Origin of the sequence: Actinocrispum wychmicini (genome assembly GCF_004345645.1) — a bacterium.
GTDB classification, from domain to species: Bacteria; Actinomycetota; Actinomycetes; order Mycobacteriales; family Pseudonocardiaceae; genus Kibdelosporangium; species Kibdelosporangium wychmicini.
The window spans coordinates 57487-288172 of the sequence record NZ_SLWS01000008.1; the positions used below are offsets into that span (position 1 = coordinate 57487).

Below are 230686 nucleotides of genomic sequence, written 5' to 3' on the forward strand. Positions count from 1 at the left end.
CTGCATTCCGCCGCCCGACGACTGCACCACCAGCAACGTCCCGACGCGGATGTCGGTTCGGCCGGGCACCGCCGTGGACGGCGTCCCTGCGTCCTGGACCGCGACCGGCCCGATCGGCGCCCCCTCGGGCAGCACGTCCAGCCACGGCCGGCCCACCCGGTCCCATGACTGACCGGTCAGCGCGAGCCCGGTGCCGACCGCGCCGTAGTCGCTGATCGCGTGCCGGTAACCGTGCCAGATCACGTACCGTTCGCCGGTCGGCACCAGCTGCACCAGCAGGGCCTCCTCGCCGAGGCCTAAGCCGGCCGTCGGCCGGGCGCCCACCAGCAGGACCGACTCCTCGATCCGGGTGCCGGCCACGTCGTCGGCCGGTTCGGAACACAGCGACCACGACCCGGTCAGCAGCCGGTCCGGGCCGGGGATCGCGTCGGGCGCGTCCGGGATGCCGATCCGCGGGCCGCGGGGGACGTCGACCAACGAGTTCCTGGACACCCGCTCGGTCGTGCCGTGCGCGCCCAAGAGCAACAACGCCGACGCGTAGTTGGCGACCGGATGCAGCTCGCCGCCCAGGAAGACGTAGCGGGTGCCGGTCTCGGTCTCCACGATCACGGCTTTGTCCTTGCGCCAGGCGTTGTTGCCGCCGGGCACGATCAGCCCGTACACCCCGACGCACGCGAGGGCCACGATGGCCAGCGCGACACCCGCGAACGTCGCGCCCGCCGGCCGGCGGAACGGCGGCTGCTCCGGGTCGGTCTCGCCGGTGACCAACGCGGACGTCGCCCGCTGCACGAGGAACTGGTAGGCCTGGAGTTGGTCCCGTTTGGACGCCATCGGTTCAGCCCCCCAGTCCGCGCACGTAACCGAACAGGCCGAGCACCGAACAGACCACTGGGACGACGGCGATCATGACCAGGATCTCGAAGTACTCGGCGAACCGGCCGAGATACGGGTTGACCGGGCGGGTGCTGTACCCGATGCCGGCCGCGATCACCCCGGCGGCGATGGCGAGCAACGCCGGCCCCGCGGACAGCAGCGCCACGGTCCGGTCGGCCATCGCCGGGCCGACCAGCAGGCAGCCGACCCCGAACATCCCGGTGAGCAGCAGCGGTATCCGCTGGCGCAGGATCGGATACAGCCGTGCGCGGAGCAGGAAGCCCGCGGCGAGCACCCCGACCAGCACCACCGCGTCGCCGCGGATCAGCACCACCTGGCAACACATCACCACCAGGCATGACCCGGCCAGCATGCCGGTGAGCAGGGCGTCCGCCCGGACCACCGCGGCGTGAACCAGGGCGAGCGGCGGTTGCGGAGCGTCCCGCACCAGGTCCGCGGTCGTTCGTGGCAGCACCGGCATCGGGACCCGGCCGAGCCGCAACGCCAGCGGCGCGAACGCGGTGGACAACGCGAGGAGTCCACCGCTGACCACGGCAGCGGACTCGTGCGACGCCACGTCACCGGTGGCCAGCCAGCCGCCGATCACGGTGAGCAGCCCGACCACGATCGCCCCGGTGAACAACGCCGGCGCGGCCGTCACACCGAGCAAGGCCACCAGCGCCGCCAGCAGCAACGAGGCGCCGGCGAGCAGCAGGTGGCCCGCGGACAGTTCGGTGACGGGCTTGTCGCCGGCGAGCAGCAGCCCACCGCCGATGAAAGCGAACGGCAGCGCGACCGCCGCGAGCACCGCGCCCGCACTGGCGTCGCCGACCGCGCGGGCCATCACCACTGCGGCGGCTAGGAGCAGAGCCGACACCCCGAGCGTCCACAACGCCGGCGTCGTCCATGGCGGGCCGGCACGGAACACCGCGATCAGGCCGAGCAGCACCGCCGCGGCCCCGGCCGTGAGCCCGGCCTGCCGGGTGTGCCGCGGACCCCACACCCGGCCGCGGCCCGAGCCCGTGGCGATGGCGTCCACCAGGTCGTCGTACTCCAGCTCGGGCCAGTCCAGCCGCCGGGACGTCAGGTGCAGGATCTCGCCGTCCCGTACCCGGTGCGCGGCCAGCGTGCGATCCAGCTCGAACGCCGTCCCGTCGGCCCGGCGCAGCAGCCAACCGTCGCCGGCCGCACCCTGGTCGGCCATGCCCTCCCCGGCCCTGGCCAGCAGGCCGGGCAGGATCTCGGCGACCGCGGCGTGCTCAGGCAGCGCCATGTCGATGCGCCGATGCGGAGTGGCTACGGTCACCCTGACCAGGCCGGTAGTCTGCATGACAGCAGCTTCGACGGTGCCGGCCGGCAACGGGCGGCACAGGCAGGAAGCTGCCGCGCGCCACCGGACGCTCTGCCGCGACCATACGGTGGACGCGTGCTGCTTGCCGAAGGCGGAACCGGGTATGGAGTCATGACCATCGACGCGAACTCCGTCATCGCCCCGAGAGCGCTCGCCACCGGCCCGGTGGCCACTGTGTACATGGGTCGGCTGATGGGCACCGGCGACGAGGTGGCGGTCAAGATGTTCGCCACCAAGTTCGACCGCGACACCGCGTCGCGGCTCGACCGCGAGCGCGCGGCACTGGACACCGTGCGGTCCGTGCGTTCGATCCTGCCCATCGACGACTTGGTGGAGCACGACGGCCGCTCGGGCGTGCGGATGGAACTGTGCCAGGGCTCCATCGCCGGGTTTCTCAGCGTGGCACTCGCCGTGCCGGACGTGCTCCGCGTCGGTGTCGCGGTCGCCACCGCCCTCGCCGCGGCCCACCGAGTGGGAGTCGTGCACGGCGGCGTGACCCCCGACAACGTGCTGTACCGCCGGACCGGCGAGCTCGTCCTCGCCGACTTCGGGCTGGCCCTGCGCGAACGCTTCCCCCGCGACCCCATGCTCGCACTCCAGTACACAGCCCCGGAAACACTGCGCGACGACACCCGATCAGCGGCGTCCGACCTGTACGGGTTGGGGGCCGTGCTGTACACCGCGTTGACCGGCGCGCCACCATTTCCCCGTCGCGCCGGCGAGCCGCCGGGCGAGCGGATCCTGCGGGTACTGCGCGAGGAAGTGCCACCGGTCCGGGGCGTGGGTGTGCCGGCCGAGCTGTCCGTGGTGATCGACCAACTCCTGGCCAAAGACCCAGCGACCCGGCCCTCCGACGCGGCCAGCGTGGCGGGCCTGTTCGAGAGTCTGCAACGGGGAACGCCCGCGCCCGCTCCAGTGCCCGTCGGCAACAGAAGCGCGCCCCCGGTGGACAACCAGGGCGGAGACCCAGACGACTTCGACTTCGACGACTTCGCCGAAGTCCACAACGCCAGCAGAGAAACAGCCCACACCGTCGCACCAACAGCACCGCCAACGCCAACGGCACCGCCGATGGCGCCAGCGCCGATGACACCGCCGATGTCGGCCGGGCCGCCGATGTCGACCGCGCCGCAGATGGCCTCGGCGCCGCAGGTGCCGACCGGACCGCAGATGCCGCAGATGGCCACGGCGCCGCTGATGTCGACCGGGCCGCAGGTGCCGCCGACGCCTACTGTGCCGCGTGGGCCGACGGCGCCACCGAGCCCGACACCGCCCATGGCGCCAACGCCGACTGTGCCGCCGAGCCCGACCGTGCCGCAGGTGTCGACCGGGCGGCAGATGCCGCCAACCCCTGTCGTGCCGCCTGGGGCCACGGCGCCGCCGATGGCGACCGGGCAGCAGGTGTTGACCGGGCGGCAGATGCCGCCAACCCCCGCCGTGCCGCCTGGGGCGACGGTGCCGCCGAACCCAACCGCGCCGCATGTGCCGACTGGGTCGCAGATGTCGCCTGTGCCCACGGCGCCAACGCCGACCGTGCCGCCGAACCCGCCTGTGTCGCTGGTGCCGCCGACGCCCACCGTGCCGCGTGGGCCGGCCGCGCCATTGAACCCGACTCCGCCGCCGATGCCGCCGATACCTACTGTGTCGCCGACGCCGTCTGCGCCGCAGATGCCTGCCGTGTCGCCTCCGTTGCAAATGCCGACTGTGTCGCCTCCGCCGGCGATTCCTTCTGTGCCGTCGGTTTCGACCGTTCCGATGGTGTCACCCGGGCCGACTGAGCCTTCTGACCAGACTGTCCCGGTCGTACCCACGCCCTCTCCTCGGCCTCCCGAGCCGTCAGTGCCCTTTGTGGCCACTGTGCCGACTCCGCGTGTTGTCCCGATGGAACCCGTGCCGCCGGGTGGGCGCGTTCTCCTTCACACGACGGCCGGCAGTCCGCCCGCAGGTACTAAGTCGCGTAAACGTTGGCGGGTTGGGGCGCTGGTGGGTATTGGCGTTGTGGTCGCGGGGGTGACTGCGATTCCGCTTGTTCTCGGGAAGGACAGTCCGCAGCCGCATGGTGAACCGTCGGCGGTTGCGGAGGCGCCGGCGTCGGTGTCGGTTGAGGCGCCGAAGGCTCTCATTGAGTTGGCACCGCCCAACGATCAGGGGAGTCAGGTCGAGTTGACCTGGCGGGCCGAGGGTGACTTGGACTTCGCCGTTGTCGTCGCGGGGGAGCAGATCGACACGATGACGTTGGTCGCCCACCGGCAGCGGACCATGCGGGTGCCGGTGGACCTAACCCGGAAGTACTGCTTCCAGGTGCGGGGGACCGACGGCCGGCAGATCTACTCCAGCGACCCGATCCCCATCCGCGGGGCGCACTGCAAGATCTAGCGTGAGCGGTCCTTGGGCCGCAGCAGGGTGCGTGGGTCCATGGTGGCGCGGAGTCGGGCCGAGAAGGGGAGCTTGGCCAGGCCTTGGCTGACCAGTTGGACGTCGTTCCAGGCGCGTCGGACCGCGCCGTTCGTCACCGGCACGCCGGACCACAGCACCATGTCCAGCACCTGTCCCAAATTGAGGACAGGTGCCGCGGTCTGTTCGCCGAGCACCGGGGCCGCCGACTCGGCCAAGTCGCGGGGCGTCATCCCGATCCGGTACGGCACGCCATGCGCCCGTAGCCGGTCGCACACCTCGTCCCAGGCACCGATCACGGCGTCAGTTCCGGCGCGGCGCCGTCGTCGTCGAGTCCGGATCGCCTTCGCCAGCGGCAGACCGAACAGCCAACCGACAAGGAGTACGGCCAGCACACCGGCCGTCACGATCAACGCCACGCCCGTGCCGGCGCCGGTGGACTCGTCGGCCGCGTCTTCTTGTTGCTGCCCAGGCAGTTGCGGTGGACGCAGGTCCTGCTCGGCGGGCAATGTCTTCCTGGCTTGCGCGGTCGCCTTGGCCAGGCCGGTGGCTTGGGCCGTGGTGGGGTCGGCCGCGGCCGCCCGAGCCGTCGGGTCGAGTGGTACCCAGCCGACTCCGGCCACCGCCACCTCCGGCCAGGCCAGCACGTCGCGGTTGCGCACGACGTGGAAGCCGCCGTCGGTCTCGGTCCCGCCCTTGAAGCCGACCACCAGCCGGGCCGGGATCCCGTTGATCCGGGCCAGCAGCACGTACGCGGCGGCGAACTGTTCGCTCGTGCCGACCTTGCTCGTGAGCAGGAAGTGCCGCAGTTGGGGCCAGCCGTTGCCGGTCGGCAGGTTCTTGTCCTGCGCGATCTTGTAGTTCTCGCCCAGGAACCGCTCCAACTGCAGGGCGGACTGGAAAGTCGGGCGCAGGCCGCGGACCGCGTTCCTGGCCAGCTGGTCGACGTCGGCGGGCACGGCGCCGAGTTCGCCGAGCCCACCCACGGCCTGGGTGTCCACCGAACCGACGCCAAGCGCTGTCGCGTCCACTGTGGACTCCGACCAGGTCAGCCGGTAGGCACGGGCCTGGTCGGTCGGCTGGTCGAGCAGCAGGGTGCCGGTGGACTGGTCCACCAGTGGAGTTAGCCCGGTTACCCCCAACGGCTTCGGCTGGCTCGGCAGCCACGGCCCGGACAGGTCACGCACCCGTACGTCAGCACTACGCGTAGTGCTACCCGCCGCCGCGTCCAACCCGACCCCGAGCCGGCGCAACCGCACGTCGGCCGACCAGTTCGCGCCGTCGAAACCGGCCAGCACGGCCAGGCTCCACCGGTCCACCGGGCCGTCGCCGCGGTAGCGGAACACCTCCTGGTCCGGCTGGGTCAGCCGGTGCGCGACGTCCTGCAGCGGATTGTTGATCCTGTTGTGCCGCAACGCCGCCGCCTGCTGGTCACCGAGTTGGTACGGATCGCGGCCGACCGGATCGAGGAAGCCGAGAGCGACCGCGCCGACCGTGACCGCGACCACCGTCGGCACCGCCACCCACGCGTCCATATTGGACAGTCGACGGCGGTGACCCCGGGACCTGCTCGGGCGTTCGGCCCACAGCAGCAACGCGGCCGGAGCCGCGTAACAGGCCACGGCGAGGAAAGCCGAGCCGCCCGACAACGCCTGGTACATCTGGGAAAGACCGGCCACCACCAAGCCAGGCAGCAGAGCCACCGCCGGCTTGCGCAGCCGGAGCAGGAGCAGGAGCTCCACGCCGAGCACGGTGGCGAGCAGCACGGCCAGCGGAACGAACAGCAGCTGCTCGGCGTCCGGCCGGGCCGGCAACGTCGACTGCAACGTGAGCCGCCAGCCTTCGCTGAACCCGAGCTGGATCCCGCGCAGCGACGCCGCGGTGGGCAGACCGGCCACAGTGGACGGGAACAGCACGGCCTCGATCAGCCCGAGCAGCCCGAGGAACACGACCAAGAGTGGCCGGAACGGCGCCAGTCGCGGCCAGCGCGCGGCCAGTTCGACGCAGCCGTACCCGACCAGGACGACCACGAGCACCGGCACCAACAGCGCGGGCAGGCCGAACACCGGCGCGAACAACAGGCCGGCCACGGCGGTCGAGCCGAGCAACCCGATGACCGCCACCCGATTCAGGTCAGGCCGCGTCATCGGTTACCCAGATTCCACTTGGCGGCGGCGTCCACCGCGTCCCGCGCGAGGATCAACCCGGCGTTGTCGAGCGAACCCTGCCCCGGCATGCCCAGCCGGATCACGGTGTCCGGCCGCCACCGCCCGGCCGAGCCCAGCTCGGCGGCCGGTCCGGTGATCAGTACCAGCGCGCCGCTCGGTCGGGCCGTCGCCAGCCGAGGCGGCACCAGCGGCGCGTCGTTCGTCGCGTCCTGCCCGACCAGACACAGCTCGTCCAGCAACGCCCTGGCCGCGCGCGCACCGCTGCCCGCTGGGACGTCCGTGCCGGCCGGGGTGATCAGCCGGCACAGCTGGCCGGCCACGGCCGACGCGTACAGCACCGAGGCAGCCACCTCCACGGCCTCCTCGAACACCGCGGCGCCCATCGCGTCAGGCCGGGTGTCGAGGACGACCGTGCACCGCATCTGGGCCGGGTCGACGTACTCCCGCACCATCAGCTGACCCGTCTTGGCCGTCGCCTTCCAGTGCAGGAAACGCACTTCGTCTCCGATCACGTACTCCCGAACCGCACGCAGGTCCGACGAGCCACGCAACGGCGGGTCGGTGATCGGCCCGTCGTAGTCGTGCCGGGCGTGCCCGACCTGGGCCGGCCGCACCGGATGCCGACGCGGATAGACCCACACAGTCGCCGTGCTGCCCAAGGTCTGGTTGTTGCGCACCAAGTCGAATGGGTCGAACCGGTTCAACTCCAGCGGGCCGACCTGGAGCCGGCCGCGCGCCTCGGTCGGCAGCTCGTAGTGGTACGTGGCCTCCGCGCCCGGCGCGAGCGGCCTGACCTGGATCTTGCGCACCTCGGCGCCGACCCGGTCGCCCGCGGTGAAACCGCCGTGCCGTCGCTCGGTGGGGTTACGCACGACCAACGAGGCCAGGGCGGGTTTGCCCCGCTCGACCCGGTCCGGGTGGACGGTCCGGCTGACCTCCGCCCTCGGCCGCACCATCGTGACGGCGACGGCGGCGAGCACGCCACCAGCCGCTGCCCCGCCCAGCACTCGGAAAAAGGCGTACCCGGCCAGCTCGCCGAGCGCGTAAAGGCAGACGGCTCCAATGAGCACGGCGAAGCCGCGTGGGGTGAGCCGCACGCCTATCTCCTGGGCGCGGCCGTCGGGGCGGCAGTGTGGATCAAAAGCTCGTCCACCACCTGGCTGGCCTGCTGCTGGTTCAGCTCCGCGTCCGGCGTGAGCACGAGACGGTGCCGCAACACCGGGTGGGCCACGTCCTTCACGTCGTCCGGGATCACGTAGTTGCGGCCGTGCGTGGCCGCGAACGCCTGAGCCGCGCGGATCAGGGCGATGCTGCCACGCGGGCTGGCGCCGTACCGGACCGCCGGATGCGTCCGGCTCGCCTCGACCAGCCGGACCGCGTACGAGACGATCTCCGGCGCCAGATGGGACCGGCGCACCTCGGCGATCACCTGCTGCAGGTCACCGAGACCGAGCACCGCAGGCAGCTCGTCCGGGCTCACCCCGGCGCAGTCGCCCAGCACCACCCGCACCTCGTCGTCATGGTCGGGATAGCCGATCTCCAGTCGCATCAGGAACCGGTCCAGCTGCGCCTCGGGCAGCCGGTACGTGCCCTCCAGCTCGATCGGGTTCTGGGTCGCCACCACCAGGAACGGCCGTGGCACGTCGTGGCTGACCGAGTCGACCGTCACCTTGCGCTCGGCCATCACCTCCAGCAGCGCCGACTGGGTCTTCGGGGTGCCGCGGTTGATCTCGTCGGCGAGCACCACGTTGGCGAAGATCCCGCCGGGGTGGAACTGGAACCGTTCCGCGCCCTGGTGGTAGACCATCACGCCGGTGATGTCGCCGGGCAGCAGGTCCGGGGTGAACTGGATGCGGTTCCACCGGCCGCTGACACTGGCCGCGACACACCGCGCCAAGGTCGTCTTCCCGACTCCCGGCACGTCCTCCACCAGCAGGTGGCCCTCGGCGAACAGGGCCGCCACCGCCAGCCGGACGACGTTCGGCTTTCCGCGCATCACCGACTGGATGTTGTCGGCGATCATCTGATACGCGGCCCCAGGTGTGGGTGTCACGAAACCTTGCCTTTCCTTCTCTTGCGACGCAACGCCGCCAGCGCGGTGACCGGCAACAGCCAGACGACCCCACCGATCTCCGGCACGACCTGGATGTCATCCGAATCGGTCCCGCCCGCGCTGGTGATGGTGGCGTGGAACGGCACCGCCCCGGCCCACCCGCCGTGCGGGAAGGTGATGACGGTGTTGCCGGAACAGCGGACCGGAGCGGACGGGGTTCCGCCGTTGGCGCTGACCTGGCAGGTCGCCGGCGAGCCCTTGTCGTCGGCCTTGACCGTCACCTTGAACGTGGTGTTGGACGACACCACCTTAAGGATCTTCACGGTGGGCGGCAGCGCGGGGACGTTGGCGGAGCCGGGCGCGCCGGTGACGTTCGGCGAACCGGACGGGCCGAACCTGGTCACCGCGCGGACCGTGACCGCGCCAGCGATCCCGGTGAACTGGGTGGACGTCGCCGTCAGCTGGCGGTCGGCCTGGCCCTGCGCGCTCACCTGGTAGTGCACCAGCGTGCCGCCGCCCAGGTCGGGCTGGTTCCAGCTCACCGACACCGTGCCACCGGCGTCCCTGTTCGCCGAGACGCTTGGTGCGGCCGCTGGGCGCTGCGGGATGACCGCGCCGCTGCTCGCACCCGGACCTCGGCCGGCGGAGTTCTGCGCCACCACGGTGATCACGTAGGACGTGCCGTTCTTCAGTCCGGACACGGTGGCGCTCCGGGCGGACCCGCCGACTGTCGTCGACCCGCCAGGCCAGGACACCAGGTACGCGGTGACCGCGGCGCCGTTCGCGGCGGCAGGTTTCCAGTTCACGGTGGCCGAGCCGTCCTTGGCGGCCGCGGAGACCCCGCCTGGCGCACCTGGCACGGTCGCGGCGGCGACCGGCGGCGGGTTGGGTTTCACCGGCTGGCGCGGTGGCTCTGACTTCTTCGGCTCTTCCTGGGGCGGCGCCGGGGTGTTGTTGCCGCTCGACGGCGGCGCGGCGGCCTGGGTGGCGCCACCGGGCGCCGGGGCGACTGTCACGTCGGCCACCGTGCCGCTGTCGCTGTTGACCACCAGCAGGTGCGAGCCGTCCGGGCTGTCCACATAGATCTTGCGGTCCTCGCCACGGGCCAACCGCGGCGCCCCGCCCTCGCCGGGCACCTTCGTGGTGCTCTTACGCACCCCGTTGCTGTCGTAGGTCAGCAGCTCGTTGCGCGTCTGGTCGACCAGCGCGATGGTCCGCGCGGTGGCGACCGGCCCGGCGAACTTGCCGTCCTTCGGCAGGTCGACCGCGACGGGCTTGACCGTGGGACGGTTCTGCAGCCCGGCGGTGTCGATCAGGTGCAGCCGGTTGCGCTCCGGGTCGACCACGGCCAGCCGGCCGTCCACAGTGCCGCTCGCGACCAGGGCCGTGGCCGGCAGGTCGACGCCGATGGCGGTGGGCTCGCCGAACCCGTCCTTGCTGATCCGGCGCAGGGTTTTCGCCGTGATGTCCACGACCGCGGGCTGGTCGTCGACCACGGTCAACGACCCGGTGTGGCCCTCGGGCAGCTGCGCGGGGCAGGCCAGCCGGGTGGCCGCTTTCGGCAGTTCGCACAGCGCGCCGCTGTCGATCCGGTGCAGCCACACGGTCGCCCCGTCCGAGCTGCGCTCACCCGTCGCCACGGGCGTCGACAGCGGGCCACCCGCCGGGACGGTCGCGGGCGGGTCGCCGAGCCGGACGATCTGGCCGGCGTTGCGGTACACCAGGTACGGGCCGCCGGCGACCTCCAGCACGGCCGGCTGCTCGGTGGCCGGGGGAGCGGTGGCGTTCTCCACGCTCAGCGTCGACTTGTTGAACTCGGTGATCCGGGACCGTTCGACCACATAGCCCGAGTGGTCGCCCTGCACGACCTGGCTGCCGCGTTCGACGCCGGGCACCGGGACCTGGGCGTCCACTTGGTTGGTCGATCCGTCCACGTGGAACGCCGACTCCAGCCCGTCGTTGTAGACCCAGTGCCCCACCTGGACGAAATCCAGTCCTGGGGGTGTCGCGGCCTGGCCGGAAACGGCCACGCCGACCAGCCCGGCGCTGCCGGCGAGCAGCACCGCGACCGCCAGGCGCGTGCGTGCCGTGGCGTTGAGCCGGCGGCGACCCGACCGCTTCGAGCTCGTCGATGACATGGTCACGCGGCGACCCTAGTGATCACGGATACAGCGCCGGTACATCCGGCCACTGTGATCCGAACTCCGGATCCGAACTGCGTTCATATTCAGCACGCTAGCAACTCGCCGTGGGTCCGACCAGCGTGGGCCCGGTGTCATCGAAATCTCACGTTCGCCGTGCAGTCTGACACAGACAAGGACCGGAGGAGGCTGCCAAGGTGACCGGTTTCGGTGTGCCACAGGGCGAACAAGGCAGTGCGTACGCGCCACCGCGACCGGTGCCGGCCACCCAGCCGGTCGCCACCGTCTTCGCCGCTCCGGCAGCCCTGGGATCGACGGCCGCGGCACGCGAAGCCGCTCTCACCGCGCTGGCCACTGCTCGATCTGCCAGCCAGCCGCCGTCGTTCGTGTCGTCGACCGGGGTCGGCCCAGGACCGGGAACGCCGCCCCCACCACCGTCACCACCGTCACCACCGCCGTCCGCGCCGGGGAAGCGTCGAACAGCCGGCCCGCTCGGCGCGATCCGCGTCCTGCAGATCGTCTGCTGGCAGCTGATGCTGGTCGCCGTCGTCCTCGTACTGGATCAACGGTGGCCGACGATCGCGGCGGTCGGCGTGGCGGCGGCTGTCGTCGTGGCACTGACCGCGGTGCGCGTCCGTGGACGTTGGCTGTACGAGTGGGTCGCGCTGTGCGTGCGGTATCTGCTGCGGGACCGTGTCCGTGATCTGACCGCAATGGACGGGAGCGGACCGGCGCTGCTCCGGCTGATCTCCCCGGAGACGACAGGCATCGACGGGACCGTCAACGGCGACCCGGTGTACATGGTCAGCCGGGCCGCCGGGATCACCGCCGTCCTGCAGCCGACGTCCACCACGCTGGACTCGGCCGAGGCGATGCCCGCTCCGCAGCAGCTCCTGCCAGCACAGGACGAACAAGCGCTTGCTTTTGTCGCCCAGGTGATCCACCACGCCGGCCTCAACCGGGCTCGCCACCCGCGGATCTGGGTTGCCCTGCAGGCGTTGCGCACTGTCGACGTGCATCGGGACGCTGACGTCCAGCAGGTGCTCGGCAATGCCGTCCGCCGGGTGCGACGCCGGCTGCGCCGGGACGGCCTCCCGGTCCGGCCCCTGGCCGAGTACGAGACGCTGGGCATGCTCGCCGCGCTGGCGCACGTGAACGCCGGCCGGGGACAGGTCCGCGAACGGTGGCGGCAGTGGCACAGTGGACCGATCACGCAGGCGGCGTTCCGGCTCGACGGCTGGAGCGAGCTCACCGCACCGGTCGCCGCCCAGCTGCTGCGCTGGCTGTTGACGGCCGCGCCACAGGCCGCGGTGACTGTGTCCGTCACCGCGCGCCAGTCGCCCGCTGACGTCGAGCCGGTGGTCACGGCCTCGATGCGGATCGCGTCCGTCGGCCCCGCGGCTTTGGAGAGCGCGAGCGGCCAACTGTCCCGGCTGGTCCGCGCGTGGGGGGTGAGCATGGCCCGGCTCGACGGCGAGCACGCCTGGGGAATGGCCCACACGCTGCCGATCGGCATCGCTCACTGACTCAGCCGGTAGAGCGTGCCGTTCTTGACCGCGAGCACGGTCGCGCCGGTCGTGTTCGGACTCGCGACGGCTTGCCAGGTCACGCCGTCCGGTGTGGTCGGTGGCTGGTCGGCTGTGCGTGGCAGGCTGGTGATGCCGGCGCCGGTGACGGTCTTGGTGGCGTCGACGACGAGGACGCAGTCGGGTGGGGTTCCGTCGATGACGGCCGATCCAGTGATGATCACGTCTCCGGTCACCGTGCTGGTGTCGATTTCACCGTGCGTCGGCCCGGTCGCAGTGGTCGGCAGCGGCTGGGCGGCGGCGAGGTCGACGTGATCGCCGAGTTCGGGACCGTGGCAGCCGAGGGTGAACGAGTCCGAGAACGGATAGGCGTGCAGCGCTTGGGCGGCTGGGGCGGCGCGGCGTTGGATGCGCAGGGCGTCGAGCGTTTTGGGTGCGTCGACGCGGAATGCCACCGCGGCGAGGTTGAGGGGCACGTAACTGCGTCTCACGTTGTCGGCCTTCACACCACCTATCGCGTGTGTGGCGAGCGCGACGGCGGCGACGGACGTGACCACGTAACGATGTGGCCATTGTGGACGGTTCAATGCGGCCAAAGCCAACAGCGCCACGGTCGCGAGCGCCGAGACGAGGACGTATCGGCTGACGAGACCGACATTGCCGCCGGGCACCAGACTTGTCGTACGTCCGAGGGCGAGCATGACGGCCAAGGCGACGCTGTAGCCGGCCAGACCGACCCAACCGGCCCGCGCTTTCGTCCTGCCGAAGAGAAGTGCGAGCAGGGCAAGGGTTACGGCGCCGGCGATGACAGCGATCGTGGGATTGTCGGCCGACCACAGCCCACCGACGGCAGCCCCGACCACCGACAGTCGCCCGTCGGGATCGAACGCCGACGTCGCCAGCGACTGGGGCCCGGCCGGTTTGGTGACCCACCAAGCGGAAACGACGACAACGCCGATGGCGAGCGGTACGACAACGCGCGTCCGGCCGTCCCCGCGAAGCCAGGCGACCAGGCCGAGCACGAACCAGACCGGCAGCGCCGCCCCAAAGCTCAGACACCCCAACAACGCCGCTGTGTAAGCGATCCAACGACGCCCGCGGTGGGCGGACGCGATCGCGACCGTACTGAAGAACACCGCCGGCACCCAGCTCATGCCGTTGGTTCCCTGCAGCCATAACTCGGCGGCGTGCGACGACAGCAACACCCACGAGGCCCCAGCGGTCAGCGCCGCCTTGGTGACGGGTGAAAAGGGCAGCATCGAGCGCAGCGCGAGAACGATCCCCACGACCAACAGGACAGTGACGACGGTCAAAACCCGGTTGTCGCCGCCGAACCAGGCCGCGTCGACCCAGAACAGCACGGACGGGATGACGAACGGCTGGTCCAGGTGGTTGGTGAACACCTGCCCGAGCAGCAGGTGACCGCCGTCGTCGGTGACCTTCTCCAGGACATGCCAGTAGTCGGGCAGCACGTGCATCCGCGGCGCACGAACCGCCGACAGCAACGCGAGCCCACCCGGAACCGCGGCGAACAACCACAGCGCGGCAACGCCGAACCACGGCCGGCTTGGCGGCTCCGGACCAACTGGAACGTCCGCGTCCAGGGTGATCGTCGAGGTCTGGGTCACAGCGGCCTGCCGGGGCTCAGCGCGGATGGGGAGGAAAGGCTAGCGGCGGCGGCTGGATCCCAACAGTGGCTAACCCGCGATCAGGTAGCCGATTCCACGGACGGTGTGGATGAGCGGCGGGTCGCTCAGCTTTCGGCGCAGTTGGGCGATGACCACGTCGAGCACGTTCGACGCCGGGTCGGCCATCTCGTCCCACGCGTGCGAGATCAGTTCCTGCCGGGCCACCGGCCGTCCCGGCGTGGTCATCAGCCGTTCGAGGACGAGTTGTTCCTTGCGGGTCAACGTGAGCAGCACGCCGGCCCGGACCACGCGCTGCCGGGCGCTGTCCAGTTCGACGTCCGCGCAGCGCAGCACCGCCGGCCGGCCGGTCGGGCCGCGCCGGCACAGGGCGCGCACCCTGGCCACCAGTTCCGCCATGGCGAACGGTTTCACCAGCAGGTCGTCGCCGCCGAAACGCAGCCCGTCGAGCCGGTCGGCCTCGCTGTCCCGTGCGGTCAGGAACAGCACCGGCACCTGCAAGCCGCCCTGGCGCCGATGGTGCACGTACCGGAGCGCGTCGCCGGACGGGAGCATCCGGTCGAACACCGCGCAGTCGTACGAGTTGACGTACAGTGCCTCGTCGGCGCCGGGCAGATCGGCCGCGGTGTCCACCGCGAACCCGGCGCCTCGCAGGGCCACCTCCACGGCGACCCGCACGTTCTCGTCATCCTCTGTGACCAACACCCGCACACCTGCACGCTAGCGGGCACGCCTCTAGTGCGTTGCGGCTGCCAGCACGTCGTCGACGAGCAGACCGCGCAGTTCGTCCACGTCAGGCATCCGGCCGAGGTGCCGCAGGCGCTGCGCTTGCGCCTTGCGCATGCTCTCGAACAGCCGGCGCGCGTCGCGGGCGTTGCCGAAGTTCGGGTCGTCGGCGATCCGCTCGAAGTAGTCGACCAGCACCTGGTCCGCGGTCCGGTCCAGCTGGTAGTCGCCCGCGGTGACCATTCGGCCGACGATGCCGAGCAGCTCGTCCGGGCTGTAGTTCTCGAACTCGACGGTCTTGCCGAACCGGGACGCCAGGCCGGGGTTGGCGGCCAGGAAGTCGACCATCTCGCCGGTGTAGCCGGCCACGATCACGGCCACCTCGTCGCGGTGGTCCTCCATCAGCTTGACCAGGGTGTCGATCGCCTCCTGGCCGAAGTCGCCGGAGCCGGCCGCCCGGGACAACGTGTACGCCTCGTCGATGAACAGCACCCCACCTCTTGCCTCCTCGAACACCACCGTGGTCTTCTCCGCGGTGTGGCCGATGTACTGGCCGACCAGGTCGCGCCGGGACACCTCACGGAACTGGCCGAACGGCAGCACGCCCATGGCGTTGAGCAGCTTGCCGTAGATCCGGGCCACGGTCGTCTTCCCGGTGCCCGGCGCGCCGGCGAAGATCAGGTGGTGGCTGGCCTGGCCGACCGGCAGCCCGGCCTTCCGCCGCCAGTCGTTCACCTGCAGCTCGTCGACCAGCGCCCGCACCTCGGCCTTCACCCCGGGCAGGCCGATCATGCCGTCCAGCTCGGCGAGCAACGCGTCGAGCTGCTCGTCCACAGGTCCGTCCTGCTTGGCGGCGGTCACCGTGGGCGTGGCGCCGTCCGCCACCGCGATGCCCGGCTGCGCGGTGTTGGCCACCTTGCACGCCTCCACGGTGCCGCCGCAGCCAGCCGCGAACCCGATGCCCACCCCGCGCACGTCACTGACCGAGCAGCGGCGGATCACCGGCGCGCTCTGGTGGGCCACCGCGATGCCCTCCGCGCCGGCGTGCGAGATCTCACAGCCTTCGATGACCGGCCGGGCATATTGGTAGACGTAGATCCCGCGCAGGCCGCACCCGGTTACCGTGCAGTCGCGGATGGTCGGGTCGGCGCCCAGTCCGACGATGACACCGTCGCCGGTCACGTCCGAGATCGTGGTGTCCGTCAGCTGGCCGGGGCAGCCTTCGATGACGATGCCCTGCTCGGCCTCGGTGAGGGTGCACGCGACCACATCGAACGGCGTCGAGCCGCGGACAACGATCGCCGGCCCGCGTCCGCCCGTGATCGTGCAGCGGTGGACGGTGAGCTCGACGTCGTCGACGGCGATAGCGCCGCAGTCGGCGCGTAGGTCGATCCCTTGCAACGTAAGGCTTCCATTGCGGGCGCGGAGCACCGGCCGGCCCACTCCGGTGCCGTCGATGATCACCCGCGCGCCCTGTGCGGCGGCCAACGTGACACGCGCGTTGGTCAGGTCGAGGGTCTCCGCGTACGTGCCCTCGGCGATGGAGATCACCGCGCCGTCGGGACTGTCGGCCAGCGCGTGACCGATCGTGGGATACGCGCCGGGCCGCTGGCCGACCAGGAGGATCCGGCCAGCCATCAGCTGGCCCTGTCCATCAGCCAGCCCCGGTCGGCCGCCTTGGCGCCGGCCTGGAACCTGCTGCGCGCGCCGAGCCGGTTCATCAGGTCCGCGACCATCCGCCGGACCGTACGGACCGAAACGCCCAACCGGGCCGCGGCCGACTCATCGGTGCAGCCCGCGCACAGCAGAGTAAGCAAGTCCCGCTCACGGCAGGTCGGCACCGACGCGTCCGAGACGGCACCCTCCGGAGCCGACGGGATGAGCGGAACCGCCGCCGGCCAGATCCGTTCGAACAACGCCATGGTCGCGGCCACCACACTGGGCTGCCGGAAGACCGCGACACCAGCGCCGTGATCCATCGGCAGCAACGCGATGACCCCGTCCACCACCACGGCCTCCATCGGCACCTCGATGTCGGTCCGCACCTCCGCGCCGGCGCGGGCAAAGCCACCGAGCTGGCCGGACAGCCGCACCGAATCGGGGAACAGGACGCGGTACCGGACACCGCGCCGCAGGTTCACGCGGTCGATCCGGCGGAACGCCCCGATCGACCCGACACCCCCGCTGGCGCTCATCACCACAACGTCCTCGACAGCCGACGCGAGCAGCGCGTCGATCCCGGTGTTCCCCAGCACAGGGCCGCCTCCGGCGACCAGGGTGAGCCCGCCGGACTGCGCGGTGTTCATGATTGGACCTCCATTGCCTTGTCCGGCTGCCACAAGTTCTTTGCCCGGCTGGACGCCGAGTTCGCGGATGATCACGCGCCTGGCTCGGTCGTAGGTGGCCAGAGCGTCGGCCGGCCGGCCCGCCTGGTGCAGGGCTCGTACCAGCCGGGCCCAAGTTCCCTCCCGCAGCGGGTCCTCATCGACCAGCTCGCGGAGCAGTGCTACGGCTTCGGCGTGCCGGCCCAGTTCGAGCCATGTCTCGGCCGTCAGTTCGCGCAGCTCGCGGCGCAGTTCGTCCAGCCTGGTCGCTTCCGCCCGTGCGGCGTCGAAGGTCAGGCCGTGGAACGGGCGGCCCCGCCACAACGCCAGTGCCTCGGCGAGCTGGCCGGCCGCAGTGCTGTGGGCGCCGTCGGCGATGGCCAGGCGGGCGGCCGCGGCCAGCGTCTCGACCTGGTCGGTGTCCAGTTCGCCGGGCAGAACGTGCAGCCGGTAGCCGCCGGGGTGGCTTTCCAGGCGGTCACCGAAGACGGCGCGCAGCCGGCACACGTAGCTGCGGAGGTTGCGGACCGCGGAGGTGGGCGCGTCCTGTTCATGCCAGATCGCGGCGATCAGGTGGTCTATGCTCACCGACGCGTTAGCGTTCAGGAGCAACACGGCCAGAAGCGTGGCTGGCTTCCGTGCACTCAGCTCGATCGGCACGCCGCGGGCGGTGCGTGCCTCGAGTGGACCGAGGACGTGGAAGTGCATGCGCCCACCATCCGCCGGGACACATGAGGTTTTGATGACACGGGTGATGGTCGTCGAGGACGACGAGAATCTGCGGGTGGCGGTGACCGTGCAGCTGAGCGCCGAGGGCCTGCGGGTGGACGCCGCCCACGACATCGCGACCGCGGACCTGGCGTTGCGGGCCGGCGACTACGACTGCGTGGTGTTCGACAGGATGCTGCCGGACGGTGACGCGATCTCGTACGTCCACGCGCGACGGAGGCAGGGGTGGAGCGTGCCCGTGTTGTTCCTCACAGCGCGCGACGCCCTCGCGGACCGTGTGGCGGGGTTCGAGCACGGCGGTGACGACTACTTGGTCAAGCCGTTCTCAGTGGCCGAGTTGACCGCGCGCGTGGCCAACCTCTGTCGCCGTTCCGGGACCGGCCGGCCGGCGGTGCTGCGCCACGACGACCTGGAGATGGACTGCGCGCGCCGCGAGGTACGCCGGGACGGGGTGCTGCTCACCTTGTCCGACAAGGAGTTCGCGGTGCTGGAGTACCTGCTGGCCAACGCCGAGAACGCGGTGGAGCGGGGCCAGCTGATCGAGCACTGTTGGGACACCGGGACCGACCCGATGTCCAACGTGGTCGATGTGGTGGTCAAACGGTTGCGCCGGAAGCTGCGTGAGCCCGAGCTGATCCACACGGTCCGTGGCCACGGCTACCGCCTGGGCTCCGCATGACGGGTTCCGCCGCCGACCGGTTGCGCAGGCTGCGGTGGGCGCTGACCGCGTTGTTCACCACCATGAACATCCTGGGGCTGGTGGCGTTCGCCTGGTGGATCATCAGGGACGACGCCCGGCAGGGCGAGATCCAGACCGACGCGGACCTGTACCGGGTGACGTCGGTGATGAGCAGACAGGTCATCTACAACACGACCGTCAATTTCAGCCTGGTCAACACGGACGACCTGAACAACGGCTGTCCACAGTTCGCGATCATGCCCGGCGGCGCGCCCTCGTTCAAGGCACACTTGTCCAAGAAAGAGTGCGTGCCCATGGACAACGCGGTGCTCAGTGGACTGGCCGCCGACGCGGTGCGCACCGGTCTGGTGACCGGGTACCAGAAGAGCAGCCGCGGCGGCCTGGTCCGGGTACGCGCGGAACGCCTGCTCAACCCGGATCGCCGGCCCATCGGCGCGGTGGTCGCGGTTACCGACATGGGCCCTGTGCAGGACGACCACGAACGGCTGGTGCTGTTCGTCATCGGTGGCTGTGTGGTGCTGGTCGTCGGGCTCGGGCTGGCCGGCCATGTGCTGTCCGGACGGGCGATCCGGCCCGCGGCCGCGGCGCTGCAGCAGCAAGAGGTCCTGCTCGCCGAGACCGCGCACGACCTGCGTACCCCGGTCGCGGCGCTGCGCGCCCTTGCCGAGACGGCACTGCAGAATCCGACCTCGCGGGCCGATCTGCTGCCGCGTACGGTCGACCTGGCTGTTCGGATGGGCGGGATCATCGACAGCCTGCTGGTGCGCGCGCGGCTCGCCGCGGGGGTCGAGCAACTGGCCATCCAACCGGTGTGGCTCGACCAGCTGGTGAGCGGCGTGGTCGAGAACACCCCGGCCGACGGCGCACAGGTCACCGTCACCGCCGCGCCGACCAAAGTGGACGTCGACCCGACCCTGATCCAGCGGGCCATCGGGAACCTGCTGGACAACGCGCTGCGGTACGGGCGGCAGCCAGGTGCGACCGCCATCGTGCACATCACGGTCCGGGCGGGCACGGTCACCGTCGCCGATCACGGTCCGGGCATCGACGCCACACTCGCGGAAGCGGCCTTCGACCGGTTCTCCAGCACCGGCGGGTCATCCGGGTTGGGGTTGTCGGTCGTGCGCTGGGCGGCCGAGGCACACGGCGGCACGCTGTCGGTGTACAACGCCGTCGAGGGCGGCGCCATCTTCGAGCTGCGTCTGCCGGTCAGCGGACCGTGATCTCCTCGAACGGCGGCAGGCTGACCCAGTCGGCGTCCAGCTGGTAGGCCAGGTAGTAGCGGTAGGTGCCGGGCTGGTCGAACCGGCCCGTCCACTCGACCTGCCGTGGGGTGGTGTCGAGCTGGATGTTCGTCCGCTCGGGGAAGTCGTGGTACGTCCCCGCCTCGTCGCGCACCTTGACGGTCAGCCTGCGCAGCGTGATTCGCCGGTCGGTGCTGATGGTCGCGCGCACAGTGACCGTGTTCCCCGCGGCGGGCGCGGCGGGATCGATGTCCAAAGTGCCCGCGATGGTCACCGCGCGGTTGCTCGGCGCGCCGATCTGGATCAGCTCCGGCTCGCTCAGCTTCGCCAGCAGGACGACAGCGAGCGCGACGACCACGGCGGCCGCGGCCAGGTATATCCACAATGGACGCATGCGGCGGTTACCCGTAGCGCACGGTGTGGACGTGACCGTGCTGCTCGGCGTACTGCTTGAGCTGCCCGTCGTACGAACGGGAGCCGAGCAGCATCCACGCCTCGGCGGTGTCCTTCACCACCACGATCGGCCCGCCGCCGGGCGGCGGCACCGCGTCCGGGTCGCCGGTCGCCAGCCAGCGGGCGGTGGTGTAGCCGAACACCCACGCCCACCCCACGTCGACGATCTCGTCGTCGGGGAACAGCGCCAGCGGCTCGTCCGGCGAGTCGATCCGGGCGAGCGTCGTCAACGCGATCTCGCGGGCCGGGGCGAACTCCATTGCCCTGTCTCCCTCTTTCGTGGTCCTGGTCCAGTGTGCCGACGGCGGTGCCGCCGCACGGCCACGTGTCCGGTTACGGCCACACCTGCTACTCCAGGGTAGTGCTGGCCCTCGCACCGGCCGCGGTCAGCGGGCTCACTCATAACTGGGTGGTGTCGGCGGCGGTATCGGTTCGCTCGGCCGACGCCAGGGCGTCCCCAGCGAACCGGACCTGCTCAGTGCGGTGTACTCCAGGTCGGGGTTGATGATCGACGCGATGTCGACACCGGTCGGCGCCGTGGCGTCCGAGCGCAGCCGGCCGACCCGGTCGCTGGCCATCCCGCGCATCCGGCTGGCCACCGACCGGGCCCTAGGCGCGCTGTTGTCCTGGGTGACCAGCATCTCCAGGCCGCAGTCGTACTCGGTCAGCTCGGCGAACGCGTTGACCGACCCGTCGACGAAGTAGACCTCGCCGTCGATGTTGACCGCGTTGAACAGGTGCCCGGAGGCGGGTTTTCCCTGGTCGGTGCGTTTGCCGTGGATGATCGCCCGCGCACCCGGGCCGAGCTCACGCAGCTGCTGGACCACGTCGTTGATGGACCCGACGGCCTGGAACTGTTGCCCCGACAGCCCGACCGCGGCGGCGATCCGCGCGGCCCAGCCGCGCCGGTCCGTCAGCCGGCCCAGCGTGTCGTGTGATGTCGTGGCAGTACCCGCGAGGTGCTGATCGGTCAGCACCGCCGCCATCTGGCAGTGCATCGGGTCGTTCGCCGAGCTGTTGACGGCCGCCTGCAGGTTCGGCAGGAGTTGCTGGAACTGTTCTTCGGTCGCGTTGTGCGCGTGCACGCCGTCGAACGCCTGCCCCAGCGTCAGCTGATCCTCGGGGGCGAGCTCGTTGTACTGGCGGATCGCGGCGACGAGTTCCTCGCGTGCGACGAGCTCCGCATGGGACTGTCCCGTTCTCGCGGCCGCCTCGACCATGCGGTCCACCTGGTCGGCTTTCGCGGTGACGGCCCTGAGCGCGGCCAGCCGGGCGAGCAGGTCCCGGCTTTCCCCCGGTTGGTCGAGGAGCTGCTGGTACGAGTCGTGGGCCTCGGTGCGGATCTGGCCGGTCGCCGACGTCACGTCCGGGTCGGGCGCGGCCGGTGTCAGGCCCCTGGCCAGGTCGAGCAGCCGGCTCGGGTGCCACCACGGCCGCTGGTCCGGGAGGGTGAGGGCGCTCTCGATCAGGTCGGACAGGTAGGCGTAGAACGCCTCACCCAGGGCGGCCTGCTCGGCGCGGCGCTGTACGTCGGCCGGTTCGGCGGCTTCGTCCTCAGCCGCCAGTTCCCTGTGCTTGAATCGGCGCTCGATGACCGGAACCAGCGCCTCGGCGGCCGCGGAAGCGGCAGTGGGCACGACAATGTCAGGAATGCCGAGCGGGATGGTCACGGCCGCGGTGGCGGCAAGTTTCGCCCCGCCGGTCACCGCGCCGGTGCCCAGGAAGAGCCAGGAGGAGAGAGCTGGCGGCCGCTGCTGACCCTCCGGGGCCGCCCATTCGGCCTGCTGCGCCAGTTCGAGCAGCTGCTCGGGGTTCACCAGGGCGGCGACGAGGTCGTTGGCCGCCAGGTTGATCAGGACCGCCCGCACCATCTCGTGCCGCAGTTCGGTGACCTCCTGCTCCCGCGCCATCTGGTCGTGGAGCCTGCGTTCGTCCTTGGCGTCCTGGTCGGCGACGAACTGGACGGCACTGGTGAGCCCGGTCGCCACGAAGTTGGTGACCCCCTGCGCCACCCGGAGCGTGAAGTACTCCAGGAACGCGGATAACGGCCGTGAGATCCAAGACGGGTCCGCGACGTCCGGCTTGCCGTTGGGCACCAGCCCCCGGCCGACGGGCTGCGCTCCCTCGTTGAGCTCCCGGCCGAAGAAGGACCATCTGCTCGCCCGGGTCGGCGGTTTGGCCGGCTCCTCTTCGGCGGGCTTGGCCGGCGCGATGGGCTTCGTCTCCTCACGCCCCTGGGTGGGGACGCCGGCCCGTCGGTTGGCCTCCTGCTCCACCAGATCGAGAAAACTGTGCCCGACCTCGAACAACTCTTGCTCGTCCTGGACGCGCGCAGCCAGGACCTCCTCGGTGACCCGGCTGGTCCGGCCCACCTTGTCGGTCATCTTCTGCCGTGCCAGGTATCGGTCGGCGATCCAGCCGAGGACGGTCGGCGACCAGCTCGCGGCCACCAGTGAACCAGTAAGGAGGGGGCCGCCGAGTTGCGCGGTCGCGCCGGCGCCGACCGATCCGCCGACCCCGGAGGTCAACCGCCGCATCAGATACCGCCACCTCTTGACCGCGACGGACTCCTCTTCGACGGGTTCCCTCTGCTCGGGCGTGAAGTCGCCCGGGGCGACGTCCGCCACCGGCTGACCGGTGGCGATGCTCTCCCGAATCGCGGCCAACCGTGCCATCAGGTAGCGGACGTTGGCCTCCCGCAACGGTTCGATCGCTTCGGTCAGTGCGCGGTTGGTGGCTTCCTGCTTCGCCGACTTCGTGATGTCCTCGTGGACGGCGACCGGCCGGTCCCAGATTCCCTGTCCCAGGGAACGGAGGACCGTGAAAGCCAGCAACGAGTACGCGGGCGCCGTACTTAGCCCAGTGGCCAGGAAGTACGCGGTGTTCGACGCGCTGCCGGTGAGGATCCGCGTGGTCGTGTGCGCCAGGAAGCCGGGCAGGGCGTCGGGCTTCGGCGCGTACTTCCGAACCGCGTCCCGCAGCTCGTCACTGTCCAACAAGGACATTCGTCGTTCGGCGCCGTCCTGGTGCGGCGCCAGGCCCATTTCCTTGATGGTCTCGCGGATCGCGTCCCGCAGCCGGCCCCGCCTCGGCGGCAGCGGGTGATCGGCCAACGCGTTGGCGAGCGCGCGGAGCCGCGCGACCCGGCCCTGGTCGGTCGGGCTCAGCTGCGGGTCACCGGACGGGTCGGCGTCCACACTCAGCATGTCAGTCGCACTGGCCAGCTGGGTCGCGGCGGACGTGAGCGCCTCCTGCACGACGAGGGGGACGGCGTTGCGATCGGCCCGACTGGATACGACGACCTCGACCGACCCGTTTCGATAGTCCACTGTGAACTGCCCCACCTGGTGCGCGCTCAGCTCACCGGCCCGCAAGGTGACGGTGAACGTGTTGCCGTCGTGGTCGGTGACCAGGTAGCCGTTGTTCTGCCGCTCGACCGAGCGCACGTCGGCGTTCTGGAGCGCGCGGTGCGCGAGGGCCTCCATCGCCCTTTGGTTGGCCCGGTTCCGCAGGTGCAGCGATTCGGATTCGTTGATGCCGACGGGTCCGTTGGCCAGCTCGGCGGCCACTGTGGCGACCACCTGAACCGTGACCGCCGTCGCCGAGTCACGGGTCGCGCGGTTCGACACGATGATCTCCACCGAGTTCCGCGTGTGGTCCACTGTGTACTGTGCGACGAGGTTCCCGCTCAGCTCGCCGGCTCGTACGCTGGCGGTGAAAGTGTTGCCGTGCCGATCCGTGACCGTGTAGCCGGGACCGTTGGTCTGGCTTTCGACCGAGCTCATCCCGGCGTCTCGGGCGGCGTTCTGCAGCGCCTGGTGCGCGTACGCGTGGACATCAGCTTGATGTTCGCCGTTTCGCAAGCTCAAAGCCGGGGTTTGCTCGACGCCGAAGGTGGTCCCGTTGGTACGGCCCTGCGGGGCGGGGCCGGTGCGTTGCGGGTGTGCGCTCGGCGTGGTCGCCTGCCGGGCGCCGTTGTCCTCGGTGACGAGGATTTCGACGCCGTCGTTGAAGTTGGTGATGTCGGCGAAGGTGTTGTTCTGTCCGTCGATGAAGTAGATCTCGCCGTCGATGTTGATGGCGTTGAAGAGGTGTCCTGGGGTGGGGGTGCCGTTGACGGCGCGCATACCGTGGACGATTGCTCGGGCGCCGGGGCCGAGTTCTCGTAGCAGGGTGACGATGTCGCCGAAGTGGTTGACGGGTTGGAACTGTCCGTTGGGTTGTCCGGCTGCGGTGGCGAGCTGGTGGCGCCAGTCGGATCCGTCGTCGGGTTGGGCGGGGTGGGCGCCTGGTGGGTGGGGTGGGTGGCCGAAGCGGCCGGCGAGGGCTTGGTCTGTTTGTAGTGCGGTTTGTGTGCAGTTGAGTTGGTAGCCGTCGTGGGTGTGGAAGTTGGGGTTGATGTTGTGGAGCCAGGGGAAGATCCGCTCCAGTAGTCCGGTGGGTGCGTTGCTTTCGGGTACGCCGTCCGGCTGGACACCAGGCGCTGGATCGGTCACACCTTCCGGGGCGGGCCGGGTGTTTTCCGTTGCGGCAACAGCCAACCCCTCAGGACCGTTGTGCAGCACAGTGTGTACACCGAGTCCGACGAGCCCCTCGGCGAACTGGTCGGTCACCCGGCCGGTGAACAGGTAGACCAGTTTCGGGGCCTCTGTGCGTTCGCGCAGGACCTGGCCGAGCAGCGCCTCGATGCGCCCGGTTTCCCTGATGTCGATCCATACCTCGGTGCCATCGGCGAGCCGCCCGCGAAGGGAGGTCGGGTCGGCGGTGTCGCGTGGGCCGTCGATGACCAGGCCGGGCAGGCCCAGTTCGGCTTTCTGCTCGGCGGACAGGTTGGTCAGTGCCTGCGCGACCTGGTCGGCCGGCAGGGCCGGGGCCGGTTCGACGGGCTCGGTCGGCTTCTGCTCGGTGGGCTCCGGGACGGTGTGCTGTCGGTCGGCGGCGAGCTCCGGCCGGAACGGGCTGAGTTTCCCCGCCGGTGGCTTGTACTGGCGCGGCGCGTGGTGCCATGGCAGTTCGGCGTCGGTGAACGGCAGCAGGGCGATCGCCTGCGGCCACGAGGGCAGAACCATGAGCTTGCCGGTGATCGGGTCCAGGAACGCGACCCCTTCCCGGTCGTGGACCACGAAACCCCGGTGTACCTCGATCTGCCCGTCCGCCCTCGTGACGGCCACGTCCATCACGGCCATCGCGTTGTGCGGCCGGTCGTTCATCGCCAGGATGACGCTGTCGTAGGAGTCGTGGTCGCTCCAGTACCCGCCCAACAGGTCGGCCAGGTACTCCATGCCGGCCGTCCACGTCATCTCGTGCGATGCCTGCGGGGCGGTCACGTTGAACCCCAGCATTCGGCGGACATAGGCCACCACGCTCCGCGTGGGGTCGGCGACCCAGCCGGGCACCCGGCTGTTCGGGTTGACCTTGGACAGCTCCGGGTGTCTCGCCGCGATGAACCGCGCGCCCTCACGTGGGCTCAGGGTGTCGTGCTGGATCGCGGGCAGGGCGTGCAGCTTGTGCGGCCGTGCCAGCGAGTCGTTCGATCTTCCTTGTGGCGCAGGCCCTTGGCCGTTGTCCGGTGCGTCCTCGTGTCGGGTCGCGCCGTTGTCCTCGGTGACGAGGATCTCGACGCCGTTGTCGAAGTTGGTGATGTCGGCGAAGGTGTTGTTCTGTCCGTCGATGAAGTAGATCTCGCCGTCGATGTTTACCGTGTTGAACAGGTGACCCGGGGTGGGGATGCCGTTGACGGAGTTCATGCCGTGGACGATCGCCCGCGCGCCGGGGCCGAGCTCCCGGAGCAGGGTGACGATGTCGCCGAAGTGGTTGACGGGTTGGAAGTGTCCGTTGGGTTGTCCGGCTGCGGCGGCGAGCTGGTGGCGCCAGTCGGACCCGTCGTCGGCCTCGGCGGGGTCGGCGCCTGGCGGGTGGGGTGGGTGGCCGAAGCGGCCGGCGAGGGCCTGGTCGGTGTGCAGGGCGGTTTGTGTGCAGTTGAGTTGGTAGCCGTCGAGGGTGTGGAAGTTGGGATTGATGCTGCTGAGCCAGGGGAATATGCGTTGGAGTAGTCCGGTGGGTGCGTTGCTTTCGTGTACGCCGTCCGGCTGGACACCGGGCGCCGGATCGGTCGACTGGATGTCCGGGGCGGTGTGCGTCGCGAGCGGCTCCAGGGACTTGAGCTGCTCCGGCCGCAGCAACGGCCGCGCGGTGTTCTCGGTGGTCCAGATACTCTTGGTGGCAAGTTTCTGGTTGCCGGTTTTCAGGTCGTACACGTGGATGACCCTGGTGCGACCGGTGTTCGGGTCCACCTGTTCGAGCACCAGGTCCAACTCGTGGTCCTGGTGATTGCCGGATTCCCCGTCAAGGCCGAAGTAGACATTGGCCCGCAGCCGGTAACCTTCCTGGTGTGGACCGAGAATGAGGTCGTTCCGCTCGGCGACGAGGCGGCCGAAGATCCGGTGCACCTCCATCCCGGCGACCCTGCTCCACTCGTCGGAGAACTCCTTCGCGGCCATCCGTTCGTTCTCGACGAGCCGCGCATCCCCAGGTGACTCCGCCCGCGCCGCCTGAGCCTCGGCCAGCTTCGCCCGCAACTCGGCGATCTTCCTGGCGTTCGCCTCGTTGCTGATCCTGTCCTCAGGCGCACGGGAATTGAACTCCCGGGTCGCGTCATCCACAGCCTGCTGCACGCGCCCGGCGATATCGCCGCGAACCCGATGAGCCTCGAACACAGCGGCAACGTCCCGAATGTGCCAAACCCGTGCCCCCGGCGGCAAAAGATCGTGCTGCATCAGCAAAAGCCGCAGCTGAGGCCAAGTCAGGTCGTTCCGCCGAGCGAGGTCACGAAGCGCCTGCTCATTGCCGAGTGCGGCCGCGAGCTGCTCCCGGGTCACCGCGGACTCAGGCAATCCCTGCCCCTTGGCGGCAGGGTTCCCCGGCTTGTGAAACGGCAGCCCGAACTTCCTGACGGCCTCAACGAACCGCCGCCCAGTCGGTGCTCCGGCGGGTGCCGGGGAATTGGAGGCCGGTGTCCGGGCATCCGAGGCATGCTCACCACGGGGAATCTGCTGTCCGTGGGGGGTTTGCTCGGGGTTGGCGGTTTGTTGGCTGGATGGGATTTGCTCGCTGTTGAGGGCCTGCTGGCCGTCGTGGGTTTGCTCGGGGTTGACGGTTTGTTGGCCGGATGGGGTTTGCTCGCCACTCGGGGACTGGTCGCCGTTGAGGGACTGTTGGCCGGGTGAGGTTTGCTCGCGGTCGGCGGTCTGTTCGCCGTTGGGGGACTGGTCGCCTGGCAGGTTAGGTTCGGTGGAAGACTGGTCGCCGGGCAGGTTGGGTTCGGTGGGGGACTCCGCGGCCGTTGCCTCCGCGTCGGCGGTGTCGGACTCGTCGCCGACGTGGGTCTCGTTGGCGGTCGAAGCATCGGTGGGGGTCGCGATGGCAGTCGAGTCGCCGGTGTGGGTTTCGTCGACGGTTGGGTCGCCGGTTTGGGTTTCGTCGGTTGTTGTGGCTTCGTTGGTGGTGTTGGGGTTTGCCCGGTTCGGGTCGGCTTTGGTTTGGCTGGTGGTCGATGGCGTTGTCGACGTCCGGGGTGAGCCCGGTGCCGTTGGGCCGACGAAGGTCGTGATCGGGGTCGCGCCGACCGTCGAGGTGCCGTTGGCTACTGGAGCTGCGGTGTGGTCGCCGGTGGTCTGGTGGGTGGCGGTGTCGCCGGATCGCTGGTTGGTGCCGCTGGAGTCCTGGGTGTTGGTGGTGTGTTGGTCAGTGGCCTGGTGGTCGGTGTCGCCGGTGGCCTGGTTGTTCGTGCTGCCGTCTTCGGTGGAGCCGGTGGCCTGGTTGGAGTCCTGGCCGTGGTCGTTGGCGGTGCCGTCGGTGCTGGTGTCATGGTTGGTGGCGGCATGGTCGGAGTCGGTGCCGTGATCGCCGATGGTGCCGTGATCGCCGATGGTGCCGTCGTCGGTGGTGGTGCCGTGGTTGTCGGTGGTTTGGTTGCCGTTGCCGTTGCCGTTGCCGTTGCCGTTGCCGTTGCCGTTGCCGTTGGTGGTGTCGGTGGCGGTGTCTTGGTTGGTGGCGTTCTGGTTGGTGGTGTCGTGGTTGTTCGCGTCGTGGTTGCTGTTGTCAATGGTGGTGTGGTTGTTGGTGCTGGCCGTGGGGTTTCCGGAGGCGCTGCCGGGGTTGGTTTGGCCGGTGGTGCGGGTGGTTCCGGGCGAGCCTTGTTCTTGTCCTCCGCCCGTCCCATGGTTGTTCGCCCCTGAAGGCGATCCCTTCGCCCCTGATTCCGGCGACGTCTTGCCCGTGGACTGCTCGCCTGACTGGCTCGCGTCGCCCGCCTGGTTCGCGTGGTTCGTCGAGCCGGCTCCTGCCCCTGCCGGGTTCGACGCCGAGTTCGGTGGCGGTGGGTTGTTCGGTGGGTTGTCAGGCGGATTGTTCGGTGGGTCGTCCGGTGGGTTGAGGCGGTCGGAGGCCTCGTGCCAGGATGGCGCCTTGTCCCCGGTGAAGGCGTTGTGCACCTGGTTGCCGCTGTGGTGGGCGTTGCCGCGCATGCCGGCCAGGGCCGCGGACGATATCGCGTTGTCCCGGATGGACGTGACGTAGCCGTGGACGTCGGTGAGCCCGCTCCAGTCGCCTTTCGTGAATCCGTCCACGATGCCCTGGGCTGCCGGGCTGGAGATCGGCGACGTCAGGGCGTTGGGGATCGCGATTTGGGCGAAGGCGTCGACGTCCTTGCCCAACGCCTTGCCCGGCAGTTGGGTGAGTTGGGTGAATCCAGGGACTTTGTGCAGCGCGCTGTTCAACGGCACGCCGACCGCGCCGCCGACGCCGGCAGTGATGGTCTGGGTCGGGTCGTAGTTGTCGCGGTAGCCCTGCTGGATACTCATCTGTTGGCCGGCGTAGTCGATGGCCATTTCTTCGAACGGCTCTTTGAGCAGCATTTCGAAGCCGATCTCGCCGACCTTGCCGAACCGTTCGGCCACACTGGCCACCCGGGCCCCCATCAACGCCACCCGCGCCGCGACCTGGGCGGCCATCCGGCTGGCGAACAGGGTCATCCCGGCCGGGCCGCCCAGGGCGGCCAGCGCGAACAGGCCGACATTGAGGGCGACCTCCGCGACGACCTGGTTCTTGGTGTCGGCGAGTTGGGTCGCGTAGTTCTTGCACTGCGTGGAACGGTCCCGCATGTTCTTGACGAGCGTGTTCATGCCCCCGTTGAGCTTCCGGATGGCCTGGACGTTGGCCCAGCCGGCGGGGTCCGGCCAGGAGGTGTCCAAGCTCGTCGCCCACGTTTCCGCGGCCGTGATGGCTTTCTCCAACGCCTGCGCCGCGTCCTCCCACGCCTGCGCCAACGCCTTCGCGTCCGACTCGCTGTCCGGCGGCCAGAGGGAGTCCTTGGCGAAGTGGTATGCCTTGAGCATCCACCGCCACAGCAGGTTGTTCGGCTCCTCGACGTCCCCGCTCATGGCTACTCGGGGAACAGTCTGGCCGCGGCCTCGGCGTCGACGCCCTGGTAGATCTGCACGCCGCGGTAACCGTTGTTCGCCAGCTTCTTGTACCAACCCTCTACTTTGGACGTTTCGGCGATGACCGACTCCGCCGCCGGTCCGTACTGGCTGGTGAACTGTTTGCCCATGCTGCCTTTGCCGATCGAGCCGGGTGCCCGGATCTTCGCCAGCGCGGCCTGCCACGCACCGCTGAACGTGGTGCCGATGTGGCCCACGTTCCACAGGTCCTTGGTGGCGGCCTCGACGTGCAGGTCGACCACACCGTCGCGGTTCCTGTCGACGTCGGTCACCGCGACTCACCCCCGGCGACCTGCCGGTCCAGTTCGCGCAGCAACGGGTCGAACCGCAGGTCGGCGGTGTCCACGTCGACGTCCGGCGGCATGAACGCCGACACGATGGTCAGGCACTCCTGTTGGGCGAGCCGTGCGGCCTGGCGGACTGTGTCGAGGATGTCCGCGGCCAGCGCCGCCGAGTCGGGCGCCCGGTAGATCCGCGGATCCAGCCACAGCTCCACCAGTTCGCCCCCGCCGCCGACCGTGGCGCTGACCAACCCGTCGTCGGAGTCCGCGGTGGCCCGGACGTCGGCCATCCGCCGCTGCGCGGTCCGCACGTCTTCGGCCAGCTGCTCGTACTCAGCGAACATGCTGAGGTGCATAGGAGTGTCGTGCACGATGCCCTCCCGGTCGCGTCCGCCTCAGTGTGCGTCGGGCTGGCGTCGGGCAAGGACGTGTGGCCTCTTGCGGCCACATCGACGAGCCAGGACCGGCTCCCGGCGGACGATGGCCTCGATGAGACGACATGGGGTAGCGGCCGTCGTCGCCGTGCTGGCCGCGACAGTCCTGCAGACGACGGCGTACGCCGCGCCGCCGCCCGGCGCCTGCCGCAACTCCGACCAGGGCGGCTTCCCGGTCCGGGAGCTGCCGTGGGCACAGCGGCTGCTCGACCCGCGGCTGGTGTGGCCGTACAGCAAGGGCGCCGGGGTGCTGGTCGCGGTGGTCGACTCCGGCGTGGACGTCGACCACCCGCAGCTGCGCCGGCCGGGCAAAGTGGCCGGCGGACGGGACTTCGTCCTGCCCGGCGCGGGGCCGGGCGCGTTCGACTGCGTGTCGCACGGCACCGGGGTGGCCGGCATCATCGCCGCCGACCCGACACCGGGGATCGGCTTCCACGGGGTCGCCCCGGACTCGACGATCCTGCCGGTCCGGATCAGCGACCGGGACGTCAACGACCGCGGTGAGACGCTCCGGATCGACCCGCAAGTCCTCGCCAACGGCATCCGGTACGCGTCGGACGCGGGCGCGAAGGTGATCAACCTGTCGCTCGCCGGCTACGACGACTACGCCGTCGTCCGTGAGGCAGTGGCGTACGCGGTGTCCCGGGACGCCCTGGTGGTCGCCGCCGCGGGCAACGGTCAGGGCCAGCGCAGCGAGTCCGTCGAACTGCCTTCCTACCCGGCTGCCTACGACGGTGTCCTCGGGGTCGGCGCGATCGACATCAACGGCGCGCGGATGACCGGGTCACAGGTCGGCAGGTACGTCGACATCACCGCGCCGGGCGCCCAGGTGCTGACCCCGACCAGAGTGGAGGGTCACGCCTATGTGGACGGTACGAGCTTCGCGGCGCCGTTCGTGTCCGGGACCGCGGCACTGGTCCGGGCGGCGTGGCCCAAGCTCAGTGCGGCCGAGGTGGCGCAGCGGCTGATCGCGACCGCGAGCCCGGCCAGAGGCGGCATCAACAGCCCCGCGTACGGAGCCGGCATCGTCAACCCGTACCGGGCCGTGACCGACGGGCTCGACCTGGCGAAACCGGCGGCGCTGCCGGCGTACGTCCCCGCTGCGCCGGACCAGGCGCGGATCGACCGGGTCGCGTGGGAGGGGCACGTCGGTGGCGTGGCGAAGTGGATGGCTTTGGCTGTGCTCGGGGCGGTCGTGCTGGTCGTGCTCGTCGCCGTGCTCCGGCCACGCGGCCGACGCCGCCGGTGGCGTCTAGGGTGGGCGGCAACGCTGCCCACGGAGCCTGTCGTGGCCGAGCCGCCCGAGGAGACGTTCCTGGTGTGAAAAGACCCCGACACAGTGCGGTGTGCCGGGGTCGATGTGGGGGGAATCTAGGCGTCGAAGGAGTTGCAGACCTGGGTGAGGGCGTGCTGGTAGCCGGCGTTCGAGTCCCTGGTGCCCTTCACCTGCTGGGTGCCGCACTGGTTGTGCTCGTCGAGGTACTTCGCCCAGATCGACTGGTTGACACCCAGCTTCTCGCCACCGGCGTCGGTGAAGTACGACGACCGGGCGTTCTGCACGAACTGGAACTGCTTGTCGCCCAAGTCGGTCTTGTGGCCCACGGTGGCCTCGATACGCCCGGCGGCGCTCTCGAGTTCCCCGAAGACCGCCCTGATCTCGGTCATCGTCCGTCCTTTCCAGACAGTGATCAGTGGTTGATGTTGATGCGGAGGAAGCTTGATCCGTCCGCGTCGGCGGCCGAGTACGTGTTGACCGCACCGCGCGTGGCCTCACCCTGTGCCTGCAGCCTGTTCGCCAGCTGCGTGCCGCCGTCCAGCAGCTGCTGGTCGGCCTGGCTGGACGCGTTCGCGCCCTCGCCGGTCCAGGAGTTCCCGTACATCATGCCGTTGTTGTTGGCGAGCTTCGTCCCGAGCTGGCTGAAGTCCTCGGTGTGCGTGTCGGTGTTGTCCGCCAGCCTGGCGAGTTGAACGGGATCGCCGTGCAGGAAACCGTTGGGCATCCGCTACTCCCTTGCCGTTGTCATGTGGTGTGGTTTCGCTTCGCACGCTACGGATCCCGGATCGGGCCCCGGGCCGCTCGGCACCTTCCTGCCATCGCGCCCGCTCAGCGCCGTGATCACGGCACGATCGCGGGCGTGGCAACAGTCGTGGTGCGCAGACCCGCCCGCCGGCCGGCGCCGGAGATGCCGTCCGGCGAGCTGATCCTGCAGCCGCCGCCGGAGATCCCGCCCCCGCCCGCGCGGCAGTGGGCGCAGGTGTTCATGGTGCTGCCGATGGTGGCCATGATGGGCTCTTCGATGCTGCTGTTCTCGGGCTCGCTGACCGGCTACATCCGCTTCGCCGTGTACGGCCTGATGGGGGTCGGCATGCTGGGCATGGTCGTCATGGGTTTCCTGCAGGGCGGCGGGCCAAGCAAGCGGGAGATGGGCCACGCCCGCCGCAAGTACCTGCGCCACCTCGCCCAGCACCGGCTTCGGCTGCGTCGGTCGGTGAGCACGCAACGGACCGTGATGGAGTACCTCCATCCGGATCCGGCCGTGCTGTGGTCGCTGGCCGCCAGTTACCGGCTGTGGGAGCGCCGCAAGGACGACTCGGACTTCGGCGTCGCCCGGATCGGCATCGGCCCGCAGAACCCGGCCAACACGCTGATCGCCCCGGACACCAAGCCGCTGGAGGAACTCGAACCGCTGTCCGCGCTCGCGTTGCGCCGGTTCCTCACCACCTATGCCACCATCGACCGGTTGCCGCTCGCGATCGCGGTCAACGGGTTCAGCCGGATCTACCTGCGCGGCGACCGCGACGCGGCGCTCGGCATGCTGCGTGCGATGCTGGCCCAGTTGGCCACCCTGCACGCGCCGGACGACGTACGAATCGCGGTGTGCGTGGGCGACGGGTACCGTGCGGACTGGGAGTGGGCCAAGTGGCTGCCGCACGCGCTGCACCCGGACCTCACCGACGCGCTCGGCCCGCTTCGCCTGGTGGCGCCGACCGTGCCGGCGCTGGAGTCGGTGCTGGACGACGAGCTGGCCAAGCGGCCGCGGTTCGACCCGGAGATGGACACCAGGTGGTCCGGGCCGCAGCTGGTGGTCGTCATCGACGGCGGATCGGTCGCCGGTTCCGGCCACCTGATGGCCGGCGGCGTGGAGGGCGTGACCGTGGTCGACCTGACCACGCCGCCGCCACGGGTGCTGGACCGGAACGCGGTGGTGCTCGCGGTCGACGCCGACGGCGAGCTGACCAGCGAGACCTTCGACGGTGACGCCCACCTGGGGCACGCGGACTTTCTCGGCGTGGTCGCCGCCGAAGGGCTGGCCCGGCAGTTGGCGCCGTTGCGGCTGACCGCCGGCGCACGGGGTGAGGCGCCAATGAGCGCCGAGCTCGGCCTGGCGGAGCTGCTGGAGCTCGGCGACCCGTTCCTGTTCGACCCAGACGAGACGTGGGTGCCGCGGCCGAACCGGGAACGGCTGCGGGTGAAGTTCGGCATCCAGTCCGACGGCGGCCCGATCGAGATCGACCTCAAGGAGTCCGCCCAGGACGGTATGGGCCCACACGGCCTGCTGATCGGCGCCACCGGGTCCGGCAAGTCCGAGCTGCTGCGCACCCTGGTGCTGGCGCTGGCCATCACGCACCCGCCGAACTCGTTGAACTTCGCGCTGGTCGACTTCAAGGGCGGCGCCACGTTCACCCGGCTGGACAAGCTGCCGCACACCAGCGCGGTGATCACCAACCTGGCCGAGGAACTGCACCTGGTCGACCGGATGACCGACGCGATCAACGGCGAGCTGATCCGCCGCCAGGAACTGCTGCGCGCGGCCGGGAACTTCTCGTCCCTGCGCGACTACGAGAAGGCCCGCGCCGCGGGCGCCCCGTTGCCCGAGGTGCCCACGCTGCTGATGATCTGCGACGAGTTCTCCGAGCTGTTGTCGGCCAAGCCGGACTTCATCGACATGTTCGTCCAAATAGGACGCGTCGGCCGGTCGCTCGGCGTGCACCTGCTGCTGGCCTCGCAGCGACTCGACGAAGGCAGGCTGCGCGGCCTGGAGGCGCACCTGTCCTACCGGGTCGGCCTGCGCACGTTCTCCGAGATGGACAGCCGGGCGGTGCTCGGGGTGATCGACGCGTTCCGGTTGCCGCGAGCGCCGGGCCACGGGTTCCTCAAGGTCGGCACCGAACCGATGGACCGGTTCCGGGCCGCCTACGTGTCCGGTGTGTACCAGCGCCGCACCGGTGCCGCCGCGGCCACGTCCACCAGCCAGCAACTCGTGCTGCGGGAGTACTCCACGTTCTACGTCGCGCCCGAACTGGACACCGCCGAGGAGGAGAAGCCCGAGCCGGACCAGGACACCGCGGTCGGCGAGACCCTGCTGGACATTCTCGTGGACCGGCTGGAAGGGCGCGGCACGCCGGCGCACCAGGTGTGGCTGCCGCCGCTGGCCGAGTCGCCGACCCTGGACCAGCTGCTGCCCGCCCTGGACGTCGACGCCGAACGTGGGCTCACAGCTGGGTCAGGTGGGCTGCGGCCGGTGCTCGGCATCGTGGACCGGCCGCTTGAGCAGCGCCGCGATCCGCTGGTGCTCGACCTGTCGGGGCCTGCGGGGCACGTGATGGTGTTGGGCGCACCGCAGACGGGGAAGAGCACCGCGCTGCGCACGTTGATCACCAGCCTCGCGCTCACGCACACCTCGCGTGAAGTGCAGTTCTACTGTCTCGATTTCGGTGGCGGCACGCTCGCGTCGATCGCCGGCCTGCCGCACGTCGGCGGGGTTGCCGGCCGGCTGGACACCGGCGCCGTCCGCCGCACGGTGGCCGAGGTGAACAACCTGCTCGCGCAGCGGGAACGGATGTTCGCCCAGCACGGCATCGACGGGATCGCGACGTACCGGCGGATGCGCGCCGACGGCCGGTTCGCCGACAGCCCGTACGGGGACGTGTTCCTGGTCGTCGACGGCTGGCTGACGTTGCGCAACGACTTCAGTGACGAGGAGGCGTTGGTCGGCGACATCGCCGCCCGCGGCCTGTCGTACGGCGTGCACGTGGTGGCGAGCTGCGCACGGTCCTTCGACCTGCGGATGAACGTCAGGGACCTGTTCGGCAGCCGGCTGGAGCTCAAGATCGGCGACCCGATCGACTCGTTCATCGACCGCCGCGCCGCGATGAGCGTGCCCGCCGACAGCCCCGGCCGGGGCATCGCCGCGAGCGGCCACCAGATGCTGGTCGCACTGCCCCGGATCGACGGGTCGATCGACCCCGACAACCTGTCCGAGGGCACCCGGAACCTCGTCGAGGCGTCCGCGTCGGCCTGGCGCGGCACCCGCGCGCCGGCCGTGCGGCTGCTGCCGGGCATGTTGCCGATCGAGGAGCTGCCCGAGACCGACCAGCTGACCGGTCCGGACGCCGGTCTCGCCGTGGGCATCCACGAACGGGACCTGTCCCCGATGCGGCTGAACTTCGCCGAGGACCCGCACTTCTTCCTGCTGGCCGACACCCAGTGCGGCAAGACGTCGTTCCTGCGGACGCTCGCCCGCCGGATCAGCCAGGCGTACACCCCCGAACAGGCCCGGATCGTGCTCGTCGACCACCGTCGCGGGCTGCTCGGCGAGGTCAGCGATGACCACCTGATCGGCTACGGCACCAACGACGCGCACAGCCGCGGGCTGATGGGCGAGGTGGCGGCGGCGTTGACCGAACGCCTGCCCGGCCCGGACGTCACGCCCGAGCAGCTCCGGGCCAGGAACTGGTGGCGTGGCCCGGAGATCTTCGTGCTGGTGGACGACTACGACATGGTGGCCACCCACGAGGACCACCCGTTGATGTCCTTGCTGCCGTTGGCCGCCCAGGGCACGGACATCGGCCTGCACGCCGTGCTGGCCCGCCGTTCCGGCGGCGCCGGCCGTGGGCTGTACGAGCCGTTCCTGAACCGGCTCCGCGAGGTCGGCACACCGGGCCTGATGATGTCCGGCGACCGCGACGAAGGACCGCTGCTCGGCAGCATGCGTGCCCAGGTGCTGCCGCCGGGCCGGGGCTGGCTGGTGGACCGTCGCGGCCACAAGGGTCTGGTACAGCTCGCCTGGTTGCCGCCCAGTGCCTAGATGGCCGGTTCCTGTCGGGCCGGCCCGGCCGGCCGGGGAACGTGTTTGTCTTGGACCACAAGGAGAAGGGGAGCGCACATGGCACCTCCGGACCAGCTGCAGGGCGAGACGGACGGGATGAAGCGGTTCGAGGCGTACGTTCTGGCCCAACTCCAGGAGGACTACACGGTCAACCTCGTTCGCCGGCGGGACGCGTTGCGCCGCACCGGCGGCATGCCCGAATGGGGGGAGATGGTCGACGCGGACAACGAAAGCACGAAGAAGATGCACGAGTTCGTCACGCACATGCGACAGGGTTTCGCCGCGTACAGCACGTGGGTGCACAACACCGCCGTCGCCTATCTCGCGGCCGACGACGACGCTCGAACCGCGATGCTCGCGTCGCTCGACGTCAGCCACCGGGAAGAGGGCCTGCCGGACATCGACCCGTCACTCGAACCACCGGACACCAGGATGCCGCGTGAAAAGGGACGTTGAAACCATCCTCAACGCGCTCATCGTCGAATGCGAGCGCCACGCGCCCCGGCTTCGGGAGATCGCGACGATGTGGGTCGAGGTCAAGTCCTGGATCGCCGACCAGGCGGACAACCTGGAGAAGGACGTCAGCGAACTCACCAGGGGCGACGTCTGGAACGACCGCGCCCGCGACCGGTTCCGAGAGCAGGCCAACAAGGGGATCAACTCGATCAAGTCGTGGTCGTCCCGGGGGGCCCACGGCACGTTCGGGGGCAAGGTCACTACGTCAGGCGTCGTCGACCGGCTGGACGAACTGGCCGGATATCTCGAAGAGATCTACCCGGTGGTCTACACGTACAACACGAATCGCAACGCCGCGATCCTCAGGGGAATCACCCAGAACGAGCTGGCGTTCTCCGACTCGGCGGCCCTGGAGCGGCTGAACCCGATCGTCGACAAGGCCGAGGCGAAGTACCGGACGGCGATCGACGCGGTGAAGGCCGCCACCGGCGATCCGTGGGCCGGCCCGACCGCGGCGATCCCCAAGGAGAACCCGCACAGCGGGACCGGACCGTACCCCGGCGGCCCGAACAACGTGTCGCCCACCGGCGGCGGTCCCGGATCGACGACACCCAATCCCAACCCAGGGACACCCACCCCGGACCCGCAGGACGTCGTGCCGGCGAACAACAACCCGTCGAACACGACGACGACGGGCACGGACAGCACGTCGAGTCTGCTGAGTTCGCTCGCGTCGTTGGCCGATTCGGCGTCACAGCTGCTCAGCAGCGGCGGGAGCGGGTCCGGGGTGACCAACCCGGTGTCCCTGCCGGACATCCCGAACGTGACCCCCGTCGACTACGCGGACTACACGGCGCCCGAAACGTCCTACGGTTCCGGGTCGCCGAGCCTGGCCGGGCTGGACACCGGCGGCCTCGGCGCGGGTGGCGGAGGTCCGGTGGGCGGCGGTGGCGTGGGTGCGGGCGGCGGCCTACCGGCCGTGTCTCCGGTGGGGAACTCGTTGCCGGTGAACGGCTTCTCGGTTCCGTTGGCGGCCGCGTCGAGCGGCACGGCGGGGAGCACGGGGCCGTCGGGGATGTCGCCGCCGATGTACCCGCCGCAGACCGGGGCGTCCAGGAACGGCGGCGGGATCAAGCCCGGTGCCGCCGAGCATCCGGCCAACACCGGTCGGCAGCGGGGCCGCAAGTCGGACGGCACCCCCGGGGTGGCGCTGCGCGGCCGCACCGCGCGAGGCAGGTCGGAGCGATCGGCACCGACGTCGCCACGGCCCTGGGACACCGAGAACGACGGCCTGCAGATGCTCGACGACGAGCTCTGGCAGGTGGGCCAGCACGACGAACGTCCGGAACACAGAGGGATGGCCAGATGACCGGAGAGAAGATCGAGGCGGACACCGAACTGATGACGGTGTTCTCGCAGCAGGTCGCCGTGCCCAACATCCCGGCGCCGCTGACGCAGCGGCTGGGCAGTCCGCCGAAGCTGACCGGGCTGCTCGAGGGCATCGGCATGTCGTTGCTGGACAAGGCGGCGACCGTGGAGGTGAACGCGTACCTGTTGAAGGTGACCGACGAGGTGCACGGTTACGCGACCAAGGTCGGCCAGGCGGCGGCGACCTACACGGCGGCGGACTTCGCCTCCGCGGCCAAGCTGGTCGGCTCCGGCGCGAAGCTCGCCAACCAGGTGGTCAGCCTGGTCAAACAGGGCGCGGGTACCAGCACCGGCACCGACAAGTCCGGCACCGGCGACCAGACCGGCGGCGACCACCCGTCCGTCGACAAACCTGGCGGGGACAAGGCTTCCGGCACGTTGACCGGCCTGTTCCCGGACGCCGACCCCCACCCCGCGGTCTGAGGAGGCAGCCATGTTCGGTCCCATTTACCACGCCACCCCGATCGAGATCCAGAAGGACATGATCACGGCCCAGCTGGGCCAGGTGAACGACCTCACCGAAGCCGCGACCATGTGGCGCGGGGTGCGCACGTGGATCGAGGACGCCCGAACCGAACTGCGGACCCGGTCGCAGAACCTGTTGCCGCACTGGCCGGACGACGCGGGCCGGGCGCTGGAGGCGAAGATCCAGCGGACCGACGCGGAGCTGAAGATGTGGGCCGACCGGATCGACTCCTCCCAGGTGTCCGAGACGCTGGAAACCTTGGCCGGCGCGATTCCGCAGGCCCACGCGGTCGTGATGGGTCTGTACGGCGACTACGTCGCCGCGTCGACGAACCCGCTCGCCTGGGGTCTGATGCCGGGATTCCAGCAGGCTTCGGCCGCGCAGCTGGACGTGCTCGGCGGGCACTTCGACATGGCCATGCTCAAGGTGTGCCAGGCCGCCGGGATCAGTTCGCCGACCGACTTCCTGCCCAAGACCGAGTCCACCGGGACCACCAGCACCACGGGCAACTCGGCCACCGACTTCGTCAACGCGGCCGAGGCCACGGTGAGCGCGGGCAGCGAAGTCAAGAGTCTCTTCTCGTCTTTGACCGACGGCAGCGGCGCGAGTCTCACCGGCATGCCTGACCTGTCCGGTGTCGGCTCCGGCAGCGGACACGGCGGGCCGTCGCTCGCCGGATGGTCGCCGACCCTGCCTGGCGTCGACGCGCTGGCCAGCTTGCCGGTGGGTGGCGGTGGCATGCCGTCGGTGGGCGCTCCGCCGGTACCGACCGGATGGCTGGGCACGGCCGGCGTGGGCGGCGCGAGCGCGGGCCTCCCCATCGCCGGGCCGGCGGCCGGGAAGCGGGCGCCCGAGCTGGCGCAGGAGATCAAGCCGGGAGCCGCCACGACGGCGGCGGGCACGAAGGCGTCCAGTGGCGGGGTTCCCCCGATGATGCCGCCACACATGGGCCACGGCCAGGCCGGCACCCTGCGTCCCGGCTCGGTCGGCCAGCCCACCGGCCGTTCCCGTGGCACCCGGCGGGCCAGCGACGGAACCGACGGTGTGCCAACGGAACTGCGGGGCAGGTCAGGCAACGGCGACGCGTCGTTCAGCTTTCCACGGGCGAACGACCGGCACGCGCCCGAGTCGGACGACCCGTCCGTCCAGCTGCTCGACGAGGACCTCTGGCGGGTGCGCCAACCCTGACGTGGGCGCGTTTCGTTCTGCGGGGGCGATATAACTACCCCATGGTCAACCTCGCCCCACGGCAGTCACTGTTCTGCGATATCGCCTTGGCCGAGCGTATCGAGCGCGCCGAGACCGAGTTCATCGTCAAGGGCAGCGAGGCCGCCCTGCGGCGCCGACCGGAGACCGGGGGTTTCGTGATCCCCGTCGCCGGTGGCGCCGCCAGCTACGCCGAGCCGGACTCACCGCTCGACAAGGTGCTCGGTCTCGGGTTCGGCGGGGTGCCGGACACTGCCGTACTCGACGAGGTGGAGCGGGCCTTCGCCGCCCGGGGCGCGCCGGTGCAGGTCGAGCTCACGCACCTGGCCGACCCAGCGATCGGTGCCCTGCTGACCGGGCGGGGCTACCGACTCGTGTCGTTCGAGAACGTGCTGGGCAGGGACCTCACAGGTGGCCACGAACGGGTGACACCCCCCGGAGTGGAGGTCCGGCTGAGCGGGGACGACGAGTTCGAGCCGTGGCTGGACGTGGTGGTGGACGGCTTCGCCCACCCCGACACCCAAGGAGTGCCGTCGCACGAGGAATTCCCGCGCGAAGTCATCGGAAACGCTGTGCGCGACCTGTCCACAGTGGCCAACGTGCACCGCTACCTCGCCCTGCGCGACGGCACGCTCGCCGGCGCCGCCAGCATGCGCACATCGGACGGTATCGCCCAACTCGCCGGCGCCACAACCGCCCCAACCCACCGCCGCCGCGGCGTACAGACCGCGATGCTGTCCGCACGGCTCGCCGACGCCGTCGCCGCAGGATGCGACCTGGCCGTAATCACCACCCAACCAGGCTCCAAGTCCCAGCAGAACGCCCAACGCAGCGGCTTCGACCTGCTCTACACCCGGGCGATCCTGGTCAAGGCCGCCTAGCGCACGGATGTCCCAGCCGAGAGCGCCCTCCGGCACACCCACTTGTCGTTGCGCCTCACCAATCCGCTCCGGCCCGACAGCCGGGACGCCACCCGGGTAGCGGAATCATGCACAGCGAACCACCTCTCGATCCGCGCCTGTTCACCCGAAACGGACCATCGCGCACAACGCCGACCGCTGTGGCCGACCCGGCTGAGGACACACCAGCAGGCGCCCCTTTGGCGACGATCGCAACGACAACCGCCCCACACCGTGACAACCGCGGCAAAGCCGACCAACACTTGCCCCATGGCTTGGAAGTCGTCTGCGGGCGCACCTCGCTGGCGCTCGCCAAAGACAGGTCGCTCGCCGCTCGGGCAGGCCGCCAAGAGGGAGTCTGTTGTCGGGTTTTGCTGGTGTGGTTGGGTTGTTTGGTCGTGGTGTCTCCCTCCCGTGTGGCCTGCCCAAGGGAATCGCATCTGCCAGGTGGGGTCCAGCTTGGTCTTCCGGTCCGTATGGCTTCCGTCTTTTGTTGGGTTTCGTAGGCGGACCTTCCTTGGGTTCCGTGGGTGTGGACCCCACCTGGCAGATGCGATTGGCTTCGCCCAGGCCACACGGGATGCTGTTGGTCAATTCAGGCAGCGGGCTTGAGTGCGGCGAGTGTGCTGACGCGAGTGGGGGCCAGTGGCCTGCCGGTGAGATGGTTGTCGATCCGTATGAAGTTGAGCGCAGCCGCTGTGAAATGGTGTTGTAGATGGGTTTTTGCCAGCCCGCGATAGCGGGCACGACGGGCACCCAACGTGTTCACCGCCTGGTTAAGAGTCCCCTCGATCCCGGCTCGGGACCGGTAGTCGTCCTGCCAGGTGTCGGTACGCTGCGCGAGACGAGCGCGGGTAAGCGCCTCATGCTCCGGCCGGGGCAACAGAGTCAGCGTTCGTCCCTTCCACACACTGGTCGTGCACAACTCACGCACCGGACACGGCCGGCACGCCTCAGCCGGGAACGACACCGAAATAGTCGGCGTGCCATGCCGATTCGGGCGGGGCGCCCACCCCGTACTGTGCTTGCCACGCGGGCAGGTCACCACCCCGGCGCCCCAGTCGACCCGGAAGTCCGCGGCCGCGTACCCCCGCGCGGTGGTGGTCTGCCACGTAGTGTCCGGCAACACCGGTCCCACCACCCTCACCCCACGCGCAGCGGACCGGGTCAGGGTGTGCGCGGTGACATACCCGGCATCCACCACATGCTCGCCTGGCAGCAAACCCCGCCCGGAAAGTCCCTCATGGACTACCTCGGTCGTCTCGACATCAGTGACCGACGCAGAGGTGGTGGCCACATGAGTGACCAGCCGGGGCAGGCCGGGGTCACATGTCTCGGTCACATGTAGCGTGTAGCCGTCCCAGTAGGTGTGACGTTTCTTGCCGGTCCGTGCGTCGGGGTCATACGGGGATACCAGCCGGACCCCGGCTGGCGGGCGGTCTTTTGGGTCCCGCATCACCACTATCCCGTCGGTCACGTGATATTCCTGCACCCACACCCGCCGCAACAACTCCACCCGCTCCAGATGGGCCAACCCGGCCGGAGCCTGTGTCGAGGTGAGTAGTTGCCACAGTCGCATTCCGTCCGCGCCGACCCGCGCGGCCCGCGCGGCCCGCTCGGTGTCCTTGGCAGGCAACTGGAACATCTCGATCCGTCGGCCGTAACGGTCGAACCAGTCCAGGTCGGCATGCTCCGTCAACCACTCGGGTGCGGCGTCGGCGAGTTGCTCCAGCGCGGCCCGCAACGATTCGCCGACCAGCCCCAGCCGGTTGATCTGCCGGATCGCGCCCACCACGTGAGTGGAGTCCGTCCGCGCCCGGCCCCGCTTCTTCACCAGGCCCTTCTCCCGCGCCGCGTCCAGGATGGTATCCAGGATCCGCACTCCGGCATCCTGCGCGACCAGCCGGTCCCGGAACTCTGACAGCACCGAGAAATCACACCCGGTATCGGTCAACTCCACACCCAACGCATACTTCCAGTCAATCCGACCCGCCATCGCCTGCACTGCTTGCCGATCGGTCAGCCCTTCGCAATACTGCAACACCGACACCATCGTCAGTAACGCCGGTGACAACCCGGGCTTACCTCGCTTGGGAAACAGATCCACGAACTGCGCATCACGAAACAACGGCCCCAGCGCATCCCGCAGCCGCATCGCCGGAGAGCCCTTCGGAAACGCCGCCCGCGCCACCCGCGCCGTCTCCACCGGCACCGAACCCATCACTCCTGCCCGCAGCGACATCCCGACAACCTCCCAGCAAACCTGGCAACCACGACACCAACATCATGCCCTACCAACAAAGATTGAATTAACCAACAGTGTCACACGGGAGGGAGACGCCACGACCAAACAACCCAATCACAGCAGCAAAATACGACAACAGGCTCCCTCTTGGCGGCCTGCCTAAGCGGCGAGCGAACATCTGTCAGCAGTCCGAAAGAAACGCAGCGAGTGGACAATCCCCGACAGTCCAGAGAACTGCGGCAAAGTGATCAGCCAGAAGCTCAAGCGGTGAGTGAGCGGCGGAGGGTGGTGGCGGCCTTGGTGGTGGTGCGGCCCTCGCGGCGGTAGCCGTGTTTCTTGAGGTACCAACCGAGCCAGGTCAGGGATTCGACGACGCCGCTGAGTTGGTTCGCGGGGTGGTGGTCGGTCAAGGTGGGGAGCAGGTTGACTGCTTCGATTGTGGGTGCGGGGACCTCGGTGGGGCGGTCGAGGCGGGCCAGTCGGAGGCCGAGGTTGGCCAGGGCCGAGACCAGGCCGGACAGGTAGACGAGGCCGGATTGGCCGGCGAGACCGGCTGGGTCGGTGGGAGTGGCTGGGTCGGCGGGAGTGGCTGGAGTAGGGAGATTGGATGGGGTGGCAAGCCCGGATTGATCGGCGAGATTGGACGGGCCGGTCGGGGTGGATGGGGTGGTGGGGCCGGACTGATCGGTGAGACCGGATTGGCTGGCGAGAAGGGATGGGGTGGTCAGGCCCGACTGAGCGGTGAGGTGGAGTTGGCGGTACAGGTTCACTGCTTCTTGGGTGGCGTCGAGGGCTGCGTTGTGGCGGTGTATGTCGCAGAGGCGGATGCTGAGGTTGTTCAGTGCTCTTGCCAGGTTGGGGGTGTGGGTGTCTGGATCGGACTTTGCCAGTTCGCGGAATATGTCCACGGACTCCTGTGCTGGGGTGAAGGCGGCGTGGTGTTGGCTTTGGGCGGCGAGTCGGTTTCCTAGGCTGTCCAGGGAGTCCGCGAGCAGTGGGCGGATCTGTGTGGGGGCCGTGTTCGCTGATTCTCGGTAGACGCGCACGGCTTCTTCGGTGGTGGCGGTCGCTTCGGCGGACCTGCCCAGCCAGGCTTGCACGAGGCCCAGGTTGTTCAGTACCCGGCCGAGGACCAGAGGATCGACAGGGCTTAGGGAGACCGCTTCACGCAACACCGCGAGCGCTTCGTCGAGTCGGCCGGTGCTCGCCAGGTGCAGGCCGCGCTCGTTCAGTTCTGCTATGCGCGAAGGCGCCATGATCCCATGCTATTGACCGGTACGGCACGATGGCAGCCGGACACCGGTCTACTGGGAGGAATCGCGATGCGAAGGGTCTTTGTCCTGCCGTTGCTGCTGTTATCCATGGTGGTGGCGTTCGTCACGCCGGCCGCCGCCGCATCCCCGACACGGGTGATTACGCTGCCCGGCGCCCATTCCGTTGAGCCCGTCGCGGCCGGCACGGGCACCACGTTCTACGCGGGCGACCTGTTCCACGGTGACATCTACCGTGGCGATGTCCGCAAGGGCACAGCGGAGTTGTTCATCCAGCGGCCGGGCGGTATGGCTGTCGGCTTGGATGTGGACAAGTGCCACGACCTGCTGTTCGTCGCGGGCGGTGGTGGCACGGCGGAGGTCTACAACACGCGCACCCGGGCCCTTGTGGCGAGCTACAAGTTGGGTGACCCGGCCACCTCGTTCATCAACGACGTGGTGACGACCCCGTTCGGCGCGTGGTTCACCGACTCCCTGCAGCCCAAGCTGTACTTCGTGCCGACGGCGTTCGGGGTTCCCGGACCGGTACGCACCCTGAACCTGAGCGGCCCGGCGGCCGGCGACCCCGGGCACTTCACGGTCAACGACATCGCCGCCACCGCCTCCGGGAACGCGCTGTTCGTCGTCCCGCAGGACCTGGGCAAGTTGGTCCGGATCAACCCGTTCACCGGCGCCAGTGCGGTGGTCGCCGGCGTCGACGTGCCCCAGACCGACGGCCTGGTGCTCGACGGGCACGAGTTGTGGGCGGTGCAGACCTTCCAGAACAAGATCAGCCGGTGGCGGCTGAGCGACGACCTGGGCGGTGGCACGTTCGAGAAGGACATCGTCGACCCGCAGAACTTCCGGGTTCCGTTGGGCGCCGCCAAGTTCGGCGACAAGCTCGCCGTGGCCAACGCGCACTTCGACACCGGCTATCCGCCCACCAACCCCACCTACGAGGTGCTCGTGGTCGACGCCTGACGGTCCTTCCACTCCGAGCCGAGCATGGCGTAGACGTACTCGTCGCCGAACTCGCCCTTGAAGATCTCGTTCTGCACGAAATGGGCCTCGCGGCGCATGCCGAGCCGTTCCAGCAGCCGCCAGGACGGCTCGTTGCGCGGGTCGCAGCGGCCGATGACGCGGTGCAGCCCGAGGTCTTCGAAGGCGAGCCGGAGCATCACCTCGGCGGCCTCGCGGGCCAGGCCTTTGCCTTGGTAGTCAGGGTGGAACACGAAGCCGGTCTCACCTTGGCGGTGCTCCACGCTCAGCCATTCCAGGTTGACCTCGCCGACCACCTTGCCCGCCGCCGGCCAGTGCACCGCGAGGATCAGGTACTGGCCTTCCTCGGTCAGCTCGGTCTGCGTGACCTTCTTGTCCAGGGCCGCTCGCACCTGGTCCCGGTCGCGGGCGTCCCAGTACAGGTATCGGGCCACCTCGGGCAGTGAGTTGTACGCGTACAAGTCGTCGAAGTCGTCGTGGGTGAACGGGCGCAGGACGAGCCGTTCCGAGGTCAGCGGGTAGTCGGGTCGCAACACGGTGTGATCCTATGCAAGAGAGGGGACAAGGGACCGTTGGCCCACTGGGCGTTGGTCGCCGCGACGGCGGTGAGCATGGCCCGGGACTTCACCTGCGTCTCCTCGAACTCCTCGGCCGGGTCGGAGAGCGCGACGATCGCCCCACCTATACCGAACTTCACTGAGCCCTCGGTCACCACCAGGGTGCGGATCACGATGTTCAGGTCGACCGCGCCGCTGAGCGAGAACCAGCCCAGCGCGCCGGAGTAGACACCCCGAGGCCCTTCCTCCAGCCGGTCGATGATCTCCATCGTGCGGACCTTCGGCGCGCCCGTCATGGACCCGCCGGGGAACGCGGCCCGCACGCAGTCCACGGCCGACTGCCCGGCGCGCAGCTCGCCGCGGATGGTCGACACCAGTTGGTGCACCGGCGCGTACGTCTCGACGTGGAACAGCTTCGGCACACCGACCGAGCCGATCTCGCACACCCTGTTGAGGTCGTTGCGGACCAGGTCGACGATCATCAGGTTCTCGGCGCGGTCCTTCTCCTGGCTGAGCAGGTCACGACGTAACGCCTCGTCCTCGGCCGGCGTCCGGCCGCGCGGCCGGGTTCCCTTGATGGGCTTGGATTCCGCCACACCGGCCGCGCTGATCGACAGGAACCGCTCCGGTGACGCGCTCAGCACTGCGACACCGGGGAAGTCCAGCAGCGCGCCGTACGGAACCGGGCTGATCCGGCGCAGGTGGCTGTACGTGCGCAGCGGCGTGATCGAGGCGTCCACGGTGACCGAGTTGGTCAGGCAGATCTCGTAGGACTCGCCGTTGCGGATCTCGTCCAGGCATTCGTCGATGCGCTTGAGGTACGCCTCGCGGTCGTGCCGTGCCTCGACCAGGACATCGGGTTCCGCGGTGAGTACTTTCGTGTGGGGTCCAGGTTCGTGCCGGGGTAAGGCGAGCAGCTTGTCGCTGGTCTCCGCGAGCCACGCGGTCGCTGGCGAGTCGTCCCGGCTAAGCGCCAGCAAGTAACTGGTCCCGGTGCGGTGGTCGAACACGACCGCCCGATCTGCGAACAGCAGCGCCGCGTCCGGCGTCTCGGCCTGGTGTGTTGCCTGGCCGCAGGTGTCCGCCTTCAGCTCGTAGCCCAGATAGCCGACGTAGCCCAGGTTGAAGTCGAACGGCAGGCCCGACGGAACGGGAACGGCCCGTTGCCGCAGCTGGTCGTCGAGATAGTCGAAGAAGCGCCGCGGGACGGTCTCCGTCGAGCCGTCGGACCGGCGGACCTGGACGAAGCCGTCCGCGACCCGGTACGTGACGTGCTCGGCGAGCGGACCGCTGCCGTCGCCCATGACCGAGAACCGGGACAGCCCGTCGATGACCGCGCTGCTGTCCAGCCAGAAGCTGTGCTCGCCGTCGGCGAAGAGCTCGCGGTAGGCGGTCTCGGGATCGGGCAGCGCGTCCAGCTGTCGAACATGCACCCGATAGCTGTTCACTGTGCTCTGTCGGGGAACTGCGATCGGCTCAGGGGTGAAGGTCGGGGTTCGCGTGCCGATCGCGAGATCGCGGAAGTTGGCGAGCAGTTCGCGGCCGCACTGGCTGCTGATCGACTCGGGATGGAACTGGACGCCCCAGATCGGCCGGGTTCGGTGCCGTGCCGCCATCAGCACGCCGTCGTCGGTCCAGGCGAGCGCTTCCAAGTCGGCGGGCAGTTCGGTGACCGTCAGCGAGTGGTACCGCACCACGTGGAGCGGATTCGGCAGCCCCTGGAACAGATCCACCCCAGTGTGGTGCACAGCGGAGACACGTCCGTGCATCGGCTCGGACGCGAACCCCACGCGCCCGCCGAACAGGTGCGCGATGCCCTGGTGGCCGAGACACACTCCGAGCACCGGCAGCTTGCTCTCGATGGCACGGGCGCTCACGCCGAAGTCCCGCGGTCGGTCGGGCCGGCCGGGACCGGGGGAGATCACTGCCGCGTCGAACGCCGCGATCGGCACGTCGGCCCAGTCGACGTCGTTGCGCACGACCACCGGCGGCTGCCCGTTCACCTCGCCGAGGAGCTGGTAGAGGTTGTAGGTGAAGGAGTCGTAGTTGTCGATCAGAATGGTTCGCACGTGGCCCCCTGGCCGTCCAGGTTCGAGTGGAACTCGTATCCGGTCTGGACGGTGAGCCGGCCGTCCTTCCATTCGACGCGTTCGTTCAGCGCCGAGAACACGGCCGCCAGAATCGGACCTTGCTGACGTCATCGGCGGTCGCGATGTAGTCGATCATGCCCTGCCCACTCCGGCGAAGTGCCCTCGTTGAGGTTACTAGGTCGCAGGCCAGTTGGGCCGCCGCTCGGCCTGGCCGGACGTGATCTCCGCGACTCGCGCCCGCCACGCCCTGAGCGCGCCGCCCAGCAGTTGCAGGTCCTCGGGCCGGCTCGGCGCGAGCCCGGTCAACGCGGCCACGCGCCGGATCCGGTGCGGTACACCCCGCGCCCGCGGCCCGTGTCATCGCGCGACCAGGCCCGGATCGAGACCCACCTGGCCCACTGTGACCAGTGCGCAGAATTCGCGCGCGAACTCTGCGAGATCAACATGATGCTGCCGGCCGCGACCCGCCGCCCCGAACGCGGCGCTTGCTAGGGCAGCAGACCGAGGTAGCGGCGGTACTGACGGTGTTGGGTCGGGTAGCCGGCTTGGGGGCTGTCGTAGTGCTCGTAGGAGAAGCCCCAGATCTCGTCGCTCCACACGCCGGACGCGCGGATGACCGGGTCGTTCGCGATCCTGGTCATCCGCGTGGTCCAGTCGTCCGGCCCGTCGGACGGCAGGACCGGTCCCGGTACGAAGGCCGCGCCTGCCTGCGGGTTCGGCTTGAACGTCTCGATGACCGCGCGAAGTCGCGCACCTGCCCGTGGGCTCGCCGAGACACCGGGCAGGTCGCACTGGCTCCTGGCGCCGTCCCGGATCGCGGCGGCGGCGGCGCGGAGCCAGGTGACCGAGTCGTCGGAACTGGCGTGGCCGGCGCCCACGCCGTCCTGCACCGCGAGCACGTTCGGGCCGCCGCAGGACACGATGCTCCGCAACGTCCGGTACCAGCCGTTGACCTGGTTCTGGTCGGCGGGTTGTTGGTCGGTCGCCTGGCAGCGGTCGAGTTGTCCGGTGCACGTGTTGAACGCCGGTGAGGTCACGACGTCCAGCCGGCGTCCAGTGAGGACGTCCAAAGCGGACACAACGGGTTGGTACAGGGCTGTCACGATCCGGGTCACACCGGGCTGGCCGACCGCCGGGTGCAGCACCGTGATGTTGCTGAGTTCCAACGGCAGGTACCACCCCGCGATCGTGTCGGCGAACCGTGTGCCGTAGGCGTTCCACAGGTCGCGGGCGACCGCCTGCTGGATCGCCGCCTGCCTGGTCAGATAGTCGAGTTGCCGCTGCGGGGTGAAGTTCCACAGGGCGCGCCAGTTGGGTGTGGCTGGCGCGGTCCGGTCGTCCGCGACCAGCCCGAGGTACACCTTCATGTGCCTGGCCTTGGCCGCTTCCAGGACACCCGTGACGAAGTCGGGTCCCTGGGTGAAGTCGGCCAGTTGGGCGTCCAGCGTGCCCCCGTAGGACGTCCATGACTGCGCGTTGGTCATGTACGCGGTCCACTGGATGGTCACGGTGTCGACGCAGGCGTCGGCCAGTTCGGCGACGGCCTGGTCCGCACGCCACGGCCGGCCGTCCGCCGCGTCGATCGTCGGCTGCACGAAGGACGCGCCGAGCCGCGCGGCGGGAGCTTTCGCGCAGGGAGAAGTCGTGTCCACTTTGTCCCGTGCGGAGACACTCAGCGAAGTCGCCACCACCACGACAAGAACAGCCGCGAGCCACCACCACGCCGTCGTCCGTCTCGGTTTCGGCTGCCGCGGCATACCTTCATCCTGCCGTACCGCACCTGGAACCGTCGGGCGCCGGCGCGGCCGACTGTTGACGACCGCCAATGGTCGGCCAAGGCGGGTCGCGTTGCCCGGCGCACTCAAGAGGTAACCCGGCTGGGCGATGTCATCGGCGCAGCCGAAGGCTTCATCGGCTGCGCCGGTGGCTCGCCGAATCGAGGTTTTGTCTTCGGAACCAACCGCCGACCTGGGAACGATTGAATCCTTTCAGGACAGACACGGCAGGTTGCGACGAACCTGGCCGGCGCAACCGCTGTTGCGACCATGCGTAGCCGGTTAGCGTTCGGTCACCCCTAGTTGACCACGTTGGAGTGACGAGATGACCGCACCACTCAGGCTTCGCCACCCGAGCGTCTCCTTAGGCTCAGCCGCCGAGCGGGTCGTGAACGTAGCGATCTTCGACAGCATCCCGCTGTTCCGAGACGCGTTGTCCGAGCAGGTCCGGCGAGCCGGCGGCATGCGGCTGCTCGGCGCGACGGCGTCACTCAGCGTCGCGGCCGACCCCCGTGTGCAACGTGACATCGATGTCATCGTGCTGGACGCCGTACTTGATCCCTACAGTCACTTCGCGAACTTCGTCACCGCCTCGCAGCCGCACGTCGCGATCCTGGCGGTCGTGCGTGAGCCGCTGTACAACGCCGCGTACGTCCAGACGGCCCTGTCGTCCGGCGTGCGCGGCATGATCCCTCGAACGTCCACATCGGACGAGATGCTCGGCGCGATGCACAAGGTGCTCGGCGGGGACCGTTACCTGCACCCCGCGCTCGCCCGGATCGCCGAGCACGCCGCCGAGACCTGCGGTGCCCGTGGCGTCGAGCTGACCAGGCGGGAACACGAGGTGCTCTTGCTGATCGCCGAGGGCCTGCAGAGCAAGGCGATCGCCACCGCGCTGTTCATCTCCGCCGAGACGGTCCGCACGCACGTCAAGAACATCTGCAAGAAGCTGGCCGCGCGAGATCGTGCGCACGCTGTGGCGACCGCCTTTCACGTCGGGCTGCTCCAGCCCTCGCGGAGCAGCCGGGCGAGTGTCCCGAATGGCCGCGCCATGCTGGGCTCAGTCGGCTCTCGCGTGGCGGTATGACCGGCTGACCGCCGGTCCGCCAGGTCCTCAGTGGATCAAGTCGCGCAGGGCTTTGCTGATCTCAGCAGGGGTTTCCTCGGCCATGAAGTGACCACTGGTGGTCGTCAGGTACCGAAGATTCGTGGCCCAGGCGCGCCACAGGGCGGGCGCGTCGAAACCGAGGGCCGCGCCCCAGTCCTGTTGGATGACGGTGACCGGCATGCGGAGTTGGCTGCCGGCGTCCCGGTCGGCCTGGTCGTGCTCGATGTCGATGCCGGCCGAGGCGCGGATGTCGGCGACGATGGAGGGCACGGCCTCGCGGGACGCCTTCAGGTACGCGGCGCGTACGTCGGCGGGGATGGCGCCCACGCTCCACACGTCCAGGAAGTGGCCGAAGAAGGCGTCCGGTGCGGCGCCGATGAGCTGCTCGGGCAGGCCCGGCGGCTGAGCCATCAGGTACAGGTGGAACGCCACGGCCGCGGACCTGCCGTGCAGCACGTCCCACGTGTCCAGGGTCGGCAGCGTGTCGAGCAGGGCGAGATGGGTCACCGCGGCCGGGTGGTCGAGCGCCGCCCGGAATCCCACCAGCACACCCCGGTCGTGCCCGGCCAGCGCGAACCGTTCGTGGCCGAGTTCGCGGGCGAGGGCGACGATGTCGGCGGCCATGGTGCGTTTCGCGTAGGTTGTGCCGTCAGTGTCGGCGGGCTTGTCGCTGTCGCCGTAGCCACGCAGGTCAGGGCAGATGACGGTGTGGTCGGTCGCGAGGTCGGCGGCGACGTGCCGCCACATCAGGTGGGTCTGTGGGAAGCCGTGCAGCAGCACGACCGGGCTGCCGGAGCCGCCGACGGCCACGTTCAACGCGACCCGGTCGGCGACCGTCACGCGCTGGTAGTCGAAGCCTGGAATGGTCGGTGTCATGGGTGATCCTTTCCTCGACCCGAGCATGCTGGACCCGGATCAGCAGCCGATCAGTGAACGGAGGTGGGGGTGGACGAGGTCACGTTCGGTGTGCTCGGGCCGGTGACGGCCGAGCGCGGCGGCGAACCGCTCGCGCTGAGAGGACCGCGGCATCGGGCCGTGGTGGCTCGGCTGATCGTGGCCAGGCGGCGGGTCGTTTCGGTTGATCGCCTGGTCGACGACCTGTGGGACGAGCCGCCTCCGCGCGCTGTGGGCGCCTTGCGGACCTTCGTCGGGGACCTACGACAGGTCCTGGAGCCGGAGCGGCCGCGTCGTGCTCCGGCGCGTCTGCTGGTCACCGAGGGCGTCGGTTACGCGCTGCGCGCCGAGGCCGTGGACGCGTGGCGGTTCGACTCGATCGTCACGGCGGCTTCGCAGCTGCCGCCTTCGCGGGCGCTGAGCGAGCTGGACGCGGCGCTCGGGCTGTGGCGTGGGCCCGTTTACGGCGAGTTCGCGGAGGAGCCCTGGTCACGGGCTGAGCGGACCCGGCTGACCGAGCTGCGGCTGCGTGCGGTGGAGCAGCGGGCCGAGGCGCTGTTGGCCCTGGACCGGGCGGCCGACGCGGTGCCGGACCTGGACGCGCACCTGGCCGAACACCCCTGGCGGGAGGACGCCTGGCGGCTGCTGGCGTTGGCGCTTTACCGGACGGGTCGCCAGGCGGACGCGCTCGCGGTCCTGCGCCGAGCCCGCGCGATGCTGATCGAGCACCTGGGCGTGGACCCGGGCCCGCGCCTGCGCCGCCTGGAAGCCGAGGTCCTCGCCCAGGACCCACGGCTGGATCCACCGGCCCAGCTGTGGGCGCAGGCGACTCAGGCGTACGACCGGGTGGTCGCCGCAGGCGCCCGTGCCCGCCTCGAATCCACCGTCGGCCTGCTGCGGAACCTCGCAGTCACCGGTGGCAGTGGCTTGGAGGCGGCCCGGCAGCATCGCCTGGCGGCCGTCACCGCGGCTGAGGAGACCGGCGACCCCGAGCTGACCGCCCGGGTGATCGGCGCGTACGACGTCCCCGCGATCTGGACCCGTAGCGACGACCCGGAGATGGCGCGGCAGCTCGTCGCGGCGGCCGAGCGAACGCTCACCGCGTTGCCTGCGGACGCTTCGTCCACACGCTGTCGTTTGCTGGCCACCATCGCCCTGGAGACACGCGGTGTCCGTACGCCGCGTGGGCCCGAGGCGGCGCGGGAGGCCGAGCGGATCGCGCGCAGCCTGGACGATCCGGCGTTGTTGGCGTTCGCCCTCAACGGCACGTTCATGCAGTCCTGCACCGCGGCCGGCCTGGCGCCGACCCGGGACGCGATCGGGGCCGAAGTCCTCGCCCTCGCCACTCGCCACGACCTGGTCACGTACCAGGTGCTCGGCCACTTGATCCGCGTCCAGTCGCTGAGCGCCCTCGGCGACCTGACCACCGCCGACCACCACGCTTCCGCGGTGGATCGCCTGGCCGAGCGCCACGAACTGCCGCTCGTCGGCGTTTTCACCGAGTGGTACCGGGCGTTGCGTCAGGCCGCCACCGGGAGCCCGCTCGCCGAGGCCGCCTACCAGGCCGCCGCCACGCGGCTGGACGGCGCCGGGATGCCTGGGCTGGAGCACGGCCTGCTGCCTTTGGCCCTGCTGTGCCTGCGTCTGGCACACGGCCTGCCGCCCGATGTGGACATGCGGGACGACTGGGGCCCGTACCGGCCGTGGGCGGAACCGTTCGCCCTGCCGGACGCCCGGGAAGCACTGCGGGCGCTCCCGGAACCGCCCCCTGACCTGCTGTACGAGGTGTTGTGCTGCGTTGAGGCCGCCCTCGCGCTTCAGCTCGACGACTCCGTTGTGCTGGCACGGACGCGGGCTCGGCTGCGGCCCGCCGCCGGGCAACTCGGCGGTGGCGGACTGATCACCGTCGGTCCCGTCGACCGCTGGCTCTCCTGAAAGTCAGGTGTATCAACGCGGCTTCTCGGCCGTCTGTACCGACATCCACGGATGAACGGAGTACACCGATGACCGCATCGCGGACCGGCCAGAACCAGACCGGCTGGACCAGCAGCACCCGCTTCGCCATGATCGACGCCGCCGCGGCGAAAGCATTGCGGGAAAAGAGGAACTCGTCGAACGTCACCATCCTGGGCGCCATGTACGCCAGCGAGGCCGGCGTCGGCGCCGCCGCCTTCAGCCACGACTGCCCGGGAAAGCTCTTCGTCGACTACTACACCGGCGAGGACGGCCACGTCTACGTGGGCGTGTCGGCCTGGTACGAGTGCGACAGCACCCTGGAGATCCTCGGCGAAGTGCAGATCCCCTGATCAGACGTTCGCCGACGGGTGCACACCCGGCCGGTAGCCGGCCCTGATCGTGTCCACAGTGGATACCGGGGTCAGCACGTCCGCCGGGCCGTCAGCCAACGTCCGTGACTCGGTGTATCCTGCCGGTGTCCACAGGCGCAGTTTTCTGTTGTGCAGCAGCCAGTTTGCCTCCTTGTGTCGGATGAAGACGCCGTCCGGCAGGGTGTCCGGGGCGGCTTGGTGCGTGGTTCGGGCACCGTTGATCAGGCCGCGCTCGGTGTGCAGGACGTTGTCGATCTCGTCAGCTGTCGGTTTCGGCCCACTGTGGGCCCACGCGGCCCGGAACTGTTGGTACTCCGGATACCGGCATTCCGCGCACGGCCGGTGTCCCGCTGCCAGCGCGACCGCCTCGTCCAGGAAGAACAGTTCGGTGTAGCGGTGCGGTTGCATGATCCTCCGGCGGCGGCCCCGGAACTCCAGAACGCACACCAGCCAGCGGCGGACCTGGTGGCGGCGGACGATGACCAGGTCGTCGTTGTGCAGGATGCCCCTGTTGCCGTACATGGTCCCGCGGTGCTCGGTGGCGATCAGATCGCCCTCCGGAGTCACCCGGTTCCGCAAAGGATGGGCCAGAGTCATAAACCCAGCAACTCCACGGTGACGCTGGCGGTGTCGCCGACGTCGAGCGATTCGGCCTTGCGGATCGCCTTCTTCACGGGCAGCACGTAGCCCCGGCCGCGGTCCGGGAAGATCGACGTCGTCCACGTGCTGCCGCCGACGGCGACCCGGACCCGAAGCGAGCCGAAACCGCGACGCGGGCCGCCGAACAGCTCGCGGATGTCCTCGGACGCCTCGGCGGGCAGGCTGACGAACGTCCAACTGTCAGCCCGCCGAGCGTCCCACTCCCACAACTTGGCGTCAAAGTCGATGACCATGCCCCGAGGGTCGCACGAGCCACCGACAGTGTTGATGGTCCTCGCTCCGCTCGGACAGCCTTGGCCGCCTGAAGCCGGCCTGTGCCCATCGCCGACCCCCTACGGGGGCCGCCCACCCCCACCGGTCCACCGCGCCCCACGCGACCGACATCTCCGCTCTGAGCTGGTCGCCGCTGGAGTTGGGGCGATGTCGGGCGGGTTGCGCGGCGTAAATGACCGGCGTGGCCAAGCGGGTCTCGATCATCCGGCGTCCGGGAGGTTACTGTTCGGTAATGGAGATCTTCGACGACCTTGAGGCCGAGTACGAGCGGCTTGACGGCATCTTCGCCGGGTTGTCCGAGGCCGACTGGAACCATCCGTCGGACGCGGCCGGCTGGACGAACGTGGACGTGGTGCTGCATCTCGCGCAGAGCGAGGAGACCGTCGCCGCGACCGTGACCGGTGGCCCGGTGATGCCCAACAGGCTGGCCGGGGACCGCGGCCCGACCAGCGTGGACGACGCGATGGCGATGTGGGTCGACGCCGAGCGCGCCGGCCCGGACGTGGTTTATCCGCGTTGGCAGGCGGCGCGGAGGCGGTCCGTGGAGGTGCTGCGCGCGGCTGACCCGGATCGCAGGACGCCGTGGGCGTCCGCGCCGTTGCGGCCAGCCGCGCTGGCGACCACGCGGCTGGCGGAGCACTGGGCGCACGCCCTGGACATCACCGTGCCGCTGGGCATCCCGTACCCGGACACCGCGCGGCTGCGGCACATCGCGTGGCTCGGACACCGCACGTTGCCGTACGCGTTCGCGCTGGCTGAGGAACAGTTCGCCCCGGTGCGGGCCGAGTTGACCGGCCCGGACGGCGACGTCTGGCGGTACGGTCCGGATGACGCCGAGTCGGTGATCAGCGGGCCGGCCGGGGCGTTCTGCCGGGTCGGCGCCCGCCGGCTGACGCCTGAGGAGTCGGGCCTGACCGCGACCGGACCGCACAGCACCACCGCGTTGCGGCTGTTGCGTAACTACGCCGCCTGACGAGGCCCGCCCGACTGCCCTTTTGGGCATGCTGCAGCCCGTCTGATGCCCTACGGTCCGCCCTAGCGGGAAAGGACGGGCATGAGCGGTGACAGTCACCAGAGCGTGGACCGGCAGCCGGACGGGCAGGAGCAGGCCAGGCCGGCGCTGCCCGTCCGGGATGTCGCCGCGCTGCAAGGAGCGGGCAACAGGGCGCTGAGCGGACTGCTGTCCGGCGGCACACCCGTTACCGTGCAACGGGATGTGGTGAGCGACGTCGAGGACAAGATGTCGTACTCGGCCACCGACTGGGCGGTCACCGACGAGGAGGCGACCGAGTCCCTCAACGAACTCGCGTCGCTCCCAGCGCCGGCGTTGACGTCCGCGTTGGGGCGGCTGTCGCAGACGGCGAAGACGCGCCTGTTGGACAACCTGCCGGGCAGCGCGCGGCAGACGTCGGCGTTCACCAAGGTCCTTGTCGCCATGGGGCCGGACGCCGTGCAGCCGTACGTGGAGAACCTGCTCAGCTACGGCGTGTTCGACTGGGCGATCACGGACGCGGACGCGTTGGGCGTGTTCCGGATCTTCGTGGCGTTGCAGCCCGCGCAGCAGACCGCGTTGGCGCAGAAGCTCGGCAGTGGGTTCCGGTCCCGGCTGGCCGGCAACCTCGCCCGGTCGGGGACGATCGGCGAGGCCGAGCACGCCGCGTTGCGGACGTTGTTCGACGCCACCCCGGACACCGAGGTGGAGACCCTGAAAGCGTGGCTGCACCTGCGGTTCCGGATCGAGTTCGGCACCGACACGCACCGCGGTGAGACGGCCGAGGAATGGGACGGCGCCAGCCTGCGCCGGATGTACAACGTGTTGCAGGGACTGCCCGCGGGCGCGGTGGAGGCCAACCCGGACCTGGCGCGGATCGACCGGTACAAGGACGCTGGGCTCGCCGGCGGCTACTACGGCAGTGACGGGCGGATCGCCATGGGCTACGGCGACCTGCGCGCCCTGAACGCGGTCGTGGGTCCGGGCAACCCGGGCGGCGGCGGGATGGGGGTCGTGCCTGTGCCGCTGCAGGGCCAGAACCTGTTCGACGGGGTGGTCCGGCACGAGGTCGGGCATGCCGTGGACCGGCGGCTCGGCTTGGCGGCGAGCTACTGCGTCGGCCACGCGTCCGGCGGTAACTGGCAGGCCCACGGCGACGGCGGTGGCCTGGCGTCGACGCTCGTGACGGCCAGCGCGGGGGCGATCGCGGGGTTGCCGCCGGAGCAGAAGACCGCTGTGGTCGAAGTCCTGCAGTCGGCCATCACCGACCGGACGCCGGAACAGATCCAGGCCCATCTGCAGGCGCTGCCGTTCTGGGGTTCGCTGCCGCCGGCGACGCAGACCGCGATCCTCAACGACAACGCCGTGCAGGCGCTGCAGATCTGTTTCGCGAACAAGAACCCCGGTGACCCGTGGTACAACCCGTCGGACACCGGCGGCATCCATATCGCGGGCCGCGTCTACCAGGAGGCGTATCCCGGCCAGTGGTGGAGTTACGATCCCGTCGCGCGGTCCAGGAAGGTGTCGTCGTACCAGTTCCGGGCGCCGGGCGAATGGATCGCGGAGGCGTACAACGTCTACTACACACCGCCCACCAAAGGTGTGCTGCTCGCGGCCGTCGACCCCGCCACGAAGGCGTGGTTCGACGTCAACGTGGACGCCGCCACCGGCGGTGAGGGCGCGGGCGGCACCGGCCCGGCACTGCCCGCGCCGAACACGGGACCTGGTTTCCCCTAAGGTGTCGCGGGTCGTGATCATGATCGTCGCCGTGCTGGTGTTGGGCGCGTGCGCGACGTCTAGTCCACAAGGATCGGGGAACATGGTCGACGAGGAACATCTGCGGTCCGCCCTGCGCAAGCAGTTCGACATGCCCAAGGACAGCCTGCGGGTGGAGATCGGGCCGCCCGTGCCGGGCATGCTCGTCTTCTACGCGTACGACCTGAAGGACTCTCGGGTCGGCGTGACCGGGGTGTTCGACGGGGAGGTCCGCACCGATTTCGACGTGACGCTGCCGCTTGTGCTGCGCGCGCTCGGCTACGGCGAACGCGAGGTCGACCCGATGGTGGTCGCCGGGGCGGTCGGCAAGCTCGAAGGCAACCCGGGGACGCCGTTCCTCACCCAGTTCGCCATCGACCAGTCCGGCAACCCGGCGGTGATGACCTTGCCGCGACTCGTTTCCGTGGAGGGGCAGCAGGTCGTCGAGTACTGGAACAAGACGTCCCGGACGCCGCCGTGGCGCTCGCGCGTCTTCCGCAAGGCCGACGGGAGCTTCGAAGTCCGTCACGACAATCCTGCGAGGTAGGGCGACCGTGTCCGTATTCCGTCCCCAGACCATCACCTGCACCGCGTGCGGCACGGCCAACGTCGAGACGGTCGCGATGAGCCTGCACGGCTCCCGCGTCCCTGAGATCGTCGAGTCCATTGTGGCCGGTACGTTCCAGTGCTTCACCTGCGCCGGCTGCGGGATCGGCTACCGCGCCGACGGCCCGCTCATCTACGTCGACTTCGACCGCAAACGGTGGATCGGCGAGTTCCCCAGCACGATGGAACGCGCGTGGGCGAACCTGGAACAGCAGCCGATGGACGTGTTCCGGCAGTCGCTCATCGATCTCGCCCCGGCGTTCCTGCGGGCCGAGGCCGACGGCTTCACCGTCCGCGCGGTGTTCGGGCTGGACGCGCTCGCCGAGAAGATCCGGCTGCTGGACGCCGGGCTCGACGACCGGGCCGTGGAGGTGGCCAAGCTCGCGATCCTGATGCGGACGGGCGCGGTGGTGGCGCCCAGCCGCCGTCCTCGGGTCGTGTCGGCGGATTCGACGTCGGTGGACATGGTGCTGTGGTCCGCCGAGGACGAGCAGTTCCGGGTGTCGGTGCCGACCGAGGACGTCATGGCGTTGGCGACGTCCGACGGGTGGCGGTCGGTGCTGCAGGAGATGCAGGTGGGTCCGTATGTCGATCTTGGTCGGATCCTGCTTGACGGACGTGCCGGTCTCGCGGCAGCAGGAGCGGCGTCATCAGGATGAGCACCCCGGCGATCGCGACGGCGGTGCGGGGTCCGGTGATGCCGGCCAGCACACCCCACAGTGCGGTCAGGGTGGCGATCGTGGCCTTGCTGCTGACCGACCAGGCCGTCAGGACGCGGGCCACGCGGTCGGTCGGGATCTGCTGGAGGCGGTAGGTCGCGTACACCGGGTTGAACACGCCCATGCAGCTGACCAGGCCGAATTGGACGGCGATGACGAGCAGCAGTCCGCCGACGCCGGGACCGACGAACGCCAGCCCGATGGACCAGCACGCGCGCAACGTTCCGAAGACCAGCATGATCCTGCGTTGCCCGAATTTCTTGACCAGACGCCTTGCCAGGCGCGCGCCGATGAGGCCGCCGACACACGGTGCCGCGAACGCCAGGCCGTACTGCCACGGGGCGAAGCCGAGGTCGCCGAGCATGAGCACGGCCAGGAGCGGTGCGGTCGCCATGATCAGGCCGCCGACCAGGATCTGGTTGAGGAACAGCCGGCGCAGCGCGGGGTGGTTGAGTACGTAACGCCACCCTTCGAGCAGTTCGCCGGGTCGCGGTGGCCCGGCTCGCTCCGGCCGCGGTTCGTCGCCGCCGATCGCGCGGATGCCCACGGCCGAGAGCAGGAAGCTGACCGCGTTGGCGAGGACGGTCGTGACCGGGCCGAACACGCCGATCGCGGCGCCACCGAGGGGCGGACCGAGCGCGGTCGCGGTCCAGGCCGTCGACTCGAACCGTCCGTTCGCGACGAGCAGGTCGCCCGGTGCGACCAGCGTTTTCAGGTACGCGCCGGACGCCGCCTGGAACGCGATGTCAGCCGTGGCGACCACAATAGACACAACCAGAAGTTGTGGATAACTCAGTATGTCGAGGGCGAACGTGACCGGGACGCTGAGCATGGCCGCGAACCGGACCAGGTCCATGGCGACCATCACCGGTCGTTTGCGCCGGAACTCCAACCACGCGCCGAGCGGCACCGCCGCCACCGCGCCCACCGCCAGACCCGCGGCCGCCAGCGCCGAAACCGCGGTAGTTCCAGCGTGCAGCACGTAGATCGCGATCAACGGGAACGCGTCGAACGCCAGAAACGTGCCGAACGTGCTGATCGTGTAAGCCGCCCACAACCATCCGAATCGCCTACCCACGGCGGTGATCGAACCGGGTGGCGGGTCCCTGGATCAAACAACCGTCGTGTCGGTGAGCCACAACGTCCGGTTGTGTCTCTACCGTGGGACGGGTGGATCTCGATGCCGTGCGCACGTTCGTCGCCGCCGCTGACGCCGGTCAGTTCCAGGACGCCGCGGTCGAGCTGTCGGTCACCCAACAGGCCGTGTCGAAACGCGTCGCCACCTTGGAGAAGGAGTTGGGGGTCCGGCTGTTCACCCGCACCGCCCGCGGCTCCCAGCTCACCATCGACGGCCAGGCGTTCCTGCCGCACGCGCGTACCCTCCTGCACGCCTCAGATCGGGCCGTCGCCTCCGTGCGACCCGGTTCCCGCGCGCTGCGCGTGGACGTGATCGGCCGGCGGCTGGCCCCCGCGGGGCTGTTGCGTGACTTCTACCGGGCGCATCCGGACGTCGAACTCGACGTCGTCACCCTCTTCGACGCCGACTCGGCGATCGCCGCCGTCCGCTCCGGCACCATCGACGCCTCCTTCCGCGCGGTCACCAAGCGCCCCGACGGTGTCTCCACCGCCCGCGTCCTGAACGAACCGATCGAACTGCTCACCGGACCAGCCCACCCACTCGCCGACACCCCAGCCGTCACCCCCGCGGAGTTGGTCGGCCACCGCATCTGGATGCCCGGCATCGTCACCGGCACCGAATGGGCCGCCTACTACGCCGACCTGGCAGCGAGTTTCGGGCTCACCATCGACGCGACCGGCCCCAACTTCGGCATCGAACCCCTCCTCGACGTGATCGCCGGCTCCCCGGACATCGCCACCTTCGTCGGCGAACAAACCCGAATCCTCTGGCCCGCCTACTACGACCTGCGCCGAATCCCCATCCACCACCCCACCCCCGCCTACCCCCATTCCCTGATCTGGCGCCACGACAACCCCCACCCCACCCTCACCGCCCTGCGGACGTATCTCCGCGCCCACAGCCCCGACGACAACGCCGACACCTGGACGCCGCCCTGGGTTCAACGTTCTGCGCCATCTGAATGACAGGGGTGAATGTGAAGCCATTCAGCTTTATCACGCGGCGATGGCCGGTGCGGAGGCGGCGGCGGGCTTCTACAACCACAACATCCGGCTGGAGACTCCGGGCGGTCCGGTGATCGTCCGTATTCCCATCCCCGGCGCGGACACGATGGACCTGCGGATCTGGCCGGAATCCGATGTTCTCACCGGGATCGCCGGGCAGCGCGTTGGCTGGCAGTCATGCCCGTCGAGTGCACGACCGGGTGGGAAGCTGATCTCGCCAGCTATCTGACGCACGAACGGGTCAAGTCGGCGATCGTCGACACTGTCCGTTACGCCCAGCTGTTCGCGGCAGGCGTACGGACCGTCGACGAGGAGCGGTCGCTGATCAGCCGACAGACCACCAAGCTCAACCGTGCCCGACCGTATTGGGGCCTCGATGACCAGCTCACTTGCGAGGACGTCGAGCGGGTGTTGCGCGCCTGGCAGCCAGCTCAGCGTTGACCGAATCCCGCGTTCATGGCGACGCTGAGAGCCTGCTCCGACAGTTCGGTGTGGGGTAGTTCGCTGACCAGGCGGCCGCGTTGGAAGACCAGGACCCGGTCGCAGAGTTCGCACAGTTCGGCCAGGTCGGTGGACGCGAGCAGGACCGGCTTTCCCGCCGCGGCCAGTTCGGCGATCACCGCGTGCATCTCGGCTCGGGCGCTGATGTCGACGCCGCGGGTGGGGTCGTCGAGGAGGATCACGGTGGGTTCGGCGGCGAGCCATTTGGCCATCACGACTTTTTGCTGGTTGCCGCCGGAGAGGGTGCCGGTCAGATCGGTGGGGGCGCCGCGGATGCTCAGGCGGGTGCCGTACTGCCAGGCGGTGTCGATCAGTTGTTGTTGGCGCAGCCACCAGGTGGCGCGGCCGATTCCGAGCCAGCTCACCGCGCTTGTGTTCTGCCACACGGGTTTGTCGAGCATCAGGCCGTAGCGTTTGCGGTCGCTGGGGACGAAGGCGATGCCGGCACGCACGGCGGCGCGCGGGGAGCGGGGGGCTGAGGCGCCGTTGATCCGCACGTGTCCGGTGGGGGTGGCCCGGCCGGACAGGGCGGCCAGGACGGCGAGGTGGCCGGCGTCCTGCAGGCCGGCGAGGCCGACGATTTCCCCTGCCGCCACCGTGAACGACACGTCTGTCAGCTGGCCGGGTACGCTCAGCCCCTTGACCGCGATCGCGGTTCCCGCAGTGTGCCGTTGGGTGACCGGGCGACGCTCGATCGTCCGGGAACCGAGCATCGCGGTCACCACGCCGTCGAGGTCCACTGTGGACGTCGAGACGCCGGCCATGGCCACCCGGCCGTCCCGCAACACCGTGACGCGCGTGGCGATCCGCAGCACCTCTTCCAGGAAGTGCGACACGTACAGCACGGCGACACCACGCGAGACAAGCCTGCGCAGCACCGACATCAACCGGTCTACGGCCTCACGCTGAAGCGCCGACGTCGGCTCGTCCAGGATGAGCACGGCCGGACGCCGCAGCAGCGCCCGGCCGATTTCGAGCAACTGTTGGTCCGCCAACGGCAGTGTCCCCGCCCGTGCACCCAAAGGCACGTGCAGGCCGAGTTCGTCGAGCACAGGCGCGGCGAGCGCGGCCATCCGTCGCGGACTGAGCAGCGGCCCGCGCCGGATGGGCGCCAGCGGGAACAGGTTCTCGATCACCGACAGATCCGGGAACACCGCCAGTTCCTGGGCCACCAAGGCGACGCCACGGGTGAGTGCGTCCCGTGCGCTGCCGAACGTCACTGGTGTGCCGTCGATCGAGATCGCGCCGCTGTCCGGCCGGACCACCCCGGAGAGGATCTTCACCAGGGTCGACTTGCCCGCGCCGTTCTCGCCGACGACCGCGTGCACCTCGCCGGGCGCCAGCTCGAAGTCCACATCGGACAGTGCGGTGACGCCGCCGTAGTGCTTGCTCAGGCCCACCGCCTCAACGGGCATCGGACATGGGCTTCAGGTAGGCGTTGGGGTCGGCGAGGATCTTGTCGATCTCCGGCTTGTAGAACTCGTACGCCGCCTTCGGCGAGGTCTGGCGTTGCAACACCGCGTCGATGTTCGACGAGTCCACGACCAGGCCAGGCATGTTCAGCCAGCCCTTCGGCAGCGGCTTCTTCTGCTTCACCGACCGGATGAGCAGCGCGGTCACCACGTACCCCTTCAGGAAGTGCTCGGGGTCGATGGTCACGAAGTCCAGGCCGGACTTGACACCCTGCAGAGTCTTCGCGTCCACGTCCGCGCCCGCCACCAGGTACTGGCCGTTCTCGGTCTGCTTGATCTTCGCCAGGTCGTAGCTGTCCGCGTCGCCCACGCCGAGGAACGCCAGCGCGGACGCGTTCGCGTGCACCAACGCGGCCCACGCGCCGTAGTTCTGGTTCGGGTCGCTGTACGTCTGGAACGGGCCGAGCACCTTGATGCCCGGCGCCTTCTGGTTCAACGTGTCCTTGATGCCCTTGGCGCGGCTGTCGAGCACAGGCGTCCCCGGGTTCGGCACGCCGACGACCACCGACCCGTTCGGCTGCGGCGGCAGGCGTTTCAGCAGCTCGTCGGCCAGCATCACACCGAGGTTGTAGTTGTCGTTGCCGACGTAGAACGTGATCTTGCTGCCGTCGGTGGGCGCGGTGTCCAACGCGACCACCGGCACACCTTTGTCGACGGCCTGCGCGGCGGGCCGGGTGAAGATCGGCGGGTCGAGGTTCTCCAGCACCACGCCGTCCGGGTTGGTGGTGGTGAGGTTGGTGAACAGCTGCTGCTCGGCCGGTCCGTCGGTGTTCGGCGGGCCGACCGCCTTGAAGCTGACGCCGCCTTCGTTCTCCGCGGCCAGCTGGGCGCCTTCGACCATCTCGTGGGCGAAGTTGAGGCTGATGTTGGCGACCGCGATGCCCATCTTGAGCGTGCCGTCCCCAGCGGACTCGCTGGCCCCGCACGACGACACCACCAGGCAGCACGCCAACGCCAGGATCGGGATACGTTTCATGAGGTCTCCTCCTGTTTCGGCGGCCGGGCACGCCGAGGGAACAGGCCGTGGCCGCGGGTTCGGCGCAGCACGCTGTCGAAGGCGACGGCGACCAGGATGACCGCCCCGGTGGCGAACGTCGTCCAGTTGATCGGCACCTGCAGGAACACCAGGCTGGCCGCGACGGTGGTGAGGATGAGGTTGCCGATCATCGCGCCGGGCACTGATCCGCGCCCACCTGCGAGCGGAGTGCCGCCGATGATGCACGCGGCGATCGCGGTCAGCTCGTAGCCGTTGCCGACGGTCGGGTCGCCCGCGCCGAAGAACGCGAGTCCGAGCACGGCGGCGACGCCGGCCATGAACCCGGAGAGCCCAAGCGCGGCGACGCGGGTGCGGGCGATCGGCAGCCCGCTGAACTCGGCGGCGTCAGGATTCGAGCCGATCGCGCGGACCCGGGCGCCGAAGCGGGTCCGGGTGAACACGACAGTCAGCGCGACCGTCGCGACCAGCAGCACCCACACCGACGTCGGCACCCCGGCGAGCGAGCCGCCGAACACGTCGAAGAACGCGTGGTCGAGCGGCATGCCGCTGATCTGCTTGCCGTCGGCCAACGCGAGCGCGACCCCGCGGAACAGCATCGCGCTGGCGAGCGTCACGATGAACGACGGCAGCTTCAGGTACGTGGTGACGAGTCCGTTCACACAGCCGAGGCCGGTGGCGACCACCAGGATCGCCAGCAACGCGAGCCACGGTGACCAGCCGTCACGGATCAGGACCGCGCCGAGCACGATCCCGAGCGCGTACTGCCCGCCGAGCGACAGGTCGACCTCGCGCATGGCCAGCGGGAACACCATGCCGCACGCCATCAGGCCGACGTACACCGAACTCTGCGCGGTCGACAGCAGGTTCGACACGCGCAGGAAGTCCGAGTGCGCCACCCCGACCACGACCACAAGCGTGACCAGCACCAGCACGACCCCGAGTTCGTCGCGCACGAGGTGGCGGTACCAAGGCGCGGCGGCACTCGCGGAACGATCGGCCAGGCGAGTGGACATCGGCGGCTCCCGCGGGTGCTGGTCACTAAGGGTGAAGATGACCAGCCACCACGTGGGTACGGCAAGACGGACGTTTCGTTGGGTGAAACGGTGACCTTGTCGAAACCCGGCAGAACACCCACGCTGCGGTTCATGACGCCCCCCAGTCGTGTCGCCGTCGTCACCGGCGCCGCTCGCGGTCTCGGCCGGGAGTTCGCCATCACGCTCGCCGGCCTCGGGCACCACGTGTGCGGCTGGGATGTCGACGACCAGACCGAGACCATGGCGCTGGCCGGGGAGAAGTACCTGCCGCTCGAGGTGGACGTCACCGACCCGGCCGCGGTTCAGGCCGCGGCCGACCTGGTCGTGAAGGAGTTCGGCGGCTGGCACATCGTGGTGAACAACGCCGGGATCTACCCGCCGATCGCCTTCGAGGAGACCACGGTGGACGACTGGCGGCTGATCATGCGGGTGAACCTGGAGGGGCCGTTCCTGGTCACCCAGGCCGCGCTGCCGCACCTGCGGGCCGCCGGCTGGGGCCGGATCGTCAACATCGTGTCCGCGGTCGTCTTCCTCGGCCCACCCGAACTGGTGGCGTACACCGCGTCCAAGGCCGGGCTGGTCGGCTTCACCCGCGCGTTGGCCAACGCGGTCGGCGCGGACGGCATCACGGTGAACGCCATCTCGCCCGGCCTGACCTCCACTGAGACCGCGGCGCGCACAACCGGCGCGGGCGGCGGGTTCGACCGTGTCCGCGCGATGCAGGCGGTGCCCCGTACTGAACGCCCGGCCGACCTCGCCTCGACCCTCCGGTACGTCTGCGACGAGGGCAGCGGCTTTCTCACCGGGCAGACGCTGAACGTCGACGGCGGGTCGGCCCTGCATTGACGACCCGCGACCGAAGGGGGTGATCATGCTCGGCGCCGGGGAGGCGGACGTGGTGAACCGCGCCTGCGAACTGCTCGTGCCCGGCTCGGCCGCTGTGCGCCCGGACCGCTATCTCGCCTCGGTTCTGCCTGCCCTGTCCAGGGCTGAGGAAGACGCGGTCCGTTCGGCGATCGGCGTGCTGGCCGGTGTCACGGACACGTTCGCGATGGCCCGCCTGGCCGGCGGCGCCGCGTTCGACCGGCTGCGCCGGGTCGCGATCGAGGCGTTCTACGGCGACTACGCGCCACCCGAGCACCCCGGGCCGACCGGCCACGAGGTGATCGGGTTCGCGCCGCCGCAGGCTGTCCGGGTGCGCAAGGACTGGCGGTTCCTCTCCGAGCCGTCGGGCACGCCCGGCCCGTGGGACCGGTACTCACCCGCCGGTCCCGACCGGGCCGACGTGATCGTCGTCGGGTCCGGCGCGGGCGGCGGGGTGATCGCCGCCGACCTCGCCGCCCGTGGGCTGGACGTGCTCCTGCTGGAGGCGGGCGGGTACGAGCCGGCTGCCGCGCACACCCGGTTCGAACTGGAGGCCAGGCGCCGGCTCTGGTGGCCGCCGCGCACGGCGTCCACATCGGACGATCAGGGCATCGCCCTGATGGCCGGGCGGTGCGTCGGCGGATCGACGGTGACCGACGCCAAGGTGGCCATGCGCGCGCCGGACTGCGACATCGCCAGGTTCCACGCGCGGACCGGGTTGCGCGGCGAGCGCGGACCGTTCGCGCTGGCAGACCTCGAACCGTGGTACGAGCGGATCGAACAGCGGCTCGGGGTGCGCGAACGATCCGACTGGACATCCAGCGTCTACCAGGTGGAGAAGGGATTCGTGAGCCTGGGCGCGACACTGTGCCCGACCCGGTCGCACACCGACCACAACTGTACGCGCTGCGGCTCGTGCCCGCAGGGCTGTCCCACCAACGCCGGAAAGTCGACGCTGAACACGTTCCTCGCGCCCGCTTTGGCCGCCGGGCTCCGGTTGCGCACCCGGCACGTCGTGCAACAGGTGATCGTGGACAAGTCCGGTGCCCGGCCGCGCGTCACCGGGGTGGCTTACCGGCACAACGGACGTGACGGCGTGTTGCGGGCACCGGTCGTCGTGCTCGCCGCCGGGGCGCTGAACACACCACAGATCTTGTTGCGTACACAGGAGAACACCGGTATCGACACGCCGTCGTCGCGGCTGGTCGGGCGGACGCTCGGGCTGCACCCGGCGCGGATCGTGTACGGCCGGTTCACCGAACCGCAGGACTGCCACCAGTCCTACCCGCTGACCGCGCACTGCCTCGACCACCAGCAGGACTTCGTCGTGGCGGCGACCACGATCCAGGACCCGGTCGGGTTCGCGGAGAGTCTGGTGGACGAGGCGAACCGGCCGATGTGGGGGCGCCGGCTGGTCGACACCGCCGCCCAGTACCGGCACTGGGCCGGCCTGCTCGTGATGGCGACCGACGAGAACACCGCCCAGATCGACCTCGGCGTCGGCGACGAGGTCGTGGTGAGCAAACGGTTCTCGTTCGCCGAGCAGCACAGGCTCGACGACGCGTTGGCGTTCGGTATCGCCGTGCTGCACGCGGCCGGGGCACACGAAGTTGTCTGGAGTGGACTGTCCACAACGCATATGCAAGGGAGCGCGCCCATGGGCGACGAACCCACGCGATCCGTCGTCGACGCGCACGGGCGGTCACACGACGTCGACGGACTGTACGTCGGTGACGGATCACTCGTCCCGGCGTCCCTGTCGGTCGACCCGTCCCTCACTATCATGGCGTTGGCTGCGAGGGTCGCCGCCCACATCGCCGAGGAGTTCGCCAGGTGAAGCCCATCGACGCAGTCCTGCACATCCTTCGCGAGGAAGGAGTTGACCGGGTCTTCGGGAATCCGGGCACCACCGAGCTTCCGCTGATCGACGCGCTGGCCGGAGTGTCCGATATGGACTATATGCTGGCGGTGCACGAGCTGACCGCGGTCTCGATGGCCGACGGATACGCCCGCGCGACCCGACGCCCGTCGTTCGTCAACCTGCATGTCGCGGCCGGCGTGGCGAACGGCTTGCTCGGGATGCTGGACGCGTTGCGCTCGCGGACGCCGATGGTGATCACGGCGGGCCAACAGGATCGTCGGCACCTGGTGCAGGACCCGATGCTGTCCGGTGATCTCGTCGGCCTGGCCACACCCGCGGTGAAACACGCGGTGGAAGTCCAGCACGCGCGGGATCTGCCCGTGCTGCTGCGACGCGCGTTCGCTTTGGCGCGGACGCCCCCGGAAGGGCCGGTGTTCCTGTCGATCCCGATGGACCTGCTGGCCGAGGAGACCGAAGTCGACGTGCTGGGCCGGTCGACCCTGCACGGACCGGGGGTGGCGACCGGGATCGGCGAAGCGGCCGAGGTCCTGGCCGCGGCGCGGCGGCCGGCGATCGTCGCGGGCGACGCCGTCGGCCGGGACGGCGTCATCGAGGAGCTCACCGAACTGGCCGAAGCGCTCGGCGCGACCGTGTACCACCAGCCGATGTTCGACGGCGTCGACTTTCCCGGCACGCATCCGCTGTCGGCCGGGATGCTGCCGCCGACGAACGTGGGCATCCGGACCGCGTTGGCCGCGCACGACCTCGTGTTCGTGGTCGGCTGTCACGCGTTCATGCCGCACCACTACACACCCGGCCCGGCCGTGCCAGAGGGGACGACGGTCGTCCAGCTCGACACCGACCAGGCCGAGATCGGCCGTAACTTCGCCGTCCGGGCCGGGCTTGTCGGCGCGCTCGGGCCCACGCTGACCGCCTTGACCGACACCGTGGGACGGGTGCCGGACGCGGCTTCCAGGCTCGAAGCCGCCCGGGTGCTGACCGAGACCGCCCGCGCCGACGTGGACGCCGAAGCCCTTGCCGCGTATGGGGATTCGCCGCTGGACCCGTTGGCGGCGGCGCACGCGATCGCGGCCGGGCTGCCGGTCGACGCGGTGGTGGTCGAAGAGGCGATCACAGTGGGGCTGAAGCTGCGTCGCGTGCTGCGGCCGGCTCGGCCTCGGTCCTATGTGCACACTGTCGGCGGCGGACTGGGCTGGGGGATTGGCGCCGCGATCGGCACCCGCCTGGGCGCGCCGGACCGGCCGGTGGTCGCCGTACTCGGCGACGGGTGCACAATGTTCGGTATACAAGGGCTGTGGAGCGCGGCCCGGTACAACGTTCCCGTGGCGTTCGTCGTGATGAACAACGGTGAGTACCGGACGTTGAAGGAGACTCTGGACAACGTCGGCGGCACGGCCGCGCGGCTGCGCCGGTACCCCGGTCTCGACCTGGCTCCGCCCACAGTGGACTGGACGGCCGCGGGGAAGTTCTTCGGCATCGCCGCGACGAAGGTGACGAGTGCGAAGGAACTGCGTGACACCATCGCCGGTGTCGGCGAGCTGGCCGGGCCGCTGCTGGTCGACGTGCCGATCCGCAGCCACGCCGTCGAGCACGGCTACGGTGGTGGGTCGTGACCCCCAGACTTAGTGAGGTTGCCCAAGTGGCGCCAGCCGACCATCATCACGAGATGCCCACCGACGGCCCGCCCAAATCCGTGCTCGCCCGTGGACTGCGCCTGCTGGACGCGTTCTGCTCCAGCGACGACTCGTTGTCCCTGACCGAGCTGGCGGAACGGACGGGCTTACCCAAGGCGACGGCGTTCCGGCTGGTCGCCGAGCTGGTCGCGTGGGGCGGGCTGGAACGTGACGAGGGCCGGTACCGGCTGAGCATGAAGCTGTTCGAGCTGGGCCAGCGCGTGCCGCGGCGGCGTGACCTGCGCCAGGCGGCCCTGCCGTACCTGGAGGACCTGTACGAGGCCACGCACGAGAACATCCACCTGGCCGTGCAGGACGGCATGCACACGATGTTCCTGGAGAAGGTGAGCGGGCACCGGTCGATGCCGATCGGCTCCGAGGTTGGCGGCAAACTGCCGCTGCACTGCACCGCGACCGGCAAGGTGTTCCTCGCGATGGGGTCGCCGGAGTACTTCCGCCGGATCGCCGTCGCCGGCCTGACCCGCTGGACGCCTCGGACGATCGTGGCACCCGGCCGGCTGCGCCGCGAACTGGCCCGTGCCGCGTCCAGCGGCTACGGCATCAACCACGAGGAATACGAGGTGGGCGTGTCGGCGGTGGCGGCCCCGGTGTTCGACGCGCGCCGCCGGGTGGTGGCCGCCCTGTCGATCACGGGTAACGCGAGCACGCTGGACCTCGATCGGCTGGCCCCCGCGGTCCGGACCGCGGCCTTGGCGCTGTCCCGTGAGCTGTCGCTGACCCCGGTCCGGACCCCGCTCGACCGTTAGTGTCCCGCGCCGCGGGACACTAGGATCATCGGATGGCGACCAGGTGGAGCGTGACGTTCGACTGTGCCGGACCGGTGAAGCTGGCCGAGTTCTGGGCACTGGCCCTCGGCTACATCGAACGCCCGCCGCCGGAGGGCTTCGCGACCTGGGACGACTGGTTCGACCACCTCGGCATTTCCCGCGACGATGACGACGAAGCCGCCTACCTCACCGACCCGGACGGGGTGTACCCGACCATGTCGTTCCTGCAGGTGCCCGAGTCGAAGGTGGCGAAGAACCGGGTGCACATCGACATCCAGGCCGGCGGTGGCCGCCAGACGCCGTGGGAGACGCGCTGGCCCCGCGTGCTGGCAGCGGTGGAGCGGCTGACAGCGGCGGGGGCGACCATCGTCCGCGAGGACGCGATCGACGGAAAGCCCGACCACTTCGTGCTGCTCGACCCGGAGGGCAACGAGTTCTGCGTGGTGTGACAAGGGATCAAAGGCTGGCACCGCGCAGGAGGAACCGTCGAGCCGAGGGGTGGCCCCGCAGCGGCCGAAGGCGCTTGCGCAAGGTATCCATGGCGGTGGTGACACGGCCGGAGAACACGTGTGGGTAGTCGTCGAGGAAGCGGTGTGCGGTGGAGCAGGCGTGGACGAGCAGCCCGATGTCGAGCTGCCGTTCGGCGAGCGCGGCCAGGGCAAGCAGGCGAGAGCGCCGTTCGGTGGCAGGGTAGTGGCGTAGCGCGGTGTGGAGCGCGGTGATCGCACCGTTGGTGTCGCAGTCCAGGGTGAGGATCGACGCGGCGTGGTACGCCAGCTCGCCTTGGTGATAGGAGCCGAAGGTCGGCGGTGGTCCGATGGCGTCCCGGAGGCTGTCGCGGGCGCTGCAGTGGTGGGCGACGGCGTCCTCGTGGTGGCCGAGAGTGGCATGGCAGAGGGCCACCTGAGCGTGCAGGAAGGCGCTGGTGTGCGGTGTGGCGAGGCCGCTGCCTGCCGTGAGCGCGGTGAGGGCCAGGCCAAGTGCCTGCACTCCGTGGCCGAGGTGACAGGCTTGCTGGCTGAGGTGGCGCAACACGACCGCGTATCGCACGGGGTCGCCGCTGAGGACGGCAAGGTCCAGCGCGGTCCGATAGTACCGCTGGGCCAGGCCGTTCTCGTTGCTGTCGAAGCACATGAACCCGATCAGCAGTGCCAGGTCGGTGGCGGCGCCCAGCAGGTCCCGATGGGCGATCTCGGTTTCCGAGGTGCCGAGTCTGGGCAGGACGTCGTGGACGAGGTAGGCGGTCAGCGCGGTCCTGGTGGCGCCGCTGCCGAACTGGTGGTTGGCGGCGGCGAAGACCTCGGCGATGTGTTGGGTGATGGTGGGCTGGGACAACGAGCCCGTCCGGTCGAGGTCGCGGTGCAGCCGGACTCGCCGGGCTGTCCCCGGCGACGCGGCCACGACCAGTGCATCCAGCTGGTAGACCGTGTGGGCGAGCACGGCGTGGCCGGCTGGGTCCAGGTCAGCGCGGGTCAGTTCGGCCAGGTCGACCATGCCGTCGACACCGCCGGAACCGTCCGTCCCACCGTCAGCGTGGTACAGGCCGATCTCGGACAGGGTTACCCGCCGGCCGAGTCTGCGGGTCAGCACCTCGGCGATCAGCGCGGGGACCTGGTCCTGCGGGCGGGCGCCGGACAGCCAGTGCGCGACAGCGGTTCGGTCGTAGCGCAGCCGTAACCCGACTTCGGCACCCGCGATGTTCACCGCACGTGCCAGACCGCCGAAGGTCCATGCCGTCGCCCGCAGCATCGCCCGGAGCCGGTCGTTGCGTGCGCCCGGTGGCATGGTCTCTCCTGCGGATGGGGAGGAAACGTTGCCAGTGTTCAACACGTTCAACACCCAGGATGCGCGCACCGGCTGGGCCACCACATCGGCTGAAGGTGTACTGACAGTTCACCCAGCGACTGGAGGCGAAGCCGTGGATGACCTGTCGGACCGGCGGGCCGAGATCGCAGAACTGGTCGACACCCGCTGGGGAGCGTTGCTCGACGAGGTCAGCAGGACCGTGGTCGAGCGGGACGAGGCGCGTCAACCTCCGCCGCCGGACCTGCTGGCCGCGCTCGCGGCGGCCGGACTGCACCGGCTGTCCCTGTCCCCGGAGATCGGCGGTGCCGGGGTCGACGTCCTGACTTGGGGAATGGTGCTCGAACAGATCGGCTACCGGTGCGCGGACTCGGCGCTGCCGATGATCATCAACCACACCATCGACATCGCGCGGTTCGTGCACGAGTCCGGTCGCGCCGACCTGATCAAGAGGTACGCGGTCCCGATCGGCGAGGGAACCATCGGCGCGGGCATCGCCTACACCGAGGACGCGGACCCGTGGTCCTTCCACACCGTGCTGCGCCGGAAAGGCGACGACTTCGTGTTGTCCGGCGCGAAGTCCTACGTGACGGCCGGGGTGATGAGCGACGTGTTCCTGACCTACCCGCTGGACGAGGTCGGGGACATGGTGGCGTGCCTGGTGGAGCGGGACGATCCCGGCGTGACAGTGACCCCGGCGGAGCCGCTGGGGATGCGGACAGCCGGTGCGGCGGGGCTCACTTTCGAGGATGTCCCGCTGCCCGCGGACCGGATACTGCAGGCCAGCGACGGGCTCACGCACGCGCAGCGGTTCCTGAGCAACCAGCGGCTGTGGATCACCTGCGGCCCGCTCGGGCGCGCCCAGCGGGTCCTGGAGGACTGCGCCGCCCGGTTGTCCACCAGCATCCGGTACGGCGAGCCGGTCGCCGAACTGAAGAACGTGGAGTCCACGCTGGGCCGGATGTATGTGGCGGTCGAGACCGCGCGGGTCATGCTGTACCACGCGCTTTCCCATGTCGGTGCCGGTCGCGCCGAGCCGGTGTTCGATCCGATCCTGTCGGCGGCCAAGTACTTCGCGGCCGAGCAGATCCGGTTCGTCCTCGAATCGGCGTTCCGTGTGCTGGGCGGCTATGGCTTCTACGGCACGCCGCACCTGGGCCGGTACATGCGCGACTTCAGCGGGCTCACCCTCGTCGCGGGGACCAACGACATCCTGGAAGTCAACCTCGGCGCGGGTGTGGTGGCGCGCGCGGGCCGGACCAAGGAGAAGGGCGGCCGGTGATGAACTTCGAGCTCACGGGCATGCTGCGGCGTGCGGCGGGCAACAACCGTTCGGTGGCGGTGACGGCCACGACACTGGCCGGCGCGGTGCGTGAACTGGCGGACATGTACCCCCAGGTGCGGCGGGTTCTCCTCGACAACTCCGGAAAGTTGCGGCAAGCGCATCGAGTGGTCCTCAACGGCGAAATGATCCCGGATCCCGATGTCGCCATGAGGCTGGGCGAGGACGATCAGATCGAGTTCTTCACCGCGGTCGCGGGCGGGTGACGGGCACGCCGGCGGAACTGGCCGGCGAGCATTGGGGTGCGCGGGCCCGGGACTGGGCCGAGGTCCAGCAACGGACCATCCTGCCCGCGTCGCTCGCCGTGCTCGACGAACTCGGGCCCTGGGCCGGGCAGTCGCTCCTGGACGTCGGCTGCGGCACCGGGGAGTTCGTCCAGCTGGCCGGCGACCGGGGCGCGGTGGTCAGCGGGCTGGACGCGTCCGCCGCGCTGATCGAGATCGCCCGTGCCCGGAACCCGACCGGGCGGTTCCTGGTCGGGGACATGGAACACATCCCGTTCCCAGCGGCCGAATTCTCGGTGGTGACGGCCTTCAACAGCCTCCATTTCGCCAGCAGCCCGGACCGCGTGGTCGCCGAGGCGATGCGAGTCACGCGGCCGGGCGGCCGCATCGTCGTCGCGACCTGGGGACCGCTCCTGCAGTGCGACGCGTTGACATATCTCCTCGACCTTGGCGGGCTCATGCCGCCCGGCCCGGAACCGGCTCTGGACCTGTCGGATCCCGGCACGCTCCACAGACTGCTGTCGCGTGCCGGGTTGGTCCCGTCGCCGTGGCGGACCGTTCCGTGCCCGTGGGTGTACCAGGACCTGGACACGGCACTGCGCGGACTGCTGTCGACCGGCTCGGCGACCTGTGCGATCAACTACTCGGGTCGGGACCGGGTGGTGGAGACCGTCACAGAGTCGATCTCGCCCTACCGGCGGACCGACGGTTCGTACGTGCTTCACAACACGTGCTTCTATGTCACCGCGCTTGTTTCTTGAGTGGTTTGGTGCGTTCTGACGCACCAAACCACTCACGAGGTGACTATGGATGGGTCAGTGCCAACGGACCGTTCCGGGAGACACCGACGGCCCACACCGCGGTGCCGGGCTTGGCGGACACCGACCACAGTTGGCTGAAGTCGGTGACCATCGGGGTCGACGAGACCGTCCACGCCGTGCCGTCCCAGTGCAGGGCGGCGTTCTGTTCCTGGCCGCCGATCGCGGTCGGCGAGTATCCCACGGCCCACACGTCGTTCGCCGCACGCGCGGAGACGCCGTTGAGGTGCGGGAAGACACCGATCGACGGGGACGGCACAACCGTCCATTGTGTACCGTCCCAGTGTTCGACCAGAGTGGCGACCGGGGTGCCACCGGCGGCGACCCGTTGGCCCACCGCCCACACGTCGTTCGCGCCCACCGCGGCGACCGAGTTGAGCACGAATGTCGTTTGTGGATCACCCGACGACGGCATGGGCACCAGGGACCACGTTGTTCCGTCGTAGTGCAGGGCAAAGGTCTGGCTCGGGCCGGTTTCCGGACTGAACGACCCGATCGCCCAAATGTCCGAAGCGGTGCGCGCGGACACCGCGACCAGGCTCTCCCCCTGCCCGGACCCCTGCGGCGTCGGATGCGGGATGGTGACGGAACTCCATGTGGTGCCGTCCCAGTGCTGGACCGCGGCCGGACTGAACCGGCCCTGGACGCCGACCGCCCAAGCGTTGGTGGCACTGAGATCGGCGACACCGTTGAGCTTGGCCACCGCACCCGTGTTCGCGGGCGAGGTCCACGCGGTCCCGTCCCAGTGCAGGCCCACCCCGTTGGTCACCCGGGAACTGGTCCCGGTGAACCCGACGGCCCACGCGTCCGTCGCACTGCTCGCATTGACCGACTTCAACGCGCCGACAGTGCTGACGGGCGGCGTCGGCAGAAGACTCCACGAAACGCCGTTCCAGTGGTATATCGGGAGAAACGTGCTGCCGCCCGCGGTCGCGAAAGCGGTTCCGGCAGCCCAGGCGTCCGTATTGGTGCGGATGTCGACACTGTTGAGAATGATGTTGTTGCCAGCCGGGGGAGGGACCGCGACCTGAGTCCACCCCGCGGCCGAAACCGGTGCCGTCGCCGACACCAGGACGGCGGCGACAATCCCGACCATCCCGGCGAATCTACGTGACATGACGACCTTTCCGTGATCAGGCAAGGCTTTCCGGTGGAGCGTACGAAGCCCGCCGGCACCCGGATACGGCCCGAGGGGAAAATCGACCGTTCGGCAACGGGCACGGCGTCCGGATGCCAGCGGCCCTTCCCGAGCAAAGGGCGGGTGCTGGATGTCACCCGCCATTTGGATCACACCGGAGAGCCTTAACGGACAGTCCACGGCTCCAACAGGTCGCCGTGGGCGGTGACCAGGTCGTCGCACAGGGCCCAGATCCTGTCGACGGTCAGGGTGGCCGCCGCGTTCGGGTCGACCATGGCCGCCTGTCGGATCATCCGCGCGTCCTGGGTGACGGCCGCCTGGACGGTGAGTTCGCCGACGTTGAGGAACGAGCGGTTCAACGCGGCGCACTGGACGGGCAGGTCGCCGACGTGCCACGGATGCACGCCGCTTCGGTCCACTGTGGCCGGTACCTCCACCCCGGCGCCGGTGGGCAGGTTGGTGATCAGGCCGGTGTTGGGGACGTTGACCTGGATGCGGCGGGGGGTTCCGGTGACCACGCTGTGGATCACCTGGGGCGCGTACTCGGTGGCGCCCGACTCGATCGTGACCTGCCCGCCGGCGGCCACGATGTCCCGGGTGAGCTCGAACGTCGCCACGTTCTCCTCGCTGATGGCGACGTACGCGTCGACCGGGATGCGCAGCCGCGAGATCTCGCCGGGGTCCTTGAGGTACCAGGGGACGTATTCGCTGGAGTGTTCGCTGGTCTCGGTCGGGTAGTAGCCGAGGCGGCGGTACATGTCGACGCGGACCCGCCGGCGCAGCTCCGGGTCCGCGTCGATCTTGGCGTCCAGCAACGGGTACAGGTCCTGGCCGGCGCGTTCCATCGACAGCAGCCACGCCTGGTGGTTGACACCCGCCGAGTGGTAGTCGACCTCCTCGTACGGAACGCCCATGACCTCGCAGAGCCCGACGACCGTCCAGTACACCGAGTGGCACAGGCCGTACGCGCGCACCTGAGGGGCGACGCGGGACAAGTACCAGATGTTCATGGCCATCGGGTTGGTGTAGTTCAACAGCAACGCTTCCGGGCACAGCTCTGTGATGTCCTTGGCGAGCGCCGAGAGGAACGGGAATGTCCGCAGGGCACGGAAGATGCCGCCGACGCCGAGGGTGTCCGCGATGGTCTGCCGTAACCCGTACTTGGCCGGGACCGCGAAGTCGGTCCTGGTCGCGGCCAGGCCGCCGATCTGGACGATGTTCACCACGAAGTCGGCGCCGTCCAGCGCGGCGCGGCGGTCGGCGGTGGCCACGATCGTCGGTGCCGCGCCGAGTTGTGTGGCGATCGACCGTGCCACCCCTTCGGCGGTGCGTAGCCTGGTGTCGTCGATGTCGTGCAGCCTGAGCTCGACGTCGCCGAGGTCGGGGAAGCGAAGCAGGTCGGCGACCAGGTCGCGGGTGAACTCGACGCTGCCCGCGCCGATGAAGCTGATGACGGTCACTGCTGGCCAGTCCTTTCGGATGAGTAGTCGAAACGGGCGATCAGGTCGAGGAGGTCCGCGCCGATCCGGTCCACGCCAAGGGCGTACATCGGATCCCGCAGTCCGGTGACGCTGATCGCGGTGAGCGGCGAAAGTTCGCCGAACACCATGGGGACGCGCGCCGCGACGCAGATCAGGCCGAGTTCGCTTTCCTCGTTGTCGACCGCCCAGCCCTTCTCGCGTACGGCACGAAGGGCGTCCGCCAGCTGCTCGGCGGTGGTGGCGGTGTGGGGTGTGCGTTGGACCAACGGGCCGTGTTCCTTGACCCAGTCACGCACCGAGGAGTCGTCGGTGAGCAGCTGTCCCAGCATCGCCTTGCCGACACCGGTGGCGTGCGCCGGGTTCCGGCCGCCGATCACCGACGTGATCCGGACGCCGAGGTTGGCCTCGACCTTGTCGATGTAGCTGATCTCGCCACCGGACAGGCACGCGAGATGGGTCGTTTGCTGGAAACGGTCCCGGATGGCGAGCACCAGCGGGTGCAGCACCTGGCGCAGGTCGAACCCGGCGTGGAAGGTGAACGCCGCCTCCAGTGCGGCCGGGCCGAGCAGGTACGGCCCGCCGGGCTCCTGTTGGGTGGCGAAACCGCGGGCCCGCATGGACGACAGGATCCGGTGCAGCGAGGGCTTGGGGACGCCTAACCCGGCCGAGATCTGTTGCAGGGAAGCGCCGGCCGAATGCCGGCCCAGGAACGTGAGGACCTGAAGGGCACGGTCGACGGCCTGGTGTGGGGATGAGTCGGTGGCCACTGATCCACTATTACATTCCGCTGACAGAAACGCTAGTCCGCTGAGCGGATCACTGCTACGGTCGTTGCCACCTGAAGGACGGAGGACGCATGCGGGCATTGGTCTTCACCGCCGTGGGGCGGGTCGAGTTGCTCGACATCCCGGCTCCCGAGGCGGGACCGGCGGAGACCGTGGTCACCGTCAAGGCCAGCGGCATCTGCGGCAGCGAGCTGCACGGTTTCCGCTCGGTCGGCATGCGGGTCCCGCCGCTGGTCATGGGGCACGAGTTCGCCGGCGTCACCGAGTCCGGTGATCGCGTGGTGATCAACCCGCTCCTGGCGTGCGGCACATGCGATTCGTGCGGCCGCGGCGCTCCTCAAGTGTGCCGTTCCCGTGAGCTGCTGGGGGTGAGCCGACCCGGTGGCTTCGGCCAGCAGGTCGCGGTTCCGACGGGCGCGCTGCACGCGTTACCCGACGACATCGGCTGGAGCACGGCGACGCTCATCGAACCACTGGCGAACGCGGTGCACGCGTGGTCGCAGGCGAACGGCGAACGGGTCGGTGTCATCGGCGCCGGGGCCATTGGTCTTGTCTGCGCGCTTGTCGCTCGGCACCACGGTGCCGAGGTCACCATCGCGGAGACGTCGCACAGCCGGCGCGCGATCGCCGAGTCGCTGGGGCTCGCCGCGACCACCGCGCTGGCAGGGGAGTACGACGTGGTGTTCGACGCCGTCGGCGCCGAACCCACCCGGGCCGCGTCGATCGAACGGTGCCGCCCAGCCGGCACCGCGGTGTGGATCGGACTGGCGTCCGACGACGTGCACTTTGCCGGGAATCCCTTGGTGCGCCAGGAGAAACGAGTGGTCGGCTCGTTCGCCTACACGCCGGCCGACTTCGCCGCAGCGGTGGCGCTCGCGCCGGATCTCGACCTGACATGGACCAAGGAAGTGCCGCTCGCACAGGCGGAGTCGGTGTTCTACGCACTGGCCAACGGGGACACCGCGATCGCCAAGGCGGTCATCGTTCCGGACTGAGAAAGGACGACAACGTGATGGCGAGAAAAATCGCGTTGCTGGCGGCCGGCACGCTCCTGCTGGCCGCGTGTAGCTCCGGCAAGCCGGCCGGCGGGCCCGTCGACCCGGCCGCGAACGTCACGATCACCTGGTGGACCGGCCAGGCCGCGGACCCGGAGAAGGTCCTTGAGGACCTGGCCGCCGAGTTCCACAAGGCACACCCGAACGTGACCATCAACGTCTCCTCCGGCGCGTCCACAACGGACGCGTTGCTGCAGAAGATCACCGCGGGCTTCGCCGGCGACCAGTACCCCGACATCTCGTACGCCTACGGCAGCTGGGCCAGCGAACTGGCCTCGTCCGGCCGCACGCTGGACATCACCGACAAGGTCAACGACCCGGCGGTGCGCTGGTCGGAGTTTCCCGAAGCGGCCCGGCAGACCGCGACCCCGGGCGGACAGGTGATCGGCTTCCCGTCCCTGGTCGACAATCTCTCGCTGCTGTACAACAAGACGGTCTTCGACAACGCGCACGTCCCCTATCCGACCAACGACTGGACGTGGGACGACTTCCGGAAAGCCGCCAAGCAGCTGACCAACGCGGCCACCAACACCTACGGCTTCGGCTTCACGGTCGAAGGCAGCGAGGACACCACCTGGCAGCTGTGGCCGCTGCTGTGGCAGCTCGGTGGCGACGTGCTCAGCCCGGACGGCAAGAAGTCCGCGTTCGCCAGCCCGGCCGGGGTGAAGGCGCTGGACTTCCTGCGGTCGATGGCGGTGGACGACAAGAGCGTGTACCTGGACCAGACCACCGAGAAGTACGGTCCGCTGTTCTACTCCAACCAGATCGGGATGATCATCTCCGGGCCGTACATGCTGCATGACCTCACCACCCACAACACCCAGTACGGCGTGACCTACCTGCCGGCGTTCGAGGGCAAGCACACCTCGATCTCCGGGCCCGACCTGTGGGTGCTGCTCGACCACAAGGACCCGAACCGGGCGTACTGGTCGTACGAGCTGACCAAGTGGCTCACCGAGCCCGAGCAGGACGCCCGCTGGAACCTGGCCATGGGCAACCTGCCGCTGCGTGCCTCGGAGACGGCCACACCGGCGTTCGAGGACCTGCGCAAGCAGGCGCCCGGCATCGACGTGATGGCCGCCAACGCCGTCAACGTCACCAAGCCGCGGCCGACCGTCCAGGGATACGTCGGCCTGTCCCAGGCGGTGGGTGAGGCGGTCTCGAAGACCCTGCAGGGCGCCGCCACCAGCAAGGAAGCGCTCGACGCGGCGGCGGCCAAGGCCGATCAGGCGCTGGCGGGCAACTGATGGCCACCCTGACACTGTCGTCGGACAAGGACACCCGGGCCGCGCCCAGCCCGCGCCGCAGGCGACGCGGCACGCTGGGCCGGCTGGGGGTCGGCCTCTCGTTCACCGCGCCCGGCACGCTCATAGTTCTGGGCCTGTCGATCTTCCCGGCGGTCTGGGCGTTCTTCCTCTCCCAGCAGAAGTGGAACGGCTTCAGCGCCCCGACGGATGTCGGCTGGGCCAACTACGAACGCATGGCCCAGGACCCCACCCTGGGCGAGGCGGTCAAGCACACCCTCCTGTTCACCGGCCTGTTCGTGCCCGCGTCCATCCTCTTGGGACTGTTGCTCGCGGTCGCGTTGAACCGGAAGATCAGGCTCATCGGGTTCTACCGGACGTGCATCTTCGTGCCGTTCGTCGTGTCCGCCGCGGCGACGGGCATCCTGAGCACGTACGTGTTCAACCCGCAGTTCGGGGTGGCCAACAACCTGTTGCGGGTGATCGGCCTGCCGCAGCAGGGTTTCCTGGAGAACCAGCACCAGGCGATGGTCATCATCGCGATCATGGCGCTGTGGCAGCAGCTCGGCTTCACCGTGGTGGTCTACCTCGCCGCCCTGCAGGACATCCCGGTCGACCTGGTCGAGGCGGCCAGAGTGGACGGAGCGTCGTCGTTCCGGGTCTTCTGGCACATCGTGGTGCCGCAGTTGGCGCCGGTGACGGTGTTCACCACGATCTGGCAGACGATCACCGCGCTGCAGCTGTTCGACCTCGTCTTCGTCACCACCAAGGGCGGCCCGTTGGGGGCGACCCAGACGGTCGTGTACTACCTGTGGGATCAGGCGTTCCGTGGCCTGAAGTTCGGGTACGGGTCGGCCGTGGCGTACGGCCTGTTCGCGGTGACCATTCTCATCACGATCGCCATGGTCGTGTACTCGCGACGGTCGAAGGTGCAGGCGTTCTGATGCGCGCCAGGTTCTCGCGGTGGCACCTGCTGCTGTTCCCGATCTCGTTGGTGTTCCTGTTCCCGTTGGTCCAGCTGGTGATGACGTCGCTGGAACCGGAGTCGGACATCAACAAGTTCCCGCCCCGGTTCTTCCCGTCCAGGATCACGTTCGAGGGCTACACCAAGCTGTTCGACCAGTCGCGGATCGCGAACTGGTTCATGAACACCGTGATCGTCGCCGGCGTTTCGGTGGTCGCGCACCTGATCCTGTGCTCGCTCGCCGGCTACGGCTTCGCCCGACTGAAGTTCCCCGGCCGGACCATGGGGTTCTTCATGATCGTGGCGACCATCATGATCCCCACCCAGCTGCTGATGATCCCGACCTATGTGATGTTCAGCAAGCTGGGCGTGCTCAACACTCTCGCCGCGGCCTTCGTCCCGTGGCTGGCCAGCGCGTTCGGCATCTTCCTGATGCGCCAGTTCTTCCTGTCCCTGCCCAGGGAGCTGGAGGAGGCGGCCAAACTGGACGGGTGCACGCCGTACGGCACGTTCTGGCGGGTCATCCTGCCGCTGGCCAAGCCCGCGCTGGCCACCCTGGCGATCTTCACCCTGATCGGTTCGTGGAACGACCTGATCTGGCCACTCGTCGCCATCAGCGACGAGAACAACTACACCTTGCAGTTGGGTCTGGCCGACTTCCTGGGGGCCAGGCGAACACAGTGGTCACTGCTGATGGCCGGGAACGTCGTGGCGACGGCTCCCCTGATCGGCTTCTTCCTGTTCGCGCAGAAGCAGTTCGTCGCGACCATGACCTTCTCCGGGCTCAAGGGCTGACCGTATTCCTTTCCCTGTGATACGAAGGAATCTCCATGTTACGAAAGACCGTTGCGCTGGCGGCTGCCGCCGGCTCCTTGGTGTTGTGCGTCAACGCCGCCAACGCCGACACCATCACGCTGCCGCCCGCGCATGGCCAGTTCGACTACCAGATCGGAGGTGCGTACACCCCGGACAGTTCGGTCGCGATCGTCGACCGGGACTTCTCCGCCGCGCCGGTGGCCGGCAAGTACAACATCTGTTACATCAACGCGTTGCAGAGCCAGGCCGACTCCGGTTCCGGCGGCGGCGAGCCCGAGTACGACACCGTGTCGTGGTGGGTGAAGTACCACAACGACCTGATCGTCAAGGACAGCAAGGGCAAGCCGGTCCTGGACCCGGACTGGCACGAGGCCGTCCTGGACGTGTCCACCACCGCCAAGCAACAGGCCATCCTGGACATCGAGAAGCCGTGGATCGACGGCTGCAAGACCTCGGGCTTCCAGGCGATCGAGCCGGACAACCTGGACTCGTACAGCCGCTCGAAGGGCGCGTTCACGTTCGCCAAGGACAAGGAGTACATGAAGGCGTTCGTGACGTACGCGCACGGCAAGGGCCTTGCGGTCGCGCAGAAGAACACCAACTCGGAGTTCGGCACCAGCGGCCGGACCGAGGTGGGCTTCAACTTCGCCATCGCCGAGGAGTGCGGCTTCTACGGCGAGTGCGGTGAGTACGCCGCGGCCTATGGCAACAACTACTTCGAGATCGAGTACACCGACGAGAATGCCGCGAAGTTCCGCGCCGCCTGCCGGGACCATGGCGCGACCGTGTCGATCATTCGCCGTGACCGCGACGTCGTGCCGCGCGGAACCTCGGGCTACCACTACGAACTGTGCCCCTGAAGCCGAGGCACGAGCCGGGCGGCGTTGGCCGCGTAGACCTTCCGTAACACGTCGTCCGGGAGGTGCAGGCCGCTGATGGTCCACCGGCCCATCAGCGGCGGGTCCTCCGTCGAGTGCGGGAAGTTCTCGTCGGCCGTCTCCAGCCACCGGTAGTGGATGGCGTACTCGGCGGCGGTCGGCGGGATCTGGTCGGTGCCGAACAGGACCCGGTCCGGGTGCCGCAGGATCAGCTCACGGGCGGCCCGCGGCGTCCGGCCCAGCTCGGCGACCCGGGCGGCGATGTCGATGTGGAAGTTGGCACGGCGGTCGAGCATCCCGCTGACCCAGCCCAGGTTCTCCGGGTAACAGCCGGCGTGCACGCCGATGAACGTGGTGTGCGGGTGGCGGGTGACCACCGACTCCAGCGCCGCGATCAGGCGCTCGAACCGGGGGAACCTCGGGTCGTGGAAAGACCATTCGGGGTGCGCGAGCAGCTGTTCCAGCCGCTCGTTGACCTCGTCAACCGGGTCGAAGAAGGCCACCGGGTCGGCGGTGTGGATGGCGATCGGCACGCCGAGGTCGCCCGCCGCCGTCCACAGTGGATCAAGGCGTGGGTCGTCCGGCAGCAGTAACTCGCCAGAGTGGTCGCGGACGTGCAGGCCGAGGTCCTTCCACACCTTCAGCCCGGCCGCGCCGGCCGCCACGGCGACGCGGAGGTTCGCCGCCAACCGTTCGCCGAAGCCGGGTCCGGCCAGCGCCTCGGTCCAGTCGACGTGGCAGAACGTGGCGAACCTGCCCGGATAGGCGTGGTCGTAGCGGGCGAGGTTCTCGGCGAGCTCGTCGCCCCAGCGGCCGTCCAGGCTGACCATCGCCTGGATGCCGCACTCGTCCATCAAGGAGACCAGGGCCGCCACGTCATCGGCGACCCAGGACCCGTCCGGCGACAACCATCGTCCGATATGGACATGGGAGTCGATGGCCGGGAACTTCGGCGTGCGCACCTCGGTCCGCGGCACGCGGGACGCCGACCGCGGCCGGTAGTTCCGCAAAGGCAAGTGGGACATGTCATTCACGCTGTCACGATACCCCTGTACGCTTGTGGTATGCGTGGGTTGACTGGCAGGAAAGTTCTCATCAGCGGCGGCAGCAGCGGGATCGGCGAGGCGACCGCGTCACGGTTCCTCCAAGAGGGCGCGACCGTCCACATTGGTGGATTGGACGGCGCCCAGGTCGACGCGGTCGTGACCCGGCTGTCCGAGCACGGCACCATCACCGGCTCGGCCGGGGACGTGAGCGCGGAGCGGGACGCGCAGGCCCTCGTCGACACGGCCCGGACCACGCTCGGCGGCCTGGACGTGCTCATCAACAACGCCGGAATCGCCTGGCGTGAGCCGTTCCTGGAGATCACCGCGGACCACTGGGACCGGATCATCGCGGTCAACCTGCGCGGCATGTTCCTGGTGGCCAAGGCGGCGGCGACGATCATGGCCGAGGCGGGCCGTGGCGTGATCGTGAACATGTCGTCCACCAACGGACTGGGCGGCGAGGGTGACTACACCCATTACAACGCCTCGAAAGCGGGCGTGCTGGCGTTGACCAAGACCATGGCGGTCGAACTCGGCAAGCGCGGCATCCGCGTGAACGCCCTCTGTCCCGGCTACATCATCACGCCGCTCAACGAGTCGATCACCGCGTCCCTCGACGACCCGGGCTTCGTCACGGACTACACGGCCGAGCACATCCCGCTGGGCCGGCCGGGCCGGGCGGACGAGGTGGCCGCCGCGTACGCGTTCCTCGCGTCCGACGACGCGTCGTTCATCCACGGCACCGAGCTGGTGATCGACGGCGGGCAGCTCGCGATCATGTAAATGGATCTTTACAGTGTCCGCACAGCAGGCTCCTAAGCTGGCGAAATGCGTGCGAGTATCCCCAGCCCGTCGTTCAACGGGTTCCACATCGGCCCGCTCGACATCCGGGTCTACGGCCTGACGTACGTGATCGGCATCGGCCTGGCGTTCCTGCTGACCCGGCGACGCTGGCGGGCGACAGGCGGTGACGCCGACGTGGTGGAGGAGATCGTCTGGTGGTGCGTGCCCGCGGGCATCATCGGCGGCCGCATCTACTTCTGTCTCACCACCCCGCAGGACATCCCGCCGCACTGGTGGGGGCCGTTCGCGGTCTGGCAGGGCGGGCTGGGCATCTGGGGCGGTGTCGCGCTGGGCGTGGCGGTCGGGATCTGGCGGCTACGCAGGCGGGGAGCGTCCGTGCGGCAGTTCATGGACGCCGCTGCCCCGGGCTTCCTCGTCGCGTCGGCGATCGTCCGGGTCGGCAACTACTTCAACCAGGAGCTGTTCGGCTCGCCCACCGATCTGCCGTGGGCGCTGGAGATCGATCCCGCCCACCGGCCAGCCGGTTACGCGCAGTACAGCACGTTTCACCCGACCTTTCTCTACGAGCTTCTCTTCGACCTCCTGTTGGCCGCCGTGCTGGTGTGGCTCGGCCGCCACCGCCGCATCCAGCCGCCGGGGTTGTTCGCGCTGTACGTCACCGGCTACTCGGCGTTCCGGATCTTCGAGGAGACCCTGCGCGTGGACTCGTCGCAGTACTTCTTCGGCCTGCGGCTGAACTTCTTCGTCGCCACCGCGCTCACCATCGCCGGGGCGCTGTGGTTCTGGCGGACACAGCGGGTCGCCGCGAAGGCTTTACATCGTTAGTACATCGTTGTAAAAATAGGGTTCCGGGCCCTTCCCTGCACCTGGAGCCCACATGTCCCGAACGCGTCGCGCCTTGCTACTCGTCACGGGTCTCGTGTTCGCGTGCGCTCCCAGTGCGTCCGCCGCCACCTGGCAGCCGAAGACGCCGCCGCTGACCACGCCGTGGACCAGCCAGGTGTCGCCCACCAACGCGTTGCCGGACTATCCCCGTCCGCAGCTCGTCCGGGCCGACTGGCTGAACCTGAACGGGGTGTGGGAGTTCGCGGGCGCGCCGAACCTGGACTCGCCGCCAGTGGGCCGGACGCTGGCGGAGAGCGTGCTCGTGCCGTACCCGATCGAGTCGGCGCTGTCCGGGATCCAACGGCATGAGGACAACATGTTCTACCGCCGGAGTTTCACGATCCCCGACGGCTGGGCGGGCCGTCAGGTGCGGTTGAACTTCGGCGCGGTCACGTGGGAGACGCGGGTGTGGGTGAACGGCACCCAGGTCGGGCGGCACACCGGCGGCTACGACAGCTTCTCGTTCGACATCACCGGCGCGTTGCGCGTCGGTGCCAACGAGATCATTGTGGGCGCGTACTCCCCGGTCGACGGGAACCTGTTCCCGGTCGGCAAGCAACGCAAAAACCCGAGCGGGATACTGTATACCGCTTCGTCCGGGATTTGGCAGACAGTATGGTTGGAGCCGGTGGCCACTGCCAACGTCACCCGGCTGGACACCACGCCGGATGTCCCGGCGAGCACCCTTGACCTGGTCGTCCAGGGCACCGCCGGCCAGCAGGCCACGGCGGAGGTGCTGACCGGCGGCCAGGTGGTCGCGTCGGCGAACGGCACGGTCGGGTCGCACATCCGGATCCCGATCCCGAACGCCCGGCTGTGGTCGCCGACCGACCCGTTCCGGTACGACCTGCGCGTCCGGCTCGCCGGCGGGGACGTCGTGACCGGCTATTTCGGGATGCGGTCGATCGGCAAGGCCGTTGTCGGCGGCGTGCTCCGGCCGGTGCTCAACGGGAAGTTCGTGTTCCAACTCGGCACCCTCGACCAGGGTTTCTGGCCGGACGGGAGCTACACCGCGCCCACCGACGAGGCACTGCGGTTCGACCTGGAACGGCAGAAAGCCCTGGGCTTCAACATGGTCCGCAAGCACATCAAGGTCGAACCGGCGCGGTGGTACTACTGGGCCGACCGGCTGGGCCTGCTGGTGTGGCAGGACATGCCCTCGTTGGAGACCGTGAACGACCCGCCGGCCGCCGCGAAGGCGAACTTCGAGTCGGAGCTGGGCCGGATCGTCACCCAGCTCAGGAGCACGACGTCCATTGTAGACTGGATCCCGTTCAACGAGGGCTGGGGCGAGTACGACAACCAGCGGATCGTCGACCTGGTCCGGTCACTGGACCCGACCCGGCTGGTCACCCACGACTCCGGGTCGAACTGCTGCCTGTCGGATCCCGAGCCCGGCAACGACGACGTGGTCGACGATCACGCCTACCAGATGTCCGGCGGCACTCGGACGCCGACTGCGACGCGAATCGCGGCACTGGGCGAGTTCGGCGGTCTCGGCCGGCGCGTGCCAGGACACGAATGGCAGCCAGGCGCGGGATTCGGGTACGGGGACCTGTACGGCGACGAGACGTCCTTGACCACCAGGTACGTGACGATCACCCAGGAACTCGGCCGGTTCATCCACACCCGTGGGCTGTCCGCGTCCGTCTACACCGAACCGTACGACGTGGAGAACGAGGTCAACGGGATCTACACGTACGACCGCCAAGTACTGAAGATGACCGAGTCACGGGTTCGTGAGGTCAACCAGCGGGTGCTCGCCATCGCCGCCGGCACCGACGTCAACCGGGGCGAACTGGTGTCGTTGCGTGTCACCACACAGGGCTTCACGGACCGGTATCTGCGGCACCAGAACGGATCCGCGCGTACTGACGTGATCACGTCCGCCGGCAGCGACCTGCTCAAACAGGACGGTACCTTCTGGACCCGCCCCGGCCTGGCTTCCCCTTCGTGCCTGTCGTTCGAGTCCCGCAACTTCCCCGGCCACTACTTGGAAAACGTGAACTGGCACATCGTCAAGGACGTGCCCACCAACCCCGCCGACGCCACCTTCTGCCCACGCGCAGGTGAAGGCGGCACGTCATTGGAGTCCTACAACAACCCCGGCTACTTCATCAGGCACTACAACGAGACCGTCTACCTGGCGAAGTCCGGCGGCCCCAACCCATGGGACACACCCACAACGTTCCCCGCCGACACAACATGGGCCGTCACGACCGCGTGGTGGCGCAGCGGTGCGGATCTCCCGCTGGACCAAGCACATTCCTTCCAAGCGACCACACCCGGCGTCACCAACCGGTTCCTGCGTCACCAGTTCGGCCTCGCCCGCACAGACGTGGTGAACAACGCCAGCGACTCGTTGACCAAGGCCGACTCGACGTTCATCGTCCGGCGCGGCCTGGCGGAACCGACATGCTACTCCCTGGAATCCCGCAACTTCCCCGGCAGCTTCCTGCGGCACGCCAACTTCCGCGTCCACCTCAGCGGCAACGACAACACCGACCTTTACCGCCGCGACGCCACATTCTGCGCCCAACCCAGCACCACCGGCGGAGCAGTGCGACTCGCCTCCATCAACGAGCTCGGCACCCACATGCGTCACTACGCGGCCGAGGTCTGGGTGGCGTCGAACGGCGGTGCCCACGTCTACGACGCCGCCAACCTCTACACCGAGGACACCACCTGGCTCGTGGCGAGTCCTTGGGGTTGAGAGCCCGCCGCATCACCTGTGTTCGGCGGTATGGCCAGCACCAGTACTGACAGTGGTGCTGGACTCCGTGTGTCCTTCCGTTGCCCGCTAAAGAATCTGAGCATTCCCGCGGCGTCCCTGTGACACCTCACTACCGGAAGGACCATCGTGAACTCACATCGTGCCGTCAGCCGGCGGACTCTACTCGGTGGGGCGGTGGCCGCTGTCGTGGGCACCGTCGCGGTGCCGGAAGGTTTCGCCTTCGCCGACAACCGTTTCCCGTCCGGGGCGATCGACCTGCGTTCGGTGGACGCCGTGGCACACCGGCTGGACAAGAAACTGATCGAGTTACGTCGTGACATCCACAGCCATCCCGAGATCGCGGGCCAGGAGCAGCGAACCGCCGAACTGGTGGCAGGGCACCTGCGCACAGCCGGCCTCGACGTCACCACGGACGTCGGCGGGCACGGGGTCGTCGGAGTCCTCACCGGTGCGCGGCCCGGACGAACCATCGCGTACCGGGCCGACATGGACGCGGTGCCACCGAGCGACCAGGTCGAAGGCGGCCCGACACCGGCCCACCTGTGCGGGCACGACATCCACACCGCCGTGGCGGTGGGTGTCGCGCAGGTGCTGGCGAGACTGCGTGACCGGCTCGCCGGCACGGTGATGTTCGTGTTCCAACCCGCTGAGGAAGCACTGACCGGCGCCGCCGCGATGCTGGCTGACGGTGTGTTCGCCGCAACTCGCCCGGCGGAGATCCATGCCCTGCACTGTGGTCCTTTCCCAGTCGGCGAGTTCGCCGTGACGGCCGGGTACGGACTCCCCGGCCAGGATCGCGGCATCATCACCGTCGCCGGCCCGGACGCCATGGCGCGGGCACAGCGGCTCGCCGGTGAGATCGGTGCGCTCAGCACCGTCTCAGCCCCCACGTCGCCCGCGGCCCTTGAGCAACTCGTGACGGACATCCAGACACCGCACGGCCCGTTGACCGAGTTCGTGTTCCTGCGCACCCAGGTACCCCAGGACCGGGCCGAAGTGCGAGTGTCCTACCGCTGCTGGCCCCAGGAGCGGTACGTCGCGATCCGCGAGGAAATCCACCGCCTCGCCCGGTCCTACGACGGAACCGAGGTGACCTTCCCACCGGCACCGTTCCCCGCCATGATCTGTCCCGAACGGGAAGGCCACGCCGTCGAACGGTACCTGCGTCGCACCCTTGGCCAGAACAGGGTCAGAACACTGCACGCCGCCGTCCCGTTCAGCGGCGAGGACTTCGCCCTCTTCCTCAACCAGGTACCCGGCACGTACACCTTCCTCGGCGTGCGGAGGCCCGGCGCGCGCATCGAAACCAGCTATCCGCACTTCGGCACCTTCAACCCCGACGAGCGAGCCATCGCCCACGGCGTCCGCGCGATGGCCGGCTGGCTCCCCACCCGCGCCCACACAGACTAGAGGCGCGTGCCCGCGCAACAAGCGGGTCCTTCGTGCTCTCTCCCGGCCGACCTGTGCTTCGCAAACCATGGGTGTCAAGGGGACTGAAAGCGGAACCCAACTCCGAGCGGCGAAGGTCCCCTTGACGCCCATGGTTCCCTTCGGGCAGGTCGGCCGGGAGGGAGCGCGCAGTCCTTCCCCTCTCCTGGTCGATCTGCCGCCCGGCGAGGGCATTCTTTGCCCAATGCCACTCACCCCATCAACGACCGGAACGCGGTGCGTATGTGCTCAAGGGAGTCCGCGATCCACGGCAGGCGCAACGGATCCGAGCTGTGCATGGCAGTCCATCGTTGTTCAGTGTCAACCCCGCAAAGCAGACTGGTCGCGACGCGGAAACGCAAGCCGTCGTCACCGAAAGCCTCGCCCGCGAGAACGGCGACGCCGTGCCGGTCAAGCAGGTGGCGAGCGAGTCCTTCCCCGGTGTGAATGCCAAGCGTGGAGCGGGCATGCGAGAAGTCGGGGTAGAGGTAGAACCCGCCTTGGGGCGCACGGCAGGAGGCACCGGCCGCGATGTTTTCGTTGTACACCGCGGTGACCAGGGTTCGGTGCAGGTTGCGGGCGGCGTCGATGTAGGCGCGAATCTCGGGTGGGTCGTTCAGGACGTACTCGGCGACGGCCTGCATCGGGCCGGGGAGGGCGGACCAGACTTCGCTGGCCACACCGATGATCTCGGCGTGCAGTTCGGTGAAGAGGGGGCCGTGCGGGACGCGGACGTATCCGATCCGGTATCCGCCGAGAGCAGTGCTCTTGCTCAGTCCGCTGGTGACGACCGTGCGTTCGGGCAGTTCCAGGGCCGGGCTGTGGACGGGGTCGGTGTGGCTGAGGTCGCGGTAGATCTCGTCGGAGACGATCACCAGGTCGTGGATGTTCGCGACCTCGCAGACCTCTTTCACCAGTTGGGGGGACGCGAGGGTGCCGGTCGGGTTGTCGGGGAGGGTGACGATCAGGACACCCCCGGGGCCCGCGGTGGCCAGGTGGCGGTCGAGCAGATCCGGGTCGGGGACACCGCCGGCGTGGCCCGGGATGTCGATTGTGGACACACGCTTGCCGACGAGTGCGGCTTGGGCGGCGTAGCTCACCCATGACGGCCGGGGCAGGATCACGTCGCCGGGCAGCGCGGCCAGCACCGCGAACAGCATGGACTTGCTGCCGGGGCCGAACACGATCTGGTCGGCGGTGGTTTCCAGGCCGCGGCGGGTGAGGTGGTTCGCGGCGGCCTGGCGGGCGGCGGCAGAACCGGCGACCGGGCCGTAGGAGTTACGGTCGGTGGACTCGGCGAGGACTTGGGCGATTTCCGGCAGCACCGGCAGGCCGGCTTCGCCGAACGCAAGGTGGGTGACGCGCTCGCCGCGGGCCTGCTTTGCCCGCACGAGTTCGTTGACGGCCAGGGTCGCCGAGTGGCGGATCACCGGATTTCCTTTCGTCGCTGGAGAACGAGTCCCGCGACCACGGCGATCGCGGTGACGATGAGGGTGAGGACCAGGGACTCCCGTTTGCCCGTGTCGTTGCCCATGCCGAGGATCACCGCGGCGAGCACGACGAGCACCAGGCCGGACAGGTACGGGAAGCCCCACATCCGCACGGACAGGGTGTCCTCGGCGCCGGTCCGCCGCAGTCGCAGCCGGCCGCGGATCTGCGTGACCGTGATGCACAGGTACACCACCACCGCCACGGCGCCGGACGAGTTGAGCAGGAACTGGAAGATGACCTCGGTCGGCAGGAAGTAGTTGGCCGCCACGGTCACGAACCCGACCGCGGACGAGATGAGCACCCCGGCCGCCGGCACGGTCCGCGCGTTGAGGCGCGCGAAAATCGCCGGAGCCTCGCCACGGCTCGCCATCGAGTACAGCATGCGCGAGGACGCGTAGACGCCGGAGTTGAGGCACGACAGCACGGCCGTCAGAACGATCAGGTCCATCACTGTGCCGGCGCCTGGAATACCCAGGTTCTTGAGCACCGCGGTGTACGGACTTGCCGTCACCTCCGTCGAGTTCCACGGCAACAAGGTGACGACGACGAAGATCGACCCGATGTAGAACACCAGGATCCGCCACACGACACTGCGCATGCTGCGGCGGACCGCCTCGGCCGGGCGTTGGGCCTCGCCGGCCGCGACCGTGATCACCTCGGTGCCGAAGAACGACAGGAAGACCGCCAGCATCGCGGCCATCACCGCGCTGAGGCCGTGCGGCAGGAACCCACCCTGTCCGGTGAGGTTGTCCAAGCCGGGCGCGGCCCGGCCGGGGAACAGGCCGAGGATCGCGACCAGGCCGAGCGCGATGAACACGACGATCGCGCACACCTTGATCAGCGCGAACCAGAACTCGAACCGCCCGAACGACCGGACGCTGACCAGGTTCACCCCGGTGAGCACGCACATGAACACCAGTGCGGCCAGCCAGGACGGCACGCCGGGCACCAGGCGGTGCGCGATCGCGGCGCCGGCGATGGCCTCGAAGCCGATGATCACGCACCAGTGGTAGGCGTAGAGCCAGCCGATGGCCAGGCCCGCCCAGTGGCCGATCTCGCGGCCGGCGTACGTGGAGAACGAGCCGCTGTCCGGGGCGGCGACCGCCAGTTCGGCGAGCATGCGCATGACCAGGACCACCACCGCGCCGACCACGCCGTACGCGATCAGCACGCCGGGGCCGGCGGTCCTGATCGCGGACCCGCTGCCGACGAACAGGCCGGCGCCGATCACGCCGCCGATCGCGATCATGGTCATCTGCCTGATCGACAGGCTGTGCCGTAACGACTGGCCGGTCACTGGTGTCTCGGTAGCCATAGGGGCTCCTCAGGGGGCGGACCGGACTGATGGCCCCCGAGTGTGGCCGACCCGACCCTGATGCGCAATGATCATTGCGTCAGTCTAGCAAAACGCAAGATATGTTCCGTGAGAGGCTCAGTGCGTGGAAACTGTGCCGCCGGCCGGCTACGACCAACTCGCCGACCTGCTCCGGACCCGATGGCCGAAGCTGGCCGCCGGGCAGCGCCGGATCGCGAACCTGCTGCTCACCGACCCCGAGGGCACCGCGTTCCGGAGCATCTCGGAGACCGCCAAGCTGGCCGAGGTGCACGAGTCGTCCCTGGTCCGCTTCGCTGCCGCACTCGGCCTGTCCGGCTACCCGGCGCTGGCCCAGCTGTGCCGGGCCCAGCTCGCCGAGCAGGCCCAGCTCGTCCGCCGGTTCGAGCAGGCCGGCGAGCACAGCGGCCCGGACACGCTGCTCGCCGCCGTCGCCGAACACGACGGCCGGAACCTGGCGCGGACGTTCGCCATGATCGACCCGGCCCGGTGGCAGCGAGCGGTCGAGATGCTGGCGGACGCCCCGGCCGTTTCCGTGATCGGCCTGCGCAAGTGCTTCACCGTGGCGTACCTGCTGAACTACCTGCTGCACGTGGCCCGGCCCGGCGTCCGCCAACTGGCCACCACACCCGGCCTGCTGGTGGACGACCTGCGCGATCTGTCCGAAGGCGACACTTTGGTGGCCGTCTCGATCCACAGGTACACAGCGGACACCGTGCGCGCGCTCGCGTACGCGAAAGCCCACGGCCTGCAAACAATCGCGCTCACCGACAACGCGGGCTCACCCCTGGCCGAACACGCCGACGTCACCCTGTACATCGAAACCAGCGGGGTGACGATCATGCGGTCGCTCACCGCGTTCATCGCCGTGGTCCAAGCGTTGGCTACGGACGTGGCCGTGCGGCTCGGCGGCAACACACGCGCCGAGCTGCTGGCCGACGAGAAACTGTTGGAGGACTTCGACGTCTACTTCGACCGGGGGTGACGCTCAGGACGTACGGAGCCGGCCCACGCCGGCGAGGATCTGGTCGCGTTCCGGGCCTTCGGTGCTGTCGCTGGGACCCGCCGGCCGCCAGTCCGCGGTGGCCACCACACCGGGGTCGACCAGGTCGAATCCGTCGAAGAAGGTCACGAACTCGGCGCGGGTGCGCGGGTGGATCGGGTCCGCGCTGCGTTTCATCACCTCGACCATCGCGGCCATCTCGGCCGGTCGGGAGTCGGCCGTGAAGTGGGACAGGGCCAGGTGGCTGCCGGGCGCGAGCGCGGTCCGGTAGCGGGCGAGCAGCGCGGCCGGGTCCTCGTCCGGCGGGACGAAGTGCAGGACGCCGACCATGAGCAGGCCGACCGGCTGCTGGAAGTCCAGCATTCGACGGGTGCGGTCCAGGATCCCCTCGACGTCACGGAGGTCCCCGCGGACGATGGTCGCGTTGTCGTTGTTGCCGAGGAGCATCTCGCTGTGGCTCACCGCGATGGGGTCCCGGTCGACGTACACCACGCGGGCCGCCGGGTCGGTGTTCTGGGCGATCTGGTGCACGTTGCCGACCGTGGGGATGCCGGACCCGATGTCCAGGAACTGTCGGATCCCCTGCTCGGCGAGGTGGACGACGGCCCGGCGGAGGAACGCGCGGTTGAGCCGGGCGATGTCCCGGGACCCGGGCAGCGCCTGGTCGAACCGTTCCGCGATCTCCCGGTCGGCCTCGAAGTTGTGCCCACCGCCCAGCAGGTAGTCATAGATCCGGGCCGAGCTCGGCTTGGCGGTGTCGACATCGTCCGGGATCCACGTCTGCGGCTCGACCATGTGCCGAACCTACCCGCCGCGCGCCGCGCCAACCGGGTGAACCCTCGGTAACGGTCGGAACCGATCATCGGTGGTGTGCGTCATCCAGGTGTGAGTCAGACACAGCGCGTGGTCTGGTTGTCGAAGGCCGCCTACTGGGCATGGGGTGTGGCAGCGGTGGCGACCGTGGCCGCCGGATGGCACATCTGGGGGATCACGGACACGCCGGAGCGCCCGTTCTTCTGGGTGATCACCGTCCTGGACCTGCTGGTCGCGGTCACGGCACTGGGAGTTGGGCTGCAGTGGCCGCGGTACGCGGTGTTCGACGCCGAAGGGATCGTGCTGCACAGAAAGCGGATCCGGTACGAGGCGATCACCGAACTGCGGCTCGGTGACGTGTCCGCCAAGCCGTTCTGGCTGGCGGCCTGGCTCCCGACGTCCCTGCTGGGCGGGTTGATCGTCGCGCTGATCCCGGCCGACACGTTCGACCGGCAGGTCGTCGAGATCGGCACCGAGAACCGGCGCGCCCGGCTGCGTTGGCGCGGCAATGTCCCGCATGACGACTTCGTCGCGGCCGTCCGGGAGAGCCGGCCCGACCTGGAGATCACCTACGGGGTCGACCGGAGGACCGTCGCGGTCGACTTCACACCGAGGCTGTCCATCGGCGGCGGGCTGCTCGTGGCCGGGCTGGCCGCGTGGGTGCTGTTCGCCGGCGTGCTCAGTGTCCAGCTGTTCGACCGGTCCACTGTGGATGGCCCGTACCCGTCCGCGGCCACCTCCAACGTGCTGCGTTCGGTCACCGCGGATCTCAAGGGGTACGCGCCGCTGCCCGGTGTCCCGGCCGAGTACAAGGAATGGCGTTGTGACAGGAACAACTACGCGTTCCTCGGCCCGTCGCCGGATGTGATCGACCTGCACATGAAGCTGGTCGCCGAAGACATGCCGCGGGCCATGGCGGACGCGTACGAAGCGAAGCTCCGCAGCGACACCGGCATGGCGTCCTTCGACTACCTGCACCGCATCGATGACCCGGTCACCGACGTGGAGATCGACATTCCCGAGGTCAAAGGCCTGTACGTGGAGATCTCCACCGGCTGCGTGAGCCGGGCGGACCTCGGGCCGCTGCGCGACGACCTGACGAAGATGGCCGCCGCGCTCGGTGCCGCCGGCTAACGCGAGGGCTCGACCAGCCGGGGACCGGTGCCGTCCTCGCTGACGAGGTGACACGCCACCAAAGAGCCGTTCGAGCCGACCGGGCGCAGCGGCGGAACGTCCGTGCGGCAGCGGTCTTCGGCGACCGGGCAACGGGTGTGGAACCGGCAGCCGCTCGGTGGCCGGACCGGGCTGGGGACGTCGCCGCCCAGGATGATCCGGGCCCGTTTGCGCTGCACAGGCGGGTCGGGGATGGGCGCGGCGGACAGCAGTGCCTGGGTGTACGGGTGGCGTGGGGCGGCGAACAGCGAGGCTCGGTCGGACACTTCCACCAGCCGGCCGAGGTACATGACCGCGATCCGCTGGGCGAGGAACTCGACGGCGGCGAGGTCGTGCGTGATGAACAGGCACGCGAACCGCAGTTCGGCCTGTAGGCGGGCGATGAGATTCAGCACCGACGCCTGCACCGAGACGTCCAGGGCCGACGTGGGTTCGTCGGCGACGAGCAGCGCGGGACCGGCCGACAGCGCCCTGGCCAGGCTCACTCGTTGGCGTTGCCCACCGGACAGTTCGTGCGGGTAGCGGGTGCCCACTTCGGGGCGCAGGCCGACCTGGTCCAACAGTTCGCTGAGCCGGTCCCGGCGGGTGGCCGCGGTGCCGATGTGGTGCAGGCGCAACGGTTCGGTGACGATGTCGGCGACCGACATCCTGGGGTTCAACGAGGACGACGGGTCCTGGAAGACGATGTTGAAGAACCGCCGCATCCGGCGGACCTGCCGGCGCCGCATCGGCCCGATGTCCACGCCGCCGACGAGCACCTGGCCCGCGGTGACGGTCTCCAGCCGGACCGCGCAGCGGCCGAGGGTGGTCTTGCCGCTGCCGGACTCGCCGACCAGGCCGAGCACCTCGCCGGGGACCAGGGTGAGACTGACCCCGTCGACCGCGCGCACCGCCTGCGGTCCGCTGCCGAAGTGTTTGACCAGGTCAACCAGTTCCAGTACGGGCGCCGCTGAGTCCAGTTCGCTCATCAACCCTCCCTCCCAGGGGATACCAGCACGCCACGGGATGCCCGACTGGGCCAGGAGCCAGCGTCGGCCTGCTCGCGCGGCAACGTTCCTGAACATGGCCGCACCGGTCGGCGAACGTGCACACGTCCTCCGCCGACCGCAACACGGGCACCAGCCCGGGGATCTCCCGAAGCCCGCCGTCGGCGCGCCGGGCCGGGTTGGGGACCGCGTCGAGCAGGCCGCGGGTGTACGGGTGCGACGGTGTCGCGAACAGACTGTCTACTTTGGACTCTTCAATGATCCGGCCGGCGTACATCACCACCACCCGGTCGGCGATGTCGGCCACCACACCGAGGTCGTGCGTGATCAGCAGCACCGCCGTGCCGGTTTCGGCGCTCAACGTCCGCAGCAGGTCCAGGATGTCGGCCTGGATGGTCACGTCCAACGCCGTGGTCGGCTCGTCGGCGACGAGCAGCGTCGGCCGGCACGCCAACGCCATCGCGATCATCACCCGTTGCCGCATACCGCCGGACAGCTGGTGCGGGTACTCCCGCAGCCGTCGGTGCGGCTCCGGGATGCCGACCTGCTCGAACAGTTCCAGCGCCCGCTTCCGGGCCCCGGCGCGGGCCATCCGCTGGTGCCGGTAGAGTACCTCACGGATCTGCCTGCCCACGGTCATGACCGGGTTGAGCGAGGTCATCGGCTCCTGGAAGACGTACGCGATCTCCTTGCCGCGCACCGAACTCAGCCGGTTCTCCGACAGGCCGAGCAGCTCCCGGCCGGTCAGCCGGACCGAGCCCCGCACCTCGGCGTTGGCCGGCAGCAGACCGGTCAGCGCCATCGCGGTCACCGACTTGCCACACCCCGATTCTCCCACCAGGGCAAGGACTTCACGCTCGGCCACGGTGAACGACGCGGTGTCCACGGCGAGGACCGGGCCGTCCTCGGTGCGGAACCGGACGGTGAGACCGTCGACGGACATCAGTGGTGTCATCGGCGTTCCTTGGGGTCCAGGGCGTCCCGCAGGCCGTCGCCGAGCAGGTTCAACGCCAGCGTCAGCACCACGATCACCAGCCCGGGGAACACCGCCATCCACGGACCGTCGTGGTAGAACTGCTGGGCGTTGGCGAGCATCACGCCGAGTGACGGCGTCGGCGGCCGGACTCCGAGGCCGAGGAACGACAACACCGCCTCGCCGATCACCGCCATCGGCACGTACACGGTCGCCTGCACCAGAATGGCGTTCACCGCGTTGGGCAGGATGTGCCGGCGCAGCACGGTGAAGTCGCCGGCGCCGTTGGCGAACGCCGCGCCCACGTAGTCCAGTCCGCGTAATCGCAGGGTCTCCCCCCTGGTCACCCGGATCATCCCGGGGATCTGCGCGACCCCGATCGCGACCACCGCGGTCAGCAGCGACGGGCCGAGGATCGCGGCCAGCCCGACCGCGAGGATCAGGAACGGGAACGCCAGCAACAGGTCGGTGAACCGGGACACGATCGGGTCGAGCCAGCCGTAGAACCCGGCGAGCAGCCCGAACGGCACCCCGATCAGCACGGACAGCACCACCGCCAAAGCGCCGACGATGACCGACACGCGCAGGCCGTAGAGCACCCTGGAGAGCTGGTCACGGCCGAGTTCGTCGGTGCCCAGCCAGTGCGCCAGGGACGGCGCCTGCGGCGATGGCGCGGTGAAATCCGGTGCGTCGTAAGCGAAAGGCGCGATCAGCGGCGCGAACACCGCGGCCGCCACCGCGACCAGGACCACGCCGAGCCCGACCACGGCCAACGGGTTGCGCAACACCCGACGCAGCACCCGCCGGCGCATCGGCGGGTTGATGACCAGGACTTCGGTCACAGCGCGGCACCCCCGATCCGGATCCGCGGGTCGATCACCGAGTACAGCAGGTCGACCAGCAGGTTCAGCACGATGTACGCGGTCGCCGTGATCAGCACGACGCCCTGGATCAGCGGGTAGTCCCGGGTGAACACCGCGTCCAGGGTCAGCCGGCCGAAGCCGGGCAGCACGAAGATGGACTCGGTGACCACCGCGCCGGAGATCAGAATCCCCAGCTGCAGGCCGACGATCGTGGTGACCACGATCAGGCTGTTGCGCAACGCGTGCCCGAAGACGACCTGGCGTCGGGACAGGCCCTTGGCGCGGGCGGTCCGGACGAAGTCGGCGGTCAGCGACTCCAGCATGGCCGACCGGGTCTGCCGCATGATCACCGCGGCGATCGCCGAGCCGAGCACGATCGCCGGCATGACCATGTGCCGCAGGTTGTCCGCCGGGTCGTCGAAGAACGGCACGAACCCGGACGCCGGCAGCACCCCGAGGGAGATCGCGAAGAAGAGAATGCCCATCTGGCCGAACCAGAAGTTCGGAATGGACAGTCCGAGCAGCGCCACCGAGTTCGCCGCCCACTCCAGCGGGCCGCGCCTGCGTACGGCCGCGACCACACCAGCGATCAGTCCGATGAGGATGGCGACGAGCATGGCCAGCAGTGCCAGCTCCACCGTGATGGGCAACGCGTGCGCCACGGTGTCGGTGACCGGCAGCCCGGTGCGCACGGACGTGCCCAGGTCGCCGGTGAACACTTTGCCGATGTACCGGCCGAACTGCACCGGCAGCGGCTGGTCGAACCCGTACTGGTGGCGGACCTCGGCGATGGCCGCCGGGTCCGCCTCCTCGCCGGCGAGCGTCCTGGCCGGGTCGCCCGGCAGCGCGCGGATGCCGAAGAACACCACCACGATCGCGAGGAACAGGGTGATGAGCGACTCGACCAGGCGGCGAACCAGGTAGCGACCCATTACTGGACGAAGCCCGCGGTGTCGAACCGCATGATGAAGTCGGCGTACATCTTGACCCCGCCGACCTTGTCGCTGAGCCCGATCAGGTTCTTCGCCCGGTACAGGTAGATCAACGGCGAGTCCTGTTGGATCTTCGCGATGACCTTGCCGTAGAGCTCCCGGCGCGCGGCCACGTCCTGGGTCGCCCGCGCGTCGTTCAGCCACTGGTCGACCTGGGGGTTGGAGTAGCCGGCGATGTTCTGCGAGCCCTTGGTCTGCACGAACGTGGTGATGTTGCCGTCCGCGTCGATCCGGCCGGACCAGCCGATCCGGAACATCTGGTACTTGCCGGCGTCGGTCAGGTCGAGCGAGCTGGCGAACTCGGTCGGCTCAAGCTGCACGTCGAACCCGCCGTCGGCGGCCATCGACTTGATCGCCTCGCCGACCCGCCGGTTGTCCGAGTCGTTCACCACGACCAGGCTGATCTTCACCGGGGTGGGCACGCCCGCGTCGGCAAGCAAGCGCTTGGCCGCCGCCGGATCGTGCTTCGGGCACGCCTGCGCCGCGTCCGACGAAAGCTGCGCGGCCGGGCTGATCGGGCCGCACGCCGGGCTGTACACGCCACGGAAGACCGTCTTGGTGATCGCCTCCCGGTCGATGCTCATCGCGAACGCCTGACGGATCCGCGCGTCGGTCGCCATCGGGCTGACGACGGGCGCGGCGAGCGTGCCGGGGGTCTGGCCGACCCCGTTCGCGTTGCCCACGTTGACCGTGATGCCCTGGTAGCCCAGGGACTCGGTGCTGAGCAGGCGCAGGTTCGGGATGGACTTGAGCTCCTCGACGTTGATCGGGCTGACGTTGAACTGGATGTCGATGTCGCCGGAGCGGAGGTTGTTGAAACTGGTGGTGGGGTCGGCGACGGTCTTGTAGACGATCTTGTCCAGCTTGACGTTCGCCGCGTTGTAGTAGTTCGGGTCCTTGACCACCTCGGTGCGGTCCTGGGCGACCCGGGTGGCGAACTTGAACGGCCCGATGCACACCGGCGCGGTGCCGAAGTCCGGGGTCTTGGCCAGGGCGGCCGGTGACATGATCATCCCGGCCCGGTCGGCGAGCTGCGACACCAACGGCGAGAACGGCTGGGACAGGTGCAGGGCGACGGTGGCCGGGTCGACCACGGTGACGTCGGTGAGCGGGCCGAGTTCGCTCTTGCGCTGCGACCCGGTGAGGGTGCGGTGCCGGTCGAGCGAGGTCTTCACCGCGGCGGCGTCCATCACCGTGCCGTCGGCGAACTTCAGGCCGGTGCGCAGCTTGATCGTCACGGTCTTGCCGTCCGGGGAAACGTCCGGCAGCGCGGCGGCCAGTTGCGGGACCAGGGTGAGCTTCTCGTCGGCCTCGTACAGCTTCTCGCAGATGGCCTGGAAGACCTCGCGGCCGACCAGGGTGCGGGACAGGGACGGGTCGAGCTTGTCGGGTTCGCCGTTGAGGGCGACCCGTAATGTGCCGCCCGACCTGATCGGGCGGGTGTCGGTGCTGGGCTGCTGTGGGGGCGCTTGCCCGTTGTTGATCGTGCCACAGCCGGTGAGCAGGGTGAAGGCGATCGCGGTGATCAGAACGCGTGACGCTGTCATGGCGCCTCCCAGGGGAATCGGCCCACCATACTGCATACAATCGATGGTCGACAGACCCGTGAGTAGGCCCGGTGGCCACCCGTTATTCACACAGATCGTCGCTTGTGGTGGGACCGGTCCCACTCCTAAGGTCGGCTCAGCCGGGTGAGGGGTGATCATCGTGGACACTGACACAGCCGTCGATCAGCCTGAGTTACGCCGCAACGCGATTGGCCTGCGCGAGATGCTGTTCCAGAGCGTCACCGCGATGGCGCCCGGCGCGGCGATCGCCGCGTCGATCCCATCCGGAGCCGCGTTCGCCGGCGGCGCGCTGCCGCTGTCGGTGCTCGTCGCGCTCGTCGCGTGCCTGTTCGCCGCTCTGTCCATTGCGGAGCTTGCCCGGCATCTGCCCGGCGCGGGATCCGTGGCCACGTACACGACCCGAGGACTGCACCCGACCTTGGGCTTCCTGGTGGCGTGGGGATACGTGTTCGTCGAAGCGCTGGTGCCGACCCTGCTGTTCATCCAGTTGGGGTACACCGTGGCCGACACGCTGCACGCCGAGTGGAACTCCTACCCGGACAGCCTGTGGTGGCCATGGGCGTTGCTGGGCTCGGTGATCATCACCGTCGTCGGGTATCGCGGCGTGCGCTCGTCCGCGCGGCTGGGCACGATCCTCGGCGCGTTCGAGATCATCGTTTTCGTTGCCCTCGCGGTGATGCTGATCGTCAAGGCCGGCGGCGCGAACACCCTGTCCGTCTTCACCACGGCGCACACACCGGACGCCTATCCGGGGATCACCGGGGTGATCGCCGGCTCGGTGTACACGGTGTTGGCGTTCGGCGGGTTCGAGGCCGCCGCACCGCTCGCCGAGGAGGCGAAGCTGCCGCGGCAGACGGTCCGGCGGGCGGTCGTCGGCGCCACCATCGGCATCGGCCTGATCTACATCCTCACCACGTACGCGGCGGCCGTGTTCGTCGGACCGGACAACTTCTCCGCGTTCGGCATCGAAGGCCCACAGTCGTGGGCGGGCATCTCGCGGGCGTCGTTCGGCCTGTTCTGGATCCTGGTGTTCCTGGCCGTGGTGAACTCGGCGATCGCCAACGCCAACGCCGGCGCCAACGTCTCCACCCGCACCGCGTTCGCGCTGGCCCGCGTCGGCGTCTTCCCGCGCGCGCTCCGCCACGTACATTCGTCGTTCCGCTCGCCCACCACGGCGATCTGGACCCAGTTCGTGATCACGCTCGTGACCTTGCCGCTCGCGTTCGTGTTCACCGTCAGAGACGCCTTCTACCTCCTGGCGACCATCGTCGTCGTGGTCATCGCGTCGGTGTACATCGTGGTCAACGCGGCGTGCGTCGGCTTCTTCGCCCGGGTCCGGCGGGACGAGTTCAACTGGCTGCGCCACCTGGTGCTGCCGCTGCTGGGGATGGCCGCGTTCGTGCCGGCCCTGCTGACCGCGGCGGGCATCCCGGTGTTCTCGTTCGTCACCCCGCTGACCCCGCCGGTGTCGTACGCGGGGATCATCGTCGGCGTGTGGATGCTGCTCGGCATCGCCTACCTGGTGTATCTGTGGACACGTCACCGGCAACGCGTGATCGACACCGGGCTCGTGGAGGAGCGACTATGACCGACGTGCTGACTGTCCGTCCCTCGTTCGACCAGTATGTCTGGACGTTCGGCGGCGCGGCCCCGTTGGCACGGATCAAACCCGGCACAGTCCTGGACGTCTTCACCGAGGACTGCTTCGCCGGCCGGGTCCGTTCGGAACGCGACCTGGTGTCCGAGGTCTGCGAGTTCCCCTTCCTCAACCCCCAAACCGGTCCCTTCTACATCGAAGGCGCCGAACCAGGCGACACGGTGGCGGTGCACTTCGTCTCGATCGAACCGGCCCGAGACTGGGCCGCGTCCACCACAGTGCCCCTGTTCGGCGCCTTGACCTCCACCCACACCACCGCGACCCTGCAACCCCCACTGCCGGAACGGGTCTGGATCTGGGCCCTCGACCGGGCGCGCCGCACCTGCACGTTCACCGCCCGCGACAACGACATAACCGTCGAACTGCCCATGGACCCCATGCACGGCACAGTCGGCGTGGCGCCGCCCAACCTGGAGGTCCGGTCAGCCCTGGTCCCCGACCTGCACGGCGGCAACATGGACACCCCGGAGATGCGCGCGGGCGTCACCTGCTACCTCGGCGTCAACGTGGCAGGCGCCCTGCTGAGCTTCGGCGACGGCCACGCCCGCCAAGGCGAAGGAGAAACCTGCGGCGTAGCAGTGGAAACAGCGATGAACACCATCGTCATAGTGGACCTGATCAAAGGCCGCGCAACCCCATGGCCCCGAATCGAGTCGGACACCCACATCATGTCCGTGGGCTCCGCGCGACCACTTGAGGACGCGTTCCGGATCGCCCAGCTCGATCTCGTCCAGTGGGTCGCCGCCGGCCGTGGTCTGTCCGAAATGGACGCCTATCAACTGCTGTCCCAGGCGGTCGAGTCACCGTTGGCGAACGTCTGCGACACGAACTACTCCTCGGTGGCCAAGGTCCGCAAGGCATGGCTGCCGCCGGCCACCTCGGACGACTCCGTCCACGCCCGGTTGCGCGCCCAGGCTGCGGAGTACCGCGCCTCGTAGTTGTCCAGCAGCACGGACTTCACGCGTTCCACGAACAGGTGGACCGGTTCCTGGTCCTCGAACGGCTCGGTCCGGTCGGCGAGCGTGGCGTACCAGTCGGCACAGGAGGCGCTGAAGTCGTCCGGGCCCACGATGGACACCGCCTGGAAGCACGCGGAACCCAGGACCGCCAGGATGTTCTCCACGTTGTCGCACAGCCGCGCGCAGCGCCGGGCCGCGTTCAGGCCCATGCTGACCACGTCCTGGTTGCCGCCGTTGGAGGGAATGGACTTGATCGACGCGGGGACGGCGATGTCGAGGTTCTCCGACGCGATGCTCGTCGCGAGATACTGCGCACCCATCAGGCCGCAGCCGAGGCCGCTGTCCCCGCGGACCAGGAAGTCCGGCAGGTCCCCGTTCAGGTGTGGCGAGAGGATCCGGTCGACCTGCCGCTCGGCCAGCACCCCGATCTCGGCCAGCGCGACCGCCAGGTAGTCGGCGGCCATCGCGATGTACTGACCGTGGAAGTTGCCGCCGTGGAACGACTCTTCGGCGGTCTGGAAGATGAGCGGGTTGTCGTTGCACGAGTTCAGCTCCCGCTCGACGACGTCCCGGCAGAAGTCGAACGTGTCCAGCACCGGGCCGAGGATCTGCGGGATGCACCGCAACGTGTACGCGTTCTGGATCATCACGCCGGTGTCGACGACATCCTGGGCGTCACCCCGGCGGTCCGCCATCGCGGCCATCAGGTCGACGTGCCGGGTGACCCGCTTGCTGCCCTGGAGCAGGCTCCGGAGCACCGCCGCCACGGCAATCTGCCCGTGATGGCCTTTGAGTTCGTGGCCACGCTCGTCGAACGCCCGGGTCGAGCCGCCGAGGACCTGGACGAGCACGGCGGACAGGGAGATCGCGATGTCGAGCAGGCGGTAGCCGCGCATCAGCGACATGGCGGCGACACCGGTCATCGCCGACGTGCCGTTGACGAGTGCCAAGCCCTCCTTGTATCCGAGGCGGACGGGCGCGAGGCCACGGCCGGCGAGCGCGCTCGCGCCGTCGGTCCGGACGCCGTCGACGATGGCCTCGCCGGCCCCGCACAGCACGAGGGCGAGGTGACTCAGCGGGGCCAGGTCGCCGCTCGCGCCGAGCGACCCCTGCTGCGGGATCAGCGGGTGGATCCCCTGGTTGAGCAGGTCCGTCAGGAGGACGACCGTGGCCGGGCTCACCCCCGAGTATCCCTTGAGGAAGCAGTTGAGCCTGGCCAGCATGATCGCCCGGGTGACGTCCTCGGCGAAGAAGCCACCGGCGCCGGCCGCGTGCCCGCGCAGCAGGTTCACCTGTAACGTCTCGGCGAACCGCGGCGGCACAGCCATGTGCACGGTCTCGCCGAATCCGGTGTTCACGCCGTACATCGGGTAGCCGCGAGCGCCCCAGTCCTGAACCCGTTGGTGCGCGGTGTTCACCCGGTCCAGAGCGGCCGGATCGAGTTCGACCGTCGCCCGGCCGATCGCGACGTGCTCGACATCCAGAACAGACAGGTCGTTCCCCGAAAGCAGAACCATGGTGCCGAAGTCCCCTCTTCAGGCGCGGTAGCGCACTACCGTGCGATGTTTCGTTCGAGCGGTTGCCGCATGCGGCGGAAGGCAGGGTTGAGCCAGATGATCACGGTGACGATCGTGAACAGGCCGGTGGCCGCGAACAGCGCGGACTGGGTGCTGACCGACTGGAGCGCGTAACCGGCGACCAGCGTGCCGAGCGGGCTGGCCGCGAACGACAGCGACCTGCCGATGCCGATGACCCGGCCGCGTAGCTCGTCCGGCACGCGTTCGTGCACGGTCGTGAAGATGAGCGGGTTGATCGGGCCGGAGACGAGTCCGGAGCAGAAGAAGGCGATCGCGGCGGTGAGGAGGGTCGGCGCGACGCTCAGGCCGCCGATGCTCAGTGTCAGCGCCAGGAAGGACAGCAGGAAGGTCGGCCGCCGCGGCAGGCGTGGCGCCAGGACGGCGAACAGCAGTGCGCCGATCAGCCCGCCGAGCGCGTTGGCCCCGAACAACAGCCCGAGGTCGACCGCGCTCTGGTAGGTGCGCGACACGTGCACCGGAAGGACCACACCGAAGAGCGGGCCTTCGATGAAGTTGACCAGGATGAGGCTGAGGGTGATGGCGAGGATCAGCTTGTCCCGCACGGTGTAGGCGAACCCGCCGGCCAGTTCGCCCAGGTACGACCGCAGCGACACGCCGGCCTTGACTCGGCCGCGGGCGGGTGTCGAGGCCATGAGCGCCGCGGACAGCAGGAAACTGCCAGCGTCGATCCAGAGGGCGTTGGCCGGGCCCACCAGGGCGATCATGACGCCGGCCGAGGGTGAGCCGACCACCGACGACAACCGGACCACCATGGACCATCCGGAGTTGACCCGGTCGAGGCGCGCACCGGCGGCCGAGGCGAGGTCGGGCAGCAGGCTGATCCGGGCTGTCCCGCCCAGGGAGTCGCTGAACCCGCGGACCGCCGCGAGCGCGACGACCAGCCAGAGCGGGATGCCCGTCAGGAGGTACACGGCCGGAATGGCGGCCGTGGCGACGCCGCTCAGCAGGTCCGCGACGACGCTCATCGTCCGGTGCCCCAAGCGGTCCACAACCGGGCCGCCGACCACGCCGGCCAGCACCATGGCCGTGACGCCGGCGAAGCCGACGAGCCCGGTCGACGCCGGACTGCCGGTGGTGGCGAGGACGAACCACGGCAACGCGACGAAGCTGACGGCGCTGCCCGTCAGGGAAAGACCATTCGCGACGAACAGTGTCAGGAGCGGTCGGACTGAACGCGTGGCCATGTCACGCGGTCAGTCGTTTGTCGGCGGCCTGGATGAGCCGGCCGCACAGGTCGCCGACGTCCTTGACGTTCTGGCCGACGAACATGGTGGCGTGCTCCCTCGCCGACCGATGGACGGTGACGGGTCCGTCCGCGAGCGCCTGCCACTGCGCCAGATAGTCCGGGAAGGACGTGCCGGAGATCTGGGACGGCCGTTGTTCGGAACTGTCAAGGCATTCGTCGCTGGCGATGAGCTGGATCGAGCCCGGGTACGGCCTTGCCTCGTAGTTCCGGTACCCGACGAGCATCGCCGCGGCAGCGTGCAACGCGGGCACGGTCTCCGGGCTCACGCTGGACTTGGCCCAGCCCATCTCGTCGAGCCAGCGGTCCAGGTCGGCCCGAGCGCCGGCCCGGTCCACACCACCGCCGAGAACCAGGCTCATCAACGCCGCCCCCCGGCGCAGCAACGCGATGTGTCGGTGATCCTTCGCCATCTGCGCCTGATCGCCGGGCAGCGACGGCTCGACGAGCAGCAACGGGTCGACCACTTCGCCCGCGACACCGAGTTGGCGCGCCATCTCGTAGGCGATGACACCCCCGAAGGACCAGCCGAGCAGCGCGTACGGCCCGTCGGGCTGCCAGGTACGCATCTCCGAGACGTAGTGGGCGGCCATGTCCTCGATGCTGTCGTGCGGCCGGTGGCCGCGCGCCATCCCGGCCGGCTGGAACGCGAGAACCGGCTGGTCGGCGTCGGTCGCCTGGCACAGGCCGAGATACCACGCGACGCTGCCGCCACTGGGATGCACACAGAACAGGGGCCGCCGGGACCCGTCCGGCTTGAGACGCACCAGCGACGTGAACTGTCCGGGCCGGTCGGCGGGCCCGGTGGCACCGCCGTCCCGTTGCCTGTCCGCCAACGCGATGGCAAGGGCCACGACGGTCGGCCGTTCGTAGATGTCGGCCGGTTCGATGTGCAGCCCGGCGTCCGCCGCGAACCTGGCCGCCTGGATCGTCGCCAGCGAGTGGCCGCCGAGGTCAAAGAAGTTGTCGTGGATGCCGATGTGGTCGATGTGGAGGGTGCGGGTGATGATCTCGCAGAGTTGGGCTTCGGTGGGGGTGCGTGGTGGCTGGTAGGTGTGTGGTTCGGTGCGTTGGGTGGTGGGTGCGGGCAGGAGCCGTCGGTCGACTTTGCCGCCGGGGCTGAGGGGGAGGGTGGTGAGGTGGGTGTAGCTGGTGGGGATCATGTACGGGGGCAGGGTTTGGGCGAGGTGTTGGCGTAGTTCGGTGGTGGTGGGTGGTTCGTGGTCGGGAACGAGGTAGGCGGCCAACTGCTTGTCGTCGTTGTGGTGGTGGACGGTGACGATGGTTTCGGTGATGTGGGGGTGGGTGAGGAGGTGGGCTTCGATTTCGCCGAGTTCGATGCGGTGGCCGCGGATTTTGACTTGGTGGTCGGTGCGGCCGAGGAATTCGAGGTTGCCGTTGGGGTGGAGTCGGGTGAGGTCGCCGGTGCGGTAGAGGCGTGCGCCTGGTTGGTGTGAGTGTGGGTCGGGGAGGAATTTTTCGGCGGTGTGGTGGGGGCGGTTGAGGTAGCCGCGGGTGACGCCGTCGCCGCCGATGTAGAGTTCGCCGATCACCCCAGTGGGTACGGGTTGTAGGTGTTGGTCGAGGACGTACATTTGGGTGTTGGCGATGGGTTTGCCGATCGAGACGGGTCGGTTGGTGTCCTGGTCTTCGGGGATCAGGTAAGTCGAGCAGCCGACGACTGTCTCGGTAGGACCGTATTCGTCGATGATGCGCGCGTTCGGCGCTATGTTTCGCCACGCGAGCACGGTTTCTGCCTTGACTTCATCCGCGCCGACGACGTAGGTCCGTACGGAATCCAGCCGCGTGTGCTCTGGTAGGAGGGCTCGTAGTGCGTCGAGGTGGGAGGGGGTGATTTTGAGGAGGCTGAAGTCGTGGGGTTGTTGGAGGAGGTTGGCGAGGTGTTGGAGGGTTTTGTCGTGGGGGAGGAAGGTGACGTCTCGGCCGCCGAGGAGGGGGAGGAAGAGGTTGGGGATGCTGAGGTCGAAGGCGATGGAGCCGAGCATGGCGGCGCCTTGTTCGCCGGTGAGGCCGTAGCCGGTGGTGGCCCAGGTGAGGTAGTTGTTGAGGCCGTGGTGGTCGACCATGACGCCTTTGGGGCGTCCGGTGGAGCCTGAGGTGTAGATGATGTAGACGAGGTTGTCCGGACCGGCCAGCGGTGACGGATTGCTGGTGGGTTGTTCGGTGGGCCAGTCCTCGTCCAGGAAGAACAGCCGAGCTGTTGTTTCGGGCAGCCGGGCCAGGAGATCTCGCTGGGTGAGGATGATGGCGGTTCGGGTGTCGTGGAGCATGAACGCTTGGCGTTCGGCGGGGTGGTCAGGGTCCAACGGTAGGTAGGCGCCGCCTGCTTTGAGGATGGCGAGGAGGCCGATGAGCATTTCGGGGCGGTGTTCGACGCAGATGCCGACGACGGTCTCGGGTCCGACTCCCCATGATCGCAGTTCGTGGGCGAGTTGGTTGGCTCGGGTGTTCAGTTCCCGGTAGGTGAGTCGTTGTTCGCCGAAGACCACCGCGGTGGCGTTGGGTGTGCGGTTGACCTGGTCTTCGAACAACTCGTGGAAACAACGATCCCGCGGGTACGTGGTCACCGGTCCCCGCCCAACGGTCAGGATCTCCCGCCGCTCCACGTCTCCCAGGAGTTCGACTTCGCTGATCCGCACCTCGGGATCCCGCACGACCGCGCCGACCAGATTCAGGAAGTGCCCGGCCAGACGCCCGACTGTCGCCGCGGTGAACAGATCAGCGCTGTACTCGATTTCCGCGCCGAGTGGGCCGTCACCGTGGTCGGTGATGATCAGTGACAGGTCGTACTTCGCCTTCACCGCGTCGCGTGGCACGCGTTCGACACTGAGGTCGGGTACCAGCCGCCGCCAGGTGTCGTCCGGCGTCACGTCGTACTGGAAGAGAACCTGGAAGAGCGGGGTCCGGCTGGGGTCGCGGTCCGGTTGCAGATCCTCCACCAGGCGTTCGAACGGCAGATCCTGGTGCGCCAGCGCCGCCAGCGTCACCTCCCGCGTCCGGCCGAGGAACTCCGCGAACCGCGGGTCACCGGACAGGTTCCCGCGCAGTACCAGGACGTTGAAGAACGGGCCGATCACACCGTCCACCTCGGGCCTGTTCCGCTCGGACACCGGCGTGCCCACCGCGATGTCATCTTGCCCGCTGTAGCGCGACAACAGGGCTACGAAAGCGGCCTGCACGACGACGAAGGGAGTGGCACCGACGTGTCGGCCGAGGTGTTTCAACGCGTCGGCGAGCTCCGCCGGAATCACGAACCGGTGAATGCCGCCGCGTCCCGATCTGCGCGCCGGGCGCGGGGTGTCAGTGGGCAACTCCAACGGCGGCACGCCACGCAGCTGCTCCCGCCAGTACTCGAGAAGCGACGCGCTTCGCTCGCCCTGCAACCAGTTTCGTTGCCACAGACCGTAGTCCGCGTACTGGACGGGCAGTGGCGCGAGGGCGGCCTCCGCTTCCTGGCTGAACGCCCGGTACAGCTCGACGAGTTCCCGCACGAAGATGTCCGTCGACACGTCGTCGACCGCGATGTGGTGAAAGACGATCGGCAACAGGTGGTCGTGCTCGGCGAGGCGGATCAGGGAGCACCTGAGGGGCGGATCGGTGGCCAGGTCGACAGGCGCGTCGATGGTTCGCGCCACCAACTCCTCCGCCGGCCGCTCGGTCCGGTCGTGGACGTCGAGCGGGAACCCCCGGCCGGGTGGCGCGATCACTTGGAGCACTTCGCCGTCGGCGAAAGTGAACGACGTCCGCAGTACCTCGTGCCGGTCGACGAGGGCCGTCAGGGCCTGGCCGAGTGCGTACCGGTCGATCGGGCCGCGCAGCCGCAGCACCACCGGTACGTGGTAGTCGGACACTTTGGACTGTTGGTCCTGGAGCCAGAGCCTGGTCTGCGCATGGGACGCGAGCGGACGGCTGTGCGGGGGCCGGCGCGTGATCGACGGATACGAACTCGGCGTACGCCGCATCAGGCCCGCGATCCCGGCCACCGTCGGGGATTCGAAGAGGTCTCGCACGTCCAGTTCGACGTCGAGCTCCTCGCGGATCCGGCCGACCGCTTTGATGGCGGTCAGCGAGTGGCCGCCGAGGTCGAAGAAGTTGTCGTGGATGCCGATGTGGTCGATGTGGAGGGTGCGGGTGATGATGTCGCAGAGCCGGACCTCGGTGGGGGTGCGCGGTGGCTGGTAGGTGTGTTGGGATTCGTGGCTTTGCCCGGTGGGTGCGGGGAGCAGTCGTCGGTCGACTTTGCCGCCTGGGCTGAGAGGGAGGGTGGCGAGGTAGGTGTAGCTGGTGGGGATCATGTACGAGGGCAGGGTGCGGGTGAGGTGCTGGCGTACTTCGTCGACGGTGGGCGGTGAGTTGGTGGGCACCAGGTACGCGGCCAGTTGTTTGTCGCCGTTGTGTTCGTGGACGGTGACGATGGTTTCGGTGATGTGGGGGTGGGTGAGGAGGTGGGCTTCGATTTCGCCGAGTTCGATGCGGTGGCCGCGGATCTTGACTTGGTTGTCGATACGGCCGAGGAATTCGAGGTTGCCGTCTGGGTGGAGTCGGGCGAGGTCGCCGGTGCGGTAGAGGCGTTCTCCGGGGTGTGTTGGGTAGGGGTTGGGGAGGAACTTTTCGGCGGTGTGGTGGGGGCGGTTGAGGTAGCCGCGGGTGACGCCGTCGCCGCCGATGTAGAGTTCGCCGATCACCCCGATCGGGACCGGTTGCAGGTGTTGGTCCAGGACGTACATCTGGGTGTTGGCAATCGGTTTGCCGATCGAGACCGGACGACTGGTGTCCTGGTCCTCCGGTACGAGGTAGACAGAGCAGCCGACAACTGTCTCGGTAGGACCGTACTCGTCGATGATGCGGGCATTGGGGGCGATGTTTCGCCACGCCACAACGGTTTCGGCTTTCACCTCGTCGGCACCCACGACGTAGGTTCGCACTGAGTCCAGCCGGGTCCCGGTGGGCAGCAGGGCGCGTAGTGCGTCGAGGTGGGAGGGGGTGATTTTGAGGAGGCTGAAGTCGTGGGGTTGTTGGAGGAGGTGTGCGAGGTGTTGGAGGGTTTTGTCGTGGGGGAGGAAGGTGACGTCTCGCCCGCCGAGGAGGGGGAGGAAGAGGTTGGGGATGCTGAGGTCGAAGGCGATGGAGCCGAGCATGGCGGCGCCTTGTTCACCTGTCAGGCCGTAGCCGGTGGTGGCCCAGGTGAGATAGTTGTTGAGGCCGTGGTGGTCGACCATGACGCCTTTGGGGCGTCCGGTGGAGCCTGAGGTGTAGATGATGTAGACGAGGTTGTCCGGACTTGCCAGCGGTGACGGATTGCTGGTGGGCCGGGTGATGATCGTGGGCCAGTCCTGGTCCAGGCGGAACAGTCGGGCTGTTGTCCGGGGTAGTCGTTCGACGAGGTTGTGTTGGGTGAGGATGATCGTGGTTCGGGTGTCGTGGAGCATGAACGCTTGGCGTTCGGCGGGGTGGTCGGGGTCGAGGGGTAGGTAGGCGCCGCCTGCTTTGAGGATGGCCAAGAGGCCGATGAGCATTTCGGGGCGGTGTTCGACGCAGATGCCGACGACGGTCTCGGGTCCGACTCCCCATGATCGCAGTTCGTGGGCGAGTTGGTTGGCTCGGGCGTTCAGTTCCTGATAGGTGACTACCTGTTCACCGAAGACGACCGCTGTCGCGTCGGGTGTGCGATTGACCTGATCTTCGAACAACTCATGGAAACAACGATCCCGCGGGTATTCGGCGACGGGACCATGGCCGGCCGAGATGATCTGTTGCCGCTGCACGTCTCCCAGCAGGTCGATCTCGCTGATCCGTACTTCGGGATCAGTGATGATCGCGCGTAGCAGATTCAGAAAGTGTTCGACAAGGCGTTCAACCGTTCGAATTTCGAACACGTCAGTGTTGTAGCTGAACTGGCCGGACACGCGATCGCGCTCGTCGGTCAGCGAAATAGTGAGATCGAACTTCTCCGTACTGTTGCTCACCGGATACGCGGACGCGACCACACCGGCCAGCTCCCAGGTCTGTGCGACATCCTGGTACAGCTCGAAAAATGCCTGGAAGAGGGGTGTCCGGCCGAGATCGCGCTCCGGTTGCAGATCCTCCACCACACGGTCGAACGGCAGATCTTGATGCGCCAGCGCCGCCAGCGTCACCTCCCGCGTCCGGCCGAGGAACTCCGCGAACCGCGGATCACCGGAGACGTCGCCACGCAGCACGACAGTGTTCATGAACAGCCCGAGCACATTCTCCAGTTCGGGCCGGTTCCGGCTGGACACCAGTGTGCCGACGGCGATGTCCTGCTGCCCGGTGTACCGCGAGAGCAATGCTTGAAACGCTGCCAGAAACGCCATGAAAGGGGTCGCGTCGTACCGTCGGCAGAGCTCACGGAGCGCGTGCGGCAAGGGCGCCGGGATCTCGAACCGGACCTTGCCGCCGCGGCCCGACCGCCGCGCCGGGCGTGGTGTGTCCGTGGGCAGTTCCAGCGGCTGTACGCCACGCAGTTGCCCGCGCCAGTACTCCAGTTCCCGATCAGCGGGCTCTTGCTCCTCGGTCGCCCAGACCGCGTAGTCGCCGTACTGCACGGGCAGGTCGTCGAGAACTGGGCGCCGGCCTGCCACAACGGTGTTGTAGCAGGCGCACAGGTCACGGACGAACAACGCGGCCGACCAGCCGTCGAGCAGGATGTGCTGGACGACCGTCAGCAGCACGTGATCGTCCGGCGCCACCCGGATCACGGCCGCGCGGAGCAGCGGATCACGGTCGAGCCGGAACGGTTTCGCCGCGATCCGGTCGGCCAGCTCGGCCGTCCGGCGCTCCACCGCCGCGCGTGGCAGGTGGGCGAGATCGTGGAAGTCCATGTCGATTTCCGACTTCTCGGCGAACACTTGAACGGGTTCGCCGGCAACCGACATGATCCGCGCCCGAAGTATTTCGTGGTGGTCGCAGATCTCGTTCAGTGCGGCGGAGAACGCGCTACGGTTGAACGGGCCTGTTATCCGCACGCCCAGCGGAATGTTGTATTCCGGACTTTCCGGATGGAGTTCGGTGTGGAACCAGATCCTGCGCTGCGCCTCGGTCAGCGGAACGCGCACATGATCCGGCCGTTTGCCGATGGCGGCCGGCGCGTCGACTCCGGACGCGAGGATCTGATCCAGAAGTGCGCGCCGGGGTTCGGAAAGATCGGGAACGATGTCGGCCACCCGTACACCTCCTAGGTACTCGGCGGCATGAGGTGTTCCGCCGGCACGCAATGCTCGGGTCGATCTTGTGCCTTGTCGACAGTGTTCTTCAGACGGGTTCTTCAATGGCTGTGCGAGGACGCTCCGGTGAACTGCGGTTGGCGTCTACTTGCGACGGTCGAACCCTCCCCAGGTGAGGGGTTGACGCTCCGATCACCCTACAGTAGATTGCATACCGAGGGCAAGAATCTGCCAATTGATGTTCGATCAAGCGAAACGCTTTCGATCACGGTCATTGGTACCAAGGGGGACGTCGGTTCTGGATCTTGCGTGATTCCCCATGTTCGATGTGAGGACTGGGATTGGCGATGGCTGACACCACACCGGCGGCTGGTCCGTTGGAGGCTTCACTTCTGCGTATCTGTTCGGAACATCTGGACCTGGACGGCATTCACCCGTCGGACGATCTGTTCGAGCTGGGGGCCGACTCGCTGACCGCCATCCGCATCACCACCGCGGTGCGCGCCCAGCACGGCCCGGACCTTCCCGGCGACCTGGTCTTCCGGTTTCCCACTGTCGCCAAGCTGTTCGCCTACCTCGGCGCGAACGGCGGCACCGCCACCAGTCCCGAGCCGGTCGCCGCACGTCGTTCGTCGGCCGTACCACTGACGTACTCCCAGGAACGGATGTGGCTGCTGCACGAGCTGGCGGGCGATCAGGTCGCCGGAAACGTCGTGGTCCGCTTCGACGTGACCGGCCGCTTCGACTTCGACGCGCTCCGGTCGGCCTTCGAGACGCTGGCGCGGCGGCATGACGTGTTGCGGATGACCTTCCACGAGAAGGACTCCACGGTGACCGGCGTCGTCGGACAGGCGGATGTCCCGGTGCGGATGTGGGCCGGCGAGGAGCGCGTGCGTGAGCTCGTCAGCGCCGGTGCCACCAGTCGTTACGACCTCTCGGCGGCCCCGCCGTGGTCGGTGTCGGTGATCCGTCGCGGCCCGGCCGACCATGTCATTCTGCTGAACTACCACCAGATTCTGCTGGACGCGTGGGGCCTGGAGGTCCTGCTGGCGGAACTGGGTGAGTGTTACTCCGGTCGTTCGCCGGACCTGTCGCCGGTGCGCCGGGGGATCGCCGACGTGGCAAGGGAATGGCGGGAGTGGACGGACACGCCGGTGGCGGGGGAACGGCTGGATCACTGGTTGCGTTCGTTGGCCGGTGCGCCGGAGCGGCTCGATTTCGCCACCGCCCGGCGACGACCGGGCATCCGGGACGGTCGCGGCCGGGCCGAGACGTTCGAGGTGGACGACGATCTCACCGCGCGGCTCCGGCTGGCCGCGAGGCAGCGCGGCCACACCGTGTTTCCCTTGCTGCTCACCGGGTTCGCGCAGATGCTGCACAGCTACACCGGCACCGGTGACCTGGTCATCGGGGTGCCGTTCGCGAACCGGCTGCGGCCGGGCAGCGAGCGGGTGGTCGGTTGCCTGGTGAACATGCTTCCGGTGCGTGTCCGCGTGCCCGTCGGGTCGAGCGGCGCGGATGTGCTGGACGCGGTTCTCCAGGCCATGCTCGCGGCCCACGCCGACCAGGAGATCGCCCTGGAGACGATCGTCGAGCACCTGCGTCCGAACCGGACGGTCGAGCACGCGCCCGTCTTCCAGGTGTCGTTCGGTTTCGAACCGCCGGCGTTGACCCGGCTGCGGCTGGCCGGGGCGAGCGTGGCCGGGTCGTTCGTGCCCACCGGGAGAGCCAGGTTCGACCTGGCGATGATGCTGACGCCGGCGTCGGGAGGTTACGAGGGATGCGCCGAGTACGCGACGGATCTGTTGGACCAGGCGACCGTCCGGGAGATGATCGCCGCATGGCGGACGGCCGTCCACAGTCTGCTGAACGGCCTCTGAACGGGCCGAGCCCGGAGGGGTTGTTCCTGGCCCAGGCGGCGGGTTTCCCGCACCGGACGGCGGTGACCGACGGCGAACTCCAGTACACGTACCAGGAACTTGAGCAATGGTCCTGGCGTCTGGCCCAGGCTTTGGGCCGGTCGCCGTCGTGGCGGCCGGCGCCGGTCGCCGTACTGACCCGGTCGGCGATCCGGGGAGTGGTCGCGATGCTGGCGATCCTCCGGGCCGGCGGGACGTTCGTGGTCCTGGACGAGGACTCGCCCGCCGCCCGTCTGGTGGAGCAACTCGACGACATCTCGCCCGCGCTGGTCCTCCACGAGACGTCGGCGGAGGTGCGGAACACGGTCCTGGAGTGGTGCCGATCCGCCGGGGCGATCGCGCTGTCGTTCGACGCGTGCGACGAAGCACGTCCCAGCCAGGACACCAGGGTGCCGACGCCCTCGTCGCAGCCGGCTTACATCGCGTACACGTCGGGCTCGACCGGGCGGCCCAAGGGGATCGTCATGCCACGGCCCGCGTTGGCACAGTTCCTGACCGCCTGGACGAACAGAATCGGGATCGAGCCAGGTGACCGCGTGGCGCAGTGGGCGCCGCAGTCCTACGACGCGGCATACGCCGAGATCTTCGGCGCCCTTGCCGTGGGTGCGACGCTTTGCTGCCCGGGTCCGCACGATCGCCGCGACGCGGCGGGCGTCCGGGAGTGGCTCGACGAGTCCGGCGTCACCGTGTTCCAGACAGTCCCCAGCTTCCTGGCCGAACTCGTCGAAGCCGGGCGGCCCGGCGGGCGGTCCGATCTACGTCTGCTGCTGGTCGCGGGCGAGGCGCTGGCCACCGCGCTGGCGTCCGAATGCCGCCGTCAGTGGCCTCAGGTCCGGCTGTTCAATCTGTACGGTCCGTCGGAGTCGATCCTCGCGACCGTCATGCCCGTGGACGATTCCCCCGCGGGGGACTCGGTTCCGGTCGGCACCGCGCTCGACAGGCGAACGTTGACCGTGCTCGACGACGACGGTGTCCCTTGTCCCGCTGGGACGGTGGGGGAGATCTTCATCGGGAGTGAGCACTTGGCGCTCGGGTACTGGCGACGTCCGGCCGAGACGGCCGCGGCCTTCCTGCCCGATCCGGCCGGGCGGGGTCGTCGTCGTTACCGCACCGGCGACCTCGGGCGGATCCGCGCGGACGGGGTCCTGGAGTTCACCGGCCGCCGGGACCTGCAGGTCAAGATCCGCGGCAGGCGCGCCGAGCTCACCGAGGTCGAGGCGGCGATCCGTCGGTACCCGGGGGTCGCCGACGCCGCCGTGACCGCGGTCACCACGGGCGCCGTGGTGACCGGCCTGGCCGCGCACGTCGTGCCGGCCCGAACCGGTGCCCGGCCGGACATGCTCCAGTTGCGGCACTTTCTGGCCGGCACACTGCCGGGCCACCTGGTGCCCACCGCGTTCTCGGCACTGGCCTCGTTGCCGAGGACCAGGAACGGCAAGGTGGACAGGTCCGCACTGGCCAGGATCCAGTCGCCCGCGGTCGGTGACGGTTCGCCGCAGCCGCCGCGATCGGACGCCGAACGACAGGTCGCGGCCGTGTTCGCCGAGATCCTCGGCGTCGACGAGGTCGGCTCGCGGAGCAACTTCTTCGTTCTGGGCGGCCATTCGCTGTCGGCCGCGCGGGTCGCGAGCCGGCTGCGGACCAGGCTGGGTGTCAAGGTCACCGTGCGTACCGTGCTGGAGTTTCCGACGGTGGCCGAACTCGCCGCGCGGCTGGAGTCGCCGGAGGAACCGGCGGTGGGGACTGTCCGCCCGGCACCGGCGACACGCAGGCCGCTGTCGTTCGAACAGCAACGGCTCTGGTTTCTTTCCGAGCTGTACCCGGACAGTACGGCGTACAACATGGTGCTCGCCCTACGCGTCCACGGCAGCCTTGAGCTTTCCGCGCTGGACGACGCGTTCGCGTTGCTTGTGCGGCGCCACGAGGTGCTGCGGATGAGGGTCGAAGTCGTCGACGGGGAGCCGTGGTCGGCGAACGACACGCAACCGGTCCTGCATCACGTCAACCGCCGTGACGTGCCGTTCGGGCAGCGGGAATCCGTGCTCGTACGGCTGGCGGCAGACGAGGCGTCCGTGCCGTTTCGTCTCGCCACCGGCCCGGTCATGCGGGCCCGTGTCGTTCAGTTCGCGGACGACGACCATGCCCTGGTATTCGTGGTTCACCACATCGCGGTGGATGCCGAGTCGTTCCAGATCCTCCGGCGTGAGCTCAGCGAACTGTACGAAGCGTGCCGGAGTCGCCGCGCCGCCCGGATCCCGGACCTGACCGAGCAGTACGCGGACTATGCCTCCTGGCAACGGGAAGCGCTGCCGGAAGCCCTAGCGACCGAGCAGTTGGCTTACTGGCGTGGGCAGCTCGCGGGACTGCTGGCGCTCGAACTGCCCATGGCACGGCCGCGTCCGCACGAGCCGGCCGGTCCAGGGGCCAGCCACAGGTTCGTGCTTCCCAGCGACCTGACGGACCGACTGCGGGTGGTCGGGATCACGGCGGGGACGACGTTGTTCGTGACGTTGCTGACGGCGTACGTGACCGTCCTTTCGCGATACAGCGGCCAGTCCGACATCACGGTCGGCGTACCCGTCTCGCGGCGGCACCGGCCCGCGGACGAGGACCTGATCGGCTGTTACGTGAACACCCTCGTGTTCCGCGCGGACTTGAGCGGTGATCCCGGTTTCCTGGATCTGCTGGCCCGGACGCGGCGGGTGGCCCTCGATGCCTACGGACATCAGGACCTGCCGCTGGACAAGCTCGTCGAGCACCTGGCACCGGAGCGGGACGTCCGGCGCAACCCGTTGTTCCAGACCATGTTCGAGGTGAGGAGCGCCCAGGACGAGCACGCCCGGCTCGGTGACCTGCCGGCCGAACGCGTGCCCGTCGACCTACCTGTGTCCATTGTGGACCTGTCGGTGACGCTGACCGACGCGGGGCCGGACGGGATGCGTGGCGTGGTCCACTACCGGGCGGATCTCCTGGACCGGCCGGTGGTCGAGTCCTTCGCCCGCCACTACGTGACCCTGCTGGGCGGCCTGGCGGACGACGCGGCACGGCCGGTGAGCCGGCTCCGCCTGCTCGACCCGGACGAGCGGATCGCCCTCGCGACCGAGGCCACCTGGCCGGAGCCGGTCACGCCTCCGCTGGGCCGCCTGCACGAGCTGTTCGAGGCGCAGGTCGCACGGACACCAGACGCTCCTGCTGTCGTGCACGGCTCCGAACGGCTGACCTACCAGGAGCTGGACAGCCGGGCCGACATGCTCGCGAGTCACCTTCGTGCGCTCGGAACCGGGCCGGAGCGGCCCGTCGGTCTCCTCTTGGAGCGCGGGATCCAGCTGGTGACCGGCATGCTGGGCATCCTCAAGGCCGGCGGCGGTTACGTCCCACTGGATCTCGGCGACCCCGCGAGCCGCTTGGCCGGCATCGTCGCGGACTCGGACATCCGGCTCGTGGTGACGCAGGACGATCTGGCCGACCGCGTCCCGGGTGTCGCCACGCTCACCGTTCCCGTCGACGGCTGGACCGGCGAGCCGGCCCGCCCGGCGGCGGGCACCATGGCGTATCTGATCAGCACGTCCGGCTCGACCGGGCGACCCAAGGCGGTCGTCGTCGACCACGACTCGATCACCCGGTTCGTCGCCGGCACCGTCGACTTCTTCGGCATCACGCCCGCGGACAGGGTCTACCAGTTCGCGACGACGACGTTCGACACACACGCCGAGGAGATCCATCCCGCGTTGTGCGGTGGGGCGTGCCTGATCATGCGCGGCCCGGACGCGGCGCTCTCGGTCCGGCAACTGCTGGACGACGTCGCGTTCCACCGGGTCACGGTGCTGAACCTGCCGACCGCCTACTGGCACGAGCTGTGCTCCTGGCTGGAACACGAACGACAACGTCTGCCGGCGAGCGTCCGGCTGGTGGTGATCGGTGGCGAGAGCGCGTTGCCGCACGCGCTCGCGGTGTGGCGTCGGCTGGCCGGTTCGACGGTCCGCCTGCTGAACACGTACGGCCCCACGGAGGCGACGGTCGCGACGGTCGCGGCTGACCTCACCGAGGACGACAGCCGGACGGTGCCCATCGGACGTCCTTTGCCCGGTGTGGTCGCACGGGTGTTGGACGGCGACATGGAGCCGGTCCCAGCCGGCCTGTTCGGCGAGCTGTATCTCGGTGGCCGGTGTCTTGCCCGTGGCTACCTCGGTCAGCCGGCCGCGACGGCGCGGAACTTCGTCCCGGATCCGTTCGCGCCGGGGCGCCTGTTCCGCACCGGCGACGTCGCCCGGCGCCGGGCCGACGGCTTGCTGGAACTGCGGGGACGAACCGACACCCAGGTGAAGATCCGTGGTTACCGGGCCGAGCTTGGCGAGATCGAGAACGCCCTGCGTGGCCACCCCGGAATAGGTGACGCCGTGGTCGGCGTCGCCGGGTCGTCCCTCGTCGCGTATGTCGTCGCCGCCCCGGACACGTCCTTGAACGCCGACGAACTCCGGGTGTTCCTCGCCGACCGGCTCCCGCGCTACATGCTGCCCGCGGACTTCGTCGCTCTGCCCCGGCTGCCGCTGACACCGCACGGCAAAGTGGATCGACACCGGCTGGCGGGCCTCGGCGGGGACCGGCTGGCCCGTCCCGGGGCACGCGTCGCACCGCGGTCGCCGGTGGAGGCCGCGGTCGCCGAGGTGTGGGGCCAGGTGCTGGGGCGCGACGACTTCGGCGTCGAGGACAACCTGTTCGACCTCGGCGCCCACTCGCTGATGCTGATGAAGGTGGCCGCCCGGATCCGGCGGCGATTCGGTGTGGACATCCCCGTGCGGACCTATTTCGAGCGGCAGACGGTCGCCGCGCTCACCCCGTACGTCGTGGACGCGGTGGCCGCCAAAGTGGCGCGGTTGCCCGACGCGGAGGTACGACGCCTGTTGACCGGCCGATCCCCGGAGTGAGGACCTGAGCATGGACGACCTGCTTACCAGGCACGACACCCGCCCGGCGCTGTTGCTGCCGGACGGTTCCGGGATCACGTACGCACAGCTCGCGCGGGAGTCGGACCAGGTGGCGAAGGGCCTGGCCGCGGTGGGCGCCGGGCCGCGGTCGACCGTCGTGGTGGCGATGCCGAACGGGCCGGGATTCCTCGCCGCGTTCCTCGGCTGCCGGACCGTGGGTGCGATCTTCGCGCCTGTGCCGCCCGCGCTCACGCCGACCGAGTTCGAGCGGGTCATGCGCGTGTCAGCACCGCACATCGTGATCGCGCATCCGGACTCCCGGGTCCTGCGATCGCCGGTCCTGCGCGAGGGGACGTTGATCGACGGCCCACCCGGCACGCAGTGGGTGCGTTCACCCGCTCGGGACGACCAGCCCGAAGTCGGTGCCGATGACGCCCTCGTGCTGTTCACCTCCGGCAGTACCGGGGATCCGAAGGGCGTGCGGCTGACGGCGGGCAATCTCCGCGCCGGGATCCAGGCCGTGCTCGGCACCACGGGACTTGGCCCGGCGGACAAGAGTGTCGCTCTGCTGCCGTGGACTCACGGTCACGGGCTCATCGGTCAGCTCCTGTCGTCGGTGGCGGCGGGCGCGTCCGTTGTCGTCCCCGGCACACCGAACCTGGTGGAGTCGGGTGTCTTCACGTGTTCGCCCACCTGGCTGACCACGGTCCCACCGCAGCTGTCCGTCCTCTGCGAGTCGGCGGCCGCGGCCCAGAACCCGTTGCCTGCCTTGCGTTTCATCCGTACCGCGTCGGCTCCGCTGACGACCGGCCTGGCGCGCCGGGTCGAGATGGTGTTCGACTGCCCGGTGGCCGAGGCGTACGGCATGACGGAGACCAGCCATCAGGCGGCCGCCAACGCGCCGGACTACGGGCGGCGGCGGCTGGGGACGGTGGGCCGGCCCACCGGGGTCCAGGTCCGGACCGGCCCGTCCGGCGAGCTCGAAGTGCGTGGGGACGCGCTGTTCACGGGGTATCTGGGCCGGGCCGACCTGACCGCGCGGGCACTGAACGCCGACGGCTGGTACCGGACCGGGGACATCGCCGAGATCGCCCCCGACGGCTACGTCAAGCTGCTCGGCCGATCGAGCGAGCTGATCAACCGCGGCGGGTTCAAGATCTCGCCGGTCGAGGTCGAGGAGGCGCTCGCCGCCCATCCAGGGGTGCTGGACTGTCTCGCCACCGCCGTCGACGATCCGGTGTTCGGCCAGGACGTGGCCGTGCTGGTGGTGCTCGGCGACCCGGCGCCGGCGGTCCGCGAGCTGAAGGCGCACTGCCGGGAGCATCTCAGCGCCCACAAGCAGCCTGCGCGGATCCGACCGGTGGCGGCGCTGCCGAAACTGGCCAACGGCAAGCCAAGCAGACGGCTCGCCGCCAGCATGTTCGACGAGGGGTGACCCAGGAAGGAGTCGGTCCGTGGCCGAGGACAGCGAGGACGACCGCGTCTACACGGTCGTCGTCAACGAGGAGGAGCAGTACTCGATCTGGCCGGCTGACCGCGTGCCCCCGGCGGGGTGGACCGCGGCGGGCCGGGCGGGGACCAAGGCGGAGTGCCTGGCGCACATCGAGTTGGTCTGGACGGACATGCGGCCGTTGAGTCTGCGCAGGCGGATGGCCGCGGACGCGGCGACGAAGACAGGCAGCCAGGACTGATGTCCACGAACGTCGATCCCACCACAAGCATTGACGCCGGCCGGCTGCTGCGCCGGATCGCCGAACTCGCCGCGATCGGCGCCGACCGGCTCGGCGGCGTCACCCGGCCCGGCTTCGGTGCCGCCGACCGGGCCGCGATCCAGTACCTCCGCGACACCGTGCGGGCCGACCGCCTTCACTCCACAGTGGACCCCGCGGGCAACCTGATCATCCGCGGTGGCGCCAGGTCCGGCGACCGCCCTGTTCTGCTGATGGGCTCGCACATCGACACGGTGGTCAACGGCGGGCGCCTGGACGGCAGCTACGGCGTACTGGCGGCCATCGAAGTGCTCACCACCATCACCACGTCGGGCCCGCCGACTCGGTGCGAGCCGGTGGTCGTCGCCTTCGCCAACGAGGAGGGCGCGCTGTTCCAGCAGCCGTTCTGGGGCTCGCTGGCGATCGCCGGCGGGCTGGCGGACACGACCGTCCCAGCTGTCGGAGTCGAAGACCACTCGCTGAGTGACGCCCTGCGGCTGGCGGGCGGCGATCCGGCCGACATCCAGGGCGCGGCCTGGCCGCCGGGGACCATCGAGTCCTACCTGGAACTGCACATCGAGCAGGGACCGGTCCTGGAGCGGACGGGTGCGCGGATCGGGATCGTCGATCGGATCGTCGGCCGGACCGTGTTCGACGTCGAGATCCACGGAACGGCCGGGCACGCCGGGACCACGCCGATGTCGATGCGCCGGGACGGACTGGCGACGGCCGCCCACGTGATCCTCGCGGTGCAACGGATCGCGGCCGAGCGGTGTCTCTGCCGGGTCGCCACGGTCGGGCACATCAGCGTGGCACCCAACAACACGAACGTCGTGCCCGGCCGGGTCCGGCTGACCGTCGAGATCCGGGACACCACAACGGAATCACTCCTGGTCGCCGAGGCGGAGGTGCGCAGGGAGATCAAGGAGATCAGCGAGCGGACCACGGTCCCGATCAGCGTCACTGTGACGACCCGGGTCGACCCGCGGAGCACCGACGACAGGCTTCGGGCGCTGATCGGCGACGCCGCGGACGCGCTGGACCTGCCGTCCGTCGTCCTTCCCAGCGGCGCCGGCCATGACGCGCAGATCATCGCGGCGGTCGCGCCCATCGCGATGATCTTCGTGCCGAGCGTCGGCGGCGTGAGCCACGTGCCCGAGGAGCACACCGCCGACGAAGATCTCGTGGCTGGTGCACAAGTGCTGCTGCACACCGTCCTGCGGCACTGATCACATCGAGGTGAGTGTCCACTGTTGACTGGTGTCGCCGGTGTCGGTCTGTTGCACGATGGCCGCGTTGTCGGCGGTGGAGTTGCCGGCGACACCGATCACCTTGCCGGTCCTGACGCTGACCAGCTTGACGTAACCGCTGTCGGTCGGGACGAGCCGCCACTGCTGGTTCGTGCCGCCGTTGGCCGGCCACTGGATGATGGGGGTGCCGTCGGCGGAGCTGTTGCCCTGCACGTCGACCAGTAGGCCGGAGTTCACATTGGACAGTGTGCTGGTGCCGTCCGCGGCGGTGCTGACAGTCCATTGTTGGTTGGCGCTGCCGTGGAAGGGCCACTGGATCAGTTGGGTGCCGTTGGTGGTGGAGGAGCCGGGGACGTCCAGGGCTTTGCCGGAGCGGCGGTTCACCACGCTGTGCGCGCCGGACAGGGACGCTTCGAACGTGATCGGCTTCGGTCGGGTCTGGTGCAGGTCGAACACCAGGATCTGGTTGTCGCCGGCGGTGAGCCAGGGGGCCGGGCAGTAGAGGCGCTGCTGTGGGCCGATCGACCAGTAGCGGCCCAGGTTGTGGCCGTTGACCCAGACCACGCCCTTGGTCCAGCCGGACATGTCCAGGTACGTGTCGCCGGTCTGGCTCAACGTGACCGTGGCACGGAAGAACAGGCCGGGCCGGTTGGGGTCGCTGACCGTGGGGCGCAGGCCCGCGACGAACGCCTCGTCGACCGGCAGGGGATATGTCCGCCAGTTGGTGAGCGTGCCGCCGTTGGCCAGGGACACCTGTTGGGTGATGCCCTTGCGGTCGACCAGGCCGTGGCCGAAGTTGACCCGGCCCATGCCCTCCACCAGGATGTCCAGCGTCGGGCTCGACCCCGCCGACCCGAGTGCCAGGCTGGATCCGGTGGTGACCTTCAGCGGCGTCGCGTACGCCGAAGACACCGCGGGGCGGGAGATGCCGCCCTGGTAGGCGCCGTCGAGGAAGACCGTGGCGTAGTCGTGCACGGACGTGACGTTCAGAGTTGTGCTGGAGTAGCCGGAAAGTGTCTTGCGGTACAGCATGAATCCGGAGTTCTGGCCGTAGTTCTCCATCGGCTGCGGGGTGGTGGCCGAGACCGCGGCGGGCAGGTTGTCCCACAGTGACGCGTAGACAGTCGGGGTCACGCCGGTGCGGGTGATCGTCGGGATGGGCGCGGGGACGGCCGGGAGCGGGGCGCCCAGTGCGGACTCGACGATCCCGCGGTACGCCGTGTACCTCGCGGTCGGCCGGCCCTGTTCGGTGATCGGGGCCGAGTAGTCGTAGCTGGTGATGTCCGGCTGGTAGCCGCTGCCGGAGTCACCCGCGTTCGCGCCCGCCCAGTACCCGAAGCTGGTGCCGCCGTGGACCATGTACAGGTTGAACGACAGGTTGCCGGTCATGAAGCCGCGCAGCGTGCCGGAGATGTCGGTGTCCAGACCGGCGAACGTGCCGTCACCCCAGTGGGTGAGCCAGCCGGGGTAGACCTCGCCGGCCATCGCGGGGACGGCCGGGAACGAACGCCGGCAGCTGGCGATCGACGAGGCGTCACCGCCGCTGAGCCCGATCGCGCCGCCGGTGACGTTGGTGTGGTTGCCGGTCACCTGGCCGAGACCGTCCTGCGTGTAGAACGGCCCGGTGATCCCGGCCTGCACCCACAGCTGCCGCAGTTCCTCCATGTAGACGCCGTCGTTGCCGTACGACCCGTACTCGTTCTCGACCTGCACCATCAGGACCGGCCCGCCGTTGGCGACCATGAGCGGCTTGATCACCGGGGCGATCGTGGTCACGTACCTGGTCACCGCCGCCATGTAGTGGGTGTCCGCACTGGTGCGGACCCGCAGCGAGACCGGCGAGTTGGCCAGCAGGTACGGCGGCAACCCACCGAGATCCCACTCGCCGCAGACGTACGGCCCGGGGCGCAGCAGCACCCACATCCCCTCGGCCTGGCAAAGCTTGATGAACGACACGAAGTCCCGCCGGTCCGTGCTGAGGTCGAACACGCCCGGCCGTTCCTCCAGGTAGTTCCACATCAGGTAGAGCGCGATGGTGTTGAGACCCATCGCCTTGGCCATCTGGATGCGGTGCCGCCAGTACTGGACGGGAATACGCGCGGGATGCATCTCGCCGCTGCGGATCTGGAACCTGGCGCCGTCCAGCAGGAAGTTCGCGCCGTCGGTGGAGAACCCGAACGTGTGCCCGGCGGCGTTCGCCGTGCCGGCGAGGGGGCTCAACAGGCTGACGAGCAGCAGCGTGCGGCGGTTCACGGGCACTCCCAACAGTCGACTACGGCGGCGAACAGGTTGAGCAGTCGTGCACCTTTGGTCAATCTTTCGATCACGAACGCGCACATCGTGACACTCGGATGGTAAGAACACCCCGCGCATGCGTCAAGACTCAACGCAACCGAACACAACACCCCACGACCGAAAGGCACAGCGAACAGCCCGCCGCGAGCGGCGGGCACCGACACTATTGTCTGTCCTCGCTCCGCTCGGACGGCTTGGCCGCCCGAAGCCGGCCATTTCCACCGCGCCCCACGCGACCGACATCTCCGCTCTGACCTGCCCGCCGCTGTACTCGGGGCGATGTCGGGCGTGTTGCGCGGCGTAAATGACCGGCGCGGCCAAGCGAGCCACCCTCTTGATGTCCGTTAGGAAATCGTGAACGGCTACTTCAACACGTTGACCGCGCGGGCGATCACCAGGGCGACTGTCACCAGGGAGATCGCGGACTGCAGCAGCATGGTCGCCTTCGCCCAGCGGGACAGTGGCAGGACGTCGGTGGGGCTGAAGGCGGTCGCGTTGGTGAAGGACAGATACAGGTAGTCCATGAACGCCGGTTCCCAGTCCGGGTGGGCGAGTTCGGGGCTCTGCATCTGCACGAACTGGAAGTCCGGCAGTGGCTTGCGGGCCAGGGCGCGGGCGACCGGGCCGCCGCGGTCGAACTCCCAGTACCAGAGGGCGAAGACGATCACGTTGGTGAGCCAGATCGCCGCCCCGGTCATCAGCAGCGGGCCGGCGTCCTCGCCGAACCTGCCCTGGGTCAGGCCGACTACCAGGGTGCCCGCGGACCACGCGTTGGCCACGCTGATCACGGCGATGAGCGTCAGGCTCGCCAGCCGCAACAACTTCGACTCGCGGGAGATCCGAACCGGATTCGCCACCACCAGAACGACGAACAGGACCAACTCGGGCACCGGCAGCAGCCAGCTGGGGCCCAGGGCGAGCACGTCGGGCAGCAGCAGTTGGAACGCGACGGCGGCGAGCACCGCGAGGCTGACCACCCACCGCGGTTCGCCCTTGGTCTGCCGTAGCCAGGCCGGCACGTGTTTGACACCGGTCGCGACCGCCTCGACCGGATGGTGCCCGTGGCACAGCATCTCCTCGAGTCTCGCCAGTTCGGCCCGGACCGAGCGGGCCACGGCCAACGGCGTGTGATGCTCTACTGTGGACTTTTCGGTCATTTCGTCGGACATGTGCGTCCCTCCCGGTCTCCCCCAAGGGATTCTGCCCCAGCTGGGTCAGCGGACGCGGGGAAACGGCCGACGTGGCGCCAAAAGCTGGTGCAGGGCCGGCGCGAAGTACCAGACAATCTTCTCTTTCGGCACATTCGCCAGTTCCGGCAGGCGCATCATCTCGCGCAGCAGCGCCACACCGAGCAGCTGGCCGACGATCAGGGCCCGGCGCAGCTCGGCGTCCGGCCCGGTCACGGTCCCGGCGATCTCGGCGATCACCGCCTGGGTCAGCTCGCGGGCCGCGGTGCCCGGCTTGCCCGGGTCCACCGACCGGGTGAGCACCCTGACCCGGGTGCGCCGCTCGGCCTCGGTCAGCCCGTCGGCCATGTCCAGTTGACGCACCAGGATCTCGCGGGCGCGCTGCCCGGTGGTCACGTCCCCGGTCGGCGTGTCGTAGTCGGCCATCCGCTCCGTCAGGACGGACGCGTACAGCGCCGCCTTCCCACCGAAGTAGCGGCTGATCAGCGACGGGTTGCACCCCGCCTCGGCCGCGATCGCCCGTACCGTGGTCGCGGCGTAACCATGCAGCCCGAACAGGGTCCGGGCCGCGCGGTGGATCGCTGCACGGGTCTGCCCGGCGTTGCGCATGTAAACGACTCACCCCTGTCCCCACCGCGATGACCAGCGCTGACGACACCCAGAGTAAACGGCGCTGGCCGCGGCCGCGTTCCTTGCCGGACCGTCGATCGAGCGGATCTTCGGGCACTTCGAAGGAGGAACGACCATGATCGACGTCGACTACCTGGTTGTCGGCGCGGGCGCGATGGGTATGGCGTTCGTCGACACACTGCTGACCGAAAGTGACGCGACCGTGGCCATCGTCGACCGGTACCAGCAGCCCGGCGGGCATTGGACGATCGCCTACCCGTACGTGCGGCTGCACCAGCCGTCGGCGTTCTACGGCGTGAACTCCCGTGAACTGGGCAGCGGCACCGCGGACGAGGTCGGCTGGAACGCCGGCCTGGACGAACTCGCCTCCGGCCCGGAGGTGTGCGCGTACTTCGATCAGGTGATGCGCCAGCGGTTCCTGCCGAGCGGCCGCGTGGCGTACTTCCCGATGTCCGAGTACCGCGGGGCCGGCCGGTTCCACTCGCTGGTCACGGGCGAGAAGTTCGAGGTCCGCGCGCGCAGGATCGTGGACGCCACGTACATGAAGGTGTCCGTACCGGCCATGCGACCGCCGGCGTACGAGGTGGCACCAGGGGCGCGTTGCGTCACACCGAACGCGTTGGCGCGCACGGACAGCCCAGCGGACCACTACACCGTCGTCGGCGGCGGCAAGACCGGTATCGACGCGTGCCTGTGGCTGCTGGCGCAGGGAGCCGACCCGGACCGGCTGACGTGGATCGTGCCGCGCGACGCGTGGCTGCTGAACCGGGCGAACATCCAGCAGGGCCCGCGGCACGCCGACGCGATCGGCCGGATGATGGCCGCCCGCGCCCAGGCCGTTGTCGATGCGACGTCACGGCACGACCTGTTCGACCGTCTGGAGGCGTGCGAGGGGCTGATGCGGCTGTCCCAGGACGTCCGGCCCACGGCGTACCGCTGCGCCACGGTCACCCGGCTGGAGCTGGGGCAGCTCCAGCGGATCAAGGACGTGGTGCGGATGGGACGCGTGCGGAAGGTCGGCGTGGACGAGATCGTCCTGGACCACGGCACGATCCCGACGACGCCGGGGACCGTGCACGTCGACTGCACGGCCGACGGCCTGGCGCCGCGCCCGGTCGTGCCGGTCTTCGCCGGCGACCACCTCACGCTGCAGGCGGTCCTGGTCTGCCAGCAGGTCGCGAGCGCCGCGATGATCGCGCACGTCGAGGCGACCCGCACCGACGACGAGACCAAGAACGAGCTGTGCGCCCCGATCCCGCACCCCAGCATCGACGCCCACTGGATCACCACGACCCGCGCGTCGGTCGCGGCGCTGCGGCGCTGGCAGCGGGATCCGGACCAGCTGGACTGGCTGGTCGCCAGCAGGCTGGTGCCGAACTTCGGCGGCCGCGCCCCCGACGAGCTGCTGCGGGTCCAGCAGGAGAAACTGGCCGCGCTGGCGTGATCGGGCCGCTCCGGAATGCGCACGGGGGCTCCTCGGTTGACGATCGTGAGGTGACGAACACCGAGAAAGGACCGCGACGATGCCATTGACCGGGGAGTACGAGCCCAGCCCCTTCGACTGGGCCAGCCAACAGGTCGAGAAGTACGAGAGCTCGGGTGGCACCGAGGGCACCGAGCACGAGGGCAAGCCGGTGATCGTGTTGACCACCAAGGGCAACAAGTCCGGCAAGATCCGCAAGTCGCCGCTGATGCGGGTGGAGCACGACGGCACGTACGCGGTCGTGGCCTCGCTGGGCGGCGCGCCGAAGCACCCGGTCTGGTACCACAACGTCGTCGCCAACCCCCTGGTCGAACTCCAGGACGGCCCGGTCCGCAAGGACTACACCGCCCGTGAGGTGACCGGCGACGAGAAGGCCGTCTGGTGGGAGCGCGCGGTCGAGGTCTGGCCGGCCTACGCCGAGTATCAGACGAAGACCGACCGGCAGATCCCGGTTTTCGTGCTCGAACCGGCGAACTGACTCGAACCGCCGGCCGGTTCCGTTCGCCCGCCACGACCATTGCGACGACCCCGAGGCGGTGTTTCAGGCGCTCGCCGCCCAACCGTTCGACCTCGCGAAGCCACCGTTGCTGCGGGCCGCCCTGGTTCGGCTGCCCGGTGCCGATGCTGGTGATCCGGCACATGGTGGCCACGGACCGGCCGTTCCTCACGTCCGACCCGCGCCACCTGGCGGCGTATCAACGACGATTCAGCTCGTGACCGTGGCGTTGCCACAGAACGCGGCGCCCAGGACCTTGGATTCCGCCATCGCGAACCTCGTCGGGTCGATCTCGGTAGCGCCGGCCGTCACCGACATCTCGAACCGCATCCGGCCGTCAGCGGTGCCGTACATCGCCGTGGAGTAGCCGTGGATGCTGCCGCTGTGGCCGACAACGGTGCCACCACACGCGGCGCCCGCGTCGAACTGGCTGAGCCCCAGCCCGTACCCGCTCACCGGGTGCGGCTTGCGCATCTCGGTGAGCATCGCCGGGCTCAGCAGCCTGCCGCCGAGGAGCGCGGCCAGGAACGTGTCCAGATCGTGCGTGGTGGAGATCATCTCACCGGCGCTGAACGCCCACGACGGGTTCAACGCCGTGATGTCGACAACGCCTTTCTCGTAACGGAAATAGCCGTGCGCGTGCGGGCCTGGGATGAACGGCCAGCTGCCGGGCAGGAACGTGGCACGCATGCCCAACGGACGCAGGATCCGTTGCTCGACCTGGGTGGCGTACCGGGTGCCGGTGACCTTCTCGATCAGCAGGCCGGCCAGGACGTAGTCGGTGTTCGAGTACGAGAAGCTGGTGCCCGGCTCGAACAACGCGGGCTTGGCGAGCGCCAGCCGGACCAGGTCGGCCGGCCGGTACGTGTGCCAGCGGGCGTCCAGGAACGGCTGGCCGGTCATGGGAATCCCCGGCGAGCCGGGCTCGCCCGTGTAGTTGAAGATACCGCTGGTGTGCTGCAGCAGCATCCGGACGGTGATCCGGTGGTCCAGCGCGAACTCCGGCAGGTACTGGTCGACGGGTGCGTCCAGGCCGATCCGGCCGTCGTCCACCAGCTGCAGGACCACTGTGGACACCACGGTCTTGGTGACGCTCCCGGCCCGGAACCGGCCGTCGGTCGGCGGCGGTGTCATGTCACCCAGTCGGGTCGAGCCGGCTGAGCCGGTCCAGTCGCCGCGCGGGGTGTGCATCCGCACCTGCACCCCGGTGACACCGAGGGCGACCAGCTCGGCCATGGCCTGCTGGACCGGGCTCTGACTGGGCGTGATCATCCCGACCGCGAGCGTCGCGGCGAGTAATGTCGTTATCATGGCCCCGACGATCGGCGATCCCGCTGCCAACCACCTGAGCGCTCGCTGTCACCCCGCTGCCATCAGTGTCAGCGCCCTCAAGCACCGGCTCGTCACCACGTTCCAGCGGCACGTCGCCAACCCCGTGCTCCGGCGGGTGCCCGTCCAGACCCTGCTGGAGACCACCGGCCGGCGCTCCGGCCAGCCCAGGGTGACCCCGGTCGGCGGCCGCCGGGTCGGCCAGGAGTTCTGGATCGTGTCCGAGTTCGGCACGAAATCCCAGTACGTCCGCAACATCCAGGCCGACCCGCGGGTCCGGGTCAGGATCCGCGGCCGGTGGCACTCAGGCACCGCCCACCTGCTCCCGGACGACGACGCCCGCGCCCGGCTCAGGTCGCTGCCGCGCCTGAACAGCGCCGCTGTCCGCGCGATGGGCACTGACCTGCTGACTGTCCGCGTCGACCTCACGGGGTGATGCGCAGGCCCCGCCAGACCGTCTCGGCGGCGGCGTGCACGACCATCACCAGGGCGACGACCCCGGCGGTCGCGGCCGGACCGCCCGGCCCGGCCAGCACCGCGCCCAGCACGATCAGCACGGCCGACGCCATCCGGACCGCCGTCAGGAACAAGCTGGCGCCGATCGACAACGACCTGATCCACGCCATCGCGGCGACGCACACGGCCGCGGGCAGGCCCATGGCGAGCTGGGCGCCCAGGCCAAACTCGTGGGTCTCGTACGCCTTGACCGCGACCTGGGCACCCGCGCCCATCGCCCCGATCGCCGCGAACACCAGCAGGTGCCCGTAGCCCCACAGGAACGCGACCCGGTTGCTGGACATCAGGGCGCGTCCGTCCACGAAGTCGAAGTACAGCCACCACACCGCGAAGGCGGACACCAGCACGGCGATGCCGATCAGCAGCAACGGCAGGGTGACGCCGTGCTCGAACGACCCCTCGATGGCCATGGTGGCGGCCAGAATGGACTCGCCGAGGACGATCAGGGTGAACAACCCGTAGCGTTCGGTGATGTGGCCGAGGTGGAACGCCTGCCGGTTCCCGCCCTTCACCGCCCATTGCGGAACGAACAGCTCCAGCAGGATGACCACGACGAAGCCCACGTACCGGATCGGTAGCGGGACCGCCAGCAGCGCGACCCACAGCACGGTGGTCCCGGCGATGCCCTTCGCGTACCGCATGGCGAACGTTCGCTCAGCGGGGTGGTGCCGGGCACCGCGCGTCCACAACAGAACCAACGGGATGCGCGCGGCCGCGTACGTGAGCGTCAACGGGACGTAGTTGCCGTGGAACGCGGACGGCATGCTCGCCGCGATCCCCAGCGCGCCAAGCATCTGGACGAGGGTCAGCAGCCGGTACGTGACGTCGTCGTTGTCGAACGCGCTGCCGAACCACGAGAACAGCATCCACGTCCACCAGACGGGAACGAACAGCAGCGAGTACCGGATCGCGCCGTCCAGCCCATGCCCCGCGCTCACCGCGTGCGCCAGCTCGTCGGCCAGAATCGCGGCGGACACCACGAAACACAGGTCGAACAGCAGCTCGAGCGGGGTGCTCGCGCGGTGCGGCTCGGTGTGGTCCCGCAACGGCATCGGCCGGGACCATCGACGGACACGGGTAGACGGCTCAGTCACTTGACCCCCAAATCCAGACTTAGGCCCCAAAGGGTAACCCGTTCACACCCACTGGGCCGCGCCACCGCCACCACGGTCAGGTTCGCCACTGGCGAACACGCGAGCGGGGTGTCCGGGCGTGCGGCACCCTGGGGCTGAGCGGCTGGAAAGTCGCTTGATTCGGGCACGCCGAACGGGAAGGGTCGATTCGTGGACACGACCGTCGAAACCGACGAACACAGCAGTGCGGCGCCCTCCCCGCAGCAGCTGGCCGACGCTGCCGCCACCGCGACCGCCCTCGCGGAGCAGTGGCCGGCCGGTGCCGAACGGTTGCGGGCGAGTGTGATCCGTCCGCTGGCCGCCGCGGCCGGCGACCTGGCAGGGCGCCCAGCTTCCTCTGTGGACCTGGTGGACCTGACCAGATCGGTGACTCGGCTGACCGCGTCCGCGCAAGTCCCCGCCCAGGTGATCGAGGCGGCCGCGGCCCTGCAGGACCTGGCGTTGCGAGTGGCCCGTTCGGAGTCCGACGAGGCCGCCACCTCCTTGCTGGCGGAGCTCACCGAGCTGCAGGCGGGTGCCCGCCCGGGAATCCGAGTGGCGCACAACGGCCCGTATCTGGTGACGGGCGCGGACAACCTGCGTACGTACCTCGGTGAACCTGTCGGGACCCGCCCACAGATGGCACTGTGCCGTTGTGGAGCGTCGGAGTCGAAGCCGTTCTGCGACGGCAGCCACGCCCATACCGGCTTCACAGGCGACAAGGACCCTAACCGCGTCCCGGACCGCCGCGACACCTATGAGGGCGGCACGGTGACCGTGTACGACAACCGTGGCCTGTGTCAGCACTCAGGATTCTGTACCGACCGGTTGAGCACGGTGTTCCACAGTGGCAGCGAGCCGTTCGTGACACCCAGCGGCGGTCGGATGGACCAGATCGTGGCGGCGGTGCGCGCCTGCCCTTCGGGCGCGTTGAGCTACGGCGTCGACGGCCGGGAAGCCCGCGAGCAGGTCGACCAAACCCAACGCCCCGCCCAGATCGAAATCTCCAAGGACGGCCCCTACCGGATCACCGGCGGCATCGCCCTCACCGGCGACCAAGGCGAGGAAATCCAGCGCCCCCAAGGAGCCTCGCACGAACACTACGCGCTCTGCCGCTGCGGCCAGTCCCAGAACAAACCGTTCTGTTCGGGCATGCACTGGTACGTGAACTTCAGCGACCCGCCCCTGCCCGAAGACCCGACGATCTTCCAGTGGGCCGGCGGCTACCCGGCCCTGCTGCGCCTGACGAAGACCTTCTACTCCCGTTACGTGCCAGAGGATCCACTGCTGTCCCCGCTGTTCGCGAACATGTCCCCGGACCACCCGGAGCGGGTGGCGAGCTGGCTGTCCGAGGTCTTCGGCGGCCCGGACTTCTACAGCGGCCACTACGGCGGCTACTCCAGGATGATCGGCGAGCACATCGGCAAGTGCCTCACCGAGGAACAACGCGCCCGCTGGTCCCAACTGATGGTCCAGGCAGCCAACGACGTGATGCTCCCCAACGACGCGGAGTTCCGAGCCGCCTTCGTGTCCTACATCGAATGGGGCACCCGCCTCGCGGTGGAGAACTCGCAAACCGAGTCCAAGCCCCCGATGAACATGCCGATGCCGCACTGGTGGTGGGTCTGCGACGCGACCCCAGGAGCCCGAGTCTCAGCCCTGGCCGAACCCGAAGAAGACCCAGCGGTCCTCCCGGCCGAAGGCGAACCGGTCAGCTACGCCAAGCACGTGAAGACCCTCTTCCGCCGAACGGACCGAAACTCCATGAAGTTCGTCTTCGACCTCTGGTCCTACAAGGACGTATCCCAGCACGCAGACCACATCCTGGCCCGCCTGAGCAACGGAACCATGCCCTGCGACGGCCCCTGGCCCCAAGAAAAGCTCAACTGCTTCAGCCAATGGATCGAAGCCGGAAAGCCGGAGTAGAACCAGACAAGGACAACCGACACCGAGGCCGACCGGCAAACAAAGGCGGCCGCCAACCGGCAGTCGGCAGCCGGGACGGCTGCCAGGCGAGGCGGTTGGTAGGCGGGGGTTGGCAGCGGGGATGGCTGGCAGGCGAGGCAGTCGGCGCGGCTGGCAGGCGAGACGCTGATAGGCGGGCGGGCTGGTAGGTGGGGTTGGTGGTTGAGATGGCTGGCGGGCGGGGTTGGTGGTTGAGGTGGCTGGTAGGTGGGGTTGGGCCATGGTTAGAGGTTCGATTTTACACGGGGAAGCGGCGGTATAAGCTGGCTGCGGCGGCAGGCCAAAAGCCGCCGAAACGGCCGAGTCCGGGGTGGAGGAACGGGGAACCCTTGGCCTGCCGGCGTAGTCGGCTTGCACCGCCGCGAGGGGTCCCCGTGTCAAATCGAACCGGCGGTCCACTTACCCCCGAACAACCTCGCTGACATAAAGCACATTCCCGTCCGGGTCCCGGAAGTCGAACATGACCGGCACACCCGGCCAGTTCAGCAGCTCGTCGACATCCACCCCACCATCCGACAGCTGGGCGTGCAGCGCCGCCGCGTCCTCGGTCGTGAAGCGGATTCCGGTGTCGACGCCCGCGAACTCCTGGTCACGGGCCGGGGTCAGGGCGATGGTGGTGCTGGACCGATGCGGCCGCAGCTCGATCCACCGGCCGCCGAACCGCGGTACCGGCGCGTCCATGATCTTCTCGAAGCCCAGGGTGCCGACGTAGAACTCCAGTGCCCGGTCCTGGTCGCTGACCGGGATGCCCACGGTCCGTATCGCGTCGATCATCGTGTCCTCCTCAGTGGTGTGCGTTCACAGGTGACGTAGAAGCTGTGTCGCCGTCCTCGACATCCTCCGGAGAAGTTTTTTTGTTTTGACGACATCGACGCAGGGTGGTCCACGTAGGTCCGGTGGCTAACATGATCTTATGAGCGTTCCCCCGGCCGAGGCGCCGACCGGACATGTACCCGTGCCCGAGGTCGTCGCGAAGATCGCGGGCGCCGCCGTCATCACCCCGGTGTGGCGAAACGAGCTCGGCGGCCTGACGTTCCGGCTCGACAACGACCGATACGTGAAATGGGTCGCCGCGGGCACTCCGGAAATCGACCTGCCCGGCGAAGCCGAACGTCTGGAATGGGCGCGGCGCTGGGCACGCGTGCCGCGAGTCGTCGACCACGGCACCGATTCAGCGGGCGACTGGCTGGTCACCGCGGCCGTCCCTGGCACGTCCGCGGTGGATCCCAGGTGGAAAGCCGAGCCCGTCACCGCGTCGGCCGCGATCGGCCACGGGTTGCGCCTGCTGCATGACACCGTACCGGTGGACGACTGCCCGTTCGACTGGAGTGTGGAGCGGCGGCTCGTCCGCGCCGACGAACGGATCGCCGAGGGCGGGGGACCGGCCGACTGGGCGCCCGAGCATCGGCATCTTGAGCTGGCCGAGGCACGACAACGGATCGGTGCGCCACCGGCGATCGACCGGCTCGTGGTATGCCATGGGGATACCTGTGTTCCCAACACGTTGATACACGACGACGGCACGTTCGCCGCGCACGTCGACCTGGGGTCGCTCGGGGTGGCGGACCGGTGGGCCGACCTGGCGGTGGCAGCCTGGAGCCTGGGCTGGAACTACGGTCCCGGTTTCGACGGGATCCTGTACGACGCGTACGGGATCGAACCGGACCAGGAACGGATCGCCTACTACCGCCTGCTGTATGACCTCGCCTGACACTCATGGCGTGGGGTTGCCGCCCATCATCCGGAGCATGTCCCTTCCGCCGCTTCGGAAGAACCGTACGAGCAGCACGGCGGCGAGGATCAGGAAGGCGATGTTGAGCCACGTCGTGTAGTTCCAGGAGATTCCGTCCTGCATCATCGTGGCGTCGCGCTGGGTGGGGATCAGGCCGATTCCGCCGAACAGCAACTCCACCAGGTAGCCGGCGCCGACCATGGCCGCGTAGAACGTGCCGAGCAGGACCAGGGTCATCCGGGTGCCGTAGTACTTCCGGTAGATGTTCAGGATCGGCAGGATGAGCAGGTCGGCGTAGATGAAGGCGATCACGCCGCCGAAGCTGATGCCGCCGTTCCACAGGACCACGGCCAGCGGGACGTTCCCGATCGAGCACACGAACGACAGGATCGCCACGAGCGGTCCGACGAGCGGGCCCCAGATCGCCGCGACCACCGGGTGGTCGGTGAAGAAGAAGGCGTGCCAGAACCCGTCGGGCACCCACGCCCCGACCGCGCCGGCGATCAGCAGGCCGACCACCATGTCCCGGAGGATCGCGGCCCATTCCATCACGAACACGTGCGAAACCGAGGTGAAGCCGGCCGGGGAGACCAGGCGCCGCCAGAAGGATCCGGGGCCCGCCACCGACATGTCCATGGCGGCGTGGCCTTCCATGGACCCGGCGAGCCCCTTCTCGGCCTGCTCGCGGGCCTTGTCGATCAGGCGTCGCCGCACGAAGAGCCGGAACAGCAGCGCCAGCAGCACGATCATGATCGGCCCGCCGACGAACTCCGCGGCGGTGAACTGCCAGCCCATCAGCAACGCCATGATGATGCCGAGTTCGACCACCAGGTTGGTGGACCCGATCTCGAACGCCATGGCCGCGGTGAAGTCGGCGCCCTTGCGAACCAGCGACCGGGCCAACGCGACCGCCGCGTACGAGCAGGACGAAGAAGCCGCCCCCAGCAACGAGGACACCGCGAGCGTCCGCGGCCGGTCGTCGCCCATCAGCCGGACGATCGTCGACTTGCGCACCACCGCCTGAACCACCGCGGACAACGCGAACCCCAGGATCAACGCCCACAGGATCTCCCAGGTCATCGACCCGGCCAGAGACAGCGCACGCCCAACCGCGTCCACGAGAACCCTCCCTCTCATACCCTACGGGGGTATCCTGTCGCGCCGACCCTAGCCGGGCTGATCACGGCTGTCACTGTGACACGCGCGACAGGACATCGCGGGTAGGGTGACCCCAAGCCGGAACAACGGGAGACGCGATGCACAGGACGGTCCCAGCCAGGGCGATCGCCCGGCTGTTGACCGTGACCGCGGTGCTCGCCGGCTTGTTCGCGATGCACGGCCTGCCAGCACAAGCCTGCCCCGGCGGAGCGGGCGCGGTGATGTCCGAGGCCATGTCTGCGGACGCCACCAGCCACCACGCCACGCCCACATCCGGTGATGCTGCCGCGCCTGCCATGTCGGGGCACGGATCCGTGTGCGCGGCCACCCTCACCCCACGCGGATCCGATACGTCGTCGGGTGTCACGCCGGTCCTGGTGACCAGCACACCTCCCACACGGACTGTCCACCCTCGCCGCCCTCGGGACCGCGGACCACCGCTGGCCAAAGCGGATCTGCTCACCACATTGTGTGTTTCCCGGACGTGACAGGGGTTTTGTCGAACCCTGTCCACTTCCGCACGCGTAAGTGTGCGCTGTCCGAAAGATTCCACAATGATGACTTCTGCTCGTGCGCTCTTCGGGGTCGCCGCCGCCGGTCTGCTCCTGACCGCTTGTGGTGCGGCGACTTCCCCTGACATGTCGGCCATGCCGGGTCACCAGGCCATGCCCGCCGGCGACGGGTTGGCCGACCATGCCGACGGATTTCGCTTTGTCCCCACCGCGACCGTGCTCGGCTCGGAGTTCCGGTTCCGGATCGAGGACGCCGGCGGTCGGGCGGTGACCTTGTTCGAACCGGACCAGACCAAGCTGATGCACTTCTACCTGATCCGGTCCGACCTCAGCGGCTTCCAACACGTCCATCCCACGATGGCCGCGGACGGGACGTGGAGCGCGCCGCTGGCCGAGACCCAACCTGGCGAGTATCGGGCCTACGCCTCGTTCATCGCCGGTGGCAAGACTGCTCCGCTGGTCCTCAGCCAGAAGGTCACCGCACCTGGCACCGGAACGACCACACCGTTGCCGCCCGCCGCCACAACGACGCAGGTCGACGGCTATACCGTCACGTTGGGCGGTGGTCAGCTGATGGCGGGCATGAGCCGCGAGCTGACCGTCACCATCACCCGCGACGGCAAACCTGTCGACAACCTCCAGCCGTACCTGGACACGTACGCCCACCTGACCGCGTTCCACGAAGGTGACCAGGCGTTCACCCATCTCCACCCGGCCAACGGCCCGGCGTTGTCCTTCGAGGCGAAGCTGCCCAAGGCAGGTCAGTGGCGGCTGTTCATCCAGTTCCAAACCGACGGCACGCTGCATACCGCAGCTGTGACCATCGCGGTCGGTTAGGCCCTGCCCCGCCGGCCCAGGTGCTCTATTCGTGACTGCCGAGCACCTGGGCCGGTGGGGTGCGCAACGCTCGACGCGCCGGCAGTTCGGTGGCGAGGAACGCGATCGCCACGACCACCAGGACGGTGGCCGGCGCCAGCCATCCCGGCCCGGCCGGCCATGGCCGGCCGAGGAAGCCGATTCCCAGCAGTACCAACGGAATCACCGACAGCGCCAGTCCGGTCCCGACGGCCACCACGCTGATCAGCGCGCTCTCCCGGCGGATCATGGCGCGGACCTGCCTGGGTGTCGTGCCGACCAGCCGGAGCGCGGCGAGTTCGTGGCGGCGCTGGGTCGTGCCGGCGACCAGTTTGTTGGCGACGCCGAGCAGGATGTAGCCGAGCAGCACGGCCAGCAGGGCCAGGTTGACGTACACCTCCGGGGGCGCGCCGCCGACGCCACTGAGACCGGCCCGCGGATTCGACGTGTCGACCTTCACCCCCGGCTGGTCGCCGAGCGCGGCCAACCCGGCGGCGCTGCCGTCGGTCGACACCAGAACGGCCTGGTCGAGCCCGGTGCCGAAGTGCCCGGCGGCGAGGTCACGGGAGATCGCCATCGGCCCGAAGCCGAGGCCGCGCCCGTACACGGCCACCACCTTCGCCTTGGTGGGCGTGCCGTCGCCGAGCAGGAGGTCGACGTCCCGACCCACCGCGGTGTCCATAAAGGACGCGGTGTCGGCGCTGACCGCGACGGTGTTGCCGGTGAGGCCGGCCAGGGAGCCGGCGCGGACGTCCAGATCAAGCACGGCCGGTGCGTCCGGTGTCAGCACGAGCGCGGGCTGGGACTCCACCCGGTGCTTGCCTTCCTCCTGGTGCGGCCACAGCACGGTCGTCGTGTTGACAGGCATCGCCGTGCGCACGCCTGGTGTCGCGCGGATCTTGTCGAGCGTGCCGGCGGGCAGCCCGCCGAGCTCCGGCGCGGCCACCACGGCCTGGGCCCGCATGCCCTGGTCGACGTCCTGGGACGACGCGGACATCATCGTCGTCTGGGTCATCGTGTACGTGAGCGTGAACAGCACGGCCATGGCCAAAGTGGACACAGCGCCGGCGACGCGCAACGCGTAGCCGTGGCTGTTGGACACGGCGAGCCAGGTCGTGGCCCGCACCCGGCTCGGCAGCCGACGAGCCAGGGCGCCGCTGAGCGACCGGACCAGCGCGGGCCCGGCGAGTGCCAGGCCGATCGCCGCGACGATCCCGGACGTCGCCGTGCCCACCGCACCGAACTGGTTCCTGAGGATCAGTGGCGTCACGGACATCGCGGTCGCGAGCACCATCAGCAGTGCGCCGATCCTGGTGCGGACCGGCGACGGGTTCTTGGGCTCGACGCGTGACTCGGCGACGGCCTCGGTGGCGGGCATCTTCGACGTACGCCAGGCCGCGAGACGCGCGGCCACCTGGATGACGCCGAGCAGCAGGAGCACGGCGGCGATCGCGGCCAGTGGGCTGATCGTCAGGGGCAGCGCGTCCGGCAGCACGCCGAGCGTCGCCAGCAGCGAACGGAACTGCCCGGCCAGGGCGTATCCCAGCAGGACACCCGGCACCAGCGCGACCGCCGACACCACGGTCGCCTGCGCCGCCGCGAGCCGGCGGACCTGCTTGGGGGAGGCGCCGACGGCCCGCAGCAGCGCCAGCTCGCGGCGCTGTCCGCCGATGGACACGGTGAGCGCGCCGGTCACGATGAAGCCGACGATGAGCAGGGTGATGCCGGCCAGCGACCCGGCGATCAGGATCAGCAGGGACCGGGCCGCGGCCGCGCTCGGGGTGGCGATGTCGCCGATGTCCGGGCCGGTACTCACCTTGAATCCCAGCTTCCGGGCCTCGTCGGCCACTGTGGCCGCGGCGCCGGGCTGAGTGCGCAGCCCGATCAGGTCCACTGTGTCCTTTTTTGGGCCTTTGTGCGGCCCGTCCGCGCGCCCGGCCAGCTGGTAGGCCGCCTGATCGGCGAAGAACACCCCGCGCGCGGGACCGTGGACAACCGCGGACACCTGGAGCGTGGCGGGCCGTCCGGCGACGACGAGATGCGCCTGTCCGCCTGGGCCGATCTTCAGGTCGTTCGCGGTGGCCGCGTCCAACGCGACGTCGTTCGGGCGCGTAGGCGGCGTACCCTGGATCGGCGGATCGCCCATGAGCGCTACCGAGGACCATGTGTGCCCCGCGGTGGCGGCGTCACCGGCTGGCACGACGCGCTGCCCGTCGACCGCGGCGACAGGGAAGCTGACATCACCGGCGGCGGTGGTGACGCCAGGGAGCCGGGCGAGCCTGCCGACCAGGTCAGCCGGGACAACGGCCCGCTCGGGCAGCGCGACCGGCAGGTCCTCGTCCTGGGGCAGGGTCTGGGCGGCCGACACCACCACGTCCGCGCCCGCGATCCGGGGCGCTGAGACATGTGATCGGATCCCGGACTCCGCCAGCACCGCGGTGCCCGTGACCAGCGCGGCGCCGCCGAGCACCGCGCACATGACTGCGACCAGCGCGCCGATCCGGTGGCGCACCATCCGCATCGCCATCTCCAGCACGTCGACCCCTCAACGCTTGCGCATGTGGTTGGCGATCAGCCCGGCGACGGACGCCACCGCCACCACGCCGCACACCAGATGGACGACCAGGCCGAGCGAAGCGAACTGAGCCACCACGTTCCCGGCGACAGCGAGCGTCAGCGCCACCCACAGCAACCCGCTCGCCGTGTCACTGCTGTGCTTCGTGCGATCCTTCACCGGTCAGCTCCTCGCTCGTTCGGCCGTGGTCCCCTCCTGACGCTAGGAAACCGGGGCCGTCCGCACGACCGGTCCACCTCCCCGGTCCAGGGTGGACCTGGGCCTACCTCCGGCTGTGGATAACCGATCCGACACGACCGGGAAACGAATTGACTGTCATCCGGAATATCCGGGCGAGGACTTGCCGATAACCAAGGTATCAGTTTTGCCGCTAGAGGGATCGGAGCGGCCATGAGTGTGCGACTTGTGCTGCCTGTCAACCCGTTTGTTCATTCCTACCTGTTCCTGCGCCGCGCGATCGGGCTGATCGGCATGGCGTTGCCCGTGGTGCTGATCGCCGGGGTGTACGCGATATCCGGTGACCTGCTCACGTCGATCAGCGGCTACTACTACAGCGATCTGCGGAACGTTTTCGTCGGGTCGATGTGCGCGATCGGGGTGTTCCTGATCTGCTACCGCGGCCTCGACCCGCTCGAAGACGCCCTGAGCTGGGTCGCGGGCGCGGCCGCGCTCGGGGTGGCGGTGTTCCCGACCAGGCCCGCGGACAGCCCCACGGCGCTGGACAAAGCCTTCGGATACGTCCACCTCGCGTCGGCCGCGGTGTTCTTCCTGACCCTCGCCGCGTTCTGTCTGTTCCTTTTTCCCCGCAACGAAAAGGACCCACTGCCGGACCCGGCCCGCAAACGGGTCCGTAACCGTGTTTACCTCGCCTGCGGTGTCGCCATTCTGGCCTGCATGGTGCTCACGGCGGTTTTCGGCTGGCTGCTGGAAGCGCAGATGAGGTCGGCGCGTCCAGTGCTGTGGCTGGAGGCCATCGCGGTGTTCGCATTCGGTGTCTCCTGGTTGGTGAAAGGCCAAACCCTGTGGCGGGACGCCAAACGACCACAACCGCGGGCAATGGACGCCATGGCGGCCCCGGCGTGACTTGCCGGCGCCACGCCGACCCCGCGACCGCGTAATTCGGCGGCCCGGGGTCGGCTCTGCCTGTTACGATCTTGGCGCCGACCGTGGGACTCAGGTGCGACTTCCGGAACCCGCCTTGTTAAGCGATGATTCGCCGTTCGTGCCCCCATTCCCCGGTCGGCGCTTTCGTCGAACGGGGAGAGATGGACAGCGTCACGGCCGGGGACATGCTGATGTTCGTCAACGCGGCCACCACCGCGACCGCGCAGCGGGAGTTCCACAGCTCGGTGGGGCAGCAGCGGCTGTCCTTGGCCTTCCTGCACGAGTACATGCTCGGCAACTACCGGGACCTGTACAGTGCCGCCCTCGCGCTGGACATCAACGAGCACAACGCGACGACCATCGTCCGACGGTTGCTGGAGACGTCCGCCGAGGCCACCGCCGACCAGCGCGAGCGAGAGGGCCGGTTGATCGCCCGGCGCCTTCGGCTGATCGCGCCGCAACGCGTGTACGACCTGTTCCGGGCGCTTCGGCGGGCGCGGGTGAACAACCGGCGCACCCGCGTGATCATCCGGGACTGGATCGCGGCGCGGCCCGATCCCGCGTTCGACGCGGTCAAGTACCGCGGCGCGCTGAAGGAGGCGCTGCGGCACGCGCACACCGCGCCTGTCCACGACGAACTGGGGCCGTTCCTGTTCGCCCCGCGTAGCCGTCCGCGCTATCAGACGCCGATTCTGGAGACCTGGCGCCGCGCCCACTACGAGCAGGCGGCGGTGTACGAACTGCCGTACACGGTGGCTGAGGGGCTCGCGGCCAAGCACAAGATCGACCGCAAGGTGTTCCTGGAGCGCATCGCACCCCGGATGACCCGGCTGGAACGACTGCGCGTCCAGGCGAGCAGCACGGATCTCACTCAGATGCCGTTGACCCGGCTGGCTTCGTACGTCCTGTCGCTGCCCATCGCGGACCGCCGCGAACGTCGGGCCGAGCTGACCGGTGCCCTGCGCGCCGCGGCGGCCAGGGCCGGCGGCCGGGCGAAGGGCACGTGGGGCAAGGTCGCGGCCGTCCTGGACGACAGCTTCTCCGCGCGTGGGTCCGTCCACAAGCGACAGAGGCCGCTCGCAGTCGCGCTGGCCTGCCGGTATTTGCTTGAAGTGCTCGCGGACGAGTTTGTTCCACTGTGGACGTCAGGCCGAACGGACGCGCTGCTCGCGTACCCGCATGGCGCGACGCCGCTGGGGGAGCGGATCCTGGACGCGCTGGAGCATGAGCCGGACCGCGTGCTGATCGTGTCCGACGGATGGGACAACGCTCCTTACGGCCTGGCCGGGGAGGTGCTGCGGGTGTGGCGCGAGCGGGTGGACCCGGAGCGGAAGGTGAGCGTGGTCCACCTCAACCCGGTGTACGACGTGGACGACTTCGACGTCAAGCGGCTCACACCGAGCGTGCCCACGGTCGGCGTGCGCGACGCCGAAGACCTGCCGACGCTGGTCGAGTTCGCCCGGTTCACCGAGGGCCTCACCGACCTTGCCCAGCTCACCGCCCATTTCGACGACCGCGCCCGGCGTTTCCTGGAGGACCGGTGAAGCTCGATCTGACCGGGTTGACCACCCGGCCCGCGCAGGTGTGGGGCGGCGTCCGGCTCGTGCCGTTGGTCCGGGACGAGCCGATCACGTCCCTGCGGCTGCACGCCCAGCTCTACGGGCCCGCGGTCGGACTGGTCGATGTCGACCCGCGTACCGACTACATGTCGTACATCCCGCACGGCTTTGTGGCCACCTGGACCGACGACGGTATGGCGGCAGCCGCGTACGGCACGGAGATCATGCGTCAGGACGCGCTTCCGTGCGGCTGCATGCCGTTGCGTTTCCACCGCCGGATGGCCAAGCGCACGGACAAGAACCGGCTGCGGTTCCTGCCGATGAACCTGGCCATCCAGGGCTACCTCGCGTTGCATTTCGGCGGCCCACAGGTGGTGTGGGAGCACTGGTCGCAACGCGCCATCAGCCGCGGCCTTTCCCCGCGTGAAGAGGACGCCTTCGTCGGCGCCGACGTCCGTGGGCTGGCGGACGCGCTGCGGATCTTCGAGATCCACCCCGGGCAGTGCGGCATGCTCGTCTACGTCGCCGACGCGCTGGCCGCCGCGTTCGTCGTGCCACACCCGGACGACTACCGCGCGCTGCACGCCACGGCCATCGAAGACCTGTACGGCGAACTCATCTTTCACTATGCGATGCTGTCCATGCCCGTGCAGCAGTTCGAGGCGAAGCTGTCCGGCAGCCATGTCCGTACAGTCGCCGACCTGCGTGCCGCGGCGAACCAGCAACTCGTTGCCTGGAGCCAGTTCCACGACGGCACGATGGCCGCCGGGTTGCTGGACGGGCAGTACGACGCGCGGCGCGTGTACGAGCTGGGCGACTTCACGCTGTCCCGGTTCCTGCCGTCGTTCCAGCTCAAGCGGGAGAACCACATCGGCGAGCTGATCACCGACCACCGCGGCCGGACCGCGTACCTCAAGACTTTCCGCCTGTCGGAGAACCAGATCCGCCGCGGCTACCTGCTGACCCAGTTGGCACGCTACGACTGGCACCTGCCGTCGGCGGCCGTGGGACTCGGTGTCACCGAGGCCCAACTGGGCCTGCGGATCGAGGCGGCCGGCTTCGGCGACCTGCTGCGCGAGGACATCCTGGCGCACTACCGGGCCGAGGCGCGCAAACCGTCCACCATGGACAGCAGCCCCGTCATGCCAACAGGTAGTACACCTCCGTGACCACCTGGGCCGGGTCGTCGTGGTGGTGGCCGTAGATCTCCCACCGCGGGCCGGCCCGGCGCAGCCCCTGCTCGGCACACCACTTGATGACCGCCTCGTGCGCCAGCCCCAACCCGTCGTAGGGGCCTTGGTGCACGGTCATCGCCACGTCGCCGGCGGGCAGCGCGGACCGGACCACCGGGCCGCCGATCTCGACGGGCTGGTCGAGTTCCACGCCGACCTCGACGTGCGGGACGTCGGTCAGGTACAGCATCACGTTGCGGCCTTTCCGGCCGCTGCCACCCCAGACGACGTTGCCGTGCACGGTGTCCAGCAGGCGGCGCCACACCTGCGGGTACTCCGGCCACGTGGTCTCCGCGGCGATCACGGCAGTGGGCCGCGCCGCCACCGTCGCCGTCACGACGTTGTGTTCCATGAAAGAGCTCCTTGGCCTCGCCGGGATCCTAGGCGGCGGATCCCGGCGAGGCCAGGGGTCAGCAGGCGCCGGGGCCGCCGAAGCGCATGGTGGTCGAGTCGGTCTTGTTCACCGTGTACAGGGCAGGGTTGGTGGCGTTCGCGCTGAAGTTCACGGCCGGGCCGTTGAAGAAGCCGATGCCGCTGATGGTCGCGGCGCTCACGGATGAGGCGAACAGCCCGTTGCCCATGTCCGTGCAGGGAGAGGCGCTGTTGGCGGCGACCTCACCGAACCACTGGGTCAGACCGACCTTGGTGTACGTGCCGTTCCACAGCGAATCCGGGAAGTAGCCGAACCACGTGTTGTTGTAGCCGAGCCACCAGTTGCCCTGGAAGTGCTGGATGGCGAACTGCGCGTTCCCGGTCGGCACGGTCATCCCGGCCATCGGCGGGCCGACTGGCACGAAACCGCAGCCGTTGTAGCAGGTCGCGGTGCCGTTCACCCAGTGGAAGACGAAGAGGTGCGGAGCGGCGTCGCCGTTGAGACCCCGGTCGACGTTCCAGCCGACCTCCACGATCTGCTGGCCGTCCGCGGACTCCGCGGCGATCTCGGCCAGTGAGTGGAAGTCGGCGGCGGCCAGGGTCGGCTGCGCCACCGTCATGGTCGCGGACGACCCGTCGGCGGTCGCGGACTGGGCGGCGTAGCCGTAGATGAAGGTGAGCGCGTCGATTCCGTTCGCGTGCACCAGGTTCGGGTTGCCTTTCGGCCCGTAGTGGCCCGTGGACGCCGCTGCGGGCACAGCCGTCACCAACACACCAGCGGCCACGAAGGCCATTGCTAACAGAGTTTTGCGCATCGATGCTCCCCATTTCGACGTGACGAGCCGGATCCGGCCCAAGGCGAAGTTAGGGCGCTGGGACAAGCCGTCAGTAGGGTCGATCGGACCGCGCTGTTCCCGGTGATCGCGGTACCGTGGGTGAATGGCTGATGGCGCGTGGCGGGACCTGCTCGGCTATATCCGTCCTTTTAGGACATCACTGCTGCTCGGCGGGCTGCTCAGCCTGGCGACCGCCGCGACCGGTCTCGCGCTGCCGATGGTCGTCCGCGGCCTGATCGAGGGGCTCGGCGCGGACCGGGGCATTGTGGGCCTTTTGGTGCTGATGACCGTGTTGGTGGTGTTCAACGCGGCCATCGGCGCGCTCGGTTCGTTCATCCTGGAGCGGACGGCCGAATCGGTGGTCCTGGTGGCCCGGCAACGCCTGGTGTCGCAGCTGCTCTGGCTGCGGGTGCCCGCGCTGGACGAGCGGGAACCCGGCGACCTGATGTCCCGCGTCAGCGCGGACACCACGTTGTTGCGTGAGGTCAGCACCCAGTCGCTCGTGTCAGTGGTGACGAACGCGGTGACCCTGCTCGCCACCGTGGTCCTGATGGCGTCGCTGGACCCGGTGTTGCTCGCCGTCACGTTGGCGGCATTGATCCTGGCGCAGGTGGTGGTCGGCGTCGTGCCGCGGATCCGCCGGGCGGCGAAGCAGGCCCAGGAGTCCGTGGGGACGATGAGCGCCGCCTTGGAGCGTGTGCTGGGCAATCTGCGTACGGTCAAGGCGTCCACCGCTGAGGAACGGGAAAGCGCGCACCTACACGCGGCCGCCACGGATGCCTGGCGCGGCGGGGTGCGTGCGGCGAAGTGGCAGGCGATCGCGGGCAACATGGGTGGCCTGGCGATTCAGCTGTCGTTCATCGTCGTCCTGGGCCTCGGCGGCGCCCGCGTGGTGTCGGGCGCGATCAACGTGGGCACGCTCGTGGCGTTCCTGCTGTACCTGTTCTACCTGATGCCGCCGATGCGCCAACTCGCCAACGTGGCCGCCCAGTACCAGGTGGGGGCGGCGGCGATCGCCCGGATCCGTGAGATCGAGTCCCTCCCGGCGGAACCCCGGGACCCACCGACGGCGGCCCCGGTTCGCACACCCGCCGCGGTGACGTTCGAGGAGGTCCACTTCCGGTACCGCCCGGACCTGCCGGAGATCCACCACGGCGTCGGCTTCACCATCCCCGCCGGCGGCATGACGGCGTTCGTGGGCCCGTCCGGCGCGGGGAAGACAACGGTGTTCTCCCTGATCGAACGCTTCTACGACCCCACGGCCGGTCGAATCCTGTTGGACGGCCAGGACATCCAGACGTTGCCCCTGGCCGATCTGCGGACCGCCATCGGTTACGTCGAGCAGGACGCCCCGGTCCTGTCCGGAACCCTGCGGGAGAACCTCCTGTTCGGCGCGCCCGAAGCCGAGCGGGAACTCGCCGAAGTGCTGGCCCTGACCCGCCTGGACGCCCTGGTGAACCGGCTGCCCGACGGTCTGGAAACCCCGGTCGGCCACCGAGGCGTCAAGCTCTCCGGCGGCGAACGCCAACGAGTCGCGATAGCCCGCGCCCTGCTGCGCCACCCCCGGCTGCTCCTGCTGGACGAGGTGACCTCCCAACTGGACGCGGTGAACGAGGCCGCCCTGCGGGAGACCATCGCCGACGTGACCCACACCACCACGGTCCTGGTGGTGGCGCACCGACTGTCCACAGTGACCATGGCCGACCGGATAGTCGTGATGGACACCGGAAAAGTCCGCGCGATCGGCACCCACGACCAGTTGCTGACCCAGGACCCGCTCTACGCCGAACTGGCGGCCACCCAGCTTCTGGCGGCTGCGGACTAGAAGCTCGGAGGAGTGAGCACCCAGAGGCTGACCGACGTCTCGTCGCCGGGGTTCGCGTAGCGGTGTGGGCGGGTGGACTCGAAGTTGATGGCGTCGCCGGGGTTCAGGTCGTACTGCTCGTTGTCGACCCAGTAGCGCAGCCGGCCGCTGATCATGTAGCCGACTTCCTCGCCCGCGTGGGAGTGGGAGATCCCGTCCGAGGAGGCGCCGGGCTCGACCGACATGATGATCATCTCCAGGCGGCCGACCGGGTTCGGGTTCAGCAGTTCGTACCGGATCGAGTTGTCGCCCGTGCGGACGATCTCCACGCGTTCGTCCGGCCGTACCACGCCTTTGTGGCCGCCTTCGACCGCGCGGAACAGCTGTGCCAGTGACACGCCGAGGGCGTCAAGGATCACGCGCAGGGTGCTGATCGTGGGGCTGTTGACGTTGCGTTCGACGTTGCTGAGGTAGCTGCGGGACAGCCCGGTCAGCTCGGCCAGTTGCGGCAGCGTGAGGCCACGGACCGTGCGGGCCTCGCGGATGTGCTGGCCTAGCTGCTGGTCGGCTGGTCGGGACGGCATCGATCCAGTTTACTCGATCAGACGTCGACTATGTTGACAGGTCCGTCACTATCATAGACGCTAGTTCCAGTTTCCTGGACGAGGAGTGGGCATGCGTGACGAGCGAGAGCGGTTCCTGATCCGCTATGCCGGTGACTTCGCGCCGTTCGTGGTCGAGAAGGCCGAGGGCGCCTGGGTGCTGACCACGGAGGGGCAGCGCGTCCTGGACTTCACGTCCGGCCAGATCAGCTCCACCCTCGGGCACAACCACCCCAGGATCGTCGAGGCGATCGAACGGTCCTTACGCACCGGCATCCACCTCAACTCCTGGATGGTCAACGAGGACGTCCTGGAACTCGCCCGCCGGCTGGCCGAGCTCCTGCCCGACCCGCTGGAACGCTCGATCCTGCTGAACACCGGCTCGGAGACCAACGAGGTGGCGCTGCGCCTGGCCAAGGCGTTCACCGGCAAGTTCGAGGTGGTCGGCCTCACCCGCAGCTTCCACGGCCTGCTGGCCGGCACCAACTCGGTGACGTTCTCCATGGGCCACAAGGGAAACGGCCCGCTGATGCCGGGCAGCTTCGCGATCCCGGCGCCGTACGAGTACCGCTGCCCGATCCGGCACTGCGTGCGGAGATGCGACATGACGTGCCTGGACGTCGGCTTCGAGATCGTGGACCAGGCGTCGGTCGGCTCGCTGGCCGCGATGGTGGTCGAGCCGGTGCTGTCCACCGGCGGGATCATCCCGCTGCCCGAGGGCTACCTGAGCGCGGCCAAGCGGAAGTGCGCGGAACGGGACATGCTGCTGATCGTCGACGAGGCCCAGACCGGCCTCGGCCGGGTCGGCTCGATGTTCGCCTTCGAGCAGGACGACGTGGTGCCCGACATTCTGACTGTCTCCAAGACCCTCGGCGGCGGCGTCCCGCTGGGCGCCACGATCACCAGCGCCGAGATCGAACAGAAAGCCGTGGACAACGGATTCCTGCACATCACCACGCACGTCTCCGACCCGATGCCGGCCGCGGCCGGCCTGGCCGTGCTGGACGTGATCGCCGAGGAGAACCTCGTGGGCCGCGCCCAGGACATGGGCCGGTACCTGACCGACCGGCTGGGCGAACTGCGGGACAAGTACGACCAGATCGGCGACATCCGCGGCCGCGGCCTGCTGGTCGGCCTGGAACTCGTGACCGACAAGGAAACCAGGGAGCCGGCCAACGACCTGGGCGCCGCCGTCACCGCGGAGTGCCTGCGACTGGGCCTGTCCATGAACATCGTCAAGGGCGACGGCTCGCAGCGCAACTGCCTCCGTCTCGCGCCACCGCTGACGATCACGACCGACGAGATCGACATCGCGATCGACATCCTGGACACCGCCCTACGGACCTGCCTGGGAGCCTGATCGGGCCAGATACGCCTGGAGCCGTTGGTGCCGGAACTGGTACGCGCCCCCTGACTGCCGAAGCACGCCGAGCCGGTGCGCGTCACCGAGAAAACGCATGAGCCGCCAGGGAAGCCTGCCGGTCACAGCCAGCCAGGTCCGCGCCAGGAGCCAGGGACCCCACAGTGTGCCGATCTGGATCCAGCCCACCAGGCCAAGCGGTCCGCTGATCAGCAAGGGAAGCCACGGCATGTGGTGGACCGCCACCATGAACGACACGCCGTAGGCCGGTTCGATCCCCGCCCACACCGCGAGCCAAAGAGGCGCGGTCCCGCCGAATCCGACGAGAATTCCTTCCGAGATCGCGGTCCGGCGATCGTGCGAAAGGAGGCTCCCGGGACTCAGCGCCTCAGTGACCTGGATCGGGCTGTTGAGCGCCGCCGTGAGAGCGCCCACGAACCAGAGACCCAAGGCGGCGGCGAATCCCACGGCCGCGCCGACGCTGGCGCCGACCACACCGCTGAACATGCCGATGATGGTTCCGGCGAATGACCATCCTGTCATCCAGATCGCGCCGGCCTTGCTCGAGAACGCGATCCGAACCCGCCCGGCGATCTCCCGCGACCGGCCCTTGAGCTTGATCTTGGTCCGACGCGGTGTCTGCCGGTTCAACAGAGCGTTCGCTACTGCCATGCCCGCGGTCGCGGCGAGGCTCAGGCCGAGCCCGATGCTCACGAGCAACCAGGTGCCGTCGAAGTCACCCAGGTTACGGACAAACAACCACGCGGACAGCGAAAAGACGGCCAGGATCAGGGCCACGACGAGCCCACTGAGCACGCCGACCGCCGAGCGGCGGACCATGCTGGCCATTCGCCACCATTCGAAGTCGAGTGTCTCCCGGCGGGTCATCGCCTCGGCGAGGAAGCGAAGCCAGCGGAGCGCGTCCTCGCGTCGCCAACGTCGTGCACCTTCGAGTCGTACGTCCTGTGGGGCGTCCGAGTACAGCGCGGGGATGAACCCGGCCAGCAATCGGTCCTCCAGATCGGTCTCGCGCTGGACGAACAGGTCCATCGGGTCCGCGTCGGTGTCGCTGTAGATCGTCCGGGCCAGGGCCACCATCAGCGGGGTCCGCAGCACGGTCGCCACCGGGTCGTCTGCCTCGCGCAGGCGGTCCAGGACGGGATGCCACTTGGTCTGCCGGTCGGGCCGGGTGATCGTGTTGGGCAGGTACTTGGCGAGGTCGTCGAGAGTCAGGTCGCTGAGCCGGATCACCGCCGCTCGGCCGAGGGTGCCGGCCTGGTGGATCGCTTCGGCGTACTCGCTGGCGCGGCTGGTGAGCAGGAGCTGGTGGCTGTGGTCCAGGTCCGCGTTGATCATCCGGACGGCCTGGGCCCGCAGTCGCTCCGCGATCTCGTCGAAGCCGTCGAGGACGAACAGGATCCGCCCGCTGTCCACCAGCCGGGCCGCCGACCCGGCCAGCCTGGGGTGGTTGGTGACAAGCTGCGCCGTAGCCCATCGGCGGAACGAGACCGCGGCCGGATCCCACGAGCCCACAGGGAAGATCATCGGGACAGGGCGCCCGCGTGTCCGTCGGCGCAGCAACGTCAGGGCGAACCGCAACGTCAGGATCGACTTGCCGGCGCCGGCGTCGCCCAGGACCACCAACCGCCCGGACGGCACCCGCGCGAACACGTCCACGATCTCGTCGACCTGGCCGGTCTGCCCGCCCAGGTCGACCGGTTCGGGCGGGTCGGGGGTGCCGTGAATGCTCGCCCAACTGGCGGACAGCTCCGCGTCGGCGGTCCACCGGATCGGGATCGGGAACGGGTCGTGCACCCGCCTGATCCGTTCCTCCACCGCCCACTGCCGGTAGACGGCGGTGGCCAGGTCATCCAGTTCGTCCTCAGGCCCGGTCCGGATGTGGATCCCGCCGTGGACCGTCCCCGCCTGCACCACCGGGGACTGGAACGTGCCCTCGATCCGGTTGGCCCGAGCCTCGTCCGCCACTCTGTTGATTCTGGCCAAACAGGACATCGGGCGGGATACTTCCGGCCTCGTGTCACCCGTCCGGCGCACGAGTTCATCTGCACGTGACACGCCCGCGAATATCCTGCCTTTGACGGAAGGGGAACCGGATGCGGTGGGCGGTGTTCGCGTGCGTGCTCTTGTTGGCAGCGTGTACGACATCGCAGACCGGAAGCGCGGGATTATCCAGTTCGTCCCGTCTGTCGCCGCCCGTGCTGGTTCCGCTGGATGCCTCGCGGTTCGTCGGCGCGCCCTGCACTTTGTTGAAGTCCAGCCAGCCTGTGACGCACGACGTGATCGCCGGCACCGCGGCCGGGAGCACCTGCACTTGGCAAGGCGCGAAACCCCGGTATCCGACGTACACGGCGACTGTGGACACCACGTCCGGCGGGCTGGAAACCTTGTACCGCAACCGATCCACACTGAAATTCTTCGAACCGACCGAGATCGGCGGCTTCCCGGCGGTGCACACGGATCCGCAGGCGGCCGCCGCCGACCATGGCCGCTGCACGTTGACCATGGGCGTCGCCGACGACTCGGTGATCACCGTCGTCTCGACGGCCACGGATCCCAAGAGCACCAACTACAGTTCGCCCTGCACGGACGCGGACGCGTTGGCACACGCCATCATCGCGACCATCAAGAGCGGCAACGCCTAGTCGTCGCCGAGGCCGGCGTGTTCGAGGTCCAGGAGGCGTTGGATTCGTCGACGGGTGGTGTCGGTGATCACCCCGGTGTCGTACAGACGGGTGAGTTCCACGCCTTCCCTGTGCAGCAGTTCTCGCCGTAGCCGGAAATAGGCCGCGCCCGCTGAACTGTCCGGGTCCGCCGCGTCCTGGTTCTTGATCCGGTCGATTCTGGCCTGCCAACTGTGTCGGAGCTGGTCGACGGCGAATTCCGGGGCTGATTCGGTTTCGGCGAGGTGTTCCAGGTGGGCGAGCCCGGTCTGGGCGAGGTGCAGCCGGGCCCGCTGGTGTTCCTGGCGGACGCTGGACGGGTCCAGGGCGATCCCGGCGCGGCCGACCAGGGGCGCCAGCGTGAACCCCTGCACGACCAGCGTCACCACGATCACCGCGGTGGTCAGCAGGAGGACCATGTTCCGGTCGGGGAACGCCAGCGGGATGGACAGCGCCGCCGCGAGCGGGACGACACCCCGGGCGCCGGCCCACGACACCACCGCCGGGACCCGCCACGAGGGGCGACTGCCACGCCGGCGTTGCAGGATGGCCGACAGCGGGAACACCCACAGCAGCCGGACCACGATCAGGGTGGCCGCGATCGCCAGCGCGTACAGCGGCCACTTGCTGTCGACGTCAGCGAGCTGGTGGATCAACGCCGGGAGTTGCAGCCCGATCAGCCCGAACACCACGCTTTCGAGCAGGAACACGACGGTCTCGTACACCGCGCCGAGCTGCAGCCGGATATGTGACGTCGTGAGCCGCGTGGCCTGCGTACCGAGCACGACGCTGGCGACCACGACGGCGGTCACACCGGACGCGCTGATGGACTCCGCGAGGACGTATCCCGCGTACGGCGTGACGAGCGCCACGACCGTCTCCAGTACGGGGTCCTCGGTCCGTTGCCGAATGAGGTACGCCCCTAGCGCGACGAATGCCCCTACAAGCACGCCACCGACCGCGAGCATCGCGAACTCGCTGACGGTGTGCCGCCACGACACCGAGACCGTGATCGCCATCGACAACGCGACCCGGAACAGCAGCAGGCTGGTCGCGTCGTTGAAAAGGCTCTCGGCCTGCACGAGCGCCTGCACCCGCGGCGGCAACGACAGGCGACGCGCGAGCGCGGAGACGGCTACCGGGTCCGTGCTCGCGAGCACCGCGCCCAAGACGAACGCCACACCAATGGGCAACGGCGTGAGCCATACGGCCACCGCGCAGACCGCGGCGGCGGAAACCACAACGAGGCCCACGGCCAGTACGGCCACAGGACGCCACACGGCACGCAGGTCACGCCAGGGAAGTTCCTCACCGGCGGCGAACAAAAGGGGCGGCAGGACGACCAGGCTCACCACTTCGGGTGTGATCGCGATCGCAGGCACACCGGGCACCAGGCCCACCGCCACACCGGCGACCACGAGCAACGAGGGCGCCGGCACCCGCAGTCTTCGGGCGAACGTGGCGACGACCGTGGCCAGCACCACCAGGAACAGCACTGTCTCGACCCCACGCATGACTGGCGACCTCCCACGTTGACCATGAGTGCCGACCAGACTTCCCGGCGCGCCGCGCATCACCTTACGTCAACAAAGCGTCAAGACGCACAGCAGCGCGCCACAGTCCGTTTCGGACAGTGGGGTGTGTCCGGCTCGTCACTGGTGGTAGCGGAGCGTCGCCGAATCGGTCGATCCCCGATCGGGGCACATCAGTATCGCGTCAATGCGCCGTCAGCAGGCGTCAAGAGCCCATCAGACAGCCACTCTCCGTCGCGCCGGTGATGCAAGCTCAGGCGAGTCACCGCCCCGGGTGACCGAGTCCGTGGAGAGGGAGCAGGTATGGCCGACTTGGCCTATGCCCTGTTGGTGATCGGCATATTCGTGGTTCTCGCGTTGACCCTGCGCGGTTTGGAGAAGTTGTGAGTGGTACGGGCGCCGTGGCCAACATCGTCGCCGGTGTGCTGGCCCTGGCCTTACTTGTGTACTTGTTCATCGCGCTGATCCGACCGGAGAAGTTCTGATGTCATCGACGTGGGCCGGCCTCGCGCAGGTCGGCCTCCTCCTGCTCGCCCTCGCGGTGGTGTACAAGCCACTGGGCGACTACATGGCCCGGGTGTTCACCCGGGAGAAGCACTCCCGGGTGGAGGCGGCCGTCTACAAGGTCGTCCGGGTGGATCCGAACTCCGAGCAGCACTGGAAGACCTACGCCTCCGCGGTGCTGGGGTTCTCGTTCGTCTCGATCCTGCTGCTGTACCTGATCCAACGGCTGCAACCGTTGATGCCGTGGAGTTACGGCCGCACGGTCAACGAAGGCACCTCGTTCAACACCGCGATCAGCTTCGTCACCAACACGAACTGGCAGTCGTACTACCCCGAGACGACCATGGGCCACTTCACCCAGATGATCGGCCTCACGGTGCAGAACTTCGTGTCCGCCGGGGTGGGGCTGGCGGTGGCGATCGCGTTGATCCGGGGGTTCACCCGGTCGAAGACCGACCGGCTGGGCAACTTCTGGGTGGACCTGACCAGGGGCACGTTCCGGATCCTGCTGCCGATCTCGTTCCTGTTCGCGATCGTGCTGGTGGCGCTGGGTACGGTGCAGAGCCTGAAGTCCGGTGTGGACGTGACCAACCTGGACGGTTCGACGTCGACCATCCCGATCGCGCCGGCCGCGTCCCAGGAGGTCATCAAGGAGCTGGGCACGAACGGCGGCGGGATCTTCAACGCGAACTCCTCGCATCCGTTCGAGAACCCGAACTCGTGGTCGAACCTGGTCGAGATCTTCCTGATCCTGCTCATCCCGGTGTCGCTGACCCGCACGTTCGGCGTGCTGGTGAAGAGCAAGAAGCAGGGCTACGTCCTGCTGAGCGTGATGGGCGCGCTGTGGGCGGGTGTGCTGGCGATCATCTGGTGGGCCGAGTCGCACCCGAACGGGCCGGTCGCGATCCTGGCCGGTGGCCAGATGGAAGGCAAGGAGACCCGGTTCGGGATCGCCGCGTCGTCGCTGTTCGCGGACACTACGACGGGCACGTCGACCGGTGCGATCAACGCGGCGCACGACAGCCTCAGCGGCCTTGGTGGGTTCGGCACGTTGCTCAACATGATGTTCGGTGAGCTGTCGCCTGGCGGTGTCGGCACCGGGATGTACAGCATCCTGGTGATGGCGATCATCGCGATGTTCCTGGCCGGGCTGATGGTCGGCCGTACGCCGGAGTATCTGGGCAAGAAGCTGGGCAAACGCGAGGTCACCTGCGCGGCGATCGCGATCCTGGCGATGCCGACCGTGGTGTTGCTCGGTACGGGTGGCGCGTTGATGATCTCGGACAACTTGGGCGCGTTGAACAATCCAGGGGCGCACGGCTTCTCCGAAGTGCTGTACGCCTATACGTCGGCGTCCAACAACAACGGCAGTGCGTTCGCCGGAATCACGGTCACCAACGACTGGTTCCAGTCCACTTTGGGCGTGTGTATGGCGTTGGGCCGGTTCATCCCGATCATCGCGGTGCTGTGTCTGGCCGGTTCGTTGGCGGCACAGAAGAAGGTGCCTGAGACCGCGGGCACCCTGCCCACGACGAGCCCGCTGTTCGCGAGCATGCTCGCCGGCACGGTCGTCCTCGTCGCGGCACTGACGTTCATCCCGGCTCTGGCCCTGGGGCCGATTGCGGAGGCTTTGGCATGACCAGCGTGAAAACTCCGGTGCGTGGCCCGGAGCAGGAGACTCGGCACCACGTGGAGAACGCGGGCCGGATCAGCGCGGGGGTGTTCAACCCACGGCAGTTGCTGACCTCGCTGCCGGACGCGTTACGGAAACTCAGCCCGCGCCACCAGATGCGCAACCCCGTGATGATGGTGGTGTGGGTCGGGTCGGTGCTGTCCACGGTGTTCGCGATCGGTTCGCCGGGTGTGTTCACCATCGGCACGGCGTTGTGGCTGTGGTTCACGGTCCTGTTCGCGAACTTGGCCGAGGCGGTGGCCGAAGGACGCGGTAAGGCGCAGGCGGAGACCTTGCGCCGGTCCAAGAAGGAGACCGTCGCCCGCCGGCTGCGCAAGGATGGCAGCGAGGAGAGTGTTCCCGGGGTCGAGTTGACCATCGGTGACCTGGTGGTCGTCGAGGCCGGCGAGGTGATCCCCGGTGACGGCGACGTCATCGAGGGCATCGCGACGGTGGACGAGTCGGCCATCACGGGCGAGTCGGCGCCGGTGATCCGCGAGTCCGGCGGTGACCGGTCGGCGGTCACGGGCGGCACGACCGTGCTGTCCGACCGGATCGTGGTGCGGATCTCGACCAAGCCCGGTGAGTCCTTTGTGGACCGTATGATCGCCTTGGTGGAAGGCGCCGAACGGCAGAAGACGCCGAACGAGATCGCGTTGACGATCCTGCTGTCCACGTTGACGATCATCTTCCTGCTCGCGGTGGTCGCGCTGCAGCCGATGGCCCGTTACTCGGGGTCGCTGCAGTCGGTGATCGTGTTGACCGCGTTGCTGGTGTGCCTGATTCCGACCACGATCGGGGCGTTGCTGTCCGCGATCGGCATCGCGGGCATGGACCGGTTGGTGCAACGCAACGTCCTGGCCACTTCGGGCCGTGCGGTCGAAGCCGCGGGTGACGTGAGTACGTTGCTGCTGGACAAGACCGGCACGATCACCTTCGGCAACCGGCAGGCGACCGAGCTGATCCCGGTCGGCACGTCCACAGTGGAGGACCTGGCGGTCGCGGCCCGGCTGTCCAGCCTCGCCGACGGCACGCCCGAAGGCCGCAGCATCGTCGACCTGTGCGCCCGCCAGTACGGGCTGTCCGCGGAGCCCACCGACCACGAGAAGACCGCCGAGTTCGTGCCGTTCACCGCGCAGACCCGGATGAGCGGCATCGACCTGGACGGCCGGACCGTGCGCAAGGGCGCCGCCAGCGCGGTCCGGGCGTGGGTGGAGGAACAGGGCGGCCGGGTGCCCGAAGAGGTGCACACCACCGTCGACAAGATCAGTGGCGAAGGCGGCACCCCCCTTGTGGTGGCCGAGTACGCGAACGGCATCGCGTTGGTGCGTGGCGTGATCCGGCTGTCGGACGTGGTCAAGCCCGGCATGCGGGAGCGGTTCGACGAACTGCGCACGATGGGCATCAAGACGGTCATGATCACCGGGGACAACCCGTTGACCGCCAAGGCCATCGCGGAAGAGGCCGGGGTGGACGACTTCCTGGCCGAGGCCAAGCCCGAGGACAAGATGGCCCTGATCCGCAAGGAGCAGGAGGGCGGCCGGCTGGTCGCGATGACCGGTGACGGCACCAACGACGCGCCCGCGCTGGCCCAGGCGGACGTCGGGGTGGCAATGAACACCGGCACCATGGCGGCCAAGGAGGCCGGGAACATGGTGGACCTGGACTCCAACCCGACGAAGCTGATCGAGATCGTCGAGATCGGCAAGCAGCTGCTGATCACCCGGGGTGCGTTGACCACGTTCTCGATCGCCAACGACCTGGCCAAGTACTTCGCGATCCTGCCGGCCATGTTCGCCGGCATCTATCCGGCGCTGGGCAAGCTGAACATCATGGCGCTGCACTCGCCGGCGTCGGCGATCCTGTCCGCGGTGATCTTCAACGCGTTGATCATCGTGGCGTTGATCCCGTTGGCACTGCGGGGTGTGCGGTACCGGCCGTCGAGCGCGCGGTCGCTGCTGCGGCGCAACCTGTTGGTGTACGGGATAGGCGGGATCATCACGCCGTTCATCGGCATCTGGCTGATCGACCTGCTCGTCCGACTGATTCCGGGAATGTGACAACGATGGTGAAGCAAACACTCGCCGGCCTGCGGATCCTGCTGGTGATGACGGTCGTCCTCGGGGTTCTGTACCCCCTGGGGGTATGGCTGGTCAGCCGGATCCCGGGCCTGGAGGCCAACGCCGAAGGCTCGGTCGTCAGCCAGAACGGCCAGCCGGTCGGCTCCGCGCTGATCGGGATCGACCCGCAGGCCAAGGACCCGGACCACGACCCGTACTTCCACACCCGACCCTCCGCGCTGGCGAAGGACCCGTTGGGACAGGCGGACCTGTCCACGCCCTCAGGCGCGTCGAACAAGGGCATGGACAACGCGGACTACCTGGCCATCGTCCAGCAGCGTAAGGACGGGGTCGCCAAGCGGGAGGGGGTGGACCCGGCGCAGGTGCCGGTGGACGCCGTCACCGCGTCCGGTTCGGGCCTGGACCCGCAGATCAGTCCGGCGTACGCGCAACTGCAGGTCCCGCGGGTGGCCAGGGTGACGGGCGTGTCCGAGCAACGGCTGCGGGAACTGGTCGAGGCCAACACCATCGGCCGTGGGCTGGGCGTGCTCGGTGATCCCGGGGTCAACGTGCTGAAGCTCAACCTGGCGGTGCAGGCAGAGAAACACTGAGATGTCGACGCAGACGGCCGCGGGACGGGTCATGGACGGCAGACGCCGCCGGGGCGAGCTTCGGATCTACCTCGGTGCCGCCCCGGGTGTGGGGAAGACCTTCGCCATGCTCGGGGAGGCGCGGCGGCGCCAGGAACGCGGCACCGACGTCGTGGCCGGGTTCGTCGAGACCCACGGCCGGGCCAAGACCGCGGAACTGCTCGACGGGCTGGAAGCGGTGCCGCGCAGGCACATGTGGCACCGCGGGCTCGAGTTCGAGGAGATGGACGTCGACCGCGTCCTGGCGCGAAAGCCGGAGATCGTGATCGTCGACGAGCTGGCGCACACCAACGTCCCCGGCTCGCGCAACGCCAAGCGGTGGGAGGACGTCGAAGAGCTGCTCGAAGCGGGCATCGACGTCCTGTCCACAGTGAACGTCCAGCACCTTGAGTCACTGAACGACGTGGTGGAGCGGATCACCGGGACCCAGCAGCACGAGACCGTCCCGGACGAGGTGGTCCGCCAGGCCGACCAGATCGAACTGATCGACATCACCCCGGAGGCGCTGCGCCGCCGCCTCGCGCACGGCAACGTCTACCCCGCCCACCGGATCGACGCCGCACTGGGCAACTACTTCCGGCCAGGCAACCTCACCGCGTTGCGTGAGCTGGCCCTGCTGTGGGTCGCCGACCAGGTCGATGTGGCCCTCCAGCGCTACCGGGTCGAGAAGGACATCACCGACACGTGGGAAGCCCGGGAACGAGTCGTGGTCGCGATCAGCGGCGGCAACGAAAGCGAGACGCTGATCCGCCGCGGCAGCCGGATCGCCGCCCGTGCCGGCGCTGAACTGCTTGTGCTGCAAGTGTTGCGTGGCGACGGCCTGGCGAGCGCCTCGCCTCAGTCCGTGGCCCGGTACCGCAAGCTGGCCCGTGACCTCGGCGCCACGTTCCACACCGTCGTCGGGGACGACGTTCCCACCTCGTTGCTCGACTTCGCGCGCGGAGTCAACGCCACCCAGCTCGTCCTCGGGACCTCGCGGCGAACCCGCTTCGCGCGTCTGTTCGACGAGGGCATCAGCGCGTCCGTCGTCCAGCGATCCGGGCCGATCGACGTGCACATGGTCACGCACGGCGAAACCAGCGGCCGGTTGCGGGCCACGTTGTTCACCCGCAGTTCGCTGCCGCGCCGCCGCAAGGCCATCGGCTGGCTGCTCGCGTTGATGCTGCCCGCGCTGGCGACCGTGATCGGCGCCGTGCTGCGGCAGGACCTGGCCGTGTCCACGGACGTGATCGACTACTTCCTGGCCACGATCGTGGTCGCGCTGGTCGGCGGTCTCGGGCCGGCGCTGATCGCGTCGGTGTTGAGCGGGTTGCTGCTCAACTACTATTTCGTGCCGCCCATTTATTCGCTGACGATCGCCGAACCGGAGAACCTGGTCACGCTGATCATCATGGTGGTCGTCGCGATCCTGGTGTCGCTGGTGGTGGACCGGGCCGTCCGGCGGGCCCAGCAGGCGGCACGGGCCCGGACCGAGGCGGCGTTGCTGGCGTCCTACTCGCGGACCGTGCTGTCCCACGACCGGCCCTTGGACCGGCTGCTGGCGAAGGTCAAGGAGAACTTCGGGCTGACCTCGGTGTCCCTGCTGGAAAAACAAGGCGAGTGGACCGTGGTCGCCTGCACCGGCGACGACCCGTGCCGGGAGCCGGGCGACGCGGACGTGAACATCCCGGTGAACGCGGAGGTCCACCTGGCGTTGCGGGGCCGGACGTTGCCCGCCGCCGACCGGCGGGTGCTGGAGGCCGCAGCCGGGCAGGCGCTGTTGGCGTTGCGGCAGCAGCGGATGGCGACCCAGACGATCGCGGCCGAGCGGAAAGCCGCGACGACCGAGCTGCGCACGGCCCTGCTGTCGGCCGTCGGCCACGACCTGCGGACCCCGCTGACGTCGATCAAGGCCGCCGCGGGCAGCCTGCGCGCACCCGACCTCGAACTGTCCGAAGAGGACACGGCGGAACTGTTGGCGACCGTGGAGGAGTCCGCCGACCGGCTCACCGGCCTGGTGGACAACCTGCTGGACTCGTCCCGGCTGGCCACCGGCGCCGTCGAGCCGGTGCTGCTGCCCGTCGGGTACGACGAGGTGGTCGGCTGGGCACTCGCCGGACTGGACGGACGCAACCAGGTCACCGTCGCCATCGCCGAGCACCTCCCGGACGTGTTGGCCGACGCCGGGCTGCTGGAACGGGTGGTGGCCAACGTCGTCGACAACGCCGTACGGCACGGCAACAGCGGCGTGACCGTCCGGGCGAGCACGCACGCCGACCAGGTCGAACTACGCGTCGTCGACCATGGACCAGGCGTGCCGCGCGGCGCCGAGGACACCTCGCTGTTCACCCCGTTCCAGCGGCTCGGCGACCGGGACGCCACCCCGGGGGTCGGCCTCGGCCTGTCCGTGGCCAAGGGGTTCACCGAGGCGATGGGCGGCACGATCCGGGCCGAGGACACCCCGGGCGGCGGCCTCACCGTGGTCATCTCGTTCCCAGCGGAGCACAGATGACCAGGATCCTGGTAGTCGAAGACGAGACGCAGATCGCGACCGCGCTGCGGATCAACCTCGTCGCCCGTGGCTACCAGGTGATCACCGTGCACGACGGCAGGTCCGCGCTCACGGCCGCCGCCGACTCCGCCCCCGACGCGGTCCTGCTCGACCTGATCCTGCCTGACATCGACGGCACCCAGGTGATCACCGCGCTGCGCGGCTGGACGCACATACCCATCATCGTGCTGTCCGCGCGAACCGACGCGAGCAGCAAGATCGGCGCGCTGGACGCGGGCGCCGACGACTACGTCACCAAGCCGTTCGGCATGGACGAGCTGATGGCCCGCGTCCGGGCCGCGCTGCGCCGGGCCAACGCCGGCCAGCACGTCGAGGAGGACCTCGTCGTGGACACCGAGTCGTTCACGGTCAACCTGGCGGCGAAGAAGATCCGGCGCGGCAGCACCGAGGTCCACCTGACCCCCACCGAGTGGGCGATCCTGGAGATGCTGATCCGCCACCAGGGCCGGCTGGTCACCCAGCGGCAGCTGCTGGAGGCGGTCTGGGGCCCGGACCACGTGCACCACGCGCACTACCTGCGGGTGTACGTCGGGCAACTGCGCAAGAAACTGGAAGAGAACCCCGCCGAGCCACGCCACTTCATCACCGAGCCAGGCACCGGCTACCGCTTCCAACCCACCTACCGGTAAATCGCCGTGTCGCGCGTTGCGGGACCATGAAGTTCCCTTAACTGGCCTCCCGGGTCATCGTGCCGGTCGCCACGAACGTTGCCCGGCGGGCGATCGACACCGCGTGGTCGCCGAAACGTTCATAGCACTGGCTGAGTTGGGCGGCGTCGACCGCCGCGCCCGCGCCGTACGCCCAGTCCTGGTATTCCAGGATCGCGAACAGGGATCGGTGCAGGTCGTTCAGTTCCCCGTCCGCTTCGTCGGCCGCGGCCAGGATCGCGGGATCCCTCGTGCGCAACGCGGTCGCGGCGTTCTCGGCGAGGGTCACCGCGATGCCGCCCATGGCCGCGAACCTCGGCCGCAACGTGGCGGGCAGGACCTGCCGCGGGTAACGGCGGCGGACCGTCTCGGCGACGTGCTCGGCCAGATCGCCCATCCGCTCCAGGCTGTCGGCCGCGTGCATCGCCATGATCACGAGCCGCAGGTCGCCCGCGACCGGCGCCTGCAACGCCAGCAACAGGTGCGCGTCCGACTCACACGTCGACCGGGCCATGTCGACGACCCGGTCGTCCGCGATCACCCGTTCGGCGGCCGTGAGGTCGCACGTCATCAGCGCGGCCGTCGCGTCCCGCATCGCGTCGGCCGCGAGCTGGCACATCGTGACGAGCCGGTCGACGAGGTGGTCCAGTCGGTCGTGGTAGATGTCGCGCATTTCCCCAGCGTAGAAACTGATCACGTCGGCATGCCGTCAAACCGTGCGGCCGCCGCGTCAGGATTCCGTCAAGCCCCGGCATCGCCTGGTGCTGGGCGGGTTTCACTCAGTGTCATGCGGACGTCCCTGGAACGCTGGCCGAGGGTCTCGGCCCTGTACGGCACCGGATTGGGCTTCGCCGGCGGGATCATGGCGACCATTGTCGCGTCGGCCACCGGCGACCTGACCGCGCCTGTGTTGATGGTCGCGGTCGTCTCGGCGGTGACAACCTTGCCCGGCGCGGCAATCGTCGCGCTGCAGAGTTGGCTGTTGTACGCCAGCTTCATCATCGGGCACACCGGTCAGCTCGCGCTGGGCTCCGCCAGCCTGCACGCCGCGATCCTGCTGGGCGGGACAGCGGTCGCCGCGACCATCGTCGGCGGCGGCGTAAGGATTCTGTCAAAATCGCCAGGTCGTCGCATGAGGACACGTCGGGAAACCGTCAAGATCACCGGCCCTCGGCCGGCTGTGGCCGGACACCGGTAAGGACAAGGCCGACAACCGGCGGACGGAGGGTCCACAGGTAGTCTCCGGTCCTGTGCCGACGAACTCCAGACTCCGAACGTGGCTGCTCGACGGGCTTCCGCAGCGCCAGGGCCAGCTGTCCGGACCGCATGTGCAGGACGTGGGCCACGAGGGCAAGCCCTGGTGGAAGGTCATGTGCCTGACGGGTGTGGACTACTTCTCCACCCTGGGCTACCAGCCGGGCATCGCCGCGCTCGCCGCCGGTGTGGTCTCGCCGATCGCCACCCTGGTGCTGATCCTGCTGACCCTGTTCGGCGCCCTGCCGGTCTACCGCCAGGTCGCCAAGGAAAGCCCGAACGGGCAGGGCTCCATCGCGATGCTGGAGAAGCAGCTGCCGAAGTGGTGGGGCAAGCTGGTGGTGCTGGTCCTGCTCGGCTTCGCCGCGACCGACTTCATCATCACCATCACGCTGTCCGCGGCCGACGCCACCGCGCACGTGCTGGAGAACCCGTTCGTGCCGGAGTTCCTGAACGGCTGGCAGGTACCGGTGACGCTGGTGCTGGTCGCCCTGCTCGGCGGCGTGTTCCTGAAGGGTTTCAAGGAGGCCATCGGGATCGCGGTCTGGCTGGTGATCATCTACCTGGCGCTCAACGCGGTGGTCGTCTCGGTCGCGCTCGAACACGTGATCACCGCGCCGCACCTGATCGTGGACTGGTCCAACCTGCTGCGGGCCGAACACAACAACTGGTGGGTCGCGGTCGCCATCGCGCTCGTCGTGTTCCCCAAGCTGGCGCTTGGCCTGTCCGGGTTCGAGACGGGCGTGTCGGTGATGCCGCTGGTGCACAGCGACGACCTGCCTGGCCGGGTGCGCAACACCCGTAGGCTGCTGACGACCGCGGCGCTGATCATGAGCGTGTTCCTGATCTGCAGCAGCATCGCCACCACGTTGCTGATCCCGCAGGACAAGTTCCAGCCCGGCGGCGAGGCCAACGGCCGCGCGCTGGCGTTCCTCGCGCACGAGTACCTGGGGGAGTGGTTCGGCACCGGGTACGACCTCAGCACGATCGCGATCCTCTGGTTCGCCGGCGCGTCGGCCATGGCGGGCCTGCTCAACCTGGTGCCCCGCTACCTGCCGCGGTACGGCATGGCACCGGACTGGACCAGGGCGATCCGGCCGCTGGTCGTGGTGTTCACGCTGATCGCGTTCGCCATCACGCTGATCTTCGACGCCGATGTGGACGCTCAGGGCGGCGCGTACGCGACCGGTGTGCTGGTGCTGATCACGTCCGCCGCGCTGGCGGTCACGCTGACCGCGTACCGGCGGCGGTCACGCAGGTGGACAGTCCTCTTCGGAATCATCACGCTGGTGTTCCTGTACACCACGGGCGCCAACATCGTGGAGCGCCCGGATGGCGTGAAGATCGCCGCGTTCTTCATCGTCGCGATCATCGCGCTGTCGCTGATCTCGCGCACCTCACGGTCGTTCGAACTGCGGGTCACCGGCGTGGAGATGGATGAGCTCGCCAGCAAGTTCCTGACCGAGTACCAGGGCGAGGACATCCGGATCGTGGCCAACGAGCCGGACGAGCGGGACGAGAAGGAGTACCGGGAGAAGGAGGCGGAGGAACGGGCCGACCACCACATCCCGGCCGGGGACGCGGTGTTGTTCCTCGAAGTGACCGTGCCGGACTCCTCGGAGTTCGAGGACGTGCTGCGGGTCAGCGGCGAGGAACGGTTCGGCTACCGGATCCTCCGGGTCGAGGCCCCCGCCGTGCCCAACGCGATCGCCGCGCTGCTGCTGCACGTGCGGGACGTGACCGGGAAGCTGCCGCACGTGTACTTCGCGTGGATGGAGACGAACCCGATCATCCAACTGCTCGGCTACGTGCTGACCGGCTCCGGCGACGTCCCCCCGCTGACCCGGGAGGTGCTGCGGCAGGCCGAGACAGACCCGGCCCGCCGGCCCATGGTCCATGTGGGGTGACCCGGGTCACTCCACGGTGCACCGGTGCGGACCGCGGCTCTGACCTTGCCCGATCAGGATGACGCCCCTGCTGCGGTATCCGGCGGTGCAGAGGATCTGGTCGACCGCGTTGTCGGACAGCGCGGCCACATCCACGGACAACGTCAGCTCCGGCGGCGGTTGGCCGGTCGACAGCAGCTTGGTGCCCTGGGGCACCTCGGTGGTGTAGCCCTCCTCCTCGGGGAGCGGACCGGCGGCCAGCAACGTGACGAGGTCGCCGATCGGCGGCCGCGTGCCAGTGCGGACCACCGGTGTGAGCTTTCCGTTGTGCACCAGGTAAAGCACGATTCCCTCGGCCTGTCCGCGCGGTGCGGGCGTGCCGCTGGGCCGGACGCCGCAGCCGGCGAGCAGCAGGACACAGACGAGCACCAGCGTGCCGCCGTGCAGGCGTGCGTTCGCCAGGCCGCTGCCGGCGGAGTTGTCCTCGATCAGCACCACACTGGTGTAGTTGCCGTTCGCCTGTTTCTGTTGCGTCCTTACTGGAGGTCGCCGTAGTGCTCGATCCAGTCGTCCCGGGTGAAGTCGATGGAGCCGATCGGGTAGCGGGTGGCCGAGCCGGCGGCTTGGGCGCGGGCGGCTTCGGCTTCGTCGCGTACTGCACGAAGGGCCGCCGTAACCATGTTCGCTGCCATCGGCGGTTGCGGATGGCAGCGTAACACCGTATGTCTGACTGCGTGAGTGACACGATGTGGCTGGCAGGCGCGACAGTGGTGGACGGCACAGGCGCGGATCCCGTGCCCGACCAGGCCGTGCGGATCGAGGACGGGGTGATCACCGAGGTCGGCGGCCGGCCGTCCGGCCCGGACGTGGTCGACTGCACGGGGATGACACTGACACCGGGCCTGATCGACGCCCATGTCCACTTCGGACTGTCCAGTGACATCAACGCCAGCGTCACCCGGGCGGTGTCCGTGGCCGAGCTGGCCGCGGACATGTTCGACAACTGCCGCCGGACACTGCACTCGGGGTTCACCACAGTCCGCGACACCGGTGGCATCGACAACGGCCTGGCCGGTGTGGTCGCCGCCGGAAAAGTGCCCGGCCCGCACATCATCCACTGTGGACCGGTGCTGTGCCAGACCGGCGGCCACGGCCACTTCGCCACCGACTGGGAACCCACCGCGGACTGGGTCGACCACTCGGTCCCCGGCCTGCGCACCCTGTCCCTCTTGGGCGACGGGCCCGACTCGGTGCGCCGCAACGCACGTGAAGCCTTCCGCCGCGGCGCCTCATTCCTGAAAATGTGCGTGACCGGCGGCGTGGTGTCCCGTCACGACGAACTCACCGACACCCAGTTCACGGTCGACGAGATCGCAGCCGCGGTCCAGGAAGCAACAGCCCGGGGCACCTACGTGACCGTGCACGCCCACAACAACGAAGGCATCCGCAACGCGATCGCCGCCGGCGTCCGCTGTGTCGAACACGGCTCCCAGATCGACGAGAAGACAGCCGCCCTCATGGCCGCCCACAGAGTCGCCCACGTCCCCACCCTCGCGGTGGTCCGCGCCCTCACGACGACAGGACTCCCAGAGGCCATCACCTCCCGAGTCGGCACCGTCTGGCAAGGACAGATCGACGCCATCCACGCCTCCCGCAAGGCGGGAGTCCGAATCGGCTCCGGCTCCGACCTGATCGGCCCGAACCAGGAAAGCCGAGGCCGCGAACTGGTCCTCCGCGCCGAAGTGGAAGACCCGATGGCCGCCCTGGTCTCCGCCACCAGCGTCAACGCCGACATCCTGGGCATCGCGGACAAAGTAGGAACGATCACAGTGGGTAAACGCGCGGACATCGCCGGTTTCGCGGGCAACCCGTTGGCGGACACCGAGCTGTTCGTCCGCGGGGTGGCTCTGGTGGTGCAGCGTGGGCGGGTGGTCAGGGACTCGTTCAGCGCGTAGGGATCTCCAACCGGTAGCCGTGGCCGCGCAGCGTCGAGATCTCCGGTGGGCACGGCGTCACCGCCAGCTTTCGGCGCAGGGCCGCGATGTGCACGTCCAGGGTTTTGGTGGAGCCGTACCAGTGGGCGTCCCAGACTTCGGTCATCAGGGTGTCCCGGCTGACCGCGACCCCTGGTTGTTCCGCCAGCCGGGCGAGCAGGTCGAATTCCTTGGCGCGCAACGGGATTTCCTGGCCGGCGACGCTTACCCGGCGGCCGGCCGTGTCGACGCGCAGGTCGCCGACCGTGATGGTGGCCTGGGTGGGGGCGCCGACCGGGCCGCGGCGGAGGTGGGCGCGGACGCGGGCGAGGAGTTCGCCGAGCCGGACCGGCTTGGTGAGGTAGTCGTCGGCGCCGGCTTCGAGGCCGACCACCACGTCGATCTCGTCCTGGCGGGCGGTGAGGATCACCAGCACCGACGGTGGGGTGATGGTTCGGAGCCGCCGGCAGACGTCCACGCCGTCCATGTCGGGCAGGCCGAGGTCGAGCAGGATCAGGTCGAAGGGGGTGTCCCCGGCCCGCGCCAGCGCTTGTGCCGCGGTGACGGCCCAGTAGACCTCGTAGCGGTTCAACCGGAGGCTGGACTCGAGCGCCTGCCCGATTGTCCGGTCGTCCTCCACCAGCAGTACGCGGAACACAGGCGGAGCGTAACTCACGGTGACTCGACCGTCGGGAGCAGCAAGGTGAAGCAGGTCGGGGTGGCCGAACTGAGGATCAGCCTGCCGTTCTCGGCCTCGGCGAGGCTACGCGCCAGGGACAGGCCGATGCCGTGGCCGTCCACCTGCCGGGTGAACGGGTCGTGCTGCTCGTCGATCCCTGTTCCCTCGTCGGCGACGTCCACCGCGAGCGTCTCGCCGGCGTCCCGTGCGGTGACCGTCACGTTCCCGGAGCCGTGCGTGAACGCGTTGTCCACCAACACGTTCAAGATCTGCCGGAGCGCCGCCTCGGCCGCCCGGGGCTGCGGCGCCGCCCGCAGGCGAGTCGTGAGGTCGCGGCCCTCGGACGCCAACTGGGTGTGCCAGGTGGTGCGGACGTCGGCGAGCAGGGCCGCCACGTCGGCGACCGGTCCACGGGCGACACCGTTCCGCCGCGCCAACGCCAGCAGGTCGGTGACCGTGCGTTCCAGGCGGTCGGCCGAGTCGATGCCGGCGCGGATCGCCGCCCGCAGGTCCATGTCCGGCGTCTCCAACGCGGCCTCCAGTTGCAGCCGCAGGCCCGCGAGCGGGGTCCGCAACTGGTGGGACGCGCTCGCGGAGAACGATCGTTCTCGTTCGAGGGTCTCGCCGAGCCGCTGTGCGGTGGTGTCCAGGGACATGCCGACCGCGTCGATCTCCGGGATACCCGTCCGCGCGGTCCGTACCGTGAAGTCGCCGTCCCCCAACACGCCCGCCGCGGCGCTGAGGTCCTCGAGCGGATGCGCGAGCCGGGCGGCCATCCTGCGGGCCACCAGCCAGGTCGGGACCACGGCGATCGCGGCAAGCCCGGCCATCGCGAGCCAGATCATGCCGGTCCGCAGCATCACCTCGCTGTACGGGGTCGCGGCCCGGACCACCCCCACCAGGGTCCCGTTCACGTCGATCGGGACGGCGACCACGACGTCCCCGTTCGCGCTGCCGTCGGCCACCTGGTCCCGCAGTGCCCTGCGCACCACCTGGTCCGATGTGGACGGTCCGTTGCCGGACCGCAGGGCGCCGTCCGGGGAGTACAGCCCGATCACGGTCTCCGGCTCCGGCGACTGCACCGACGGCGGCTGGTCGCCGGGCAGTTCGGCGGCGACGGTCAACGCGGCCCGTGCCGCCATCCGTTCCAGCTCGGTGCGCTCGGCATCCAGGTTGTACTTGGCCACCCCGGCGGCGAGCGGAAGGCCGAACAGGCTGATCGCCAGCACCGCGGCCGCGATCGCCAGAGTCACAATGCGCCTTCGCATGCCTCCAGTCTGAGCCCATGACAACGGCGATGCCCGCCCGGGACACGGGCGGGCACCGCCGGAAAATGTCAGCCCACGGTGTAGCTGTACGGGATACCGACCAGTTCGGACCCGTTGGCCACCTCGGGGTTGAAGGTGTCCACGTACACCACGCCGTGCACGACCGTGCCCGCCGGGGCGGACGGCGTGATGGCCAGGGTGATGTTGCGGCTCACGCCAGGCACCACGTACACCGGCGCTTCGGGACCGCCACCGACGGCCTCCAGCCAGATGTCACCGGTCTGGCCGTGCGCGGCCGCGTCGAACGGCATGGTCTGCGCGGTCGCCGAGACGTTGGCTGTCGCGGCGGGCGCGCCGTTCGGGAACGGCCCGACCTCGGCGATGTCCGTCGCCCAGTTGCCGGTGGCCAACTGCTTGGCCAGTGCGGTGTCGACCGTGTTGTGGCCGTTGCCGGCCTTCTTGAACGTCTCCGGGTTGCCGGCGAACGGGAACAGGTCCACGTCCACCGGGGCGGAGGCGGCCACGGTCTCGCTGAGCTTGCTGGTGTGCGTCGGCACCCACCACGTCGGCGGATGCGTGGTGGCCTGGTCCTCGGGCAGGTTGATGGCCGTGTCACCGCTCGACGGGGTCAGCTTGACGCCCGCCTCGCCGGTCAGCCGCGGGTCGAGGAAGAACCACTGGCCGGCCGCACCGGTGTTGGTGACCTCGATCGAGGCGGTCACCGTCTGGCCGGCCTTGATCTTGGTGCTCGGGCTGTTCGGCAGGTTCACCGGACGGGCCGTGGTGCCGTTGAAGTGCACCCGGCCGGTGACCTGCTCGCTGAACTCCTTGCCGGCCACGTTGCCCGGCAACGAGACGATCAGCTGCCAGCGGCCCGCCGCCGGCTGGTTCGCCGTGATGCTGGCCGTGTTCGTGGGCTTGGCGCTGGACGCGTCACCCCACTTCGTGTCGGTCACGTTCGTGTCCACCGACAGGATCTGGCCGTCCGGGCTGACCAGGTAGTACACCAGCGTGGTGGCCGGGTCCGGCGAGGTCAGGTCGAGCGTGAGGCTGCTCTTGCCGGCCGGGACGTCCAGGTAGTAACCGAGCGACTGGCCGAGCACGCGCCCGACACCGCCGGTGATGGTGGCGTTGAACGTGGCGTTGTCCACGGCCGGGATCAGCGACCGGCGCGCGACCGGCACCGACAGGTGGGTGCCCAGGTTGGTGTCGAACTGCAGCGCCGCCGGCCGGTCACCGGCCTGCGCGGGCAGCGGCACGGAGACGTCGAACGCGGCCGAACCACCGGCCGGGACGACCTTCGCCTGGCCACCGCCGAAGGAGGTCCAGTCGTGCCCGGTGATCTGCACGGAGATCGGGCCGCGGAACGTCCCCGGGGTCGGCACCGGCTCCTGGTAGTGGCCTCGGCCGTTGCCCCACAGGATCTTCGCGGTCCACGTGCCCGGGACGGGGTCGTGCACGTCGATGTGCTGGAAGTCGGTGAACCCGTAGTCGTACGACTCCTGCACCAGCCGGCCCTTGGGGTCGAACAGTTCGATCACCAGCTGGCCGGACGTCCGGGTGCCCTGCCACACCATGGACGTGTCGAAGAACGGCGTGCCGTTCGGGACGTTGAACGTGAACGAAGGCGCTGCCTCCGGGCCTTCGGCGGGGCCGGCCGGCGGGTTGCCCGCGGCCGGTGCGGTGCCGGTGACCTGCTCGTTCTTGGTGACCTTCCAGGTCGGGCCGCCCAGCTCACGGGACGTCTGGGTGACGACCTGCGGCTGCGACGAGGTGTTGGTCAGCGTCACCGAACCGTGCTGGGTCGAGCCCGGCGTGCCGATCAGGTTGAGCTGTGTGGTCGACGGGACCAGGCCGTTGCCGCCCTGCCCGTGCCCGCCGTCGATGGCTTTCGCCGCGAGCACCGCCTGGTAGCTGTTCACCAGGCCGGCGCCCTGCTCGCCGGACGGTGTGTTCAGGTCGGTCGCGGTGCCGGTCAGGATCTTCTTGACCAGTTCCGGCGCCGGGTGTCGTCCGTTGTGCGAGTCCGCGTACGCCTGGATGACCAGGGCCGCGGCGCCGGCCACGAGCGGCGCGGACTGGCTCGTGCCGCCGAACGGCTCGGTCAGCGAGACGCAGTCGCCCCACTTGGTCGGGTCGACCGTGCAGTCGGCCATCCCGCCGAACGCCGGCGCGACCAGGTCGGGCAGCCGGTTGTTCAGGGTCGGGCCACCGGAGGACAACCCGGTGATATTGTTGTTGACCCAGCCGGTGTATCCCTTGGCCTGCGCGGAAAGCCGGTACGACGTGGTGCCGGCGACGGCGATGAACCGCGGGTCACTGGCGGGCGAGCCGGTCGTGCCGCCGATGCCGGAGTCACCGGTGGACGCCACCACGGTCACGCCCGCGTCCAGCGCGGCCTGGTTGGCCAGTGAGATCGGGTCGAGCGAGGTGTCCGGGTACGGGTTCGAGCCGAACGACTCGGACAGAATGTCGACCTTGTCGTGGTTCACGGCGTAGTCGATGCCGCGGACGAAACCGGACGTGGTGGCGCCGAACTGGCCGAACGTCTTGATGCCGGCCATCGAACTGTCCGGCGCCATCCCGCGGATGCGGATCGTGCAGCCGGCGGGCAGGCCGGAGAACGGCAGTTCGGTGGACAGGTCGTAGACCCGGTTGCCCTGGGCGGCGATGGAACTCGCGTCGCCGAATGCCTCGCCGCCGCCTGAGTCGTCGTTCACGCCGTCGCCGGAGAAGTCCTGGAAATCGAAGAAGACATGGCTGCCGTCCGGGCGAACAAAGTCCGGATTGTTCACATCAATACCGTCCGCGACATAAGCGACTTTCACGCCTTTTCCGGTGGCGATCGAGTGCGCCTGCTGCGCGTGCGGATCCTGCGATTCGGTGTGCGTGAGGTCCAGCGCCTCCGGTTCGAGCAGCGGCCGGCCCGGGTCGGGCGGGCAGATCCGCTGGTCCAGCTTGGGTCCCTTGGCCTTGCTGCCGTTGTTGCGGGCCAGCGGCGAGATCAGCGTGCGGTCCGGGACGACCGCGGCGACCTGCGGGTCGGCCTGCAGCCGCCGCACCTCGTCCGGCTTGGCCGTCGCCGCCACCGCGCTGACCGTGGTGAGCTGCTCGATCTTGCTGGCGCCGTGCGCCTTCAGGTCGTCGACCACCGGCTTCTGGTCGCTGTCGACGGCCTGCTGCCGCTGCTCGGCCTGTGCCTTCGGCTTCAGGTCCGGCCGCTGGTTCCGCATGATCACGATCACCGCCTGGTCCGGCCCGTCCTGGGCCACGCCAAGCGGACCGGCGGCAGCCGAACCCCCACCGGCCATCACCGACAACAATGCGGTCGAAACGACCGCGAGAAATGAAACGGACGTACCTTTACGTCTCACCGGACCCTCCCGTCCATGTGCCATCAATGGCACGGCGACGGAATCCTTTCACCATTCCTGGGCCGGTACTACATACTTAAGTTTCACGCCCGTCCCGTGCGCCGAAAACCCCGATAGCCTCGGCGTCCGACGCGCGGGCCTTCAGGTAATAGTCGGCCCATTCGGCGGCGTCCGGATAGCCGCTGTCGCGGACGATGTCGGCGATGGCCGCGTCGACGTCGAACACCGTGCGGCGCAACTCGACCCCCGCCCCGAGCAGCGCCCAGTGGGCGCCAGGACGGCCGTAGGGCATGCCGACACTGCCCGGGTTGACCACCAGCCTGCCGTGCGCGAGCCGGACGAACGGCATGTGAGTGTTGCCGCAGACCACGGTGGCGACCGACGGGTCGAGACCGGCGAACACCTCGCTCCAGCGTTCGAGCCGGGAGTCGACGAGGACGATCTCCTCGTCGTCACGCGGCGTCGCGTGACAGAACAGGACCTCGCCCATCCGCAACGTCTTCGGCAGCCCGGCGAGGAAACCGACCTGTTCGTCGGTGAGCTGGTCGGCCGCCCATGGCGCGATGGGATCGGGGATCGTGCACGGCCCGCCGCCTCGGTACTCGACGAGTTCCCGGTCGGCGTTTCCGCTGATCCACCGGACCTGGTCGCCGAGCGCGCGCAGCCGGTCGAGCACCGGGCCGGGCTGCGGACCGGCCGCGGTGTCACCGGTGAGCACGATCCGGTCCGCGGCGGCGACATCCGGCTCCGCGAGGACGGCGTCCAGCGCCGGCAGGACGCCGTGGATGTCCGAGAGGACAGCGATGCGCATGATTCACGATACTGAAGGCGTGACTAGGGGGAAACTTACCGCGTATCCGGACTACCTGCGGTTCTGGGTGGCGGACACTGTGTCGTTGGTCGGCACCTACGTGACCGGGTTGGCCGTTCAGGTGCTGGCGGTGGTGAACCTCGGGGCGTCGGCCACCGCGTTGGGAGTGCTGGGCGGGGCCCGGTGGCTGCCGTACCTGGTCGTCGGGCTGGTGGCCGGGGTGTTGGTGGACCGGTGGCGGCGCCGGCCGATCCTGGTGACGGCCGACCTGATCCGGGCCGGCCTGCTGGGGCTGATCCCGGTCCTGGCCGCGACCGGGTCGTTGACCATGACTGTCCTGATCGGACTGATGGTGGTCTTCGGGCTGTTCTCGTTGGTGTACGAGGCCGCCCAGCTGTCGTATCTGCCTCGCCTGGTTCCCGCCGCGTTGCTGACGCGGGCCAACGCGCGAATGGAACAGACCAACTCGGTGGCGCAGGCGGCCGGGCCGATGATCGCCGGGTGGCTGGTGAACGTGATCACCGCGCCCATGGCGATCCTGCTCGACGCGGTCTCCTACCTGGTGTCCGGACTCGTTCTCAGGTCGCTGGCGACCGAGGAGAAGGCCGCCCCGGTCGAGCACCGGCATCTGGGCCGTGAACTCAAGGAAGGCGTGCGGTGGGTGTACCGGCACCGGATGCTGGCGCCGCTGGCGCTCGGCTCGCACGCCTGGTTCCTGTTCAACGGGATGGTCAGCACGGTCATGGTCGTGTTCGTGCTCAACGAGTTGGGGTTCGACGCGTTCGCGCTCGGGGTGACGTACGCGTTCGCCGGGGTCGGGGGAGTGCTCGGCGCCAGCCTGTCCGGGCGGTTCAAAGCCGGGCCGACGATCATCGCCGGCCATTGGTTCACGCCACTCGGATACGGCCTGATTCCGTTGGCCACCAACGGAACCGCCGGGCTGGTGGTGCTCTGCCTCGGCCAGTTGCTGTTCGGGTTCTCGATCGGGTTCGACGGTCCGGCCGAGATGGGGTTCCGCCAGTCGGTGACCCCGGACCGCCTGCAGGGCCGGATGAACGCCACCATCCGCTCGTTCAACCGCGGCATGATCGTCATCGGCGCGCCCCTCGGCGGCGCGCTCGCCGACGCGCTGGGCAACCGGACCGCGATGTGGATCGCTGTCGGCGGCCTCGTCGTCCAAGCCGTGGCCATCACCTGCACACCCTTACGCCACGCAAGTATACAAGAGTAGTTGCACAAGAGCTCTTGTACATCTACTCTCGGGCCCATGGAGCGGGAGACGCGGGAGATCAAGGACTCGAAGGTGCTGGCCGCGATGGCGCACCCGGTGCGGCGACGCCTGATGGACGTCCTCCGGGTGAACGGCCCGTCAACGGTCAGCGCACTGGCCGAGTACACCGGTCAGGCTGTGGGGAACATCAGTCACCACCTGAAGGTGCTCGCCGAGTGCGAGCTGGTGGAGGAGGCCCCCGAACTGGCCCGTGACCGGCGAGAACGCTGGTGGCGCCGGGTGCCGGGCCGGTTGCGGTGGTCCGCGCAGGACTTTCCCGACGACCCGATCTTCTACGCGGCCAGCTCGTTGAACCTCGAGCACGCCATGAACATCGCGCGTTCCGGGCTGGAGAACTGGGAGAGCTACCCCGAGGAATGGAAGGGTGCGCCCTTCTCCACGGATACCTGGATCGATCTCAGCGCCGCCGAGCTCAAGGAGCTGTCGGCCGAGGTCATCGCGTTGTTCAACCGGTGGTCGGACCGGGACGTCCCGGACGACGAGCAGGAGCGTAAGCCGGTCTTCCTGTTCGCGTTCGGCACACCGGGCCGGCCATGAGCGACTTCCGGCGGCTGTGGTTCGGCCAGACCGTCAGCCTGCTCGGCAGCAGCGTGGGTTCGGTGGCGTTGTCGCTGGTAACCGTGGTGACGCTGCACGCCGACCCGTTCACGGTCGGCCTGGTCAACGCCGCCTACTGGCTGCCGTGGCTGGCCATCGGCCTGCCGGCGGGGGCGTGGGTGGACCGGTTGGGCCGCCACCGGCTGGTGATGATGACGGGCGATGCCGTGTCGTTCCTGGCTTTCGCGAGCGTGCCGGTCGCGGCCTGGTTCGGAGCGCTGACCGTGGCGCACGTACTTGTGGCGACGCTGGTCGGCGGGTGCGCGAAGGTCTTCTTCACCATGGCGTACCGGGCTTTCGTGCCCGCGTTGGTGCGAGGCGACGACTTGCTCACCGCGAACGCGAAGTTGCAGGCCAGCGAGTCCACGACGCAGGTGGTCGGGCCGGGGCTCGCCGGCCTGCTGGCGCAGATCCTCACCGCTGCCACCGGTGTCCTGGTCGACGCGTTGAGCTTCCTGGTTTCCTTGCTGTACCTGAGAAAAACGGGCGACTACCGGCAGGCGCCGAGACCGCGCCAACGGTTGCGCACGGAGATCGGCGAGGGGCTGCGGTTCGTCGCGCATGACCCGCTGCTGCGCGTCCTGACGTGCTTCGGCGCCGTCTCCAACCTGGCGTTGACCGGATACCAGTCGCTCGCCGTCGTGTTCCTCGTCCGGGATGTCGGCGTCGACTCGGCGATCGTCGGAGTGATGTTCGCCGTCGGCGGCATGGGCGGTGTCGTGGGCTCGCTCATCGCCGGGCGGCTGGCGCGTCGGTTCGGCACCGCGCGTGCCGTTCTGCTCTGCCAGGTCTTCGGGCTTCCGCCGGCGCTGCTGATTCCGTTGACGCAGCCGGGAATCGGGCTGGTGGTCTTCGGCGTCGGCGTGCTGGCGGCCGGTGTGGGTGTGGTGGCGTCGAACGTCATCCAGGGCACGTTCCGCCAGCGGTACTGCCCGCCCGAGATGTTCGCCCGGATCATGGCCAGCGGGTCGGTGGTCAACTACGGGACCATTCCGCTCGCCGGTGTTCTCAGCGGTGGCCTGGCGGACGCCTTCGGCGTACGGACCACGATGTGGCTGATGACCGGGCTGTCGGCCGCGTCGGTGCTGATCCTGCTGGCCAGCCGGATCCGGCGGCTCAGGGACTTCCCGGTGCCCCTCAGCGCCCCAGTTGGCTGAGGAACTCGATGTTCGTGTGCGTCTTGCGCAGGCCGTCGAGCAACACGTCGATCTCGCGGCCGGACAGGGCCCGGCGCAGCGCCTTGGTGGCGGCCAGTTCGCCGGCGGACATCAGCAGTTCGTCCTTGCGGGTACTGGACTGCGCGATGTCGACGGCCGGGAACACGCGCTTGTTGGCCAGTTTGCGGTCCAGACGCAGTTCGGCGTTGCCGGTTCCCTTGAACTCCTCGAAGAGGAAGTTGTCGCCGACCGAACCGGTGTCCACCAGCGCGGTGGCGAAGATCGTGAGCGAGCCGCCGTCCTGGATGTTCCGTGCCGCGCCGAGGAAACGCTTGGGCGGGGTGAGAGCCCCGGCGTCGATGCCACCGGACAGGGTTCGGCCGTTGCTGGGGGCGGCCAGATTGTAGGCGCGGCCGAGGCGGGTCAGCGAGTCCAGCAGGACCACCACGTCCCGGCCCATCTCGACCAGGCGTTTGGCGCGTTCGATGGACAGCTCGGCGAGCGCGACATGCCTGCTCGGATGCTCGTCGAAGGTCGCCGCGATGATCTCGCCGGGCACGGACCGGGCGATGTCGGTGACCTCCTCGGGACGTTCCCCGACGAGCACCACCATCAGGTGGCACTCCGGGTGGTTCTTGCTGATGCCGTGCGCGATCGCTTGCAGCACCGAGGTCTTGCCGGCCTTCGGCGGTGCCACGACCAGGGCCCGCTGGCCCTTGCCGACCGGCGTCAACAGGTCGACCACGCGGGTGGTGAGAATGTGCGGCTCGGTCTCCAGACGGAGGCGTTCGTTGGGGTACAACGGAACGAGGTCGGCGAAGTTGGCCCGGGTGAGGGACCGCTGGCCGTTGACCGTGTCGAGGGTGGTGAGCCGGTTGTTGTCGGATTCGCCGGCGACGGTGTCGCCTCGGCGAAGATTGTGCTTGCGTACCAAGGACATCGGGACGGTCACGTCGTCCGGGCCGGGCAGGTAGCCGTCGGTCCGGACGGCCGCTCGGCCGTCCACAATGTCCAGAATGCCGTTTGTGTGCATGGGTGGGTAACCCCTTCGCGAATATGGATCCACAGCACCGGTCATCAGGTGCTGGATCAAGGGATCCCGTGGGGGCTTCAGCCGACATCCACAGGATGAAGATCTACCAACGGTAGCTCGCGGCGAGGGGGAACGCAACTGCCTTTTCCAACCGGCCGTGTTACTTGCCTCTCGGGATGAGGTGCAGGCCGGCCACCTTGCCGTCGGTCGAGTACGTGACCCGGCCGGTGAGGTCGCCTGCCTCGAACGACAACGGGATGTCCACAATGGTGTAGTCGCCGGCCGGATAGGCGTGCGGGGTGCCCATCGACTCGTACGCGCCGACCATGCCGGCCATCTGGGCCCAGGCGGCGGCCAGTTGGGTCGCGCTCAGCCCGTCGCGCACCTTGTCGTCGAAGTCGCGGCGGGCCTTCTCGTACTCGCCCTCGATGATGTCGCCGAGCAGTTCGACCGCGTGGTCCGCGGCGCCCGGCAGGGCGGTTCCGGTCATCGGGGCTCCTGTTCGTGGGTCGACCGGGCGGCCGAACCGCTGGAAGGCGGCCTGCCTGGTGGTGCCGAGCACGTCCCCGATCTCCTGCCAGGTGTGGCCGCGCTCGCGGGCATGGTCGACCGCGTCGCGCAGCGCCTGCTCGCTTCGTTCGAGCTCCGCGCGGGCCATGGCCACCGCGGGCAGCGGTTCGGTGCGCACGACGTCAAGCATGCCTTTACGTGACAACGGCGTCAAGCTTGGCTTGACGCCAGTCGATCGCGACCGGCGGGCGGCGCTCCGGCAGGTACTGTCACAGTACTGCCGAAGTCGGCCCTTTCCGCGTTGGGCGGGAATCTTCCGGCCGCACTGCATGCACGTCCCGCTCGTCGCGTTCGCCACCGCACCCCCTGATTTCGTGCCTGACAGCACGTTATCATACTGTTGTAGCACGAAATTCGCCACGAGGGGACAAACCGGTGCATTGTGGTGGTGATGCTCTAGCGTTTGACCTTGATGACCTGGGTGGTCGTCACGGCTCGGGGGTGTGCGGTGGTCGCTGATCTGTCGCCATTGGGGCACATCGGTGTCCTGCTGGTCGGGACGCGTGGCTCGGACGGCCCGGGCGAGGTCCTGGTCAGGATCCGCGGCGGGTCCGAGACGTACCTGGCGTACTCCGACGAGCCGCTGCCCAAAGGTTCCACCGTTTTGGTGATTGAATGCGGCAAATCCCGGACAGTCCACGTCGCCCCGTGGTCTGATCCCTTCACCACACAAGCTACATAGGAGCGCAAGCGATGTTCGGTTACCGTGTCCCCGCGCCTGACGAGGCCATGCTGATCTCCGGGGGCAAGATGAGGGGGAGCAACGCTGGGGCACCCTTCCGGGTCGTCACCGGCCACGGTGCCTTCATCATGCCGTTCTTCCGGAAAGTTCGGTTCCTGTCACTGAGTATGGTGGAAGCCGAGATCTCCGAGACGTGTGTGACCAAGCAGGCGATCGCGCTCAGCGTCCGCGCGGTGATCGCGTTCAAGGTCGGCAACGACACCGAGAGCATCGTCAACGCCGGCCAGCGCTTCCTGTCCGACCAGGACCAGATGTCCGTGTTGACCGGCCGGATCTTCGCCGGCCACCTGCGGTCCATCGTCGGCTCGATGACGGTCGAGGAGATCATCACCGAACGCCAGAAGCTGGCCAACGAGGTGCTCGACGGCTCGGCGGTGGAGATGGCCAAGATCGGCCTGACCATCGACTCGTTGCAGATCCAGTCGATCGACGACATGAAACTCGGCTACATCGCCGCGATGGCCGCGCCGCACAACGCCGCCATCCAGCGGGAGGCGCAGATCGCCCAGGCCAGGGCCGACCAGGAGGCGGCCGAGGCCGGCCAGGAGTCGCAGCGCCGGCAGGCGGAGTTCGCCCGGCAGACCTCGGTCGTCCAGGCCCAGTACAAGGCCGAAGTGGACAGAGCGCAGGCGCTCGCGTCCCAGGCCGGTCCGCTGACCCAGGCCCAGGCGCAGCGAGAGGTGATCGACGCCAAGGCCGACCTGGCCCAGCGCGAAGCGCTGCTGCGCGAGCAGCAACTGGTCGCCGAGGTGATCAAGCCGGCCCAGGCCGAGGCGGAGAAGGTCCGCATCCTGGCCAAGGCCGACGCGGAGGCCACCGAGATCCAGGCCGCCGCGGCCGCGTCGCACAACCGCGTCTCCCTGGACCAGTTGCTGATCGAGCAACTGCCGCAGATCGTCAAGGAAGCGGCCGGCGGCATGTCCGGCGCGAACGTGAACATCATCAACGGCGCCGACGGCATGGGCGAGATGGCCGCCGGCCTGGTCGGCCAGGGCCTGGCGATCTTCGAGTCGGTGAAGCGAACCCTGGGCACCTCGGAGCAGAAGGAAATCGGCGAGGCCAAGTAGTGCGAAAACGGGCGGCGGCCCAGTCCGCCGCTCGTGGTCAGTGCGGCAGGAACGGTGTCATCTTGTTGACCGCGCTGGTCATCATTTCGCACGGGACGCACCGCGTGGTCGTGCTGGGTGTCGGTGTGTCTTCCCGGACGGCTGGTGTCTTCTTGGTGTGCGGCTTGGGCGCTTGCGGTGTCCGCACCGGGGTCGCGGTGACCGTGGCCGGGACGGTGACGGTCAGTTGGAAGGGCGGCGGCGCGGCAGGGTGGTCCGCGGCCGAATCCCTGGGAGGCACTGGTTTGTCCGTTGTCACAACGGCGATCATCGCGCCCGCGACGCACGCCCCCACTGCCGCCAGCCGCCACGGCACCGCGCGTCTTCTGTGCTCTTTGGACGTTCCCACCCGGTCGCGGCCGCCGCGCTTGGCGTTGCGCAACGCCGCGTCCGCGTCCACCACAAGGCTTTCCAGGTCGGTGTCGGGATCACCCACGGACACTCCGATGGACACGCTGACCGACTCGACGGTCGTCGTCCCACCGGGAACCGGCGCGGTGACGGCCATGTCGCGGATGCCGGCCCGGATCCGTTCGGCGATGACCCGCGCGTCCTCGATCCCGGTCTCCGGCAGCAGCACCAGGAACTCGTCGCCGCCCTGACCGCCGTACCGACCCAGCAGATCACTCTTTCGGGTGATCCTGCGCAGCGTTTCGGCCACGCCTTTCAGCACTTCGTCCCCGGCGACGTGACCGAACCGGTCGTTCACCCGCTTGAAGTTGTCCACATCGACCACGAGCAACGACGTCGGCTTGGACTCGCGGAGCACCGCCGCGGCCCGGTCGTCCCACCCCCACCTGTCCAGCAACAACGTCAACCGGTCGGTGGCCCACAAACCGTGCGGCTGACCGCACGACGCACAGTTCGGCTCGGTGCTCATCGCTGGACGGTCTCCCTTCGGCCGAACAGACTATCGCCTTGCCGCCTGTCCTGGTGCGTGCTCGTCCGGTGGCGCTGCGAGCGCGGAGCTGTTGTGGTATTCGGGGACATATCGGGCATTACGGCCCGTTGTGGTGGTTCCTTTGCGGGCTTCACCTCCGGCGGAGCAGTATGGACATGTGTCCGGTTGGGATCTTGAGGTGCTCGCGGCGTCCTTGCGGGCCGACAGCGGCGACCTGTCGATGTACGCGGGTTTCCTGATCAACACGTTGTCGGCGAGCCTGCCGGCCGAGATGGTCGAGGTCGAACGCAAGCGCGGCCTGTTCGGCCGCGCGAAGGAGGACAGTCCCGTGCTCAGCGTCGGCGTGCTGTTCGGTGACCATCGCTACACGCTGCGGCGTGAAGGTGTCGGGAAGCCCGTCGTCGCCCAGATTCGGCACGAGTCGGGCGGTGTCGTCATGCGCACCGAGACCGTCGGCATGGACGTGTGGTCGAGCCAGTTGGCCAGTGCGCTCGCCGAGTACGCGAAGTCACACGCGGCCGCGGCGCAGGCGTTGCAGAAGCTCACGTCGCCGGAAATGCCGTGACCAGATTCGACGGCCTGTCGCCGGAGGAGGTCGAGGCGGCCAGCATCGAGGAGTTGGAGCACGGCCGGCTGCCGGTCCGCGCCCAGCAACGGCTGGCGATGATGCGGGCCGACCACGCGTTCACCTCCGACCTGACGGTGGCCGAGCACCACGCCATCCGGTCGGTCGGGTTCAGCCCGGTCGGCCAGGTGATGGGCAGCTGCGTCTACCACGTGGGCTACATGGGCCGGATGAGCTGCGGCTACAGCGGGTGGGGCCGGTGGAACACCGACGCGGCCCAGGTCCGTGAGGCGGTGTCGGTCCGCCAGGCCATGTACGAGGCGCGGATGCTCGCGATCGGCCGGATGCGCCAGGAGGCCGCCGGCCTCGGCGGCGACGGCGTGGTCGCGGTGACGTTGACCATCGAGCCCTTTCCCGCCGGCGGCCTGGAGTTCCAGGCGATCGGCACGGCCGTGCGGGCGGACGGCGAGGTACGTCCGAAACACCCGTTCCTGTCCGATCTGACCGGTCAGGACTTCGCCAAGCTGATGCGCGCCGGCTGGGTCCCTTGTGGACTGACCCTTGGCCTGTCGGTCACCATCCGGCACGACGACTGGCGCACCCAGATGCAGCAGGGCTCCTGGTACAACACCGAGATCACCGGCCAGACCCAGCTGGTGCAGATCGCCCGGTCCGCGGCCCGCAGGCGAATGCGCGAGGAAGCCGGGCAGGCCGGCGCCGCCGGAGTCGTCATCCGCACGTCGTCGCTGCGGGTGTGGCACCAGGCGTGCGCCAACGGCGGCGACCACCAGCATGACCACCTGGCCGAAGCGGTCTACATCGGCACCGCGATCACCCCCTTCAAGCGCGGCAAGGAAAGAACTGCCGCCGCGCCCCTACCCATGCTGCGGCTGAGCTAGAGGAGACACCGGGAATGGATGCCAGCGAGCTGGGGATGTCGGCCGACGCGATGACCCGGCTGAACGAGCTCAAACCGGGCAAGCCGGGCTCGATCTTCACGTCCGACCTGTCGGTGAACGAGTTCCTGCTGGTGCGCCAGGCCGGTTTCCGGCCGCTGGGCATGGTGTTGGGCACGTCCATCTACCACGTCGGCATCCAGTTCCGGCGGTGGGGCAGAAACCAAGAGCTGGAGACCCTGTCGCAGGCCATGTACCACGCGCGTGAGCTGGCGATGGACCGGATGGAGGCCGAGGCGGACGTGCTCGGCGCGGACGGCATCGTGGCGGTGCGGCTGCGGGTGGAGCTGAAGGAGTGGGGCTCGGACATCGCCGAGTTCATCGCGATCGGCACGGCGGTCAAAGCCGAGCACGGCGGCGACTGGCGCAACAACAGGAACAAACCGTTCACCTCCGACCTGTCCGGCCAGGACTTCTGGACGTTGTTGCAGACCGGGTACATGCCGTTGGGCATGGTGATGGGCTCGTGCGTATACCACGTGGCGCACCGCACGTTCGGCAACGTGATCGCCAACGTCGGCCGCAACACCGAACTGCCGCAGTTCACCCAAGCTCTGTACGACGCCCGTGAGCTGGCGATGGAACGCATGCAGAAGGAAGCCGAGGCGCTGCACGCCGAAGGCATCGTCGGCGTGGAGCTGCAGCAGCACAACCATGCCTGGAGTGGGCACACCACGGAGTTCTTCGCGATCGGCACGGCTGTGCGCCCGCTCCGCGACGACCACAGCATCCCGCAGCCGCAGCTGGTGCTGGGCCTGGACGACTAGCTGGACTTGGGGAACCGGTTGCTGAACCGGTTGCCCAGTTCGTCCTCCAGGCGGTCCCAGCCGACCTGGCGGATCACGTCCTGGCTGTGGGACGAGTTCGCGGTGAGGATGTCGAACGCCGCGTTCTCCTCCTCGCCGCTGGTGTAGCCGTCGAGCAGGTTCCGGATAAGGTCGACGCGTTGCTTCACCGTCAACGTGCCGACCGCGTTCTTGCCGCTGGCCTCGTTGTAGTAGTCCAGCGCGTTGTCGTCCTGGTTGTGTCCGAGCAGGCCGCCGCCCGTGTTGGGGGTCCAGTTCAACACCTTGCGCAGGGTGGTGACCGGGTCGGTGCGGAACGGCTGGACTACGGCCGGGTCGAAGTGCGGCCGCACGTCGGGCTCCAGGGTGTTGGCGACCTCGGCCAGTTCGTTCGCCTTGTTGACGCCGAAGATCCGCAGTCCCCGCTGGAACGTCGGGTCGCTCAGCAGGTCCAGCGCGGACGCCACCTCCCACTGTACCGACTTCTGGTTGTCCGGCAGTTCGTTGTCGGGTACGACGTTCGGCAGCATCTGTTCGGCGCCAAGGACTTTGCCCGCGGTCACGTCCGGCAGGACGTCCTGCAACGGGCCACGGCGGCGCCCGATCAGCCACGCCCGGGTGAGGTCGTTGTGGCTGTAGTTCACCGCCTCGACGGCGACGCGTTCGGTGTCGCCACCGAGGTGCCCGTCGCCCATCAGCTGGATGCGCTGGCCGTTGACGTCCGCGAGCACACCTCGCTCGCTGTCCAGGTCGTGGATCGTGCCGGAGACCACGTCACCGAACCCGAGCGCGCCTTTCTCCGCCAGCTTCGAGGCGACCTGTTCGAACGCGCCGGCCTGCCACGGGACACCGTGGTACGCGACGTCGCGGCCGTACCAGTGCGCGTCCCCGATCCGGGCGGCCAGTTCCTGCGCGATCCACCCGGTGAGGTTGTAGCCGAACATCGGCACCTTGGGGTTCCAGTAGTCCTGGATGCTGGACCGCGCGGTCCGCAGGTGCCCGCCGGAGAACGCGTCGGTGAGGTAGTGCGCGCCGAACGCCTCCGGGGCGAGCGCGCCCTCGATGCCCTGCCCCTCGAACCCGGCCACATAGGCCTGGAACAACGCTTCCATGTGGTAGTGCCGGTATCCGGCCCCGGCGCGCGGGATGACCAGCTCGCTCACGAACCCCGGCAGGATTCCTGTCCACTGTAGACGGAGTTCCTGGTGGGCGCCCTCGGCGCGGCCAGCGGTGTCGCCGGCCTCGCCCTCCGGGTTGACGAAGTGCGACCGGTTGCTCAGCGCCAGTTCGTAGTACCGGTGGTCGGCGGCCCGCACGGCGGACTCCGAATAGCTGTCCTTTTTGGACTTGTCGCCGTGCACCTTCACGACCCGGACGTACTCGATCTCCTCCCGGGTGCCCGCGCCAGTGCCCGGGACCTGGGCGATGCCCTGCAACTGGCTCAGGCTGCCGAAGAAGTCGCCGGCCATGGCGATCATCTCGCCGTACGTCACCTGGTAGCCGGGCGCCAGCGGGACCATCTCGGCGTGCGCCCGGTCCGCTCCCTGGTCGCCGAGCCGCAGGTGCTCATCCGACTCGAACCGTTGCACCACCACAGGTGTCATGAGCGACCGCATCGCCTGGTTGCCGGCGAGGCGCTGGACGTCCAGGACGCCCATCGGGCCGGCCGCCCGCGGCCGTGCTGCGGGTTCATCCTGCTGCTCACGGCCGCGTTCGACCGGCTGATGGTAGGGCACGCCGCCCAGCATCCGGCTGTGTGGCCGCCCGCTACGACGGATCCTCGGGTGCCGCATCGGGCGGCTGCGGCTGCCCCTTCGGGCGGCGGGTGTGCGGGCGGCGGCCGCGTTCCTGGGTGGGCGGCTTCTGGTCCTTGCCGGGGAACGCCGGCGCGGGCAGGTTGGCGGCCTCGTAACGGGACAGCACCAGCGGGCCGCTGGTGTCCGGCAGGACGGGCGGGTCGGCCTTGTGGTCGTGGAACCGGAACGCGGACGTCATGTCGCCGAACGTCCGGCGGCGCCAGTCCGAGATGTTCGGCTCGGCCACCCCGGTGACCTTCTCCAGGAACCGCAGGGGAGACGTGTGGTCGAAGTTCTCGCTGCAGACCCAGCCGCCCGCGGTCCACGGGGACACGATGATCGCCGGCACGCGGTAGCCCGCGCCGACCGGCAGGCCGTTGCCGGGTGTGCCGCCAGGGGAGGTCTTGGTGACGAACTCGTGCGGTGTCCCGGCCGGCGGGGTCGGTGGGATGACGTGGTCGAACAGGCCGTCGTTCTCGTCGTAGTTGAGGATGAACACGGTCTTCGCCCAGACGTCCGGGTTCGAGGCGATCGCGTCGATCTTGCTGGCGACGAACGCGGCGCCCTCGGCGGGCGTGAAGTTCGGGTGCTCGGACGCGGTCGACGTGCAGATGATCCACGACACCGTGGGCAGCTTGCCGTTGCGGGCGTCGTATTCGAACTGGCCTTCCGGCCGGTGCGTGAGGCCGTTCACGTACAGCGGCGAATCCTTGGGACTGTTACGGAACGACGCGAACTGCTCAAGCATGTTGCAGCCGTACGTGTCGTCCTGTTCGTATACGCGCCAGCTGACACCGGCCTCGGTGAGCCGTTCGGCGTACGTTTTCCACGTGTAGCCGCCGGCGGGCGCGTGGTTGTCCAGGATCGGGCCGCCGTGCTCGCCGTCCGGGTCGACCGTGCCGGTCATCCACATCATCCGGTTCGGCCAGGTGGGGCCGAAGACGGAGCAGTGGTAGGCGTCGCAGATGGTGAACGCCTCGGCGAGCGCGAACTGGAACGGCAGGTCGGCGCGGGTGTGGTAGCCCATCACGTACGGGCCGTTCTTGCCGTCGGCCTTCCGGTGCGCGGGCAGCCAGTTGTCCATCCTGCCGGCGTTCCAGGCGTCGTGCTGGACCTGCCAGGCGTGTGAGGTCGACGGGATCTTCTGCGCGTTGGTGGCGTGCGTGTCCAGGTGGAACGGCAGCGCGTACCCGGCCGGGTTCTGTGCGTCCGGCTGGTAGAACACCGTGCGGCCGTTGGGGAGTCTGGCGGCGTCGGGGTCGTTGAACCCGCGTACCCCGGACAGCGTGCCGAAGTAGTGGTCGAACGACCGGTTCTCCTGCATCAACAGCACGACATGCTCGATGTCCCGCAGGGAGCCGCGTTTGGGCGCCTCGTCGGCGAGGGCGCGTTGGACATTCGGCGGCATCAGGGTCGCGGCCGCCGCGGCGGCCGCGACACCGGCGGTGGATCCCAGCAGACGGCGACGTGTCAGTTCGCTCATGGAGGTGACCCTGAGCCGCGATCGTCACTGCCACACCGGTGCCTGGGCGAACGCCGGGCGAACAGCGGTTGAAAACTGTCGCCGAATTACTCAAGTAGTGCGAAAAGGCTGAACCCCCAGGTGGTCGCGCAGGGTCGGGCCGGTGTACTCGGTCCGGAACACGCCACGGTCCTGCAGCCGCGGCACCACGGTCTCTGCGAACTCGTCCAGGCCGCCCGGGGTGACGTGCGGGACCAGGATGAAGCCGTCGCTCGCGTCCGCCTGGACCAGTTCGTTGATCGAGTCGGCGACCGTGGCGGCCGAGCCGATGAAGGTCTGGCGGGCGGTGACCTCGATGATCAGCTCGCGGATCGACAGGTTCTTCGCCTCCGCCAGCGCGCGCCACTCCCTGGCGGTGCCCAGCGGATCCTTGTACATCCGCACACTGGCCCGGCCCTGGGCGACGGTGTTCTCGCCGACGAGCGGATCCACCTCGGGCAGCGGCCCGTCCGGGTCGTACCCGCCGAGGTCGCGGTTCCACAGCTGTTCCAGGAACTTGATCGCGGTCTGGCCGCTGACCTGTTGGCGGCGCACGGCATGGGCGCGTTCGCGGGCGTCCGCGTCGGTGTCGCCGAGGACGAACGTGGCCGCCGGCAGGATCTTCAGCTGGTCGTGGGTGCGGCCGTACTTGGCCAGGCGCCGCTTGACGTCCGTGTAGAACTTCTGGCCCGCCTCCAGGGTGCCGTAGCGGGAGAAGATCGCGTCCGCGGTGGCCGCGGCGAACTCCCGGCCCTCGTCGGAGTCGCCCGCCTGGAGGATCACCGGGCGGCCCTGCGGGCTGCGCGGCACGTTGAACCGGCCGGAGATGTCGAAATGGGCGTCGTGGTGGTCGAACGCGCCCGCGCCTTCGGTCACGTACACACCGGATTCCTTGTCCGCCAAGACCTCGTGGCCGTTCCACGAGTCGAACAGCTCCCAGGCCGTGCGCATGAACGTCTCCGCGCGTTCGTAGCGCTGGTCCTGGGGGAGGAATCCGCCGCGGCGGAAGTTCTCGCCGGTGAACGCGTCCCACGACGTGACCACGTTCCAGCCGGCGCGGCCGCCGGACAGGTGGTCGAGCGAGGCGAACTGGCGGGCCACCTCGTAGGGCTCGTTGAAGGTCGAGTTGATGGTGCCGGTGAGGCCGAGGTGCTCGGTCACCGCGGCCAGCGCGGCGAGCACGGTGAACGTGTCCGGCCGGCCGACCACGTCCAGGTCGTAGATCTGGCCGTTCTGCTCGCGCAGCCGCAGGCCCTCGGCGAGGAAGAAGAAGTCGAACTTGGCCCGTTCCGCGGTCTGCGCCAGATGGACGAACGAGCTGAACTCGATGTGGCTGCCGGCCTGCGGGTCGCTCCACACAGTCGTGTTGTTCACGCCGGGGAAGTGCGCGGCGAGGTGGATCTGCTTGGTCATCAGGCAACCTCGTAACGGTTCGCGGGCCGGCTGAGCCCCAGGTGGCCCCGCAGTGTCGTTGTCTCGTACTCACGCCGGAACTCGCCGCGGCCCTGCAGGAGCGGCACCAGGCCGCGGACGATGGCGGTCAGGTCGTGCGGGATCGCGGCCGGATGCAGGCGGAAGCCCCGGAAGTCCCACGCCGCCAACTGGTCCGCGAGTTCCTCCGGGGTACCGGTGAACACCGTGCCTGGCGGCGGCTCGGCCAGGTCGTCCAGGCGTGCCTTGCGGTCCACGGCGGCCGTGGTGGTCTCGTCCAGGAAGACGACGACATCCGCGAAGTCGCCTTCCTCATGCGGTTCGACGAACACGAGGTCGCCGCCGATCCGTGCGTCGGCGGCCACGATGGGTTGGCCCTGTGGCGGCCTCGGCGTGATGGACGGCCCCTTCACCGTGAACCAGCGGCCGGTGAAGTCGATGTAGTGCAGCTTGTCCCGGTCGACGAACCGGCCGGTGGCCACGTCCCGGATCTCCGCGTCGTCCGCCCAGCTGTCCCACAACCGGCGCAGCACCTCGACGTAGTCCGCGGCCTCGCCGGCCAGGTCCGTCAAGTCCGTACGGCGGCCGAAATGCCGTGCCTCGGCCACGTCCGAGGTCGTCCGCACGTGCAGGCCGGCGCGACCCTGGCTGACGTAGTCGAGTGTCGCGATCGCCTTGGACAGGTGGAACGGCTCGGTGTGCGTGGCGATGGCGGCAGGCACCAGCCCGATGCGGTTGGTCAGCGGCGCCACTCTGGACGCGATCAGCACCGCGTCCAACCGGCCGGGCTCGCGGTCCAGCCGCAACGAGTCGGCGATCGTGACGAAGTCGAGCTTGCCGGCCTCCGCCTCGCGGACCAGATCGATCCAGTACCCGGCGGTGAGCAGGTCCCGTGGGCGGGCGTCGGGTTCCCGCCACGCGGCCGGGTGCCAGCCGGTCCCGTCCAACGCGACGGCGAGCTGCGGTTGTGTTCTGGCCATGCGCTTCATCGTGCGGGAAGCGGCCGTGTCTGGGGATGGCGTTCACAGGTTGGGACGGTGGGAATAATTCGGCTACATCTCCTGGAGCATGGCCAGTAGGGCGGCCAGCGTGCCGCCGAAGGAGTTCTTGGGTGGGGCGCCGTAGCCGACCACGAGCCCGGCCGGTCCGTCCGCGTCGATCCTGGACTCGCCGACGGTGGCGATGGCCAGCGAGTGCCGGGCGGCGAGCGCGGGCACGGCCGACTCGTCCGAAAAGGACATCGGGATGGTGAGGTGCAGGCCGGCGGAGATGCCTCGGGGGATCAGGTGCGGCGGGAGGGCGGCGACGAGTCGGTCGCGCCGGGCCCGGTATTCCAGCCGGCAGCGCCGGACGTGCCGGTCGTAGGCGCCGGAGCTGATCATGTCGGCGAGGACGAGCTGGTCGAGCATGGGGACGTAGACACCTTCGGCCTCGATGACCGACACCACCGGGTCGACCAACGCCCTGGGCAGCACCAGCCACGCGAGCCGCAGTGACGGCGCCAGGGTTTTGCTCGCGGTGCCCGCGTAGATCACCTTCTCCGGCGCGAGCGCCTGGAGCGCGCCCACCTGGTGGTGGTCGAACCGGAACTCGCCGTCGTAGTCGTCTTCGATGACCAGAGCGCCGGACTGGGCCAGCGCGGTCCGTCTCGCCGGCGCCATCGTCACGCCCATCGGCGCCTGATGGGCGGGCGTGACCACCACCGCGGGGCTGTTGAGTTGGGTGACGTCCATGCCCTGCTCGTCGACGGGCACGCCGACAACGTGCTGTCCGGTGGCGGCGGCGAAGGCGCGGAACCGGACGAACGACGGGTCCTCGAAGGCCATCTCGGTGATCCCGACGCGCCGCAACGCTCGCCCGAGCACACCGATCGCGTGACTGAACCCGGCGCAGATCACGATCCGCGCCGGGTCCGTCCGTACGCCTCGGCTGCGTCCGGCGTACGCCGACAACGTGGTGCGTAGCACCGATGAGCCACGCGGCTCGCCGTAGCCGAATGTCTCGTTCGGAGTGTGCTGCAGGACCCGCTTGGCCGCGGCTGTCCACAGGTCGCGGGGGAACAGTGAGGGGTCTGGGCGCCCGACCATCAGGTTCCACTGGCGGGGTGGCCGATGGGTGTACGCGGGGTCGGGCGAGCTCAGCGCCTCAGCCCCGGCCGTGGCCACCCGGGTCGGCGCTCCCTGGCTGGTGTGCAGGTAGCCCTCAGCGGCGAGGTCGGCGTACACGCGGGTGACCGTGCCGCGCGCGATGCCCAGGTCGTGGGCCAGGGCACGGGTGGACGGCACGATCGCGCCGGACCGCCACCTGCCGTCCCGGATCGCCGCGCGAACGGCGTTCGCCAGCGCGTGCCGGCCGCTGCCTGGCGTCCAGTCCAGGTGCACGTCGACAGAACTGGACCACGAATCCTCCATAGAACTGGACTCTACCCGTGGACAAGTTGGCGCTAACGTTCGTGTCATGACAAAGCGGATCAACATCTACGGCTTCGCCAAGGCGAGCAAGGCCCTGTTCGCCCTGGCCGAGGAAGTCACCCAGGCCGGCAACGCGGCCGGGGTGGACCAGTCCCTGTTCGAACTGGTCAAGATCCGGGCCTCCCAGATCAACGGCTGCGCCCTCTGCCTGGACATGCACACCACCGACGCGCTGAAACTCGGCGAGAACGCGCGCCGAATCTTCCTGCTCGACGCCTGGCGGGAGACTGACCTGTTCACCGAGCAGGAACGCGCGGCCCTGGAACTCACCGAAGTCCTCACCAGGCTGCCGGACAACCAGGACGTGCCCGACGACGTGTACGACCGCGCGGTCAACGTCTTCACCGAGGACCAGTACCGGGCGGTAGTGTGGATGGTCATGGTCATCAACGGCTACAACCGAATCGGCGTCCCCAGCCGCTCGGAGCTCCCCAGGCGCGCGGCATGACGGCAACCAAGCTCCGCGCCCTGCACCTCCCCGGCAACCCACTGTTGTTGCCGAACGCCTGGGACGCGGCCTCGGCAACCCTGGTCGAACAAGCAGGTTTCCCCGCAGTGGCAACAAGTTCGGTCGCCGTGGCCCAGTCCCTCGGCTACGAGGACCACCAAGGTGCCCCACCAGCGGAGATGTTCGACGCGGTCCGCCGAATCACCCGAGTCGTGTCCGTACCGGTCACTGTCGACGCCGAAGGCGGCTACGACCTGCCCGCCACCGAACTCGCCGCCCGACTGGCCGAAGCCGGCGCGGTCGGCTGCAACATCGAGGACACCGATCACCAAGCCGGCGGTCTGAAAGAAACCGCCCGACACGCCGACTACCTGTCGGCACTCCGAGCGGCCGCCCCAGACCTCGTCCTCAACGCCCGAGTGGACGTCTTCCTCCGCGCGGAGGACCCCAAAGCCGTTCTGGACGACGGCCTGGAACGCGCCACCGCCTACCGCACCGCAGGCGCCGACTGCGTCTACCCGATCACACTCAAGTCGCCGGACCTGCTGAAGTCGTTCGTGGACACGGTCGGACCAGTGAACGGCAACCTGATGCCCGGCGGCCCCACACTGTCCACATTGGCCGAGATCGGCATCGCCCGGGTCTCGATGGGCGGCGGCCTGTGGCACCTCGTGAACAGATCGACCAAGCGAATCCTGCGCGGGCTGGCGGCGGGAATCTCTCCCTACGAGGACTAGAGCCAAGAGCGGGCAAGCCCGGCATCGCTGTCGGTGGTGTCTCCTTGATCATTGGCATCCGAAATCCAAGGCGCGTGCCCGCGCAACAGACCTGTGCCTCGTTCTGTCTCCCGGCCGACCTGGGCGCAGCCCAACTACAGGTGTCAAGAGGCTGAAAGCGGCGAGCAACCCCGCGCGGGAACCGGCCTCTTGACGCCTGTGGTTGCCTCTGGCAGGTCGGGCGGGAGACAGGACGCGGCCCTTCCCCTGTCTCCTGGTCGATCAGCCCGCCCGGCGAGGGCATCCTTTGAACAAAGACCTGTATTCAGATGTTCGGATCCGTGTTCGCGGACCCATGAGGCCGTTTCCTCCGACTCTGCGGCGATGTAGCGTGTGGCCATGAGACTGCCGATGATCATCACCGGTGTTGTCGTGGCCGTCGTTGTGTCCAGCGTTCCCGCCATGGCCGCGCCGACCGCCACCGTCACTGTGAGCGGCGATGTGGCTTCTGCGCGGGACTACAGTGGGTCCGATCTGGTCGCGCTCGGTCAGCGGACGTATCCCGTTCCCGGCACGTCGAGGACGGTCACCGGGACCAGTCTCCTGGACCTTGTCGTCCACTCCGCCCCGGTCGTTCCGCCGGGCAAGAACACGCAACTGCGGGTGGGGGTCCGGGTAACCGGCAAGCACGGACGGTCGTCGACGTTCGCGCTCGGTGAGCTCGATCCAGGGTTCGGAGCCCAGCCCGCGGTCCTCACCACCGACCACGGCATCGACCTCGTCCTGCCCGGCGACAACCGCCGCGATGTCATGGATGTCCGTGGTGTCAACGTCTTTGTCGACCGGACCACGCCATCTACTGGCCCCGGGCTGCGCGTGGTCACTCCACACAGGACAGTGGTCCTCCCGGCTTGGCTGCTTGCCCACCTGCCCGCCCGGACGGTCAAGGTCACGTTCCTGGCCGGCACCACCCCGCAGACCCACACGGAGAAAGGCCCGTCGCTGGCCGAGGTTCTGCTGTTCGCCGGAGTCCTGCCGACGTCGGGCAGTGCTGTCACGGCGGTGGGTGACGACGGATATGGGGCCATGGTCACGCTCGGCGAACGTCGTCCGCTGCTTTTGTCCACGGTGGAGGATGGGGCTGGGCTGGCGCACCCGCAGCTGATTCCCGACGGTGACGTCAAAGGCGGCCGCTATGTCTCCGGTGTCGTGACTTTGTCCGTCAGGTGACGTGTGCCATCGGCACTATGACGGAGCGTGAACTCTTCGGCATGAGCCCTGAAGGGTGGCAGGCGCCGAAGTCTGATCGGCGGTGATGGCGCCGGACGCGGTAATATATAGGCGATACGGGGGGTTCGCCATGAAGAGCCGGATCGTCACCACTGCCGCTGTTGTGCTGTTACTGGGTGGCCAGGCCGCGGCCGGCCAGGGTGTCCGCGCCGTCTCCGGCCCGACGCCGTTCGCCGTGGGGTGTGCCACCGGTTCCGCGACGCTGTACCGAAACGCCGAAGTGCAGCCGTATCTCGCGGTGAACCCACGTAATCCGCGCCATCTCGTTGGCACGTACCAGGAAGACCGTTGGTCGGACGTGGCCGCGCAGGGTGTGGTCGCAGTGGCCTCTTTTGACGGCGGCTTGTCGTGGCGGCAGTCGACGCCGCGGATGTCCCGCTGTACCGGTAACACCGCTTTCGATCGCGCCACGGACTCGTGGGCGAGCATCGCGCCGGACGGGACCGCCTATCTGTCCACGCTGTCCATGAGCGGTGCCGCGCTGACCCCCGGCTCGGTCAACGGTGTGCACGTGACCCGGTCCGCCGACGGCGGTGTCACGTGGAGTGATCCGGTGCTGCTGGCGACCGGCGACGAGAACCTGTTCAACGACCTGCCGTCGGTGACCGCGGACCCCACCGACGCCCGATTGGTCTACGTGGTGTGGACGGCGATCCGGGTGATCGACCCGGAGCACTCGGTCGGGCCGACGCTGATGCGCCGCAGCACGGACGGCGGCCTCACCTGGCAGCCGGCCACCGCCGTCTACGATCCCGGGATCAACGCGCAGACCACGGCCAACCGGCTCGTCGTGCTGCCGAACGGGACGCTCGTCAACGCTTTCGCGCGGTACAAGGAAGATCCGGGCACGCACGAGATCCTCGTCGACATCGCCGCGACCAGTTCGGTCGACCACGGCGTCACCTGGTCGGCGCCCGCGAAGGTGGCCGACCAACGGCTCGCGCCCACAACGGACCCGGAGACCCAGGCCAAGGTCCGTGACGGCGGCCAACTGCCGCAACTGGCCGTCGACGGACGCGGCACGGTTTACCTGACATGGCAGGACTCCCGCTTCACCAACGGGCTGCGCAACGGCATCGCGGTCGCCCGGTCGACCGACGCCGGCCGCACGTGGTCGGCGCCCACTGTGGTGAACCGTGATCTGTCCACCCAGGCGTTCTCCAGCGCGGTCGCGGCGCAGCGGGACGGGACGGTCTTCGTCACCTACTCGGACTTCCGCAACAACACCGCGGATCCCGCGACCCTGCTGACCGACATCTGGCTGGCCACGTCCATTGACGGCGGCAGCACCTGGTTCGAGCGGCACGTCGCCGGTCCGTTCGACATGGCACTGGCTCCGCGCGCGAACTCGTCGTACTACCTCGGCGACTACCACGGCCTGGTGGCGACGGGCCGGGCGGTCATCCCGTTCTTCCCCATGACCACGGCGAATTCGCAGAACCCCACGGACATCTTCGTGACCTCACTGTAAAACCGAGTGCCCCACTCGCGACGGTGTGGCTACGCTCGCCGCGTGTTGCTGAACGTCGTGGATGTCGAGGCCACGTGCTGGGACGGGCCGTCACCGGGCGGCCAGGTCAACGAGATCATCGAGATCGGGTTGACCGTCGTCGACCTGGTCGCGGGCGAACGCGTTGCGCGACACCGGATCCTGGTGAAGCCGGCCAGGTCCGAGGTGAGCGACTTCTGCACCCGGCTGACCGGGCTCACCCAGGCCGAGGTGGACACCGGGATGCCGTTCGAGGAGGCGTGCCGGGTCCTGGCCAAGGACCACGAGGCGGGGAAGCTGGGGTGGGCCAGTTGGGGTGACTACGACCGCAAGCAGTTCCTCCGCCAGTGCGCCGCGACCACTGTTCGGTACCCGTTCGGTCAGCGGCACGTCAACGCGAAGGCGACGTTCGCGGAGACGTTCGGCCTGCCCCGGCCGGTGGGCATGGCGGCCGCTCTCAAGATCGCCGAACTTCCCTTGGAAGGACGGCACCATCGCGGCGACGACGACGCGTGGAACATCGCCGCGCTGGTGCTCCTGATGGTCGACCGGGGTGACTGGCCGGGGACGAAGCCGTGAGTCCCCGCCAGCCGGACGGTCAGACGTTGACCTGGGACATGTCCGCGTAGCGGTCGCCGGCGGGCGGCGCGATCGCGGTGAGCCGGTCGACCTGTTCCGGGGTGAGCTTGACGTCGAGCGCGGCCGCGTTCTCCTCGATCCGGGAGACCCGCTTGGTGCCCGGGATGGGGACGATGTCGTCGCCCTGGACGAGCAGCCACGCCAACGCCACCTGTGCGGGTGTCGAGCCGACTTCCTGGGCGACGGCTTCGACCTCGTCCACGATCCGCAGGTTCCGTTCGAGGTTGCCGTCGGCGAACCGCGGGTGGTTGCGGCGGAAGTCGCTACTGTCGAACTGGTCGGTCGACCGGATCGCGCCGGTCAGGAAGCCGCGGCCGAGCGGGGAGTACGCCACGAACCCGATGCCCAGTTCGCGGACCACGGACAGGATCTGGTCCTCCGGGTCACGTGTCCACAGTGAGTACTCGGTCTGCAGCGCGGTGATCGGGTGCACGGCGTGGGCGCGCCGGATGGTCTCCGCGCCGGCCTCGGACAGGCCGATGTGCCGGATCTTGCCTTCCCGCACCAGGTCGGCGAGGGCGCCGACGGTGTCCTCGATCGGCGTGTTCGGGTCGACGCGGTGCTGGTAGTAGAGGTCGACGTAGTCGGTGCCGAGCCGCTTCAGGGAGCCTTCCAGCGCGGTCCGGATGTTCGCGGGGGAGCTGTCGATGTTGCGTTCGGCCACGTTCGGGTGCGAAAGCAGACCGAATTTCGTGGCGAGCACCACATCGTCCCGGCGGCCCGCGATGGCGCGACCGACCAGTTCCTCATTGGTGAACGGACCGTAGATCTCGGCCGTGTCGACGAAGGTGACACCGAGGTCGAACGCGCGGTGGATGGTGCGGATCGCCTCGTCGTCGTCGCTGCCCGCACCGGTGTAGAAAGCGGACATCGACATGGCGCCGAGCCCGATCCGGGAAACGTCGAGGCCGCCCAGTGAAGTGTGTTCGATTGCCATGCCACGAACGCTAATCCAGAACGGCCGGGACCACCTGGGTGAGCGGCACCCTGGTTGTGCCACACCCACCCTCGGCCCCAGCGCCGCGCATACCATGGTCATATGGCCAACCAGTTGGGTGACTATCTCAAGGCGCGGCGGGCCGGCGTCAAGCCCGAGGACGTGGACCTGCCGCCCGGCGGGACCAGGCGGGTGCCGGGGCTGCGCCGCGAGGAGGTCGCGGCCATGGCGGGCCTGAGCGTGGACTACTACACCCGCCTGGAACAGGGCCGTGAGCAGCACCCTTCGCCGAGCGTGCTGAACTCGTTGGCCCGGGTGCTGCGGCTCGGCCCGGACGCCCAGCGGTACCTGTTCGCCATCGCCACCCAGGGCCCGCCCGTCCCGCCCGTGCGCCGCCAGCTCAGCCCCAACCTGCTGCGGCTGGTCAACGACTGGACCGACCACCCGGCGCTGATCACCGACCCGTGTCACAACATCGTGGTGGCCAACCACCTCGGCCGGGCGATCTACGGTGGCCATCAGCACAGCGACAACCTGGCCCGGCTGGTGTTCCTGGATCCGGCCGGCCGGACGTTCTACCGCAACTGGAACAATGTGGCCGGCACGATTGTGGCCTCAATTCGGGCGGCCGCGAGCAATCCGGCGGTGAACGCCGAACTGATGGCACTGGTCGGCGAGTTGACGGTGCGCAGCGAGGAATTCAGCAAACGGTGGGCCAAGGCCGAGGTGCTGGAGAAGACCTCGGGCCAGTCGTTCCTGCGCCACCCGATTGTCGGCGATCTCGACCTGACATATGAGACATTCAAGCCGAACGGGGCTCCGGACCTTCAACTCAAGATCTATCGAGCCGAGAAAGGCTCGGAAATGTCGGAGAAACTGACGATGCTCGGCAGCCTCACGGCGGCCCAGCCGGACGAGCCCGCCGCGCTGCCGGACGAGCGGACCGTCCGCTGACCCCGGAGATCAGCTCATCCCCACGATCTGCCGGTCCGGCTTGATGAGCGCGATGACGCGTTCGTTGTCGCGCGTGTAGGGGCCGCCGATGTACTTGGTGGCGATCCGGTCGACGATCTCCCACGCGGCGTCACCCTCCACCCATGCCACGACCTCGCCGCGGATGATGATCGGCTCGAACGGGTTGTCGGCCGGGGTCAGGGAGATCGCGACCCGCGGGTCACGCCGCAGGTTGCGGGCCTTGCGGGAGCCCGGCCCGGTGAGGATCGCGACGTGGTCGCCGTCGGTGCCGATCCAGACCGGAACGGAGTGCGGGGCGCCGTCCGGCAGCAGGCTGGCGACGTGGGCGATCGGGGTGCCGTCGAGAACGCGGCGGACTTCTGCGTTGAGCATGGTGGTCATCTCGGCGATCCTTCCAGGGTTCCTTCAAGAGACTCCATGACCGTAGCAGGACGAGTTCCCTAAGGGAACCCCAATTGTTAGACTGGACGCATGCAGCGAACGAACTTCGGCGAGATGGCGTGCTCGATCGCGCGCACGCTCGACGTGATCGGGGAGCCCTGGTCGCCGCTCATCCTGCGGGACGTGTGGGTCGGGTTCAGCCGGTTCGAGCAGATCCAGGCCGATCTCGGCATCTCCCGCAAGGTGCTGACCGAGCGGCTGAACCACCTCATCGAGCACGGTGTGCTCGAACGCCGGCCCTACGACCGGCGGCCCAGGTACGAGTACGTCCTGACCCAGAAGGGCACCGAGCTCGTCGACCTGCTCATGGTCATGGTCGGCTGGGGCGACAAGTGGCTCGCCGGCGAGGCCGGCCCGCCGGTGCTCTACCGCCACCACGCCTGCGGTGAGATCAGCCGGGTCGACCTGCGGTGCGCCCACTGCGGCGAACCGATGCACCCGGGCGACATCGACGTGCTGCCTGGCCCCGGCGCGGCGGCATGATCCCTTAGGATCAGCCGCTAAACCGACCTGGGGGTGGTAGAAGGTGGATTCCCGAGCGAGTTTCACGGCTGAGACGGTCGCGTTGCAGCGCGCGTTCGAGTCCAAGCGACCGGTGCGCAGCCGGTTGTTCGCCGACCCGTACGCCGACGCGTTTCTGCGGCCGACACTTCGGACGTTGGCGGCCGCGAGCGGTGTGTTCGGGGTGCGGCGGCTGGCGTCTGGCCTGTACGACGCGGTCGCCGGGCCAGGCCCGCGGCCGTCGGCGATCGTCCGGACCAAGGTGATCGACGACGCCCTCACCGAGGCCGACGCCGAGCAGTGTGTGCTGCTGGGAGCTGGGTACGACACGCGCGCGCACCGCCTGCCCGCGTTGGCCTCGAAGCGGGTGTTCGAGGTCGACCATCCGCTGACGCAGGCCGCGAAACGGCGGGTGATCTCGCAGCTGGACCTGAACACCGAGCACGTCACGTACGTGCCGGTCGACTTCGAACGCGACGACCTGGCCGAGCAACTGGCGGCGGCCGGCTTCGACCGGACGCGGGAGACGGTGTTCGTCTGGGAAGGCGTGACGAACTACCTCACCCAGGAAGCCATCGACGGCACCCTCGGGGTGATCCACGACCTGGGGCACGCCGGCGGGACGCTGATCGTGACCTATGTGGACGTTCGGGCGCTGGCCGAGCCGTCGCCGTTCCCGGAGGCGCGCCGGTGGGTGCGGGCGGTGGCCAGGGCCGGCGAGCCGTGGACGTTCGGCCTGCACCCGGACGAGGTCGGGGCGTTCCTCGCCGACCGCGGGTTCCGGCTGCGCACCGACGTGTCCACTTTGGACGCAGGGGAGCCGTGGTTCGCCGCGCAACACCGTAACGAGCATGGTTCGGCGCTCTATCGGGTCGCGGTCACCGAGATCACCCACAGCTAAGCCCTCGTTCGCCTGGTGGTCACCCGGGATGGGCAGACTCACGGACATGCCGCAGGCGACACGTGCGCAGGACAGGGGAGAGCGGTTCGGGGCGGCGATGGCCGCGGTCGTCCGGCGGCTCCCGTTCGGACTGTCCAGGATCATCCCACCGAGCCTGCTCGGCTTCGCGGTCATCAACGGCTTCACCTTCGCGGTCGACCTGACCCTGCTCACCGCGTTGCACTCGTGGCTGGACCTGTGGCTGCCCGCGGCGATCACCATCTCCTACGTGTGCGCGTTCGGCCTGAGCTACACGCTCAACCGCGCCTTCAACTTCCGTTCGCACGCCGCGGTCGGCCCGCAGGTCGCCGTGTACGTGGTCGTTGTCGTCGTCAACTACCTGGCGTGGATCCTGGGGGTGGCGACCGGGCTGGCCGCGTTGGGCCTGGACTTCCGGCTGGCGCGGATCGCCGCGGGCGGGTGCGAGGCCGTGTACATGTACTGCATGATGCGCTGGGTGGTCTTCCGCGACTCACAACCGAATCACAACACCCCTGAGGTAGACACGGACCCCTGAGAGGAGTCTCCAGGGAGGGGTGGATGAGGAAAGCGATAGTGGGGCTGGCGATCACGCTGCTGGCCGCGATGCTGCCGGCGGTCGCGTCGGCCGGGCTGAGCTGCCGGCCGACCGTGGACATCGGCGACGTCGCCCAGGTCGAAGGCAGCGTGTTCCGGTTCCCGGTCACGTTCAGGATCCTGCCGGCGTGTCCGGCGCTGGAGCCCGGCTCGGTCGGCTTCCACACCGTGGACGGGTCGCCGGGCGACCACGACCCGGCCAGGGCGGGGGTGGACTACGGCGCCAGGTCGGGCGTGCTCAAGTGGCCCGGACCAGCCACGCAGTACATCGAGGTGCCGACGTTCGGCAACACCGTTCCGCAGCACACCCGGGTGTTCTGGGTCCAGCTGGACACCCCGAACAACGTGTCCGTCAGCCACGGCGAGGCGGCCGGCTGGATCCAGGACGACGACGGCAGGCCGCCACCGCAGACCGACTGTCAGAAGGTGCCGTGCCAGGGCACCGTGCCGGCGAGCGGCATCTGCTGGATTCCGGACGACATCCGGGAGGTCCTGGCGGACTTCCACTTCTCGTACCAGGACGGGCCACCGCGCGAGGTGCACGTGCGGACCGACGAGTCGGGCGGCAACGAGGGCTGGGTGCCGATCAGGGACCAGGTGATCAAGGTCGACGGCGACCAGCTGCGCGCGACCGTCCGGATCCAGTTGACCGCGAACCGCCGGATGACCGTCCCGCTGCAGTTCTTCGGCCTGGCCAGAGGTGTCGACGCAGGGAACATGACCACCAAGCTGACGGTCATGACGACTCGATAGCCAGCGCCTCGGCCGTCGCGTTCTCCCGCCGGTACAGTTCTGCTGCCCTCGCCCGGTGGTGGGACGCGGCGGCCGCCTGGCCGGACCGATCCGCGAGGTCGGCCAGGTCACGTTCCAGATGAGCATGCTCGTACCCGTCGGGCACGTTCCGGCGAATCACCAACGCCGCCTCCAGATGTTCATGGGCGGCGCGCAGGTCGCCTCGGCCGAGGCAGGTGCGGCCGAGGCGATCGAGCGCCACGGACTCGATGTGCGGCGCCCGGTGTTCCTGGGCCAACGCCAGAGCGGCCTCGAACTGCTCGGACGCCGAAGGGAAGTCGCGCCGGCCCAGGTACACCGTGCCGGTGTGCAGCAGGGCTTCCATCTCCAGCCAGACATAGCCGATCGAACGGACGAGCGTGAGAGCTTCCTGCAGCGTGGTCAACGCGAGGTCGTCGTCCCCGAGTTCCAGGTACGCCTCGCCGAGCGTGTCCAGCGTGCCCGCCTCGAACCTGGGGGTGTCCAGCTTGCGGAACCGGGCCAGCGCCTCGGACAGCGGTTCGAGGCTGTCCGCGGCCCGACCCATCTGGATCAGCGTGCTGCCCAGGTTGCGCTGGGACAGGGCGTGACCGAGATGGTTGTCCGTCGCCGCGCACCGCGCCACCGCCATCTGGTGTGCCTCAACGGCTTCGTCGAACCTGCGCATCTCGGCGTACGCGTTGGCGAGGTTGTTGTAGACGTGCCCCTCGCCGCCGAGGTCCCCGGCGGCGCGGACCGCGCGCAGGGCCAGGATGTTGGTGTCGACGGCGTCCTGCAGCCGTCGGGTCATGTAGTAGGCGACGCCGAGCGCGCGGAGCATCTCGGCTTCGGCGAACGGGTCGGCCAGTTCGGCGGCGGCCGCGGCGCCCTGCCGGCACAGCTCGACCCGGTCCTGCCAGTGCCCGGTGGCGTCGTAGAAGCTGGTCAGCAGGTACGTGAAGTGCCAGGCGGCGGTGAGCCGGCCGCTTTCCCTGGCGAACCGGGCGGCGGGCACGAAGTTGTGCCGTTCCCCCTCGAGAAACGCCAGCGCCCCCGGCCGGTCCGGGACGAACGGCAGTTCGGGCGGGGAGTGGCGGAGGCTCGGCGTGACCAGGTCGCGGTTTGGGTCGATCGCCTTGTTCGCTTCGTTCGCGACCCGCAGGTACCAGTCGACGAGCCGGTGTCCCGCTTCGGCGATGGCCGCCTCCGCCTCGTCGGCCCGCGCGCACTGCCGCGCGAACTCCCGGATGAGGTCGTGGAACCGGAACCGGTCGTCGCCGACGGCCGTGATGAGGTGCGCGGACTTCAGCTCCGCGGTGGCCCGCCGCCCCTCCACCGCGGCGACACCGCACATCGCGGCACCGAGGGATGACGTGAACGTCGTCGACGGCACCAGGCCCAGCAGCCGGAACATCCGGGTCTGCGCGAGTTCCAACGGCAGGTACGCGCTGGCCAGCACGGTCCGAACGGTCCGTGCGTCCCCGTCGACCCGCAGCGCGTCCAACCGGCCCGCCCCGGCGAGCTCGCCCGCCAGCTCGGCGATGGGTCGCGCGGGCTCGCCCGCGAGCCGGGCAGCCGCGATCCGCAACGCCAACGGCATCCCACCGCACAGCCGGGCCAGCCGGGCCGCGGGTCCACGTTCCCGCTCCACCCGCCGAGCCCCGAGGACACTGCTCAGCAATTCCACCGAAGCCTGATGCCGCAACGCGTCCAACGCGACCGTGTGCACGGCGTACCGGGCGCCGAGCGCGGCCAGCGCGCGCCTGCTCGTGATCACGAGCAGGGTGCGACCCGCTCCTGGCACCAACGGGAGCACGTGCTCAACGTCGCCCGCGTTGTCAACGACGACAACACATCGCTTGTTGTGCACCAGGGATCGGTACAGCGCGGCCCGTTCGTTCACCCCGCCGGGAATCCGCTCGTCCGGCATCCCCAGGCTGCGCAACAGATGCGCCAGCGCGTCGTCGGCGGACATCACCCGGCGCGGGTCGTGGCCGCGGACGTCGACGAACAGCTGTCCGTCCGGGAAACGTGGGGCCACCCGATGTCCCCATTGGACTGCCAACGCGGTCTTCCCCATCCCGGCGGACCCGGAGATCACCACGACCGGCGGCTCGTCGTGGGCGAGCACGTCGTCCAGGGCGTCGAGCTCGTCCGCCCGGCCGGTGAAGTGCCCGACCCGGGCCGGCAGCTGGGCCGGTCCGGCCGGCCGTTGCGCCTCGAGGTCCGGGTCGCGGCGCAGGATCCGGCTGTGCAGCGCGAGCAGGTCCGGTCCGGGCTCGGCGCCCAGTTCGGCGGCCAGCCGCACCCGGACCATCTGGAACGCGGCCAGGGCGTCGGACTGCCGGCCGGCCCGGTACAGCGCGAGCATGTGCAGCCCGGCCAACACCTCGCGGGTGGGATGTTCGGCCAGCAGCCGGGCGATCTCGCCGACCGCGTCCTCGTGGTTGCCCAGCCGCAACTCGGCCGTCCATCGGTCCTCCATTGTGGACAGCCGGAGTTCCTGCAGCCGTTCGGCCTCGCGCAGCCCCCACCCCATCAGGCTGGCGTCCGCGAACGCCTCACCCCGCCACAGGTCGAGCGTGCGCCGCAGCCCGGTGAGGTCCTTCGCCGTCCGGGCCTGCCGCTCGAACCGGACGGCGTCGACCATGGCCGGGTCCACGTCGAGCACGTAACCCGGGTTGACCGTCCGCAGCACCGGCCCGAATCCGGCCTTGTCCAACGCCTGCCGGATCCGGGCCACGTGGCTGTGCAGCGTCCGAACGGCGGTACGCGGCGGATCCTCACCCCAGACGACGTCGACGAGCTTGGCGACGGGCAGCACCTCACCGGCGTGCAGGGCGAGCATGCCCAGGACCGCCCGTTGCCGGGCGCCCTGGAGCGAAGCCGGTCCACCTGGGCCGATCGCCTGCACGCTGCCGAGAACCAACAACTCGCCCGCGCTCATAGTGAACTGAGCGTAGTCACCTGGTCCGAAAACGGGTACGTCCGTGGGTCGCTACTGCAGGAGCAACGCGAAGATCCCGAAGACGCCGAGCAGCCAGTCCCGGGTGAAGTGCCAGAGCGTGCCCCGGCCGCCGGTGTCCTCGCGGACCACCCGCAGCGCGGTCACGAACTTGCCGACCGTGGCCTGGCACAGCCACTGCACGAAGATCCGGTCCACAATAGAGAAACCGGCGAACACGAGCACGCTCAGCAGGATGAGCGTGAACAAGTCCGGCGACGTGCGGTGCAGCACCTGGTAGGCGAGCAGGAACCCGAGGCCGCCGTGCACGATCAGGTCGATGGCGAACGCCAGTGTCGTCCGCAGCGACCGCTTCGACGGGTAGCGCTGCTCGACCGTCCCCGCCGGCGCCCCTGCCCAAGCCGGTTGCCGCCACAGGTCACGGCGCCGCACGGTGATCAGTTCGACCGACTTCTTCCCCATGGCCGAAGATCCTGCCCGATCCGGAACGCCGTTGTGCCGGGAAAGGGAAAGTCGACCCCGCGTACAGCACTCCGGCGAGCACGAACGTGAGGAAGACCCCGAGGTTGGACGCGGCGAAGCTGCCGTGCCTGGCGCTGTCCGGCAGCCAGTATCCGAGCAAGGAGTCGATGTTCGGGTCGCGGGACGTGACCAGGCCCCAACCGACCAGCGCGGCGACGACCAGCGAGAGCACCGCGGCCGGGCGCACCGCACGCGCACGCGGTGGGTACAGCTCGTCCTGGGCGTATCCGTCGCGGCGGTACAGGAGCATGTCGGTGATGAAGATCGCCGCCCAGGCCGCGCTCGGCACCGCGAACAGCGTCAGGAACGACATGAACGGGTCGAAGAACGTCGGCGCGACGAAGATCAGGTATATCCCGCCGAGGACCATCAGGCCGCCGTCGATGCCGACCGCGATCTCGCGCCGCAACGGCACCCCGAGCGCGAGCAGGATCAGCCCGGACGAGTACAGGTTCATCACCGCGCCCGCGACACACGACAGGATCACGCTGATCGTGAACGGGACCAGGAACCACGTCGGCAGCAGCTCCGCCAAGGCGCCGAACGGGTCCTTCGCGACGCGCCCGGCCAGGTCCGGCGCGCCGGCGCTGAGCACCACTCCAGCAAGCATCAGCACCAACGGCGTGAGGACGCCCGCGAACGTCGTCCAGCCGACAACGCCTTTCCTGGACGACGTGACCGGCAGGTAGCGGCTGTAGTCGGCGCCGCTGTTCGCCCAACTCAGCCCGCCGCCCGCGGCCACCATGATGACGCCCGCGACAATCGGCACCGTGCCAGTGGGGGATTCGGTGTTGAAACCTTCGGCGGCGAAACGCAGGTGCGGAATGATGATGACGAAATAGATCGCGGCCAGGCCGGCGCCGGTGATGGCCAACCATTTCTGCACGCGCATGACGACGTCGTAGCCGTACACGCAGATCACGATGGTCGCCAGCGCGATCACCGCGAAGCTCACCGCGAGCGTGCCGTTCCCGGCCAGGCCGAGCCGGGCCAGCGCGGTTCGGGCGGCCAGCGCGCCGAGCGCGACGCTGATGATCTCCCAGCCGACCGTGGACAGGAAACTCAGTCCGGTCGGGATCTTGTTGCCGTGCAGGCCGAAGGTGGCGCGGCTCAACGTCATGGTCGGCGCGCCGCCCCGGACCCCGGCGAGCGCCGTCAAACCGACCAGGGGATAGGACACGACCAGCCCGACGACGATCGCGACGACCGCCTCCCACCAGCTCAGGCCGAGGGCGATCACGAAGATCCCGGAGGCGACCGGGAAGAGGCTCAGATTGGCGGCCGTCCACGGCCAGAACAGCGCCCGTGGCGTGCCGTGCCGTTCATCCTCGGCGACCCGGTCGATGCCTTTCCGTTCCCTCGTCAGGTCCACCGAGCTCTCCCGGTCGGTTCACCGTGATGTTCACCGCAAGGCGCGCCGCAGCTGGTCGAGCATGACGTCGACGTGCGCGGACATCGCCACTCGCACAGGCCTTCGCTCGTTCTCACCGGCGCGGAAGCATAGCAGTGTGGCGCCGCGCGGATAGCCGACCAGTTCGACCCGCACCCGGTGGCGTTCGTAGCGGGCGAGTTCCGGGTTCACCGCGATCGCGGCGGCGAGCGGGTCGTACAGCAGGCACCCCCGGCTGGCCTTGCTGTAGAACCTGACGTAGTGCCCGATCCACTGGGCCGCTGAGCGCCCGACAGCGCCGCCGCCGATCTGGTCGAGCCACGCGCCGTCCGCCCACGCCTGGCCGGTGACGTCCAGCGGGACCATCGTCATGGTGAACCCGGCGGCGAGGACCTTCTCCGCGGCCTCCGGGTCGTTGCGCGCGTTCGCCTCGGCGTGCGCGGTCACGTTCCCGGCCGCGTGCACAGCCCCGCCGCACCACACCACCTCCCGCAGCAGCAACGGCAGGTCCGGCTCAAGATCCAGGGCGAGCGCGAGGTTGGTGAGCGGCCCCAACGCGAGCAACGCCAGGTTGGACCGGTCCCGCGCGAGCCGCACGATCTGCTCGGCCGCGGACTCGGTTGTCGGCTTGCGGCTCGGTGACTCCCCGGCGTAGCCACCGAGCCCGTCCGAGCCGTGCACGTGCAGGGCCGTGAAGGTGCTTTCCTCCCCCGAATAGGGGACGTCCGCACCCATGGCGACCGGCACGTGCGGCAACCCCAGCACGTCCAGGACACGCAGGGCGTTGTCGGCCGCGAGCGCCGCGGGCACGTTCCCATGGACGCTGCCGACGGCCACGATCTCGGTGTCCGGCTGGGCCGCCAGCAGCATGAGCGCCAACGCGTCGTCGGCGCCTGGGTCGGTGTCCACGATCAGGGCGGCCATGGCCTCAGGCTCCTTGTTCGGGGCCGGCGGCGGAACTGTTTCCTGTATCGACTTAATCGGGCGACACCTTCAGTGCCGCGGCTAAGATCCGCGGACATGGCTCGCTACGGCCCCCAGTTCGGCCCGGACGTGACGTTCCTCGGCGTTCCGCGCTGTGACCTGACCGACCCGTCGACCTTCGCGGACGCCGACGTGGTGATCGTCGGCGCCCCGTTCGACGGCGGCACCACCCATCGGCCGGGCACGCGGTTCGGGCCGCAGGCCATCCGGACCACCGACTACCTGCCGCACGACAGTTCCCGGCCGAGCCTGGCGCTGCGCACCGACGGCCTGGTGGACCTCAGGATCTACGACGCGGGCGACGTGGAGATGTTCGCCGGGGACGTGGTGACGTCCCTGGCCGGCCTGCGCACCGAGGTGGCGAAGGTGGCCGGCGCCGGGGCGATCCCGGTCATCCTCGGCGGCGACCACGCGGTGACGTACGCCGACGCGTCCGGCGTGGCGGACGTCCTCGGCCACGGCCGGGTGTCGATGGTCCACTTCGACGCGCACGCGGACACGGGCGACATCGAGTTCGGGTCGTTGTGGGGGCACGGCGCGCCGATGCGCCGGCTGATCGAGTCCGGGGCGTTGCGCGGCGACCGGTTCCTGCAGATCGGGCTGCGCGGGTACTGGCCAGGGCCGGAGACCCTCGGCTGGATGGCGCAGCAGCGGATGCGGTCCTACGAGATGACCGAGATCGTGGCCCGTGGCCTGCCGGAATGCCTGACCGAGGCGTTCGCCATCGCCACCGACGAGTGCGACGGCGTGTTCCTGTCCGTCGACATCGACGTCTGCGACCCGGGCCACGCGCCCGGCACAGGCACCCCCGAGCCGGGCGGGCTCACCGCACGTGAACTGCTCGACTCGGTCCGGCGCATCTGCCTTGAACTGCCCGTCGTCGGCGTGGACGTCGTCGAGGTCAGCCCGCCGTACGACCACGCGGACATCACGGCCGCGCTGGCCAACCGGGTCGTCCTGGAGGCACTGTCCGCGATCGCGCGCCGCCGCCGCGGCGACGCCTGGGACCCACGGCAGCCCTTGCTGGACGGCCGTTAGCCGATTCGGCCCATGCCGCCGATGCCGAGCCAGCGGGCCGGGCCGTGCGCGTCGGCCTCGGTCGTGCCGTCCGGCCGCCAGTCCGGCAGCACCACGATGCCGGGGTCGAGCATCGTCAGCCCGTCGAAGTACGCGGCGAACTCGGCGCGGCCACGGACGTGGAGCTGTTCGCTCGCGTCGTCGTAGACGCTGACCAGCCCGAGAACCTGTTCGTACGTGGCCGGATCGTGCTGTTGGACCTCGTCCAGGGTGATGATCGACATCGGCAGCAGGCTGCCCGGCGCACAGCGGTCCCGGTAGGTCGCGACCAGTCCGGCGGGGTCGTAGTCGTCGGCCACGTACAGCAGGATGCCGACCATGAGCATGCCCATCGGCCGGGAGAAGTCCAGCAGGGTCTGCACTTCGGGCGCGTCGAGCACGCTCTCCGGGTCCCGGATGTCGGCATGCAGGATCGCCGCGTTCGCGTTGCCGCGCAAGATCTTCTGGGCGTGGGACACGGCCGTGGAGTCGTAGTCGACGTACACCACGCGGCCGTCGGGATTCCGTTGCTGCACGATCTCGTGCACGTTGCCCACGGTGGGGATGCCGGAGCCGAGGTCGAGGAACTGGTCGATGCCCTCGTCCAGGCAGGCGTTCACCACCCGGCGCAGCCAGGACCGGCTCAGCCGCGCCAACGCCGGCGTCACCGGCAGCACTGTCTTCGCCCGCTCGGCCAGTTCCCGGTCGGCGGCGAAGTTCAGCGCGCCACCCAGGTAGTAGTCGTACATCCGGGACGCGTTCGGGGTTTTCTCGTCGTAACTGCGTGGCCCGATCGGCTGCAACGGAGGTGGGGTACGCCGGTTCATCGGGCACAGCATCCTCTTCGCTGGCAAGGCAGGCAAGCCGCCCGATGAACCGCCCGCCGACGCGGATTATCTGATCATCCGAGGTGTGACGGACCTCAGGACGTGGGCGAAGACATCGAGCGTGGCGGCGTAGCCGTGCTCGGGCGGCGTGCCGTAGCCGACGATGATCCCTTGTGGATGGTCGCCGGGCGGGTGCCACCGGTCGCCCAGATGTCCGAGCGCCGGCAAGACCATCCATCCCAGCCGCAGCGCCGGTCCCAACGTCTTGGATGTCGTACCGACATCCCGGCAACAGGTGTTGCACCGACCGTTGAGGTGTTGCTCCTCGCTGGTGTCGTGGTCGGGCTGGCCGTGTTCGCCCGCGGCTCGACCGCCGTGTCGCATTCTCGCTAGTCCGGCACGGGGAACTGAGCAATGCTGGGGTCATGCACGAGGACACCGAGAGCTGCGTACGGGCGGTCCACTCCAAGGACGCCCGGTTCGACGGCTGGTTCTACACGGCGGTCGTCACCACCCGGATCTACTGCCGTCCCAGCTGCCCGGTGGTCCCGCCGAAGGTCCAGAACATGCGCTTCTACCCGAGCGCCGCCGCGGCCCAGCAAGCCGGTTTCCGTGCCTGCAAACGCTGTCGTCCGGACGCCACCCCGGGCTCTCCACAGTGGAACGAACGTGCCGACCTTGTTGCCCGCGCGATGCGCCTCATCGCCGACGGCGTGGTCGACCGCGACGGTGTCCCCGGCCTCGCCGCTCGCCTCGGCTACAGCGTCCGCCAGATCCAACGCCAGCTGGTCGCCGAGCTCGGCGCCGGCCCGCTCGCCATCGCGCGGGCACAACGCGCCCAGACCGCGCGGCTGCTCATCGAGACCACCGCCACACCCCTGGGTGATGCGGCGTTCGCGGCCGGGTTCGGCAGCGTCCGCTCGTTCAACGACACCATCCGCGAGGTCTTCGGCCTCACCCCGGGTGAGCTCCGGACGCGGTCCAAGAACGTGATCACGACCCCGGGTTCCCTGGCGCTGCGGCTCCCGTTCCGCAGCCCGCTCTGCCCGGACAACCTGTTCGGGCACCTGGTCGCCACCGCGGTTCCGGGCGTGGAGGAGTGGCGGGACGGCTCGTACCGCCGGGCGCTTCGCCTGCCGCACGGCCACGGGATCGCGGCGCTCCGCCCGACCCCGGACTACATCGACTGCCGGCTCACCCTCAGCGACATGCGGGACCTGTCGGTGGCGATCACCCGCTGCCGCTGGCTGCTGGACCTGGACGCGGACCCGATCGCCATCGACGACCTGCTGCACCAGGACCCGTTCCTGGCATCGCTGGTCACCAAGGCACCGGGCCGGCGGGTCCCGCGGGCCGCGGACGGGCCGGAGTTCGCCATCCGTGCCGTCCTCGGCCAACAGGTGTCGACCGCCGCCGCGCGGACCCACGCTGGCCGGATGGTGACTGCGGCCGGTGAGGCCATCAGCGACGACGAGGGCGGCCTCACCCATCTCTTCCCCACGACGGAGGCGCTGGCCGCGCTCGACCCGGCCACGTTCGCCATGCCGGAATCCCGCCGTACGACCCTCACCAGGCTGCTCGACGCCCTGCCCGGCATCGACCTCAGCGTCGGTAGCGACTGGCAGGAAGCCCGCGCGAAGCTGGCCACCCTCCCCGGCTTCGGTCCGTGGACGATCGAGACGATCGCCATGCGCGCCCTGGGCGACCCGGACGCGTTCAACCCGACCGACCTGGGTGTTCGCCGCGCCGCGGAGGACGTCGGCCTGCCCAAGACCCCCGCGGCGCTGACGGCTCACGCGGCCGCGTGGCGCCCGTGGCGCGCCTACGCCGTCCAGTACCTGTGGGCCACGGGCGACCACCCGATCAACTTCCTGCCGTCATAGCGGCCGGCCGTGCGTCAACGAGATCACATGCGACCCGATCCGCATCTCCTCGGCTCCCCAGGGAATGCGGCACAGCGGATTGTCCACATGGTACTGCGGAGCCAGGTCGACCACCTGTCCGTCCACGGTGAACGGCAGATCCCAGTGCAGGCTCATCCCGCGGTAGTCGACACCGGACGGCCCGAACTCCGGATTTCCCAAGCTGTCGACGAAGTCGGCGAACGACCCGTCCACCGCCCGCCGTCCCACCACACACACCCACACGGTCCCGCCCCGTACTTCTTGACCGGCGTTGGGCCCACGGGTGAGCATCCGGCAGCCGTCGTCGGAGCCGAGCGCGACATAGCCGTCGCCCACCCGGCCGGCCAGCCACGGCCCGGCCGAGACGTGCTCGTCGAACGTCCACAGTGGAAACCAGCCGTGCGGGTAGCCCATCGGGTCGTCCGCCGGGATCCGGTAGACCGCGAGCACCACGTTCCGGTGTTGACGAACTCGCGGCAGAACGCGGTTGCCGGCCCACGCGTTCGGCCGCGCGGACGAGTGCGTCGCGTCGTTCGGCGTGTGCGTCACGTAGACCTGCGTCTCCGGACCGAGCGTGGCACCCCAGATGTGTTCCTGCAACCCGGGCAGACCCGGCCGGTAGTCCTGGACCGACGACAGCATCGCGTCCGGAGTCTTGTAGACCACCAGATCCGAAGCGTACTCTCGGTCAAGAAGATCGTTGTGCACCCGGTACGTCCCACGATAACGCTGTCGACCGACCCACTCTGCGGGCAGGGCGGCAGCCGAAGCGATCTCCGGAGGCAACACATAACGCTTCGCGGTAGCCAGGACAGTCGCCGGCAGGGTGGCGTGGTTCAACGCCCCCATGCCCCAGCACAGCCACATGATGGACGCGGTCTCTTCAAGCCGCGCGGTCCGTTGCGTCTGCACGTACGAGCGGCCGTGCGCGGACACGTGCGCACCCCGCCACGAGTTGGCGGCCAGCGTGAACAACGTCTTGTCCAACAATCCGGCCGCCAACTCGACGATCCTCGTGTTCTCGGCGAACTCCACCAGCGACGTCAGCGCCAGCACGTCCACGGCGAGATACGCGTTGGAGTCGAACTCGCTGTAACCGCCGGCGAGTTTGCGCGTCAGCCACTCCACCGCCAGCGACTCGCCGTGCTCCCGGTGCCGGCGCCCGTCCCAGCCCGTGTTGCCGAACGTCGAATCGCCGAACGCCTGTCCCGCAAGCAGCTCGGCCGTATGCCACACCAACTGATGGTTCTCGGTGAAATAACACATTGCGTCGAGACCCGGTTGGTCGATCCAATACTTCAGACCCAGCAACGCCGACCGTACCTCGTCCGGACACCCAGGAACCCGATGCCACAGATGAAGCAACCCGAGCGCCTCGAAGTCAGCGCAGTCCGCTCGCTGGGAGATCATCCACAGCGACCGTTCCAACCGCTCCACGCGGACCTGGTGGGACGGTTCCAGGGCGTGCGAGGCAAGCTCGGCGGCACAGCCGTTCGCGCTCGCGGCGGCGTGCTCCAGCAGTTCCCGACGCCAGTCGGCGGGTTCGCCGACCGGCGAAACCCGGTTCGGTGGCAGCACGCACACGCCGAACTCCCGGAACTGTGCCCCCATCGAGACCCGGACCGTCCGCTCACCCGTCGTGAGCATCGACGCCGAACCGACGCCGGTGTCCTCGTCGCCGGATATTGGTACGACGGCTTTGCCGTCGACGAACGTCACCATCCGGTCCACCGGGCCACACCGCACCCGAAGCTCAACCCCGGCTGGCCCGGTCAGTTCGAGCGTTGGCGTGGCCAGGCCCCACCGTGGCACCCCCACGGCGTCAAGAACCTGGTCAGCAAGCGCGTTCGCTGGCGAGCCAGGTACCACAACGCGAACCGGTAGCCCGCCGACCCGCAGCCGCACCACCTGCCGGCACTCCCGGAAACCGACCTGCCACAACACCGTGACGACCTCGGTGCGTCCAGCCGGCAGCCACACGTCCACCTTGTGGGCGTGTGGCTCCATGTACGTCACCCTGGTCGTGCGCAGAACACATTTGCCACCGACGAACAACAGCGCCGGCCCGGTGCTGGCGAGTTCGAGCGTCCGCCATTCCGCCTGGTCGACCTCGACCACAGTGCCGGCAAGCGCGACCCGTTTCGCCGGCGTGAAACAGAACTCGCTGAAGTCCACCAACCCGTCGGACGCCGTGTGCGCCCGCCGCCACTCGCCGGAATGCCCGGCGTAGTCGACCGGCTCGCCCTCCACCAGCGGAGTCACCGCCTCCTCCGAAAGCGGTGACAGCGAATAGAGTTTCGCCTTGAGCGGGGTCACGTCCGGCCCGTTCGTCAACACCCAACGGCCGTTCTCGCCCCACGGCGACCCTTCGCTGTCGAGGATCGAGAGATCCAGGGGCTCGCTCCACGGCCCGGCGACCAGCCAGTCCCGCACACCACCGCGTTCGTCGAGCACGTGCTCGCTCATTTGAATCCCGTCTGTGCGATTCCCTTGACAATGTGCCGCTGCATGATGAGGAACACGATGACCACAGGGATCATGCTCACCACGGACATGGCGAGGATGTAGTTGAACGGCACCACTTCCTCGCTGTTGAACTGCGCGAGCGCGACCGGCAGCGTGTACTTGTCCTGTGACTGCGCGATCACCAGCGGCCAGAGGAAGTCGTTCCACCGCCAGATCACCGAGAAGATCGTGACCACCGCCAGCGCGGCCCGGCACAACGGCAGCACGAGCCGCAGGAAGATGCGCAGCTCACCGGCGCCGTCGATTCTGGCCGCCTCGATCATCTCGTCCGGAATCGTCAGCATGTACTGGCGCAACAGGAAAACCCCGGTCGGGGTCGCCGCCGGCGGAATGATCATCCCGAGCAGCGAGTTGGTCACCCCCAGGTCCGAGGCGGTCCGGTACAACGGGATCAGGATGATCTGCAACGGGACCATGATCGTGCCGAGCGTGATCAGGAACAACACGTTCCGGCCGCGGAAGTTGTACTTCGCGAGCGCGTACGCCGCCAACGAGTTGATCACCAGGGTCAGCACGGTCGCCGAGATCGTGACGATTGTGCTGTTGCGCAGATACACCCCGAAGTCGAACCGGGACAACGCCTCGGTGTAGTTCGTCAGATCGAACGAGTTCGGCAGCAGAGTAGGCGGGCGGGCCGCCAGTTCCGTCCGATCCTTGAACGACGACAACACCGACCACACCACCGGCGCCAGGAACAGAATCGACAGGGCGATGAGCCCCGCGTACATCAGCACCTTGCCGGCGGTCGGCGGCTCGCCCGCCCGTGTTCCGGTCCACCGCCTCATATGGACTCCTTGCGGCGCCCATACCAGAAGTTCACCAGTGTGAGGGCGAAGATCGTGCAGAACAACACCACGGATCCGGCCGCCGCCAAGCCGTACTGGATCGGCGACCGGAACGCGTGCTCGTAGATGTACTGCACCATGAACGTGGTCGCGCCCAACGGCCCGCCACCGGTCAACGTGTAGACGAAGTCGAACGCCTGGAACCCGGTGATCATCGCCAGAATGACCACGACGAGCGTCGTCGGCCGCAACAACGGCATGGTGACGTGCCGGAAACGTTGCCACGCCGAAGCGCCGTCCATTCTGGCGGCCTCGTAGTACGATCCGTCGATGCCCTGCAGGCCGGCCATCAGGATCAACGTGTAGAACCCCACGTGCATCCACACCGCGACGAAAATCGTCACGCCCAGCGCGAGCGGTCCGTTCACCAGCCAGCCGACTTCGATGCCCAGCAACGAGTTCAACCCGCCGGACTGCCGTTGCAGAATCCACCCCCACAGCAGCCCGATCACCACCGGCGACAGCAGGACCGGCAGAAAGAACACCGCCCGGAAGAATCCCCGCGCCCGGATCCGCTGGGTCAGCAACAACGCCAGCCCGATTGCGGCCACGGTCGACAGCACGACGAACGCGACCACGAAGATCACGCTCGCCTGTGCCGCCGACCAGAACTCACTGTCGCTGAACAGTTTCCGGTAGTTGTCGGTGCCGACCGGTTTGAACGTCCGGCCGTTGGAGCTGTCGTACGCGCTGATGTTGAAGCCGTTGATCGCCGGATAGATGATGAACACCCCGAAGATCAGCATGTTCGGCGCGACGAAGAAGTAAGGCGCCAGTCGCTGGTTCCACGGCTTGACGCGCTTAGCCATTCAGGTTCTTCTCCGCGGCCGCCCGAATGTTGTTCACCGTGTCCGCGACCGACTGTTTGCCCGCGATGGCGTTCGCCAGTTCCTTGACGATCGCGGTCGCGGTGGGGGAGAAGCCGACGCTGTAGGTGCTGGCGTAGCTGTCCGGATTCGTGCGTTTCACGTCCGCCAAGAACACAGCCATGTCCTCAGCCCGTTGCGGGTATTGGACACCCTCGGCGACCAGGTCCTTGCGGGTGGGCAGGAACTGGGATTCCTTGGCGTACTTGGTCTGCGCCTCCCGCGAGTTCATGAACGCCACGAACTTCGCGGCCAGCTGCGGGTTCTTGCTCTGCTTGAACGCCATCATGAACTTCCCGCCCGGGTACCCGCCGCACCTGTCCGCGCACGGGTTGGCGATCGCGGCCCACTTGAACTTGGCCGCCTTGACGAACTGGCTGACCTGCCAGTTGCCGCTGAAGTAGACGGGCGCGTCGCCGGCCAGGAAAATGTCGTTGCCGCCCTTGTACTTGGTGCCCGACTCGATCCAGAAGTCCTGCGACATCACGTTCTGCTTGGTGAGGTCGACGAACAACTGCACCGCCCGAGCGGTCTTGGCCGGGTCGAGCTGGACCTTGCCGTCCGAGCCGTAGATGTTGGTGCCGAACTGGTTGATCATGCCGGCGACCCGGTGCCCGGACTTGTCGTACGCGATGGCGAACGGGGTTCCGTTGGCCTGCTGGACCTTCTTGGCGTTGGTGACCAGCTCGTCCCAGGTCCAGGGCTTGTCCGGGGTCGGTGGCGTGACTCCGGCCTTCGCGAACTGGTCCAGGTTGACGAACGGGCCGTTCATGGTCAGGTCGCTGGGCAACGCCAGCAACTCGCCGTTCTTGCCGTGCACGTACTGCTGGGTCTCGTCCAGGTACTGCCCGCCGATGTCCTGACCGGCCTTGTTGAGGTCGAGCAGTGCGTCCCGGAACCCGGTCAGCGTGCTCTCCCTGGCCACGTCCGGCGCGTTGTTCGCCGAGATCCTGGCCTGCAACTGCTGGTCCAACCCGGAGAACGGGACGATCTGCAGCTCCACGGTGGATCCGGTCTGCTGCTCGAACTGCTTGATCAGGTCCCGGGTGGTCTGCTCGTCGGGTCCGTCGGTGAAGTACAGGTAGGTCAGCTGGTTGGGGCCGCTGGTCGACGGCTTCGCCCCCTCGTCGGTCGTGCCTGGCGAGCATGCCCCCAGAACCAGCAGCGCGCTGATGATGATGCCCATGCGTCTTTGCACGTGGCTCGCCTCCGTTGGGATAGAAAGCGCTTTCTATGGCGCAGACTAGATCCACCGGCGGACCGGGTCAATCAGTCCCGGGATCCGTTCGAACGCTCACGAAGAGTCACATTCGCCACGGACGTCACCTGGCGTTCACCTGTGCTCAATGTTGGGCCGCAACGGCTTCCGCCAGCGAGTCGAGCAGCCAGATGTGCGTGCCACCCAGCGTGGTCGTCTCGCCAGTCACCTCGGCGTACAGCCCCCAGTAGCGGCGGAACCCGGGTTCCCGGCCGGAAGCCAGCGTGGTCAGCAGCTCCTGACGGAACGCGGGGCTGTCCCGCCGGTCGCGGCCCACCGCGTGCGCCGCCACGAACTGGTCCAGCACCGGCCCCGGACCTGGGATCGTTCCGGCCGACACCAGGGGACTGGCCAGGCCGATCGCCTCGTCCACACCCGCCAGCATGGAGTGCTGGTCGACGACGTGCTCGGTCAGCAACGACGGCAACAAGCGGTTCGCGGTCAGCGTGACCATCTGCGCATAGGCCATGACCTGCGCGGCGGTCGGTTCGGCGGGCGGATCAGGCACGACCATCGCCGCGAACGCCTCGAACACCGGTTCCGGCCACGGGTTCGCGACGGCCCGCCGCCAGTACTCCACGAGCGTGTCATGCGCGGCACGGCTGTCCGTGACGGCGGTGAGCAGGTCCAACCGCGCCGCACGTTCCGTCGGCCGGGACTGCTCCACCGCGACGAGCGAGGCCCGTCGCCACGCCAGCTCGGCCAGCGAGACGTCCAGTTCGGCACGTGCCGCCGCCACCGCGTCCGCCATCGACCGCCGGCCGGCGAGCACATCGGTGATCGCCGGCAGTCCCAGCCCCAGGCCGCGCAGGCGCCGGACGAGCGTGAGCTGGTCGACCGCGTCCGGAGCGAACCGGCGATGCCCGCCGGTGCTGCGCACGGTGGTCAGGATGCCCGTGTCGCAGTAGAACCGGATGGTGCGCACCGGGACCCGGGTGAGCCGGGCCAGCTCGCCGATCCCCAAAGTGGTCCGAAATTGCACTTGAACCTCCACCCTGGTGGAGATCCTACGGTAATCGCATGAACCTCGGAGATCACCTGATCGAACAGACCGACGCCTTCGCCGACCTGGTCAAAGACGCGAATCCGGACGCGCGCGTGCCGACCTGCCCGGACTGGTCGCTACGGGTTCTGGTCGCCCACATGGGCCAAGCCCCGCGCTGGGCGGCCGGAATCGTCCGGACGCGTGCGGCCGCCGCGATCCCTGACCCGACCGAAGCCGACCCCGGACCACAGCGCGAATGGCCGGAATGGCTGCACGCCGGCGCCACGGACCTGGTCAAGTCCGTCGCGGACGACCCGGACGTCGAGGTGTGGACCGTCGTCGGACCACGACCCGCGTCCTTCTGGCTCCGGCGCATCCTGTGTGACCTGGTCGTGCACCGGGCGGACGCGGCTTTCACCGCGGGCAAGCCGTACGACGTCGCGCCGGAACTGGCGGCCGAGGCGATCAGCGAGGGACTGCGGCTGTTCGAGGAGACCCACGCGCAGCCCGGGACTGGCGAGACGCTTCTGGTGCGGCCCAACGACGCGGCGCCGTGGCGGATCACCCTCACGCCGGACGGGATGACCGCCGAACGCGGGGGAGACGCTGCTGACGTGGTGGTCAGCGGGCCTGCGCGGGACCTGCTGTTGGCGTTCACGCGCCGGATTCCGCCGGCGGCGGTCACGGTCAGTGGCGACCACGCGTTGCTCGAACGGTGGCTGGCCAACATTGGCTTGTAGCGGATAGGTTGCACTGAGTAACACTACGTTCGGTAGTGGCAGGTGCAGCCCCATGACTCGCGCCACCTTCAAGGACGTCTTCGCCGTCAGCGAGTTCCGGGCGCTGTTCGCCGCGCAACTCGTGTCCGTTGCGGGAGACCAGCTTGCGCGGGTCGCGGTGTCCCTTCTGGTGTACGCCCGGACGCGCTCACCAGCGTGGACCGCGGTCACGTATGCGCTTACTTTCCTGCCTGACATCGTGAGTGGTCCGCTGCTGTCCGGCGCGGCGGACCGGTTTTCTCGGCGTTCGGTCATGGTGGTCGCGGACGTGACACGCGTGGTGCTCGTCGCGGGGATGGCGTGGCCGGGCATGCCGTTGCCCGGCGTGGCTGTGCTTCTTGTCGCGGTGCAGATGATGAACGCGCCGTGGACAGCCGCACGGGCGGCGCTTCTGCCGCAGGTGCTGCCGGGGAACAGGTTCGTCGTCGGGATGGCCGTGTTCACCGTGACCACGCAGACCGCGCAGGTGCTGGGGTTCGCTTTGGGCGGCTTGGTCGTCGCCGCGGTCAGCCCGAACGGGGCGTTATGGGTGGACGCGGGCACGTTCGCGTGTTCGGCGTTGCTGGTGTGGCACGGAGTTCGTGACCGCTCGCTGCCCGGCCAGGAGTCCAGAGTGACCGGGTGGTTCGGACTGGCCCTGGTGTTGGCGGACGTGCGGCTGAAAGCGTTGGTGGCATTAGGTTGCGTGTCCGGGTTCTACATCGCAGGGGAGGCCGTCGTCGCGCCGTACGCGGCGGGGATCGGCGGCGGCGCTGTCGCGGTGGGACTCCTGCTGGCCGCGTACTCGGTCGGCAACGTCGTCGGCGTGGCCGTCGTCGCACGCTTGGTGCCTGAGCGAAGGCGGAGTTCGCTGGTGCCGCTCGCGATTTTGTCGTGCGCTCCGCTGACTGTGTGTCTGGCACATCCGGGGCTTGCGGTCACAATGTTGTTGTTCGCGTGTTCCGGAGCCGCCGGTGCGTACAACCTGACGGCGTCGACCCTTTTCGTGCAGTCCGTGCCGGACGCGCAACGCGGGCGGACATTCGGTATCGCCGTCACCGCGCTTCGGGTTTCCCAGGGAATCGGCGTAGTCGGTGCTGGAATTGCCGCCGAATACGTGGCGCCACATATTGTTGTGGCGTTCGCGGGGCTGCTGGGAATGGGGTTCGCGGCCCGTGCGGGCTGGTCCTGGCGGCGCGCCGGCCAGGACCAGCCCGCCTGAGCCGTCAGCGACGAGCCCAGTCGGTGGGGCGCTGGGTGCGCCAGTCGGTGGGACGCCCGGTCCTGGCGGCGGACGAGGTCGTGGTCATGGCTGCCTCCTCGGCATGGAGCGGTTGGTTGCGCTGGGTGATGTAAATGGCCACCTCTGGCGGAATGACACGAAGATCCAACCTGATTACAGTGCGAATTCTCCGTGTGTGGCAGGGGTGTCCGTGGTGCGATTGTCCAAGGCCGATGCCCGCCGACGAAACAACGGGTACGACCCGCGACGCTGGTCGGTGTGGTCGTTGCGCCGACCGGTGCTCGCCTATCTGTTAGTGGTCGAGGTGCTGGCGCTCGTGATCGTGGGCGTCACGGTCACTTTGGTACCGGTGACCCCGCGGTCGCTGTTCTGGTTCGGCCTGCTGTTGTTCGGTGAGATCGCTCACCTGGAGACGGCACGCGGCATCGAACGCATTCGGGAGTTGGGCGCCGACGGCCGCCCACACATGCACCTGCAGTCGATCTGGATTTTCGCCGCGCTGCTGCTCCTCCCGCCACCGCTGGTCGCGGTCGTCATCGCGGTCAGCTACACCCATTCGTGGGTTCGGGTCTACCGTCGCCGCAGCGTGCTGCACCGAAAAGTGTTCTCGGCGGCCACCGTTCTCCTCGCGTGCGCGGCCGCGGGCGTCGTCCTGCACGCGGGCACCGGCGGGCATCTTGGGCCCTACATGCAGCACCTCGACGGCTTCGGCGGGATGGTCACGCTCGTGATCGCGGGCGGTGTCTACTTCCTGGTCAACTACGCCATGGTGGTGGCGGTCATCATCGCGACAAACCCCGCCAACCCCGGTCGCACCGCCCTCGGGAACCTCTCTGACGTGCTGATAGTCAACGCGGCCGTGGGTGTCGGCGCCGGCATCGCCCTCGTGGTGACTGTGCGTCCATGGCTACTCCCCGTGCTCGCCGCCACCCCACTCGCCCTCCACCTGGGCCTGCTGCTGCCCCAGTTCCAGACCGCGGCCCGGACAGACTCCAAGACCGCGCTGCTCGACCCGTCCTTCTGGACCGAGGTCGCCCGCCGCGAACTGGTCCGCGCCGAGCGCCTCGGCTCCACCCTCGGAATCCTCATCATCGACATCGACCATTTCAAGGAAATCGACGACAACTACGGCCACCTCGCCGGCGACGAAGTGCTCCGCGCGGTCGCCGCCGCAATTCGCGACCAGGTCCGCGGCGGCGATTTCGTCGGCCGCTACGGCGGTGACGAATTCGCTGTACTGTTGCCCGGAACCGCCGGCGCCGACCTGATTGTCGTAGCGGACCGAATAAGAGCCCAAATCAGCCGGGTGAACGTCTCGGTGCACGCCATCAACTGTGTCGCCCCCCGTCCGATAACCGGCCTGACCGCATCGATCGGGGCAGCCTCCTACCCGGACACCGCGACCGAGCTCACCCCCCTCCTGCTGGCCGCGGACCAAGCCCTCTACGACGCGAAAGCCACCGGCCGCAACCACACCGTCGCCGCGACCTGACTCGGCGTGTCTCGCGTTCCCGGACGGTGTGTCGCGCGTTCCGGGACCATGAAACTCCCCCAGACCACCGGTCATCGCGCCTTCGCGACCCCTGACTCGATTGGTTCAACCATTCGAAGGGTTGTCCCCGGTGACGCCAAGCGCTTACTGTGCGTGAGAACGACAAATTTCTGGCAGGCGCGAGCCAGTACGTCGGCTCGCGCCCTGCACCCGGACGCAGTCCTGGTCCGCGAGCCAGAAAGGAGTCAGGTATGCGTCGTCTGCTCACATGCCTGCTGGGTCTCGGCCTCGCGATCACCTGCGCGGCGCCCACATCGGCCGCGGTCCAGGCGGACACGTGCGCGGTGAAGTCCCGCCCACCCGGCAAGGTCCTCCAGGGCTACTGGGAGAACTGGGACGGTTCGGCCAACGGCGTGCACCCACCGTTCGGCTGGGTGCCGATCACCGACAGCCGCATCATGGCCCACGGATACAACGTGATCAACGCGGCCTTCCCGGTCATCCTCAACGACGGGACGGCTCTCTGGCAGGACGGCATGGACGCCGGCGTGAAGGTGTCCCCACCCGCCGACATGTGCGCGGCCAAAGCGGCCGGCGCCACCCTCCTGCTGTCCATCGGCGGCGCCGCGGCCGGCATCGACCTCAACTCGACCGCGGTGGCCAACAAGTTCGTGTCCACGATCGTGCCGATCCTGAAGCAGTACAACTTCGACGGGATCGACATCGACATCGAGACGGGCCTGACCAACAGCGGGAAGATCAACCAGCTGTCCACGTCGCAGTCGAACCTGATCAGGATCATCGACGGCGTGCTCGCCCAGATGCCCGCCAACTTCGGCCTCACCATGGCCCCCGAGACCGCGTACGTGACCGGCGGCAGCGTCACCTACGGCTCCATCTGGGGAGCCTACCTGCCGATCATCAAGAAGTACGCGGACAACGGCCGCCTCTGGTGGCTGAACATGCAGTACTACAACGGAAGCATGTACGGCTGCGCCGGCGACTCCTACCAGGCCGGCACGGTGCAGGGCTTCACAGTGCAGACGAACTGCCTGAACAACGGCCTCGTCATCCAGGGCACCACCATCAAAGTCCCGTTCGACAAGCAGGTCCCCGGCCTGCCCGCCCAGCCGGGCGCCGGCGGCGGCTACATGTCAACCGGCCTGGTCTCCCAAGCCTACCGAGGCTTCGGCACCAACCTGAAAGGCCTGATGACCTGGTCCATCAACTGGGACGGCTCCAAGAACTGGACGTTCGGCAACAACGTGAAGTCCTTGCAGGGCCGCTGATCCGACACCGAAGCGGGTCCGGCCCAACCCCCGGGCCCGCTTCACGTTGATCATCGGCGGCGGTCACTCCGCACCCTTGCCTTCGCCCACACCGACGGCGATCGGCTCGGCGGACGTCTGCTTGCCGGCCTCCGGGTGCTGGTGCCCGGGGATGGCGGCCGTGGGGGCCGGCCTCAGGTACTTGATCCTCATCTTGAGGAAGGGAACCTCGACGCCACTGTACGTGAGCATCGAGATGCCGATGACGACCGGCAAGACGTACAGCGCCGTGGTGATCATGGCGTCGTAGGCCGGTGGCAGGCCGGGAATGGTGATCCACGCCCCGCAGGACAACAGGATCCAGATCACCATGAAGTGGATCAGGTACATGGAGTAGCTGCGCTCGCCGAGCTTGGCGAAGAGTGTCGAGATCCGGCCCGTGGACTTGGATGTCGCGACGTAGGTGACGACCACGGCGGCCCAGCCGAGGCCCTCGACATCCACCCAGGCAAGGCGCCACGACGAGTCGGACATGAACCCGTGCACCTGGTTGAAGTACCACAGCGCGAAGATCACGGCGCCGACCGAGACGCCCAGCTTCCACCATCCGGCGAACTTGGTCCGGTGGTGGATGTAGAGCCAGGCCGCGATCATGCCCAGGAGGAACTGGTCGATGCGCCCCGTGATGTTGAGGTACATCATCTGCGTCATGTGCGGGTCCCCGGCGGTCGTGTACCGCACACCCCACGCGAGGCCGCGGATGACGATGATCGCCAGGAACAAACGCAGGAACGTGCCGATCCCCAGGCGACTGAGGATCCGGTTCAGGAGCGGGAATATGAGATAGAACTGCATCTCGACGCCGATCGCCCAGAACATGGTCGACACCGAGCCCAGATCGGCGGATCCTTGGTAGTTGCCGAATCCGGTGATCGTCTGCAGGAGGCTCAAGAACTGGAACGCCTGCGGCTGCGTCGCGTATCCCACCATGAGCAGAACCACGAACATCGGGTAGATCCGGAACAGGCGATTGGCCATGAAGCGCGGCCAGGAGACGTCCTGCCCGAGCGTGCCGACCGTGAAGATGAACCCGCTCAGCACCATGAACAACGCGACGGCCGTGTGTCCCTCGAACAGGACCGTCAGGATCGGGTTGTGGGAGTACAGCCAGTCCTGTCCGGGCTTGAACTCGATGTCCCCCCGGTGGATCCCCACGCTGAGCAACTGAGTTCCGTGATACGCGACGACCAGAACCGCGGCGAAGGCCCGCAGATGGTCCACCGACGCCATGTACCCCCGATTGCTGCTACGCATGCCAGAGCCCGCACCTTGGGCTACCGACGGTTAGAACTTCCGCCGGAAGCACAAGCCCGCGGACCGGGCGTGCGCGGAATCGAAACCCTGAAGGGGCGGCCGCCCGAAATAAGCTGTGCAAGACAGTCTCTCCCTGCAGACGGTCGATCAATTGAGCGGCGCCAGCGCCCATGGCGAACCCTCTCAGCGCGGGCCACAGCGGACCTGCTTGGACGCATGCTTCCATACCGGCGTGTACGTCACGGAGTCGACGTCACGTTTATCTGAGTTGTGCTCCAAGCATAGGGGCCCGGGTCCTGGACGACCCATGACAAACTTCCTGGCCACCCGGGCTAAACCTGACGATGGCGCTGCGCGTCGAGACCGTCGGGTTCGGCCCTGGCGAACCCTCATGGCCCAGGATCTCGCGGACCTGGCCGGGTTGGCATCGAGCAGGAGTGGGTGGACGCTGGCCTGCCCGGTCAGCGCGCCGTGTCTCCCGTTCCTGTACGCGCCTGCCACGCGGTTTTGTTGAGTGGCCCGCCGCTCCACCGGCCACTTGGTCCTGGGTCGGCGTTCATGCTGGTCCGTGACCAGCGTCGGTTTGCTGTCGGCGTGCCGCCGCACCATCGTCGCGGGTCGTGTGGCGGTCGCGTCTCGTGCGTTTCCGGACCCGCTCCGGTGCCAACGCACCCGCTGCCCATCGCCACCAGTCTTGCCTCCACGGAGCCGTAGCGGTACCCGATCTGCCGTCCGCCGCGGACTCGTCCCTCGTACCGCCATTGTCGCTGGGCGACCGGCCATTCCGCCCATCGTCCAAGGTCTGCCGTCCCACTCTCCGCGGGCTTGTGTGTCCCGCCAGCCGCCCGCCCTTGTAAGCGCACGCTTACCAGGCTCGACTTGCCCACTCGCGGCACCTCGGCGAAAGTCCTGACCAGCGCGACCTCACATTTTCGCGTCCCCGAACGTCTACCCAACGAAAGCTCCGAACCAGAAAGGTGCCAGCCATGCACACGATCGTCGACTCGCCACTCGGTGAGCTCACCGTGGTCGCCGACGGGACAGGCGCGCTCACCGGTCTGTACTTCGAAAAGCACCGTGGCAAACCGGCTTCGGTCGGCCCGTACACCGACTCTAGGTTCACCGAGGTCCGAAGGCAGCTTGGTGAGTACTTCGCCGGCGAGCGAACGCGGTTCTCGTTGCCCTTGGCCCGAGCCGGCGACCCGTTCGAGTTGAAGGTGTGGGAGCTGCTGGAGGCGATCCCATACGGCTCGACGAGGTCGTACGGTGACCTCGCGCGCGAGCTGGGCGACGTGTCTCTCGCGCAGGCTGTCGGGGCCGCGAACGGCAAGAATCCGCTGTGTGTGATCGTTCCCTGCCACCGCGTTGTGGGCGCCGATGGCAGGCTGGTGGGATACGCGGGTGGGCTGGTGCGCAAGCGCCAGTTACTTGATCTGGAGCAGTCCGACTCAAGGCTGTTCTGATCTCACGTTCCCCACCCCCCACACGTCTACGAGGTATGACCCTTGCAACCGTTCGAAGAAATCGTGACCGCGTACGGCCCCATGGTCCTACGTGTCTGCCGGGCCGTGGTCGGCCCGGTCGACGCGGAGGATGCCTGGTCGGAGACGTTCCTTGCCGCCTTAAAGGCGTATCCGGAGCAGCCACCCGACACGAATGTGGAGGCCTGGCTGGTCAGGATCGCGCACCGCAAGGCGATCGACCTCACCAGGGCGCGGGCGCGCCACCCGATCGCGGTGGAGTCCGTGCCCGAGCGTGGGATCAGCCCACCCGAACCGGATCCTGAACTGTGGGACGCACTGGCGGCGTTGCCTGAGAAACAACGCGCCGCCGTTGCCTACCACCATGTCGGCGGCCTGGCCTACAAGGATGTCGCCGCGATCCTCGGCGGCACCGCTGCGGCGGCCCGCCGTGCCGCGTCCGACGGGATCAGATCCCTGCGTCAGGCGCTGAATTTGAGAGAGGAGGACAACGATGAGCTCACCATTCGAAGCTCTTGACCAGGTGGACTCCGAGCTTGAGGCTCGGTTGCGGGCCAGGTTGATCGAGGTCGCGGAGGAGCAAGGAATCCTTGACCTCACCTACGAAACGGTCGAGACGCCACTGGGCGCCCTGCTGCTTGTCGCGACCCCGGAAGGCTTGGTGCGGGTCGCTTACGAACGGGAAGGCCACGAATCGGTCCTCGAACGGCTGGCGGACGCCGTGAGTCCGCGGATCTTGCACACCCCTCGGCGGCTGGACCGCGCCCGTCACCAGATCGACGAATACTTCGCCGGCAAGCGCAGGCATTTCGAACTGGACTTGGACCTGCGACTCTCCAAGGGTTTCCGTCGTCTGGTCCTGGGCCGCTTACTGAACATCGAATATGGCTACACCAGGAGCTACGCCGAAGTGGCCGCGGACAGTGGAAGCCCTCGTGCGGTCCGAGCGGTGGGCACGGCCTGTGCGACCAACCCGCTTCCGGTCGTCCTGCCGTGCCACCGAGTGGTCCGCTCCGACGGAAAGCCCGGCGAGTACGTAGGAGGTCAGGAGGCCAAACAGAAACTCCTCGCCCTGGAGTCTCACTGACAGATGAGAACGCGCTTAGCCGACTGCCGTCCGACTTGAATGAGCTGTCCGTCCAGGTTGTGTCAGGCATCCCAACCGAGGGCAGAATACCGTGGATCCGAGTGTCGCCGGTCGACGGCGCGAGTACACGGTGATAGGGACGTGCTGTCAGGGACCGGTTGCTGACTGGCAGTCGTGATCGGACATCTGACGTGGTCCAGGCAGCGCGGGGCGCCTAGGCCGTGCCCGAGGCCCGACCGCGACAGCCGGGCTGGATGCGGTCGCTGACACCACCGCCGGAACACCCGAATCAACCCAGTATGAGGCGTTCCCGCGGCGACGCCAGGAACCGCCCCGCTGGAGCCAGGTTTCGGGCTGTTCCTAGTACACCAACAAAGTCTTTCTTGGAGACCTGATGAGTGATCAGTTCGCCCGACGTGTCGCTGCCGCTGACTGGGCGGCCGTCGCCGATGAGGTCGATGGCCATGGGTGCGCTCTGCTGCCGCAGTTGCTCACTCCGGCGGAGTCGGCCCAGATCGCCGACCTGTATGACGACGTTTCGCACTTCCGGGCCACCATCGACATGGCGCGATATCGGTTCGGCGAGGGGGAGTACCGGTACTTCTCCGCTCCTTTCCCTGAGCCGGTTGAGCGGCTGCGGCAGGCGCTTTACCCTCGGTTGCTGCCGATCGCGCAGGACTGGTGGCGTCGGTTGGGGCGGGATCCGGAGTGGCCGGACACTTTGGACGAATGGCTCGACGTCTGCCACACGGCCGGACAGACCCGGCCGACACCGATTCTGTTGCGATACCACGAGGGCGACTGGAACGCTCTGCATCGCGACCTGTACGGCGACAAGGTCTTCCCTTTACAGGTCGTGATCAACCTGAACGATCCCGGGGTCGACCACACCGGCGGCGAGTTCTTACTTGTGGAGCAACGTCCCCGGGCCCAGTCGCGGGGCACATCGACCCTCATCCCGCAGGGCCACGGCCTGGTCTTCACCACTCGGGACCGTCCGGTCAAGTCCGTCCGTGGCTGGTCGGCCGCGCCTGTGCGCCATGGTGTGTCGACGATCCGATCCGGCCGCCGCCACACCCTCGGCCTGGTCTTCCACGACGCAACCTGAAACGTACGGATCTCAATCGCCCTGTCAACACACTGTTCCAACCTCGCCGAAGGTGTTGACGCCCGGTCACAGCACTAGGCTCGCCGGATGCTTGATCGAATCGTCAGTCGATACCTGGCTGTCGCCGACCGGTTGCTGCCGGGTCGGGTCACCGGCTTCTACCTGGTGGGTTCGGCCGCTTTGGGCGCGTGGCGGGTGGATCGAAGCGATGTCGACTTCGTGGTTGTGGTCGACGGGCAGGTTGACGTCCGCAGGCTTCGGCTACTGCACGGATGGGGGAATGTCTCGACCGCGGCGCGTTCGCTGGCCCATGGCCGGTTCGACATCCCGGGAACGATGAACGGTGTCTTCGTGGCCAGTGAGGACATGAGAAGGCCGGTGACCGAGATCCGGCCCCTGGCGTCGCACAGCGGGCGCTCGTTCAAGGTGGGCAGCGGCTTTGACGTGAACCCCGTGATGTGGAAGGTGTTGCTGGAGAAAGGAATGACAGTTCGAGGCCCGGCACCCGACAAACTCGGACTCGACCCGGAACCCACCCGGCTCCGCGAGTGGAACCTCGATCAGTTGCACAACCACTGGCGTGTGTTCGCGGAGAAGTGCATGTCCGATTCGCCGCCGCGCAAGCCGTTCGTCCCGCCGACAAAGGTGGCGGCCGCCCGCCTGTTCGGGCCGCCACGACTGCACCACACGATCGCGACAGGCAACATCCTCACCAAGGAGGAGGCCATCGAGTACGCAATGGACACATTCGGCCCACGCTGGCATCCACTCCTCAAGCTGGCGCTGACCGAGCGAACGACTCGAACCGGACTGGCCGGCCGGGCTGGGCGAACTGGCCTGAGCAGGTGGACTGGCCTGGGTGCGTGGACTGCGTGGGGCAGTCGGGAGCTCACCGAGGTGCCGCGGTTGGTGGGGGAGTTCATGTTGGCGGTCATTGCTGACGCTGATCGGCTGTGACCGTTGCGAGTGGGGGACTCTCATGAGTTCATTGCTCGCAGCCGACCGCTACCAGTCGGTCGACCCGTCTTGCCCACCAAGATGGTGCGTGGTTGGCGTTTCATGGCCACCTGCCAAGCTGGGTTGAGCACGGTGATGTGCCGGGCCAGCTTGGTGGTTCTTGAGTACGTTGAGGTCTGCCACGACGGGTGCCGCCATGGCTGGCTTCGGGTCGGCGTCCACCAGGACGAAGCGCCCGCACGGCGGGTGGGCACCGCGAATGCCCTCCCGAAACCAACGGTGTGTCGTCTTCGGGCGCCCCTGCTCTAACGGGCCGTTCCCTCGTCGAGCAGTAGTCGACACCCCCGGGCGTCGCGGGTGGTATACCGAGATGCTTAGACTTCGGGTCACTTAGGTTTGGCTTTCCTAACAGTGAGGGTGACCGTGTCTGAGCGGCGGCGGCGGGTGGTGGTGCTGGTTGGTGCCTGCGTCGTGCTGGGTGTCACGGCCGTGCTCAGCTTGGCTGTCGGCAATTTGGGCATTCCGGTCAGGGATGTCTGGCAGGCGGTGTTCCGTCCGGATGACTCCGCGCACAGCCTGATTGTCCGCACTCAGCGGGTGCCCAGGACGGTTTTGGGGATCGTCGCGGGCGCCGCTCTGGGGGCCGCTGGGGTGCTCATGCAGAGCTTGACCCGCAATCCGCTGGCTGACCCGCGGGTGATGGGGGTCAGTTCGGGCGCTTCGTTGGGCGTGGTCGTCGCGATCACCGTGGTTGGGGTCGACACGCTGCCCGGGTATGTGTGGTTCGGCATCGGCGGGGCGTTGGCCAGCGGGTTCCTGGTGTACGTGCTGGCGGCACGGACGGGCCGCAGTCCGGTCACGCTCGCGCTGGTGGGGGCGGCGCTGAACGCGTCGTTCGGGGCGGTCGTGATCGCGATCCTGACGGTGGACGCGCAGACGTTCGACCAGTACCGGTTCTGGGTGATCGGGTCCCTGGTCGGCCGTCCCGCCGGGGTGACCGGCCAGGTTCTGCCGTTCATCGTGGTCGGGCTGGTGCTTGCGGTGGTGTCGGCGCGGGGGCTCGACGCTTTGGCCCTGGGTGATGACGTGGCCGTCGGGCTGGGCGGTCGGGTGGCCGCGACCAGGTTCACGGCGGCCGCTGGGGCGGTGCTGCTCACTGGGGCCGCGGTATCCGCTACCGGGCCGATCGGGTTCGTCGGGTTGGCCGTCCCGCACTTCGCGCGGGCACTCGTCGGCAGTGACCACCGGTGGTTGCTGGCGGTCAGTGTGCCGTTGGGGGCCGCGTTCCTGCTGGCGTCGGACGTGATCGGGCGGGTCGTGATCCTGCCGGACGAGGTCAGGGCCGGGGTCATCACCGCTGTCGTCGGCGCGCCGATCCTGCTTGTGCTGGTGCGGCGGCCCAAGCTGGTGCTGGCATGACGCGGCTTGTGGTCCGGCCGGCGCCGGCCATCTCGTTCACGCTGCACAAACGCGCGATCTGGACCGGGCTGGCGCTCCTTGTCGCCCTGGCGTTGGCGGCGATGGCCGCGTTGTGCATCGGGTCGACGTTCGTTCAGCCAGGTGGCGTGCTCAGGGCGCTGGTCGACGTCCCCACCTGGGCGGACAAGGTCGTCGAGTTGCGCACGCCACGGACCGTGCTGGCGATAGTGGTCGGCGCCGCGCTTGGCCTGGCAGGCGCGCTGCTGCAGGGCGTGAGCCGCAACCCGCTGGCCAGCCCGGACGTGGTCGGTGTGTCCCAGGGTGCGGGGCTCGCCGCGAGCGTCGTGATCGTGTCCGGCGCGCCGATCGCGGTCCTGCCTCCGATGGCCCTTCTCGGTGGGCTCGGCGCCGCCGCGGTGGTTCTGGCGTTCGGCCGGGGGAACCGGTTCGTGCTCGCGGGCATCGCGGTCGCGGTGGCGCTCAAAGCCGTCACGGAGATCGTGATCGTCGGCGCCGCGCCGATCGATGGGCAACGCGCGCAGATCTGGCTCGTCGGCACACTCGCCGGCTGGGGCTACAAAGAAGCGACCGTTGTCATGATCGTGATCGTCGCGTTGACACCGATCCTGCTATGGGCCGGGCGAGCGCTCGACACGTCCGCGTTGTCCGACGACGTCGCCAAGGCGATCGGGGTACGCGTCGGCGCGCGCAGGCTCGTCCTGGCAGTCGCGGGGGTGCTGCTGGCCGCGTTCGCCACAGCTCAGGTTGGGGCCGTCGACTTCGTCGCGCTCGCCGCGCCGCAGATCGCCCAGCAGTTGGCGAAAACTGAGCGCCCACCGTTGTTCTGCGCGGCAGTCACCGGCGCCGTTCTGACTGTTGTCGCGGACACCGCGGCGCGGACCGTGTTCGCACCCACCCAACTTCCGGTCGGTGTGCTGACCGCCGCCCTCGGCGGGCCGTACCTGATCTGGCTGCTCGTGCGCCGCAAGCGTTGAGGAAAGGAACACCATGCGGAAGATCGCGACAATGCTGGCCGCTGTGCTCGCTCTGAGCGCCTGCGGCACAGGCACCACACCGCCCGGCGGCGAAGCGGCCGGCGGCCCCACCCGGACCGTCAAGCACGCGATGGGCGAGACCAAGGTCCCGGACAAACCGCAGCGCGTCGTGGTCCTCGACACCGACAAGCTCGACACCCTGGCGTCGCTCGGGCTCAAACCGGTGGGCGCGGCGGCCCCGGCGGAGAAGATGCAGTTCCCGGCGTACCTGGGCGTCACCGACCTCAAGGCGGTGGGCACCTTGCAGGAGCCGGATCTGGACGCCATCCGGGCCCTCAAGCCCGACCTGATCCTCGGCTCGAAGTTCCGCCAGGAGAAGTTCTACGACGAACTGTCCACCATCGCGCCGACCGTGTTCACCGAGCTCGTCGGCATCACCTGGAAGGAGAACTTCCTGCTCGACGCCGACGCGCTCGGCAGGAAGGCCGAAGCCCAGGCGCTGCTGGACAAGTACACCGCGCGGGCGGCCGGGCTGAAGCGCACCAGCCAGAAGGTGTCCGTGGTCCGCTTCACGCCCGACGAGATCCGGGTGTACGGCCCGGACTCGTTCTGCGGGATCGTGCTGAAGGACGCGGGAGTGCCCCGGACGGACCGCCAGTTGCTGGCCGACAAGAAGGACAAGCGGTTCGACAAGGTCAGCCCGGAACGCGTCCAGGAGGTCGACGGCGATGTCATCTTCGTGGCCGCCTTCGGCGACAAGG

At 68.9% G+C, this 230686-nt stretch carries 189 protein-coding genes and 2 pseudogenes (2 of these 191 running past the window's edge); 102 read left to right on the forward strand and 89 right to left on the reverse strand.

Features of this window, described 5'->3' with window-relative positions; translation table 11 throughout:
* Together eccB and eccD are read right to left on the reverse strand one after the other, a co-directional pair.
* Positions 1-831: the 5' portion of a type VII secretion protein EccB gene (gene eccB / locus EV192_RS33280; protein ID WP_132122565.1), read on the reverse strand. The gene continues 603 nt to the left of window position 1, outside the view; 831 of the gene's 1434 nt are visible here — the first part of the coding sequence; the start codon lies at positions 829-831; its stop codon lies off the left edge, out of view.
* Positions 832-835: 4 nt separating this feature from the next.
* A complete protein-coding gene (gene eccD, locus EV192_RS33285) occupies positions 836-2203 on the reverse strand; it encodes a type VII secretion integral membrane protein EccD (protein ID WP_132122566.1) in 1368 nt (455 codons plus the stop codon).
* A gap of 132 nt (positions 2204-2335) precedes the next feature.
* Here eccD and EV192_RS56230 point away from each other — a divergent pair, with 132 nt between their 5' ends.
* Entirely contained in the window at positions 2336-4600 is a 2265-nt protein-coding gene (locus EV192_RS56230; protein ID WP_243727237.1) for a protein kinase domain-containing protein, read from the forward strand.
* Here EV192_RS56230 and EV192_RS33295 read toward each other — a convergent pair.
* Genes EV192_RS33295 through EV192_RS33310 form a run of 4 tightly spaced genes read right to left on the reverse strand, consistent with a single transcriptional unit; the run spans position 4597 to position 10977 of the window.
* Complete coding sequence (locus EV192_RS33295) at positions 4597-6765, reverse strand: transglutaminase TgpA family protein (RefSeq protein WP_132122567.1); 2169 nt, start codon at positions 6763-6765, stop codon at positions 4597-4599. The two genes, EV192_RS56230 and EV192_RS33295, sit on opposite strands and share 4 nt — an antisense overlap.
* Positions 6762-7883, reverse strand: a complete 1122-nt coding sequence (locus tag EV192_RS33300; protein WP_132122568.1) for a DUF58 domain-containing protein — start codon at positions 7881-7883, stop codon at positions 6762-6764. Before EV192_RS33300 ends, EV192_RS33295 begins: the two co-directional genes overlap by 4 nt.
* A 2-nt stretch (positions 7884-7885) precedes the next feature.
* Positions 7886-8839 carry an AAA family ATPase gene (locus tag EV192_RS33305; protein WP_132122569.1) on the reverse strand — a complete coding sequence of 318 codons (954 nt, stop codon included), beginning with the start codon at positions 8837-8839 and terminating at the stop codon, positions 7886-7888.
* Complete coding sequence (locus EV192_RS33310; RefSeq protein ID WP_132122992.1) at positions 8836-10977, reverse strand: fibronectin type III domain-containing protein; 2142 nt, start codon at positions 10975-10977, stop codon at positions 8836-8838. Before EV192_RS33310 ends, EV192_RS33305 begins: the two co-directional genes overlap by 4 nt.
* 200 nt (positions 10978-11177) lie before the next feature.
* Between EV192_RS33310 and EV192_RS33315 the strand changes: the two genes are divergently transcribed.
* Complete coding sequence (locus tag EV192_RS33315) at positions 11178-12506, forward strand: type VII secretion protein EccE (RefSeq protein WP_243727238.1); 1329 nt, start codon at positions 11178-11180, stop codon at positions 12504-12506.
* Here the strand turns inward: EV192_RS33315 and EV192_RS33320 are convergent.
* The 4 genes from EV192_RS33320 to EV192_RS33335 all read right to left on the reverse strand — a co-directional run bounded on the left by EV192_RS33320 (position 12500) and on the right by EV192_RS33335 (position 17910).
* On the reverse strand, positions 12500-14134 hold the full coding sequence (locus EV192_RS33320; protein WP_243727239.1) for a DUF2079 domain-containing protein: 1635 nt from the start codon (positions 14132-14134) through the stop codon (positions 12500-12502). The two genes, EV192_RS33315 and EV192_RS33320, sit on opposite strands and share 7 nt — an antisense overlap.
* Positions 14135-14203: 69 nt before the next feature.
* Positions 14204-14863, reverse strand: coding sequence for a response regulator transcription factor (locus EV192_RS33325; protein WP_132122570.1), 660 nt, complete (start codon positions 14861-14863; stop codon positions 14204-14206).
* A gap of 24 nt (positions 14864-14887) precedes the next feature.
* Positions 14888-16516, reverse strand: a complete 1629-nt coding sequence (locus EV192_RS33330) for a right-handed parallel beta-helix repeat-containing protein (RefSeq protein ID WP_132122571.1) — start codon at positions 16514-16516, stop codon at positions 14888-14890.
* Positions 16516-17910 (reverse strand): BTAD domain-containing putative transcriptional regulator, encoded by a 1395-nt coding sequence (locus EV192_RS33335; protein WP_165960757.1) that lies wholly within the window; start codon positions 17908-17910, stop codon positions 16516-16518. Before EV192_RS33335 ends, EV192_RS33330 begins: the two co-directional genes overlap by 1 nt.
* A gap of 34 nt (positions 17911-17944) precedes the next feature.
* On the opposite strand from EV192_RS33335, the gene EV192_RS33340 reads away from it, so the two are divergent.
* Positions 17945-18610 (forward strand): response regulator transcription factor, encoded by a 666-nt coding sequence (locus EV192_RS33340; RefSeq protein WP_207926348.1) that lies wholly within the window; start codon positions 17945-17947, stop codon positions 18608-18610.
* The gene (locus tag EV192_RS33345) at positions 18607-19854 is read left to right on the forward strand and encodes a sensor histidine kinase (protein WP_132122573.1); all 1248 of its coding nucleotides are present in this window, start codon (positions 18607-18609) and stop codon (positions 19852-19854) included. Before EV192_RS33340 ends, EV192_RS33345 begins: the two co-directional genes overlap by 4 nt.
* Here the strand turns inward: EV192_RS33345 and EV192_RS33350 are convergent.
* The 5 genes from EV192_RS33350 to EV192_RS33370 form a co-directional block, all read right to left on the reverse strand.
* Positions 19841-20269, reverse strand: coding sequence for a hypothetical protein (locus tag EV192_RS33350; protein ID WP_132122574.1), 429 nt, complete (start codon positions 20267-20269; stop codon positions 19841-19843). The two genes, EV192_RS33345 and EV192_RS33350, sit on opposite strands and share 14 nt — an antisense overlap.
* 7 nt (positions 20270-20276) lie before the next feature.
* Positions 20277-20588, reverse strand: coding sequence for a YrhB domain-containing protein (locus tag EV192_RS33355; protein ID WP_132122575.1), 312 nt, complete (start codon positions 20586-20588; stop codon positions 20277-20279).
* A 135-nt stretch (positions 20589-20723) separates the two neighbouring features.
* Complete coding sequence (locus EV192_RS33360; RefSeq protein ID WP_132122576.1) at positions 20724-29768, reverse strand: WXG100-like domain-containing protein; 9045 nt, start codon at positions 29766-29768, stop codon at positions 20724-20726.
* A 2-nt stretch (positions 29769-29770) separates the two neighbouring features.
* A complete protein-coding gene (locus EV192_RS33365; protein ID WP_132122577.1) occupies positions 29771-30100 on the reverse strand; it encodes a hypothetical protein in 330 nt (109 codons plus the stop codon).
* On the reverse strand, positions 30097-30480 hold the full coding sequence (locus tag EV192_RS33370; protein ID WP_243727240.1) for a YbaB/EbfC family nucleoid-associated protein: 384 nt from the start codon (positions 30478-30480) through the stop codon (positions 30097-30099). The genes EV192_RS33365 and EV192_RS33370 overlap by 4 nt, the downstream gene beginning before the upstream one ends.
* Positions 30481-30598: 118 nt before the next feature.
* Here EV192_RS33370 and mycP point away from each other — a divergent pair, with 118 nt between their 5' ends.
* A complete protein-coding gene (gene mycP / locus EV192_RS33375; RefSeq protein ID WP_132122578.1) occupies positions 30599-31867 on the forward strand; it encodes a type VII secretion-associated serine protease mycosin in 1269 nt (422 codons plus the stop codon).
* 47 nt (positions 31868-31914) lie between these two features.
* On the opposite strand, the gene EV192_RS33380 is transcribed toward mycP, so the two are convergent.
* Positions 31915-32208, reverse strand: a complete 294-nt coding sequence (locus tag EV192_RS33380; protein ID WP_132122579.1) for a hypothetical protein — start codon at positions 32206-32208, stop codon at positions 31915-31917.
* 23 nt (positions 32209-32231) lie between these two features.
* Complete coding sequence (locus EV192_RS33385) at positions 32232-32543, reverse strand: WXG100 family type VII secretion target (protein WP_132122580.1); 312 nt, start codon at positions 32541-32543, stop codon at positions 32232-32234.
* 135 nt (positions 32544-32678) lie between these two features.
* Between EV192_RS33385 and eccCa the strand changes: the two genes are divergently transcribed.
* The 6 genes from eccCa (at position 32679) to EV192_RS33415 (ending at position 41090) form a co-directional block, all read left to right on the forward strand.
* Positions 32679-36632, forward strand: coding sequence for a type VII secretion protein EccCa (gene eccCa, locus EV192_RS33390; RefSeq protein WP_132122581.1), 3954 nt, complete (start codon positions 32679-32681; stop codon positions 36630-36632).
* A gap of 78 nt (positions 36633-36710) precedes the next feature.
* Complete coding sequence (locus EV192_RS33395) at positions 36711-37109, forward strand: hypothetical protein (protein WP_132122582.1); 399 nt, start codon at positions 36711-36713, stop codon at positions 37107-37109.
* A complete protein-coding gene (locus EV192_RS33400; protein WP_132122583.1) occupies positions 37093-38478 on the forward strand; it encodes a hypothetical protein in 1386 nt (461 codons plus the stop codon). The genes EV192_RS33395 and EV192_RS33400 overlap by 17 nt, the downstream gene beginning before the upstream one ends.
* Positions 38475-38960, forward strand: a complete 486-nt coding sequence (locus EV192_RS33405; protein ID WP_132122584.1) for a hypothetical protein — start codon at positions 38475-38477, stop codon at positions 38958-38960. The genes EV192_RS33400 and EV192_RS33405 overlap by 4 nt, the downstream gene beginning before the upstream one ends.
* A 10-nt stretch (positions 38961-38970) precedes the next feature.
* A complete protein-coding gene (locus EV192_RS33410; protein WP_132122585.1) occupies positions 38971-40191 on the forward strand; it encodes a hypothetical protein in 1221 nt (406 codons plus the stop codon).
* Positions 40192-40232: 41 nt separating this feature from the next.
* Positions 40233-41090 (forward strand): GNAT family N-acetyltransferase, encoded by an 858-nt coding sequence (locus tag EV192_RS33415; protein WP_132122586.1) that lies wholly within the window; start codon positions 40233-40235, stop codon positions 41088-41090.
* Positions 41091-41703: 613 nt separating this feature from the next.
* Here EV192_RS33415 and EV192_RS33420 read toward each other — a convergent pair.
* Positions 41704-43350 carry an IS1182 family transposase gene (locus EV192_RS33420; protein WP_132122587.1) on the reverse strand — a complete coding sequence of 549 codons (1647 nt, stop codon included), beginning with the start codon at positions 43348-43350 and terminating at the stop codon, positions 41704-41706.
* 263 nt (positions 43351-43613) lie between these two features.
* On the reverse strand, positions 43614-44609 hold the full coding sequence (locus EV192_RS33425) for a tetratricopeptide repeat protein (protein ID WP_132122588.1): 996 nt from the start codon (positions 44607-44609) through the stop codon (positions 43614-43616).
* A gap of 66 nt (positions 44610-44675) precedes the next feature.
* Between EV192_RS33425 and EV192_RS33430 the strand changes: the two genes are divergently transcribed.
* The gene (locus EV192_RS33430) at positions 44676-45584 is read left to right on the forward strand and encodes an SMP-30/gluconolactonase/LRE family protein (protein ID WP_132122589.1); all 909 of its coding nucleotides are present in this window, start codon (positions 44676-44678) and stop codon (positions 45582-45584) included.
* Here EV192_RS33430 and EV192_RS33435 read toward each other — a convergent pair.
* The 4 genes from EV192_RS33435 to EV192_RS33445 form a co-directional block, all read right to left on the reverse strand.
* The gene (locus EV192_RS33435; protein WP_132122590.1) at positions 45557-46138 is read right to left on the reverse strand and encodes a GNAT family N-acetyltransferase; all 582 of its coding nucleotides are present in this window, start codon (positions 46136-46138) and stop codon (positions 45557-45559) included. The two genes, EV192_RS33430 and EV192_RS33435, sit on opposite strands and share 28 nt — an antisense overlap.
* Positions 46114-48228: an aminodeoxychorismate synthase component I gene (gene pabB / locus EV192_RS33440; RefSeq protein ID WP_207926349.1), complete on the reverse strand. Its 2115-nt coding sequence runs from the start codon at positions 48226-48228 to the stop codon at positions 46114-46116. The genes EV192_RS33435 and pabB overlap by 25 nt, the downstream gene beginning before the upstream one ends.
* A 195-nt stretch (positions 48229-48423) precedes the next feature.
* Positions 48424-48564, reverse strand: coding sequence for a hypothetical protein (locus tag EV192_RS54250; RefSeq protein ID WP_165960758.1), 141 nt, complete (start codon positions 48562-48564; stop codon positions 48424-48426).
* A 173-nt stretch (positions 48565-48737) separates the two neighbouring features.
* Positions 48738-50006, reverse strand: a complete 1269-nt coding sequence (locus tag EV192_RS33445) for a DUF4434 domain-containing protein (RefSeq protein ID WP_132122592.1) — start codon at positions 50004-50006, stop codon at positions 48738-48740.
* 406 nt (positions 50007-50412) lie between these two features.
* Here EV192_RS33445 and EV192_RS33450 point away from each other — a divergent pair, with 406 nt between their 5' ends.
* Entirely contained in the window at positions 50413-51111 is a 699-nt protein-coding gene (locus EV192_RS33450; RefSeq protein WP_243727241.1) for a response regulator transcription factor, read from the forward strand.
* 27 nt (positions 51112-51138) lie between these two features.
* On the opposite strand, the gene EV192_RS33455 is transcribed toward EV192_RS33450, so the two are convergent.
* Positions 51139-52008, reverse strand: a complete 870-nt coding sequence (locus EV192_RS33455) for an alpha/beta fold hydrolase (protein ID WP_132122594.1) — start codon at positions 52006-52008, stop codon at positions 51139-51141.
* A 69-nt stretch (positions 52009-52077) separates the two neighbouring features.
* Between EV192_RS33455 and EV192_RS33460 the strand changes: the two genes are divergently transcribed.
* Both EV192_RS33460 and EV192_RS33465 read left to right on the forward strand, forming a co-directional pair.
* Complete coding sequence (locus EV192_RS33460) at positions 52078-53961, forward strand: ATP-binding protein (protein ID WP_132122595.1); 1884 nt, start codon at positions 52078-52080, stop codon at positions 53959-53961.
* A gap of 68 nt (positions 53962-54029) precedes the next feature.
* Positions 54030-54332, forward strand: coding sequence for a hypothetical protein (locus EV192_RS33465; protein WP_132122596.1), 303 nt, complete (start codon positions 54030-54032; stop codon positions 54330-54332).
* Here the strand turns inward: EV192_RS33465 and EV192_RS33470 are convergent, their stop codons facing one another.
* A complete protein-coding gene (locus tag EV192_RS33470) occupies positions 54333-54920 on the reverse strand; it encodes a hypothetical protein (protein WP_207926350.1) in 588 nt (195 codons plus the stop codon).
* Positions 54921-54946: 26 nt separating this feature from the next.
* Complete coding sequence (locus tag EV192_RS33475) at positions 54947-55246, reverse strand: DUF1905 domain-containing protein (RefSeq protein WP_132122598.1); 300 nt, start codon at positions 55244-55246, stop codon at positions 54947-54949.
* A gap of 272 nt (positions 55247-55518) precedes the next feature.
* On the opposite strand from EV192_RS33475, the gene EV192_RS33480 reads away from it, so the two are divergent.
* From EV192_RS33480 to EV192_RS56235, 4 genes and pseudogenes are all read left to right on the forward strand, one after another.
* Positions 55519-56259, forward strand: coding sequence for a maleylpyruvate isomerase family mycothiol-dependent enzyme (locus tag EV192_RS33480; RefSeq protein ID WP_132122599.1), 741 nt, complete (start codon positions 55519-55521; stop codon positions 56257-56259).
* Between the two features lie 81 nt (positions 56260-56340).
* Positions 56341-58014, forward strand: coding sequence for a hypothetical protein (locus EV192_RS33485; RefSeq protein WP_132122600.1), 1674 nt, complete (start codon positions 56341-56343; stop codon positions 58012-58014).
* A 13-nt stretch (positions 58015-58027) separates the two neighbouring features.
* The gene (locus tag EV192_RS33490; protein WP_132122601.1) at positions 58028-58579 is read left to right on the forward strand and encodes a hypothetical protein; all 552 of its coding nucleotides are present in this window, start codon (positions 58028-58030) and stop codon (positions 58577-58579) included.
* 7 nt (positions 58580-58586) lie between these two features.
* Positions 58587-59006: pseudogene (locus EV192_RS56235) on the forward strand (CpXC domain-containing protein); the annotation flags it as partial.
* A 154-nt stretch (positions 59007-59160) separates the two neighbouring features.
* On the opposite strand, the gene EV192_RS33500 reads toward EV192_RS56235, so the two are convergent.
* Positions 59161-60444, reverse strand: coding sequence for an MFS transporter (locus EV192_RS33500; protein WP_132122603.1), 1284 nt, complete (start codon positions 60442-60444; stop codon positions 59161-59163).
* Positions 60445-60527: 83 nt separating this feature from the next.
* On the opposite strand from EV192_RS33500, the gene EV192_RS33505 reads away from it, so the two are divergent.
* From EV192_RS33505 to EV192_RS33515, 3 genes are read left to right on the forward strand one after another with little or no spacing between them, the layout of a single operon-like run.
* Complete coding sequence (locus EV192_RS33505) at positions 60528-61460, forward strand: LysR family transcriptional regulator (protein WP_132122604.1); 933 nt, start codon at positions 60528-60530, stop codon at positions 61458-61460.
* A 40-nt stretch (positions 61461-61500) separates the two neighbouring features.
* Positions 61501-61728, forward strand: coding sequence for a hypothetical protein (locus EV192_RS33510; protein ID WP_132122605.1), 228 nt, complete (start codon positions 61501-61503; stop codon positions 61726-61728).
* On the forward strand, positions 61677-61940 hold the full coding sequence (locus EV192_RS33515; protein WP_132122606.1) for a hypothetical protein: 264 nt from the start codon (positions 61677-61679) through the stop codon (positions 61938-61940). The genes EV192_RS33510 and EV192_RS33515 overlap by 52 nt, the downstream gene beginning before the upstream one ends.
* Here EV192_RS33515 and EV192_RS33520 read toward each other — a convergent pair.
* From EV192_RS33520 to EV192_RS33530, 3 genes are read right to left on the reverse strand one after another with little or no spacing between them, the layout of a single operon-like run.
* Positions 61931-63415 carry a sugar ABC transporter ATP-binding protein gene (locus tag EV192_RS33520; protein ID WP_132122607.1) on the reverse strand — a complete coding sequence of 495 codons (1485 nt, stop codon included), beginning with the start codon at positions 63413-63415 and terminating at the stop codon, positions 61931-61933. The genes EV192_RS33515 and EV192_RS33520 overlap by 10 nt on opposite strands.
* Positions 63405-64448 (reverse strand): sugar ABC transporter substrate-binding protein, encoded by a 1044-nt coding sequence (locus EV192_RS33525; RefSeq protein WP_132122608.1) that lies wholly within the window; start codon positions 64446-64448, stop codon positions 63405-63407. The genes EV192_RS33520 and EV192_RS33525 overlap by 11 nt, the downstream gene beginning before the upstream one ends.
* The gene (locus EV192_RS33530; protein WP_132122609.1) at positions 64445-65482 is read right to left on the reverse strand and encodes an ABC transporter permease; all 1038 of its coding nucleotides are present in this window, start codon (positions 65480-65482) and stop codon (positions 64445-64447) included. The genes EV192_RS33525 and EV192_RS33530 overlap by 4 nt, the downstream gene beginning before the upstream one ends.
* 132 nt (positions 65483-65614) lie before the next feature.
* Between EV192_RS33530 and EV192_RS33535 the strand changes: the two genes are divergently transcribed.
* The 5 genes from EV192_RS33535 to EV192_RS33555 are packed head-to-tail and all read left to right on the forward strand — an operon-like array spanning position 65615 to position 71159.
* Positions 65615-66349, forward strand: a complete 735-nt coding sequence (locus tag EV192_RS33535) for an SDR family NAD(P)-dependent oxidoreductase (protein WP_132122610.1) — start codon at positions 65615-65617, stop codon at positions 66347-66349.
* A gap of 25 nt (positions 66350-66374) precedes the next feature.
* Positions 66375-68204 (forward strand): GMC family oxidoreductase N-terminal domain-containing protein, encoded by a 1830-nt coding sequence (locus EV192_RS33540; protein WP_132122611.1) that lies wholly within the window; start codon positions 66375-66377, stop codon positions 68202-68204.
* On the forward strand, positions 68201-69862 hold the full coding sequence (locus tag EV192_RS33545) for a thiamine pyrophosphate-binding protein (RefSeq protein WP_132122612.1): 1662 nt from the start codon (positions 68201-68203) through the stop codon (positions 69860-69862). Before EV192_RS33540 ends, EV192_RS33545 begins: the two co-directional genes overlap by 4 nt.
* Before the next feature lie 53 nt (positions 69863-69915).
* Complete coding sequence (locus EV192_RS33550; RefSeq protein WP_132122613.1) at positions 69916-70689, forward strand: IclR family transcriptional regulator; 774 nt, start codon at positions 69916-69918, stop codon at positions 70687-70689.
* A gap of 32 nt (positions 70690-70721) precedes the next feature.
* A complete protein-coding gene (locus tag EV192_RS33555) occupies positions 70722-71159 on the forward strand; it encodes a VOC family protein (RefSeq protein WP_132122614.1) in 438 nt (145 codons plus the stop codon).
* A gap of 7 nt (positions 71160-71166) precedes the next feature.
* On the opposite strand, the gene EV192_RS33560 is transcribed toward EV192_RS33555, so the two are convergent.
* Positions 71167-72495 carry an NsdA family TPR-like regulatory protein gene (locus tag EV192_RS33560; RefSeq protein WP_132122615.1) on the reverse strand — a complete coding sequence of 443 codons (1329 nt, stop codon included), beginning with the start codon at positions 72493-72495 and terminating at the stop codon, positions 71167-71169.
* A 133-nt stretch (positions 72496-72628) separates the two neighbouring features.
* Here EV192_RS33560 and EV192_RS33565 point away from each other — a divergent pair, with 133 nt between their 5' ends.
* The 3 genes from EV192_RS33565 to EV192_RS33575 are packed head-to-tail and all read left to right on the forward strand — an operon-like array spanning position 72629 to position 74840.
* Positions 72629-73795 (forward strand): acyl-CoA dehydrogenase family protein, encoded by a 1167-nt coding sequence (locus tag EV192_RS33565; protein WP_165960759.1) that lies wholly within the window; start codon positions 72629-72631, stop codon positions 73793-73795.
* Complete coding sequence (locus EV192_RS33570; RefSeq protein WP_132122617.1) at positions 73795-74061, forward strand: MoaD/ThiS family protein; 267 nt, start codon at positions 73795-73797, stop codon at positions 74059-74061. The genes EV192_RS33565 and EV192_RS33570 overlap by 1 nt, the downstream gene beginning before the upstream one ends.
* Positions 74058-74840, forward strand: a complete 783-nt coding sequence (locus tag EV192_RS33575; protein WP_132122618.1) for a class I SAM-dependent methyltransferase — start codon at positions 74058-74060, stop codon at positions 74838-74840. Before EV192_RS33570 ends, EV192_RS33575 begins: the two co-directional genes overlap by 4 nt.
* Before the next feature lie 43 nt (positions 74841-74883).
* Here EV192_RS33575 and EV192_RS33580 read toward each other — a convergent pair whose 3' ends face one another.
* The 3 genes from EV192_RS33580 to EV192_RS33590 all read right to left on the reverse strand — a co-directional run bounded on the left by EV192_RS33580 (position 74884) and on the right by EV192_RS33590 (position 78283).
* Entirely contained in the window at positions 74884-76014 is a 1131-nt protein-coding gene (locus EV192_RS33580) for a hypothetical protein (protein WP_132122619.1), read from the reverse strand.
* Between the two features lie 185 nt (positions 76015-76199).
* Positions 76200-77495, reverse strand: a complete 1296-nt coding sequence (melA, locus tag EV192_RS33585; RefSeq protein WP_132122620.1) for an alpha-glucosidase/alpha-galactosidase — start codon at positions 77493-77495, stop codon at positions 76200-76202.
* Complete coding sequence (locus EV192_RS33590; RefSeq protein ID WP_165960760.1) at positions 77492-78283, reverse strand: IclR family transcriptional regulator; 792 nt, start codon at positions 78281-78283, stop codon at positions 77492-77494. Before EV192_RS33590 ends, melA begins: the two co-directional genes overlap by 4 nt.
* 89 nt (positions 78284-78372) lie before the next feature.
* Between EV192_RS33590 and EV192_RS33595 the strand changes: the two genes are divergently transcribed.
* Genes EV192_RS33595 through EV192_RS33615 form a run of 5 tightly spaced genes read left to right on the forward strand, consistent with a single transcriptional unit; the run spans position 78373 to position 83240 of the window.
* On the forward strand, positions 78373-79296 hold the full coding sequence (locus tag EV192_RS33595; RefSeq protein WP_132122622.1) for a zinc-binding dehydrogenase: 924 nt from the start codon (positions 78373-78375) through the stop codon (positions 79294-79296).
* Between the two features lie 17 nt (positions 79297-79313).
* The gene (locus EV192_RS33600) at positions 79314-80603 is read left to right on the forward strand and encodes an ABC transporter substrate-binding protein (RefSeq protein WP_132122623.1); all 1290 of its coding nucleotides are present in this window, start codon (positions 79314-79316) and stop codon (positions 80601-80603) included.
* Positions 80603-81544 (forward strand): carbohydrate ABC transporter permease, encoded by a 942-nt coding sequence (locus EV192_RS33605; protein WP_132122624.1) that lies wholly within the window; start codon positions 80603-80605, stop codon positions 81542-81544. Before EV192_RS33600 ends, EV192_RS33605 begins: the two co-directional genes overlap by 1 nt.
* The gene (locus EV192_RS33610; RefSeq protein ID WP_132122625.1) at positions 81544-82359 is read left to right on the forward strand and encodes a carbohydrate ABC transporter permease; all 816 of its coding nucleotides are present in this window, start codon (positions 81544-81546) and stop codon (positions 82357-82359) included. Before EV192_RS33605 ends, EV192_RS33610 begins: the two co-directional genes overlap by 1 nt.
* Before the next feature lie 35 nt (positions 82360-82394).
* On the forward strand, positions 82395-83240 hold the full coding sequence (locus tag EV192_RS33615) for an endo alpha-1,4 polygalactosaminidase (RefSeq protein ID WP_132122626.1): 846 nt from the start codon (positions 82395-82397) through the stop codon (positions 83238-83240).
* Here EV192_RS33615 and EV192_RS33620 read toward each other — a convergent pair.
* Positions 83222-84283, reverse strand: a complete 1062-nt coding sequence (locus EV192_RS33620; protein WP_132122627.1) for an amidohydrolase family protein — start codon at positions 84281-84283, stop codon at positions 83222-83224. The genes EV192_RS33615 and EV192_RS33620 overlap by 19 nt on opposite strands.
* Before the next feature lie 39 nt (positions 84284-84322).
* On the opposite strand from EV192_RS33620, the gene EV192_RS33625 reads away from it, so the two are divergent.
* From EV192_RS33625 to EV192_RS33640, 4 genes are all read left to right on the forward strand, one after another.
* Positions 84323-85087, forward strand: a complete 765-nt coding sequence (locus EV192_RS33625; RefSeq protein WP_165960761.1) for an SDR family NAD(P)-dependent oxidoreductase — start codon at positions 84323-84325, stop codon at positions 85085-85087.
* A 45-nt stretch (positions 85088-85132) separates the two neighbouring features.
* Positions 85133-85933, forward strand: coding sequence for a prolipoprotein diacylglyceryl transferase (gene lgt, locus EV192_RS33630; RefSeq protein ID WP_132122629.1), 801 nt, complete (start codon positions 85133-85135; stop codon positions 85931-85933).
* A gap of 52 nt (positions 85934-85985) precedes the next feature.
* Complete coding sequence (locus tag EV192_RS33635; RefSeq protein WP_132122630.1) at positions 85986-88706, forward strand: AbfB domain-containing protein; 2721 nt, start codon at positions 85986-85988, stop codon at positions 88704-88706.
* 147 nt (positions 88707-88853) lie between these two features.
* Positions 88854-90137, forward strand: coding sequence for a M20 metallopeptidase family protein (locus EV192_RS33640; RefSeq protein ID WP_132122631.1), 1284 nt, complete (start codon positions 88854-88856; stop codon positions 90135-90137).
* A gap of 230 nt (positions 90138-90367) precedes the next feature.
* Here EV192_RS33640 and EV192_RS33645 read toward each other — a convergent pair whose 3' ends face one another.
* Positions 90368-91585: a pyridoxal phosphate-dependent aminotransferase gene (locus EV192_RS33645; protein WP_132122632.1), complete on the reverse strand. Its 1218-nt coding sequence runs from the start codon at positions 91583-91585 to the stop codon at positions 90368-90370.
* Complete coding sequence (locus tag EV192_RS33650) at positions 91582-92961, reverse strand: amino acid permease (protein ID WP_132122633.1); 1380 nt, start codon at positions 92959-92961, stop codon at positions 91582-91584. Before EV192_RS33650 ends, EV192_RS33645 begins: the two co-directional genes overlap by 4 nt.
* 124 nt (positions 92962-93085) lie before the next feature.
* On the opposite strand from EV192_RS33650, the gene EV192_RS33655 reads away from it, so the two are divergent.
* On the forward strand, positions 93086-93964 hold the full coding sequence (locus tag EV192_RS33655) for a MurR/RpiR family transcriptional regulator (RefSeq protein WP_132122634.1): 879 nt from the start codon (positions 93086-93088) through the stop codon (positions 93962-93964).
* 3 nt (positions 93965-93967) lie between these two features.
* Here the strand turns inward: EV192_RS33655 and EV192_RS33660 are convergent, their stop codons facing one another.
* Positions 93968-94777, reverse strand: a complete 810-nt coding sequence (locus tag EV192_RS33660; RefSeq protein WP_132122635.1) for an SAM-dependent methyltransferase — start codon at positions 94775-94777, stop codon at positions 93968-93970.
* A gap of 90 nt (positions 94778-94867) precedes the next feature.
* Between EV192_RS33660 and EV192_RS33665 the strand changes: the two genes are divergently transcribed.
* Positions 94868-95929: a hypothetical protein gene (locus EV192_RS33665; RefSeq protein WP_132122636.1), complete on the forward strand. Its 1062-nt coding sequence runs from the start codon at positions 94868-94870 to the stop codon at positions 95927-95929.
* On the opposite strand, the gene EV192_RS33670 is transcribed toward EV192_RS33665, so the two are convergent.
* Genes EV192_RS33670 through EV192_RS33690 form a run of 5 tightly spaced genes read right to left on the reverse strand, consistent with a single transcriptional unit; the run spans position 95926 to position 101329 of the window.
* Positions 95926-96936: an ABC transporter ATP-binding protein gene (locus EV192_RS33670; protein WP_132122637.1), complete on the reverse strand. Its 1011-nt coding sequence runs from the start codon at positions 96934-96936 to the stop codon at positions 95926-95928. The two genes, EV192_RS33665 and EV192_RS33670, sit on opposite strands and share 4 nt — an antisense overlap.
* A complete protein-coding gene (locus tag EV192_RS33675) occupies positions 96893-97909 on the reverse strand; it encodes an ABC transporter ATP-binding protein (RefSeq protein WP_132122638.1) in 1017 nt (338 codons plus the stop codon). The genes EV192_RS33670 and EV192_RS33675 overlap by 44 nt, the downstream gene beginning before the upstream one ends.
* Positions 97906-98769: an ABC transporter permease gene (locus tag EV192_RS33680; RefSeq protein ID WP_243727242.1), complete on the reverse strand. Its 864-nt coding sequence runs from the start codon at positions 98767-98769 to the stop codon at positions 97906-97908. The genes EV192_RS33675 and EV192_RS33680 overlap by 4 nt, the downstream gene beginning before the upstream one ends.
* The gene (locus EV192_RS33685) at positions 98766-99722 is read right to left on the reverse strand and encodes an ABC transporter permease (protein ID WP_132122639.1); all 957 of its coding nucleotides are present in this window, start codon (positions 99720-99722) and stop codon (positions 98766-98768) included. Before EV192_RS33685 ends, EV192_RS33680 begins: the two co-directional genes overlap by 4 nt.
* Positions 99722-101329, reverse strand: coding sequence for an ABC transporter substrate-binding protein (locus tag EV192_RS33690; protein ID WP_165960762.1), 1608 nt, complete (start codon positions 101327-101329; stop codon positions 99722-99724). Before EV192_RS33690 ends, EV192_RS33685 begins: the two co-directional genes overlap by 1 nt.
* 160 nt (positions 101330-101489) lie before the next feature.
* Between EV192_RS33690 and EV192_RS33695 the strand changes: the two genes are divergently transcribed.
* Complete coding sequence (locus EV192_RS33695; protein WP_207926351.1) at positions 101490-102938, forward strand: APC family permease; 1449 nt, start codon at positions 101490-101492, stop codon at positions 102936-102938.
* The gene (locus tag EV192_RS33700) at positions 102935-103945 is read left to right on the forward strand and encodes an acetamidase/formamidase family protein (protein WP_132122641.1); all 1011 of its coding nucleotides are present in this window, start codon (positions 102935-102937) and stop codon (positions 103943-103945) included. Before EV192_RS33695 ends, EV192_RS33700 begins: the two co-directional genes overlap by 4 nt.
* Here the strand turns inward: EV192_RS33700 and cmdF are convergent.
* Genes cmdF through EV192_RS33715 form a run of 3 tightly spaced genes read right to left on the reverse strand, consistent with a single transcriptional unit; the run spans position 103837 to position 114012 of the window.
* Complete coding sequence (gene cmdF, locus EV192_RS33705; protein ID WP_132122642.1) at positions 103837-105483, reverse strand: tyrosine 2,3-aminomutase; 1647 nt, start codon at positions 105481-105483, stop codon at positions 103837-103839. The two genes, EV192_RS33700 and cmdF, sit on opposite strands and share 109 nt — an antisense overlap.
* Before the next feature lie 35 nt (positions 105484-105518).
* On the reverse strand, positions 105519-106748 hold the full coding sequence (locus EV192_RS33710; RefSeq protein ID WP_132122643.1) for an MFS transporter: 1230 nt from the start codon (positions 106746-106748) through the stop codon (positions 105519-105521).
* Between the two features lies 1 nt (position 106749).
* Positions 106750-114012, reverse strand: a complete 7263-nt coding sequence (locus tag EV192_RS33715; RefSeq protein WP_165960763.1) for an amino acid adenylation domain-containing protein — start codon at positions 114010-114012, stop codon at positions 106750-106752.
* Positions 114013-114359: 347 nt separating this feature from the next.
* On the opposite strand from EV192_RS33715, the gene EV192_RS33720 reads away from it, so the two are divergent.
* Genes EV192_RS33720 through EV192_RS33740 form a run of 5 tightly spaced genes read left to right on the forward strand, consistent with a single transcriptional unit; the run spans position 114360 to position 123794 of the window.
* Positions 114360-115892 carry a condensation domain-containing protein gene (locus EV192_RS33720; RefSeq protein ID WP_132122645.1) on the forward strand — a complete coding sequence of 511 codons (1533 nt, stop codon included), beginning with the start codon at positions 114360-114362 and terminating at the stop codon, positions 115890-115892.
* Positions 115853-120856, forward strand: a complete 5004-nt coding sequence (locus tag EV192_RS33725; RefSeq protein WP_165960764.1) for a non-ribosomal peptide synthetase — start codon at positions 115853-115855, stop codon at positions 120854-120856. Before EV192_RS33720 ends, EV192_RS33725 begins: the two co-directional genes overlap by 40 nt.
* A gap of 10 nt (positions 120857-120866) precedes the next feature.
* A complete protein-coding gene (locus EV192_RS33730) occupies positions 120867-122291 on the forward strand; it encodes a class I adenylate-forming enzyme family protein (protein WP_132122647.1) in 1425 nt (474 codons plus the stop codon).
* 19 nt (positions 122292-122310) lie between these two features.
* Positions 122311-122547 carry an MbtH family protein gene (locus EV192_RS33735; RefSeq protein ID WP_132122648.1) on the forward strand — a complete coding sequence of 79 codons (237 nt, stop codon included), beginning with the start codon at positions 122311-122313 and terminating at the stop codon, positions 122545-122547.
* On the forward strand, positions 122547-123794 hold the full coding sequence (locus EV192_RS33740; protein WP_132122649.1) for a Zn-dependent hydrolase: 1248 nt from the start codon (positions 122547-122549) through the stop codon (positions 123792-123794). Before EV192_RS33735 ends, EV192_RS33740 begins: the two co-directional genes overlap by 1 nt.
* Here the strand turns inward: EV192_RS33740 and EV192_RS33745 are convergent, their stop codons facing one another.
* From EV192_RS33745 to EV192_RS33755, 3 genes are all read right to left on the reverse strand, one after another.
* Entirely contained in the window at positions 123795-126068 is a 2274-nt protein-coding gene (locus tag EV192_RS33745; protein ID WP_207926352.1) for a beta-galactosidase, read from the reverse strand.
* 404 nt (positions 126069-126472) lie between these two features.
* The gene (locus tag EV192_RS33750; protein ID WP_132122651.1) at positions 126473-127279 is read right to left on the reverse strand and encodes a DUF1345 domain-containing protein; all 807 of its coding nucleotides are present in this window, start codon (positions 127277-127279) and stop codon (positions 126473-126475) included.
* Positions 127280-127324: 45 nt separating this feature from the next.
* Positions 127325-127906, reverse strand: coding sequence for a TetR/AcrR family transcriptional regulator (locus EV192_RS33755; protein WP_132122652.1), 582 nt, complete (start codon positions 127904-127906; stop codon positions 127325-127327).
* A gap of 136 nt (positions 127907-128042) precedes the next feature.
* Here EV192_RS33755 and EV192_RS33760 point away from each other — a divergent pair, with 136 nt between their 5' ends.
* The 3 genes from EV192_RS33760 to EV192_RS57510 all read left to right on the forward strand — a co-directional run bounded on the left by EV192_RS33760 (position 128043) and on the right by EV192_RS57510 (position 130127).
* Positions 128043-129371, forward strand: coding sequence for an NAD(P)/FAD-dependent oxidoreductase (locus tag EV192_RS33760; RefSeq protein WP_132122653.1), 1329 nt, complete (start codon positions 128043-128045; stop codon positions 129369-129371).
* A 79-nt stretch (positions 129372-129450) separates the two neighbouring features.
* Positions 129451-129888: a nitroreductase family deazaflavin-dependent oxidoreductase gene (locus tag EV192_RS33765; protein WP_132122654.1), complete on the forward strand. Its 438-nt coding sequence runs from the start codon at positions 129451-129453 to the stop codon at positions 129886-129888.
* Positions 129889-130049: 161 nt separating this feature from the next.
* Positions 130050-130127: a hypothetical protein gene (locus EV192_RS57510; protein ID WP_424923413.1), complete on the forward strand. Its 78-nt coding sequence runs from the start codon at positions 130050-130052 to the stop codon at positions 130125-130127.
* Here the strand turns inward: EV192_RS57510 and EV192_RS33770 are convergent.
* Positions 130117-131217: a serine hydrolase domain-containing protein gene (locus EV192_RS33770; RefSeq protein ID WP_132122655.1), complete on the reverse strand. Its 1101-nt coding sequence runs from the start codon at positions 131215-131217 to the stop codon at positions 130117-130119. The two genes, EV192_RS57510 and EV192_RS33770, sit on opposite strands and share 11 nt — an antisense overlap.
* Between EV192_RS33770 and EV192_RS33775 the strand changes: the two genes are divergently transcribed.
* Entirely contained in the window at positions 131216-131671 is a 456-nt protein-coding gene (locus tag EV192_RS33775; protein ID WP_132122656.1) for a nitroreductase family deazaflavin-dependent oxidoreductase, read from the forward strand. The genes EV192_RS33770 and EV192_RS33775 overlap by 2 nt on opposite strands.
* Here the strand turns inward: EV192_RS33775 and EV192_RS33780 are convergent.
* Entirely contained in the window at positions 131661-132845 is a 1185-nt protein-coding gene (locus EV192_RS33780) for a low temperature requirement protein A (RefSeq protein WP_132122657.1), read from the reverse strand. The genes EV192_RS33775 and EV192_RS33780 overlap by 11 nt on opposite strands.
* 189 nt (positions 132846-133034) lie before the next feature.
* Between EV192_RS33780 and EV192_RS33785 the strand changes: the two genes are divergently transcribed.
* Positions 133035-134789: a CDGSH iron-sulfur domain-containing protein gene (locus tag EV192_RS33785; RefSeq protein WP_132122658.1), complete on the forward strand. Its 1755-nt coding sequence runs from the start codon at positions 133035-133037 to the stop codon at positions 134787-134789.
* Positions 134790-135227: 438 nt separating this feature from the next.
* Here EV192_RS33785 and EV192_RS33790 read toward each other — a convergent pair whose 3' ends face one another.
* Complete coding sequence (locus EV192_RS33790; RefSeq protein ID WP_132122659.1) at positions 135228-135602, reverse strand: VOC family protein; 375 nt, start codon at positions 135600-135602, stop codon at positions 135228-135230.
* Positions 135603-135741: 139 nt separating this feature from the next.
* Here EV192_RS33790 and EV192_RS33795 point away from each other — a divergent pair, with 139 nt between their 5' ends.
* Positions 135742-136539, forward strand: coding sequence for an aminoglycoside 3'-phosphotransferase (locus EV192_RS33795; protein ID WP_132122660.1), 798 nt, complete (start codon positions 135742-135744; stop codon positions 136537-136539).
* Between the two features lie 3 nt (positions 136540-136542).
* Here the strand turns inward: EV192_RS33795 and EV192_RS33800 are convergent, their stop codons facing one another.
* Positions 136543-137679, reverse strand: a complete 1137-nt coding sequence (locus EV192_RS33800) for a permease (protein ID WP_132122661.1) — start codon at positions 137677-137679, stop codon at positions 136543-136545.
* 137 nt (positions 137680-137816) lie between these two features.
* Between EV192_RS33800 and EV192_RS33805 the strand changes: the two genes are divergently transcribed.
* Positions 137817-138206 (forward strand): DUF6153 family protein, encoded by a 390-nt coding sequence (locus EV192_RS33805; RefSeq protein WP_132122662.1) that lies wholly within the window; start codon positions 137817-137819, stop codon positions 138204-138206.
* 66 nt (positions 138207-138272) lie between these two features.
* On the forward strand, positions 138273-139067 hold the full coding sequence (locus EV192_RS33810; RefSeq protein WP_243727243.1) for a FixH family protein: 795 nt from the start codon (positions 138273-138275) through the stop codon (positions 139065-139067).
* Between the two features lie 25 nt (positions 139068-139092).
* Here EV192_RS33810 and EV192_RS33815 read toward each other — a convergent pair whose 3' ends face one another.
* Together EV192_RS33815 and EV192_RS33820 are read right to left on the reverse strand one after the other, a co-directional pair.
* On the reverse strand, positions 139093-141612 hold the full coding sequence (locus EV192_RS33815; RefSeq protein ID WP_243727280.1) for an FtsX-like permease family protein: 2520 nt from the start codon (positions 141610-141612) through the stop codon (positions 139093-139095).
* 18 nt (positions 141613-141630) lie between these two features.
* Positions 141631-141819 carry a hypothetical protein gene (locus EV192_RS33820; RefSeq protein ID WP_132122664.1) on the reverse strand — a complete coding sequence of 63 codons (189 nt, stop codon included), beginning with the start codon at positions 141817-141819 and terminating at the stop codon, positions 141631-141633.
* A 231-nt stretch (positions 141820-142050) separates the two neighbouring features.
* On the opposite strand from EV192_RS33820, the gene EV192_RS33825 reads away from it, so the two are divergent.
* From EV192_RS33825 to EV192_RS33835, 3 genes are all read left to right on the forward strand, one after another.
* Positions 142051-142743 (forward strand): DUF998 domain-containing protein, encoded by a 693-nt coding sequence (locus tag EV192_RS33825; RefSeq protein ID WP_132122665.1) that lies wholly within the window; start codon positions 142051-142053, stop codon positions 142741-142743.
* A gap of 182 nt (positions 142744-142925) precedes the next feature.
* The gene (locus EV192_RS33830) at positions 142926-144308 is read left to right on the forward strand and encodes a hypothetical protein (protein WP_132122666.1); all 1383 of its coding nucleotides are present in this window, start codon (positions 142926-142928) and stop codon (positions 144306-144308) included.
* Positions 144305-145492 carry an ARPP-2 domain-containing protein gene (locus EV192_RS33835; RefSeq protein WP_132122667.1) on the forward strand — a complete coding sequence of 396 codons (1188 nt, stop codon included), beginning with the start codon at positions 144305-144307 and terminating at the stop codon, positions 145490-145492. Before EV192_RS33830 ends, EV192_RS33835 begins: the two co-directional genes overlap by 4 nt.
* Here EV192_RS33835 and EV192_RS33840 read toward each other — a convergent pair.
* Together EV192_RS33840 and EV192_RS33845 are read right to left on the reverse strand one after the other, a co-directional pair.
* The gene (locus EV192_RS33840) at positions 145464-145907 is read right to left on the reverse strand and encodes a GyrI-like domain-containing protein (RefSeq protein WP_132122668.1); all 444 of its coding nucleotides are present in this window, start codon (positions 145905-145907) and stop codon (positions 145464-145466) included. The genes EV192_RS33835 and EV192_RS33840 overlap by 29 nt on opposite strands.
* Before the next feature lie 58 nt (positions 145908-145965).
* A complete protein-coding gene (locus EV192_RS33845) occupies positions 145966-146742 on the reverse strand; it encodes a neprosin family prolyl endopeptidase (protein WP_132122669.1) in 777 nt (258 codons plus the stop codon).
* A gap of 124 nt (positions 146743-146866) precedes the next feature.
* On the opposite strand from EV192_RS33845, the gene EV192_RS33850 reads away from it, so the two are divergent.
* The gene (locus EV192_RS33850) at positions 146867-148588 is read left to right on the forward strand and encodes an ABC transporter ATP-binding protein (RefSeq protein ID WP_132122670.1); all 1722 of its coding nucleotides are present in this window, start codon (positions 146867-146869) and stop codon (positions 148586-148588) included.
* Here the strand turns inward: EV192_RS33850 and EV192_RS33855 are convergent.
* Complete coding sequence (locus EV192_RS33855) at positions 148585-149151, reverse strand: cupin domain-containing protein (RefSeq protein ID WP_132122671.1); 567 nt, start codon at positions 149149-149151, stop codon at positions 148585-148587. The genes EV192_RS33850 and EV192_RS33855 overlap by 4 nt on opposite strands.
* A 91-nt stretch (positions 149152-149242) precedes the next feature.
* Between EV192_RS33855 and EV192_RS33860 the strand changes: the two genes are divergently transcribed.
* On the forward strand, positions 149243-150529 hold the full coding sequence (locus EV192_RS33860) for an aspartate aminotransferase family protein (RefSeq protein ID WP_132122672.1): 1287 nt from the start codon (positions 149243-149245) through the stop codon (positions 150527-150529).
* Here the strand turns inward: EV192_RS33860 and EV192_RS33865 are convergent.
* Positions 150506-152515, reverse strand: coding sequence for an NACHT domain-containing protein (locus EV192_RS33865; RefSeq protein ID WP_165960766.1), 2010 nt, complete (start codon positions 152513-152515; stop codon positions 150506-150508). The genes EV192_RS33860 and EV192_RS33865 overlap by 24 nt on opposite strands.
* A gap of 128 nt (positions 152516-152643) precedes the next feature.
* Here EV192_RS33865 and EV192_RS33870 point away from each other — a divergent pair, with 128 nt between their 5' ends.
* Positions 152644-153192: a DUF3558 domain-containing protein gene (locus EV192_RS33870; protein ID WP_132122674.1), complete on the forward strand. Its 549-nt coding sequence runs from the start codon at positions 152644-152646 to the stop codon at positions 153190-153192.
* Here the strand turns inward: EV192_RS33870 and EV192_RS33875 are convergent.
* Positions 153189-154724 (reverse strand): Na+/H+ antiporter, encoded by a 1536-nt coding sequence (locus EV192_RS33875; protein WP_132122675.1) that lies wholly within the window; start codon positions 154722-154724, stop codon positions 153189-153191. The genes EV192_RS33870 and EV192_RS33875 overlap by 4 nt on opposite strands.
* A gap of 401 nt (positions 154725-155125) precedes the next feature.
* On the opposite strand from EV192_RS33875, the gene kdpF reads away from it, so the two are divergent.
* From kdpF to EV192_RS33905, 6 genes are read left to right on the forward strand one after another with little or no spacing between them, the layout of a single operon-like run.
* Positions 155126-155227 carry a K(+)-transporting ATPase subunit F gene (gene kdpF / locus EV192_RS33880; protein WP_132122676.1) on the forward strand — a complete coding sequence of 34 codons (102 nt, stop codon included), beginning with the start codon at positions 155126-155128 and terminating at the stop codon, positions 155225-155227.
* Positions 155227-156885, forward strand: coding sequence for a potassium-transporting ATPase subunit KdpA (kdpA, locus tag EV192_RS33885; protein WP_132122677.1), 1659 nt, complete (start codon positions 155227-155229; stop codon positions 156883-156885). Before kdpF ends, kdpA begins: the two co-directional genes overlap by 1 nt.
* Complete coding sequence (gene kdpB / locus EV192_RS33890; RefSeq protein ID WP_132122678.1) at positions 156882-158978, forward strand: potassium-transporting ATPase subunit KdpB; 2097 nt, start codon at positions 156882-156884, stop codon at positions 158976-158978. Before kdpA ends, kdpB begins: the two co-directional genes overlap by 4 nt.
* Before the next feature lie 5 nt (positions 158979-158983).
* Entirely contained in the window at positions 158984-159589 is a 606-nt protein-coding gene (locus EV192_RS33895; protein WP_132122679.1) for a potassium-transporting ATPase subunit C, read from the forward strand.
* Positions 159590-159620: 31 nt separating this feature from the next.
* Complete coding sequence (locus EV192_RS33900; protein WP_132122680.1) at positions 159621-162119, forward strand: sensor histidine kinase; 2499 nt, start codon at positions 159621-159623, stop codon at positions 162117-162119.
* A complete protein-coding gene (locus tag EV192_RS33905; protein ID WP_132122681.1) occupies positions 162116-162808 on the forward strand; it encodes a response regulator in 693 nt (230 codons plus the stop codon). Before EV192_RS33900 ends, EV192_RS33905 begins: the two co-directional genes overlap by 4 nt.
* 37 nt (positions 162809-162845) lie before the next feature.
* Here EV192_RS33905 and phoU read toward each other — a convergent pair whose 3' ends face one another.
* On the reverse strand, positions 162846-163499 hold the full coding sequence (gene phoU, locus EV192_RS33910) for a phosphate signaling complex protein PhoU (RefSeq protein WP_132122682.1): 654 nt from the start codon (positions 163497-163499) through the stop codon (positions 162846-162848).
* Positions 163500-163613: 114 nt separating this feature from the next.
* Here phoU and EV192_RS33915 point away from each other — a divergent pair, with 114 nt between their 5' ends.
* Both EV192_RS33915 and EV192_RS33920 read left to right on the forward strand, forming a co-directional pair.
* Positions 163614-164024, forward strand: a complete 411-nt coding sequence (locus EV192_RS33915) for a hypothetical protein (protein ID WP_132122683.1) — start codon at positions 163614-163616, stop codon at positions 164022-164024.
* Positions 164025-164076: 52 nt separating this feature from the next.
* Positions 164077-165987, forward strand: a complete 1911-nt coding sequence (locus EV192_RS33920) for an APC family permease (protein ID WP_132122684.1) — start codon at positions 164077-164079, stop codon at positions 165985-165987.
* Positions 165988-165993: 6 nt separating this feature from the next.
* On the opposite strand, the gene EV192_RS33925 is transcribed toward EV192_RS33920, so the two are convergent.
* Positions 165994-166461 carry a GerMN domain-containing protein gene (locus tag EV192_RS33925; RefSeq protein ID WP_132122685.1) on the reverse strand — a complete coding sequence of 156 codons (468 nt, stop codon included), beginning with the start codon at positions 166459-166461 and terminating at the stop codon, positions 165994-165996.
* A gap of 41 nt (positions 166462-166502) precedes the next feature.
* Positions 166503-166646, reverse strand: a complete 144-nt coding sequence (locus EV192_RS54255) for a hypothetical protein (RefSeq protein WP_165960767.1) — start codon at positions 166644-166646, stop codon at positions 166503-166505.
* 54 nt (positions 166647-166700) lie between these two features.
* Between EV192_RS54255 and EV192_RS33930 the strand changes: the two genes are divergently transcribed.
* Complete coding sequence (locus EV192_RS33930; RefSeq protein WP_243727244.1) at positions 166701-167921, forward strand: metal-dependent hydrolase family protein; 1221 nt, start codon at positions 166701-166703, stop codon at positions 167919-167921.
* Here EV192_RS33930 and EV192_RS33935 read toward each other — a convergent pair.
* The 4 genes from EV192_RS33935 to EV192_RS33950 form a co-directional block, all read right to left on the reverse strand.
* Complete coding sequence (locus EV192_RS33935) at positions 167911-168597, reverse strand: response regulator transcription factor (RefSeq protein WP_132122686.1); 687 nt, start codon at positions 168595-168597, stop codon at positions 167911-167913. The two genes, EV192_RS33930 and EV192_RS33935, sit on opposite strands and share 11 nt — an antisense overlap.
* 14 nt (positions 168598-168611) lie before the next feature.
* A complete protein-coding gene (locus tag EV192_RS33940) occupies positions 168612-169886 on the reverse strand; it encodes a sensor histidine kinase (protein ID WP_132122687.1) in 1275 nt (424 codons plus the stop codon).
* A 68-nt stretch (positions 169887-169954) separates the two neighbouring features.
* Positions 169955-173260: a S8 family serine peptidase gene (locus tag EV192_RS33945; RefSeq protein ID WP_207926356.1), complete on the reverse strand. Its 3306-nt coding sequence runs from the start codon at positions 173258-173260 to the stop codon at positions 169955-169957.
* 76 nt (positions 173261-173336) lie between these two features.
* Positions 173337-174071: a metallophosphoesterase family protein gene (locus EV192_RS33950; RefSeq protein WP_132122689.1), complete on the reverse strand. Its 735-nt coding sequence runs from the start codon at positions 174069-174071 to the stop codon at positions 173337-173339.
* Between the two features lie 19 nt (positions 174072-174090).
* On the opposite strand from EV192_RS33950, the gene EV192_RS33955 reads away from it, so the two are divergent.
* Genes EV192_RS33955 through EV192_RS33965 form a run of 3 tightly spaced genes read left to right on the forward strand, consistent with a single transcriptional unit; the run spans position 174091 to position 177116 of the window.
* The gene (locus EV192_RS33955; protein WP_243727245.1) at positions 174091-175302 is read left to right on the forward strand and encodes an MFS transporter; all 1212 of its coding nucleotides are present in this window, start codon (positions 174091-174093) and stop codon (positions 175300-175302) included.
* Between the two features lie 36 nt (positions 175303-175338).
* Positions 175339-175899 carry an ArsR/SmtB family transcription factor gene (locus tag EV192_RS33960; protein WP_132122691.1) on the forward strand — a complete coding sequence of 187 codons (561 nt, stop codon included), beginning with the start codon at positions 175339-175341 and terminating at the stop codon, positions 175897-175899.
* Complete coding sequence (locus tag EV192_RS33965; protein WP_132122692.1) at positions 175896-177116, forward strand: MFS transporter; 1221 nt, start codon at positions 175896-175898, stop codon at positions 177114-177116. The genes EV192_RS33960 and EV192_RS33965 overlap by 4 nt, the downstream gene beginning before the upstream one ends.
* On the opposite strand, the pseudogene EV192_RS33970 reads toward EV192_RS33965, so the two are convergent.
* Positions 177097-178140: pseudogene (locus EV192_RS33970) on the reverse strand (transcription termination factor Rho, short form); the annotation flags it as partial. The gene EV192_RS33965 and the pseudogene EV192_RS33970 overlap by 20 nt on opposite strands.
* A gap of 169 nt (positions 178141-178309) precedes the next feature.
* Complete coding sequence (locus EV192_RS33975; RefSeq protein WP_165960768.1) at positions 178310-178837, reverse strand: DUF3887 domain-containing protein; 528 nt, start codon at positions 178835-178837, stop codon at positions 178310-178312.
* A gap of 575 nt (positions 178838-179412) precedes the next feature.
* On the opposite strand from EV192_RS33975, the gene EV192_RS33985 reads away from it, so the two are divergent.
* The gene (locus EV192_RS33985) at positions 179413-180528 is read left to right on the forward strand and encodes an SPFH domain-containing protein (protein WP_132122695.1); all 1116 of its coding nucleotides are present in this window, start codon (positions 179413-179415) and stop codon (positions 180526-180528) included.
* Between the two features lie 37 nt (positions 180529-180565).
* Here EV192_RS33985 and EV192_RS33990 read toward each other — a convergent pair whose 3' ends face one another.
* Positions 180566-181447, reverse strand: coding sequence for a GGDEF domain-containing protein (locus tag EV192_RS33990; protein ID WP_132122696.1), 882 nt, complete (start codon positions 181445-181447; stop codon positions 180566-180568).
* Between the two features lie 178 nt (positions 181448-181625).
* On the opposite strand from EV192_RS33990, the gene EV192_RS33995 reads away from it, so the two are divergent.
* From EV192_RS33995 to EV192_RS34005, 3 genes are read left to right on the forward strand one after another with little or no spacing between them, the layout of a single operon-like run.
* Positions 181626-182033 (forward strand): hypothetical protein, encoded by a 408-nt coding sequence (locus tag EV192_RS33995; RefSeq protein WP_132122697.1) that lies wholly within the window; start codon positions 181626-181628, stop codon positions 182031-182033.
* Complete coding sequence (locus tag EV192_RS34000) at positions 182030-182932, forward strand: heavy metal-binding domain-containing protein (protein WP_132122698.1); 903 nt, start codon at positions 182030-182032, stop codon at positions 182930-182932. The genes EV192_RS33995 and EV192_RS34000 overlap by 4 nt, the downstream gene beginning before the upstream one ends.
* 14 nt (positions 182933-182946) lie before the next feature.
* Entirely contained in the window at positions 182947-183756 is an 810-nt protein-coding gene (locus EV192_RS34005; RefSeq protein WP_243727246.1) for a heavy metal-binding domain-containing protein, read from the forward strand.
* On the opposite strand, the gene EV192_RS34010 is transcribed toward EV192_RS34005, so the two are convergent.
* The 5 genes from EV192_RS34010 to EV192_RS34030 form a co-directional block, all read right to left on the reverse strand.
* On the reverse strand, positions 183753-185510 hold the full coding sequence (locus EV192_RS34010) for a hypothetical protein (RefSeq protein WP_132122699.1): 1758 nt from the start codon (positions 185508-185510) through the stop codon (positions 183753-183755). The genes EV192_RS34005 and EV192_RS34010 overlap by 4 nt on opposite strands.
* A 31-nt stretch (positions 185511-185541) precedes the next feature.
* Positions 185542-187053, reverse strand: coding sequence for a phosphocholine-specific phospholipase C (locus tag EV192_RS34015; RefSeq protein WP_132122700.1), 1512 nt, complete (start codon positions 187051-187053; stop codon positions 185542-185544).
* 90 nt (positions 187054-187143) lie between these two features.
* Entirely contained in the window at positions 187144-188484 is a 1341-nt protein-coding gene (locus tag EV192_RS34020; protein WP_132122701.1) for an NtaA/DmoA family FMN-dependent monooxygenase, read from the reverse strand.
* Positions 188484-189482, reverse strand: coding sequence for an LLM class flavin-dependent oxidoreductase (locus EV192_RS34025; protein WP_132122702.1), 999 nt, complete (start codon positions 189480-189482; stop codon positions 188484-188486). Before EV192_RS34025 ends, EV192_RS34020 begins: the two co-directional genes overlap by 1 nt.
* A 72-nt stretch (positions 189483-189554) precedes the next feature.
* Positions 189555-190913: an aminotransferase-like domain-containing protein gene (locus tag EV192_RS34030; RefSeq protein WP_132122703.1), complete on the reverse strand. Its 1359-nt coding sequence runs from the start codon at positions 190911-190913 to the stop codon at positions 189555-189557.
* Between the two features lie 46 nt (positions 190914-190959).
* On the opposite strand from EV192_RS34030, the gene EV192_RS34035 reads away from it, so the two are divergent.
* The 5 genes from EV192_RS34035 (at position 190960) to EV192_RS34055 (ending at position 195495) form a co-directional block, all read left to right on the forward strand.
* Positions 190960-191421, forward strand: coding sequence for a carboxymuconolactone decarboxylase family protein (locus tag EV192_RS34035; protein ID WP_132122704.1), 462 nt, complete (start codon positions 190960-190962; stop codon positions 191419-191421).
* Positions 191418-192158, forward strand: coding sequence for an isocitrate lyase/PEP mutase family protein (locus tag EV192_RS34040; protein ID WP_132122705.1), 741 nt, complete (start codon positions 191418-191420; stop codon positions 192156-192158). Before EV192_RS34035 ends, EV192_RS34040 begins: the two co-directional genes overlap by 4 nt.
* 378 nt (positions 192159-192536) lie before the next feature.
* Complete coding sequence (locus tag EV192_RS34045; RefSeq protein ID WP_132122706.1) at positions 192537-193367, forward strand: hypothetical protein; 831 nt, start codon at positions 192537-192539, stop codon at positions 193365-193367.
* 130 nt (positions 193368-193497) lie between these two features.
* Positions 193498-194898: a sialidase family protein gene (locus tag EV192_RS34050; RefSeq protein WP_165960769.1), complete on the forward strand. Its 1401-nt coding sequence runs from the start codon at positions 193498-193500 to the stop codon at positions 194896-194898.
* A gap of 42 nt (positions 194899-194940) precedes the next feature.
* The gene (locus tag EV192_RS34055; RefSeq protein ID WP_243727247.1) at positions 194941-195495 is read left to right on the forward strand and encodes a 3'-5' exonuclease; all 555 of its coding nucleotides are present in this window, start codon (positions 194941-194943) and stop codon (positions 195493-195495) included.
* 19 nt (positions 195496-195514) lie between these two features.
* Here EV192_RS34055 and EV192_RS34060 read toward each other — a convergent pair whose 3' ends face one another.
* Positions 195515-196492, reverse strand: a complete 978-nt coding sequence (locus EV192_RS34060; protein ID WP_424923410.1) for an aldo/keto reductase — start codon at positions 196490-196492, stop codon at positions 195515-195517.
* A gap of 102 nt (positions 196493-196594) precedes the next feature.
* Here EV192_RS34060 and EV192_RS34065 point away from each other — a divergent pair, with 102 nt between their 5' ends.
* Positions 196595-197446: a helix-turn-helix transcriptional regulator gene (locus EV192_RS34065; protein WP_132122709.1), complete on the forward strand. Its 852-nt coding sequence runs from the start codon at positions 196595-196597 to the stop codon at positions 197444-197446.
* Positions 197447-197455: 9 nt separating this feature from the next.
* Here the strand turns inward: EV192_RS34065 and EV192_RS34070 are convergent, their stop codons facing one another.
* Entirely contained in the window at positions 197456-197848 is a 393-nt protein-coding gene (locus EV192_RS34070) for a PPOX class F420-dependent oxidoreductase (protein ID WP_481729946.1), read from the reverse strand.
* Between the two features lie 90 nt (positions 197849-197938).
* Between EV192_RS34070 and EV192_RS34075 the strand changes: the two genes are divergently transcribed.
* Genes EV192_RS34075 through EV192_RS34090 form a run of 4 tightly spaced genes read left to right on the forward strand, consistent with a single transcriptional unit; the run spans position 197939 to position 200678 of the window.
* The gene (locus EV192_RS34075; protein WP_132122710.1) at positions 197939-198391 is read left to right on the forward strand and encodes a winged helix-turn-helix transcriptional regulator; all 453 of its coding nucleotides are present in this window, start codon (positions 197939-197941) and stop codon (positions 198389-198391) included.
* A 43-nt stretch (positions 198392-198434) separates the two neighbouring features.
* Positions 198435-199310, forward strand: coding sequence for a class I SAM-dependent methyltransferase (locus EV192_RS34080; RefSeq protein ID WP_132122711.1), 876 nt, complete (start codon positions 198435-198437; stop codon positions 199308-199310).
* A gap of 46 nt (positions 199311-199356) precedes the next feature.
* On the forward strand, positions 199357-199866 hold the full coding sequence (locus EV192_RS34085; protein WP_132122712.1) for a GtrA family protein: 510 nt from the start codon (positions 199357-199359) through the stop codon (positions 199864-199866).
* Between the two features lie 23 nt (positions 199867-199889).
* Entirely contained in the window at positions 199890-200678 is a 789-nt protein-coding gene (locus EV192_RS34090) for a hypothetical protein (protein WP_132122713.1), read from the forward strand.
* Here the strand turns inward: EV192_RS34090 and EV192_RS34095 are convergent.
* From EV192_RS34095 to EV192_RS34110, 4 genes are read right to left on the reverse strand one after another with little or no spacing between them, the layout of a single operon-like run.
* Positions 200662-203622, reverse strand: coding sequence for an AfsR/SARP family transcriptional regulator (locus EV192_RS34095; protein WP_132122714.1), 2961 nt, complete (start codon positions 203620-203622; stop codon positions 200662-200664). The two genes, EV192_RS34090 and EV192_RS34095, sit on opposite strands and share 17 nt — an antisense overlap.
* 51 nt (positions 203623-203673) lie before the next feature.
* Complete coding sequence (locus EV192_RS34100; RefSeq protein ID WP_132122715.1) at positions 203674-204102, reverse strand: RDD family protein; 429 nt, start codon at positions 204100-204102, stop codon at positions 203674-203676.
* Positions 204059-205534 (reverse strand): purine-cytosine permease family protein, encoded by a 1476-nt coding sequence (locus EV192_RS34105; protein ID WP_132122716.1) that lies wholly within the window; start codon positions 205532-205534, stop codon positions 204059-204061. Before EV192_RS34105 ends, EV192_RS34100 begins: the two co-directional genes overlap by 44 nt.
* A 30-nt stretch (positions 205535-205564) precedes the next feature.
* Positions 205565-206476, reverse strand: coding sequence for a nucleoside hydrolase (locus EV192_RS34110; protein WP_132122717.1), 912 nt, complete (start codon positions 206474-206476; stop codon positions 205565-205567).
* A gap of 96 nt (positions 206477-206572) precedes the next feature.
* Between EV192_RS34110 and speB the strand changes: the two genes are divergently transcribed.
* Positions 206573-207574, forward strand: a complete 1002-nt coding sequence (gene speB / locus EV192_RS34115) for an agmatinase (RefSeq protein WP_132122718.1) — start codon at positions 206573-206575, stop codon at positions 207572-207574.
* Here speB and EV192_RS34120 read toward each other — a convergent pair.
* The gene (locus EV192_RS34120) at positions 207571-208419 is read right to left on the reverse strand and encodes an SAM-dependent methyltransferase (protein WP_132122719.1); all 849 of its coding nucleotides are present in this window, start codon (positions 208417-208419) and stop codon (positions 207571-207573) included. The genes speB and EV192_RS34120 overlap by 4 nt on opposite strands.
* Before the next feature lie 66 nt (positions 208420-208485).
* The gene (locus EV192_RS34125) at positions 208486-208803 is read right to left on the reverse strand and encodes a hypothetical protein (protein ID WP_132122720.1); all 318 of its coding nucleotides are present in this window, start codon (positions 208801-208803) and stop codon (positions 208486-208488) included.
* A 41-nt stretch (positions 208804-208844) separates the two neighbouring features.
* Between EV192_RS34125 and EV192_RS34130 the strand changes: the two genes are divergently transcribed.
* Positions 208845-210302, forward strand: a complete 1458-nt coding sequence (locus EV192_RS34130; protein ID WP_132122721.1) for an AlkA N-terminal domain-containing protein — start codon at positions 208845-208847, stop codon at positions 210300-210302.
* Here EV192_RS34130 and EV192_RS34135 read toward each other — a convergent pair.
* From EV192_RS34135 to EV192_RS34155, 5 genes are all read right to left on the reverse strand, one after another.
* The gene (locus EV192_RS34135) at positions 210297-212789 is read right to left on the reverse strand and encodes a hypothetical protein (protein ID WP_132122722.1); all 2493 of its coding nucleotides are present in this window, start codon (positions 212787-212789) and stop codon (positions 210297-210299) included. The two genes, EV192_RS34130 and EV192_RS34135, sit on opposite strands and share 6 nt — an antisense overlap.
* Complete coding sequence (locus tag EV192_RS34140; protein WP_132122723.1) at positions 212786-213634, reverse strand: carbohydrate ABC transporter permease; 849 nt, start codon at positions 213632-213634, stop codon at positions 212786-212788. The genes EV192_RS34135 and EV192_RS34140 overlap by 4 nt, the downstream gene beginning before the upstream one ends.
* The gene (locus tag EV192_RS34145; RefSeq protein WP_132122724.1) at positions 213631-214503 is read right to left on the reverse strand and encodes a carbohydrate ABC transporter permease; all 873 of its coding nucleotides are present in this window, start codon (positions 214501-214503) and stop codon (positions 213631-213633) included. The genes EV192_RS34140 and EV192_RS34145 overlap by 4 nt, the downstream gene beginning before the upstream one ends.
* Positions 214496-215758, reverse strand: coding sequence for an ABC transporter substrate-binding protein (locus tag EV192_RS34150; RefSeq protein ID WP_243727248.1), 1263 nt, complete (start codon positions 215756-215758; stop codon positions 214496-214498). Before EV192_RS34150 ends, EV192_RS34145 begins: the two co-directional genes overlap by 8 nt.
* 145 nt (positions 215759-215903) lie before the next feature.
* The gene (locus EV192_RS34155; RefSeq protein WP_207926358.1) at positions 215904-216800 is read right to left on the reverse strand and encodes a MerR family transcriptional regulator; all 897 of its coding nucleotides are present in this window, start codon (positions 216798-216800) and stop codon (positions 215904-215906) included.
* Positions 216801-216838: 38 nt separating this feature from the next.
* Between EV192_RS34155 and EV192_RS34160 the strand changes: the two genes are divergently transcribed.
* From EV192_RS34160 to EV192_RS34175, 4 genes are all read left to right on the forward strand, one after another.
* Complete coding sequence (locus EV192_RS34160; RefSeq protein WP_132122725.1) at positions 216839-217543, forward strand: maleylpyruvate isomerase family mycothiol-dependent enzyme; 705 nt, start codon at positions 216839-216841, stop codon at positions 217541-217543.
* A gap of 52 nt (positions 217544-217595) precedes the next feature.
* Entirely contained in the window at positions 217596-218783 is a 1188-nt protein-coding gene (locus tag EV192_RS34165; protein ID WP_132122726.1) for an MFS transporter, read from the forward strand.
* 214 nt (positions 218784-218997) lie between these two features.
* The gene (locus tag EV192_RS34170) at positions 218998-220296 is read left to right on the forward strand and encodes a GGDEF domain-containing protein (RefSeq protein WP_243727249.1); all 1299 of its coding nucleotides are present in this window, start codon (positions 218998-219000) and stop codon (positions 220294-220296) included.
* Between the two features lie 251 nt (positions 220297-220547).
* Positions 220548-221585, forward strand: coding sequence for a chitinase (locus tag EV192_RS34175; RefSeq protein ID WP_132122727.1), 1038 nt, complete (start codon positions 220548-220550; stop codon positions 221583-221585).
* A 63-nt stretch (positions 221586-221648) separates the two neighbouring features.
* Here EV192_RS34175 and EV192_RS34180 read toward each other — a convergent pair whose 3' ends face one another.
* Positions 221649-222878: an acyltransferase family protein gene (locus tag EV192_RS34180; RefSeq protein WP_132122728.1), complete on the reverse strand. Its 1230-nt coding sequence runs from the start codon at positions 222876-222878 to the stop codon at positions 221649-221651.
* 986 nt (positions 222879-223864) lie between these two features.
* Between EV192_RS34180 and EV192_RS34185 the strand changes: the two genes are divergently transcribed.
* The 8 genes from EV192_RS34185 to EV192_RS34220 form a co-directional block, all read left to right on the forward strand.
* Positions 223865-224341 (forward strand): methylated-DNA--[protein]-cysteine S-methyltransferase, encoded by a 477-nt coding sequence (locus tag EV192_RS34185; RefSeq protein WP_207926359.1) that lies wholly within the window; start codon positions 223865-223867, stop codon positions 224339-224341.
* Positions 224342-224383: 42 nt separating this feature from the next.
* On the forward strand, positions 224384-224878 hold the full coding sequence (locus EV192_RS34190) for an RNA polymerase sigma factor (protein WP_132122730.1): 495 nt from the start codon (positions 224384-224386) through the stop codon (positions 224876-224878).
* A complete protein-coding gene (locus EV192_RS34195; RefSeq protein ID WP_132122731.1) occupies positions 224853-225446 on the forward strand; it encodes a methylated-DNA--[protein]-cysteine S-methyltransferase in 594 nt (197 codons plus the stop codon). The genes EV192_RS34190 and EV192_RS34195 overlap by 26 nt, the downstream gene beginning before the upstream one ends.
* Positions 225447-225840: 394 nt before the next feature.
* A complete protein-coding gene (locus tag EV192_RS34200; protein WP_132122732.1) occupies positions 225841-226554 on the forward strand; it encodes a 2OG-Fe(II) oxygenase in 714 nt (237 codons plus the stop codon).
* Positions 226555-226641: 87 nt separating this feature from the next.
* A complete protein-coding gene (locus EV192_RS34205) occupies positions 226642-227511 on the forward strand; it encodes a nucleotidyltransferase domain-containing protein (RefSeq protein WP_132122733.1) in 870 nt (289 codons plus the stop codon).
* Positions 227512-227934: 423 nt separating this feature from the next.
* Positions 227935-228930: a FecCD family ABC transporter permease gene (locus EV192_RS34210; RefSeq protein ID WP_243727250.1), complete on the forward strand. Its 996-nt coding sequence runs from the start codon at positions 227935-227937 to the stop codon at positions 228928-228930.
* Positions 228927-229925 carry a FecCD family ABC transporter permease gene (locus tag EV192_RS34215; RefSeq protein WP_132122734.1) on the forward strand — a complete coding sequence of 333 codons (999 nt, stop codon included), beginning with the start codon at positions 228927-228929 and terminating at the stop codon, positions 229923-229925. The genes EV192_RS34210 and EV192_RS34215 overlap by 4 nt, the downstream gene beginning before the upstream one ends.
* 13 nt (positions 229926-229938) lie before the next feature.
* A protein-coding gene (locus EV192_RS34220) for an ABC transporter substrate-binding protein (RefSeq protein WP_132122735.1) crosses the window boundary here: on the forward strand, positions 229939-230686 show its 5' portion. Its footprint extends 167 nt past the window's final position; only the first 748 of its 915 coding nucleotides appear in the window; it begins with the start codon at positions 229939-229941; its stop codon lies beyond the right edge, outside the window.

Bases quoted from the DNA above. Each gene is read 5' to 3' on its own strand.
- EV192_RS33625 (WP_165960761.1), top strand. From the start codon at position 84,323: ATGCGTGGGTTGACTGGCAGGAAAGTTCTCATCAGCGGCGGCAGCAGC.
- EV192_RS33750 (WP_132122651.1), bottom strand. From the start codon at position 127,279: ATGTCCGACGAAATGACCGAAAAGTCCACAGTAGAGCATCACACGCCG.
- EV192_RS33720 (WP_132122645.1), top strand. From the start codon at position 114,360: ATGGCTGACACCACACCGGCGGCTGGTCCGTTGGAGGCTTCACTTCTG.
- EV192_RS33670 (WP_132122637.1), bottom strand. From the start codon at position 96,936: ATGAGCGAACTGGACTCAGCGGCGCCCGTACTGGAACTGGTTGACCTG.
- EV192_RS34030 (WP_132122703.1), bottom strand. From the start codon at position 190,913: ATGGAGGATTCGTGGTCCAGTTCTGTCGACGTGCACCTGGACTGGACG.
- EV192_RS33810 (WP_243727243.1), top strand. From the start codon at position 138,273: ATGATGACTTCTGCTCGTGCGCTCTTCGGGGTCGCCGCCGCCGGTCTG.
- EV192_RS34100 (WP_132122715.1), bottom strand. From the start codon at position 204,102: ATGGGGAAGAAGTCGGTCGAACTGATCACCGTGCGGCGCCGTGACCTG.
- EV192_RS34095 (WP_132122714.1), bottom strand. From the start codon at position 203,622: ATGAGCGCGGGCGAGTTGTTGGTTCTCGGCAGCGTGCAGGCGATCGGC.
- EV192_RS33875 (WP_132122675.1), bottom strand. From the start codon at position 154,724: ATGCGTGGGGTCGAGACAGTGCTGTTCCTGGTGGTGCTGGCCACGGTC.
- EV192_RS34075 (WP_132122710.1), top strand. From the start codon at position 197,939: ATGCAGCGAACGAACTTCGGCGAGATGGCGTGCTCGATCGCGCGCACG.
- EV192_RS33650 (WP_132122633.1), bottom strand. From the start codon at position 92,961: ATGGCTACCGAGACACCAGTGACCGGCCAGTCGTTACGGCACAGCCTG.
- EV192_RS33730 (WP_132122647.1), top strand. From the start codon at position 120,867: ATGGACGACCTGCTTACCAGGCACGACACCCGCCCGGCGCTGTTGCTG.
- EV192_RS33510 (WP_132122605.1), top strand. From the start codon at position 61,501: ATGGCCGGTGCGGAGGCGGCGGCGGGCTTCTACAACCACAACATCCGG.
- EV192_RS33815 (WP_243727280.1), bottom strand. From the start codon at position 141,612: ATGGCGATGCGGATGGTGCGCCACCGGATCGGCGCGCTGGTCGCAGTC.
- EV192_RS34015 (WP_132122700.1), bottom strand. From the start codon at position 187,053: ATGAGCGAACTGACACGTCGCCGTCTGCTGGGATCCACCGCCGGTGTC.
- EV192_RS33795 (WP_132122660.1), top strand. From the start codon at position 135,742: ATGAGCGTTCCCCCGGCCGAGGCGCCGACCGGACATGTACCCGTGCCC.
- EV192_RS33595 (WP_132122622.1), top strand. From the start codon at position 78,373: ATGCGGGCATTGGTCTTCACCGCCGTGGGGCGGGTCGAGTTGCTCGAC.
- EV192_RS33535 (WP_132122610.1), top strand. From the start codon at position 65,615: ATGACGCCCCCCAGTCGTGTCGCCGTCGTCACCGGCGCCGCTCGCGGT.
- EV192_RS34035 (WP_132122704.1), top strand. From the start codon at position 190,960: ATGACAAAGCGGATCAACATCTACGGCTTCGCCAAGGCGAGCAAGGCC.
- EV192_RS33480 (WP_132122599.1), top strand. From the start codon at position 55,519: ATGGAGATCTTCGACGACCTTGAGGCCGAGTACGAGCGGCTTGACGGC.
- EV192_RS33985 (WP_132122695.1), top strand. From the start codon at position 179,413: ATGTTCGGTTACCGTGTCCCCGCGCCTGACGAGGCCATGCTGATCTCC.
- EV192_RS34085 (WP_132122712.1), top strand. From the start codon at position 199,357: ATGCCGCAGGCGACACGTGCGCAGGACAGGGGAGAGCGGTTCGGGGCG.
- EV192_RS33295 (WP_132122567.1), bottom strand. From the start codon at position 6,765: ATGACGCGGCCTGACCTGAATCGGGTGGCGGTCATCGGGTTGCTCGGC.
- EV192_RS33425 (WP_132122588.1), bottom strand. From the start codon at position 44,609: ATGGCGCCTTCGCGCATAGCAGAACTGAACGAGCGCGGCCTGCACCTG.
- EV192_RS34020 (WP_132122701.1), bottom strand. From the start codon at position 188,484: ATGACCAAGCAGATCCACCTCGCCGCGCACTTCCCCGGCGTGAACAAC.
- EV192_RS34070 (WP_481729946.1), bottom strand. From the start codon at position 197,848: ATGACCACCATGCTCAACGCAGAAGTCCGCCGCGTTCTCGACGGCACC.
- EV192_RS34025 (WP_132122702.1), bottom strand. From the start codon at position 189,482: ATGGCCAGAACACAACCGCAGCTCGCCGTCGCGTTGGACGGGACCGGC.
- EV192_RS34090 (WP_132122713.1), top strand. From the start codon at position 199,890: ATGAGGAAAGCGATAGTGGGGCTGGCGATCACGCTGCTGGCCGCGATG.
- EV192_RS33610 (WP_132122625.1), top strand. From the start codon at position 81,544: ATGCGCGCCAGGTTCTCGCGGTGGCACCTGCTGCTGTTCCCGATCTCG.
- EV192_RS33990 (WP_132122696.1), bottom strand. From the start codon at position 181,447: ATGAGCACCGAGCCGAACTGTGCGTCGTGCGGTCAGCCGCACGGTTTG.
- EV192_RS33580 (WP_132122619.1), bottom strand. From the start codon at position 76,014: ATGTCACGTAGATTCGCCGGGATGGTCGGGATTGTCGCCGCCGTCCTG.
- EV192_RS33950 (WP_132122689.1), bottom strand. From the start codon at position 174,071: ATGCGCATCGCTGTCCTCTCGGACATCCACGGCGTCCTGCCGGCGCTG.
- EV192_RS33560 (WP_132122615.1), bottom strand. From the start codon at position 72,495: ATGCCACCGGGCGCACGCAACGACCGGCTCCGGGCGATGCTGCGGGCG.
- EV192_RS34045 (WP_132122706.1), top strand. From the start codon at position 192,537: ATGAGACTGCCGATGATCATCACCGGTGTTGTCGTGGCCGTCGTTGTG.
- EV192_RS33760 (WP_132122653.1), top strand. From the start codon at position 128,043: ATGATCGACGTCGACTACCTGGTTGTCGGCGCGGGCGCGATGGGTATG.
- EV192_RS33605 (WP_132122624.1), top strand. From the start codon at position 80,603: ATGGCCACCCTGACACTGTCGTCGGACAAGGACACCCGGGCCGCGCCC.
- EV192_RS34185 (WP_207926359.1), top strand. From the start codon at position 223,865: ATGCACACGATCGTCGACTCGCCACTCGGTGAGCTCACCGTGGTCGCC.
- EV192_RS33335 (WP_165960757.1), bottom strand. From the start codon at position 17,910: ATGCACTTCCACGTCCTCGGTCCACTCGAGGCACGCACCGCCCGCGGC.
- EV192_RS34200 (WP_132122732.1), top strand. From the start codon at position 225,841: ATGAGTGATCAGTTCGCCCGACGTGTCGCTGCCGCTGACTGGGCGGCC.
- EV192_RS33540 (WP_132122611.1), top strand. From the start codon at position 66,375: ATGCTCGGCGCCGGGGAGGCGGACGTGGTGAACCGCGCCTGCGAACTG.
- EV192_RS33725 (WP_165960764.1), top strand. From the start codon at position 115,853: ATGGCGGACGGCCGTCCACAGTCTGCTGAACGGCCTCTGAACGGGCCG.
- EV192_RS56230 (WP_243727237.1), top strand. From the start codon at position 2,336: ATGACCATCGACGCGAACTCCGTCATCGCCCCGAGAGCGCTCGCCACC.
- eccD (WP_132122566.1), bottom strand. From the start codon at position 2,203: ATGCAGACTACCGGCCTGGTCAGGGTGACCGTAGCCACTCCGCATCGG.
- EV192_RS34040 (WP_132122705.1), top strand. From the start codon at position 191,418: ATGACGGCAACCAAGCTCCGCGCCCTGCACCTCCCCGGCAACCCACTG.
- EV192_RS33840 (WP_132122668.1), bottom strand. From the start codon at position 145,907: ATGGAACACAACGTCGTGACGGCGACGGTGGCGGCGCGGCCCACTGCC.
- EV192_RS33845 (WP_132122669.1), bottom strand. From the start codon at position 146,742: ATGCGCAAAACTCTGTTAGCAATGGCCTTCGTGGCCGCTGGTGTGTTG.
- EV192_RS34145 (WP_132122724.1), bottom strand. From the start codon at position 214,503: ATGGCTAAGCGCGTCAAGCCGTGGAACCAGCGACTGGCGCCTTACTTC.
- EV192_RS34195 (WP_132122731.1), top strand. From the start codon at position 224,853: ATGAGCTCACCATTCGAAGCTCTTGACCAGGTGGACTCCGAGCTTGAG.
- EV192_RS33900 (WP_132122680.1), top strand. From the start codon at position 159,621: ATGGACGGCAGACGCCGCCGGGGCGAGCTTCGGATCTACCTCGGTGCC.
- mycP (WP_132122578.1), top strand. From the start codon at position 30,599: ATGAGACGACATGGGGTAGCGGCCGTCGTCGCCGTGCTGGCCGCGACA.
- EV192_RS33690 (WP_165960762.1), bottom strand. From the start codon at position 101,329: ATGACAGCGTCACGCGTTCTGATCACCGCGATCGCCTTCACCCTGCTC.
- EV192_RS33465 (WP_132122596.1), top strand. From the start codon at position 54,030: ATGACCGCATCGCGGACCGGCCAGAACCAGACCGGCTGGACCAGCAGC.
- EV192_RS33915 (WP_132122683.1), top strand. From the start codon at position 163,614: ATGCGGACGTCCCTGGAACGCTGGCCGAGGGTCTCGGCCCTGTACGGC.
- kdpB (WP_132122678.1), top strand. From the start codon at position 156,882: ATGACCAGCGTGAAAACTCCGGTGCGTGGCCCGGAGCAGGAGACTCGG.
- EV192_RS33525 (WP_132122608.1), bottom strand. From the start codon at position 64,448: ATGAAACGTATCCCGATCCTGGCGTTGGCGTGCTGCCTGGTGGTGTCG.
- EV192_RS33770 (WP_132122655.1), bottom strand. From the start codon at position 131,217: ATGATAACGACATTACTCGCCGCGACGCTCGCGGTCGGGATGATCACG.
- EV192_RS33520 (WP_132122607.1), bottom strand. From the start codon at position 63,415: ATGCCCGTTGAGGCGGTGGGCCTGAGCAAGCACTACGGCGGCGTCACC.
- EV192_RS34140 (WP_132122723.1), bottom strand. From the start codon at position 213,634: ATGAGGCGGTGGACCGGAACACGGGCGGGCGAGCCGCCGACCGCCGGC.
- EV192_RS33830 (WP_132122666.1), top strand. From the start codon at position 142,926: ATGGACAGCGTCACGGCCGGGGACATGCTGATGTTCGTCAACGCGGCC.
- EV192_RS33710 (WP_132122643.1), bottom strand. From the start codon at position 106,748: ATGGCCACGCGTTCAGTCCGACCGCTCCTGACACTGTTCGTCGCGAAT.
- EV192_RS33330 (WP_132122571.1), bottom strand. From the start codon at position 16,516: ATGGCTGGCCGGATCCTCCTGGTCGGCCAGCGGCCCGGCGCGTATCCC.
- EV192_RS34050 (WP_165960769.1), top strand. From the start codon at position 193,498: ATGAAGAGCCGGATCGTCACCACTGCCGCTGTTGTGCTGTTACTGGGT.
- EV192_RS33405 (WP_132122584.1), top strand. From the start codon at position 38,475: ATGACCGGAGAGAAGATCGAGGCGGACACCGAACTGATGACGGTGTTC.
- EV192_RS33445 (WP_132122592.1), bottom strand. From the start codon at position 50,006: ATGCCGCGGCAGCCGAAACCGAGACGGACGACGGCGTGGTGGTGGCTC.
- EV192_RS33570 (WP_132122617.1), top strand. From the start codon at position 73,795: ATGAACTTCGAGCTCACGGGCATGCTGCGGCGTGCGGCGGGCAACAAC.
- lgt (WP_132122629.1), top strand. From the start codon at position 85,133: ATGCGTGCGAGTATCCCCAGCCCGTCGTTCAACGGGTTCCACATCGGC.
- EV192_RS34110 (WP_132122717.1), bottom strand. From the start codon at position 206,476: ATGGCCGCCCTGATCGTGGACACCGACCCAGGCGCCGACGACGCGTTG.
- EV192_RS33615 (WP_132122626.1), top strand. From the start codon at position 82,395: ATGTTACGAAAGACCGTTGCGCTGGCGGCTGCCGCCGGCTCCTTGGTG.
- EV192_RS33805 (WP_132122662.1), top strand. From the start codon at position 137,817: ATGCACAGGACGGTCCCAGCCAGGGCGATCGCCCGGCTGTTGACCGTG.
- EV192_RS34175 (WP_132122727.1), top strand. From the start codon at position 220,548: ATGCGTCGTCTGCTCACATGCCTGCTGGGTCTCGGCCTCGCGATCACC.
- EV192_RS33620 (WP_132122627.1), bottom strand. From the start codon at position 84,283: ATGTCCCACTTGCCTTTGCGGAACTACCGGCCGCGGTCGGCGTCCCGC.
- EV192_RS33940 (WP_132122687.1), bottom strand. From the start codon at position 169,886: ATGCGAAGGCGCATTGTGACTCTGGCGATCGCGGCCGCGGTGCTGGCG.
- EV192_RS34005 (WP_243727246.1), top strand. From the start codon at position 182,947: ATGGATGCCAGCGAGCTGGGGATGTCGGCCGACGCGATGACCCGGCTG.
- EV192_RS33870 (WP_132122674.1), top strand. From the start codon at position 152,644: ATGCGGTGGGCGGTGTTCGCGTGCGTGCTCTTGTTGGCAGCGTGTACG.
- EV192_RS54255 (WP_165960767.1), bottom strand. From the start codon at position 166,646: ATGGTTACGGCGGCCCTTCGTGCAGTACGCGACGAAGCCGAAGCCGCC.
- EV192_RS34160 (WP_132122725.1), top strand. From the start codon at position 216,839: ATGAACCTCGGAGATCACCTGATCGAACAGACCGACGCCTTCGCCGAC.
- EV192_RS34165 (WP_132122726.1), top strand. From the start codon at position 217,596: ATGACTCGCGCCACCTTCAAGGACGTCTTCGCCGTCAGCGAGTTCCGG.
- EV192_RS34065 (WP_132122709.1), top strand. From the start codon at position 196,595: ATGGCCAACCAGTTGGGTGACTATCTCAAGGCGCGGCGGGCCGGCGTC.
- EV192_RS33905 (WP_132122681.1), top strand. From the start codon at position 162,116: ATGACCAGGATCCTGGTAGTCGAAGACGAGACGCAGATCGCGACCGCG.
- EV192_RS33600 (WP_132122623.1), top strand. From the start codon at position 79,314: ATGGCGAGAAAAATCGCGTTGCTGGCGGCCGGCACGCTCCTGCTGGCC.
- EV192_RS33775 (WP_132122656.1), top strand. From the start codon at position 131,216: ATGGCCCCGACGATCGGCGATCCCGCTGCCAACCACCTGAGCGCTCGC.
- EV192_RS34215 (WP_132122734.1), top strand. From the start codon at position 228,927: ATGACGCGGCTTGTGGTCCGGCCGGCGCCGGCCATCTCGTTCACGCTG.
- EV192_RS33530 (WP_132122609.1), bottom strand. From the start codon at position 65,482: ATGTCCACTCGCCTGGCCGATCGTTCCGCGAGTGCCGCCGCGCCTTGG.
- EV192_RS34135 (WP_132122722.1), bottom strand. From the start codon at position 212,789: ATGAGCGAGCACGTGCTCGACGAACGCGGTGGTGTGCGGGACTGGCTG.
- EV192_RS33355 (WP_132122575.1), bottom strand. From the start codon at position 20,588: ATGGAGTTCGCCCCGGCCCGCGAGATCGCGTTGACGACGCTCGCCCGG.
- cmdF (WP_132122642.1), bottom strand. From the start codon at position 105,483: ATGGTTCTGCTTTCGGGGAACGACCTGTCTGTTCTGGATGTCGAGCAC.
- EV192_RS33790 (WP_132122659.1), bottom strand. From the start codon at position 135,602: ATGATCGACGCGATACGGACCGTGGGCATCCCGGTCAGCGACCAGGAC.
- EV192_RS33555 (WP_132122614.1), top strand. From the start codon at position 70,722: ATGGCGACCAGGTGGAGCGTGACGTTCGACTGTGCCGGACCGGTGAAG.
- EV192_RS33765 (WP_132122654.1), top strand. From the start codon at position 129,451: ATGCCATTGACCGGGGAGTACGAGCCCAGCCCCTTCGACTGGGCCAGC.
- EV192_RS33855 (WP_132122671.1), bottom strand. From the start codon at position 149,151: ATGCCGTCCCGACCAGCCGACCAGCAGCTAGGCCAGCACATCCGCGAG.
- EV192_RS34125 (WP_132122720.1), bottom strand. From the start codon at position 208,803: ATGCGACACGGCGGTCGAGCCGCGGGCGAACACGGCCAGCCCGACCAC.
- phoU (WP_132122682.1), bottom strand. From the start codon at position 163,499: ATGCGCGACATCTACCACGACCGACTGGACCACCTCGTCGACCGGCTC.
- EV192_RS33475 (WP_132122598.1), bottom strand. From the start codon at position 55,246: ATGGTCATCGACTTTGACGCCAAGTTGTGGGAGTGGGACGCTCGGCGG.
- EV192_RS33550 (WP_132122613.1), top strand. From the start codon at position 69,916: ATGCCCACCGACGGCCCGCCCAAATCCGTGCTCGCCCGTGGACTGCGC.
- EV192_RS33360 (WP_132122576.1), bottom strand. From the start codon at position 29,768: ATGAGCGGGGACGTCGAGGAGCCGAACAACCTGCTGTGGCGGTGGATG.
- EV192_RS34205 (WP_132122733.1), top strand. From the start codon at position 226,642: ATGCTTGATCGAATCGTCAGTCGATACCTGGCTGTCGCCGACCGGTTG.
- EV192_RS33385 (WP_132122580.1), bottom strand. From the start codon at position 32,543: ATGCCCAACGGTTTCCTGCACGGCGATCCCGTTCAACTCGCCAGGCTG.
- EV192_RS33515 (WP_132122606.1), top strand. From the start codon at position 61,677: ATGCCCGTCGAGTGCACGACCGGGTGGGAAGCTGATCTCGCCAGCTAT.
- EV192_RS33700 (WP_132122641.1), top strand. From the start codon at position 102,935: ATGACCGACGTGCTGACTGTCCGTCCCTCGTTCGACCAGTATGTCTGG.
- EV192_RS33350 (WP_132122574.1), bottom strand. From the start codon at position 20,269: ATGCGTCCATTGTGGATATACCTGGCCGCGGCCGCCGTGGTCGTCGCG.
- EV192_RS33675 (WP_132122638.1), bottom strand. From the start codon at position 97,909: ATGACACCACTGATGTCCGTCGACGGTCTCACCGTCCGGTTCCGCACC.
- EV192_RS34060 (WP_424923410.1), bottom strand. From the start codon at position 196,492: ATGGCAATCGAACACACTTCACTGGGCGGCCTCGACGTTTCCCGGATC.
- EV192_RS33345 (WP_132122573.1), top strand. From the start codon at position 18,607: ATGACGGGTTCCGCCGCCGACCGGTTGCGCAGGCTGCGGTGGGCGCTG.
- EV192_RS33685 (WP_132122639.1), bottom strand. From the start codon at position 99,722: ATGGGTCGCTACCTGGTTCGCCGCCTGGTCGAGTCGCTCATCACCCTG.
- EV192_RS33960 (WP_132122691.1), top strand. From the start codon at position 175,339: ATGGAGCGGGAGACGCGGGAGATCAAGGACTCGAAGGTGCTGGCCGCG.
- EV192_RS33965 (WP_132122692.1), top strand. From the start codon at position 175,896: ATGAGCGACTTCCGGCGGCTGTGGTTCGGCCAGACCGTCAGCCTGCTC.
- EV192_RS33455 (WP_132122594.1), bottom strand. From the start codon at position 52,008: ATGACACCGACCATTCCAGGCTTCGACTACCAGCGCGTGACGGTCGCC.
- EV192_RS33860 (WP_132122672.1), top strand. From the start codon at position 149,243: ATGCGTGACGAGCGAGAGCGGTTCCTGATCCGCTATGCCGGTGACTTC.
- EV192_RS34180 (WP_132122728.1), bottom strand. From the start codon at position 222,878: ATGCGTAGCAGCAATCGGGGGTACATGGCGTCGGTGGACCATCTGCGG.
- EV192_RS33415 (WP_132122586.1), top strand. From the start codon at position 40,233: ATGGTCAACCTCGCCCCACGGCAGTCACTGTTCTGCGATATCGCCTTG.
- EV192_RS33420 (WP_132122587.1), bottom strand. From the start codon at position 43,350: ATGTCGCTGCGGGCAGGAGTGATGGGTTCGGTGCCGGTGGAGACGGCG.
- EV192_RS33430 (WP_132122589.1), top strand. From the start codon at position 44,676: ATGCGAAGGGTCTTTGTCCTGCCGTTGCTGCTGTTATCCATGGTGGTG.
- EV192_RS33635 (WP_132122630.1), top strand. From the start codon at position 85,986: ATGTCCCGAACGCGTCGCGCCTTGCTACTCGTCACGGGTCTCGTGTTC.
- EV192_RS33340 (WP_207926348.1), top strand. From the start codon at position 17,945: ATGACACGGGTGATGGTCGTCGAGGACGACGAGAATCTGCGGGTGGCG.
- kdpA (WP_132122677.1), top strand. From the start codon at position 155,227: ATGTCATCGACGTGGGCCGGCCTCGCGCAGGTCGGCCTCCTCCTGCTC.
- EV192_RS33485 (WP_132122600.1), top strand. From the start codon at position 56,341: ATGAGCGGTGACAGTCACCAGAGCGTGGACCGGCAGCCGGACGGGCAG.
- EV192_RS33395 (WP_132122582.1), top strand. From the start codon at position 36,711: ATGGCACCTCCGGACCAGCTGCAGGGCGAGACGGACGGGATGAAGCGG.
- EV192_RS33895 (WP_132122679.1), top strand. From the start codon at position 158,984: ATGGTGAAGCAAACACTCGCCGGCCTGCGGATCCTGCTGGTGATGACG.
- EV192_RS33755 (WP_132122652.1), bottom strand. From the start codon at position 127,906: ATGCGCAACGCCGGGCAGACCCGTGCAGCGATCCACCGCGCGGCCCGG.
- EV192_RS34130 (WP_132122721.1), top strand. From the start codon at position 208,845: ATGCACGAGGACACCGAGAGCTGCGTACGGGCGGTCCACTCCAAGGAC.
- EV192_RS33660 (WP_132122635.1), bottom strand. From the start codon at position 94,777: ATGGTCGAGCCGCAGACGTGGATCCCGGACGATGTCGACACCGCCAAG.
- EV192_RS57510 (WP_424923413.1), top strand. From the start codon at position 130,050: ATGGTGGCCACGGACCGGCCGTTCCTCACGTCCGACCCGCGCCACCTG.
- EV192_RS33410 (WP_132122585.1), top strand. From the start codon at position 38,971: ATGTTCGGTCCCATTTACCACGCCACCCCGATCGAGATCCAGAAGGAC.
- EV192_RS34120 (WP_132122719.1), bottom strand. From the start codon at position 208,419: ATGAACCGGCGTACCCCACCTCCGTTGCAGCCGATCGGGCCACGCAGT.
- EV192_RS33850 (WP_132122670.1), top strand. From the start codon at position 146,867: ATGGCTGATGGCGCGTGGCGGGACCTGCTCGGCTATATCCGTCCTTTT.
- speB (WP_132122718.1), top strand. From the start codon at position 206,573: ATGGCTCGCTACGGCCCCCAGTTCGGCCCGGACGTGACGTTCCTCGGC.
- EV192_RS33825 (WP_132122665.1), top strand. From the start codon at position 142,051: ATGAGTGTGCGACTTGTGCTGCCTGTCAACCCGTTTGTTCATTCCTAC.
- EV192_RS33310 (WP_132122992.1), bottom strand. From the start codon at position 10,977: ATGTCATCGACGAGCTCGAAGCGGTCGGGTCGCCGCCGGCTCAACGCC.
- EV192_RS33740 (WP_132122649.1), top strand. From the start codon at position 122,547: ATGTCCACGAACGTCGATCCCACCACAAGCATTGACGCCGGCCGGCTG.
- EV192_RS33380 (WP_132122579.1), bottom strand. From the start codon at position 32,208: ATGACCGAGATCAGGGCGGTCTTCGGGGAACTCGAGAGCGCCGCCGGG.